Source organism: Caloramator quimbayensis (assembly GCF_900167605.1).
GTDB classification, from domain to species: domain Bacteria; phylum Bacillota; class Clostridia; order Clostridiales; family Caloramatoraceae; genus Caloramator_B; species Caloramator_B quimbayensis.
Window position 1 is genome coordinate 1 of the sequence record NZ_FUYH01000003.1, and the last position, 186,908, is coordinate 186,908.

Genomic DNA, 186,908 nt, shown 5'->3' on the forward strand with positions numbered 1-186,908 from the left:
ATGAATGGGGATACATTCCAATTGACATTGAAGGGGCTAAACTATTATACCAGGTTATAGCAGGATGCTATGAGAAAAAAAGCATAATATTAACTACAAACCTTGAATTCAGTAAATGGAACAGTATTTTTTTCGATGAAAAGCTAACAAACGCTATACTTGATAGGATGGTCCATCACAGTCATTTACTAATATTTGACGGCCCCAGCTGGAGGCTCCAAAATTCATTAATGAAATACAATTAATTTACAATTATGGTAATGCGGATGTTGCAAAGATTTTTTTCAAAAGTTTGTATTTAATTATTGCAAAACACATTTAGTCTGTTTTTCATTAAAAAGCTTTATATTCTTATTTATAATAGAAAAAGTTAATAAAGTAATTATAGAAAAAACAGGAACTATTCCTAATATTATTAATAAAATTATATCAATATATACTACATAATAAGCTATTTTAAAAATTAATAAACTTTTCTCCTTACCTAAATATATTGGAAGAGTATATCTCTTATTTACTAAATCATCATCTATATCGCAAATATTATTAGCGAGCATTACATTCGAAATACAATTTATTGTAGGGATAGATATTAAAAAGATATAAATAATTTCTTTTAAGTTCATATTTAATGTTAAAAAACCATTATGATAGATTAGATTCAGTATTTTATCATCTACCTGTATAAAAACAGAAAGAAAAACAATAACAAATCCCATAAATATCCCTGAAAATATTTCGCCTAAGGGCATTCTAGATATTGGCACAGGACCGAAGGAATAGAAAATTCCAACTGCAAAGGATATTATACCAATTATTAGAACAATTATATTTGTATTTAAAAATAGCATTATTCCAAAGGATGTTGCACACAAAAGAAGTGCGAATATAGTTATTTTAACTGATGTTTCTGTTAAATTATATTTTACAATACCATTATGCATCTCATAATTGTATCCATGTTTTTTAACCGCTCTTTTGTAATCATAATAATTGTTTATTGCAGTAGTCGCCATATCAAAGGTTATTAATGAGACAAACATAAATATAAAATTTATTACATTAAAACTTTTAAACCTATATACAGCATAAATAGTACCAAGTAAAAAAGGTATAACACTAGCTATTTTTGTTTGTATTTCAACCAATTTAAGAAAACTATTTACTTTCACAATTAATCCCTCTTTCTAAAGATTTACTTGTCCAATTTAAGTCTATATTTGTTTATAGGTCTTCCTATTTTACCATATTCCATCTCAATCTCCAGCTTATTCTCTTTCTCTAAATAATCTAAATATCTTCTTGCAGTAATTCTTGAAACACCTACAAGCTTGGCAATCTGTTGTGATGTAAACGGCTTTCCTTTCATTTGATATATGCCTTCCAAAATTCTTTCATAGGTATGCTTATTAAACCCCTTTATATCTATTATCTCATCGAATTCTATATCACCATATTCTTGCAATAATTTATTATCTTTTATAACATACTTATCTATAATATTTTGTTCAATATTATCTATATTTTCAAAACTCTCTTTTCTTTCCTTATATAACAACAATGCTTCCTTGAATCTGTTAAACATAAATGGCTTTACCAAATAATCAACTGCCCCATATCTGAAAGCTTCCTCTACAGTTTCTGAATTTCTATCTGCTGTTATTAAAATAACATCACATTTTATATTTTGGGAACGTATCCATTTTAAAAGCTCAATACCTTTACCTTGTGGAAAAAAAACATCCAGTAAAATCAAATCAATAGTTTCTTTTAATATAACCTCCTTAGCCTTTTCTAAAGAGTTAACGCTGTCTTTCAGAATAAAACCTTCTACCTTTTCTAAAAATCTTGAATTTATCTCCCTTACCATAGGATCGTCTTCTACAATTAATACCTTAATCATACTCTCAAATTCCTTTCATTGGTATAAATATATCCCAAATAACTCCATTGTCTTGAATAACATTAATGCTGCCTTTTGCATAATCTATAATTTGTTTAACTATACTGAGCCCTATTCCTCTATTACCAGGCTTTGTTGTAAATCCTCTAATAAATATTTTATCGGCTATTTTCTCATCTATACCCGGTCCATTATCCTCAATCCTAATTCTAAGTCCATCTTTGTTAGAATTCAGCTTTACAATTATTTTCCCATTTTCTTGCTTTACTAACTCCTCTATAGAATTCTCAATCAGGTTTCCTATAACAGAGCACAGATCATCTACAGTTATACTTTGGGGTATTTCTTCTAAGTTAGATTCTTTATCTATGACCAAAGAAATTTTTGCTTCTACTGCTTTGTTATATTTTGCCAATAGAAGTCCTGCTATATGGGGATTTTTTATTTGATTATTCAAAACTTCTGATACAGCTCGCCTTTGGTAAGACACATTTGAAATATATTCAAGAGCCTTTTCATATTCTTCTAATTGTATTAAGCCAGAAATCGTGTGTAATTTATTCATAAATTCATGATTTTGTGCTCTTAATGCGCTGGTCATTTTTTTTATACCAGTTAATTCTTCTGCCATTTTCTTTACATCTGTTAAATCTTCAAAAATTGAAACAACTCCAATTATTTCATCCTTATGATTCCTTAATAATGTATGACTGCAAATAAGTGTTATATCATGGCAGAGTTTAATTTCCTGATTATATATAGCATCCTTATAAATCAATGCCTTCATCATTTCATCAGCATATTTTAAGTGCATATCTTTTATGTTTTTTCCTACATCATCATCTTTAAAATTTAATATATCCTTTGCAACTTTGTTAAAAAACAATATATTTCCATCTTTATCTATTGCTAAAATACCATTTTTTATGCTTTGCAGTATCAAATCTCTTTGTCCAAGCAAAAGCGCAATTTCGCTGGGCTCTAACCCAAAAATTGTCCTTTTAATCAAATTTGCTAAAATAGCTGCTCCTACTATTCCTATTATTAATCCTATTACAACAGTTATTTTAAAAAAAAGTATATGTGCAGAAAGTTCTTTATATACAGTATCTGTTAAAAGTCCAACTAAAACAGCCCCTACCTGTCTACCATTATAATAAATCGGCACAAATGCTCTAATTGCAGATATTAAAACGTTTTTATCCTTAGATACATATGATTCCCCGTATTTTAAAACTCTTTCTTCTCCTCCATCATTATATTTTTTACCTAAGGATTTCCCTCGTGGATATGAATATTTAATTCCATTCATATCCATTACAATTATATATTGAAATCTAGTTTTATCACAAAAACAATCTACTATATTTTGAACTGTCTTGTAATCTTTTTTTGTGGCTAACGCTTCTTTAATATCATCCATAGATGCTATAGTTACAGCCAAATCCATCGCATTATTGCCCATTTGAGTTTCAATAGTATTCTTTATCATATGATATGAAGCAAGACCTAAGCCGCAAATAATAGAAATTATGATTGAACTAATAAATAATGTTAATCGATACTGCAGTTTCAATATTCTCATCCTCACATTACTTTTTGATGAAAAATTTTAATTATTGTTATTTTTTATTTTAGCTTTATTTAATGCATCATTTATAGCTTCTATTAGTCCACGGCTTGTATAAGTTGCTCCTGTTACAACCTCAACATCACCGCTATTCGACTTAATAACCTGCTGAGGTATTTTGTTATAAACCTTTTCTGCGATTATTGGTATTTCCTCATCTTCTATAATTTTGATTTCTTTAATACTATACTTATCTGTTACAAGCCTTATTTTTATTTTTCCAACATGCCCCTCTCCAACACCTTCATAAGTACCTTCTTTATAAATTACTTTTTTTGATAAGCAAGAAGATAACTGTAAAACTAATAATATAATTAAAAAAATAATAAAAAGCCTTCTCAATATTTAACCCACCTCTTCAAATAAGATACTTACTAATAATTTCTAATCAATAGTCTTTGTGTAACATCCTTTAAAATCTCCTTCGACCTGCAATTTGGCAACTTTTCTATATTAATAAAGGCTTTTTCAGTATATTTATCTGCCAACCTTTCAGCGTTTTCAATGCCTTTGTATTTATTAACTAATTCTATAATTCTCTTAACATCATTTTCTTTTAATCTTGAATTTTCAAGTATGTTTTTTATTTCACCCTCTTTATCTTCATTAATAGCATAAATTAAAGGTAAAGTATAATAACCTTTTATTAAATCATTTTGTGCATTTTTGCCCAGTTTTACTGTATCTCCCTTATAATCGAGTAAATCATCTATTATTTGAAATGCCATTCCAATATAATATCCTATTTTACCTAATAAATTCGATATTTCTTTTGTACATCCTGATTCCCAAGCTCCAGTGTATAGGCTTATAGCGAACAATGCTGCTGTTTTCCCCGAAATAATCTTTAAGTAATTTCTTAGACTTGCCTTGGTTGAATATCTAATGTTATGCTGTTTTATCTCTCCAATACATATTTTTGATATAGCATTTGATATATCTCTTAAGTTTTCCATTGAATAGTTATACTTTGAAAGCATAATAAAGCACTGGCAAAATAAAAAGTCACCTGCATAAACAGCATATTCCTTTCCGTATTTTGACTGTATAGTTTCAATGCCTCTTCTTAGCTTTGATTCATCTATTATATCATCATGAATAAGCGTTGCAGTATGCATCATTTCGATAGCCGCAGCTAAGTTATGCAGTTTTTCTTTATCATAATTTCCAAATTTCCCTGCAATCAATAAAAATCCAGGCCTTAGCATCTTTCCTCCAGTCTCTACTAAAGGAAAAATAGATTGTGTAAAATACTTATTACTTGATTTTATGTTATTTTTAATTATATCTTTTACCAATTCAAGTTCTTCATCTAAATCAGGGTATTTTATCCAAAATTTATTCATTTTATCACCTATGCTAATTATTTTTCTTAATTTCTTATTTAATTTATAGTTATCAATAATAATTTACCATAATACATAATTCTACATAATTTTTTGTTAAACTTCAAATTATGTTGTACCTTATATAATGTTAATATTAAAATCAAATGCCCTTTTAATTAATTTTTAAAAGGACATTTGATTTACGAATTTAATTATTAACTATATTTTCAATCTACATAAAGATACCATTTTCGCACAAATCCTATATTCTTCCACTTTCTCTTCAAAGCCGGAAGCACATAATAATCAAACCCAAAAGTACTTCCTGAGCCTCCAATCAATGCTATTCCAGCACTAAGATACCACAGCATTTCAGCAGGTGCCATGCCTGATGCCCAAATCATTGTCCCCATTAAAACTGAAGCAATAGATGCAAGTGCAGTAAACAATCCTATAATTAAACATAGTCCAACGACTATCTCTCCAATAACCATACATGTCTGAAAGATTTGTGCTAAAGTAGTATAACCACCATCTCCAGTATAAAAGAAAGTATTCATAGACCATTTTACAATTTTTTCAATAAAATCTGGAACGGGTAGAGCTGCTCCCCATTGAGAAGCTGCTTGTGCTGTACCGCCTGCTGCTGAAGCTGAAGATGTCGCTTGAACTGCAGTATCAGCTGCTGCTTTTACTGAAGCAGAAGTTGCAGCATCCATTGCTGGAGGTGGTATTAGGAATATCTTTCCTGGTTCCTTTATTATTTTAGGTAATTTATTCAATCCTTCTTCTAACCACTTATAGCCTACAAATATTCTTAATATTACCAACCAAAAATTTGGAGATGCCTTTGAAAAATGCCCTCCTACAAAACTCCTTTTATCTTTAACATGGAAGAATTCATGAAGCATATATGACCAGCATTTATTAAAACCAGCAACTTGGAAGAAATAAACAATATTTATAAAATGCTTTACGAACATCGCAAAAAACCCTGATAATCCAAAAAACTTACCCGGAGATCCAATATGGGCAACTCCATATCTTCCTCCAATACAAACCATTGCTCCATGGAATTTAGGTTTATAGGACTTTTTCTCTCCGCCCTTTATTTCAGTAAAAATATTATGAGCAACTAAATCTGCAGAATGCTCTGCGTTTTCTACCATCTGTGGAACTGGTTTCTCTTCTCCCTCAGGAATATAGAATATATTATCTCCAACAACATAAACATTTTCATAATCTACAGATTGAAGCTTATCGTTTGTTACTATTCTTTTTCTTCCCTTTTGTTCAACTTCCATTTTTCCTATAATATCAGCGCCTTCAATTCCTGCAGCCCAAATTATTGTATTAGACTCAATAAATCTATCCTCTGATAAGTTAACTCCTTCTTTTGTTACTTTAGTAATAGCTGCATTTGTTATTATATCAATATCTAATTTTCTAAGTCTTCTCTCAGCCTTTTTAATTAATTTATCAGGGAAAATAGGAAGTATTTTAGGAAGAGCGTCTATAACATAGAGTTTAACCTCATTTTTATCTATGTTAAAATCCTTACATAGTCTATCCTTCCATTCACCCAATTCACCTATCATCTCAATTCCTGTAAAGCCAGCCCCTACAACTATAAAGGTAAGCATTTTTTGCCTAATGGCCTTATTTTTTTCTTTTGAAGCCATTCTAAACATATTTAATATATGTTCTCTTAAATTTACAGCATCTTCATATGACCAAAGTTTGTGTGTATATTCATCTACCCCAGGTATACCAAAACTTGTTGGTTTAGAGCCTGTCCCAATAACTACATAGTCATATCCATATAAATTAGTTTTAGATTTTAATACTTTATTTTTAAAATCTAATTCAACTATTTCATCAAGGATAACATTTACTTTTCTTTTCTCAAATATTTTCTTCAAATCAATCCTTATCGAATCTTCAGAAACCCTCGCAGCCGCAACCTCATGAAGTTCAGTAAGCATTGTATGATATGGCTTTTTATCAATGAGTGTAATCTCAACATTCTCATCTTTCTTAAATTTCTTTGCAAGCTTTTTTGCTGTCAATACACCACCATATCCTGCACCAAGTACAACAATTCTCTTTTTTTCTGGCATAACTTGTCCCCCCTTAGCTTAATATTTTTTAAATTTTATGTTACATAATTGTTATAAATATAAAGTCTTGCTTTTCTTTGTATAAAGCTTATAAATAAAGTACACCAGCAAATTCTCTTAGTTAAAATTTTATCATATCAGATTATAAAATCTACTTTTTCAATCCTTTTGGTCATTATAAATATATTTTGTTAATTTTGTTCATATTTTGATGCAAACTATGTCTAAAAAGGGTATACTAGATAATATAGTATACCCTTATATTTATTATTTTGCTTGGCTTAATGCTTGTTCTGCTAACTTAAAGAAGTTCATTACATGTATTGATACTCCTGAAATTGCATCTGTATGTCCTTCTGCATCTTTATATGTTATAGCTTTTGGATCTTGTTTTTCTATTAAATATGCTTCTACCTTCTGTGCTTGTTCATGCCATTCTGACTGAGCTTTGCCTTTTTCCTTCATACCATATATACCTTTTGCTGATTGAGTTTTCTTATCATCTCCGCCAGCTTTATTAACTCCATTCCAATTTGCAGCAACTATATTTCCATTGATAACAGTTATATCTACTGTTTCTTTCCAGCCTGTTTGAGGATCAAAATTTGCTTGTTCTGCATGATATGTTCCATCCTTATAGGGTCCTCTTTGAACTGGTCCATTTGCTAATGCCTTTTCTGCTAATTTAAAGAAGCTCATTACATGTATTGATACTCCTGATATTGCATCTGTATGCCCTTCTGCATCTTTATATGTTATAGCTTTTGGATCTTGTTTTTCTATTAAATATGCTTCTGCCTTTTGTGCTTGTTCGTGCCATTCCGACTGAGCTTTGCCAATCTGCTTCATTCCATATTTTCCTTCTTTTGATACAGTCTTTTTGTCAGCTCCTCCATTTTTATTAGCTCCATTCCAATCAGCAGAAACTATTTTCCCATCTTTAACTTCAAGTGTAACTACATCTTTCCAACCAGTTTGAGCATCAAAATCATCTGCCTGTGCAAAATAGATTCCATCTGCATATTTTGATTTTTGTGTTTCTTGTGTATTACTACTTGTGTTGCTGGCAGTATTGCTATTCGTATTTCCACTTGTAGTATTTGATCCGCATCCAGACAATAAACCTGTTATAAGAATCAAAGATAAGATCATGGATATAATTTTGTTTTTCATAACTTTACCCCCAATTTATTGATAATTTTAACCTACGTTTTAATTGTATTTCGTTGTTAAATTTATGTCAATGAATATCAGCAATTTGGTCATTTTGGTCATTTATTTTTTATTTTTCATTTTAGAAACTTAAACTGTGTATTAATAAACCATTTTTGGGACAAATTAATATTGCTAATTTTATCTTGAAATTTATATAATTTTGATGTAAAATCATGATTTGTAGGTGTAAATATGGATAATGAATTTATTGTTTCAAAAGTTCTAAGCAATAATGTTATAATCTGTAAGAGAAAAAACAAATTATATGTATTGACTGGAAAAGGCATTGGATTTGGCAAGTCAAAAGGAGATATAATTTTAAATGAAAGCAGCATTGAAAAAAAGTTTGTTGCAATAGACGATGAAGACAGAGAAGACTATGCTAAAATCCTTCAAAATACTGATAAAAAAGTAGTTGCAGTATCTGAAGAAATTATTAATATGGCATCGCAAAGACTAAAGGAACCCCTAAGTTCTCACATTCATGTTGGTCTTGCTGACCATATAAATTTTGCAATACGCCGTTTATCAGAAGGAATTGATATTGTAAATCCTTTTTTAGTCGAAATACAGACTTTATATCCTATAGAATACTCTATTGCAGAGGAATGTATAAACCTTGTTAAAGAAAGATTAAATATAATACTTCCAGAAAGTGAAACTGGCTTTATTGCTCTTCATTTATACTCTGCGAGGGTAAATCAAAGTGTATCTGACAGCCTTAAATATACTAAACTAGTAAAAGAGATTATAAATTTTATACAAAAAGAGCTTGATATAAGCATAAACGAGAAATCCCTCGAGTATGCAAGGCTTATATCACATTTAAGATACGCCCTTCAAAGAGTAGACAGAGGGAAAACCTTTGAAAACTTTTTATCTCCTAATTTAGAAAAAAAGCTAAAGCAGGAATTTAAAGTTTCAAAGAAAGTATGCACCTATATCGAAGAAAAACTCGACAAACCCGTTCCTGAAAGTGAAATAGGATATATAGCAGTTCATATAGCAAGATTAATCAACAATATATAATTTTAAAAGACGTGTTACTGATTCGATCAGGCATGAGTCTTATGATATCAAATGGTATTATAAGCTCATGCCTTTTTATTTTATAGTATTAAATCTTCCATTGTAAAACTATACTATTCAAAAATAAATATAATATTTAATCAACTAATAATTATACTATAATTTAAGGAGGCATTTTTATGGCAAAAACAAATGTATTTAAAACTCTTCAAAAAATAGGAAAATCAGTTATGATGCCAGTATCTGTACTTCCTGCAGCTGGTATTCTCGTAGCCCTTGGAAGATGGCTGATGCAAAGCAGCGGCATCCTCAATGCTATAGGCCAAATCATATATAGCGGAGGAATTGTTGTATTTGAAAATCTTCCTCTTATATTTGCAATTGGTGTTGCTATTGGATTTGCAAACAATATAGGAGTTGCAGGTCTTGCTTCTGTTGTTGGCTATGGAGTTATGACAAAAGTTCTCGACGTTATGGGGAAACTAAATAATATACAGGCAAAAGGCATAGAAAAAATAGATATGGGAGTTTTTGCTGGAATAATCATAGGTATTGTTGCTGCAAAACTTTATGAAAGATTTCATCAGACAAAGCTGCCTCCATATCTTGGATTTTTCGCAGGAAAAAGACTTGTTCCAATTGTAACAGCTGTTGCAGCTTTGTTTATGGGTATTGCATTTGCTTATGTTTGGCCGCCTATTCAGACTGTTATAAACAAATTTGCTAACTTTGCAGTTAATTCATACTTTGGTCCTGCATTTTACGCAGCAGGCAAAAGAGCTCTAATACCTGTTGGACTTCACCATGTTTACTACCCAGCATTCCTTTATGAATTTGGAAGATACCTCGACCCTGCAACTGGTCAAATTCTTAAGGGGGAATCGGCAAGGTACTTTGCTGGAGATAGAACTGCCGGATACTTTATGGCAAGTGAATTCCCAATAATGCTTTTTGGACTTCCTGCAGCAACTCTCGCTATGTACCTTAATGCTAAGAAAGACAAGAAAAAAGCAATCGCTGGTGTTATGTTAACTGCAGCAATTACATCCATATTAACAGGTATTACCGAACCAATTGAGTTCTCATTTATTTTCGTTGCTCCACCTCTCTATATTTTTCATGTAATTGGAGCATTTATCTCAGGTATTTTAACAAAAGCATTTGATATAAGGCTTGGCTATACTTTTTCTGCAAGTATAATCGACTATGTATTAGGAATTTCAAATGCTCAAAATGGATGGAAGCTTTTCTTAGTAGTAGGTCCTATAATTTTTGCTCTATACTTTACAGTTTTCTACTTTGGAATTAAGATTTTTGATTTTAAAACTCCTGGTAGAGAAGATGAAAATGAAGATTCAGACTCTGAAAAATCAATCGATACATCTTCACTTTCCGGTTCAAAAGCTGAAAGAATTCTGATAGCTCTTGGCGGTAAAGAAAATATAGATACGATAGATGCTTGTATTACAAGGCTTAGACTTACAGTAAATGATATATCAAAGGTAAATAAAGCTGAACTTAAAAAAATAGGAGCTGCTGGAATAATGGATCTTGGCGGTGGAAACCTCCAAGTAGTTTATGGAACTGAATCAGAAGCTCTTAAGGATGAGATTAAAAAGCTATTATAAAGGAGGAGATAGAATGCTTAGTATATTCAAAAAGAGAAAAGCTATTGAACTAAAATCTCCTGTTAAAGGAAGAGCAATAGAGATAAAAGATGTTCCCGATGAAGTATTTGCTTCAGGAATGTTAGGAAACGGAATAGCAATAGATCCAGTAGAAGGTATTGTTTATTCTCCATGCGACTGTGAGATTGTAAATATGTTTCCAACAAAGCATGCAATCGGAGTAAAAACTAACGAAGGTCTTGAAATACTGATTCATATAGGTATAGACACCGTTGAAATGAAGGGGGAAGGCTTTAATTCTTTTGTCAATATAGGCGATAAAGTTAAAGCTGGCGACAAATTAATTTCTTTTGATTTAGAGCTTGTTAAAAGCAGAGCAAAATCACCAATAACTCCAATGGTTATAACAAATATGGATTTTGTGGAATCTATTGAACAGTATTATGGAGATTGCGATGCGTCAAAAACAGTTTTAAAGGCATTTTTAAAGTAAAATAAAAAATATTTTTTTAAGAATAAAAAATATCTCTTTGTAAACCCTATAAATGTCACCATCTTCATATAAGGAGGGGTTTTAATGCGCGAAGGGTTAATTCCAACTGTTTTAGGTACTGTAGTTACTGCTGCAGGTACAGCTTTAGAGATTAATGATATGAGAAAACATGGTACAAATGTTAAAGATAAGGAAGTTGTTTCATTAGTTGCAGCCGGTATTGTAGGCTTTGGATTAGCCCATGTCGTTCTTGGAACCATAGACCTTGTAGAACATAGAAGATAGTGATAGGAGCTGTTTTTAAATAGATAAAAATCTATTTAAACAGCTCCTTTTATTTTATACTCCTTTTCTTATCAATTTTAACGAATATTTTTTTGGATATTACAAATATTAAAAATGGAGGTGAGTTAATGATAAATTTAACCCAGAAAGAGCGAACGCTTTTACAGGATCAAAAGTCCCATGAAGAATTATGCATTAAAAAGTACACTAACTATGCCAATCAGACTCAGGACCCTCAGCTGAAACAAATTTTTATGCAGCATGCACAACAGGAGCAGCAGCATTTAAATACTATCAACCAAATTTTAAACGGTCAGGTTCCTAATGTAAACCAGCAAGGACAGCAGAATCAGCAAAACCAGCAAGCTCAAACATTTAATCCTTCTCCAATGCAAGTAGGTATGACTAATCAAGCAGATGCAGATCTTTGCAAAGATATGCTTGGGACAGAAAAATACGTATCAAGTTCATATAACACTGCAATTTTTGAATTCAGAGATCATAACATAAGACAGGCATTAAATCACATACAAAAGGAAGAACAAGAGCACGGAGAAGATATATTTAAGTACATGGAAAGTCATGGAATGTACCAAGCTCAATGATATTAAGCTTTATGGGCGGTAAATATTACCGCCCATTTTTATATCTCCATACCTTTTTTAAACTGGCTGTTATAAAGCTTTGCATAGAATCCATAACTGCACATATTACCGCAGTAACTTTTAAATATTTTAAAAGTTTACCCATATCATCACCTCGAAATTTATTTTTCAAATGTAACTACAACTATATTAGGACAATTCAATATTCTAAATGGAAAAACACTATTCCCAAGACCTCTGCTTACAACTAAACTGCTTTTTTTATAATTATAAAGTCCCGAAGTATATTTTGGAAAGAATCCCTGATTTGGAGCAACAACACCACCTATAAAAGGAATACGGACCTGTCCTCCATGAGCATGACCGCTAAAAATCAAATCAAAACCATAGTCGCAGTAAAGGTTTATTAATTCTGGCCTGTGAGCTAACAATATTTTAAATTTATTTTTATTTAAATTTGCTGTGCACTTTTTTAATTCCCTTTCAGTTATTGAATATCCGCTATAGGATTTCGTTTCAATAGATGGATCATCTATTCCTGCGATATATATGCTGCTGTTTTTTATTTTTATTTCTTTATATTCGTTATGCAAAACATTAACTTTATAATTTATAAGCTTTGTTTCAAGGCTTTTAAAATTATCCGACCAATTTTCATGATTTCCTGTTACATAATACACAGGTGCAATTTTAACAAGCTCTCTTATAAGCTCGATAGGTGGATTTTCATCATATCTTCTTCTGTCAACTAAATCTCCCGTAAAAACTATAATATCAGGTTTTTGACTTCTAACCTTACTTATTAAATATCTCTGATTTTTTCCAAATCTTTTTGAGTGTAAATCCGATAAATGAATTATTCTAAACCCTTGAAATTCATTTGGAATTTTTGAATTTTTAACTTTTATACTCGATGTATATATATAGTTATTATCAAAATATAAAAATAAAACTATTATAGTTATAAATATAATAAACCTTTTAACCTTCATAATATCTCCAATCTATTTAAATACTTTAACTATATAATTATACATCAACAGGGCTTGTTGGTAAACACATCCAACAAGCCCTGTTTCAACTAATGCTTTAAATAATAATCGGCATGGTTTTAGTTATCATATCTATATTTTGTCTCTGTGCACTTTGGGTACATATCTATATCCCATGTATGATCCTTCATCATTTGAGAATCTGTTATATTGAAATAATCATATCGAATAGTGTCAACTTTATTACCATTTTTATAGAATATTGGGTCATCCCAGGTTACATCAACATGATACCACTCTCCGTCAAGCTTAACAAGATTCCATGCATGAGCCTCCCCATTAGCCTTTCCTGTTATTATCATGTTTTCAATTCCTGCAAGATTTAATAGTTTACTCATTGCACTTGCATACCCTTGACACACAGCAACTCCCTTTATAAGTGCTCCATAGGAAGTATAGGATTCCCACGGAATACTTCCATTGTAATAATTTTCTTCATCATATCTTGTATTATTTATAATGTAATCATGTATTGCTAATTCTTTTTGAAAATCTGTCATATCTGCTTTAATAATTGAATCTATAATTTCTTTAGCTTTTTTATTTACTTCACTTTGCTGATTTAATATAGTTTCACGAGGATAATTATAATCAAATTTAATATTCAAATTAATATTAGAAGTTTCATTATAGCTGCTTTCTATGCTTATATTATTAATGTAGCTTAAATCCATATCCTCCTGAACTATCTTGTTAACCAAATCGAATATTCTATTCATAATTGCCTTTAAATCATTATTCATATAACCCTTCGTTATTATTAATTTTAACGTATCATCACAATTAATAATAGATTTTTTAAGTGAGCTGCTAATTTCATCTTCATTTGTTAAAACAGAGCTATCTGCTTCTTTATCATTTCTTGATGCTAAGCTAATTATATTATCTGATTTTAATAAAGATTCTTTGATGTCTTGCTCTTTATAATTTAATTTATAATTATATACTTTTACCTTTGAATTAGAGAGTCCGCTTATATTTATTTGAAAACTGCCAATGTAATTCTCTCCATTAAGCTCTTTACTTAAATCATCAATTACTAAAAGCTTTTTTTGTTCTATTTCTGCATTATTTGTAAGAACTTTTATTCTTAAAATATCAGGTCTTTTTACAATGTTTTTCTTTATTATACTTTTTAGTTCATCATAACTTTTAGCCCATCCATCAACATTAGAATAGTTTAAAGTAACATATAAAAGCCTGCTCTTATTATTACTTACATATTTATATCCCCATGATGATACAATATAATTCTTGTAAAAGCAGTCATACTGTGCTTGGTTTATAGCTTTTTGAACATCATATGTTGAATTAAACTTTTTTACGTATAAAATTATAGATGTTTTTCTACCAGAAACTGCACTTTTAATTTGACTATAAAACTGTGAATAATTATTTACAACAATTACTCCTTTAGGAAGGGTAAACTTTGCTGCATTGGTGTTAATATTTATTAAACTAAAAATTATAATAAAAGATACTAAAATAGCTGCTGTCTTTTTTAGCTTCATCTTATCCCTCCTTTTTTTAACCTAATTATTGTAAGAAGCCGCCCACTTTTATTAGTAGCAGCAATTCACTTAAATATATATATAATTTCGACTGTTATTTTGAAATCTTAATAAAACACTTCATAGAACATTATACCATTTGTTGATAATTATTGTAAAATAAAAAGCCTTGGGCAAATGCCCAAAGCTTTTTATTTTACTTTAGCAAGATAGAGAAGTTTTTCCCATCTTCTGTCTACTTCTTCTTGTATCATCTTTATAATATGTTCATTTTCTGGTTTAAATAAATGCTTAAATCTTCCCTGTGGTTTTAGCCATTCAGTTATTGGTTTCTTTTCCTTTGGAATGTAGTTTATCTTATAAACTCCATTTTCAACTTCATAAAGCGGCCAGAAGCAAGTATCAACAGCAGCCTTTATAACTTCAAGCTCAGTTGCTGTATCAATTCTCCATCCTCTTGGACATGGAGTTAAAACGTTCATAAACTTTGGCCCTTCAATGCTGAATGCTTTTTCAGCTTTATTGCAAAGGTCGAACATATATGGAGTTCCTGGAATTACTGGAACAGTTTGTGCAACATATGGTATATGATGTGATACCATAATCTCTGCTAAGTCTTTTCTATACTGCTGCTTACCTGGTTTTACCTTTCCAGCAGGTGAAGTTGTAGTATCAGCACCCATTGGAGTTGCTGATGACCTTTGAATACCAGTGTTCATATATGCTCCATTATCGTAGCATACATATAAAAGGTCATGTCCTCTTTCCATCGCACCAGAAAGGGATTGAAGACCTATATCATAAGTTCCTCCGTCACCGCCAAAGGCTATAAACTTATAGTCATCCTTAAGCGTTCCCTTTCTTTTCATTGCTCTATATGCAGCTTCAACACCGCTTCCTGTTGCAGCAGCATTTTCAAAAGCAGTGTGTACCCATGAATCCTTCCATGCAGTATATGGGTAAAGGCATGTTGAAACTTCAAGACATCCAGTTGCATTTGATATAACTGCCTTCTGTTCATCCTTTAATGCTTTTAATACCCAATTAACAACCATTGGTGCACCACAGCCGGCACACATTCTATGTCCACCTGTAAGTCTAACCTTCTTTGCTGAAAGTTCCTTCAAATTTGGCATAACTACACCTCCTATTCCCTTACTCCTAAGTAATTGTATACTTCGTATTTTCCTGTTTCGATTGCACTGAATAAATCGGAGTAAACTTTTTCTATATTAACGCTTGTAACGTCTCTTCCACCAAGACCGTATATATAGCTTGTTACTATCTTTCCATCTGCTACTCCATACATAGCACTTCTTACTTCATTAAATAATGGTCCGCCAGATGCTGAGAATCCATCAAGTTTGTCCATTATTGCCACAGCCTTAACATTCTTTAAAGCCTTTGCTATTTCTTCTGCTGGGAAAGGTCTGAATACTCTAATCTTAATAAGTCCAACCTTCTTACCCTGTGCCCTTAAGTTATCAACCACATATTTTGCAGTTCCTGCTGTTGAGTTTATTACAACTATTGCAGCTTCTGCATCTTCCATTTTATATTCTTCAAAGAAGCTATACTTTCTTCCAGATAACTTTTCATATTCAGCTGCTACTTCAAGAATAACATTTTTAGCATTTTTCATTGCTTCTGCTTGAAGTCTTTTATGTTCAAAGTAATGATTTGGAAGATCGAGTGGTCCCATAGACATTGGCTCTTTACCAAGCAGTGCATATGGAGCTATTCTATTTTCTCCAACGAAGTTTTTAACATCTGCATCTTCAAGCATTTCAAGATTTTCAACAGCATGGCTTGTTATAAATCCATCGTAGCAAACCATAACTGGAAGCTGAACATCCTTATGTTCACCTATTCTTACAGCTTGAATTAAGTTATCATAGGCTTCCTGTGCTGACTCACTGTATAGCTGAATCCAGCCTGAATCCCTTGCACCCATTGTATCTGAGTGGTCGTTATGTATATTTATTGGTCCTGATAATGCTCTGTTTGTAACTGCAAGAACCAATGGGGTTCTCATTGAAGCACCAACATAAAGCATTTCCCACATAAGTGCAAGACCTGCTGATGCTGTTGCAGTCATGACTCTTCCACCTGCTGCTGCAGCACCAAGACATGCTGACATAGCACTGTGTTCTGATTCAACTGGAACGAATTCTGTATCTACTTGTCCATTAGCAACGAACTGTGAAAAGTACTGAGGTACTTCTGTTGATGGTGTTATAGGGAAAGCAGCAACAACATCAGGGTTGATTTGTTTCATACCAAATGCAACTGCTTCGTTACCGCTTAAAGAAACTCTTTTCGCCATATTCTAATCCTCCCCTCATTATTCTTCTGGAACGAAATCAAGTGCGCCAAATTTACACTGTTTTGTACAAACTCCGCAGCCTTTGCAGTGATCATAGTCAAATCCAACGAATTTACCGTTTTCAACTTTTATGGAGTTATCGGGACATACTACCCAGCAAAGTAAGCAGTGCTTACATTTATCTTCGTGCCATACTGGTCTCATTGATCTCCAGTCACCTGTCTTAAAATCTTCAGCATTACCTGCATCAACAATAACTCCACCTGGTGTAGTTTCTTTCCAAGTAGTATCTGGTGTTATATTCACCTTTCTATTACTCATTTCCCTTCACCTCCTCAAGTGCTCTCTTAACAGCCTCCATGTTCTTTGGAACAACCTGTGGCTTATTAGCAAACTTATGCTTGAAGGATGCTTCTATATCGTTTAAGAATACTTCAACTGAAACAACTTCAGTAATCTTTACAACCGCAGCAAGCATTGGAGTATTTGGGAAATATGCTCCAAGTGTTTCTTCTGAAATCTTTCTTGCATCGATTGTATATACTTTTCCATTATAATTTAATTCTTTTTTAATTTCCTCTGGTGATTTTGAAGTATTGATAATTACTGCGCCATTTTCCTTTAATCCTGCAGTTACTGGAACTGATTTGATTAAAGTTTCGTCAACAACTACTACATAATCTGGTTCATAGATATTGCTATGAATTGTTATTGGATCATCACTTATTCTGTTATATGCAGTAATTGGAGCACCCATTCTTTCTGGGCCGTATTCTGGAAAACCCTGTATGTACTTTCCAGTGTTAAAAGCTACTTCAGCAAGTAGTAATGAAGCTGTTTTAGCACCTTGTCCACCACGACCGTGCCAACGAATTTCAACAAGCTTACCCATTGTTTTTTTCCTCCCTTCAACTTCTTAACTTATATTCAGGCACTGCCTAAATTATGTAACAATAATAATTGTTAACAGAAAACAGAACCTATAAAGTTATAATTCAAAGGAAATTTGAATTATAACAGTATTCAAAAAAAATTGTAACAAAGCAGGTTAATAAAGTCAATAACTCTTAAAAATCGAAAAAGATTTTCAAAGAAGAATATTATATAAATTTACCCTTTATGACAAAAAACATATATATCTTATATTGCTCATATAATTTTATCCATTTTCTACATAAAAAAACCATGGACTTAGCCACGGTTGTTTTTCTTTATTCCTATTCTCTCTCCCATAAAAACACTTGTTTCAAACCCTTTTTGAGTTTGCTTTATTATATCCTCATCAACTTCAATAATTTCTTTTTTAAAAAACAATATTACAGTTGAACCCCCAAATTTAAAATATCCCTTCTCATCCCCTCGGCTTACCTTTAAATTTGGTGTGTATGTTTGAATGATTGAGCCTACAAAGGTTGCTCCAATTTCAACATATAAAACATCTGAAAAATTTTTTGAATGAAATATGCACCACTGCCTTTTATTTTCGCAGAAAATCCTTTCAATTTTTTCTAAAGCAATTGGATTAACAGAATAATAAAACCCCTTTATAAAATTTGTTTTTTCGCATATCCCTTCATCAATAAAATGAAATCTATGATAATCTGTAGGGCATAATCTAAAAACTAAACAAGTTCCTCCCTGATATTGCTTTGCAATTTCTTGATTTTTAATTAAATTACTTAATGAATATGTCATTCCTTTAACTTGTATAAGCATATCCTTATCTATATTTTGATATGCTAATACTTTACTATCGCATGGAGAAATTAAAATATTATCATCTTTTTCAATATTTATTTTTTCATTATTTAACCTTCTTGAAAAAAAATCATTGAAAGTTCTATATTCTTCTTTTTGTAATTCAAATCTTGACATATCTATATTAAATTTTTCAACAAAATCATATATCATTCTTTTACTTATTGATAAATTACAATATAATCCGTAAATTTGAGATGCAATTTTTCTCTTTATAAAAAAATGTAACATTCCCATTCCTATATTCGAATAATAAATCCATTTTAAAAAACTACACCCAGCAACATTTTCTGTTTCATATTGCCTTGTTTTTCTATTATAAAACCTTATCATTATAAACTCCTACCGCTACAAAAATATACTTAACAAAGCAATTATAGTATAAAAAATTTATGCTGACAACCGCATAAAACCATAATAGTATCAATTATAATGAATGTCTGATTAATTATTTTGCACTTATTTCATAGATAAACCTTTTTCTATAGCCTCCTGAATTATCTTATGGCAGCATGTTCCTAAGGGGTTATTTTTTATACAATCACTGTTTCTCATTGCCCCAGTAATCTCTATAATATCCTTAACAGTTCGTGCTCCATTATTAATTACAGCATCTATTACCTGCTGCTCTGTAACTTTGCTGCAGTAGCAGGCATATTTAGGCTCAGCATCTTTCTTAAACCATATAGGCACTTTAACTTGCTCTTTTATAAACTTTAAACCTGATTGTAAGTTATAATAAACTACATCACATTCTTCATTCATGCATATATAATAATCCATATCTCCTACTAATTCAGCAATGTCATCTTTAACCAAATGCTTAACAGTTATATTTCTTACTTTTATTCCTGACAAATTACAAACAGGACATTTATTGTCATATTCTGCTTTTTTAAATTGTTCTTTTTCACCACAGCAGCAATCGGTTTTACAAACTTGTGGCATAGACTCACTCTCCTTCTTAAATAAATTTAAAGCAAAGAATTATTCCGTTGTCATCATATTAAATATCATATATTTTTTTATACACTTTTTCAGAAATATTTTCAATATGATTTTCATTATTATTTTGGTATTAAAAAATCTATAATTGAAAATTAAGATTATACATACTGGAAGTATTCTTTCACTTTAACTTTCTTTTTATAATCTATTATAAGTATTATCAATTTGAGGATATTTATCTAAAAAAATTTTATTTGCGGCCTGAAGTTTTTCAAAATACTCTCGATATGAATCGCTTAATATCTTTAGATTTTTTATAAATATATCATAATAACCACTCTCTTGCTGAAACTTTAATAATAACTGCTGCATTTTATAGGCTATAGAATTTTTGTATTCATCTGAATTTTTAAATTCTAAATATTTTTCAATATCTTCTTTGTTTTGTTTAAGATATTCCTCTGTATTATTAACAGCATCTAATATAATATTATTTATTTTTTGCATATCCACATCTTCTAAATATTCAGTACTTTGCAGTAAATATTCTTCAAGTTCATCAGGCAACTGGATTCCTTCAATTTTATCAAGATATTCTACTATTTTTTTATATGCATTTTCTTTTTCCTCAGTATCAATTTTACCGTTTAGAAACTGCCCAAAATGTATGCTTAAATACATTCCATACCATCCTGGAAAAGATTGAAGCAGCTTTTCTTTAATAGTAAAAAATTTATCTATATTTTCTTCAATATATTTTAATGCATTATCAATATTATAATCTTTTATCAGCTGTTCTAAGCATTTTTTCTTTGCAATTGACTTTTCAAATTCTAAATTCATCTTATATTTACACTTTGAAAGTGCAGCAGATTTATTATTACTTTCTAAAATATCCTTTATATCAGCAATGCTGATACCAATTTTTCTTAAAGCTCCAATTTCTTTTAATTTATTAATATCTTCTTCGCTGTAAATTCTATAACCATTTTCTAAAACCTTTGGGTAAATTAATCCCTGCTGTTCGTAGTATTCAACAGCCTTTTTTGTTAATTTACACTTGCTGCAGACATCTTTAATATACATTTTTATCACCTCTTAACAATCATAGTCCAATGCCTTAGGTGATAGTCAATACCTTTATCAAAAAATTTTATCTAAGTTTATGTTCAAATCAAATAAAACATTTACTAATATTTTCTAAAATTAAAGCCTAATAGTTCTATCTCGTCATTCTTGTCTAACTTTTTATCATAGTTTTTCCTTAACTGAATTTGATTTAAATGATCAAATCCACATTCTCTATAAAATTTTATAGCACTTGTGTTTCTTGGTATAACATCTACAAACATTGCAACAACTTTCTTTTCGGCCATTAATTCATCCAACTTCTGCATAGCAATTTTACCTATACCACTACCCCTATACTGCTCTAATATAAATAAATCTTCTAACCACGCTACATCTTGTCCACCAAATATTACATAGAAAAATCCAACTGGTTCATTATCTAAAAACACATTATAAACAGTTCCTTCTTCTCTCCAGTATTGCAGAGTTTCTTTAGATTCTTCATCTGTATGCCAATATTCTTTAGGAGCATTGTTTAATTTTCTATGATAATTCATTCACTCAGTAATCATTTTAGCAGTAGTTAAAATAATTCCTCTGAAAGTTCTTTAATTTTGACGTTCATGCTTTTTCCCTTCCTTTCAATATATCACTTTCTTATATTCCCTTTACCGCTTTTACTTCCTCATATATCCCTTGAGTTGACGCTGGGTCATCTATTCCCTCAATATAAACTATCTTTACCTTTACCTATTCTATCACAGGTATTTCGTAAAACATGAACACTATTTTCATTCATAACTTTTTCCAGAAACTCAAACTTCCCTAACCACCATTCATGATTTCCTGTCACAAAATAGGTCAGTCAATTTCAGTACCTCCATTATCCAAAAATACTTTTTCTTCGGCTTCGCACCTTAATTGATAGAAATAACGCACAAGTTTACTTTTATTTTTTATGGAATTTTTAATTTTACTTAGAGTTCTTTTTCCTACTCTTCTATCAATTATTGCCAATACATTAATAATTGCATTATCCGATTCCAATGACTCTTCAATAGGAGAATTCAAAAATCTTTCTGCAGACTCAAAGAAGTCATATTGTGCAAATATATCTTGTCTTTCTACTTTCTTATGTGCCATATCATTTATACTTCTGTTTATGGCTATTTCTGGTAATATATTTTCAGAAAAGCCTTCCCTTCTTAACAACTCATATATCCTGTTTTGTTTAAAATAATTTTGTTCAAAAATATCTTCATTATTGTCTTTTAATTCTTTTTCTGCATTAAATACAGCAATTTCCTTTTTGATAGTACACATATTAATAACTTCATTCCTATCTACCGTTATATATGCCCTGCCCATCTGGTCATGAGCCTTTCTATAATTTGTTACCCAAAATTCTACCCTGCTTCTTAAGCAAGGACAAATAAAATCCTCTAATTGTTTCTTTAATTTACTCCATCTCATACTTATCCTCCATAATTTTTATATCTCTTATATGAAGACTGCATTCCCTTGCCATATCTTTATAAAGATATAATCCATCACTGCCCGCAAAGAACATCGGAAAAGATAAATCAAAATTGCCACAGACACTCACAGGAACTCTTATGAAGTGAAAAATAGAAAAGATTAATTCCCTGGTTGATAATTTTGTTAATAAAGTTATGATTTCTTCATCTTCTACTAAAAACATATTTGAATCGCCGTTTAAATATCTAATCTGGTCAATAAAGAGTAATTTATCTTTATAGTCTAAACAAGATAAAATATTTACTAATTCTATATTACTCAAACCGTTCATGTGAAATTCTACTACAACTGGCTGGATTTTATTCATTTTATAAACTGCTTGCATAAATTCTACAAATCTATCTTCGTATTTAAGATTATGTTCCCCAAAAGAATTTATTAATTTATCTGCTTCTTCAGGAGTTAAACAGTGATCATAAACATCTAAAAATCCATGAGTATACTTCTTAAAGCAGTCTTCTATTTCTTCATGATTTATTGATAATTTTTTTATGCTGTAAAATTCTTCTTTTGTTATTGGTTTTAATAGTATCATTTTTTGTAATACCTCTCTTACATATATACTCTTCTTATATCTTTTCACAAAATCCACGGCAACATAACTTCAAATTCCAATTGCATAACTGGTTTTGGTAAATTATCTGGTACAAGGTCTAACTTATCAGTAAATGTAAACTTCACATTTCCAATTTTAATTATGTTTGCGTTATCCCATTTGTCTGCTCCATTATTAGGTCTTTTAACTATTTCCCCAATCAAATGATAAAAACCCATATATAAATGCTTACCTGCATTAGCTTCAAACTCCATAAATTCCCCTTCTTTTTCCGGGTCAATACCTAACATTGTATAAAAGTCCATCACTTCTTTCGAAAAAGTTTTACAATTTTTTATGTAATTTCTACAGTAATCACAGCCACATCCTTCTTCAACTGTTATACTATCATAATATTCTTTTGTTTTTTCAGCATCTATTTTAAGTATCCACTCCTGCAAGTAAACTTTCTTCATCATAGTATTTGCTCCTTTAGTATTATTAATTTTAATACATTACTTACTACTTTTATAATCCGCCAATTATATAGGACAGCACAAATGCTTCGCTTATAAGCTGTGGTTCTTGTAAGAACATATAAGAAGGTTTATTCTCTAAATTATATATTCTTTTATTGAATTAATCCAATTCATACTTCTTATTACTCTTTATCCTGCTTTCTTTTTAAGTTGTTTAACATACTTTAAAATCAATGATAAAACAGCTTAGTAGGCAATAAAAATGTCCACGGCATTGTAATAATAGCAATAGTAATTGCTACTTTTAATCTTAACTTCTTATCTTCAATCTGTTTTTTAAAAGTAAATTTATAATTAAATACAAATATAAAAACTGCAGCTATCAGCATGGAAAATATTATTATTACAACTGCCACAGGATGGCTAAACGGGTCATAGTCTATTGCTGTAATCAATTCATTAGGCAATTTCAAGTAATTTCCGACCATCTCCAATAAAAATAGTATTGAAGCACCTATAATATCTGCTAAAAATCCAAATATCCAAACTTTTAATATGCTTTTCTTATAAAATGTTTTTAGGTTGTTCTGTATATTGCCCAATCTAAAAACAAAAAAGCAAGCCATTATTACCAATGAATCAATGGTAAAATTACCTATCAGTGTTATAATTATAACTGGAGGTAAAAATAATAAAAACCAAATTGGGAAAATTATGTTGTATAATTTTATTTTTCTCATATTTTTTTGCTCCTTAAATTATATTTTTCACTTTAGATATCGGATACCTTTAATATTCTCAATACATATTTACAAATAATTTTTCCCACAGGAAACTGTATTTCAATTATCTCGCATAGCAATAAAGGCACCCATGCCCGCAACTCTGCCCACCATATGCTCCAATATCTCTTGACTTGGTACATCCACATTCTTTTCTTTGCCCTGCATCTTTTGCATGGGATGCTCTTTTACCGAACAATTCTTCAAGATAGGCCCCATCTATACAATGCCCCTTCCTCACTTCAGGTACTCCTTCAATGATGGGGCTGGTACATGTATAAATAGTAACTCTATATTTATCTGCAATCTCCACGGCAAATGATTTTGATCACAGGCAAATTGAGTGCACCCTTTCAGGAGATAAATCCACCATGTATGTTGACTTATTGTAAGGATTTTTTACCATTACATATTTATTTTTCAGACTTTCCTGAAGCCAATCATAATAAAATGCTGAAATATCCGTTCTTCTGCTGCAACTTATTATCTCAAACATCGATTTTGGATAATACTCCATAAAAAGTTTGAGTTTATGATGTGTGTAAAATATTTAATGCTATTTTATATATCCGCCATGAAAAGACAATCTATATATTTCAATGCCATCAAAGTATATTGCCTCATTCCCGTTAAACTTAGATATATCTCCCTGCCATAAACATTTATAAACAAACCCACCCTGTTCAAATAAAGCAGGCCCTCTAAATGGGTTTTCAACAGTAACTGCCTTTAATGCGCTTTTCAAGCATTTAATAAATCCTGACGGAATTTCATCAACGAGCATCTTCCCATAGTAATTCATCCCCCATATCGGCTTTTGATTTTCAAACACTACTTCTTCACCAATAAAATCAGCACTCCCGAAGTAAGAGTCTATATATATTAAATCCCCTTCACTATAGTGTAAATCCTTTGAGTTCGGCCTTGAAGACGTAGAAAGAACCCCATCTCCAGCATATGTATTTATCTTTGCTCTGACCAAAAATTCTTTTAAAGCCAAATCTGTGCAGTTCATTGTCTTTATCACCCTTTCCCCTGAAGCATAAACATATCAAATAAACATTACAATAACATTAAAGAATAACTTTACCAGTCCTTCCATTCGTCAAACCCTTCCTTTGGTCCTGTAAAGGTAAACTCTGTATGCCTGCATTTATGGCAGACATACAGCTTCAGAATTTTTATATTTAACATAAATAGTATCTTCTATTATTTCATACTTCTCTAATATTAACTTTTTATCCAATAATTCTATTAATGCTTCCATATTACAAATTTCTCCTTTAGTTGTAATGGTATACTAAAGTTGTAACACCCCAATCTAATAGATATAATAAATCTATAAGGAAAGAGGGGTATCTATGCAAAAATATTATGAAGAAGAATTTAAAAAGAAAATAGTTCGTCTCCATCTGGAAGAGGGGCGTACTTTAAAAAGTTTAGCCGAGGAGTACAGAGTTTCAAAAGCCGCTATATCCATCTGGATAAAGGCTTACCGTGAAGAATGCCAAACAAACCGCGAATTAAAGGAAGAATACGATTATATGAAGGAAAATCTAAGGCTCCGCAAGGAACTTGAAGAGTTAAAGAAAGAGAACCAGTTCCTAAAAAAAGCGGCGGCATTCTTTGCGAGGGAAATCGATTAGTGGTTTATCGATTTATTCAAGATAATTGTAAAGAATTCGGATTAAGATGGCTTCTTCGAAGATTCAACTTATCACCGAATGCATACTATAACTTTCTGAAGGACAGGAAGTCTAATTATCGTACCCAAAAACAGAAAATACATGATCAAATTAATAAAATATATCATGAAACCGAAGGCCGTCTTGGACATCGTAATATGAAAATCTTTCTGGCACGTAAAGGTATCACTTGTAGTAAAAATACTGTTCATAAATATATGAATAAGGAACTTGGACTTACTTCCATTGTTAAAAGAAAGAAACCTGGTTATAAAAAAGGACAACCCCATAAAATTTTTCCAAACCTTTTGAATCAAAATTTTACAACCGATAAACCAAATCATGTATGGTGTACGGATTTTACATATTTATTTTTGACAGATGGCAGTAAAAGATACAACTGTACTATACTTGATATGTATGATCGCTCTGTTATAGCTAGTTTAAACGGTAAAGAGATAACAAACGAGCTTGCTATTAATGCGCTTAAAAAGGCCATTGCTTCGCAGCCAAAGCTGACAGATAAATTAATTGTTCATAGTGATCAAGGCTCGCAATTCACATCTAAGGACTTTATAGATTTCTGCGAGTCAGTAAATATACAACAAAGTATGAGCAGGGCAGGGTGTCCTTTTGATAACGCCCCTATGGAAAGATACTACAACACTCTGAAAAATGAATTAATTCATCATTACCATTATCACAATGATGAAGAATTAAACAAAGCAATAAACAACTTTGCTTACGTTTGGTATAATCATCTAAGACCTCATACATATAATGAAGGACTTACGCCATTTGAAGCGAGATACAGAAAATCCAAAATATTAGATTAAAGTGTTACAAAAATGCTTGACCACTGCAAGTTCAATTACCATATTAGTATATCAAATATAATATAGTGGTTTCAATCAACTTTGAAAAAAACCGGAAAAGGGGAAAGTTTTAATAAATTTCTTTCATCAATACACCCTTCAAATCCAATAAAATCAATTCTTTTAGCCTTATCCTTATACCTTAACCCTACTCCTACTCCCCCTAAAAAACAAAAATCATGGCTCCAATAAGGTTTTCTACCCTATTTTCACCATGACTTTTAACATGACTTTTTTAAGTTTATCCTTTGCAAAACTAAGAAACCACTCATAAGGAAATGATGTGCTGTGGCTGTTGTTATAATGACATCAAGGCTATTGTTTTCAAATTCCATATCAAGAATGTTTCCGCAAATATAATCTATGTTTTTATTTACATGTAAAATCTTTGCCCTTTCAATCATTTTATCTGCAAGGTCAACTGCTATTACTCTTTTTGATTGTTTGGACAGCATAAATGAAAGTTCCCCTTTGCCACAGCCAATGTCAAGGCAAGTGTCAACATTTTTCACAACGTTATAATCTTCCATATTCATTCTCCGCTCAAATTAAATAATGACATTCAATCTTAAATGAATGTTATGCTCCAAACTTTTATATTATTTATTTATGGTAATAACAAAAAAAATATTATGCCACCAACTCCAATCATTGAAAAAAAAACGCCTGTAATACGAGTTATTTTTATATAAAAATCAGAAGGCTCTGTGGCAGCATAAGATTTCCATGATTCTGTAATTTGCCACCATGTATCTGGACTAATCAACATGATAATCCCTATAATTAAAATAAAAATGCTCAACAATATCATCATATAATGTTCCCCTTCATTATTTCGCACTATAATACTATTATGACCTTAATATAACATAACTTCGTTTTCAATTAAACAAGTTTTGTTCCTTTATGATAGTATATTTTTTTGCTTTTGTAATTATCCTTCTATCATTAAAAAAATGGGTTGTTCAATTTTTAACTATAATTATGCGATTGCAAATCTTAACATAACTATATTATCTATTTAACATGACTTTTTTATTTTTGATACGACTTTATTATTCGTAACACGAGTTTTTTTGGGGTATACAGTATCAACTCATTATAATCTCTGAATCAAAAAATCGTTCTTGGAACTCCACTATCGCTTGTATTTGTTCTTTGCTGTATTTGTGTGGATGCTTTGATACTACCAATTTATCTTCAATATCATTTTTTCTATGAATTATTGCTATTACAACACCCTCAAATTCTTTTAAAGGCTGAAACTCTCCTATAATATAAGCATCAACTTCTTCACCATCTTCAGAGATTGTGTTAGGTATATATCCGTAGTTTAAGAGATAATATATTTCATGCTCTGGGTGCTTTGAGCATAACGGCCTATCAACAATGACTTTAACCTTTTTATTCAAATATTCACGCATTATACTCTCTCCTTTTTTATTACTCAACATAACACTATTATACATTAAATTTATTAATATAACTTTATTATCTATTTGACACGACTTTATTATTTTTAACATAACTTTTTTATTTGTGACACGAGTTTTTTTGGGTTATACATTAAAAAAAGAGCAGGGACTATCCCTACTCTACAGTTACACTCTTTGCAAGGTTTCTTGGTTTGTCTACATCGCATCCCTTTTCAACCGCTGTATAATATGCAAGAAGCTGAAGAGGAATAACAAGAAGAACTGGTGCTAAAATGTCAAGAGTTTTTGGTATATAAACTGCTTGGTTTACTGTTTTTTCGATTTCACTGTTCCCTTCAAAGGCAAAACCTATAACTTTTGCACCTCTTGAAACTATTTCTTTAATATTGCTTACCATCTTATCATAAAGTTCACTCTGTGATGCAAGCGCAATTACAGGAACTCCCTTTTCAATTAAAGCTATTGAACCATGCTTTAACTCCCCTGCTGCATAGGCATCAGAGTGAATATAGGAAATTTCCTTTAGCTTTAGAGAGCCTTCAAGAGCAACTGCAAAATCAAGACCTCTTCCGATATAATATATATCCTTATGCATATAATTTGAAGCAGCAAACTTTTGAAGCTCTTCCTTTTGGTCTAAAACTTCCTGTGATTTTTCAGGAAGGGTTAACATCTCATCCCTTATCTGTCTATATTCCTCAACTGAAATATTTCCATTTAATCTTGCAAGATAAAGGGCGATTATATACATAGCAATAAGCTGTGTTACATAGGCTTTAGTTGAAGCAACTGCAATCTCAGGTCCTGCCCAAGTATATAAAACATCATCAGCTTCCCTTGCAACTGAACTTCCTACGACATTAGTAACGGCTATAACCCTTGCTCCCTTAGATTTTGCCTGTTTTAAGGCTGCAAGGGTATCTGCTGTTTCTCCAGACTGGCTTACAACTATCATAAGTGTCTTTTCGTTTATAATTGGATCTCTATATCTAAACTCAGATGCAATATCAACTTCAACTGGAATTTTTGCAAGTTTTTCGATTACATACTTTCCAACCATACCTGCATGATATGCAGTACCACAGGCAACAATATAAATCCTGTCTATATTTTTCAACTGCTCAGAAGTTAATTTTATATCATCAAGCTTTATTTCATCGCAGTCAGCCATAATTCTCGAAGTCATTGTATCCTTAATTGCCTTAGGCTGCTCATGGATTTCCTTTATCATAAAATGCTCAAAACCGCCTTTTTCTGCAGACTGAGCATCCCAAGTTACATGGAAAATCTCTTTGTTTACAGAAAGTCCTTCACGAGTTACTATTTTAACATCTTCCTTTGTAAGTATCGCAATTTCGCTGTTATCTAAGAGATAAACATCCCTTGTATAGGATAAAATTGCAGGTATATCCGATGCAATGAAATTTTCACCTTTTCCAAGTCCAACGATAAGAGGACTATCCTTTCTTACAGCAACCATTTTATCTGGCTCCTTACTGCAAATAACCCCAAGAGCATAGGAACCTTCAATTTTGTCGAGAGTTTTCATTACAGCTGAAACCAAATCACCATCATAATAATAATCAATAAGATGAGGAACAACCTCTGTATCCGTTTCAGTTTCAAATTCATATCCAAGGGATATAAGCCACTCTTTAATCTTTATATAATTTTCTATAATCCCGTTATGAACAACGCTTATAGTCATATCCTTATTAGTATGGGGATGTGAATTCAAATCCGAAGGCTCACCATGAGTAGCCCATCTTGTATGACCTATTCCTAAGGTTCCGCTTATAGGCTCATTTTTAACCTTCTCTTCAAGATTTGCAAGTCTTCCTTTGCACTTTGTAATTAAAAGCTCCTTTCCGTCAAATACGCTGACTCCTGCAGAGTCGTATCCTCTGTACTCAAGCTTTTTAAGCCCCTCGATTAAAACTGGGACTGCATTGTTTTTACCAATATAACCTACTATTCCGCACATATTTTACATCCTTTCTGTTATTTAATTTTTGCCGTCACCCGGCTGATGTTGTGACAGGAATCGCTTCCTGCTTTTATCAGCCTCTATCGGTAGTGCGATACCGTAGGGCACCCGCCGAAGATTCGATACTCCCTATCCTCGTCAACTTACCAAAGGTAAGTCCTGGCGCTTTAAATTTTAATATTATTTTCACCTCCTCATTTTTTATAGTTACATTATATTAATTTTTAGCTAAAAAAGTAATACCTATTCTGCATAATTTTAATTTTGTTAACAATTTGTTTATCATATTTTTTCCAAAAAAGCCTTTGCTTTAAAATGCAAAGGCTTAAAGTTAATTATTTACATCTTTCTTCAATCAGTTTTGCAAGTTCATGGGCTTTTTTTTCTATTTCACTTTGGTTTTCCCCCTCAAGCATTACCCTGACTAACGGTTCTGTACCTGAAGGTCTTATTAATACTCTTCCGCATCCATCAAGCAATTTCTCAAGTTTTTCAATTTCAGCTAATATAACTTCGTCCTTCTTATATAAATCTTTCTTATCATTTGAAACTTTAGCATTTACAAGCACCTGAGGAAGTTCGTGCATTATAGATGAAATCTCTGAAAAAGGTTTATTTTCTTTTTTAAGTATGGATGCAACCTGAAGAGCAGTTAAAATTCCATCTCCAGTTGTATTATAATCGAGGAATATAATATGTCCTGACTGCTCTCCTCCTAATTTATAGTTTCCCTTTAACATCTCTTCAAGAACATACCTGTCTCCAACCTTTGTTTTAACTGTATTTATATTTTCCTTTCTGCATGCTATATCAAGTCCCATATTGCTCATTACAGTTACAACAAGAGTATCTTTGTTTAATTTTCCTGTCTTCTTTAGATGTTTTGCACATAAAGTCATTAAAAAATCCCCATTAATAACATTTCCCTTTTCATCAACACATAGGCACCTATCTGCATCACCATCGAAGGCAAAACCTATATCACATTTAAAGCTTACAGTAAATTTTCTAAGCTCATCCATATGCGTTGATCCACAATTCTTATTAATGTTTTTTCCGTCTGGGTTACTATGAATAACATATACATCTGCCCCAAGTTCTTTAAAAAGCTTTGGTGCTATAAAGGATGACGCTCCCTCAGCACAGTCAAGGGCTATTTTAAGTCCTTTAAAATCAACATCAATTGTTTCTTTTAAAAATTTTATATATTCCTCTGCTGCATCATATCTTACTTCTCTTCTTCCAAGGTCTTCCCCTGTAGGAGACGGAACATTTTCAAGATTATTTTTTATAATCTCCTCTATTTTGTCTTCTACTTCATCTGGAAGCTTATATCCTTCCCTGTTGAAAAATTTTATTCCGTTGTATTCAACAGGATTATGGGATGCAGATATTACAACCCCGGCATCAGCATTATAAAGCCTTGTAAGATATGCCACAGCAGGAGTTGGAACGATTCCAACGCAAACTGCATGAGCACCGACAGAGCATATACCAGCAACGAGTGCCGCTTCAAGCATATCCCCTGAAATTCTCGTATCCATTCCAACAACAATAGTTGGTTTATGAGCTCCTTCAGTTAAAACAAAGGCTCCAGCTCTCCCGAGTTTATATGATAGCTCTGCAGTAAGTTCTTTATTCGCAATACCTCTTACACCATCAGTTCCAAACATTCTTCCCATTTTAATCTCTCCTAATTTATAAATAGTCAATAATTGTATAATACCATATGTACCCCCTATTTTCAATCAATTAAAAAGGCCATGTTAAAAGTGAAAAGTAAAAAAAATAAAGGCCCTAAAAAGGGCCTTTTGTTTTTATGCATTTATGCTTTTCTTTTCATTCTTGCCTGAAAGAACTTTAGTAGAAGTAATAATAAGGTCAATTGCAAGAATAAAGAGAAGAACTGCAATTACACCAAGTAGTATTTTGCCGCCAGCAAAGAAGTTCTTAATAAGGAGCAAAAGTGCTGTCAATGTTACGCAGAACATGAATATCATAGGAACCATAGTCATCCATGATTTCTTTCCAGTATTTATAAACCAAGCTGTTAGTGCAAGAAGTGATAATCCTGCAAGAAGCTGGTTTGCTGAACCAAATATAGGCCAAATATTAAGATATCCATAAGCAAGAAGCAGTACTGAACATGCAATTGTTATTGCTGTTGAAACATACATATTAGCTAAAGGAGACTTTGTACCGTCCTGTTTTACAGGGAAGAATTCCTGGAATATATATCTTCCAATTCTTGTTGCAGTATCAAGGCTTGTTAATGCAAATGCTGAAAATGCAAGTACTACAAATACTTTGCCAACTGGAACAGGAAGACCGAAACTGTTCATAAATGCTGCAACACCTGATGCAAAAATCTGTGCTGGTGTTCCTTCAGCCTTTGCAACATATGCAACGGATATTAATGCAACAATTGCTACAACACCTTCAATAAGCATACCGCCATAACCTACAAGTTTAGAATCTTTTTCTGAATTAAGCTGCTTTGATGTTGTACCTGAACCTACAAGTGAATGGAATCCTGATATAGCACCACATGCAACCGTTACAAATAGAATTGGGAAAAGGTACTGAGCTTTTTCACCTGAACCTACAACAAAGCTTGTAGTTGCAGGTATTGCAATGGAAGGTCTTAAAATAATAATACCTAATACTCCTCCTATAAGCATTGCATAAAGAAGGAAAGAAGAAAGATAGTCTCTTGGCTGTAAAAGCATCCAAACAGGAAGTACCGATGCGCAGAATATATAAATTATAAGTACTACCTGCCAACCTGTCTTTGAAAGTTTAAGGAATGGGAACTGATATCCAATATAAATACATAGGAACAATAATGCAACTCCAACAACTGTTGATACAGCAAGATTTGCATTCTTTCTGTATACTAAAAATCCAAAAGCTATAGCAAGGAATATGAAAAGAACTGATGCTGTACCTGCCCTTGCACCTGTTAAAATTTCTGGCTTTGCTGCATCATAGGCAAAGGTTCCTGCACAAATATCTGTAAAAGCTGCAACAACAAGTACGAGGGTTAACCATGCAAAGATGTTAAATAATTTCTTACCCTTTTCGCCAAGGTTTACCCTTATAATCTCACCAATTGATTTTCCGTCATGTCTTATTGATGCGAAAAGTGAACCCCAGTCGTGCACACCGCCTACAAATATGCTTCCTATAACTATCCAAAGATATACAGGAAGCCATCCAAATATAGCAGCCTGAATTGGGCCGGCAATAGGACCTGCACCTGCAATTGATGAGAAGTGATGTCCTAAAAGCACTTTTGCGTTTGCAGGACAATAGTCAATATCGTCCCTTAAAGTATGAGCTGGTGTCTTTCTTGATGTGTCAATGCCCCACTGCTTAGCAAGATATGAACCATAGGTTGCATAAGCAATTAAAAATAGTATAATACCTAAGATGACTAAAACTAAGGAATTCATATAAAGACCTCCTTTTATTTTTAAGGTGTAACTTCATACACCTTTTTAACGCTTTTACCTGCCTTATTGGTAATAACAGCATCGCTAAAGAGGTCAGCAACAATAAGCCTTACATCACACCACCCATGAAGCATAAATTTAAAGCTTTTACTGTATTTAAATTTATTAATTTCTTTTATACATTCATCATTAATTATTCCTTTGCTTACCATAATCCCTGTAACATGAGTACACATATGCTCTGAATGGGGTTTTACATAAATTTGAGCAGCGTGCTTTAAAAATTCCTCAAACTCTATTATTTCTCTAAGGGATATATTTTCATAGGTTTTTATAAAACAATACTCATAGTTTTCGAAGGCATCAATAACATCCCTTTGAGTAATTAAAGTCCTCCCCGTTTTTTCAAAGTATTTTGCAAAAATATTTATTTCTATTCCTTTTATAAATATATTCTTTTCAATAGTAAAATATTGGTTAAATTTTTTTTCTAGATTTTCTAAATATAAATTGCAGTCCATATCATCACCTACTATATATTTCTATATATTTTTAATTCTTCCTGCAAAAATTATAAATTTTTATATAAAAAGGCTGTCTCGTAATGCATGAATATGCAACGAGCAGCCCTATATAAAAAATTCATTCCCACATATCATCACTTACAAATATTTCAGCAAGCTCAGGATCAAATTGAGTTCCACTGCATCTTTTTATTTCTTCTAATGCCTCCTTATGGGTCTTAGGATTATTATATGGCCTTTTGCTTGTCATAGCATCATAAGAATCAACAATAGACAGTATCCTGCATTCTATAGGTATTTCATCTCCCATAATTCCCAAAGGATAACCTTTTCCGTCCCATCTTTCATGGTGTTTTAAAATTAAATCAGCAATTCCTGCAAGTTCAGGAGTTGATAGTGCAATTTTATATCCCTTCTCACAATGACTTTTCATTATATTCCATTCTTCATCTGTCAAAGGTTCAGGCTTATTTAAAATATTATCCGGAATTGCAACCTTACCTAAATCATGTACATCGGATAACAGCATTAAATTATTTAATTTACTATAATCGATATCAAGTTTTTTAATCATTTTTCTGCACAATTTTGAAACCCTTTCTGTATGCCCTTTTGTTATATAGTCCTTTTCTCCAAGTGCAGCAATTAGAACATTTAATATATGATTTTTAGAGCTTGTCTTATCAAGCAGTTTGTTTTTGTACATATTATCATCGGCCTGTTTTAATACATCTTCAACTGTTTTATTCAAATCCTTTTTTATCGCTAATCCAGTAGCTATACTCAGCCTTAAAATTTTCTCATCAAGCTTTTCATTATAGCTTTCTATCTCTTTATTAATATTATTTAAAACCTTAATAGCTTCACTTTTATTGGTATTAGGCATTATAAGTACAAATTCATCTCCTCCTAATCTTATAGCTGTATCTTCTTTTCTTTTGCAAAGCAATAATATATTAGCAAAGGATTTCAATAATTTATCTCCATATGCGTGTCCCATAGTATCATTAACCAGCTTTAATCCGTTAACATCCGCCATAATAATGCTCAATGGCAAAGCCTCTTCTTTTGAATAATTATTCATCTGACTGTAAAAGTAACTATAGTTATATAACTTTGTTAAAGAATCATGAAAGCTAAAATATTCTAATTTCTTTTCATATCTTTTTTGCTCGCTTATATCAGTATATATGCCATATCCTCCTACGTTTTTATCATCAACCTTAATTAAAAGACCTCTTATTTTAACGCTTATTGGCCTTTTATATTTTGTGAATCTTATCCCTTCAGTAAAAACATATCCTTTTTTATATACATCATTTGTAATTTCCTTTGCATCAGAATATCTGTTTTCACTTGAAACAAGATAATCAATATCCTTTCCTATACATTCTTCTTTTTTATATTGAAACAACTTTTCAAAGGATTCGTTTACATCAACAACTATATTGTTTTCATCAAATTCTGCAATCGCATCAGGAGAATTATAAAAAAGTGTCTTTAAATATTCATTCTTTAAAGCAATATTCTTTTTTTCTATAATTAATTCACTTTCTGCCCTTTGTCTTTTATCAATTTCTCCCTCTAAAAGTTTATTATCAAATAGCAGCTTTCTCGTATAAACATAGAATAAAAAAAGAATAAATATAAGAATTAAAATTAAAGCTACTCTCATTAAATCAAGAAGCTTATATATACTCTCTATTGCTGTTTTTGAATACATTCCTGTGCCTATATATGCATTTATTTCAGGTATTCCTCTTACATAAGATAATTTGGGTCTATACTCATTATAATCTGACTGGAATGAAAGATAAGTAATGTAATGTCCCATCGGATGTTCCTTGGCAGCTTTTATTAATTCTCTAATAACATATGTACCATTAGGATCCTTATAATCATAAAAGTTTTTTCCTACATTATCAGGCTCAAAGGGCTGAACAAAATATGTACCATCATAGCTGCTCATGAATATATAATTTTTAAATCCATTTTCATCATAAGTCATTCTTGATACTATATCAGTAATCTCTTTTGTTGCTTTTTCTTTAGTTATTTCCCCTTTTCTAATCTTTTCAATAATAGGAAGAATAGTATTGTATGCAATATCAACCTTTTGCTTAAGCTCTAATCTTTTTTCAAATTCAACCTGCTCATAAAATTTTTGTGAAATAGTATCGGTATAATAAAGTTGAAAAACTATTATTACAATTGCAAGAATGAACAAAATATTAAATCCAAAAAATTTTTTTATGTTTCTAAATATATTTTTCATAAAATTCCCCATCCAATCGAAGTTAACATATATAAATTAAAATTATCTATTATAGAATAGTTAAAGCTATTATATATTTTTTGTAAAGTAATGTCAATAAAAGTCAAAATATATTAAATTTTTATAAAATATATTCTCAAAAAATTTTTAAAAAATTGTTGACATATAGTTTTTTAATTCTTATAATAACCAATATAAGTTAAATATGATTAACTCTTATCCAGAGAGGCGGAGGGACTGGCCCTATGAAGCCCGGCAACCAGCATTATGCATGGTGCCAATTCCAGCGGTAGGAATACCGGGAGATGAGAGAGGATGTTTATTAGCCTCTTTCATTATGAAAGAGGCTTTCTTATTAAGCTTATCTCTCTAATCAAAAATATTTCTCTCAATTTATCCTTAGTTGATTTTTATAATTTAAATATATTATAAACCAAGCATATTGTTTTGGTCTAACACATTGTGCATACTGCACTTTAGTAAATTATTGCGTTAAAGGAGTGAAGTATAATTGATTAAAATAATTAACCTCAGCAAAACCTATGAACAGGATAACGAAAAGTTTGAAGCTTTAAAAAATATTAATCTATCAATAGCTGATGGTGATATATTTGGAATTATGGGACTAAGCGGTGCTGGAAAGTCCTCACTTTTAAGGTGTATTAACCTTCTTGAAAAACCAACATCAGGTAACGTTTTTATTGACGATACTGATATAACTAAGCTAAACGGAAAACAGCTTCGCAATTTTAGAAAAAATATAGGTATGATTTTTCAGCAGTTCAATCTATTAATGAACCTAACTGTATTTGAAAATATAGCTTTCCCTTTAAAAATATCAAATGTAAATAAATCTATAATTGACGAAAAGGTAAACAAGCTTTTGCAGATTGTTGATCTTAAGGATAAAAAAAATTCATATCCTTCACAGCTCTCAGGAGGGCAAAAACAGAGGGTGGCAATTGCAAGAGCTCTCGCAAGCGACCCTAAGATAATACTTTGCGATGAAGCAACCTCTGCCCTCGACCCTCAAACAACTCTATCTATTTTAAATCTTCTAAGAAGTATAAACGAAGAATATAAAATAACAATTATTGTAGTAACCCATGAGATGTCAGTAATTAAAAATTTGTGTAAAAACGTTGCAGTGATAGAAGATGGACAAATAGCAGAGAAGGGGAGCGTTGTTGAAGTTTTTTCTAATCCAAAATCAAAAACCTCAAAAAAATTTACAGAAGATATATTTTTATCATCTTCAAGAAGAATAGTTTCTGATGGAAAATTATTAAAGATTACATTTATTGGTGATGATGCACAAAAACCTATAATCTCAAACATGGTAAAAAATTTTAATGTAGATGCAAATATAATTACTGGCAATATCGATGTAGTTCAAAATATTCAGCTTGGAAGCCTTATTATAAATCTTAGTGGAGAAAAAGAAGATATTAAAAAAGCTGAAAACTATCTTAAAGAACATAAGCTTACAGTAGAGGTGATAGAAAATGGAATATGCTAATTTATATACATATTTATTAGACCTGTTAAAGACATTATGTCCTTCTCTTATTGAAACAATATATATGGTATTTTTTTCAACCATTTTTTCTGTAATTTTAGGGCTTCCCCTTGGTATAATACTTGTCATTACTTCAAAAGGTCATATATGTGAAAATTTAAATATAAATAAAATATTAAGTACTATTGTTAATATTGCCCGTTCCATACCATTTATTATATTAATCATAGCTATATTCCCTTTATCAAGAATAATAGTTGGCACAACAATTGGTTCTACAGCAGCAATTGTTCCTTTATCAATCGCAGCATGTCCTTTTGTAGCCAGAATAGTTGAAAATGCACTTCTTGAAGTAAACTGGGGCATTATTGAAGCCTCTATATCTATGGGAGCAACGACATTTCAGATTATCTTAAAAGTAATGATTAAAGAGGCGCTGCCTTCATTGATATTGGGAATAACTCTAACAATAATAAACATTCTTGGCTATTCTGCTATGGCAGGAGCCATTGGAGGAGGTGGTCTTGGAGATTTAGCAATAAGATACGGCTATCAAAGGTTTCAGACTGATGTGCTGATAGCTACAATTTTAGTTCTTATAATTCTTGTAGAAATAATACAGTATGCGGGAAATATCCTTGCAAGAAAGTTTGACAAACGTTAGGAGGTTTTATAAATGAAAAAATTATTTTCTTTATTATCAATACTTTTAATACTTACTCTTTCCTTTACTGGTTGTTCATTTAAATCAACTTCATCAGAACAAAAAACAACTAAATTAGTTGTTGGAGCGTCACCTGTCCCTCATGCAGCTATATTAAACGTTGTAAAACCAATCTTAAAAGAGAAAGGAATCGAGCTTGAAATAAAAGAATTTACTGACTATGTAACTCCAAATACTGCTCTTAATGATAAACAGCTTGATGCAAACTTTTTTCAGCATGTTCCCTACATGGAAGACTTTGCAAGCAAAAATGGTATTAAGTTAGTAGCTGCTACTAAGGTTCATGTTGAGCCTATGGGAGCATATTCATCAAAAATTAAATCTAAGGATGAAATTAAAGATGGTGCAATAGTTGCAATACCAAACGATGCTACTAATGAAGGTCGAGCTCTTCTTCTGCTTCAAAACCAAGGACTTATTAAGCTTAAAGACGCAACAAATCTTACTCAGACTCCAAAGGATATTGTTGAGAATCCAAAAAACTTAAACTTTAAAGAGCTTGAAGCTGCACAGCTCCCAAGAGTTTTAGGCGATGTTGATTTTGCAATTGTAAACACAAATTATGCCCTTGAAGGAAAGCTTAATCCAAAGGATACACTTTTTATAGAGGATAAAGATTCCCCCTATGCAAATGTCTTAACAGTAAGACCTGACAATCAAAACTCTCCTGCAATATTAGAACTAATAAAAGCTCTTAACTCAGAGGAAGTTAAAAAATTTATTAATGAAAAATATAACGGTGCAATAGTTCCAGCATTTTAATTTAAAAGCCCCCGAAATCGGGGGCTTAAAATTACTTTCTTGCGTATTCCGCTCCTTTTTCGAGGGCTTTTTTATTCATTTCATAGAACTGTTCTTTTCCATGTTCCTTTAATGCTTTAAGAAGTGATTCCATTTTAACTATCTTTGTCTTTTCAACAAGAGCTCCAAGGAGAACCATATTTGCAATCTTCTTTGAGCCAACTTCCTCTGCAACCTTTTGTGCAGGAATCTTTATAACATCTATATCTGTTCTCTCTGCTTCTCTGTTTACAAGGTCGCTGTCTATTATTAAAAGTCCTCCTTTAACAACTGAATGTTCAAACTTGTCAAGAGATGGCCTGTTCATAACAACTACTGTTGTAGCATCATATACTATTGGAGAACCTATGTTATCATCAGATACTATAACTGAACAGTTTGCTGTACCTCCACGCATTTCAGGGCCATAGGATGGAAGCCATGACACATTTAAATTCTCTTCCATTCCTGCATAAGCAAGAAATTTACCCATTGATAATATACCCTGTCCTCCAAAACCTGCAAAAATTATATCCTGATGTGCCATGTTATTTCACCTCCTGCTGGGTTATATCCTTTTTAACTCCAAGTGGATAATAAGGAATCATATTATCCTGAAGCCACTTTATAGATTCCCTTGGAGATAATCCCCAGTTAGTTGGGCAAATCGAAAGTACTTCTACAAAAGTAAATCCTTTTCCCTCAATCTGCAACTCAAATGCTTTCTTTATTGCTTTCTTTGCCTTTAATACATTTGCAACTGAATCTACAGAAACTCTTTCAACATATACAGCTCCGTCAAGAGTTGACAGCATCTCTGAAACTCTTATTGGGTGACCTTGAAGTTTAACATCTCTTCCATAGGGCGATGTTTCTGTAACCTGACCCGGAAGAGTTGTTGGTGCCATCTGTCCTCCAGTCATTCCATATATACAGTTATTAACGAATATCGTTGTTATTTTTTCTCCTCTTGCAGCTGCGTGTACAATTTCTGCAGTACCTATTGCTGCAAGGTCTCCATCTCCCTGATATGTAAATACTACGCTGTCAGGAAGGGAACGTTTTATTCCTGTTGCAACAGCTGGAGCTCTTCCATGGGCAGCCTCATGCATATCGCATGCAAAATAGTTATATGCCAAAACTGAGCATCCAACAGGAGCAACACCTATAGTTTTATCTATAACACCAAGCTCTTCAAGTGATTCAGCAACGAGTCTGTGTATTATACCATGGGTGCATCCTGGACAGTAATGGGTTGGAACATCTAAAAGTCCCTTTGTTGGTTCAAATACAACAGCCATTATCTTGCACCTCCTGCTATTTCCTTAACTTTGTTTGCGATTTCAGTTGGTGATGGAACCATTCCACCTGATCTTCCAAAGAAATTAACAGGCTTTCTTCCCTTTACAGATAGCTCAATATCCTCAACCATCTGTCCACAGCTAAGCTCAACAGAAAGGAAACCATATTTTGTTCTATCAACAACTTCTTCAAAGGCTTTCTTGGGGAATGGCCAAAGTGTTATTGGTCTTATAAGTCCAACCTTTAATCCTTCCTTAGCAAGCATCTTTATAACATTTTTGCATATTCTTGATACTGTTCCGTAGGAAACTAAAACAATATCTAAATCTCCATCACAATTGTACATTTCGTATTTTACTTCATTCTTTTCAATCTCAGCATATTTTTTTTGAAGTTTTTCATTATGTTTTTCAAGTTCTTCTGGCTGTAAGAAAAGAGAATTAATAACATGATGCTCTTTTCTGCCATGAAGTCCTGTAGCTGCCCAATCAGCTTTGGATGGAAGCTGTTTTGCTTCTCTTTCTTTAAATTCTACAGGCTCCATCATCTGCCCGAGCATACCATCTCCCATTACCATAACAGGATTCCTGTAAATATCTGCAACGTCAAAGGCATCCTGAATTAAATCAACCATTTCCTGAACTGAGGAAGGGGCATATACTACAAGCCTGTAATCTCCATGGCCGCCTCCCTTTGTTGCCTGAAAGTAGTCAGACTGTGCAGGCTGAATTCCTCCAAGTCCTGGGCCTCCTCTTACTATATTTATAATAACACATGGAAGCTCAGCACCAGCTATATAGGATATACCTTCCTGCTTTAAGCTAACCCCTGGGCTTGAAGATGATGTCATAACCCTCACGCCTGAACCTGCTGCACCATATACCATATTTATTGCAGCAACTTCGCTCTCAGCTTGAAGGAAAACTCTTCCTATTTTAGGCATTCTTCTTGACATATAAGCTGCAACTTCTGTCTGAGGAGTTATAGGATAACCAAAGAAACATTGACAGCCAGCCTGAATGGCAGCTTCACCAATGGCTTCGTTACCTTTCATTAAAACCTTCTCTGCCATTAAAATTTACCTCCTTAAAACCTTTTATTTCTCAACAGTAATAACTAAATCAGGACACATTCTTGCACATGAGGCACATCCAAGGCATTTTCCCATATTTTCTTCTTTTACTATTGCCGGATGGTACCCCTTTAAGTTTAATTTTTCATCAAACTCAATAATCTTAACTGGGCAAACTGCAATACAATGACCACAGCCTTTGCATCTGTCTTCTCTAAAAGTTACCTTTGCCATAAGCTACCCTCCTTAGGTATTTTTATATACAACCCGCAATACGGGATGTTATACCATATCTCGCCTCCAAGGTGGAAGCATATAAAGTTTTATTGGGAATACCTCACCTTCAATTTCCTTTGGAAGTTTATCTATGAGTTCTTCCATAACTATTACATATTTTATTGGAATTTTAGTAAGCTTTGAGACTTCCTTAATTATATCCTGCCCCTTTAATATATGATTTATATGTGTTTCATAGGACAAGTTTGTATTATTGATAAGGTATTTTACCTTCAGCCTCGACGCCGCTTCTATATCCTTAATATACTCGAGTATTCCTTCAACACTATTTGTAAAAGGTCTTGAAGTATTTATTACAAAGTACATATCATAGTCTTCTTCTTTAAAATATCTATTATACTGACCAAGGGCAACAGCTCCCTGATCATCTCCTCCAACATCTAAAACTACATCATAGGATTTATCATTAAATATACTTAGTGTTTCAGCTGGAATAACTCCAAGCTCTGCATTCGCAAAATCCTTTGAGGTAGCAATAACTCTAATCCCCTTTTCCTCAAGCATTTTTGTTTCATCTCTTGTGCAAAAATAGGGATTTACTATATCAAGATCAGCTATCGCAACTTTTTTACCTTCATTTTTTAATTTAAGTGCATAATTTATTGCTATTTCTGTTTTACCACTTCCAAAATGTCCTGTAAAGACTCTAATCCTCGAATCCATTTAATCACCCTACTTATATTCTTTTGCTTTTTCCTCACCTGTTAAAACTCTATATCCTCCTTCAGCAAGAGCAAGCATTTCATCCTCTCCTGGATATACAACAACAGGACCTACAAAGCCTATTCTTTCTTTTATTAGTTCAACGAGTTCCTTTCCATAGGAGAGTCCTCCTGTTAATATTATAGCATCAACCCTACCGCAAAGAACAGCACCTAATGCTCCTATTTCCTTTGCTACCTGATACGCCATAGCTTTATAGATAAGTTCTGCTTCCTTGTTCCCTTCATCCATCATCTTTTTAACTTCACGGCCGTCGTTTGTTCCAAGATATGCAACAAATCCACCTTTACCGCATATTTTTTTCTTCATCTCATCAAGAGTATATTTCCCTGAAAAACAAAGTTTCATAAGTTCTCCAACAGGAAGGCTTCCAGTTCTTTCTGGTGAGAACGGCCCTTCTCCATCAAGGGCATTGTTAACATCTATTACTCTTCCACCTTTGTGTGCTCCGACAGATATTCCTCCTCCCATGTGAGCAACTATAAGATTTAAATCTTCATATCTTTTTCCACTTTCCTTTGCATATCTTTTAGCTACTGCTTTTTGATTTAATGCGTGGAATATACTCTTTCTTTCTATTTCAGGCATACCTGATATTCTTGCAATATCTTCCATCTCATCTACAACAACAGGATCAACTATAAAGGATGGAATATTTAAAGATTTTGCAATTTCAAAGGCAATTATTCCACCAAGATTTGATGCATGCTGCCCTTGAACTCCTACTTTAAGATCCTCAATCATAGCTTCATTAACTTCATAGGTTCCGCCTTCAATTGGTTTTAAAAGTCCTCCACGGCCTACAACTGCATTTAATGTTTTTATATCAATTCCTTTATCCTCAACAGCTTTTAATATAACACCTTTTCTAAAATCATACTGCTCAAAAATAGTTTTATAGGGTGAAAGCTCCTCTGTTGAATGTCTTAACGTTTCCACAAAAACAGGATTCAAATCATCATAAACAGCTATCTTTGTTGATGTTGAGCCTGGGTTAATTATAAGCATCCTAAACATAGTATCACCTCTTATTATTTATTTGCTGCCACAAGTGAAGCTAAGGCTATGGAATAAAGCTTGCTCTCATTGCTGTCTGCCCTTGATGTAAGTATTACTGGAGCTGCTGCACCTGATAATATCCCACCATTTTTTGAATTAGAAGTATATGTTAGTGTCTTATACATAACATTTCCTGTTTCAATGTTTGGAACAAGTATAACATCAGATTTTCCTGCAACTATACTTACTATACCTTTATGCTTTGCAGCTTCTTCAGATAAAGCATTGTCAATTGCTAAAGGTCCATCTACAATACAGCCTTTTATCTGTCCTCTGTCGTTCATCTTTGATAGTGCTGCGGCATCAAGAGTTGGCTGCATGTCTGGATTTACAACTTCAACAGCAGCAACTACAGCAACCTTAGGTGTATCAATTCCTATTGCTTTTGCAACCTGTACTGCATTCTCAAGTATCTGCTTTTTAGTCATAAGGTCAGGAGCAATGTTCATAGCTGCATCGCTTACAAGTATTATCCTTTGAAGAGCTGGAACATCAAATACTGCAACATGAGATAAAATTTTTCCTGTTCTGAGTCCCTTTTCCTTGTCGAGTACGGCTCTTAAAAATGTTGCTGTATCGACAAGCCCTTTCATAACCATGTCAGCTTTTTTTGATGATACAAGTTCAACTGCCTTAAGTGCAGCAGCTTGATTATTAGATTCATGGATTATTTCAAAATCACTGACATCGATATTAAGGGTTTTAGCACAGTACAATATTTTGTCCTTATCTCCAACAAGAACAGCATCTGCAATGCCAAGTTTTTTAGCTTCATAAACTGCCTCTAAAACTGGTTCATCCTGTGCCACAGCAACAGCAACCTTTTTTATTCCATTGCTTCTTACCTTTTCTAATACCTCATCAAAACTTTTAATCATGCTTTCACCTCTTCTTCATATATCTTTGCCTTTTCTTCTCCTGTAATAACTCTATATGCTCCCTCTGATAGGGATTGCATCTCATCTTCACCTGCTACTATTTCTACAGGTGCAATAAAATCTACCATGGATTTTATATATTCGCAAAGCCTTTTAGAATGGGCAAGTCCTCCCGTTAGTATTATTCTGTCAACCTTACCACATAAAGATGCTGCATAGCTTCCAATATCTTTTCCTATTTGATAGCACATAGCCTCAAATATTAACTTTGCCTTTTCATCTCCATTTTCAATCATCTTTTCAACATCTCTTGCATCGTTAGTTCCAAGATAACCTACTAATCCAGCCTTTCCTATTATCTTCTTCTTTAGCTCTTTATACGTATATTGACCTGAATATGATAGTTTTATAATATCCCCAACAGGAAGTCCTCCTGCTCTTTCAGGTGAAAAAGGACCGCCTTCATTTGCATTATTTGTATCTATTATTCTTCCTCCCTTAACAGCTGCAACCGATATGCCTCCTCCGAGATGGGCAACAACGAAATTAACATCTTCTATATTTTTATTCATTTTTTTTGCAATTCTTCTCGATACGGCTTTGATGTTAAGAGCATGAACAAGAGAACGCCTCGGTAATTCCGGAAGTCCAGAAATTCTCGAGATATCTTCAAATTCATCAACGGCAACGGGATCAACTATAAATGCCTCTATTCCTTCTTCATCAGCAATAGATTTTGCTATTATTGCTCCAAGATTTGATGCATGCTCTCCTTGAATACCAATTTGCGAATCCTTAACTAATGCATCTGTTACTTTATATGTGCCTCCAGGCATAGGCTTTAAAAGACCTCCGCGTCCGACTACTGCTGCAATTTCCTTTGTACTTATACCTTCCTCGTTAAGCCATGATAAAATTGACTGTTTCCTATATTCATATTGATCAGCTATTTTTTCAAATTTTGAAATTTCCTCTGCTGAATGCAGAAGATTTTTTTGTTTTAAATTTTCTGTGCCCTTAAATATTGCAACTTTTGTTGATGTAGAACCAGGATTAATTACAAGAATATAATTTCTCAAAATCATCTCCCACCTTTTTAAAATATTTTTTACAGTCAAAATATTTAAAAAAATTTAATTAAATAAATGAGCATATACAAACAAATCATTGCTGCCAATATTATTTTAATGTATATGCTACATCATTTCAATAACAAATATACTTAAATTTACATAACAAAGTTAAAGTGCTATACTAAATAGGAGCATATTTTTTCATTATATTTTCCGCAACTTTTATACCATCAACAGCTGAAGATACAATCCCCCCAGCATATCCTGCTCCCTCACCTGCAGGATAAAGGCCTTTTATAGAAATGCATTCACAATTTTCATCTCTTTCAATTCTAACAGGAGAGGACGTTCTTGTTTCAATTCCTGTAAGTATAGCATCATAATCTGCAAAACCTTTTATCTTTTTATCAAAATCCAAAAGCCCCTCTTTAAGTACTTGAGCAACATAATCCGGAAGAACATCGCTTATCTTTCCAAACCTATATCCTCTCGTATATGAAGGTTTTACAACCCCTATTTTTGTTGAAAGGTTATCCTTTAAAAAGTCTCCAATAAGCTGAACAGGTGCCATATAGTCATATCCTCCGGCTTTGAATGCAAGCCTTTCATAATATCTTTGAAACTCAATACCTGCTAATGGATGATTTGATTGAAAATCCTGAGGACCTACTCCTACTACTATCGCACTATTTGCATTTTTTGAATCTCTTTTGTATTCGCTCATTCCATTAGTAACAACCATTTCCTTTTCAGAGGATGCTGCAACAACATATCCTCCTGGGCACATGCAAAAGCTATAACAAGGCCTGTTGTATTTTTTACTTGTATATGTAAGTCTATAATCTGCTGCTCTAAGCCTTGGATGATTTGCGAATTTACCATACTGTCTTTCATCTATCATGCTTTGTAAATGTTCAATTCTAACTCCAATTGCAAAGGGCTTTTGAGTAAATAATACACCTTTATCAAAAAGAACTTCAAAAGTATCCCTTGCGCTGTGCCCAATAGCTGCAATAACTACATCGCTTGGAATTTCATAATCATCATTAACTTTTATAGAAATTATCTTTCCATCTTTAATTTTAAAATCAGTAACTTTTGAATTAAATCTTACCTCTCCTCCAAGGTCAATTATCTTATTTCTAATATTTTTAACTACATTCTTTAAAATATCTGTACCAATATGGGGTTTAAAGGAGTACATAATCTCAGAGGGTGCGCCATGTTTTACAAACTCCTCAAGTACATAGTCACATCTTTTATCTTTTATTCTTGTTGTAAGCTTTCCATCAGAAAAGGTTCCAGCTCCTCCCTCACCAAACTGTATATTGCTGTCTGTATCAAGCAATCCCTTTTCCCAAAATTCCTTTATTTTATCTGATCTTTCATCAACAGCTCCTCCTCTTTCGAGCAAAATGGGTTTGTACCCATATTTTGCCATAACAAGACCGGCAAATAATCCTGCCGGCCCGCTTCCAATTATTACTGGTCTACTTATAAGTTTAGTATCTCCAAATATTAAAGAGGAGTTTTTTTCTTCAAAAAACACTATATCTTTATTGCTTATCTTTAAAGCTGCTTTCTTCTCTCCATCAAAATTAAACTCAACCTGATAAATAAAATCTATTTTTCCTTTTCTTCTTGCATCTATCGATTCTTTTTTTATTTTAAAATTCTCTATATCATTTGCTTTAATCCCAACTAAATCTGCAGCTATTTTTCTTAACTTTGACAAATCATCATCAATAGATAATCTTATATTATTAATTCTTACTGTCATACTATCCTCCACTATTTTTTCTGAACTGAAACTGAAATCTTTTCAAAGCTTTGACTCTTAATTTCAACGTCGGAAGGAAGCTGTAATTTTATAGGAAGCTGGTAAGTTCCTTCGCTTAAATCTTTCAAATCAATAAAAGCACTAATATCATTTTGATTTATTTCATTTATCCTGCTTTCTGCTCCTTCGATTGTAATGGTTACATAATCTTTTTCTGTATTATAGTTATAATTATCATTTTTATTTTCAAAAGTTATAGGTATATTTATAGTATTTTCAACTTTATTCTCTACAGCAAAGTCAACATTTATGCTTTTTGTTCCTGCATAGGTTTCAATACCCTTTGGTATACTCAAAGGAACATCCTTTGTTGCTGACTCTTTAATATCAGATAAATCAAATTCTATTGTTGAAATAGCATTTATTTTATTCAGCAGATTAGTATCTCCAAGAATCATTATAGTATTAAGCTTTGGTTTTGCATACTTTAATATTTTATTTTTAGCAAGACTGCCCTTTGTTTTTACAATAACAGGAACAGTTTTTGAGGGTTTAATCGGTATAAAAACATCAATATATTTAGGTTCAATAGTTATATTTTGAACAACTTTTCCTTCATTATCAAGAGCTTTTATAGGTATAGAACTTGTAATGTCTGTCTCACTGCTATTTAAATCTATCTGTCCAAAAGCCGATGCAACAGAATTTACATAAGCAGCTGCACCTGATACTAAAGCTTCAGTAGGTCTTATTACAGGCTGAACGTATCCATAACCTGCCTTCGTATTTCCGGTTATGCTTATATTAATAGAAACAGATTTCTCCACAAGCTGATCAAGTTTTACCTTAACATAAGTATAGCCGTTTTTATTAACTACCTGCACCCCCTTTGGTGCAGATTTAACTTCAATAGGTATATTATTATCACCTTTTTTCAAATATCCTCCCATATCTGCCTCAATCCTGAAATCCTCAGGTTTTACATTAAAAACATCAAGAGCCCTGCCTGTAACAGTAAGATCTACTGTAAAACTTTGATTTGGAAGAAGCGCTAAATTGGATTCCTCAATATTTTCTATATTTGTAAGATTTACTTCGATATTTTGTATAACTTTAGTCTGAACAGGGTTTTTCTCCCCCATAACATAAAGCCACAGTATAAAAGCAATAAAAAGGGAAGCAGTTATCGCCATCACTTGTTCTTTGTCTTTGAAAGCCATGTTTTCACCCTCTTAAACATTGTATTATAATTTTCCATATTTCTTTTAAAAAGCTTTTTAAGTACAAGCATAAGCCTTTCTGCATTATAATTTCTTGTAAGCTTCCCGTTTATTGCAAGAGATATGGTTCCTGTTTCTTCCGATACAACAATTGCAATAGCATCTGAGTTTTCTGTAATTCCGATTGCTGCCCTGTGTCTTGTTCCCAGTTCCTTGCTTACGAGTTGTTCAGTAAGAGGCATGACACAAGCTGCTGCATATATCCTATCTCTTCTTATAATAACTGCTCCATCATGAAGGGGTGAATTCTCAAAAAATATGTTTTCAAGCAGGGAGGAAGATACTATTGCATCAAGTTTCACTCCGCTTTGAACAAAATCTGAGAGACCTGTTTCCTGCTCTATTACTATTAGTGCACCAGTTTTTGTACTTGAAAGGTTTGTAGCAGCTATCGCAAGTTCACTAACTACCTTTTCCATTTCCTCTTCACTTTCAAAGAACTTCTTGGTAAAAAATCTGCTTCTGCCAAGATGTTCAAGAGCTTTTCTAAGCTCCGGCTGAAAAATAACTATAATTGCAATAAGTCCAACAGTAAGTGTATTTTGGATAATCCAATATAAAGTTACAAAACCTAAAATTTGGCTCAATTTCATTACAACAACTACAAGTATAAGTCCTTTTATAAGCTGCTCTGCCCTCGTTTCTTTAATCAGCATCAATATTTTATAAAATATGTAGGCAACTATTAAAATATCTATAATATTACGGGGCTCAATATTTCTAATTAAACTTAAGATGCTCGATAAATTCCCCATTTTCTCCTCTCCTTAGAATTAATCTAATAATAATTATATACTAAAAAGAAATACTATTGAATAAAAAATATGAATTAAATATTAAATAAGTGGAAAAAATTTTGATACAAATATAATTATAGATACTTATATAATAAATTATCTTTAATATTCATAATTTATTTAATATAATAATAATTAATAGCACTATGCCTTTTATTGGGGGTGAAATTTTGAATCAAAAATATAGTGAAGAAAAAGAATTAAAAAAATCAAAAAAAGTTTTATTAGCAATATCTACTTTAATTATTTGTTTTTTAATTTTATATGCTACTTATTATTTTATCCAAAGAAAATCAGATTCAGGTTACATAGATACATTGTACAAGCAAAAATTAATAATTGACTCTGTAAATAAGGAATCATCGGATATTTTAAAAAATATCGATACCCTTAACGTTAATGATTCATCTAAATTGAGTGAAATAATTTCAGCATTATCTAAGTCTGAAAGCACTCTACAAAAAGTAATAAATGATTTGAATCAAATCTCTCCTCCTCAAAAGTTTAAAGTTCAATTCGATAATTTACTTCAAGGAGTATCACTTAACAGAAAAATATACACCCAGACATTATTAATACTTAAAAATACAAAGTCAAACAATATAAAAAACGCATCAAACAACCTTGAAGAGTATATAAAACAAACCTATCAGCATTATGAAAATTCTAAAATAGATAAAATTTACATACTTCTACCCTCAGATATTCTTGTTCTTTCAGATAAAGTATATCAATATGCCTCTATAGCTTACAGCAACTATGAAGCAAAAGCAAGGCTCTTAGAACAATACGACAATTATTTTTCTTCCATGGATAAAATAATCTTAGACTATCAGAATACAAAAACTAATCTAAACGAAGAACTTCAACTTATTAGAAACAGTAAAATAACTATTGAAGATGCATATATAAGAATTGAAAGCAAGCTTTCTTCTTTGGATTTAATATCTAAATCCTACAATACTCTTTCAGTACCTGTAAAAGTAGCCGAGCTGCATCAAAAGTTTAATAATTTTATAACAATGTATTCAAATTACTGCCTCGATTTTAAATCTATCCTTTATAAACTTGAAGAAGCTACAAATGATGAAGTTAAGCTGATGGAAATTAATATGCAATTTGAAAACTTGAATAACCAATATAATAAAATAAACGATTCATTTATTGAGTTTTATGATAAATACAATGAGATAAAATCCTTTTATACTGATTTAAACAATTTATAAATTCATCATATATATTAATTGATACTAATTTAAAAATCACATTATTATAAAAAGCCTTGAATTTTACCTTAGATAAAAATTCAAGGCTTTTTAGTTCGTCTCTTTAATTGTTTTAGTAAGTTAGTCATGTAAAATCTTTAACTCTTAATTTAAAATGCTGTTTTAGTAAACTATATATCTGCTTAAAGAATTATAAAATAAATATTCAATATAATCCTTTACCTTTAAATTATTTTTTCTTTGAAATTCATGTGCTGCATTTTTTAATTTTTCATCGAAGATTCCATTAGGTTCTCCTTTATAGAATCCTAATTTCTTAAGCTTTTTTTGTATTTCAAAGACATCATAGCCTTTATCTCCCATATTAAGTATCCTGTATTTTAAAAATATATTATTTGTCTTTATTATCTTAACCTCAGTTCCATATTCAACATTCCTATATATTTCATTCATATCCGAATCCTTTAAACTTATACACCCTGATGTGCTATAACCTTTTATATTCCATGGATGATTCATACCACGTATATAATACATGCCCCAGCCTGTATTAATTAATAAAAAATTATCTTTATTGTACTTATGTTTTAAAGCAACTGCCCAATTGCCTTCAGGAAGAGGAGAGGCTGACTTGCAAGCTTTTATTGCATAGGATTTTATAATTTTACCTTCATTAATCAAATATAACTTACCTGTACGCTCATCTATAAGTAAGCTGTTATTTTTTAAAGGTTTAAGTACTTCTATGCTCTTTTTTTGTTTAAGAACACTGTCGCTTTCAAGAAAAGTAAATGTTCCTGCAATTGCAACTATAATACACATACTAATTATAACGAATAGCAAAATCACCCTTCTCATCCCATCCCTCCTTACATATTAATATATGCACTATATGTTAAAATAGAAGTTAAAAAAATAAGCTCTGCAATATTACAGAGCTTATTTATAATGTTTCAGGGTCTTTTTTAAAGTATACTCTTTTATCAGAAATAGCATTTTCAGATATCTTCTTTTTTACTATGTCTATTTGATTAAGTAAAACATCAAATACAGCTTCATCCACTTTATAATATAAAAACAAATCCTCTAAATTCCTTGCTGCCTCAAGTATTTTAGTATTTATTTCTAAAAATTTATCAAATTTTCCACTTTTTATAACGTTAGTAAACTGCTCCACATCTATTTGTATCATTTCAACAACATCTTTTAAATTTTCAAATACACCTGCACTCATAGGATAAGGCTTTATCCTTTGCAGGAAATATTTATTCTTAAGATTTATATTATATGTATAGGTTATTTCATATCCATTTATATTAAATTTTACAAAACATTGCTTACCTAAAAAACAGGTAACCTCTGCCCCCATCTGCCGCAGCATCATCTCCTGCATGGTTTCCTTTACATCAATATCCTTCATAATTTAACCCCTCCCTTTTGTTAGGCACCTTACTTAATAAAATTTAAAATTATATAATCAAATTCACAGCATTATTTTTTTGTATTATCTTAACTGGAAGATTAATAAATAAATAGTTGATATTATTATAGAAAATATCATTATTGGAAAACCTATCTTCATAAAATCTTTAAAAGTTATTTTATATCCCTCTTTTTCCATAACTCCAACTGTTACAACATTGGCTGAAGCACCAATTAAGGTTCCGTTGCCTCCAAGACATGCTCCAAGGGATAATGCCCACCAAAGAGGTGTTATATTCATGTGGGATATTGCTCCAAGACCTTTTATAAGAGGAATCATAGTTGCAACAAAGGGTATGTTGTCAAGAAAGGCTGAAAGAATCGCAGAGGACCAAAGTATTATTATTCCTGTTAAGGTTAAATTTCCCTTTGTTAAACTTACAACTGCCTTTGCAAGGATATTTATTATTCCAACCTCTTCAAGAGTTCCTACTATTATAAAAAGCGAAATAAAGAAAAATATAGTAGGCCATTCTATTTCTACCAATATCTCATCAACTTCAATCCCGCTTATTAAAAGAAATACAGCAGCTCCAGTTAAAGCAACAGTTGAAGATTCATATTTTAAATGTTCATGCATAAAAAATCCAAGTATTATAAAACCTAAAACAACGAGGCTTTTATATAAAAGCTTTTTGTCAGTTATAGCTTTTAACTCATCAAGTTCCATAATCTGTTTTTTTAGTTTATCATCCACTATAAGTTCATTTTTATATATCCTTCTTATAATTATAACACTAAGAAGAAGAATAATGAAAGTTACAGGAAAAAGATTTGTTATAAAATTTAGAAAACTAAGACCTGCTTCAGAACCAATCATTATGTTGGGAGGATCTCCAATTAAAGTTCCAGTACCTCCAATATTAGATGCTAAAACCTCTGACATTATAAATGGTATTGGAGTAATTTTAAGAAGTTTTGAAATAACGAGAGTTATTGGAATCATAAGAAGTATTGTTGTAACGTTATCTAAAAATGCTGATAATACTCCTGTCATTACTCCAAAGAGAATTATTATCCTCATTGGCTCTCCCTTTGCAATCTTTGCCGATTTAATTGCGATATATTGAAAAAGACCTGTCCTTTTTATTATGCTTACAACTATCATCATGCCTACAAGTACCCCAACGGTAGTATAATCTATAAAACTAACTGCATTTTTTTCATTTATTAATCTTATTATAAGAAGAAACATTGCCCCTATCATAGCTGCAACAGTTCTATTTATTTTTTCACTAACTATAAATATAAAAGTTATTATAAACACTGCAATAGTTACAATCTGTGTAAAGCTCAAAATATCACTCCATTCTATCTAAAGTGCTGCAATATTTAATTTGTCCAATAAGAAACCTTTTTATAACACTTTATACACCACCTTTTCATACTTACAAAAAATATTATACTACAATACGACATAATTGGGCAAAATTTTAAATCATTATATCATCGATTATTTTAATAGCTTTATTTATATCAATTCCTGGATTTAAAGTTAAAACAAGTCCTAAAATTTCAGTTTTTGTAAGCTTCCTTGGCATTAAATTAATGTTTTGCTTATTTATATATATTTTTTTACTGCCGCTTATTAAATTAAACCATTTATTATTTTGGCTGAAGGAAAGATTACAATAGTACTCAGATAACCTATCCAAATAAAAATCTACAATTTTAACGGATTGATTGCTGCTTTTTTTATACATTATTACCTCATTAATTTTATCATAAACTTCAATTAATATATCAGTATTTATATTTGATATGCTATAGCCTACATTAATCATCTGCTTTGCAAAATAATCGCAAAAATTTTTTATATCTTTCATTTTTACCCTATTTGACTTAATCAAAATAATATTTTCATTATTAAATTTATTAAAAAATTCTATGGGATTATATTCATTATAATATGATAAAGATTCAATAAAATTTTTATAATTTAAACCTTTAAAATCCCCCTCCTCATCATAGGTTAATATATATTTTATTATGCTGTGCCTTTTATAAAGTTCATTTATTATCTCTATATAATTCATGTAGCACATATCAAGTACAAGAAGATTGAGCTCTTTTTTATTATCATAAAGAGCCTTATTTATAACATAGCACATATCTTCAATTGGCATAACATAAGGATAATCTAAGCTAAAATCAGTAATTCCTCCTATAAAAGAAAAACCATGGGCTGCTATAATTAAACACATATTTTCACTGTTTCCGAAATTTATTGCCCAGCTTATAAAATCATAAAGCTGCTTAGGATCTGCCATGTTTTTATTGCCTAAATTACAAGTATGTTTTACCTCACCACTTTTTACTATATATCTTGAAACTCCAAAACTATCATCATTAGATAAATCAATATTCTCACGCACCCTGATTTTTTTAATAATCTCCTTTTTTATTCTTCCTATTTCAATATAAATATCAACATCATCATTTTTAATTTCTAAAATTCTTTTAAAGGAATTAAAAATCTCTGGTTCTATCTCGTTGTTACCATTTAAGTAAAATAAAACTGACCATCTTTTTTTCATATTTTTTCTCCAAATATTGCTTTAATTTATTATATGAAATATATCATTTTAATTTAATTGTATAAATAAAATATATAATAATACTTTTTAAGGAGGATATAATGCCAATTATTCCAGCGGATTTTTTAATTAGCCAGTCTCCTTCCCCTTTAAAAATAGTGCTTGGTAAAAGTTCTTCTCTTTCTTTAAGTTTTTCAAATATCAGCACTTTAGACAGGGCCTATAATCTTACTGCAAATCTTATTATTCCTGATGGTTTTTCCTTTGTATCAAGCAGCATAGCCCCAACACAAATTACAAACAATTTAGACGGTACAATAACATTAAACTGGATAAACATAAAGGATTTAGCACCAAATGAGATAAACTACAGCATTACAGTTGAAATAAAATCCGATGAATATTTTAGAAACACACTCCTTCCTGTACCCTTTGATATACCTGTACCTAATATTACCTCTACGGCAACAGTAGATACTCTTCCAAGAGGCGATGAGGATAGCGGTAATATAAAAATAAGCAAAACATCAATAAGCAGTATAGTTCCCTTAAGGTATAATCTTATTAAAAAAGGCCCTTCAAAAATGCCTAAGGGAGCTGGCCTTATTCCATCCCCATCTTCAAGATGGCCCTTTACCTATACCCTTATTCTTGATAACAATACCCGTGAAGCATCAAATATTACCCTTATTGATAACCTTCCAAACGGTGTAAGATACCTTGGAAATTTAACTGCCTCAGGAACAGATGCTTTAAGTTTTTTATCACCAAGTATAATAGTTCCTTCTCCTCCTGCCCCTTGCAGCAACTATACAATAATAGACTGGGGAAGTAAAACTTTATCTGCAGGAAGTATAACTACAATAAATTTTGATTGTGCTATATGGGATAAATATACCCAAAACTGTATTGAAAACAGCGGACAAAAAATTCCCCACAAAACCCCTTTAATAAATACTGCTATTTTAGATGGTCTGTCAGGACCTGTTACTTCAAATTTAACAACCCTTGCAATGGATATAACAATAGATAAATCAGTTTCATCTAATATTACAGATGTTGGAACTTATAACAATTTCACTTTAGATTATAAAGTTAATCAATATAACAATACAAATTCAGTTGTTATAGAAGATACTCTACCCGATGGAATGCAGTACATTTCAGGCTCAGGGAGCATTCCTCCCTCATCAGTTACAGTAAATCCCAATGGCACCACAACAATTATATGGAATTTAGGAAATTTAGCTGCAGGAAGCACTGGAAGCATTACTTTCTCTTCAATAACCTTAAGCAATTATATAAATACAAACCCCGTGGCAGCAAATGACTCATTAACAAACAAAGTAAATATAGATGGATTAAACTCATCATCACTAAAAGAAACGCCCGATAATTCATCTGTAACTTTAACTATTAAAAAGCCATTTATAGAAAAAAAGGTTCTTGCTTATTACTATAATGATGGGACTTTAAAGCCATTTAACATAGCATCTCCATTGGATTTAGTTGAATTTTATATTAAATATGATGCCCAGGCAATACAATCTACTCAGCTTAACGTTGAAGTAGATGAATACGCTCCTTTAAATATGGGCCCTTTAATACCTCTTTCTATAACCTATGGAGGAAATTTAAGCGGACTTTTTACCCCATATACTGTATCTCCAAACGGTATAAGGTGGAGCCTTGGAAACATCCCTGGAGGGAAATACTGGACTGCTACATTTAAAGTACCTGTTAAAAGTGATACCTTCATGGGAGTTAGAAATAACCTATCAAAACTTGCAGCAAGAAATTCTGAAAGTTTAAGCTACAGCGACAGAGATCAGGTTGAAGTAAAATTTGGAATGCCAAATATAAAATTCAGCAAAACTGTAAACGGTCCAAATATAAACGCTATACAAGCAGGTGAAGTATATACCTATACTATTAAAATAGAAAATCCTCAAAATGGTGAAAACATAACTACTGATGCCTTTATGATGACTCTTAATGATGTAATACCAAACGGACTTATATATAACGGCTCTTATACTGTTACAGGAACTGGAATATATGATGCTCCCACCTTTATAGGTCAAAACGTTTCTATGCTTATTAAAAAACTTGGCCCTAATGATTCTTTAACCTTAACTTACGATGTACTTGTAACTTCATCCGTTGTCAGCGGGCAGCTTTATATTAACTCAGCTTACTTAACAAGCCCCTATTCACAATATGATAAGTCCTATCAATATCCTTTAGGACCTTTTACTGCTTCTACAGCTTTAAAAACAAAAAGGCTAAGCATTAAAAAAACCATTGCTCCTCCTTTTGTAAGGATTGGAGATATTGCAACCTATATACTTGAGGTTAAAATACCAAAGGGAACTGTTGCATATAATATTAAGGTTACCGACACATATAAAACTCCTCAGCAGGTTTATGTTGGAAATGCAACATTAAACGGAGCACCAATAAGTCCTACTGTTACTCCTCCTAATGTTGTATTCCCGACTATACCTTATATAGATGCTACTTTAAATGAGGTAACTTTACTTTATTCCTTTGATATAAGAGTTATAGATGCTTCCCATATTCCTCCCTATAGTGAAAATCAAATAAACAGTGCAAAGGTGGAATGGGATATAGATAGCATTGGAACCCATGCTATCCCAGAAATTACATCAGAAAATTTAATTGTAAAAACTCCAAATCTAACAGCTCTTAAGGAGCAGAGAAATTATACATTAAATAATAGTTTTAGAACTGTAAATCTTTCCTTTAGCATTGGGGATATTATTGAATACAGAATTACAGTAACTAATAATGGACTTGTCCCTGCCTATGATTCTGTTATTACCGATGCTTTAAATCCTCTTTTTAGCTTTGTAATAGGAAGTTTTAGTGCAACTCTTGGAACCCCTTCAATAGCTATGAATAATATAACATGGTCTATCCCAACCTTAAATCAGGGGCAGTCTGCTACACTAACCTTTAGAGTTTTAACTCTGCCTGGTTTTGCCGCAAACAGCCAGACACCAAATACAGCAAGTTTTATATATAATACAAATACCAACGGCTACGGCAAAACCTACAGCGGCAATTCAAATACAGTAAACATAGTATCTCCAAATCTTACTCTAAAGAAAACTTCGTCCCTTTTACTTGCAGAAATAGGTGATGATTTAGAGTATACCCTTACAATAACAATACCCTATGGAACCTATGCCTATTCCTTAAGGGTAAGGGATACCCTTCCATCAGGTCAGATTTATTTAGGCCCTGCAACAAGACAAGAGGATGGGGGGTCTATAGTTACAGTTGTTCCCACAATTTCAGGGCAGACAATAACCTTCCCAATTAATCCCGACCTTTTTGCTTATCCTGACACAAAAACTTTAATATATAAATTCAAAGCACGTGTAACATCAGGAAATCACAATCCTCCCTTTACACAGACGCAGCAGAACCAGTCGAGAATAGACTGGGCAATAGAACCTGGTGGAGGATACGTCAGAAATAGAACCTCAAATCTTAATATTACTGTAAGAGCACCAAATATAATTATAAAAAAGGAGCAGAAAAACTATACAAAGGCAGGAGATTATACACAAAATCCAATAAGTGCAAACCCTGAGGATATAATTTACTTTAAGATAACTATAGATTCAAATGGGGCATCGCCTGCATATAACATAATACTTGATGATATACTGAGTGATAAATTTATTTATCAATCTTTAATATCAATATCCCATGGTAGTTTTAACTATACATCTGGTCCTCCCAAAAAGATTACATGGACTATACCTGTATTAAATAACGGAACAACTGCTACTTTAGAATTTTCTGTTAAAATAATATCTCCAATTGCAGCATCAAGTTCTATAACTAATAAAGCCGATTCTACCTATGATTCCAATGATGTAAACCCTGTAACCTATAATGCATCTTCAAATACAACAGTAATTAACATACCACCTCTTACAATACAAAAAAATGCTGACATAACCCAAGCTAAAATTGGTGATGAAATTACCTATACTATAACCATTCCTATTCCTGATGGTATTATTGCTTATAATCTTAAAATAACCGATGTATTCCCAATAAAGCAGCAATTTGTAAGCTTTAACCATGCTCCTTATACATTAATTGGAAATATGCTGACTTATACAGAAACCACAAACCCTGTTATAGGCCCTGCTTTATTAACTTATACATTAAAAACAAAAATTATTGATGGTAAAACTTCTTATCCTTACTTTGAAACCCAGACAAATAATGTATCAGCAGTTTGGAACTTAAGCTTAACTGGCCCATCTTCACCTGTTATTTATACTTCAAAGGATATAACAGTTAAAAGTCCCCACTTAATAGTTGAAAAGCTTCAAAGAAATGCAACAAAAGGAGGGGATTTTACAAAGGATGCACTTTTGGATATTGCTTCAGGAGATGAAATACAATACAAAATAAATATTACAAACAATGGGGCATCTACTGCAATAAATGTAGTTACAACAGATGATTTATCATCATTTTTAACCTTTGATTCTGTAATTGGAACTCCTGTTGGAACTGTTAATCATCCAACCACACCAGCACCTGATGGAACAGTTACCTGGAGCGGTTTTGACCTTTTAGTTAATGAGACCCAAATCCTTATATTTTCATGTATAATAAATTCATCACCAACCCCTGGTCAGGCAGTACAAAACAAATCTGAAACATATTATGATACAAACACAATAAATCCTGTAACCTTAGGCCCTGAGTATTCCAACATTGTTCAACTAAATTATGCTTATCCTCAGATTACAAAAACAGCAGATAAAACTTCCGCTTTAGTAGGCGATATCATAGAATATACAATAAATGTTACAGTACCAAAGGGAGTTAAAATATATGATGTAGAAATAAACGACACTCTTCTAAGTCAGCAGTCCTATATTCCCTACAGCCTGACTAAAAATGATGTCCCCCTTGGTGCTATAACATTAGACATTCCAGTTGAAACAGAAATAGATGCAACATCTGATACAGTAATAATTGAATATAAGTTTAAAGCTTCTGTAGACAGCATTATATCCCCACCACAAGAGGCTCAGACAAATAACGTTACACTAAATTGGAAATACACTCCATTAGGGCCGTCAGGACCTGAAGAGAGCAGCAGTGTAGTAGTTTATGTTTCAAATGCTAATATTAATCTAACAAAATCCCAGAAAAACTATACTAAAAATCCTTTATCACCTTTTGTTACATCAGATATAAATGCTGACTTTTTAGATATAATCTATTATGAACTTAAAATACAAAATCCTAACAGCTACGATTTATCAAATGTAATAGTATCTGATATACTTGATTCAATTTATGATTTTATTGAAGTTATATATATAGATACTGGAACAATTAATTTTTCTTTAGATACAATTACTTGGAATGTTGGTATATTGCCTTCCGATACAGAATATAAAGCTATAATAGCACTTAAGATTAATAAAATAGGGCTTTCAGGTTATAGAATTGCAAACATCTTTTATGCTGAATTCAGCATAAAAGATGCAGATCCTATTGTAGTATACGGACCTTTATATTCAAATATCGTTTATGTAGTTTTAAGCGATATATTAATTACTAAATACGCCTCATCAAATACTGTAAAAGTTGGAGATGTTTTCACCTACTATATTGAGATAAAAGTTCCCCTTGGAACAAAGGCAAAGGACATAATTATAAAGGATACTCTTCCTTTAAAGCAGGTTTATGTCGGTCCAGCACAATATGATTCAACTATAATAGAACCACACCTTTTAGATAATGAAATAATTTTTAACATACCTGAAATAGATGCATCTTATGAGGAAAAAACAGTTGTGTTATCCTTTAACGTTAGAGTTCTTGAAGGTAATAACTCACCACCTTTTACCGAAACTCAGACAAACAATGTTACAGCAACTAATATTATTGATGATAAAGGAACAGTTGGCCCTCTAAAAACTGCATCACTAAATGTTGAAGTTACAAGACCTTATGTTTTTATTCCAAAGAGTCAGAGAAACATTACTAAAGGAACAGGTTATACAGAAGATATGATTTCTGTAAATGCCGATGATATAATTGAATTCAGGCTTGTTGCTCATAATTTGGGCTCCTCCACAGCTTATAACGTTATTGTAGAGGATATTATATCATCCTACTTTGAATATACAGGAATTTATGATGCTCAATATGGTACAGTAAGCTATGATTCATCTACACAAAAAATAAAATGGATAATAGATGAAATTCCAATAAATACAGCTTTTATATTAACCTTCCAAGTTAAAGTTGTAGGTGGAATACCCGCTGGAAACTCTACAAATGATTCTGCATTATTTGAATACAGTACAAATAATACAACACCAATAACTTTTATTAACAACAAAACAAACATTGTAGTGCAGCTTTTCCCTGAAATAAAAGCAGTAAAAACTTCTAATATTTATTACACATCACTAAATGGGATAATAAGATATACAGTAACCTTTACCCTCCCTAAGGGAACCAGTATATACAACGGACAGTTTACGGATTTTCTTCCTATAGGTCAAACCTACTTGGGAAATGCTACCCTTATGGGAATGCCTATAGAACCTGTTGAGGTTGATGCACAAAAGGTAGTATTCCCAGTTGTACCCTACTACTATGCTGAATTTGAAGATGAAAACTTTAATTATGAATTCGATGTTAAAATAACCTCTGCAATAATAGACCCCATAACCCAGCTTGATGCACAGTATAATTATGCTTCTGGTGAGTGGTATTTTACACCTTATGAAAAATCCTTAGGTATTTGTTCCTGCACATATATATACGTAACAGACAGCAACATAAGCCTTGTAAAGCAGCAGAAAAAAGCAGACTCCCCACAGGATTTTACTACAAATAATATAACAGGTTCCCTTCAGGAATTTGTAGAATATAAACTTATAGTTAAAAACAGCGGTCCAAACAAAATTTACAGCGTTAATGTAAAGGATATTCTATCACCAGATTTGAAGTTTATAGAAACTATATATGCAGAGGGTATTTTAATTCACACAGGAGAAGATAAGGATGGAACCATTTTAATAAATATAGATTCCATTGATGTAAGCTCTGAAAAGACATTTATATTTAAGATGCAAATATTAAAAAGAGCCTCTGGATTTATTGATAATTTAAGCTCACTATCCTTCAAACTTTCAAATCAATCACCTTATGTATTTGAAGGTATTATCTCTAATACTGTGAGAATAGATAATAAAGCATCAGGGAAAAGAGGAGTTTCTATAAAAAAGATAATTGAACTTAAAGAAAAGGAATAAAATTTAAGTGCCTATAATATGCTGTAAATCTTAGCAGTATTATAGGCACTACTTTTAATCTATAAAAACTTTTTACAGTATAAATATTTTATTCTTCAACAGGGGCTTCTATAACCTTTTCTAAAACAGCCTCTTCAACTGGTTTTCCAACAAAGTATACCATAAGACCTGTTATAGCAATTGCTAAAGGTAAAACAACATAAACAGGAATTCCAAGTCCTACTGGTATATATCCAAATATTACTGTTACTATTGCAATAGAAACTGAATACCAAAGCTGAGTCTTAGTATGATCCATATGGTCGCAGGCTGAACCCATTGAAGATAATATCGTTGTATCGGATATAGGTGAGCAGTGGTCACCAAATATTGCCCCGGTTAAAACTGCCCCAGCACACATTACAACATAAGACTGGTCAGGGGATATAGCGTATGCAAGTGGTATTGCAAGAGGCATTAATATTCCCATAGTTCCATAGGAAGTACCTGTTGCAAAGGATATTATAGAACCCATTATAAATATAATTGACGGAAGTGAAAACTTTGGAATAGCATCAGATAATATTGAAGTTAAAAATCTTGCTGTTCCAAGCTCCTTTATAACTCCGCTAAGTGACCAAGCAAGAAGAAGTATAACCCCTGTTATGATAAGGGATTTCATACCCTGAATCCATGTGTCAATTGCTTCATTTAAACTAAACATCTTCTTAGATATTCCCATAATCATAGCAACTATGCAGGCAAAGAGTGCAGACTGAAAGAGAACAACACTGGCATCTGATGCACCAAAGGCTTCTCTTATAGCATTAAAGGATGCTGGAGCAGTTGTCAATAGATTTATAAGTTCCTTATCTTCTCCTGCCATAATCGCATTATATCCATTGTAATAAAATCCTGCAAAGGCACCTATAATCAAAACTCCTATTGGAATTACAGCATTCCAAATGCTTAATTTTATTCCTTCTTTTGGCTCAAGGCCTGTAGCTTCAGCTGAAACCATAGGCTTTGCATCATCTGACAATACCTTTCCCTCAAGTCTTGCTCTTCTTTCAGCTTTAAGCATAGGTCCAAATTCCCTTAAAAAAAGTGCAGTAAATGCTATAAACATTAAAATTAATATATTATAAAATCTGTAAGGTATTGTTGATACAAATATACCATAGGCATTTACATCCTGCCCAATTCCAGCATAAGCATCTTTAATTAAGCTTATCTCATATCCTACCCAAGTTGATATAAGAGCAATACCAGCAATAGGTGCTGCTGTTGCATCAACTATGAATGCAAGCTTTTCTCTTGATATTTTAAGTTTATCTGTAACAGGTCTCATAATAGGACCAACAATAAGAGAGTTTGCATAGTCATCGAAGAAGACAAGTATACCCAAAAGCCATGTTATAAGCTGTGCACTTGAGGGTGTTTTAGCTTTTTTAGCAAGGCTTTCAGCAATTGCCCTTGCTCCTCCCATTTTAGATACTAAAGCTATAAGCCCTCCAATTGCAAGACATTGAAGTATAATACCTGCATTCCAAGGATCAGCAAGGCTTGATAGTATTCTTCCAACAAACATTAGAAAAGCCTGGAATAGTGCATTAAAAACATTGTTTCCGCTTATATTTAATAGAAAAGTTCCTGAAAGTACTCCAAGGGTCAGTGATAAAACAACGTTTTTAGTTATAAAAGCAAGTACTATTGAAACAAGAGGCGGAAGAAGCGTTAAAACTCCAAACTTTTGTGCATTTTCAGCAGCAGGATTACCCTCTGCAAATGCTAAAGTCACAGATAAAAGTAAAAATAAGATTGTAAAGATGAGAACTTTGTTTTTTCTTTTCATTTTTCTCCCCCTTAATAAAAATAATTTAATCTGCGGAGGAGAGACCATCAAAACAAAAAAGCCCCTGAGAATTCACTCAAGGGCACAAACACACATAAGCATGCCTGTCTTTGAATGATAGCTCTCCACAAATAAAATTTGTGACAGTCCTGCATATATTCTATACAGAACCAGCTATACAGCCTTAAAGCATCAGCTGTATGCTTCGGCGGAATCTCCTTTCCTGAAGCCTCATCGTGCTTGCCTTAGCAACAGTACTCTTAAATACCGCACCTCTATCACCAATTTTCAGTTTTTATAATTATACAATTTATTTTTTTAAAAATCAATAGTTTTATATTATATTTTAAAATAAATATATAACTTTTTTGAAAATTTTATTGCTATATATGTTCTTTTAAAATAAAATAGTAAAAGAAAAGTTTCTCCGGTGCCTGGCACCGGAGAATGGATTTGATTATTTAATCATAATAACTGCAGGTGATAAAATGACTAATTTATCTTTAAATAATAATGAATTTCTTGTTCTAACTCGTAAGCAAAAGAGACTTTTAGAATTAGAAAAGAGAAAGAAAAGAAGAAAAAAAAGAATTGCTAAGTTTTTCTTATTACTCATTCTTTTATTTTCCTGTTATATAAGTGTTGCCTTTTTAGATTTACCATATATTAAAGACCTTAGAAACATTTATATCGAAACGGCTATGACAACAGCTGACCATAAGTGGCTTGCAACTTTATTTTTCCCTGATAAGCTTATAAAAAAGGTAATGAGCAGCAAAGTAACAAATTCTAAAATAATATCTGTTACAAAAATAAACAGTTCTGAGCAAAACTCTGCCCCAATTAAAAATGATATCTTAAGACAGGGAAATCTTCAGGTTGGCGATTTAGATTATGCTGGTAATGAAATATTTATAAATGATATAGACCAAGGAATATTAATATCTAAGGTTAAAGGTAAAACTTTTGAAGGCAAAGTCGCACTTATAGATGATCCTTCAAGAGTCTTTATAGGATTTACAGATAAAAAAGGTAAACAAGGCAGGTATATACTCGACTATTTAGATATGTATGATTCCATTCTTGGAATAAATGCAAGCGGCTTTAACGATCCAAATGGTAAAGGCAGCGGTGGTAGCGTAGTTGGGTTAACCTATTCAAATGGAGAGAGTTGGGGGAAATATACAAAGATTTATGGAGTTGTAGCCTTTGATAAAAATAATAGGCTTGTTGTAGGTGCAATTGATGATTGGGATAAATATAATATTCGTGATGGTGCACAGTTCTCTCCTGCATTAATTGTTAATGGTGAAAAAATTATAAAAGGTTCTGCAGGTTGGGGACTTCAGCCAAGAACCATAGTTGGTCAAAGAGAAGATGGAGTTGTAATTTTTCTTATAATAGATGGAAGACAGCCTGGACACAGCCTTGGTGCAACTATGGAAGACTGTGCAAATGTTATGTTATCCTATTGTGCAGTAACAGCCGGTGCATGCGATGGAGGTTCTTCTTCAATAATGACCTATGATGGAAATATTATAACAAAATGTTCATCCCCATCAAAGGTTGGAAGGCTTCTTCCTAATGCTTTTTTAGTAAAAAGAAAATAATTGTAACCCTCAGTATAAATAAAATTTCTAAGTATTGTTAATATTTGTACTTGATAGTAAAATATTAGTAGATTTAATTTTATACTGGGGGTATGTTTATGTCTCAAAGCACAATTATTATCTGTATTATTGCATTGATAGTTATATTAAACATCTATGCAGGGTATTTTTTCTCAAATGTAGTAATTTTCCCAAAAACTCAGACCTATGATTATACCTTTAGCCGTTCAGTTGAAAATGGAGATTTTAAAGAAGAATTTTATAATAGTCTTGAAAAAGAAGAGGTTTATATAGATTCACCCTACGGCTATAAGCTTCATGGAATATTTTTCCCAAATAACGGTGCTAAAAAAGTTATGATATTCTGCCACGGCATTACTTGGAGCCTTAATGGTTCAATAAAATACATGGAAATATTTTTAAAAAGAGGTTTTGCAGTTTTAATATATGACCATAGAAATCATGGTCTTAGCGGTGGAAGTGACACATCCTTCGGCTACTATGAAAAATATGATTTAAAGGCATGTATCGACTGGGTGGGAAAAAAGTTCGGAAAAGGAACGATAATAGGGCTTCACGGCGAATCTATGGGTTCTGGAGTTTTACTTGAAACTATAGGTATAGATGATAGAATAACCTTTGCTATAGAAGACTGCGGCTACTGCGATTTAGAAGAATTGTTTAAATATCGTCTTTCAAGGGAATATCATATTAAATATTTACCTATAGTTAAACTTGCAAGTTTTGCTACTAAAATTAGAAAAGGCTGGAGATTTTCTGATGTCAGTGCATTAAAACATATAAGCAAAGTAAATATTCCAATTATGTTCGTACATGGAGAATTAGATGATTACGTTCCAACTTACATGAGTAAAAAGATGTATGATATGAAAAAAGGTCCTCATGACCTTTTATACATTGCTCCAAATGCTGCTCATGCACAGGCTTATCTTAAAAATATGAAAGAATATGAGGAAAAAGTGGAAAGTTTCTTAAAAAACATTAATGTAATATAAAACCGGATAAATGCCGGTTTTTTTATGTTTAAAAAATAAAATATAGCACAATATAAAACTAAAAATATTTATAAATATATGGAGGATTATATGGAGCAGCTTCTTGCAGGAATAACATCTATAACTATAAAACAAATCATTATGATAATAATAGGAGGAATATTAATATACCTTGCTATAAAAAAGGACTATGAACCTGCCCTCCTTCTCCCTATGGGATTTGGATGCATACTTGTTAACCTTCCTTTATCCTCTGCAATAAACCAATTAATAAATGGAGAAAGGCAGGAAGGAATATTATCCGTTCTTTTTGAAATAGGTATAATTAATGAGTTATTCCCTCTTCTTATATTTATATCAGTTGGTGCTATGATTGATTTTACTCCTATTCTTCAAAATCCCATTATGCTCTTATTTGGTGCAGCTGCACAGTTTGGTATCTTTCTTACAATGTGTATAGCTACCCTTTTAGGATTTAGTTTAAAGCAGGCTGCTTCAATCGGAATAATAGGAGCAGCTGATGGTCCAACATCTATTATAGTTGCCTCAAAATTTGCAAGGGAGCTTTTAGGTGCTATATCCGTTGCAGCCTATTCCTATATGTCCCTTGTTCCAATAATCCAGCCTCCTGTTATAAAACTTCTTACATCAAAAGAGGAACGAAAAATTAAAATGGCAATAGAAAATAGAGAAGTTTCAAAAGCTGCAAAAATTCTATTTCCAATAATAGTTACAATAATCTCAGGCCTTATTGCTCCTGTTTCAGTGCCTCTTATAGGTTTTTTAATGTTTGGAAATCTATTAAGAGAATGCGGCGTTTTAAACAGGTTATCAGAAGCTGCACAAAAGGAACTTTCAAACATAGTAACAATTCTTCTTGGGCTTACTATTTCTTCAACTATGACAGCTGATAAATTTTTAAGTCCTTATACTATTTTAATAATTATCATGGGACTTATTGCATTTATACTCGATACAGCAGGAGGAGTTTTATTTGCAAAGTTCTTAAATATTTTTTTAAAAAACAAAATTAATCCTATGATAGGAGCTTCTGGAATTTCAGCCTTTCCTATGTCAGCAAGAGTCGTTCATAAATTAGCGCTTAAAGAAGATCCTACAAATTTTCTTTTGATGTATTCAATCAGTGCAAACGTTGCAGGACAAATAGGTTCAATAATAGCGGGTGGTTTAATACTATCCCTTGTTAAATAGACTCTAACTTTCGGAGGAATAAAAATGAATATTATTTCGCAGGAATCACTTTTAAATTTCTACAGAGCTTTAAATATATCCTTAAAAGCTATGCTTGGTATTTTAATTGTTATGATAATTTTCTACATAATAATTATATTATTATCAAAAGCCAAATAAAGGATGTGATAATATGGACATAAAAATAACTGAAACGGTTTTAAGAGATGCAAACCAATCTTTAATTGCAACAAGACTTCCTTTTGAGGATTTTGAAAATATATTAGGATTTCTTGATGAAGCAGGATACTATTCTTTAGAGTGCTGGGGCGGTGCAGTTTTTGATGCCTGTTTGAGATATTTAAAAGAAGACCCTTGGGAAAGACTAAGAAAAATAAAAAGAGTAGTAAAAAAGACAAAGCTTCAGATGCTCCTTCGTGGTCAAAATCTTTTAGGATATAAGCATTATCCTGATGATGTTGTTCGGCTTTTTATAGATAAATCTGTTGAAAATGGTATAGATATTATAAGAATATTTGATGCTCTTAACGACTTTAGAAATATTAAAACTGCAGTTGATGAAACAATAAAAATGAAAGCTCATGCACAAGGCACTATTGTATATACAATAAGTCCAATACACAATACAGAAAACTTTGTAAAACTTGCAAAACAGCTTGAAGACATGGGCGTAGATTCAATATGTATTAAAGACATGGCAGGAATTTTAAGCCCCTTTAAAGCTTTTGAGATAGTAAAAGCTTTAAAGGAATACATAAGAATTCCTATTTTCCTTCATACCCACTGCACTACTATGCTTGGTCCCATGTCCCTATTAAAGGCTGTGGAAGCAGGATGCGATGGTATTGACACAGCTATATCACCCTTCTCAGGAGGAACATCACAGCCTCCAACGGAAACCTTTTATTATATCTTAAAAGAATACGGTTATAATTTAAGTTTAAATGAAGAGATATTAAAAAAGATAAGCTCACATTTTAAAGATATAAGGGATAAATTTTTAGACCATAAAATATTAAATCCCTATGTTCTTGGAGTTGATTCTATGGCACTTATATATCAGGTACCTGGAGGAATGTTATCTAACCTTATTTCTCAGCTTAAAGAACAAAACTGTCTTGAAAAATTAGATGATGTTTTAAAGGAAATACCTAATGTTAGAGCTGAATTGGGATATCCTCCTCTTGTTACCCCAATGAGCCAAATGGTGGGAACTCAAGCTGCAGCTAATGTTTTATCGGGAGAAAAATATAAAGTTATTTTAAAAGAAGTTAAATCCTATGTAAGAGGTGAATATGGGAATCCTCCAGGAAAAATCAATGAAGATTTAAAGAGAAAGATATTAGGAAATGAAGAACCTATTAAATTACGATATGCTGATACGTTAGCACCTATAATTGAAAAAATTAAAAATAGTCCTCCTCAATTTGTCAGAACTGATGAAGATATATTGACATATCTTCTATTCCCTCAGACCGGAGAAACTTTCTTAAAATATAAATATGATGAAAAGGGTTTAGAAAACAAAAAGACTATACACTATGCCATAAAAGCACACCAATAGGAGGATAATCTATGAACAACATTATTGTTACTCTACTGTTAATAAACACGATTTTAGTAGCTGTCGGAGTTTTTTCCTACATTTTTAACAATAGAAAATATAAAACAAATAATAATGAAAAAAGAAATATTAATTATGATAAATTTACAAATAATATAAACAATGAAAATCAAATAATAGGATATTTAGAAGGTGATGCAGAACTTATTGGAAATATCGATGAAGAAACTCTTTGTGTTATTCTTACATCAATTTGTCAAGCTCTAAATAAACCTTTAAACTCAATAAAAATTAAATCCATACGAATAGTTGGAGGTAAAATATGAAATATACAGTAACAATTAACAATCACAAATATGAAGTTGAAGTGGAAGAAGCTGAAAAAAAAGCTGAATTCAGCGATTCCTCTATGCCAATTCCATCTCCTGTAAAGACTCCTTTGACTTCTTCAACTGCTGCAAACTTCAATGATATAATAAAAGCTCCTATGCCTGGGACAATTGTTGATATTAAAGTATCCTTAGGTCAAAATGTAAAAAGCGGTGATGTTCTTCTAATTCTTGAAGCTATGAAGATGGAAAATGAAATTGTATCCCCAAGGGATGGTGCTATTGCGCAAATTCATGTTTCAAAAGGAACATCGGTTAATACTGGAGATGCTTTAATAACATTAAATTAGCATCTCCTTCTCTTTCCTGAAATATGTTCAATATCTATTTTAAACACTTTGGTTTTATTCATATCTTTTTTTACATACTCAAATCCCTCTTTTATATAATCATTAGAGTATTTCTTTATAAGTTCATATAAAGCATCTTCCTTTTGCTCTCCATATACTTCTTTTATTCTTCCAAATACTATTACGCTTTCATAAGCCATACTAAACTTTTTTGAAAGTATTTCAGTTTGACCTACAACACAAAATGAAACCCTATCATTATATTTAAAGTTTTCAAGTTTTTTCCCTTCAGTAGCACAGTGAAATAAAATACTATTTTCTTTATAAACATAGCTTACAGGAACTCCATAAGAATATCCATCTTCCCCAATTGTTGAAAGAACTCCATAAATCCCTTCCTTTAGTATTCTAATACACTCATCAATATCTATTTCTCTATCCTTGCGTCTTAATTCTTTAAACATAAAACCCTCCAGTTTTTTATTTTAAATTCTATCATAATTTGGAGTTTGCCTGCAAGTTATTACCTACCTTTCAAAGCCAAAAAGTTCAATTTCATCTTTCCTTTTTCCCATATATAAATCCAATATAAGCTTTGCGCCTAATACAGCGTATAGTATTCCATTTGAACCATAGCCTATTATATTTTTATCAACAATTACAGTATCAACTCCTGCCTCAGCAAAATAATAGGCACATAGTGCACCAGTAATCCCTCCTCCAATTACAAGTACATCACATTCTATATTTTAACTTAAATATTGATATTTTCTTAAAACAGGATTTACATTAATCCAAAACAACTCTCCACTAACAAGCTTCATAAAATATCCTCCTGAATTTTAATATTGACAATAATTATTATTTGATTATTTGGAAAAATTATTATTTTAATTTAAGTTATAAAAAATATATTATAGGTTACTCTAATAATGACTTACAAGTTTTTATTAGGAGGTATTTTTATGACAAAAAGCAAAAAACGTTTTAAGGCTGAACCAATAGAAAAACACACTGCGGCTCCTTGGGCAAATATTTTAGGAGTTAAACCTTTATCAAATGTTTCAATACCAGATGAATTTAATGTATCTGAAGCTAAGGATTGGGTAGATACAAACGAAAAATAAAGCCTATGCCAAATGGCATAGGCTTTATTTTTAATATTTCTGCTCTGAAAGGCGTTTATAGTTTTCATACCTTTCTCTTGCGTGTTCCTCTGCAGCCTTAAAGAGCTTTTCTGCAGTTTCTGGGAATACATTCATAAGTGATGAATATCTTATTTCTCCTTGTATAAAATCTTTAAAGGATTCTGTAGGCTCTTTAGAATCTAAAATAAAAGGATTCTTTCCTTCGTATTTTAACATTGGATTGTATCTATAAAGATGCCAATAGCCTGAAGCAACTGCCTTTTTCTCCTCTGCTATACTCGTTCCCATTCCCGATTTTATTCCATGATTTATACATGGAGAGTAAGCTATTATAAGGGATGGTCCTTTATAGCTTTCAGCCTCTGCAATTGCTTTTATTGCCTGATTCATATTAGCACCAAGGGCTATTTGTGCAACATAAACATAGCCGTAGCTCATAGCCATAAGACCTAAATCCTTTTTCCTTATCTTTTTGCCCGATGCTGCAAACTTTGCAACAGCTGCTGTAGGTGTTGCTTTTGAGGATTGGCCTCCTGTATTTGAATAAACTTCAGTATCGAGTACCAAAACATTTACATCTTCTCCTGAAGCTAAAACATGGTCTAATCCTCCAAAACCTATATCATATGCCCATCCGTCTCCTCCTATTATCCATTGAGAACGCTTTACGAGGAAATCCTTTTTATCAATTATGTCTTTAATACTATCCTTTCCTGAATAATTATGCTTTTCAAGTTCTCTCAATACAATTTCCGATGCTTTTTTGGATTTTTCACCGTCATCCATAGCCTCAAGCCACATACGGAAAGCTTCCTTTAATCCATCGCTTATGGGCATATCGAGGGATTGCCTCATAATTTCTGCTATGTGTTCTCTTATTTGTTTTACTCCAAGATACATACCAAGACCGAATTCAGCATTATCTTCAAACAGAGAGTTTGCCCATGCTGGACCTTTACCTTCAAAATTAACAGTATAAGGTGTTGATGGAGCGCTTCCGCTGTATATTGAAGAACATCCTGTTGCATTTGCTATCATCATCCTGTCTCCAAAAAGCTGCGTTAAGAGTTTTACATATGGAGTTTCACCGCATCCTGGGCATGCACCGTTAAACTCAAACAAAGGCTTTGCAAACTGGCTTCCTTTTACAGTATATTTATCAACTCTGTCCTCCTTTGGACGAATCGTAGCTGCAAACTCCCAATTTTCAGCTTGAGCTTTAATCTGTTCCTCTGCCATTTTCATTACAATAGCCTTGCCTGGTGCAGGACATACATCTGCGCAGCTTCCGCAACCCGTACAATCGAGAGGGCTAACCTGTATTCTATACTCTAAGCCTTCAAGTCCTTTACCAATTGCAGGCTTTGTAGTAAAACTTTCAGGCTTTTTCTTAGATTCTTCTTCATCAAGAAGGAATGGCCTTATGGTTGCATGAGGGCAAACATAGGCACATTGATTGCACTGAATGCACTTATCTATCTGCCATTCAGGAACCATTACAGCAATTCCGCGTTTTTCATAGGCAGCAGTACCATTAGGGAATGTACCATCTTCTATTCCATTAAATGCGCTTACAGGAAGGTTATCACCCTCAAGCTTTGCCATAGGTATTTGTATATTCTTTATAAAATCCGGAACATTTCCCATCTCTCTAATTTCTTCATTTACAGCATCTGCCCAAGAACTTGGAACGGTAACTTTAATAAGAGCTTCTATTCCTTTATCTACAGCAGCGCAATTCATGTCAACGATTTTTTGTCCTTTTTTACCGTAGGCTTTATTTATTGATTCCTTAAGATATTTTACTGCATCTTCAATGGGTATTACATTGGCCAGTTTAAAAAAGGCTGACTGCATTATCATGTTTATTCTGTTGCCAAGTCCTATATCCCTTGCTATGGATACTGCATCTATAATATAAAAATTTATATTATTTTTAGCAATATAACTCTTTATATTCCCTGGAAGCTTTTCATCAAGTTCGCTTACATTAAAAGGACAATTAAGTACAAAAGTTCCTCCTTTTTTAAGACCTTTAAGTATATCATAATGATATATAAAGGATACATTATGGCAGGCTATATAATCAGCATCATATACAAGGTATGGAGATTTTATAGGCTTTTTACCAAATCTTAAATGGGATACTGTCGTACCTCCAGATTTTTTACTGTCATAGGAAAAATATGCCTGAGCATATAAGTTTGTGTTATCCCCGATAATTTTTACTGCACTCTTATTAGCACCAACAGTTCCATCTGAGCCAAGTCCCCAGAATTTACAGCTTATTGTACCCTCAGGAGTTGTATCTATAATTTCTTTTTCGCAAAGAGATGTATTTGTAACATCATCTTTAATTCCTATTGTAAATGCATCCTTTGGAGCTACATTCTTTAAGTTATCAAATACAGAGAGAATCTGCGATGGTGTTGTATCCTTTGAACCAAGACCGTACCTTCCTCCAACTATTAAAGGCTTATTATCTTTTTCATAAAATACCTTTACAACATCAAGATATAAAGGTTCTGCAACTGAGCCTGGTTCTTTTGTTCTATCGAGGACAGCGATTTTTTTAACAGTCTTTGGAAGTACCTTGAAGAAATAATCGCAGCAGAAAGGCCTGTAAAGATGAACTTTTATACAGCCTACTTTCTCTCCCTTTGACATAAGATAATCTACAACTTCATCTATAGTATCACAAACAGACCCCATCGCTACTATTATATTTTCTGCTTCATTATGACCATAATAATCAAAAGGATGGTAGGAATGACCGCTTATCTTTTCAAACTCTCTCATATAATGCTCAACTATATCAGGAACGGCATTATAAAATTTATTTGAAGCTTCTCTTCCCTGAAAATATATATCGGGATTTTGAGCTGTTCCTCTTGTTACAGGATGTTCAGGACTTAAAGCTCTTTCCCTGAATTCTTTTATTGAATTATAATCAACAATATTTGAAAGATCCTCGTTATCTAAAATTTCAATCTTTTGGTATTCATGAGATGTTCTAAATCCATCAAAAAAGTGTATAAAAGGAATTCTCGATTTAATAGCGCTCAAATGAGCAATACATCCCATGTCATAGGCTTCCTGTACACTCGATGATGCAAGAAGAGCAACTCCGCACTGGCGGCATGCCATAACATCCTGATGATCGCCGAAAATCGATAGTGCATGAGCTGCAACTGCTCTTGCGCTTACATGTAAAACTCCTGGCAGAAGTTCTCCTGCCATTTTATAAAGATTTGGAATCATAAGAAGGAGTCCTTGGGATGCAGTATATGTAGTAGTAAGGGCACCTCCCTGAAGGGAACCGTGCATTGCGCCAGATGCTCCTGCTTCGGACTGCATTTCAACAACCTTTACGCTTTGACCAAAGATATTTTTCATACCATGGGCAGACCATTCATCAACATTTTCTGCCATTGGAGAGGATGGTGTTATAGGAAATATCGCTGCAACTTCTGTAAAGGCATAGGACGCACGTGCAGCTGCCTCATTGCCATCCATTGTCTTCATTTTCTTTGCCATGTTAATCCTCCTTTTTAATAATACTCATATCAGTTTTATTATTTCTAATTGGAGGATAAAAATACATATTTATAATTTTATTTTAAATTTAATATTGATAGAAAATAAAAAAAGATTTATAATATAATTGACCATATGGTCAATTATATTAAGGGGTGATTTGATGCTGGTTCAATTAAAAAATGTAAACAAAAACTTTAAATCTATGCAAAATATTGTATTCTCTTTAAACAGTATAAACCTTGAGGCAGACAAAGGGGAAATTGTAACCATTCTTGGACCTTCCGGCTCTGGGAAATCAACACTTTTAAACATAATAGGAGGAATAGACAGAGCCGACAGCGGCAGCATAATCATAGAAGGTGTAGATTTAAATAAATTAAACGATAAAGAAATTACAAAGTACAGAAGAAATAATATAGGATATATATTTCAATTTTATAATCTTATTCCAAATCTAAATATATATGAAAACATCGAAGTATCAACTAATATCAGCGAAAACCCTTTAAAAATTGAAGAAGTTTTAGATGGGGTTGGAATGCTTGATAAGAGAAACAAATTCCCTCAGGAACTTAGTGGAGGTGAACAACAGAGGGTGTCCATCGCAAGAGCTATTGCAAAAAATCCCAAAATACTGCTATGTGATGAACCTACCGGAGCCCTCGATTATAAAACAGCTAAAGAAATATTAAATCTTTTAGAATATGTAAACAGCAAATATAAAACAACAATATTTATTGTAACCCATAATACTGCCATTAGCAGAATGAGCGATAGAATAATAAGACTAAGAAGCGGTGAAATAGTTGAAAATATAAAGAATAATAATAAAATCTCTGCAAAAGGGGTTGAATGGTAATGGTTTTAAATAAAAAAATAAAAAGAGTTATTTTAAGTCAAAAAGCTGTATATATAGGCTCAATAATCCTTGTAATGTTAAGCTCACTTTTATATACAAACTTTAATATATCTATGAAAAATGTTGAAAAAAATAAGAATCTTTTTCTTAAAATAACAATGATTGAAGATGCAAAGGTGATAACTCAAAAGCCTTTAGAAAACATCTCTGAATTAGAAAATAAATTCAATGTATTAATTGATGAAAGGAAGCAGCTTGATGTTAATATTAATAGCAATACAGTCTTAAGAATATTTGAAAAAACTGAAAAAGTCGATATTTCCTATATTGTTGAAGGAAAGAATATTGAAAGTGATAATGATATTTTACTTGATCCTAATTTTGCAAAGGCTAATAATATTAAAATCGGTGATTATATAGAATTGCCCTTTGGAAAATTTATAGTTAAAGGTTTCTTCTCTATGCCAGATTATATTTATCCATTGAAATCAGATACTGATATGATGGTCAACTATAATAATTTTGGAATAGCAATACTGTCAAAAAATAAAATTAATGAAATAAACAAAGGTATAAACTATTATCTTATAAAATATAAATCAAAGGACTCTTATAAAATAAAGGATTATATTGCAGAAAATAACTTTATAATATTCTATCAGGACATTAAGGATAATCCCCGCTACAGTTTTGTTGATGCCAAGCTTATGGGATCTACTAAAATGGGTTCAGCCCTTCCTGTTATTATTCTTCTTTTAACATCGCTGCTCGTGTGTATAGTAATTTGGAGGATTATAAAGACTGAGTTTTCACAAATCGGTACGCTTTATGCCTTAGGGTATACTAAAAAAGAAATTCTTTTTCACTATCTATCCTATGGTAACATTATAGCGCTTTTAGGCGGTGTATCAGGAACAATACTTGGTCTTATTTTTGTAAAACCATTAACTAGTTTTTTTATCAGCTATTTTAATATACCTTTAATAGAAAATTTATTTGATATAAAGTATATAATAATAAGTCTACTGATTCCCTATATATTTATTATTCCTGCTATTTCCTTTGTAACTTTAAAGGCTCTTAGGTTATCTCCTGTTAATCTTATGAGAGGAAACAATGAAATAATTAAAATTGGGATCCTAGAGAAAAAAATTAATATTACTAAATTGAAATTCATATCTAAATTCAGGATAAGAGAGGTTACCAGAAGCCTTCCCCGTCTATTTGTATTAATATTTGGTATTACTATTGCTTCTATGTTTTTGCTCTTAGGATTTTTATATAAAAATTCAATAGATTATCTATTAAATCAAAGTATGAATGAAGTTTATAAATATGAATATAATTATGTTCTTAAAGCTTATGAAGACGATAATAACTATGGAGGCGAAGAATACAACCTATCAGCTTTTAAAGTTGAAAACAAAATAGAAAGTTTTGCTGTTTTAGGAATAAAGCCCGATTCAAAGATGATTAACCTTACAGATGAATCTGGTAAAAGCATTTCTATCAATAGTGTTATTGCAACCCGTCCACTATCAAATACTCTAAATATAAAAGAAGGGGATAAAATTATAATTACAAATAAATATAGCAATAAAAAATACGAAATAAAGATAGATAAGATAGCTGAAGTTTATACAGGAAATAACATTTATATGCCTCTTTCAGATTTTAACAAGATTATGAATTTAAATGAAAATTCGTTTATAGGTATATTTAGCAGCAACAAATTAAACATTGATGAGGATAAAATACTGAAATTCGAAACCAAAAAAGACTTTGAAGAAGCATTTAAAACAATACTAAATCCACTGAAAGCGTCTTTTGCTGTTATTTCACTATTTGCATTTGTAATATCACTTGTTGTAATATATATAATAACTGGAATTTCTATAGAGGAGAATAAAAATAATATATCAATGTTTAAAATATTTGGATATACAAATAATGAAATAAACAGCCTAATATTAAACACTGCAACAATACCAGTTATAGTAGGTTTTTTAATCTCTATACCGCTTCTTATAAAATCAATGGATGCTCTTTTCAGAAGTTTTTCAAAGGGTATAGACTTTGCATTCCCTTTAAAGCTTGAACCTTTATCAATCGTTTTAAGCTTTATAATTATGATTGGTATTTATGAACTTTCAAAATATCTTTCTAAGAAAAAAATATTAAATATATCTTTGTCGGAGGCACTAAAATCTCAAAGGGAGTAGATATATTGAACATTTCATTTGATAATTTACCAGAAGATAAAAAAAACAAAATAATACAATCTGCACTTAATGAGTTTGCAGCAAAAGGCTATGAGAGAGCTTCAACTAATGTTATTGTTGAAAATGCAGAGATTTCAAAGGGCTTGCTGTTTTATTATTTTAAAAGTAAAAAAGGTCTTTACATCTTTCTACTAAATTATGTGATACCTATTATGTACCAAAAATTTTATGAATATGCAGATATGAATATAACAGATTTTTTTGAAAGGCTTAAAAATTGGCAGGTAGCAAAGCTTACTCTATTTGAAAAACTTCCCCTTGAGACCAAATTCTTAATAAAAGCATTTACAGACATCCCAAAGGAATTAAAGAATGATATATTAATAATATATAGTAAATATACACAGGATGGTTTTAGAATGATATTTGATAACATAGATTATTCAAATTTCAGGAACGATATAGATAAGCAAAAGGCAATAAATACAATAATCTGGACATTAGAAAGCTATGGAAACAAATACATGAAGGAAAACTTAGATGAACATGGAAATTTAATTATTAAAAAAGATGTGATTTTAAATGATATTTCAGATTATATAGAAATTCTAAAATACGGAGTAAAGGAATAGGTTAAACAATAAATCTATTCCTTTTATTTTTATAAGAAGTTCTTTAAAAGCTTAAAAATATTAAATGTTGTCCGTTATAAACTTTATTGCATATAATATATTTTAATTTATAATTACATTTTATATTTTCCCATAATATGTTACAGCGAAAAACAAATAAATTTTAAAGATATATCAAGTATGATATATATATTTTTAAAGTACCGTATCCTGTAGACTGTATTTTTAAACTATAATATTTGCTATAAATTTTTGGTATTATATAAGCTGTCTGCGCTGGAAGAATTTTTTTTGAATAATCCTGTATCCATGTTATATTGTCAGGGCTGTATTGACTCGCTGCTGTAACTTCATAGCCGCCTAAATTGCTTATAAATACTGTTGCCTGAATTAAATGGCTAAAATCAATAGGACTACTACTTACAGTTCCATTTATATAATTCAATTTTTCCTCATAATCGTTATACTTTACAATGCTTTGCCCAAAGGGTACTGGAGAGTCGAGGCTGTAAGCAATTTCAAGGCATGGAATATTATCATAGATTTTGTTATAGGAAGAACCAAAGGTAAGCATATCAAATCTGCCCCCCTCCCCTTTTAATAAAAGCCCTTTATTTATAAGCATACCATTTTTCCATTTTTGAACTATGTTAGTTAAATTGAGCTCTATCTTTCCACTTTTTTTATATATTAAATGATAGTTTATAGGACTTACATAAATTTTAGGTTGAAAGCTATAAACTGTAAAATCTCCAAAATCCTCAAGGAGAGGATATATACCAATTGCATATAAAGCAGTTGGATTTGTCCTTTCAAGGAGATTAAGGTAAAGTTTTGCAGAGGTGATTTGTGCCCTTTCAGGAAGAGTAGATAAATCAAAAAAAATATAGCTTTTATAAAATCCTTCATCATCCCTGCCGCATTTTATAACTTCCTCTTTAAAGTTTTTATCAGGCTCAGAGCTTTTTATAGTCAAGCTCCTTTCAGATATAAATTTACCTGTCATAAAATCACCTCTGCAAAATGATTATTCTGCAACATAATAAATTAAATTATTCTTTGATTTTTTAAATTCTTCTTCAAGCAAGTCTATACTTTTTCCTAAGCAATAATTTTTTGCAGTATTTATACCATTTAATATTAGCCTCCTTCTTAAGGCAGGACTTCTAAATAAAATCTTTAATTTGTCTTTTAAATCCCTTATATTTCCTCTTTCATACATAATACAGTTTTTATTATGAATTGCATATTCTTTTACTCCTTCATTATCTGAAGTTACAACACAACACCCACTGCTCATTGCTTCAAGGGGCGGGAGGGAAAATGCTTCATAATATGAACCTGATACATAAATATCGCTTTCTCTATAAAGCCTTGATAATTCATCCTGTGTCGGACTTATACTATACTGAATATTAAGCTTGCCATTATAATATATTTTGCTTGGTATAGTTTGAGTAGCCCAAGAAATTTTAAATAAATACCCTTCCTCTTTTAATTCATACAAAGCCCTAATAATATCATCATGCCCTTTAAATTTAAGGCTGTCTGAACCTACTATTAATATTTTAAAAGGTAATGTTATTCTTTTTTTAACAGGATAAAAAACATTATTGTCAACAGCATTAGGAATTTTAACAGAATTTCTTTTAAAAATATCCTTAATCTTTCTTTGCATAACATTTGAAACCGTTAATATTCTTACAGGTAAATTGTATGCAGTATAAGCAGTATTCCTTATTAAAGGCTCAATTTCTTCCCATTCAAATATATAAAAATCCCCTTGAGATAAATAATATTTTAAAGGTGCCAAAGTCATTAAAGCATCAACTATTAAATCGTAATATCCAGCAATTACAATATCACAGGGATATACTGCTCTATAAAGTTCAACATCTTCCTTAACCTGTATATAGGAACAATTGGTTTTAAACCACTCCATTTTAGGAAGGTGTGAGTATAAAGTTACTCTATGTCCTCTTTCAGATAAAAGATTTGCCTGATTTAATATGACCTTTAGTCCGCCAGTTTGAATATTATGAGGAAGAAGATAAGCTATATCAAATTTTTCTTTAGTTTTCAAAGATTCAACTTCTATTTTTTTATAATTTATATTTAAAAGTTCAAGTTTCATTTTACATATATCTGCCTTTTCATAATCTTCATCAATAATTGCCCTGTTTATCTCTAAAATTATATCCTTATTGTAGAATTCCTGAGCTAAAATATTAATCCTTTTATTAAAATTATCAAAACGTATTTTATCATAATCTATCATTATTCAATCTCCCTTCCAAAAGCAGAATGATAGACGAATTAAAAGCTGTCATTGGAAGTATTTCAACTTTTTTTACTTTATACTTTTTAAAATCTGAAATTTTCCATAAACTTTTGTGTTCCTCAAGATTGTTATCAAGATAAGTTTGCTTTGAAGGTATTGCAGGAGTGCATACTAAAAGGTTTTTACATATTTGTAATAAAGATTCAATTATTTCTTCCCCCTCATTTTTATTAAAATGCTCAAGTACATCTATCATAAGTATTAAATCATAACTGTATTTTAAACTTTTTATAACTTCCTGTACAAATCCAAAATAGACTTTGTTATATACATATTCATATATTGGATTTTTATAATCTTTATATCCCTCAATTCCATCTATTATTACTTCCCATTTATCTTTTGAATATCTTTCATTTGAAATATCAAGAATTTCTCTTAAAAGGACTCCGTATTTTCCAAAGCCTATCCCAACATCAAGTATACTTTTTGGATTTTGAGAAAGTGCTATATCAAGTATTGTTGATATCTGTCCATAATAGCTTGTAGGCATAAAATCACCTCTTTTATTTCTGATTTATTATATGACAATTTTTTCTATATAAACACAATTTTTAACATGCTTTCATACAATATATAGCAGAAAGGGTATCATAAAACATTCCTTTTTAATATAGAGGTGAAATATATGCCCAACAATATAATCTTTAATGAAACGGCTGAAGAATTAAAGGCCCAGGTTTTTGGACTTAAAGGTACTACTCTTCAATCGTTGCAGCTTGATGATAGTGGAAATTTGATGATAAGCGGAAGCATGACAGTATCAGGGCCTGTAACAGTTGTTGCCGAAAGCTTAAGCATAAGGGCTTTATCAGGAGATACTGACTCTGTGGCTATCTCTGGTACTGTTACTGTTGCAGGTACTGTAACAGTTGGGAATACCGTAACCGTTGTTGCAGAAAGCTTAAGTATTAGATCTTTATCTGCTGATACCGATACAGTATCAATAGGCGGGACGGTTAACGTAATTAAAACAGGTAATTCCTTTACAGAAAATAATGCTACTATAACGGATGTTGCTGGTACTGGAGTTACTCTTTTATTTGACAGTTCTCAGCAGACTCTTTATTCCTACTACGTAAAGAATAATGCTGCAAACACAATTCAAGTAAGGCTTCAAATATCACCTACAGACAATGATGATTACTTTATAAACGACCAGACAGTTGCAACAGATGTTTCTCCAGAATCTGCTGTTGTTATTGCTCCAAAATATTTCTTAAGATATACAAGGCTTTATTATGACACTGGAACTTATACAGCTGACTTTGAAGCCTACTGCAATGGTCATGTATAATATCTGCCGGTTTAACCGGCAGATACATAGCTTTATGGGGGGATTAACTTGTCTATAAGTTTATGTATGATTGTTAAAAACGAAGAGGAAAATATTAAAAGATGCCTTGATAGTGTTTGCGATATAGTTGATGAAATAATAATCGTTGATACAGGTTCCAGCGATAGAACTATTGAAATTGCTAAAAATTATAATGCAAGGATCTATAACTTTGAGTGGAATAACAATTTTAGCGATGCAAGAAATTTAAGCCTTGAAAAGGCAAGTTGTGATTGGATACTTATTATGGATGCCGATGATGAGTTTGAAAGGGAGGATAAAGATAAACTTTTAAATCTAACAAAAAATGAAAATGTAAACGCCTATTTTCTTCAAACTTTAAGCTATGTTGGAGAAAATAAAGGTCTTGATATCATCATGAATCTTAATGTAAGGCTTATAAGAAATAAAACGAGATATAGATTTTATGGAGCAATACATGAGCAGATTAAACCAAATGATATAGATGAAAATAAGAAAGATGCTATTAAGGTTGAAGATGTTAGATTTTATCACTATGGCTATTTAAACAAAACAGTAAAAGATAAAGATAAAAGAAAGCGCAACATGGAAATTATTCAAAAAGAACTTGAAAAAGAACCAAATAACAGCTTTATGCAATTTAATATGGGCTGCGAGTATTATGCCCTCGGAGATTTTAAAAAAGCATTGGAATACTATGAAGAATGCTATAAAAATTTTAATCCAAACCTTGGGTATACTCCAAAACTTTTAATGAGAATGGCCACCTGCTATGATCAGCTCGGAATATATGAAAAGGAATTTTGGATGATTGAAACCGGACTTAGACTATATCCTAACTTTACTGATCTTGAATTTTTAAAGGCAAACACATACTTTAATCTTCAAAAATATACTCTATCAATTAAATCTTTAAATAAATGTATTGAAATGGGAGAACCTCCCTCTTATTTAAACTGTCTTGTTGGTGTTGGAACCTATAGACCTTATTTTCTTCTTTCAAGCATATATTATATTAACGGAGACTTCGATGAATCGTATAAATGCTGTATTGAAATATTAAAAATACGTCCAAACTGCATGGACGCCTTTTATAGAATTGCTGATATATTATTCGAACAAAATAAGGAAATTAATGAAATAAAACAAAATCTTGAAAGTTTTTTTGGAGGAAAACTCGATGCCATATCCTATATTACACTTTGCGATATATTCTTTTCAAAGGGTAAATATGATGCAGCCTATGAATATATTTTAAAAGCAGAGAACTTTTCTGAATATAAAGAAACTATATCATACTATAAAGGCATGTGCCTTTTTTATCAAAAAAAATTCTTCAATGCAAAGGAATGTTTTAAAACTTTAAAATCAGAAGACTTTTATAGCAAATCAATATATTACATCATACTTTGTGACATACTTACTGGAAACATGTCTATAGCCTTAAAGATGCTTAAAAAGGCTGAGGAATTTGAAAGCAGCGATAAAATAATAATTTATAAGTCCTTCCGCGATTTATTATTAAATAAAAAATGTAATGCTCTAAGCAATGATAAAGAGGATTCTAAAAAATATTTAAGTTTAATCTTTGAACTTTTATCTATTCTATTAAAACTTCAAAGATTTGATGAGTTTGAAAAAGCCCTTGAAATGCTGAATTTAATTGAAAGTGATGAAGTGCTTTTGGAGCTTGCAAAACTATATTACAATAACGGTTATTATAAACAAGCCTATAAGGAATTTATAAGGTCAATTAAATTGTTTGATAAAATAGATGCCCAAGGGCTTGATATGATGAAAAAATCGCTGATGATGATTAATTCAGGCAAAAAATAATTTTCTTCACTTATAATTTTATTAAATTTGATAAGAAACACTTTTGAAATTTAAGCTAATATTATAAAATTTATATTTAAAGTTTAAAAAAGCTACATTTCTATTAAGAAAAAGTCCATAATACTGCTAAAGTCAATATAAAACGAATTTTAGAAGCTCTTGCCTTGTTGACGCAGAAAATTATAGAACTTTTGGTTGTTTGAGCGGAGCGAGTTTCCAAAAGTTCTTAATTTTCAAGGAAACGAGGCTTAGAGCTTCTTAATAAGTGAAAAAGATTGGCTGTGCAGTATTATGGACTTTATTTTATTAAAATGCATAATTCCAAAGATTCAATGAATAACTTTAAGTTCTGGTAAATTTAAAGGTTTACACATTCCCTTCTATCTCATCCCACTTTTTACTCTTATATTTAAAGAAATAAAGAATTACACTTCCATCAAAAATCCATTGTATTGCAGTTACAACCCATACATAAACCACATTAAGTTTAAGTATAAATATTACAAAATACATTAGAGGTATTCTTATTAACCAGCTTGATATTAAAGATACTTTAAAGGGAGTTTTTGTATCGCCAGCCCCCTTCATTGCACCTGCTAATATCATTGATATACCCATAAAAGGCTGCTCAATAGATGCTACCATAAGACAGCTGCTTCCAAGAGCAATTGTATCCTTTTCCTTTATAAATATTTTAATCAACAAGTCGGGTATTGTTAAAAATAAAATAGAACATAAAAGCATTATGCCTGTACCAAAAAACATTGCTATATATGCATACTCCCTTGCGTTTTTATAATCTTTTGCACCTATTCTTTGTCCAACAAGAGCCGTTGATGCCACTGCAAAACCCCATCCTGGCATAAAGGATATCGACTCTATTGTTGTAGTAATTGTATTTGCAGCAAAGGCTAAGGTTCCAATGTGCATTATAAATGAAAGCGAAACAAGCCTGCTTATATTAAAAGCGGCCTCCTGCATTCCAGATGGAATTGCAAGTTTTACTATTTTAGACATATAATCTTTATTAATTTCCTTTAAATATTTTAGTTTAATTCTAAAATCGGAATAATATCTATAATATATCATGAGAAATATAAATCCTGTTATATAAGCAGTTGTTGTAGCTACTGCTGAACCCATTATCCCCATTTCTTTAAATCCTAATCTTCCATATATGAGCATCCAATCGAGGGATATTGTTATAATATTTATAATTACAGAAACTATTAGAGGAGTTACAGTATTTCCTGTCCCTCTAAGTCCTGAATTTAAAATACTGCATAACATGTTAAAAAAAGCTCCAATAGATACTATCCTCATAAATCTGCTTCCATAATAGAGTACCTCTCCCTTTGCACCTGCAAGTAAAAGTATTTGTTTTGAAAATACTCCAAGAATAAAAGCTATAACTGCTGCAACAATTCCTCCTATTATAAGGCCTTGGCTTAAGTATCTTTCAGCATTATCTTTTTCTCCTGCCCCTGTCATCTGTGCAACCATAGTAGTAACACCAACGCTTATTCCAACAGCTATAAATATATTAGCAATTGTATATATTATTTCAGAGCTGAAGGATACTGAACTTACAGCAATATTACCCCCATAATTCCCTACAAAGGCAGTATCTACTACCCACACCATCATGTATAAAATCATTTCTCCAACAGCTGGCAGGGCAATCTTCAAAACTTCACTGATTTTATGCAAAAAAATCCCCCCTTACAATGCTACATATAGAATAACATGTAAGGAAGGATTTTGGCAATTTTATTGACACTTAAAAACTGTTTTTAACATCATCATAGGCTTCTTTTAAAATTTCTATACCTTCTTTTATCTTGCCCTCATCTGCGCTTGCAAAGCTTAATCTAAAATATTCTGTATCCCTTCCATCTATGTAGAATACCTTGCCTGGAGAAATCAAAAGCCCTCTTTGTTTTGCTACACTTGCTAAAATTGTAGAACTAACATCCGACTTTGCAAAAACATGTATTCCTCCCTTTGGTTCTTTAAATTGTATAAATGGAGCTTCTTTTTTTAAAGTATCTGCCAAAACATCATAGCGGTTTTTATATATTTTCCACATTTTATCTAAATGATTTTGCCATTGTCCTCTTCTTAAAAACAAATCAAATGCCCTTTGAATAAGGCTTGATGTAGATATATCTGTGTTATATTTTACAGAAGACACCTTCTTTGTAATAACCGATGGTGTTATTAAAAACGCAAGCCTTATGCCTGGCATGAATATTTTTGAAAAACTTTTTAAATATATTACCCTGTCCTTCCCATCCATCGTCTTTATTGAAGTACTTTTATCCCCGTAAAACTTAAGTTCTGATAAATAATCATCTTCTAAAATATAAGTATTATATTTTTGTGCTAAATAAAGAAGCTGCAATTTTTTAGCATTGCTATAGGATATTCCTGTAGGATTATGATAGTTTGACATTATATATATAAGTTTTGGGTTACAGGATTTTAAAACGGTTTCAAGCTCCTTTATATTGATACCATCCTCATCTATTGGAACTTCAATAATACTTGCACCTCTTGATTTAAATGCCGCAACAGCACCAGTATAAGTAGGGCTTTCAACTACAATAGTATCATTAAACCCAAGTAATGACTTTGATATTATATCGATTCCCTGCTGTGCTCCTGATATTACATGTATATTATTAAAATCACAGGGAATATTATTTCCCTTTAAATACTCTCTAATGCTTTCCCTTAAGGGATAGTAACCTTGAGATTCTGAATATGCAAAAGCAAGACCTCTATCTCTCTCAAGAACTTCATTTAAAGCTTCCTTAAAATCATCTACAGGGAAAAGCTCTGGTTCGGGATTCATTGAAGATAGATTTATTTTAACTATTTCATTTACCTTATTGGATGAATTAATCTCTCCTTCATCTTCGATTTTATTTTCTTCAAAAGCTTTAATTCCTCTCACAAAGGTACCGCTTCCCACCTTTGAATACACATATCCCTTTTGTTCAAGGAGTTTATATGCACTTACTATTGTAACGTTATTAACCTCAAGCCTTTTAGAAAATTCCCTGATTGGAGGAAGCTTTTCATCTGGTTTAAAGCTGCCGTTTTCTATAAGATTCCTAATACCATCATAAACCTGCATATATAAGGGCTCATCAGAATTTTTATTTATCTCAATGGATTCATATATTTTCATAAAAGCACCTTCCTCTATAATAAAATAGAGCTGTTTACAGCTCTATTTTCTCAAAAAGAATACCGACGTTGTTCCGCTTCCAACATGACTTCCTATGGCAGCCCCTATCTCAGAAATAACAAATTCTTTAACACCGAAAGTCTTTTCTATTTCTTCTTTTATCTGCATACAAAGTTCTGTTTCACGGGCGAAGTTCATACCTATAACTTGGTTTTCTATTTCAAATCCTCTTTCTTTCATTGTATCTATAATCTTTTTAATTACTGCCTTTTCTCCCCTAACCTTATCATAAGGAACGATATAACCATCATCAAACTGCAAAATAGGTTTTACATTAAGGAGAGTTCCGATAACTGCCTGAGATGTTGAAATTCTCCCTCCTTTTTTAAGCATATCAAGATGTCCAACAGCAAATATATGCTCCATCCTATCTCTCATATATATTACTCTATCTATTATCTCTTCTTTGTTTTTTCCTTCTTTAACCATAAGAGCTGCTTCTCTTACCATAAGACCGTAACCTACAGAGGCACCCTTTGAGTCAATAACTGTAATATTATCGCTTCCTATTAAATCCTTTGCAACGCAGGCTGACTGATAAGTACCACTAAGCCTTGATGAAAAACATATTGAAATTATATAGTATCCTTCATCTAAATACTTTTTAAATTCTTCAGTAAATACCGCTAAAGGTATCTGAGATGTCTTAGGAAGGCCTTTAAATGTATCAAGTTTTTCATAAAATTCCTTAGTAGTTATAGTTACTCTATCCTTATACTCTTCATCTCCAAAATTAACAATCATAGGTATCATATGTACCCCAAGCTCATCTAAATAATCTAAATCCAAATCACAAGCACTATCTGCAAAAATTATTATTTTTTCCATAATTTCCCTCCCCTGTTTAAAATTATTTTCATACATAATTTATTATACAACAAAAGGATTTTTTTAAAATATTAAATCAAAATAATTAACAATCTATTTAATTATATAATAATTCTTATTCTATGTAGTAAACTATTTCATCGATTAAATACTCATCCCCATAGGTAGTATACTGTCTTAATGACTCCTTTATAATTTTTCTCATGCTTAAATTTTCAAGAAGCATATTTAAATCTCCATCTATATGCTTAAAATCCTCACAAGATTTAATATCCTCAATTGAACAGGGCTCTTTTTTTCTCATTAAATATTGAATAATAGGCTTTGAAATATCTTCTATGCTAAATTCTATAAAGCTCTCAGCCGAATTTAGAATACTTTTAATTTTATCTTTAGCTGAAGCTTCAGAATTAAAATAATTAAATAATTCATTTATTTCACTGCTCATACTAACTGCCAATGATAAAATGTCCTTATCCGTTATGTGTCCCTTTAAACTCATTAAAAGCCTTGCATAATTTTTTAATACTTCAAAACTCCACTGATAGGAAGTCTCAATTTTACCTACAGAATTATATTTCTTTGTATAATGAATGCTCGTTAGAAGGTTTGAGAGAATTTCAATATTTCTAATGTCCCTGTCTTTATCTTTATAAAATTTAGTAGATAAATGAATATTTTTTATATCATCATCTATACAATAAACAAGCCTTCCTGCAAAAAAAGCCTTATGAAAAGTCCCACCCTTAAGTATATTCTTATATGAATCAATAAACATATCTTTTGATATATAATTTATGTGTATAGGTACGCCAAAAGCCTTACTGTAAATATTCAAAGTCTTACTCTTCTCTTTTGTAACAACTAAAAAGTCTATGTCAGATTCCTGCCATATATCGCCATAAATTATGCTTCCATAGACAACAACAGCAATAACGCTGCTATTTTTCTTTAACTTTTCCTCCACCTGTGAATATGCCTCTTGAAATTCTTTTATGTTATACACTTTCCTCACCCCGCTTAATTTAAATTAAAATTTATTATAGCAAAATTAAAAATGAATTACAAATAAAGCCGGCATTAATTTTATGCCAGCCTATCCTTCTATATTTCTTATATTTATGACTTCTTTATTTCCGCAATAAGGGCAGATACAATAATGGGTACAAATATTAGGAGGATCTCCATCATTTAAATCTGTAAGTCTATAACTTAAATAGGGTGAATAATCATCATAATAATTTTCAACCCTGTCAAGTATCTGCATTTTTGCCCCGCAAATACTACAATACTTATCATATTCATAAAATCCATTGCACACAGGGCAAATATACATTTTTTCATCTCCTCTTTTTAATAAGCTTTATGATAACGATTAGAATTATTATAACTATACCTGTAATCAGTACTGTCTTTAATGGATTAAAGAAATATTTTACCTTTAAATAAATATAGGGAAAAGTTATAATATCAATCAATCCAATTTTTTCCTTTTCTCCTATTGAAAGCGCATACTTTCCTCCTCTATCATAGGAGTATACTGCTACATAATAATCTCCGCTTTTTGGGATTTCCCCTCTTATGCTCTGTGCTCTATAATAAGCTGTTTGAGTAAATTTTTCATAAAAATAATTTTGAGGTCCCGGAGGTAGAACAATCGCTCCATAGCTTTGGGGTATTTTAAAAGGTAAATCTGCTTTTTCCTTTATGCCTTCACCTATTATTGCAATATAAGGCTTAAAGTCTTCATTTCCCTTTATAACAGGAATTGTCATCTCCACATAAAAAGTATCCTTTTCCTTTGCACTAAACTTAACAAAATCAACATCTTCTTTTGTTTTTAGCTCTCCATAAACTGCATAAGAAATCTGATAATCTGGTACAACTGCTGGATTTGAAAAAATTAAATCTTTTCCCTCAAATATAGGTTTATGAGCATAGGCTGGAACAGAAAAAATAATAATAAATAATGCTGCAAAAATTACTATTTTTCTCTTCATATTAATCCTCAATCTATATTATTTATATAGATAATATATTCAATTCTTATTTTTTTCATACATCTATCATAAAAAAAAGAAGTACACTTTATCAAAGGTACTTCTTATAAAAAATTACATCTTTTCAAAAGCTGATTTGTCTACTCCGCATACTGGACAAACCCAATCATCAGGAATATCCTCAAATTTTGTACCTGGTGCAATACCACTGTCTATGTCTCCTACCTCAGGATCATAGACATATCCACAGGCTGTGCAAACATACTTATCCATCTTATCTACCTCCATTTTTATACTGGTCATTTTTCTTTTTATTAATTTTCTAAATTTAATTAATTTTATACCAAAACTGTAAATTAATCAATAGATTTTAAAATGTCTTTCTGTATCTTTCCATAATACCCTTAAATATATCACCTGTGGTTGGAGGTGTAAAGGAAATAGCATTAGCTCCTGCTTTAATCGTCTCCCTTATACTTTCCTCTGTCGTACCTCCTGTTGCAATTATAGGAACCTCGGGAAACTGCTCTCTTATTTTTCTAACTATTTTAGGAGTATTTTGAGCACCTGAAACATTAAAAATAGAAGCTCCTGCTTCAATTCTTGCCTTAAAATCTTCATTTTCAGAAACAACTGTAACTACTATAGGTATATCTATTGTTTCCTTCATCTCCCTTATGGTTTCATTTAAAGTTGGTGCGTTTACTACAACGCCAATCGCACCTTGAAATTCCGCATCGAGAGCAAGATTAACTACTCTTTTGCCAGTAGTTATTCCTCCTCCAACACCGCAAAATACCGGAACATCTGCAGCAATCATAATTGAATGGGTTATAACAGGCTGCGGAGTAAAAGGATATACAGCAATTACCGCATCAGCATTAGTATTCCTTATTATTGCAACATCCGTTGTAAAAACGAGAGATTTTATTCTTTTTCCAAATATAAGTATTCCACTTGCTTCTCTTATAGCAAGAGGCAGTTCAATCATATGGCTTCTAAGCGAACCCTTTATTTCAGGTATATATTTATTATTCATATTATCCCTCCAAAATAATTATATATCAGCTTATTTTTAAATTAAAGATTTTTAATCTTTTTATTGAAATTCTCTTTCAAACCATAACCTCATATTTTATATACATTTGCAGATATTATAAATGGAGATGATTATATGGCAGCCAAACTATATTCTATGTATTTTATCTTATATCTTTTTATTTTATCTTCTTCTATTTTTAACTATGAGGGATGCATATATGATTTAAAAACTACACCTCAAACCACAAACAATAAAGTATGCCTTATTATTGTTGACGGATTAAGATACGATTATGTTCCATATATGGAATATATTTCTTGGCACATTCAAAATGACAGCGCTGTATTATATAAATCAATATCAGGCGTACCTTCCTATTCAAGACCTGGATACGAAAGAATTTTAACGGGAAGTGAAACTGAAATAAACGGTATACATAGCAACAATAATAGAATACTATCTTTAATTCCAAATATATTTTCCCTTTGTAAAAATAAAGGACTTAAAACATCATGCAGCGCCTTTTACTGGTTCGAAGAGCTCTATCCCTTTTTAATAGATTATAAATATTTATATTTTTATAATGATAGTTTAGTATTTAAAAAGGCAGAAGAATTTGTAAAAAAATACAAACCTGAATTTATTGTTATCCACCCTATGGAGGTTGATAACGCTGGGCATAGATATGGTGCTAAATCTTCTGGATATATTAATTCAGTAAAAAACGTTGATAAAAATATAGAAAAAACTTGGGATACTATAAAAAATGATGGTTACACTCTTTTAATAACATCTGATCATGGTCATAGAGATGAAAGCGGGCATGGGGATGGATGCAGCGAGTGCATTAATACTCCATTCATAATAATTAGCAATAACATTAAAAATCTAAATTTAAAAGATAATAAAAATATTATCAGCCAAATAGATATTGCACCTACTATTTGTGATTTTCTCGGAATCTCAAAAACTATCTATATGACAGGAGAATCCCTCTTTCAAAACAAAAACAATATATCCGAAATAAGAAGCTTATTTACTTTTTATGGCATAAAAAACTTTAAAAGTTTTTTTAATCTTACGTCCATTATAACATATGTAATAATTTCAATTTATACAGTAATTTATTTTTCATATTTTATAATCGTAATAAAGATTTTAAATTCTTAAAAAAAGTTAAAAAAAGACGGTTTTATTACCGTCTTTTTTTATGGCTGCCGAGGTAGGACTCGAACCCACGGAATACCTGATCCAGAGTCAGGTGCCTTACCACTTGGCGACTCGGCATCAATATTATCTCGAACATTTATTATTATATATACTCTTTTAATTATAGTCAAGCACTTTTTTAATTAAACTATAAAAATAGATTTATTCTTATTATGATAGAGCCCCTAATACTGTTAAGACAAATATCAAGAACCTTTGGAAAATCATTGCTTCATAGGATAAAAAACTATCTATACAGCATTATGGGCTTAAATCATAATTTATTATATTAATGTATTTCTATCTCATAATCTTTAACTCTTCCCAAAATATCCTTAGTAGTTCTAATATCTACATATATTCCATCCTCTTTATATTCTTCCTTTTCAACACATTTATTATCATGAAGATATGATATTATCTTTGTATCACTATAAGGAATAAACAGCTTTGCTTCAATAAACTCTTTATAAACTTCATTTTCAATCTTCTGCATAAGAACATCAAGATTTATTTCCTTTAGTGCGGATATCTCAACTCCATCGCTGTACTTGCTCCTTAAAACCGAAATATTTTCATCATCGGCTATGTCAACCTTATTGAAGGCAAGTATTATTTTTTTATCCCCTGCTCCTATTTCCTTTAAAACCGAATTTACAGTTTCAATCTGTGCCTGTGCATTTTTATTTGAAGCATCAACAACATGAACTATCACATCACTGTAGATTACTTCCTCAAGAGTTGATTTAAAAGCCTCAATAAGTTCATGTGGAAGTTTTCGAATAAATCCTACAGTATCGGATAAAAGAACATCTTTCCCTGATGGAAGCTTTACAAGCCTTGTTGTAGTATCAAGAGTTGCAAAAAGCATATCTGCCTCAAGAACTTTTTCTTTATCAATGCCTGAAATTTCACAGAGCTTGTTTCTTAGAGTGGATTTACCTGCATTAGTATATCCCGCAAAGGACACAACAGGTATTTCATTTGATTTCCTTCTCTCTCTTTGAAGATTTCTATTCTTTTTAATATCTTCAAGTTCCTTTTCAAGATCATATATTCTGTTTTTAATATGTCTTCTGTCTATTTCAAGCTTCTTCTCTCCAGGACCTCTTGTACCTATCCCTCCCCCTGTTCTTGACAAAACACCTCCAAGACCAATAAGTCTCGGAAGTCTGTACTTAAGCTGTGCAAGCTCTACCTGTATTTTCCCTTCCCTTGAAACAGCCCTTTGTGCAAAAATATCAAGTATTAAAGTAGTTCTATCTATGACCTTACAACCTATAATCTCCTCAAGATTTCTAACCTGTGCACCGCTGAGTTCATCATCAAATATAACAGTATCAGCCATAAGACTTTGTCTTAAAAGTGCTATCTCTCTTGCCTTACCGCTTCCTATATAATAGGCTGTATCTATTTTACCCCTGTTTTGAATTACTTTATATACAACCTCTGAACCTGCAGTATCTGCAAGTTCCTCAAGTTCATTTAAAGATTCTTCTGGAGTATATAAATCGCTGCTTGCCATGCCGACAAGTATAGATCTTTCTCTCTTGTTCTCACCTACGACATGGATTTTATCATAAATATTTTTCTCTAAACTTTGAATCATATCCATAAAATCCACATTTCTTATTTTGCTTACAGGATAAACTCCTTCAATTAAAACTTCATCATTTATTTTACCATCTTCAATCTTTAAGTAACCAAAGGAAAACTCATAGGGTTTCTCATCCTTAATATTAACCGCTGCCATACAATCGAATTTCATATTTATAAGTGCAGTTACATCTACAGATGAAAGATAAGCTTCTCCAGATGGATGAGTATGAATACATCTTATTCCTGAAAGAGTATTTTCGTTTCTCTTTTCTGACATCGCTTCAAGGCTTACCGTAAAGCTGTCACCTATTCCTATATCTATTATCCTGCCTCTTCTATTTATATATAAAGATATCTCTCTATTTATCTTTGACGATATCCTGCAGATTATATCCAATATCTCTGAAGATACAAGCAGGTTTTTATCACATTCCACTTCATAAAGATTTTCAAGTTCTTCAATATATATTTTTTTAACACCTTCTAAATTGCCTCTTATCATTAAAACACCTCCTGTGCATTTATATTATACAATAAGATGTAAAAATCTAAAATCCTATTCATACTTATTGACAAACTTCTATCGATATCTTATTCTAATTCTAAACGAAGGTTATATGGAGGGAGTAGAAATTATAATGGAAGGAAAAAAAGAAAACATACTTATATCCGCTGAAGAAATATCAGAAAAAATAGGTGAAATTGCAAAAGTAATATCCAATGATTATAAGGGAAAGAAGCTTTATATATTATCACTGCTCCGTGGAAGCTTCATTTTTACAGCTGATTTAATAAGAAAAATCGATATCCCTGTCATGGTTGGATTTATGGCAACATCAAGCTATGGTCATAATGAAACATCATCAGGATGCGTTAAAGTTGTACAGGATGTTGCTGATAATATAGAAGGATACGACGTTTTAATTGTCGATGATATTGTCGACACAGGAATTACTATGAAATTTGTAAAGGAATACCTTCAAAAATATAACCCAAACAGCATAAAGTGCTGCGTTCTTTTGGATAAGCCAGAAAGAAGAAAGGTTGATATTTCTCCAGATTATAAATGTTTTACAATACCTGATGTTTTTGTAGTAGGATATGGTCTTAACTACGGCGACTATTATAGGAACAAGCCTTATATATTCAACTGGGAAGAAAAATAAAACTAAAAGCCAGTAATACTGAAGAAAAAGCAGTATTGCTGGCTTTTAATTAAAATATTTATTTGTTTGGAGATGTATATTGATTTGTAATTCCATCTGATTTTACTCCATCTATATTAGCATAGGTATTCGGAACCTTCCCGACTATTATGCTTTCAGCAATAGGAATATTAGATGTTACAGTTACCATATTCCTTGCAAGAGGTATTACTACTTGAATCGTTGATTTAACATCGAGATATACAATATGTCTTGTCTGGTTTATACCAGCTGCCTGAAACTCTGAACGATAACTTGTAACAACAGAACCTACAGGCTGCATTTTAAATGTAATTTTAGGACCGTAATATGCAAACAAGTCATTTTTAGCTAAAAGCCCAAGGGGAATTTTAACTCCCCTTGCACCTATGCTTTGTATTCTATTTTGTACTGATAAAGCAATATCTGAGCCTATCCTGTTAAGCTCAACTGTATTAGCCTGTATCATAACTATATTGCCGTCCTTATCGGTTTTAATGTTCATTATATCATCATAGGATATCTTATTTCCAAATTCCTCTCGTATAGTACCATTTATTGTTTCCGTTGCAATTATTCTCGCCTCAGCATCACAAAGAGCCATCATAACCGGTTTTAACTCCCTGTCAAGCTTATAAAATATAAATAAAATAAATATAAATATAAAAAGCAGTATAACTCCGCTTTTAATCTTTCTGTTTTTGAAGGATTTGGTCATCAAAATCCCCCCTTCTTATTATTCTATGCCTTTAAATAAATTTTGTTACATTATTTTTTATAAAGTACTCTATCTTAAAAGAATTTTTTATTACTCTTAAAATATGATATAATGTATTAATGAAAGTTTTAAGACCTTAAATTTACTGCTTATACTGAAAAGGAGGTCAATTATGGAACAAGAAAATAATAGAAGAAGAAAAAAGCAAAAAAAGAAAAGCACCGGAATAGGTAAGAAAATATTAGTTACTATATTAATACTGTTTTTACTGATTGGAGCAGCTGGAATAGGTGCTGTTGTTGCAGTAGTAAAGTCAGCACCTGCAATTAATACTGACATTATAAGCAATTTAAAACAGAGCAGTAAAATATATGATATGAATGGAAACTATATTGAAGATTTCTCCGGAAGCGAAAACAGAAACATAGTGCCTTTAAAGCAGATACCGAAAAATCTTCAGTTAGCCTTCGTTGCAATCGAAGATGAAAGATTCTATGTTCATCATGGAGTCGATATAAAAAGAATATTCGGTGCACTATGGTACGACATCAAGACTATGTCAAAGGCTCAGGGTGCATCAACTATAACACAGCAGCTTATAAAAAACTATGCACTATCCCCAGAAAAGAATTTTACACGTAAACTTCAGGAGGCCTATCTTGCAATTCAGCTTGAAAGACAGCTAAGCAAAGACCAGATACTTGAAGCTTACCTTAATACAATCCTGCTTGGAAATAATACTTGGGGTGTACAGGCAGCATCACTTCTTTACTTTGGTAAAGATGTAAGCCAGCTCAATCTTCCTGAATGTGCTCTGCTTGCAGGAATCACAAAAAACCCTTCAAAGTATAATCCCTACAGCAAGAAAAATCTTGAAAATCCTAAGGATTTATTAGACAGACAGAAAACTGTTCTCTCAAAGATGCTCGAGCTTGGATTTATTTCAAAGGAAGAATATGACTCAGCAATAAATTATAAGCTTACATTCCAAAGCAAGCAAGAAGCAATGTCAATGAAATATCAGTGGTTTATAGAACCTGCAATAGAGCAGATAGCAAAGGATTTTGCAGAAAAATACAACATGACTGAAAGCGAAGCAAAACAAAGGCTTAGAACCGGAGGATATAATTTATATTTAACTATTGATCCTAAAATACAGGATGCCGCTCAGTCAGTTATAGATAATGATAAATATTACAAAGGTCTTAGACTTCAAAAAGATTTGCTTAATTATTCAGCTGATGGAAAATCAAAAGCAATAATTCAGCCTCAAGCTGCTGCAGTAATATTTGATTATAAAACTGGCCAAGTTAGAGCAATTGTTGGCGGAAGAGGTACTCATGATCTTATGTCACTAAATAGAGCTACAGAGGTTCCGAGGCAGCCAGGATCCTCAATAAAGCCTCTCGCAGTTTATGGACCTGCTATAGATTCAAAAATTGCAACAGCTGGAACTGTAATAGAAGATTCTCCTATGCCTTTAGATTTTGTCAAAGCTAATAAAGGGTGGGATCCTAAAAATGCAGATGGCAAGTTTAGAGGTTATGTAACTATCAGAGATGCAATAAAGCATTCCATAAACCTTGTAGCTGTAAAGCTTCAGCTTCAAGTTGGAGTAAATACATCAATAGATTATCTGCAAAATAAATTCCATATAACAACTATTAAAAAAGATGATAAAAATACAGCAGCACTTGCCCTTGGAGGTATGACTGAAGGGGTTACCCCATTTGAGATGGCAGCAGCCTATGGAGTATTTGGAAATCAGGGAATTTACTCTCAGCCAATAATGTATACTAAGGTTACTGATAGAAACGGAGATACAGTGCTTGAAAAAACTTCAGAGCAGTCAAAATCCCTATCACCACAAGCAGCTTATATAATGACCGATATGCTCAAAGGGGTTGTCAGCGGAGGAACTGCTACATCAGCAAACCTTGGCTCAATGCCTGCAGCAGGTAAAACTGGTACTGCAAGCGATTATACAAATGCTTGGTTTTGCGGATTTACACCATATTATTCAGGAGCAGTTTGGATGGGACACGATCAGCCAAAGGTTAAGGTAGGTGGTCTTACAAGTGCTCTTTCTGCAAGGCTGTGGGGAGATATAATGAGACAAGTCCATAAAGACCTTCCTATAGTTGATTTTCAAGCACCATCTGAAATTGTAAGAAGTGAAATATGTATAGATTCAGGAAATGCGCCAACAGATATATGCGCACAGGATCAAAGAGGTTCAAGGATTAGAAGCGAATTATTTATAGATGGTACTCAGCCTGTTGAATTATGCGAAATTCATACAACAGCTGATATCGATATAAGAACTGGTAAACTTGCAACTGAAGATACTCCAGCGGAATATATACAAAAGAAAGTATTTATAAAAAGAACTACTCCTGCACGCGCTCCTCTCCTAGATGATGCGTATGTACTTCCATCAGAATTCAGTACAAATATTGAAGAAAATTCAGATGGAACACCTATTGCAACACCATAATTTTAAAGAGACTGGCCATTAGGTATTGGTGACCAGTCTCTTTTCATAAAGAACTTAAAAATACATACCTTTGAAAGTGATAAGTAAAGAACTGCTGAATTAGTATTAAAAATATTAATTCAGCAGTTCTTATTTTTGATATTAATTATCTCACATTCAGTTATACTGCCTCTTCTTCAATATTTCCTTTAGTAAACTGGCTGTTATAAAGCTCAGCATAAAATCCGCCTTTTGCAAGAAGTTCTTTGTGATTGCCCATTTCTATTATACTTCCATTATTCATAACCAGTATAAGCTTTGCATCTTTTATTGTTGAAAGTCTATGAGCTATAACAAAACTTGTTCTTCCCTCCATAAGATTAGCCATGGCCTTTTGAATCAATACCTCTGTTCTTGTATCAACGCTGCTTGTAGCTTCATCAAGTATTAAAATCTTAGGATCTGCAAGTATTGCCCTTGCAATAGTTAAAAGCTGCTTTTGCCCCTGTGATATATTTGTTGCCTCTTCATTAAGAACAGTATCATAGCCTTGCGGCAGAGTTCTTATAAAATGATCCGCATGGGCTGCCTTTGCTGCCTGTATGATTTCATCCATAGATGCTCCTTCTTTTCCATAGCCTATGTTGTCTTTAATAGTTCCATTAAAAAGCCATGTATCTTGAAGAACCATTCCAAACATCTTCCTAAGTTCGCTTCGCTTAATATCTTTTATATTTACTCCATCTATAGATATTCTGCCTGAATTAATTTCATAAAAACGCATCAATAGATTAACAAGAGTAGTTTTACCAGCTCCTGTTGGTCCTACAATTGCAATTGTATCACCTGGTTTTACTTTTAAATTCATATCCTCAATTAAAGGTACATCCTCTTTGTATCTAAAAGATACATCCTCAAATTTAACTTCTCCCTTAGGATTATCAAGTACAACTGCATTCTTACTATCAGGGACTTCCTCTTCTTCATCTAATATCTCAAATACACGTTCAGCACAGGCAATTGTAGATTGAATTATATTTGCTATATTAGCAGTTTGAATAATCGGCATAGTGAAAGATCTTGAGTATTGTATAAAAGCTATTATATCACCTATACCGAGCAGACTTCTTGTAATCCATATACCACCAACAATACAAATACCTACATATCCTAAGTTGCTTATAAAATTCATAAGCGGAAACATTATACCAGATACAAACTGTGCTCTCCAGCCTACATTCATTAATCTGCTATTTATAGCTTCAAACTTCTCTATAGAATCCTTTTCCTTACCAAAAGCTTTTACTATTTTATGCCCTGTATACATTTCTTCTACATGTCCGCTAAGTTCCCCAATTTCCTTTTGCTGAGCAGCAAAATATCTTTGAGATTTTTTAGCTATAAAAGTTGTTGCTATAATATATAATGGCATTGTAGCTAATACAATTAAAGTTAAAGAATGGCTTATTGTAAGCATCATTATAATATAACCTATTATTGTTATTACCGATGTAATTATTTGAGTTAAACTTTGCTGAAGTGTTGTTGCAATAGTATCAACATCATTAGTAACACGGCTTAATATATCCCCATGCTGATGGGAATCAAAATATTTTAGAGGAAGTCTTGAGAGCTTTTCATCAACTTCTCTTCTTAAATCCCTTACAGTTTTTTGTGCAACCCCCGACATTACAAGTCCCATAGTCAAACTGAAAAGAGAGCTTAATATATAAAGGGCTATTAATATTAATGCAATTTTCCCTATATAATTAAAGTCATATTCTCCATTGGTCTGCCTTATAGCGTTAATAACTGAATTGATTTGCTCATCAGTAAACTTTACATTGTTCTTAGGATTGTTTGGAGCATTTTCCATTGAGCCCTGCATTTTCTTTCCTAAATCTAAAACCTTTTTACAAACCTCAGCCTTCTCATTTGCATCCTTTATAGAAGACAGCTTCGGCAGCGAAATAAACTCTTGAACAGCCTTTATGCTGTCGGTATCAAATTTATTATTTGTACTGCTGCTATTAGTACTATTCATATCCGGCATCTTGCCAAATATATCAAGCATATTGTTTAAAACTTTCGTTTTTTCTTCAGAATCTGTTATTGTGTTTAACATTGGAAGATAAAGTAATTCTTTAATATTCTTAAGCTGCTCTAAGTCCATCATCTCATTTGACTTGTTGTTATTGCTATCCGTATTCATATTAGGCATTTTCTCAAATATATCTATTAATTTAATTACCGTTTCTGTTTTTTGTTTTTCATCCTCTATTTTGCTTATTTCAGGTAATAAAATAAGCTCTTTTATATTCTGCATATCTGACGAGCTAAAGTTCATGCTTGAATTTGACATATCAGGCATATCTTTAAATATATCAATAAGCTCAACTAATGTTTTCTTTTTTAACTTTTCATCCTTTAAATCCTTTATCATTGGAAGCTTTAATAATTTATTGACAGAATCCATTGTCATTTTATCCATTTTCTTATTTGAGCTCGAACTTGATGCAACATTAAAATTCTTTATCTGATAAATTTTTAATAGGGCTTTATCCATAGTCTCTTTATCAAGCTGCATTAGGCTTTCCTGCGTTTTATTTGTCTTAGGCATACTATTTGAAAGGCTCATAAACTTTTTAATTATATCTATTTTTTCCTTTGGGTTTTTAACATTTTCAAGCAGCGGAAGGCTTAAAATCTCTTTTGCTGTTTCTAAGGATTTTTTATCCATATTTTTATTTTCAGGCATACTATAAAGTATATCTATAAACTTTATAGTTGTTTTTATCTTTTCTTCCCTATCGCTGATTGAGTCAATAAGCGGAAGCTTTAATAAGCTTTGCATAGCTTCAATTGTTTTTGTATCCATAGAAGGCATTTGCATTCCCTGAGGCATCTTTTGAATTTGAGCCATTTGCTCTTTAATTTGATTTACTAAGTTTTTTTGTACAACACCCATTTGAGCAGTTATTTGATTTACAGCAGCATTTTGTCCTGCAACTACGCCATTATGAATCTGAATGGCCATATTTTTATAAATCTCATCAACTGCAGCTACCTGAGCATTTGCCATGTTATTTATTATCTGCTCTACAGCCTTATTTTGTGCCTCACCCATCTTATCTTTTATATTATCTACAGCTTCCTTTTGAACATCTCCCATTTTGTTTTTAAGCTGGCTTACTGCCTCATCCTGTCCCTTTGATATTTCTGATATCATTTTGCGGGCCATATAAGCATCCTGAAGTTTATTTAATGCTTTGCTTGAAATTTTAGGAGTTGCTATTGAAAAGGAAGTACTTAAAACAGCAAAAATTAAAACAATAATTAAATTGATTCTATGAGGCTTTAGATATCTTAAAAGTCTTTTAAATGTTCCTTTAAAATTCTTTGGTTTTTCAACTGGTCTTCCAAATCCACCCATGGGGCCCCCTCTTCTTCCTCCCATAGGCCTGCTTTCCCTTCCTCTATCTGCGCTCATGCTATCTCCTCCTCTGAAAGCTGTGAAAATACTATTTCACGGTAAACACCACATTCTTTCATTAATTCACTGTGAGTTCCCATTCCAACTATTCTTCCTTCATCTAATACTATAATTCTATCTGCATCCATAATAGTACTTACCCTTTGTGCAACAATAATAACTGTTGATTCTGCTGTTTCATTTTTAAGAGCTGCTCTTAATTTTGCATCGGTTTTAAAGTCGAGGGCCGAAAAGCTATCATCAAAAATATATATTTCAGGCTTCCTGACTATTGCCCTTGCGATAGAAAGTCTCTGTTTTTGTCCGCCGGATACATTAGTACCCCCCTCTGATATTTCATGGTCAAACCCGCCATCCATATTTTCTATAAATTCGAAAGCCTGTGCAACCTTTGCAGCATGTTTTATTTCATCCTCACTTGCATCTTTATTACCAACTCTTATATTTTCAGCAATTGTTCCTGAGAACAGAACCGCTTTTTGTGGTACAAGACCTATCTTTTTTCTTAAAACTTCCTGTGGAATTTCCCTGACATCAACACCATCTATAAGTACACTCCCACTGTCTACATCATAAAATCTTGGAATTAAATTTATTAATGTTGATTTTCCTGCACCCGTGCTTCCTATAATAGCAGTAACTTCACCTGGCTTTGCTAAAAAAGATATATTCTTAAGTGCAGGTTCTTCAGCTCCATGATAGCTAAAAGTAACATCCCTAAATTCTACATAGCCTTTACCTTCAAAGGAGTCCTTTGTTCTTTCGGCATCTACTATCTCAGGCTTAGTATCAAGGACTTCATTTATTCTTACTGCTGCTGCCTGTGCACGTGGAACCATTATAAACATCATAGCAAGCATCAGCATCGATATCATAATCTGCATAGCATATTGAGTAAAAGAACTTAGTGCACCTAAATCCATATTGCCTTCACTTATTCTAATTCCTCCAAACCAAAGAATAGATAGTGATGTCAGGTTCATTATAAGCATTATCGAAGGCATCATAAATGCCATTATTCTATTAACTTTAATATAATTTCCAGTCAAATCAACGTTAGCATCATTAAAGCGTTTTCTTTCACGCTCATCAGTATTAAAAGCTCTAATAACCCTGACTCCTGTAAGCTTTTCACGCAAAACAAGATTTATTCTGTCAATTTTTAGCTGTACTACCTTAAAAAGAGGTATCATTCTTGATGCAATTATAGCTACAACCCCAGCAAGAACAGGTATTGCAACTGCTAAAACAAGGGTTAATGGTCTGTCTTTTCTATATGCCAAAATCGTTCCGCCAACTGCAGTAATAGGAGCGCTTATCATCAGCCTCATTATCATAATAGTAACAGTTTGAATCTGTGTAACATCGTTTGTTGTTCTTGTAATTAATGTTGCTGTTCCAAATTTGTCAAATTCATTTAACGAATAGCTCTCAATCCTATTAAATATTCTGCTTCTTAAAATAGTTCCAAGTCCTGTAGCTACTTTTGATGATAAGAGACTTGCCATAACTGAGCATACAACTCCTGCTCCTGCAACTAATAGCATTAAGCCTCCTATTTGAAGTATCTTTTTTGTATCTCCCTGCATAACTCCTTTATTTATTATGTCCCCCATAAGCGTTGGAAGATAAAGATCTCCTAAGGTCTGTAATGTAACAAATAAAAATACGCCTATTATCATTGCTGTATAGGGTTTTAAAAACCTGTATAGTTTTAACACTGCCATCATCTCCTGATAATTTATTTTCTATTTATAATCTCTAACATTAATAAGGTTATTTTGCATCTTTATTAGAAGCTTATAAAGTGCATCCTTTTCTTCCTCTGTAAAATTTTTAAAACATTCATCATTTAGTTCAATCATTACTTGCTTTAATTCTTTGCATATTTCTCTCCCCTTTTCGGTAATGTATACTCTCGATATTCTCTGATCCTCTTCATCCTGCTTTCTTAATAAAAGGCCGGTCTTTTCCATCCTCCTCAGCATTACTGTAATAGTTGCAGGTTTTATATTAAGTTTCATTGCAAGCTCCTTTTGACTTTGGCCATCCCTGTGGTATAATGCAAATAACAAAGGCGGCTGTCCAGGATACATCCCATACTTATCAAGCATATTATGCAGACATTGAAAGTGAAGCCTTATAATTTGGCCAAAAACATAATATAGACTATCAGAATTACAAAAATCCATTCAAATACCTCCCTCCATGAAATATAATCTTCAATAAATTATTTAGTCATCTAAACATTTTTAGAATATCATTTAGTCGTCTAACTGTCAACACCAAAATAGGGATACATTAAAAACTTCTTTATAAATAAGCTTTAATGTATCCCTAAAATTCTTCTCATTTATCTAAATCCCTATTTTCACTCTTCTCCAATATCATCTCCATAGCTTTCGTAATTATAGGAGCCCCAATATCAGTATCATCGCATCCATCCATTTTCCCTATATCTCCAATACCTATTATCAAAGGGGCCCTGACTTTATTAAGTACATCAACAGTGTCTCCTTTTACAATTTTATCTTTTTTCTCAATGCCGTTTTTATCGACAGCGTTTTTAGTTACGTTCCCCTCTCTATCTATAGAATAGTCTACTTTTATCCCCGTAACATTATTCGTATTTGATGCTACTGCAATCACTCCTAATACTTCAACATCTTCACAATTCAAAATGTATTCCATAGCTTCTTCCCCGCTGCCCTTATGGGTATTTCCCCTATCATCAACCATTACAACAACAGGGTCATACTTTGCCTCTTTAACATAATCAACTATCTCTTTACCCGTTAAAAGCGTAGGATTTCCTGCTGACCTTGAAATGCATCTTCCTCTAATATTATGTGCAGCTATTTCAACTGCCCTTTGAGCACATAAATCTCCGTCAGTAACTAATATAACTTTTCTTTTCATGATAATACTCCTATTTCTTCATTTTTGGACTAAAAATAATAGCCATTAAATATCCGAAGAACACTGCAGCTGCAATCCCTGCTGCAGTTCCTGTAACTCCACCGGTAAAAGCCCCTATAAGCCCATACTCATCAACTCCTTTAAAGGCTCCTTTAGCAAGGGAGTATCCAAAACCTGGAAGAGGGACAGTAGCTCCTGCTTTTCCGTATTTAACTAAAGGCTCATAAATTCCAAGGGCTCCAAGTATAACACCAAGTGTTACAAAGGAAACAAGGATTCTTGCAGGAGTTAGCTTTGTCTTGTCCATAAGTATCTGACCTATGACACAAATCAAGCCTCCTACAATAAAAGCTCTTATATAATCCACATTTACACGCTCCTCTCTATAGCTACTGCATGTGCTATTCCAGGAATCGATTCACCCTGCTGGCTGCTTGTAGGACTTAAGAGTGCACCGGTTGAAATTAAAAGTATTCTTTTAAACCTTCCTGCTTTCAGCTGTTTATATAAATAGCCACAAAACACCACAGCTGAACATCCGCATCCGCTTGCACCAGAATGTACATCCTGCTCTGAAAGGTCAAATATCTCTACTCCGCAATCCGTATATATATTTGAAATGTCATATCCTCCTTTTTTTACAAGCTCAACTGCAAGCTCCTTACCGACTTTGCCAAGATCTCCAGTAATTATAATATCATAATCATTAGGGTTAAATCCTGTATCCTTAAAATGTCTAAGTATAGTATCTGCAGCTGCTGGAGCCATAGCTGCCCCCATATTATTTGCATCCTTTACTCCAAAATCCATAACTCTTCCTGTTGTTACATAGGTTATATAAGGTCCATTTCCTGATGAGGAAAGAAGAGCAGCTCCTGCACCTGTTACTGTCCACTGAGAAGTAGGCGGCCTTTGCCCTCCATATTCGAGTGGGAATCTGTATTGTCTTTCAGCCGATGCAAAATGACTGGAAGTAGCAGCTATTACATAATCAGCATAACCCCCGTCTATTATCATAGAAGATAAACTTAAAGATTCTGTCATTGTAGAGCAAGCACCATAAAGTCCAAAGAAAGGTATCTGAAGTTCTCTTGCTGCAAAACTTGAAGAAATAATTTGATTTAAAAGGTCTCCTGAAAACATATAATCTATATTATCAGGGTGAAGATTTGCCTTATTTATTGCAAGTTTTACTGCTTCTCTTGTCATCTTGCTCTCAGCCTTTTCCCAGGATTCCTCTCCATATAAATCATCGCTTAAAATTACATCAAAATACTGGCCTAAGGGACCTTCTCCTTCCTTTGAACCTGTAATTGTAGCTGTTTCTAAGATAGATGGAGGATTTTTAAGTTTTATTGTCTGGGTTCCTATTTTTTTTACTGCCACACTCTCGCCTCACTTTGCAAAATACTTTATAAAATAATATATTATTCCAACTATTACAGAGGAAGAAATTCCATATACAAGAACAGGACCTGCAATTATAAACATCCTTGCCCCTACTCCTAAAATATATCCTTCCCTTTTAAATTCCATCGCAGGGGATACGATAGAATTAGCAAAGCCCGTTATAGGAACTATAGTACCTGCACCAGCATACTTTGCTACATTATCATATATACCTAAACCGGTTAAAAATGCCCCAAGAAATACCATTACAGTTGCTACATAATATCCTACGTTTTCTTGAGGAACTCCCAAAGATAAAAACATATTCATAAAAAATTGTCCCACATCACATATAAGACCTCCTATAACAAAGGCAAAAATACAATCCTTTATTATAGAAGACTGTGGGTTATTTTTATCAACCATGTTTTTGAATTCTTCACTAAGCTGCTTTTCTAATTTTTTTTCCATGCAATCACCTGCTATCCTTTATTTTCTCATTTTCTCCTATTAGACCTGATGATACATCCACTCTTACCTTACCATAATCATATCTTATATCCTTATCTTCCTGCTGTTTTAAATTTAAAATATCCTGCCTCTTAATTTTGTAAAACACAAAACCACCTCCACTATATATATTTTTCCTTAAAAATTCATATTTAATACAAAAAACCACAGCTTTTAGCTGTGGTTTTCTATGTCATTGTCTTTCTCATATAATCAAGAACCTTTTTCTCAATCCTCGAAACCTGCACCTGTGAAATACCAAGTATCTGTGCAATCTCACTTTGAGTCATATCTTTAAAATATCTTAAGATTATTACCTGCCTTGCCTTAGGCTCCAGGGAATTTATAATCTCCTTTAGAGCAACTTTATCTGTGACATCAGATCCATAGTCCTTCTCTTCGCTGATTTTATCTATTAAAAGAACAGGAGAACCGTCATCCTGATGAATAGTATCATATAGATATTCAGGTGCATTCAAACTTTCAAGGCTTAGAACAATATCCTCTGATGTTATACTAAGTTCCTTTGAAATCTCTTCTATTGTAACCTCTCTGCCATACTCTTTAACAAGTTTTTCCTTTGCTATTTTAACCTTTTTTGCAGTTTCCTTCATATTTCTGCTTACCTTTATAATACCGTCATCCCTTATAAACCTTTTTATCTCTCCCATAATCATAGGAACTGCATAGGTTGAAAATTTAACATTAAAATCGCTGTTGAAATTTCTTATTGCTTTAACAAGTCCAATGCATCCTATTTGAAACAAATCTTCATATTCATATCCTCTGTTTAAAAACTTTTTAACTATAACAGAAACCAATCCTACATTAGCTCTTACAAGCCTGTCTTGAGCTTCCCTGTCTCCCTGCTGACTTTTTTTTACAAGTTCTATTACTTCATCCTGGTTTGGTATTCTATTATAATCTGGTTCAGCCTTTTTCATATTATATTCCCCCAGATTATACAGATTTGAAGCTCTTGGTCATAATAACTCTTGTTCCTTTTCCTATCTGTGATTCCACCTCAAGAGTATCCATAAAAGTTTCCATAACAGTAAACCCCATACCAGATCTTTCAAGTTCAGGTCTTGAAGTATAAAGAGGCTGCCTTGCAAGCTCTACATCCTCAATTCCCTTTCCAAAGTCTATTACCTCAACCGTAAGTTTATTTCCATCGATGCTGCACTTTATAGTAACAGTACCTGAAGAATTTTCATAACCATGTATTATAGCATTTGTAACAGCCTCTGAGACTGCAGTTTTTACATCAGACAGCTCCTCAATCGTTGGGTCAAGCTGCGAAGCAAAGGCAGCAACAACAACCCTTGCAAAAGCTTCATTCTGCGATTTGCTTGGAAATTCAATCTTCATTTCGTTATGATACATTATTCATCCCCCCTAAAAGCTTTCAATGGCTTCTTCAATGTTTTTATATTCTTTTATAATTTTAAAAAGTCCCCCTAATTCAAAAACCCTTTTAATATTAGGTTTAAGGCTTACTATTCCAACTCTTCCTCCATACTCTGTAATTTTTTTATACCTTCCTATAACAACCCCTATTCCTGAACTGTCCATAAAATTCACATCTGAAAAGTCAAAAATAAGGTTTTTGATTCCAAATTCATCTATCTTGTTATCGATTTTCGCTCTTACATTTTCTGCTGAATGATGATCAAGTTCTCCACACATAGATACGATAAGCGTGTTGCCTCTTTTACTAAACTTTAAAAGCATTAACATCCCCCCATTCCATAATAAGTTATATATTCTATAAATTGTAATATTTTCCTTCATATATGCACATAATTTAGCAAAAAAATTTAAAAAGCACAAATACCAATTAGTATTGTGCCCATAATTTTTATTTTTTATACATCAATCTTTTTTTATTTTTACATCTTCATCTATCTTCTCTTTCTTACCATATTTAATGCCAACAAAATAAATAATCAACGCCAAAATTGCCAAAATCAGGATAACATACTGTATTCTTTGATAGTTTTCAGGAACTGCCTCATAAAGAGTAATTATACCAAATACAAAAAATATTATCGCTGTTCCCCATTTCATAAATTCATCAGGGACATATTTTTTAAGATAAGCAGCTCCTATAATTCCAAGGCTGTCTGCAACAGCCATACCTAATACTGAACCTAAAAGCACCAGCAGCGGCTGTTTAAAGTTTGCCGCAAGGGTTAACGTCATGAGCTGAGTCTTATCTCCAAGCTCTGCAATAAAGAAGGTGGCTCCTATTGTAATAACAGGACCTAAGTTTGTCTTTTTTTCAACCTCTTCCTCTTCATCCTCATCGCCGCCTTTTATAGTCCACAGTCCAAAGCCTATAAAGCATAATGCTGCTGCTATCTTTATATAGTTAAATGGAATTAAAGCTCCCAAATAACTTCCAAGTGCCACTGCAAGACCATTTAATAAAAATATAGCAATTCCAACCCCTATTGCAACATCCCTTACCTTATATCTGCTTGCAAAGGCCATGCACATAAGCTGTGTCTTATCTCCTATCTCGGCAATAAGTACAAGCAAAAAAGTTTTTAATAATGCCATAATTAAAAGCCTCCTTTTATTAGCAACAAATTTTTGTAAAACAAAAGACCTTTAACACAATGGAACCCACTGTGTTAAAGGTCTCACTTGACATAATCAGGTAAAGCCAGGCAAATATGCCAGTATGTTGACTTTACCACCCCAAAGGGCAGCTACTCCCCCTTAACGCTCAACAAATCAAATTCAAAATTAGAATACCATCTATATTATTATATGTCAATATCAAATATTAAGACATTAAAGATTTGGTATCAAAATTTAAATTGTAAATTTATTTATTTTATAATCTAAATTTAGAGTTTAAAAGCTTGAGAATAGTTATTTATTATTTCCTATTCCTAATATAAATATTATTATTGTATTATTTAATTTTTAATGATAAAATGCAATATGTAAATTACGGAGACTTTGAAAGGAGAGATAATTTATGGAGATGTGGCTTAGGGAAATGCAGATTGAAAACGCAGCAATGACCTATAAAATAAAAGAAACATTAGTAAGAAAGAAAACAAAATATCAGGATTTAGCAATTGTTGATACAGAAGCCTTTGGAAAAATGCTCGTACTTGATGGAATAGTTCAGACAACTATAAAGGATGAATTCGTATATCACGAAATGATTACTCATATTCCTCTTTTTACACATCCAAATCCAAAGAAGGTATTAGTTGTTGGAGGAGGAGACGGAGGTGCAATAAGAGAAATTTTAAAGCATCCTTCCGTTGAAAAGGCAGTTTTATGCGAAATAGATGAAGATGTAATTACAGAATGTAAAAAATATCTTCCTGAAATAAGCTGTGCCCTCGATGATAAGCGCTGCGAAGTATTCGTTGGAGATGGAATTAAATATGTTAAGGAACACAAAAACGAATTCGATGTAATAATAGTTGACTCAACGGATCCTTTCAGCATTGCAGAAGGTCTTTTTGGAGGAAACTTTTATAAGGACATATTTGAAGCATTAACTGAAGATGGTATATTCATAGCTCAAACTGAAACGCCTTTCTTTCTTCCAGATACTGTAAGAAAAGTATTTAATGATGCAAAATCAATATTCCCAGTAACAAAGCTTTTTATGGCAGCTATTCCTACATACCCTGGAGGATACTGGAGCTTTACTGTAGGCTCTAAGAAATACGATCCTTCACAGGCTGATACTTCAAAGATACCTCATCTTGATACAAAATATTATACACCTGAGCTTCACAGAGCATGCTTCGTTCTTCCAAAGTATGTTGAAGAGGTTATAAAATAAAAAATATCTCCCTCAATAGGCAATATATGCTTATTGGGGGAGATGTTTTATCTAAATAATTTTATAGCTTTTCTATAAACCATCTGTTGCTCTCAATATCCCACCTAAGTTCAGCAGGGTTTTCCCTGCCTTCTATCTGGCAAAGATATATAAAGCATTCTCTAAGGTTTCTTCTCTCCTTCCATACTTTTATGACCTTATTTATTCTTAATGTACCTTTGCTGCAGTTTATAACAATAGGGTTTACTGAAGCTCTTTCAAAAAGCACCATAGTATCAACAGCTTCCCTTATCATCTTCAAAGATTGCCGCCTCCTTTATTAAAGGGATTCATAGGTTTCCATTCATCATCGCTGACTATATTTATAAGGCTCTTAACTTCGTTTACCATAAGAGAAGCTCTGTATACAGAGTTATATCCGTATTTTTCCCTTATAATATCCATGCACCTTTCAATCCTTTCATTTTTGATTCTCTTTTCCTCCTCAAAAAAACTCATCTGTTTAAAACCCTCCGATGGTCTAAGCCCTGTTACCCTGACTCCAAGAAGCCTTAAGGGTATATCTTCATTCCAATTTTCACGAAGAAGTTTTACTGCTTCATTATGTATTTCAAAGGCAGTATCTGTATAATTATATATTTTTCTCTGCCTTACAAAGGAGATGAATTCCTTTGTCCTTATCATTATTTCAATAACATTGCCTTCAAGACCATTATCCCTTAACCTTTTTCCTACGCTTTCGCAAAGAGCCATTAAAACTTCACCAGCCTCTCCATAGGTTTTTACATCCCTCGGAGTTGTAATAGAATTACCTATTCCCTTAGCTTTATCCTCTGCAGATGATACCTTTGAATTATCTATACCATTTGAAAAATGCCAAAGGTACCTTCCCATCTTGCCGAATCTTTGCTCTAAAACCTTTAAAGGAGTATTTGCAATATCTCCTATTGTAAATATCCCCATTTCATTAAGCTTTACCTTCATCTTTCTGCCAACGCCTATTAAATCCTCAGCTGGAAGTGGCCATACTATTTTAGGTACATCCTCCCTGTTTATTACGCTTGTAGCATCGGGTTTTTTTAAATCTGAGGCCATCTTTGCCATAAGCTTGCAGTAGGAAACCCCGACGCTTGCTGTAATATTGAGCTCCTTTCTAATTCTATATCTTATTTTATCCGCTATTTCAACCCCGCTTCCAAAGAGTCTCTCGCACCCAGTAACATCCACCCACGCCTCATCTATGCTAAAGATTTCAACATCTGGGCTGAAACTTTTCAGTATATCCATAACCTTAATTGAATATTTCATGTACTCCTTAAAATGAGGTTTTATAAATATAAGATTAGGACATAACTTTTTAGCATCTCCTATGGTCATTGCAGTTTTAACTCCATGTGAGGTTTTATAAATATAAGATTAGGACATAACTTTTTAGCATCTCCTATGGTCATTGCAGTTTTAACTCCATATCAGGTTTTATAAATATAAGATTAGGACATAACTTTTTAGCATCTCCTATGGTCATTGCAGTTTTAACTCCAAAGGCCCTTGCCTCATAGGATGCTGTAAGTATTATACCGTTTCTTTTTTCTTTATCTCCTGCAACCGCAACAGGAAGCCCTGCAAGATTTAAATCATTAGCCTGCTCCACAGAGGCATAAAAAGCATTTAAATCCACATGTAGTATTGTCCTCATATTTATCCCTCCGAACATTAGTTCGTATAATATATTATACTACATTTTCTAAAAAATTAAATACAAAAAACAAAAAAAGTTTTGCAAAAGCAAAACTAAAATCACGAGCACCAGCTCCTTATAATATCATATTCATCTTCTGTTATTCCAAAAGTTTTACACAAAATCATATCAATTCTATATATAGTATCTTCTTTAAAATTATTTACCTCATCTTCAATCTCCTTTATATACTGAGGAATTTTAATGCTCATTATCTTGTTTGGGTAGTATTCATACATATTATCTCCAAGCTTCTTTGCCATAGACTTTATATAAAATTCATATATGCTGCTGTTTAAAACTCCGCAGAGATATTTATAGGAAGTAGTTTTTAAAAACATGTCCCTGATTTTAATCATATAAACATCAGCACTAAAATAACTGCCAAAATCAAGGGAAAACCTGTTTGAAGATGATTTATAGGGAAATATTATTTTCTCATTCTCAAATATGCTTTCATCTCTTCCCCATTGAAGCTCATACCATTTTCTAACTCCTTTTCTGCACTCCCTGCGATTTTCAAGAGCAGGCTTAAATCTTTCAATAAAATTAATGGCCTTTTCATATTTATTTATGTCATCTATAATATTGGAATAAATAATAACATCATCAGAAGGCATAACCATAAACTTTTCAATATTTGAGCTTTTAATCCAAGGCTTCAAAAGATTTTCTTCTATATTAAGTTTTTTTGCTAAATCTTTTTTAAGTACAAAGGCTTTATCGCATCCTGTTATTATTCCCTGAAAGCTTTCACATATATCAGATATACAGATTCCCTTTATCTTATTTAATACTTCTCTTTCACTTTTGCTTAAAAAAATCCAGCCATTATCCTCAAGACTATTTGCATTAACCATTATATTTTTTACAAACTCACATCTTCCATCATTAATATCTTGAAATACTCTTTTGCCCTTTCCTTTTGCCTTTTCCAAAAGTCTGAAGTATTCAATATCCTCAATTTTATCATCCTTTACAAAATCTATTATAATATTATCAACTCCAGCCCCTTTTATTAGCCTTATTCCATAGAAGTCAACAATTGATTTAATTCTTATTTTATTTTTTATATATCTTCTTATACCCTCCGCATTTAGAGCCTCAAGCATATACCTCGATGTTATAAAAACAAGCCTTCCTCTTTCATTTAATGCATCAATTGATTTTTTTATAAAGCAGTATGAAAGGTCCGCCTTGTCAGAAAATACTTCACCATACATTTCATAGAGCATGCTTCTGTACTCTCCCGTTAAAATCTTGTGCCCCATATAGGGAGGATTTCCTATTACTATATCAAACTTTTGAAGGTCTGAAGTTAAAAAGTCCCCTAAAATTATATTCTTTGGAACATATCCGCCTCTTTCATAAAGTTCAATAACAGTTATCATAACTGCATATTCATCGATGTCATATCCATATATATTATTTTTAATTATATGTTCATCAATATTTTGAGTACCAATAGATTTCATTTTTTCTTTAAGCTTTTCAAAAATTCGAATTAAAAAGTATCCTCCTCCACAGGAAGGATCAACTATTTTAAAATTCAGCTTCCCATTAAAATTTATTTCCTCAACTATTCTATCCGTCATAAATTCAACTATTTCAATGGGTGTGTAAAAGCTTCCTGTTTCCTTTTTAAGTTCTTTTTTTGAAAGGGTCTGATATACATCAGCGATATAATTTTTAACATCCCATTTTTGTTTAAATCCTTCTATATCTGCATCTTTAAAATTTATAATAGATTCATATATAGATTTAACATCCTGCTTAAATTCTTTAATCATTTTGACCTCCGAAAAAGTTTTATGCCTTTATTATACCATCCAGCCTAAATTGTAAGTAGCATTATTTTTTATATTGTGGTTATATTAAATATGAGGAGGAATCAGCATGAAAAAAATATCAGCATTATTTTTAGCAGTACTTCTTATACTAACAGGTTCATGTAAAAAAGTTTCTAAGTTGCCTGAAACCTTCCCTGATATACCAATGTCACAAATAAAAGAGCCTGATCTTCCAAAAACTTTGAATTCAGCTTATAACTACAACGCAAGCAAAACTTTGGCCCCTTCAAACATCGATTTAAATGTCAATCTAAGCAATAAAACAATACCCTGGGGACTTGGTCCCAATAAAAATCACGTACCTCCATCAATTCCTAAAGAGCATAAAGCTATTCTCGATAAATATTCAGGTTACTATCTTGGAGATACATCACAAAAGGTTATATACTTAACCTTTGATGAAGGTTATGAAGTGGGCTATACTTCAGTTATACTCGATGTCCTTAAAGCAAACGATGTAAAGGCTGCGTTTTTTGTAACCGGCCATTATATAAAATCGCAGCCGGAATTAATAAAAAGAATGGTTGAAGAAGGTCATTTAGTATGCAGCCATAGTTTAACCCATCCTTCAATGCCCTCAAAAGCAAATAGCATCGATGCTTTTAATAAAGAGTTTGCAGGGCTTGAGGATTTATTTAAAGAAATAACAGGACTTGATATGCCAAAGTTCTTCAGACCTCCTAAGGGTGAATTCAGCGAAAAGGTTCTTTATCTAACTCAAAAACTTGGATATAAAACAGTATTTTGGAGTTTTGCATATAAAGACTGGCTTGTAGATGAGCAGCCAACTGAAAAGTATGCTCATGATAAAATAGTGTCTTCGTCACACAACGGTGAAATAATGCTTCTTCATGCAGTATCAAAGACCAACGCAAACGTTCTCGATTCTGTAATCAAAGAGTTGAAATCAGAAGGATACAGATTTGGAACGCTTTATGAGTTAAAATAAAAGACAGCTGACTATTTACAGACATTTACAAAATAGAACCAGCAGGAAACCGTTAAACTCCCACTGGTTCTATTTTAATTTCTATTCAAATAATTTCAAATTTAATCTAGGAAATTTTTAAAATAATAGCTCTATACTATACTTGAATTCATAGATTATAAATTTAGCATAATCATCTCTCTATAAATTTTATATCATTTCCAGGTATTTTAACCCATTCTATTCCTTCATTCCATACTACTTTAACTTTTATATCAGAAGTAAGCTTCTTTACTAATTCATCCTTAGATAATTCTTTGCTTAAATATGTTGCTCTTGCCACTTCAATACCTTTATTATTTTTGCCATCTATTGTATGTTTATCATTTATGTCCGTACCAAAACCTAAAAAATTCTGAACAACAAAAACATTCTTCATAGTCTCATCCAAAAATACACTTATTCTCATATCTTTATATATATTATTATTCTTTGGTGTCACTCTCAATTTATATATTACTCTATAATGCTTTTTAGAACTCTCCTTTGTATCTAAAGTTACTTGCATGTCATATATAAAGTTATTACTTTTTTTATAATCCTCAAGCATAACATTTTTAGGTTGTTCCATATCATATTGTACCTGAACTTCTTCACCCGTTTTAATATTTTCTACTTTATCTTTATAAAGACCAAACAAAATTTTTGATATTATCAATAATAATAAAATTGAAAAAAATATTATTAAAATTTTCTTTGTTTTATCTTGTTTAGTAACCAACATACGTATAAACATCGTAATATGTTGGTCTATTATAAAGATAAAGTTCACGGGCTGTATTGCTTATAAAAGTATTATCATCAAAATATGCTTTTGATTCTTCATGAATTGGCCCATATCCAAAAGTTGGAATATAATCTACCGCTGCAGAATGTGTATACCCATCTTTCCCTTTAAAAGATGCATACTCATGTCTATACCATTGTCTCTTTTGAATATCAACCTTCAATACCCATTCTCTTGTACTGCTGTTCCATACTTTACCTAATTTATCTATATAAGAATAAGAATGCATTAATTTAGCTGAACCAGGAGCAGAAACCTCAACTTCATCCCATCTCATACCAAATGCAATTAATGCTACATCCTTTACTATATTATATACTGTTTTTGTAAAATAACTGGATATTGTCAAACTAATATTTATTATATTACTCAAAATATTACTATATTTACTCCCATCCTCATAAGTTATTCCGCTAGTCCAAGGTGATGTTGTTATAATATTTACAGTCCCATCATTGGGTTCTACAGAACTTGGTTGGTAAGTATCTATAGTTTTATTATCCTTAAATATTTTTATCTCATTAGCAGCCTTTTCTTCATATAATTTAACATTTTCCTCGCTATATGGAACACATTTATTCTGATTATATTTTGTGTAACCCATATTATCATAAGCATACACAATAGAAAGTGAAGATGTCATTAACAAAGTTATGACAACTATATAAATAAATTTTTTCATAATACACCTTCTCAAGAATTTTATTTTAATTTGTTACAGTTAAAATGTCTGCCAAACTACACTAACACCAATCTCACAAATTCTTTAGTTTGTTACATTTGCATTAATATTCTCAACCATATGTATATAATTGAGAATCAGAGAATATTGTTAGCTTTAATATAACAAATAAAATTGGTGCAACTTGTGGTTTTTTCACAATATCACTCTTTATATTAATATATATTTTTCCAAATATTACATTTATTATAATTCTTACTATCTTAATAAGCAACTATTCAATAATATAAATATTATAATTTTTAACAATAATCAGATAATTGTATATCTAAATTCTCTATATAAAAACTTCATCAAACTTTTATTTTCCTACCAGTGTATAGCAGTATATAAAACAAAATGCCCTTATAAGGCATTTTTCAAATTATATTTATTCACAAACAAATTTATAATTACAAGAATAGCAGTTTTCGCATCTATCAAATTTATCATAATCTGTATTTGATTCCATAAAGTTGAATACTTTAACTATATCCTCTATGTCTTTTTCTATATCTTCATCCTTTAAATTAATTTCGATGTACTCTCCTATATCAAGAAGATACAAATACATCTTTTCAATATCAATATTAAACATTTTCTTTACAGCAAAGCTGTAGGCTGTAAACTGGGGAAGGTAATGATTTTTTATTCTCCCTTTATCACCTTCACCATTAACCTTGTTTGTTTTATAGTCGATAACAACTGCCTTTTTAGCATCACCAACTTGATATATATCCAATCTATCGATTATTCCCATTAAAATAATATCTGCATTTGGAAGAGGTACTCTAAAATTAAACTCTTTACAGGATAATATTTTTTCTCCATTTATTTTTATATCCTTTTCTATTTTCTCAAAGTTTTGTACCATTGATTTTATTTTTTCTTTTTGTTCATTTGAAATTTCGTACAGCTCTCTATTTATCCTATCTTCAATATCTACTTCATATCCCTTTGATACATCCTCAATAAGGCTGTGGACAAAGCTTCCAAGTGCTGCTGCGTTTATACTTTTTACTATTTCTGCTTCATTTTGTTCCTCTTTTTCTTCTTTATTAAATAAGTCAACATCTAATAAACCTTCGTCTATTTTTGCAACATACCTAAAAAAGTATTTTCTTGGGCAGTCCTTGTAGAGCATATATCTCGATATGCTGAATATTGATTTTGGTATGTAGTCTATTTTAAGGTTTATGTTTTCCAATGCCCTGTCCATATCAAATCTGTCTTCTTCATCTTTTTCATTTATATTGTCATTAAATGAGCTCACTTCTGCAACGTATTTTTCTAAATCAACTCCTCTATCAAACAAATGATTAATCAATGTTTTTTCGCTTTTTTTCCTAACAGCACTTAAAGATATATATCTTACTGCTCTTGTTACAGCGACATAGAATACTCTTATTTCTTCCTTCTTTTCCTCTTCTTTTCTTTTAGCATCAACGTATTTATATAAATCATCTTTTATTGCATGGTGATTTATTACTATACCATATTTCCCCTTTTCATCAGCGAACTTATCGTAAACAAATTTTTTCTTATTAATTTTTTCTATTTCATAATCAAGGGAAGGTATAAATACGACCTCAAACTCAAGTCCCTTTGATGCATGTATTGTCATTATCTTTACTGCATTGCTGTTTTCTGTATCTAAAAAAGCCTGTGATTCTTTGTTTGAAATTTCAATTAGGTTTTCTAAATAGTCAGCAAACTCAATTGATGAGTAGATTCCCTTGCTATCAAACTCCTCTGCAATCTCTAAAAACTTCTCAAAGTTTCTATACTTTTGTACCCCATCCTCCTGAAGAAGAAATATTTCTTTTATTTTAAGTTCCTTATCTAATTTATTTAAAAAGTTTGATACGCTGTATAAAGGAGCCTCTTCTTTAAGTTCGAATAATTTTTTTACTTTATCGTTATAGTCCTTTGCAGAAGTTATATATTTATTTTCATTTATTATGTTGAAAACATCTAATACCTCATTGTCTGAAAGCCCAACAAATGGGCTTCTTAACGCACCAAGGAATGATAATTTATCCTCATATCTATAAATAAACCTTACTATATTTATTAAATCCCTTATCTCCTGTCTTTCAAAATATCCTATTCCTCCAAGAATCGTATAGGGTACCTGCCTCTTTTTTAAGGAGTTTTCAAACTCTAATACGCTGCTTCTTCCCCTAAATAAAATTGCAATGTCCTTATATTCTATTCCCTTTTCATTTAGTTCTAATATTTTATCTGCTACATATTCAGCTTCAATTCTCCTTTTTTCATCTTTGTCCTCTTTTTCTAAAAGCACTTTAAGCTCTTCTAATTCTACTTTTCTTTCCTTTAGCTGTCTTGTATCAAATTTATCCCTTTCTTCTGCTTCTAAAATACAAAAATCAAATCCTGCCTCACCTTCTACACCCTTTGACTCATTTGAAGGTTCATATCCTTCAATTAAATCTTTAAACATATCATTTATAATACCAACAATTTTGTCGTGGCTTCTGTAGTTTGTTGAAAGGTTTAGTTTTTCTCCCTTTGAATCTTTTATTTTATCTGTAACATCCTCAAATACCTTATAGTTTGCACCTCTAAAAAGATAAATAGACTGCTTTATATCTCCAACAACAAACAGTTTACCCTCCTTTATTTTACTTTCTTCCCCTGTTAGGTAGTTTAAAATTTTTAGCTGAACATCATTTGTATCCTGAAACTCATCCACAAGATAATATTTATATCTTTCCTTTATTCTATTTCTAATTTCCTCATTTTCAAGTATTTCAAGAGTATATTTTTCAAGGTCATTAAAATCTAATACTCCTAAATTTGTCTTTTCTTCTTGATACTTTCTATCTACCGCCTCTACTAAATCCATAACAAGGTGAATGATTGCCTGAAGTTTCTCTAAATCTTCTACGTCTGCCTTTTTTGATTTACTTCCCTTTTTATTCTCTTCTTCTTTAGTACTTAATTCATTAAACCTTTTTATATTATCCATTGTAAATTTCTTTGCCTTTTCTATACTGTCTCCCTTAGTTTTAATTTCTTGATATAGGTATTTCACATCTTCAATTATTTTCTTTCTGCTTAAATAATCAATACCTAAAACCTCAGACAATATTTCAAGTTTTTCTGTATTATCAGTATAACTAATAAACTCATCAAAAACCGAATCCGATACCCTGTTTAGCAAAGTTAAAGTATCAACCTCTTCAATAATTTGATACATAGGCTCTATTCCAATAATGTAGTAGTTCTCTTTAACAATTGTATCGCAGAAACTGTGGAAGGTTGATATATTGGCAAGAGGTAGTTTTTCTTTTATTCTTCTTAAATCCTCTCTTTTTTTACTGTCTTTTTCCTGCTCTATAAACTTATTTACTAAATCTATAACCCTCTCCTTCATCTCAAGGGCTGCCTTTTTTGTAAAGGTTATAGCTACAATGTCATCTACATCAGCACCACCCTCAAGAAGAAGCCTTAAAAACCTTCTTGTCAAAACCCTTGTCTTACCAGAGCCTGCCCCAGCGTGAAGGGCGATGTTTTTACCTATCTCAAGGGCTCTTGCCTGCTCATCATTAACCCCGTATACATTCTTTATTTCTTCTATGTTCATATTTCCACCTCGCATTTATTTAAAAGCCTAAGTTTGTTATACCTGCACACGTCTTCATAATCACAGCTTAAATTAAAAGCACTTTGTATTTCGCATATCTTAGTAAGAGTGAATACAGCTTTTTTAATATTTTCTATGCTGTCTTTAATAAAGTTTTCTGTTATGTGAGTTAAAACAACATCAAAGTTTTCCCTTGCAACGGTTCTTGTTTGATGATGTGTTTTGAGTGTTTTTAATTCATCTTTATCCTTTGCAACTATAATTCCACTAATTTTTTTGTTATTGTTTTCTATAGTAGCATTAATGTCATAGTAAACTAAAGCGAGACATTCTGGAGTTTTTTCTAATACATCTTTTAAAATGCTGTTTACTACATAATAATAAAGTACCACCTGTATAGCCTCTCCCTTTAGCATATCCCCTAAAGCCTTTGCATTAGATATCTTATAGTCCTGTATTATATATCTTCCTGTCGGGTTGTCTCCATCATACTCCATATCAACTCTATCTATTCTTCCTTTTATCTTTATTCCTTGAATTAAATCATCTAATTCAAACTCTTTTTCTATAAAGTATGGCCTAAATTTAATTTCGTTTTTATATTCTACATCAACCTTAATAAAATTCTTTATGTTTTTTAGAAGCTGTTCCTTTGTAATGCCTGTAAAGTTATCATCTAAAACTAAACCATAATTTTCAAAGGCTTCGTTGGCAAGTCCTTCTATTTTATCTTCCTTATATTCAAGTTCTTTTCCTATATAATCCTTATAATAGTTTTCAAGTACATAGTGATATATATTTCCGAAGTTTAAATTTGAATAAACATCATCTTCCCATTTTCTTATGCTAAGTACATCCTCTATAAAATGCTTAAATGGGCACTTGTTATAAGACATTATCTTTGAAGCACTAAAGACATCTCTTTTATTGCTATCCTTCATTTTATTTATATCAATAAGTCCATCATACTCTGTAAAATTACTACTATTTCTAAGTTCCTCTATTTTGATTGCTGTATCAAAACAAGCTGCTTCTTTAAAATTTTCCTTTATTTTATTATCCTTCGTTATACAGTATCGTTTAACAATCTCATCTTTGCTGTAGATTTTATTTAAGCTGAATCTATCCCTCATAGTTCTAACTTTTCTTTCCTCAAATTGTTTTTTAAGTCCAAGTTTATATATAACCTCATCTAAAAACTGGGACTTTGAAATATATGAACCATCCTCACCTGAAGTTCTATAGGATAGGAATAATCCTTCCTTTGAAGAGGCTATTGACATTATAAATCTTATCTTTTCCTTCTCCATTTCAAATATGCTGCTTCCAAAGTTTACTCCCTGCCTATAGATTATCTCCTTTTCCTTTGTTGTATATATTCCTGATGCCTTTGAAAGTTTAGGGAACTTTCCTTCATTAAGTCCCATTATAAATACATAGTCATAGCTTGTTCCCCTTATTAAATCTGGAGTTAGAACCTTAACACCATAGCTCCTTTTAGGGCTTAAAGTAACCGTCGCAGCAGTTATATTTTCATCTAATATATTTAAAAACTCTGAATAGTCTATTTCTGAAGTTTGATGTTTATATACTTCATCAAGATTATTAAGCAATTCAATGAATCCAAACAAAGCCTTTAAATCTCTCAGCATTATATCCTGTGATATCTTACCTTTTGCTTTTTTATAAAGGCATATTATTCTCTTTTTAATATCAAGTTCATCTAATATATTAATTACTGCATTTTTGTATTCTTCAAAACTTGCATTATACTTTATTTTTAACAGTTTCTCATCTATCATATTTTCAAATTTAACATAGCTTTCTCTCAATTTTGGTATTTTTTCTGTATATTCTCTCTGCTGTTCTTCATCTTCATTTTTAACCTTAAATTCCTCTAAAAGTTTTTCAAGGAAAGCAGAAGTATCTTTCCCTTTAAAATATCTTTCTAAAACCCTTAAAACATCGTATCCTTCAGAAATAGATAGGTATGGGCTTGCTACTATATCCTCTAAAAGGTTTTTATTATATCTTTCATTTTTAAGTCGAAGCAGTGCCATAATAGTTTTTATAAATGGTATTTTAGAGAGAAGTTCTGTATCGCTTAAGGAGATATAAATTCCATATTCATTGAATACTTCAAGTAGCATATCCTCATACTCCTCTCTGTCTGGAACTATTACTGCTATTTTATCAAGTTCAATTCTTTTTTCTTTGTATAGTTCTTTTATGTTTGACGCCACCTGCCTTACCTCATCCTCAATGCAGGGAGCATCAAGCATTTTAACATCAAAAGTCTCATCTAATGCTCTGTCGGTAAATAATGTTTCGGCAAGGTATCTATATTTTGTATTTAAAAAATCATCATCATTAATTTCAAATTTTAGTTCCTTTAAAAAACCTAAAGCTTCTTTTTCTGCAAAGTTAAGTACATAGGGGACATTTAGAGGAATATGGTATATAAACTCAATTTCACTAAAATTATTTTTTATTGCCTCAAGTAGTTTCTTCTCGGTTTTAAATATATCAATATATCCATCAATAATAAATAAAGATACATTCTCAAAATATGTGGTTTTATCTACATTTTCTATTGCAATCTTTATTACATCGTCCATGTCTAAAAGGTTTAACGAATTTAGTTTCTCTTTATATGATGTATATATAGTTACTAAATCCTCTGTTTTTCTTTTTAATACATCATCTCCTATGGAGTTTATCATATTTTTAAATTCATTTATATCAACATATTCCTTTTTTAAACTCCTTATTGCATTAAGTGCATTTACTGCAAAGCCTTTTTTATTGTATACTTTATTGAAATATTTAATATTATCTTTTTGCTCTTTTAATATCTCCTCAACAAGCACAAGGGATGCTTCATAGGAGATTAATTCATAGCTGCTAAATTGATTTTTTGAAATCCTTCTTGATAAGTCATCAAAGGTTATAACATCAACGTTATATAATGAGCCTAATCTGCTTATAATTTCACCTCTAACAAATTCTATAAGTTCTCTTGTTGGAGCAAGATATATAACCCTTTTATTTCCTTTTACTGAATTTATTATTTTTTCAAACAAAATATCACCCCAGCATATTAAAATTTTCCAGTTTAATTACATTGTATGTCTATAGCTGTAAAAAAGCAATATTAAGGCAGGTATCTAACAAATACCTGCCCTCACAGCTTCTATAAAAAATTATTATTCGAACATATTTTTAGAAAATATAAACCAACTACTTTATAACTTTATTTTTTTACTTCTACACTATGTGTTTTCATATATTCTATTTGTTTTTCAGTCGGCTTCCCGTTTTTTAATATAATTTCAACTGCTTGTTTTGGAAGATATGCTTCTTCAGTTAAGTCAACATCTATACCCTTATAAAATGCAACAAAAGCCCTAACAGCACCAGTTCCTATATCCTTACCTTGAGTATCTATAAAGTTTGCCTCTAAGTCCTTGCACTTAAATGTATCAATTTGGTTTTTATCTATCAAAAATGATTCAGTTAAATCTTCTTCCGGTATATTAAAATTATTAACAACATCTTTAAATGTATATGAACCCTTTATATCATTTGGATTAAGCTGACCTGATGATTTACCTTCAGTAATCTTTCTTGGTATCTTTGTTGAAGTTGTTTTCCAAACTCCGGCTAATTTTGCCAATCCAACTCCTCCAAATATTATTATAAATATACTAATTGCAATAATTTTGCTATTTAACTTCATCCATATCACCACCCTTTGTGCTTAAATTGACTGTATTTTCAACAGGACATAAAACATCTGAAGTACATTTTAAACATCTAATGCATTGATGGTCTTTTATAGAATCTTTATCTGATACCACAATATTCATAGGACAACCTTTATCACATACTTTACAAGAAATACATATATTTTTATTTCTTCTAATTTTAAATATACTTATAAAATTAAATAGCCCTAAAAATCCACCAAGTGGACATAAATATTTGCACCATGGTCTTTCTATAAAAAGTGATGATACCAATACAACTATTAATAAAACTATTGCTTGTATTTTAACTTCGCCTGTCCAAAAATTAAATAGTGCATAATAAGGGTCTATATCATTAAATAACAATTTACCTGTTTTACCTATAACATATACTATCCAAATAAATGTAAAGTATCTTAAATATCTTAGCTTTTTATCTAATTTATTAGGTATAAAAATATTATACCTTCTACCAAAAATCTTTTTACCTATCTTTCCTATCCATTCTTGAACTGAACCTAAAGGGCATACCCATCCGCAAAATACTGATCCAAATAATATAGATAAAAATATTACTATTCCAAGCATAACAAATGAGGATTCATGTATTTTTTGAACAAAACTTCCATCTGTTGCGAACTTATATATTGATACTACTCCACCAAATGGACACAATCCATGCAATGATGCTTTTGAGATAAATGGTATTGTTATATTCTTCCTGGAAAGATATTCATTTAGTGCAGTCAATAAAATCGTAGCAAAGAAAAATATTTGAACAAATAATCTAATTTTTATATTTCTGCTTTTCTCCATTGATTTAATCTTTGTCATTTAATATACCACCTTCTTAAATATTTTGCTTCCACACTCAATTGTTTAATATCGTATCCATTTACTATTCCATTTCACGCTCCTTGTCCTATTTCTGCCCCATTTTTGCACTCTACCTTAAATTTTATTGATTTATCTTATACTTTGATTATAGTTTCATATTGTGATTAATTTATGTGAGTTCTGTGTAGATTTTGTGAAGTTGATTTTTTCAACTTTCTTTTATTATGAAAAATAATTGCATAAAAATTTTTCTCCAAAATCCACCCAATATCTATATAGCTCCCATTTTATTACACAAAAAATTCCTATCATTTTTGCCAAGCAGGATAGGGTTTTTGTAATTTTATTTTTTAAATTTTAAAAAAAATTAGGACAGGTATTCTAATTGAATACCTGTCCCAACTATTGACAAAGAGCCTTCCATAACTGAACTGCCTATTTTGGGGCTACTTTAGCTTGGTTTAGGTTTATTGGTGGGGCAGATTTGTTTATGTATGTCTCCTTAATTTTTTATACTCTCGCAATCTCTTCCCACTTTATATATTTGTTCATTACTTCAACAGCTTTTTCAAGATATATTTTATCCACTTCATCGAACCTGTTGAAAATCGGGCTGTCTATGTCCAAAACACCGTATAATATTCCATCCTTTATAATAGGAACTACTATTTCAGAATTTGAAGCACTGTCACAGGCGATATGCCCCTCAAATTCATGAACGTTTGGAACTACATAGGTCTTTTTATCTCTAACTGCACTTCCGCACACTCCCCTTCCTACTTTAATCCTGACACAGGCAATTTTCCCTCCAAAGGGTCCTAATACTAATTCTCCGTCCTTCATTATATAAAACCCTGCCCAGTTAATATCATCAAGATTATTATATAAAAGGGAGGCTGTATTGCATATATTTGCCAGAGAATCCTCCTCAGAAGAAATAAGCCCTTCCAAAGCAGGCAAAAGCATATCATAGAAACTCTCTTTAGTATCAGCCTTTATTTTCCCTAAATTTTCCATAGTATCCTCCTTAATAGCATAGTCTTCCTTCTTTTACTACTATTTTACCATTTTTAATTACTGTGTTAACGTGATTTATTCCAAAATGATATATTATATAATTCTCATTAGGAGCATCCATAATAAGTATATCCGCATTCTTACCCTTTTCAATGCTTCCTACTTTATCTCCTCTGTCAATAGCATAGGCTGAATTTATGGTCATGGCGTTTATAACCTCCTGAGGCGTCAAGCCCATTCCCATAGATGCAAATACCATAATACCTTGAAGGGATTCTGTAGGACATGTGCCCGGATTATAATCTGTTGCAAGTGCAACAGGAAGTCCCATATCAATCATTTTTCTGCCTCTTGCATATTTTCCGAGCCTTAAATAAAAGGATGTCCCAGGAAGCAGTACAGGAATTACTCCTCCTTCCTTCATAGCTTCAATTCCCTCATCAGATGCTGCAATAAGATGTTCTGCTGACACCGCACCAATTCTTCCTGCAAGTTCTGCACCGCCCATAGGCTCTATTTCATCCGCATGTATTTTTATTTTAAGTCCATGCTCTTTCCCTTTTAAAAGTATCCTCTCGCTCTCCTCAACAGAGAAAACTCCTTCCTCACAAAAGCAGTCTATAAATTCAGCAAGTTCTTTCTCTGCAACATAGGGAATAATGCGTTCAGTCATAAGATTTATGTAACCTTCTCTATTATCTTTATACTCCTCTGGTACAGCATGGGCTCCCATATAGGTTCTTATAATTTCTACTGGGTGTGTGCAGTCCCTTAATACCTCGAGACATTTAACCTCATCTACAAAATTAAGTCCATATCCAGACTTTGCTTCTACCGTTGTAGTCCCCCAAAGAAGCATAATATCAAGACTTCTTATCATCTTTTTCATAAGCTGATCATAGGATGCAGCTCTTGTAGCTCTAACCGTACTTAAAATTCCCCCGCCCATTTTAAGTATTTCTATATATGGTACTCCCTTTAGCTTTAATTCAATTTCATTTTCCCTTGAACCGTAATGTACAAGATGAGTATGAGGATCAACAAATCCTGGAAGAACAGTTTTATACTCTGCATCTATAATCTCAGTATGCCTGTCACAGAACTCTTCTCCATCGCCTTCCCCGACTTCCTGAATTATTCCATTTTCAACTGCTATAAAGCCTCTCTCTATTATACCAAGGTCCTGCATATGTTCTTTTATTTTAGGTCCATTTGATTTGCAGGTAAGTATTCTTGCATTTTTAATTATTATATCAGCCATGCTGCACCTCCTATAAAAATTTTGGGTGAGATTTCCCACCCAATAATAAACTTTATATTTATTATAATATTTCACCAACTTCATTTTCAACCGTTCTTACAAGTTCTCCCGATGTTATAAGGCTGCTTGCCTTGTTTATATCCACATACATAACTCTGTCTTCATTTAAAGGCTCAATGTGTTTCCTTATAAGATTATACGCCCTTTGTGTACCTTTTCCAAGCTTTACATCCCCTCTAAAATGCAGAGCCTGAGATGATGCAAGATACTCTATTCCAAGAACCCTTGAAACATTGTATAATATGTTCCTTGCCTTTCTTGCAGCGATTGTTCCCATGCTTACATGATCCTCCTGATTTGCTGAGGATGGTATAGAATCAACGGATGCAGGGTGAGCAAGCACCTTATTCTCAGAAACAAGAGCTGCTGCTGAATATTGAGCTATCATAAATCCAGAATTTAGTCCTCCCTTTTTGGTAAGGAATGGTGGAAGGTCGTTAAGCTGATAATTAACAAGCCTTTCTATTCTTCTTTCAGAAACATTAGCAAGCTCCGATAAGGCAATCCCTAAAAAGTCCATTGCAAGAGCCATAGGCTGTCCATGAAAGTTTCCCCCAGATATTACCCTATCCTCGTCTTCAAATATTAAAGGATTATCTGTTGCAGAGTTTATTTCAGTTTCAACAACCCTTTTAACATATTCTATTGCATCCTTGCTTGCACCGTGTATCTGTGGTATACATCTTAATGTATAGGCATCCTGTACCCTTATCTCTCCCTGCTTTGTTGTAAGGCTGCTTCCATCTAAAAGAGTTAAAAGATTTTTAGCACATTTAATCTGACCTTTCTGCGGTCTCACTTCATGTACCCTGTGATAATAAGCATCCGTTATTCCCTTTAAACTTTCAACAGTCATAGATGCCACTATATCTGCAGTCTTTGAAATATTTACAGCATCATAAATCGTAAGAGCCCCAACCGCTGTCATGACCTGAGTTCCATTTATAAGTGCAAGTCCTTCCTTTTCCACAAGCTCAATTATATCAATACCTGCTTTCTCCATAGCCTCTTTTCCAGAAAGCCTCTCTCCGTTATAATAAGCCTCTCCCTCTCCAATCATAACAAGAACCATATGGGATAAAGGTGCTAAATCTCCGCTTGCCCCCAGAGAGCCTTTCTCATATATAACAGGATGTACCCCTTTATTGAGCATATCTATTAAAGTTTTAACCGTTGAAATTCTAACCCCTGAGTATCCCTTTGAAAGTGCATTAGCGCGGAGAAGCATTATAGCTCTTACAATCTCAGTATCAAACTCTTCTCCAACGCCGCAGGCATGGGAAACTATTAAATTCCTCTGAAGTTTTTTAGCATCGTCCTTAGATATTACAACATCGGAAAACTTACCAAATCCAGTTGTAATTCCATATTCAACCCTGCCCTCTTCAACGAATCTATCTACAAGAGCTCTTGCCTTTTCTATCCTCTCTTTAGCTTCCCCTGAAAGCTCAACTATATAACCGTTTCTCGCAACATTAACCACATCTTCAATTTTAAGATTTTGCCCATCTATAATTACCTTATTCAAAATATTACCCCCTTTATGACTTCTTAAACTAATTATATCATTCATATTAAATAATTGTTAGACTTTGAATTGTCTGAATATTTTCAAGGTATTATCATGTTAAAGCGATTAAAAAAAACCCATAATACTGCTAAAGTCAATATAAATCTTCTTAATAAGCGGAAAAGATTGACTATGCAGTATTATGGGGTTTATAAGTCTCCCAAAAATTTATGTTCCTTTTATATTTTATCTACCACTATCTTATTGTCATTACATTTATAAACAACATGATTATCCTTAATATCAACTAAAGTTGAATCAGGTTTTATTTTTATCGTCCTGTCATTTACAACATCATAAACATAATCCTTATAAACAAGAAAAACTTTATTATCTCTATTAAATACGCTTTCATAGGATAAATCCTCTATATGCCTTTCATTTACCACATTTCCGTCCTTAACAACAAAAACAGTTCCCTCTTTATCCAAAGAAAGCAGATATATATTATCCTCCTCATCAACTCCAAGAAGCTTAAATCTTTTATTATCTTCATATTTAAAAATCTTAGATTTTATGTGTACTTTATTATCGATATCCTCATAAATAAGGGCATCTTTATTATTTAAAAGCTGTATATCCTCTATTTTTTTACCCTTTGCATATACTGAAACATTTTTCATGATATCCACTCTATATATATTATTTTTAGAAATACCAAAGTTTTTAGTTTTAGCATTTATATAAATCATATTAGTATAGCTTGAATATCTCACATCACAGATTTCTTCAATCTTACTTGCTTTAAAGGCTTTATGCTCTGTGCTTTCCCTTTTATCTATGTCATAGGTTTTTATAGCCAGATTTTCATCATCATAAGTAATATACATAACAATATTTCTATCCGAAAGAGGCAAAGAATATATTATAGGAACATCATCTTCTACAACATCATAAACATTATCAGTTTTTATATCTTTTATATAAAGTTTGTCCGAATCTACATAGGTAACATAATTCCCATCAAAGGTTGCAGCAACATATTTAGCGCCTTCAGGCAAAACAGTCTCATTTTTATTAAAATTTAAGATAGATTTTGTATTTCCCTTCATTTTTATTACTTTACTATCCCCAAGGATGATATTATTAACATAGCACAAAGGCATAAAGGTCAATCCTATACCTATTAAAATATATATAAGAAGCTTTTTTAACATATATCCACATCCTATTCTACAATGAATGCTGAAGGAATTGCTCTTTCACCTAATATATCCGAGGGTTTGTTTACTAATTTTCCATCGTTATACATAGTTGCAGAAGAGCCTCCATCAAGATTGGAAGCATTATACGCACCGTATTCGAGAAGTATGTCCTGAACATCCTTTAAAGTAGCTCCGAGACTGTCTTTCTGCCTTCCATCGATTGTAAGAAGAAGCACCTTCCCGTCTTGAGTTTGTCCTATTGCTGTTCTTGGAGCAATTCCCCATCCCCCGTCACCTTTTTTAATCATAGGCTTACCATTAACTATAAGTGCAGGGCCAAAGGAAATCGCATCTCTTAATTTCAAATTTTCAATTTCATCATATTTATATTGACCTACTATAAGCACATCTTTGTTATTAAATCCAACTATGTTAAAGGTCTTTTCATCATCTATGAACTTTATTCTGCCATCTTCAATTATAATACCTGATGGTATTCCCCCTGTACCTGTCATGGCATTGCTAAAGCCTCCCGCATTTATGCCGGCTGCTGCATTATATCTTTTTAATATTTGTCCTAAAGTTTCCCCTCTTTTCCCAAGATCCGAAGATGTCCCAATTCTAACCCTTCTTGGGTTGTCCACAATTAACAAATAGCCCTTATATCTGCTGCTTTCAATATTTATACACTCAACATTATTGCTGCTGTATTTAACCTCTATTGCATCCTCATTTTCGCTCTCTGTCGGAGAATCTACTTTATTTTCATCCATAATCTTGTTTATCTCATTATCATTTAAAAAGAGTTTTGCTATATATTTATGATTCATCGTTGTCATTGCGGAGGTAACTATAGTATTTCTAATATTCTTAAAGGGCCCGTAAAACACTAAATAGGTTCCAAAGGCTGTACAGAATATAAATTCAAATACTAAAAAAAACATCACTTTCTTAAATAGTTTCAAGTTCTCTCCCCCTGAAAATAAAAAATAAAATATTTTTTTACATTCTATTAGTTTATATTAAATCTAAAATTATTCAATAAAGATTTTGTTAAAATAATATAAATTTTTATATAGAAAAACCATAGAAATTTTGGTTGCTTTAAAAAGTTCACCAGTATTCTATGGTTTAACGTAAATTTATGCTATTTTATTATGTTTAACAGCATCTTTAATGCAACAGCGAGTGACATACATACGAAAATTGGTTTTATAAGTTTTACACCTTTTTTAAGTGCTATAAGAGTACCTAATCTTGCACCTATAATCATTGAAACAGCGACAGGAATACCAATAATATAATTTATCCTCCCATAAAATGCAAACATAAAAAGAGATGTTATATTGCTTATAAAGTTTAAAAACCTCGCATTTCCTGCGCCCTTTACAAAATCAAATCCATATATCCCTATTAGACCAAACATAAGAAAAGAGCCTGTTCCAGGGCCGAAAAAACCATCATAAAATCCGAGAGAAAAAGATAGTAAAATTCCTAATAAAATATTTTTTTTAGTAAAACCTTTAAACTTATCTTCCTCTCCTATTGTTTTAGAAAAAAGGCTGTATATTCCAACAGCTAAAAGAAGAATAAGCACTAAAACATATAAATATTTTTGATTGATTCTAACTACAGTGTTTACCCCAATAACTGCTCCAATCAGTGTAAATGGAGCGATATATTTCATTAGCTTAAAATTCACGTTTCCACTTGTTGCAAACTTTGCCGAACTCGTGAGGGATGCTGCTGTTGAAGAAAATTTGTTTGTACCGAGAGTAAAATGAGGCGGTACTCCTGCAATAAGATATGCAGGAACGCTTATTATTCCGCCGCCGCCTGCAATAGAATCTATAAAAGCAGCTGCAAATCCAGCAATACAAAGAAATATTATTTTTATAACCATATATTCACCTGCTTTTAAATCTTTAGGTATTTACATTAACCCTTTGATATGGCTCAAATATATATATTGAAACAACAGCCATAACAACAATCAGCGCACCTATTATCATAATAGGGTTTAGGCTCTCCTTTAAAAATATATATCCAAAAACAATTGCTTCAACTGGTTCTATGCTGCTTACAATAGCAGCGCCGCAGGAACCTATTGTTTTTGCGCCAAGGCAGAAGGCAAATATAGCAATACTCGTTGAAAAGAGGGCCATAAGTATAATACACATCCAAGCATTGGCGCTAAAGTTTACCGCTATGCCTCCTTGGAAAAGTGCAAAAACCATAAAGGTTATGAAAGCAAAGAAAATAACATACCCTGTCATGACAACAGGATGTATACCTTCAAATTTTCCATGTCCTATCACTATAACATAAACTGCATAAAAAAGCGCCCCTAAAAGAGCAAGAATAATGCCTTTTATGTTTATTACCTGTCCTGGAGTATATGCAACAAGTACTGTGCCCATTATGGATAAAACCACTGCATAGGCTTTATTAACTTCAATCTTTTCTTTTAAAAAAACCACAGAAATAATTAAAACCATAGCAGGATATGTAAAGAGAAGAACCTCCGAAAAGCCTGCTGATATAAATTTATATGAACTAAATACCGTAATTGCAGAACCAGCATATAATACTGATCCAAGTATTAAAAGTATCATTGCCTGTTTTAAATTAATTTTAAAGCTTATTCTTTTAATAAAAATATATGCCCAGATTATCGCTATGGCTATAAAGAATCGAAAAAAAAGTACAGTTGAAACATTAACTCCAAACCTGTAAGCAAGCTTTGCAAAAACCGGCATTAATGCAAAACCTGTTGCAGAAATAAATACAAAAAGTTCCCCCCTGCGTCTCATTTTAATCCCCCTATAGACATTTATAATACAATCTCTATTTTATCACCTTCTTTAACTTTTCTCAAATAAAAGAGCTCTGTTTTATGATAAAATACAAATATACATTAAAACAGAGCATAAATATAATATACTATTTTATATAAATTGTAATCTTTTTCTCTCCAAGCCTTTGAGATTTTACTGTAATTAAAACTTCGCCAGCTTCGTTAATAGTTTCTATCCAAAAGGCAAATGCCCCGCCTTTAATTACAGCCTCATTAGGACCAATAAGCCTTGCTGGGCCTTTTACATCTATTTTTATTATCTCATCTAAAAATGGAAGAATATTATCATACTGATCAAGCACTTTAACGACTACTCTTGTTGCATCCTTTTCATAGGAATTAAGGTTTATATCATCCGCCTCTGCATAAAGTTTTGTTGGAAGAGGATTTTTGCTAAATCTCTTTTCAGCAGCAATATTTCCTTTGTAATATCCAGTAATTACAGCATCTTCCCAAATCATTCCCCAAGAACCTGCTTCCTCTGGAGTAATTACTGAATAATCAATTATTACAGGTGGATAAGGAATGCCTTTATATTTCTCTTTATTGGGGTATATTTTTTTCGGAGGATTATCCCCATACTTAAATTCAATATAGTCACAGTTTGTGAATATTACAAGTGGAATTATTCCTCCTATGCTTCTCTCTCCCCTTGCCCAAAAGGTAACGGGTTCGAGTACAGCTTCAACCTCAGGAGAAATCTGTGATTTGTAGACATAGGATGCAAATTTAGGTACACGAAACATATCCATAACCCCATGATAGCATATCCTGTCTCCCGAGCCAAAATCCTTATGAGTATTATAATCAAAAGCACACCATCCTATTGCCCCGCAGATATTTTCATCTAAGAAGGATGCATTTTGAACCCTAAGATGTCTTAAGCTGTGTTCCATCTGCCTCTCTTCCTGATCAAACCTTTTTGTTGGATACATATGACCGTTAAATTCAGTTACCATATAAGGTACATTATAGTTAAGCCCTGTAACTTCCTTCTGATTTCTTAAAGGTCCGTTTATACCATCATGTATAAAATCATTCATTGTATAGACATCTTCAAGAAGATTACTATTTGTTATATATCTTACTCCTCCTGTTTGTCTTGTTGAATCAAGGCTGTGAGCTGTTTCATTTGTTTTTGTATAAAAATCGTCATCATCTAATGATTCATTTATTCTAACGCCCCAAAGAATAATAGATGGATGATTCCAATCCCTTTGTATCATCTCTTTTACATTTTCTACAGCTACTTGTTTCCAGTTATCATCTCCAATATGCTGCCATCCTGGCATTTCTTCAAATACTAAAAGTCCTATTTCATCACATTTATTTAAAAAATGTTTTGACTGTGGATAGTGGGATGTACGAACAATATTGACATGAAGATCATTTTTAAGAATAAGGGCATCCTTCTCCTGAACACGTTTTGGCATAGCATATCCAACATAAGGATATGATTGATGTCTATTGAGTCCAATTAATTTAATTTTTTTACCATTTAGGTAAAAACCGTCGGGTGTAAATTCAGCTTTTCTAAATCCAAATATCTCTATATATTTATCAGAGCATTCTATAGAGTTTAAAGTTACCTCTAATTCGTATAAATTAGGATTATCAATATCCCAAAGTTTTATGCATTTTAGTCCGTTTATTTCAAACTTAAGTAAATTATCCCCAGTTAAAACTTCAGATTTAAAAATACTGCTATATACAGTTTTACCTTTCCTCTCTTTGATTTCAATTTTAAAGTCTGCTTCTCTTTCAATGCCATAATTTTTTATAAACAAGCTAATATTTGCTAATTTTTCTTCTTCAAGTATATTCTCAGTTTCTATTTTTATATTCTCAATAAATAAATCATCAAAGGCAAAGAGTTCAACTTCTCTATAAATTCCTCCATAGGTTAAATAATCGATTTGTCCTCCAAAGGGAGGTATGTCAGGCATTTCAGTTGAATCTACAACTACAGTTAAAATATTATCATCACTATTAAAATCATAAGCTTCATCTATTCTAACATCAAAGGGTGTGTAACCTCCCTTGTGCTCTCCAAGAAAAACACCATTTAAATACACTTTTGCATATGCCATAACTCCATTGAATTTAATATATATCTTTTTACCCTTAAATTCCTCTGAAAGAATCAATGGATACTTATAGCAGGATATAAATTGAAAAATCTTTTCATCAAAATAATTATATGGAAGTTCTACATTGGTGTGGGGAAGATTGACTATTTCAAAGCCTTTTAAGCCATTAATTTTTTCGTCTCCTTCTTCATACCCTTTTTTATAATACCAGTTGTTGTTTAAAGATAATATTTTCCTCATAAGCTGCCTCCTATCATTGTTTTATTGAACCAGTCATTCCTTGTACAAAATAGTTCTGCAGAGTAAAGAAAATTATAATCATAGGCAGTGTTGCAAGAACGATAGCTGCCATTATAACACCATATTCTGGAAAATACGCCGAAGACATTGAAGAAATTAAAAGCGTCATTGTCTTTTGCTTATCGGTTTGAAGAACAATTAAAGGCCAAAGGTATGAGTTCCAGCTTGTCATAAAGGCATAAATTGCTGCAGCTGCATAGGTTGATTTCATTGATGGCATAACAATAGATGTAAATATTTTAAATTCTCCTGCTCCATCAACTCTTGCTGCTTGAATAATATCTTTTGGAAAGGATTTAAAACTCTGCCTGAAGAAAAATATAATAAAAACCGATGCAAGCGATGTTAAAATAAGCCCTGCATGAGTATTAATAAGATGGAACTTAACTATTAATTTGAAAAGAGGAATCATAAGTGCAGCAAAGGGTACCATCATTGAGAGCATAATAGCTGCATAGGTTTTTTCCCTTGCCTTTGAAGAATATACTTCAAATCCATAGGCTGCCATTGAAGATATTATTAAAGTTCCAACTGTAGTTAAAACTGAAATTTTTATAGAATTAAAAAATATCCTCTTTATATTATAAGTGGTAAATAGAACTTTAAAGTTATCTATAAGATGACTTCCAAAGGTCATTTTACCTTTAATAACATCAACTGCAGTATTTGTCATACCTGTTATCATCCAATAGAATGGGAAAACCGATACTACAAATGCTATAATAAGAAAAAGATATACAAATATTCTCCCTACAACTCTTTTTACCTTCATTTTTTATCACCTGCCACTTTAAACTGAATAATGGAAAGTATGGCTACAAGAAATACTATAACGTATGAAACAGCTGCAGCATATCCAAAGTTAGGCATATATTTAAAGCATAGGTTGTAAATGTATACCGACATCGTTAAAAGAGAGTTTCCTGGTCCTATCGTTGCTCCCGTTACTCCTCCCTGTGAAAAGTTCATGGGCTCATCAAAGAGCTGCAGTGTACCTATAGTTGACATAACCGATGTAAACACGATTATAGGTTTTAGCATAGGTATAGTTATATGGAAAAACTGCTGCATTTTGCTTGCTCCATCGATATCAGCCGCTTCATAGAGTTCATCAGGAACATTTTGAAGGCCCGAAAGATAAAAAACCATGTTGTAACCTGTCCATCTCCATGTCATAGCAATCATAACTGTAACCCTTGCCCAAAATGGGTCCATAAGCCATGGTATTGGATTTTTTATAATGTGCATACTTAAAAGACCTTTATTTATAAATCCATCAAGGCTGAACATCATTTTAAAAAGTATTGTATAAGCAACAAGAGAAGTTACTGCAGGAAGGAATATTCCAGTTCTAAAAACCCCTCTGAATTTTATAGTCTTATCGTTAAGTATTGCTGCAAGTATTAATGCTAAAAGAAGCATTATTGGAACCTGAATTATAAAGAATATAAATGTATTTTTAAGTCCAGTTAGAAACACTTCGTCATGAAAAAGTTTTTTATAGTTATTAAGTCCAACAAATTTTTGTACTATTCCCTTTGATGACATTGTAGATAGAATAAGTGAATTAACTATAGGATAAAAAAGAAAGATTGCAAGCAGAATAACTGCGATTGAAACAAATATCCATCCATAAATATTAAGACTTCTTTCAAAGGACTTATTCCTTTTAAAAAATTTAGTGTTTTTTTTCAAGCTATTTGGAGTAATCTCTGCCATAAAATCACCTCTCCCTTTTAAAAAGAGGAATAATACAGCAAATCAAAGTATTATTCCTCTTTAAAGCATAACTATTATTTATTTGCCTATCTGATTTTTAAGCTGATCTTCTGCTTTCTTTAATGCTGCATCAACTGTAAGTTTTCCTGAATATACATCGGGCATAACAGCCATTATAGCTGCATCTGCTTCATAAGTATAAAGGCCATAATTTACAGCTGGAATATTTCCAATCCATCCTGAAAAGTCTGTATAAACCTTCTGATTTCCAAAGAATGCATCTTCCTTAGAATATGCTTCTCCTCCCTGTGCTGGCATATATGTTCCAACTGCTCCTCTGTCAACAAGTATCTTCTGATAGAAATCATTATCTCCTGCGTAAATCTTGTTTAAAAAGTCGATTGCTATATCTTTGCTCTTTCCGTTTTCAAGAACGTACCAGCTTGAACCTCCAAGGTTTGAAGCATTAACTGAACCTGAAACGTTTAATTTTGGTGTTGGGGCAACTGCCCATTTACCTGACTGGCTTGCTTCTGCCTTAACTGAACCTACTATCCAAACACCTGTTACAACGGATGCTGTATCACCTTTATTAAATGCTGCAACCCATTCGTTCCAGCCGCTTGTCTTCTTTATTATTCCTGCGTCAACTATTTTCTTGTATGTAGCAACTGCTTCCTTTAAAGCTTCATTATTTGCTACGGTAACATTTCCATCCTTATCAAAATACCATTGACCTGCTGATTGGAGCATTATTCTCATAAGTCCGCCGTCATCAAGACCAAATCCAAGCATAGCTTTTCCTGTCTTAGCCTTAACTTTCTTACCTATTTCTATAAACTTATCCCATGTTATGTTATTAAGATCCTCTGGTTTGTATCCCGCCTGTGCAAGATAGTCAGTTCTATAGAAGAACCCGCTTACGCCTGAATCAAAGGGAACACCATAAACTTTTCCATCTAATGTCATTAGGCTTACTTTATAATTTGCAAATTTACTGTGGTCAATTTTACCAGTTAAATCTGCAAATGCTCCTGGATATGACTGCAGATATTTTTGAGCGTTATAATCTTCAATCAAAACTATATCTGGAAGACCATCTTTAACTCCTGACTGAAGCATTGTATGAAGCTTTTGTTCTACATCTGCCTTTGCCATTTCAACTATTTCAAATTCAACCTTTGGATTTTCCTTTTGATATCTTTCCTTAGCTTCATTCATTATAGCTATGTTAAAGTTTGGATCCCATGCCCAGATTGTAATTTTACCAGTCTTTTCTGCTGGGGCCTGTGGCTGTTGCTGCTGTTCTTGATTTGATGAAGTTTCTTTCTTGCCACAGCCTGCAAGAAGTGATACTGCAAGAACCATAACAAGTAAAATTGATAGCATTCTCTTTTTCATTTTTTTAAAATCCCCCTTTAAAATATTTATATATAATAACCGCTTTAAGCAGTTATTATTTTAAATGTAAGCGCTTTCATTCAGCATAAAAAATTAAGCAGACTGTCTTACTACAAGTTTAGGCTCTATAAATATAAGTCTGCCTGCTTCCTTGCATTCAAGAACATCTGTCATAATATCTACAGCTATACTTCCAAGCTCACTAATATTTTGCGTTACGCTTGTTAATGAAGGTGAAACATAATTGCATAAATCAATATCATCATATCCTGCAACTGCTATATCAGAAGGAACATTATATCCCCTTGCAGTAAGGCATCTTATAGCACCTATTGCCATAAGATCATTTGCAGCAAAAAGTGCTGTAAACTTTCCTCTTTCAAGAAGAATTTCGCATGCCCTATATCCTCCCCTCATATCATCGGAGGGCGAATCAATAATAAGTTCATCAACTATAGGTATTGAATTCTTGCTCAAAATCTTTAAGTAGTTTTCCTTTTTTATAATACTTGCATAGGAATCAGCATAACCGTTTATATATGCTATTTCTCTGTGACCTTTCTCAATAAGATAATTCATAAGTAATTCTGTACCTTTTGCCTCATCTGAAAGAACACAATATATGTTTTTGTTTTGAAGAATATGATTAGTCAAAACGACTGGAATATTTTCAGCTACTTTTATAAGATGTCTATTATATTTTTCGCTTATTCTTCTTCCACCAGCAAATATTATCCCATCAACCTGCTTTTTTAAGAATATATCTATATACTTTTCTTCTTCTTCAAATTTATTATCAGTATTCCCCAAAAGAATAGTATAACCTTTATCAGAGGCTCTATCCTCAATCGCTCTTACCATTTCACCATAAAAAGGATTGTTTATATTTGCAATAATAACACCTAAAGTTCTTGTACTTTTAGAAACAAGGCTCTGGGCAAGAGCATTAGGAGTATAGCTTAGCTTTTTCATAGCCTTTTCAATCTTTTCTTTTGTCTCTTTTCTTAACTTTTCTGGATTATTCATAGCACGGGATACTGTCGCTATTGATACACCTGCTTCTTTAGCTATGTCATATATATTTACATTTTCTTTAGTCATAATCGTCACCTTATTTCTAATGTAAGCCCTTTCATAAATAATTATAATATATCATCTAAAAAGTTGCAAATATTTTTCAAAATTATATGAAAATTTTTTGTAATATTTATATTTGAAAATTTAACAAAAAACTCTATGTATAAATAAGAATTCCTTTGGCTTCTTATTTATACATAGAGTTAAAATATAAATTTTATCTTCTTATCTTCTTTTTTATTGTTCCTATCACATAATCCATCTCTGGCATCTTTAAAACATATGCTGCTGCAAAATATATAATTATAGCTGCCGCAACCGATGCCCCTACATCAACAATTTGAACCATCTTCGAATCTATTCCTAATTTTGATTCAATTACCCGGGAAATTATAAAAGCAGCTCCTCCCATAATAAAAGATGCTATTGATGATTTAATTGATGATTTTAAATCCTCATTTATTCTAAGTCCATGCATCTTTTCACTAAGCTTTTTATATAATAATATCATGTTTATAAAGCTTGTAATCGAATAGGAAAGGGCAATACCTCCAATTGCAAGAGTGCTGGATCGAACGAATATCAGGTTTAAAACTATATTTATTATTACAGTTAGGGCTCCTATTTTAACTGGCGTTTTTGTGTCCTGTATTGAATAAAATCCTCTTGTTATAATCTGTACAGCAGACTGCCCTACAACCGCAAGACTGTAAAAGGTCAATGCAAAGGCTGTAACCTTTACATCAGATTCTGTAAATCTTCCGGTTCTAAATAAAAGCCTTACGATTGGGGTATTTAAAACAATCATTCCAATAGTGGATGGTATTGTAATAAACATTACTGTCCTGAATCCAAGGGATAAAGTATCCTTAAATTCACTGTATTCCCCTCTTGCAACCTGTGTATTTAAAACAGGAAATATTGTAGTTGCGATACCCATTGCGAATATTCCAAGGGGCAGAAGCATTATTCTGTTTGCATATCTTAAGGCTGTTATACTTCCTTCATCAAGAACTGATGCAATATTTTGATTTACCACAAGGTTTACCTGCGATATTGAAAGGCCTATAATCGCTGGTACCATAAGACGAAGCATCCTTTTATACCCTTCGTTTTGTGTGTCGAGCTCTAATTTAAATCTTTTCCCTACCCTTTTAAAATCAGGGACTTGTACAGCAAAATTCATTATTGCACCAACTACAACTCCTATTGATATACCATATATACCAAGTTTTTTCCCAAGCAAAAGCGCACCTAAAATCATTCCTACATTATATAATACCGGCCCTATAGATGGGGATGTAAAAATTTTATAGGAATTTAAAACTCCTCTTGTAAGCCCCGCAAGCACAGTAAAAGTAACTGCTGAAAACATTATTCTTGTAAGTTTAGTTGTCAGGATAAGGGCATCTTTATTTTTTGCAAGACCGCTTGCAACAATAGGTACAAGATATTTTGCAAAGGTTATTCCAAGAACATTAAAAATCAATATGAATATTATTGCAACAGTTATAAAAGTATTTGCAGATTTCCATGCTCCATCCTCATCATCCTTTGCAATATATGAGTTAAATACAGGCATAAATCCAGAGCTTAATGCACCGCCAACAAGAAGATAGAACATAACATCTGGTATTGTAAAAGCCGCTATAAAAGAATCTGTTATATAATTTCGCCCATATACTCTTGCTACAATCATTTCTCTTACAAATCCAAGTATTCTGCTTAAAAAAAGTGCAAGCATAACTATTATAGTTGCTCTTTGTATGTTTTCTCCCTTATTCTTTGTCATAATCTTCTTCCTTTCAAGCAAAATTCATATAAATTATACCTCAAATTAAAAAGCATGTCATTCCTTTAATCTACAATTATTATTAATATTTTATAAACAAAAATATATTCTGTCTAATAATCACCAAGGTATTGATTATTTATTATTTTTGATAGAAAATATACATGATTATATAACTACAGGAGATGATAAGATGATTAAACTTTTTTACGAAAATCAATATATATCATCTTGGGAAACAAAAATAGAAAGCATTGAAAAAAAAGATGATAAATATTTTGTTGTACTTTCAGAAACAGCCTTTTACCCTGAAGGCGGAGGTCAGCCTTCAGATAAAGGATTAATAGATGGAATAGAAGTTTTAGATTTGTTAGAAGAAAATGGAATTATATATCATATACTTAAAAAAATACCTGATAAAAAATATGTTAAATGTTCAATAGACTTTAGTAGGCGTTTTGATTATATGCAGCAGCATTCGGGGCAGCATATTTTATCATCATTTTTTTACAAGCTGTACAATGGAAGAACTGCAGGATTCCATCTCGGTGAGGAATACGTAACAATTGATATAGCCCTTCCTGAAATATCTGATGAAATGCTGATTGAAGTTGAAAATTGTGTTAATGAAAATATATATAAAAATCATGAGATTAAAACTTATTTTGTAAATCATGATGAAGCACTATCCCACCCTTTAAGAAGACTGCCTCCAAATAAAGAAAATATTAGAATTGTTGAAATTGAAGATACTGACTGTACTCCATGCTGCGGTACTCATGTAAAAAGTACAGGAGAAATTGGAATAGTTAAAATCTTAAAATCTGAAAAATACAAAGGAATGAATAGAATATACTTTAAATGCGGCAAGCGTGCCTTTAATGATTTTCAAAACAAGCATCAGATAATATCAACATTAAATAATATGCTGTCAACTGATGAAAGGGAAATTATAGAAAGACTTAAATTAAAAGAACAGCAGATTCAAAAACTATCAGCTGATATTAAAAATCTTAAAGAAATACTGATTAACTTTGAAGTATCAAATATTTTAGAAAGTACAAAAGATATTATAATTACAAAAGTCTATGATGATAAAGATTTTGATGAAATTCAAAGAATTGCAAAAAATTTACTTCAAAGAGGAAATTACATAATTATATTTTCAACTAAATTAGATAAAAGAATTTTATTTTGCAGCAGTGAAGGTTTTTCCATAAACTGCGGCCTATTATTTAAAGAAAACCTTAAAAATTATAATGGTAAGGGCGGTGGAGGAGAAAGGCAGGCACAGGCAGGATTCAATAATATAGATGATATGATAGCTTTCCATAAATTTATTCATCTAACAATATCAACCCTATTAAAAAATAAATCATAATATAGTATAAAGCAAAAGCAAAGCTATATATCCATATAAAAATGGTAGCATTGGAGAAGAAAACTGCTATAATTTTTTATAATTTTTTAATTGATGTTTATACCGCCTATGATAGCAGATTCATAGGCGGCATATCTACAATCAGGCTTCAATCTTTTTTTACTGTTTTTGCACACTTTATTATGTTATCCTTAAGCTTTTCAGATGTTAAGTTATTATCACCTGCTCTGATTCTATTTATTATAATTGACTTGGAATTATATGTGTTACAGCCATACTGCGTAGTAATAAAATATTTAAAACCGCAGCTTTTAGCTGCGTCTATAGACCTTTTTCCATAATGTCCAAAGGGAAAACAAAGTATATCAGGATACTTTCCTATATATTTATATATTATTTCCTTCGATGTATTTAAATCTTCAGTTACACGTTTTATATATTCTTCATCTGTCTCAATCTTTTTTGTTTCAATATCATATATTTTAAATGCAAGTTTTCCTCCCTTCTTTAGTTTGGAATTTATATATATAAAATCATGGCTGCTGTGGGTATGGGAAGCTATATCAACAAGACCGCTTTCATACATTTCTTTAATCTCTACAGAGTTTAAAGGTCTTATATCTTCTTTAAAGGATTTATAATTTTCCGTTCTTGAAGTTATAATTGACATTAGTGCAGGAACACTATATTTTTTAAGTACAGGGAAAGCATATTTATAAAAGCTTTCAAGTCCATCATCAAAGGTTATAACAACAGCGTTAGGAGGGAGAACATCTTTACCCTGCATTGCGTTTATAAGCTGCTCTATGCTAACTACATTAAACCCTTCTTTTATCAGCATCTTTACATCTTTTTCAAATCTTTCAGACTTTATCGTTATAAGAGTAAAAGGATTTTGACTTATATGGTGATAGGTTAAAACAACCGCCTTATCTTTATAGTATATTTTATTTTTATTCTCCTTAGGCTTATTTATATTTTGTGTATTTTTTTTTATTTCTTTGCAGCTGCTATCATCTATCATTTCTATTTTTGCAGGTACTGTCATATACCATAAACTCATTATCAATATTATAAAAAAGATAATTTTTTTCATATACATTACCTTTCCCTGATAACTTTAAATAAAAACACTGGAAGAACAGTCATCCTTTTAAAACGCCAGGGCTCTTTAATAAGTCTGTAAAGCCACTCCAATCCTAAAGAACACATCCATTTCGGTGCTCTTTTTATGTTGCCGCATATTACATCGAGGCTTCCTCCAATTCCCATACATAAAGGTACGGAAAGATTGTCAATATTTTTTTTAATCCAATATTCCTGCTTAGGGCTGCCCATTGCAACAAAGAGTATATCAGGTTTTACCCTTTTAATTTCTTCAACTACTTCATCTTCATTCTTAAAATAACCGTCTCTAACACCAACTATTTTTATTCCATTATATTTTTCCATTAATATTTTAGAAGCCTTCTCTGCAACTCCTATTTTTGCTCCGAGAAGAAATATGCTGTATCCCTTTTCTGATGATTTTTTACAGATATTCTGCATTAAATCTATACCTGTAACCCTGTTTCTTATATTTCCCCCTTTTAACCTTGAAGCTATAACTACCCCTATTCCATCTGGAATTTGAATATCCGCACTGTTTAAAAGATTTAAAAGGTCAGTATCTTTTTGTGCCTTCATTATTTTTTCAGGATTAATCGCTACAATAAAGGATGGCTTTCTTTTTTCAACAATATTTTCAACCTCACAAAGTACAGATTTTTGATTAACACAGCAAACTTCAACTCCAAGATACTTCTCTTTTATCATTTTAAAGTCCTCCATTTATCATGCTTAAGTAAATTTCTTCATATTTATTGCAAAGTTTTTCAATAGAAAAATTCTGTGAAGCCTTATAATAAAGTTTATTACCATAATTTTGAGATTCTTCTTTATCATTTAATAGAGAAAGAATTTTCATAGAAAGAGTTTCATAATCACCAATCTTTATAAGATATCCATTTACTCTATCTTCAATAAGCTTTGAAATTCCTCCTACATCAGTTGATATAACGGTTTTCTTATAAAGTGCAGATTCGAGTATTGAAAGAGGAAAGCTTTCTGAATAAGATGCAAGCACAGTAAAATCAGATATATATATAAATTCATCAGGTTTTTGGAAACCTGCAAAGATTATTTTATCAAAAATTCCAAGCTCCTTTGCATATTGTATAAGTTCTTCTTTTATATTTCCATCACCAACAAGTATAAAAACAACATCCTTAAAACTCTTTAAAACCAAACTGCATGCCTTTAAAAAAACCTTATGGCCCTTAACTGGATGAAGTCTTGCCACCATTGTAACATAATGACTTGAAAAAGGAATATTATATTTTCTAATAATATCATCTCTATTTAGCTCAGGAATAGGTTTATTAAAGTCTATTCCATTATAAACTACAAATATTTTTTCTTTATTAAATCCCCTTTTAATAAGCATGCCTTTAAAATCCTCAGATACTGTTATGTAGTAGTTGAAGGATCTTAGAACAAACCTATTTATATTGCTGTAAATAAGTGTCTTATAAAAATTGCCTCTATAATCATCTTTATAATCGCTGTGAATTGTTGTAACATACTTTGCAGCATACTTTTTCATTAAAAAATACCCTATAAAATTTGCTCTTCCACCATGACAGTTTATAATATCTACCTTTTCTCTAATACATATTTTTTGTATATCCTTTAAAATACTCAAATCAAACCTTTTATTTTGCTCAATCAGCCTAATGTCTATACCTATTTTAACAGCCTCTTCATAAAGACTCCCCTTTATAAAACATATTACTATGTTTTTAATTTTACTTTCATCCATATTTTTAACAATAGACAAAAGATGATTTTTAGAGCCTCCTACTTCCCCACCGCTTATTATATGCAAAACAACCATTACACACATCTCTCCTAAGCTAATTATAAAAACTTATCTTTTATTATTCTCAGATTAATTATACATAAAAAATTTAGGAACAGGTAGTATTAATCTATCTGTTCCTAATATATCTTTATTATTGATTATCTTTATTTTTTTCATCTTTTTCGCTTTCATTGCAGCCGCTTTTTCTTAGTATATAATATCCTATACATAGTGCAATCAGTATTAAAGCAATACCTATTAATGTCATGCTGCTTAAGCCTTTCATATCTAATATTATTATTTTCCTTGCAACTGCAATTATCGCTGCCATTATTACTGTTTCTACAATTTTAAATGACTTTTCTGTATAATAAACTTTCATAGTTTCAATAAGCTCAATACCAACAACAATTAGCATAAAGAACCCAAAAATGTCAAGAAGCTTATTTATGTCAATTAAAAAAATAGGCGGAGCAATTAAAGTTTTGCCAATAACCACGCTAAGCTCTATTATGGACACAGTAATTACAATGAGCAGCATGATTATTAATACTGTCGTTGCTGCTTTTTCAAATTTTTCAATTATTTTAATCATAAACCTCTCCCCCTTAATTAAAATGGAAAAATATTTAGTAGTATTAGTTATAATATATTCATTATATTTTTAAATCTTGTAATATTATTTCTGCTGACTGGTATATGATTTTCAATACCTTCAACTTTTAAAACATAGGTGTTGTTAAACCAAGGTATTATCTCTGTAATTTTATTAATATTAACAATATAAGACCTGTGGCATCTAAAAAAATTTTTTTCCGGAAGTTTCTTAGAAAACTCTGAAATACTTGATACAACTATATATTTATCTTTTTTTGTATATACATGAACTTCCCTTTCATGAGCTTCACAGTAACAAATATCGTTAACATTAACAACCATCATCTTTTCGTCTTTCCAAAGAGTTATCTTATCGCTGATTATGTTTTTATTAAGAGCATTTTCAATTTTTGATAAAGTAGAAACTATTCTTGTCTCTGAATAGGGCTTTAATATATAATCAAAAGCCTGTATTTCGAAGGCATCAACAGCATAGTCCCTATAGGCAGTAACAAAAATTATTATTGGCTTAATTTCAAAAGCATTTATTATCTCTCCAAGGCTTATACCGTTTAGTTTTGGCATATTTATATCAAGAAAAACCACATCAGGTCTATTGCTTTTAATAAATTCAAGAGCCTTTATAGAGTCATCAAATTCACCTATTATGTTAAGACTGCTGAAATTGTTTATAAAATATGCAAGTTCCTGTCTTGCGGGATATTCATCATCAACAATAATGCAGTTCATAAACCCACTTCCCTATTCTATATTATTTTTTTCATTAACTTCAAAACTTACTCTTGTTCCCTGCTGTAATCTTTCAATTATGAGACCTTTGCCATATAGGTATTTTAATCTGCTGTCAACATTGCTTATTCCTATTTTATTTTCTTTCATTTTACCTTCATAAACAAGTTTTATTATATCTTCATTTATCCCAATTCCATCATCTTCTACGCTTATTTTATATTTTCCATTTTCAATTTTTTTAATAGATATTTTAACTTTTCCAAAGCCTTTCCCCTCAAGTATTCCATGTTTTATTGAGTTTTCAACGAGTGGTTGTATTATTAATGAAGGAACTTTTATATCATGACAATCTTCAATATCGTATATAATATTAAGTCTATCCCCAAATCTTGCCTTTTCTATTTCAACATAAGCTTTAACCTGCTCAAGTTCTTTGCTTAAACTTACCATTTCATTCCCCGATTCAAGATTAAATCTTAAATAGGTTGATAGATTTATTATAAGCTCTCTTGCTTTTGCGGTATCAAACCGCATAAAAGAAACTATTGTATTTAGTGCATTAAATAAGAAGTGAGGATTTATCTGCCTTTGAAGAGCTTTTATTTCAGCTTTTGCAGCAAGCTCCTTAAACTGCTCAATTTTGCTTATCTCAAACTGAGTAGAGATTATATGGGATAATCCTAAGGCTAATGTTTTATTGCTAAAAGAAATAGCGTTTTCTTTAGCATAATATATTTTTAATGTTCCAACTACCTCTTCCCCCTCAGTAATAGGCGCTATAATTGCTGATTTTAATGGACAGTCAGGTGCTTTACATTTAATTTCTGATTTATGATTAAGGCAAAGTAAATTACCATCCTTTAAAACATTTTCTGTGGCTTCAGTTAAAAGATTTTGTCCTGGTATATGATGATCTTCTCCTAATCCGACATGGGCAAGTATTTGAGCAGTGTCAGTAATAGATACAGCATCAGCTTTAGTATATTCTTTTATTATTTCACATATTTTTTTTAAAGAGTTGCCATTGATTTCTCTAAAATATGGAAGAGTCTTATTTGCAATTTCAAGAGCTATATGGGCCTGCCTTGCTGCTACCTCTTCCTCTTTTTCAAATATACTCTGTATCATTACTATTAATAAACTTATACCAATTCCATTAGTAAATCCCATAGGAATGTAAATAGTTTTTATTATTTTTAAAGCTGCTGGATAGGGTTTTGATAAAAGTAAAATTAAAAGCATTTCTATGCTTTCCATAATTATTCCGCCTAAAAGGCCATAGAACCATTTGTTTTTTTCATTAGAATATTTATATATAACTGATGAAAAGGCTCCTCCTAAAATAGTTGCAATTGCACAGGGAATAGCAGTAAAACTGCCAAAGGGAACTGCTAATCTATGAACACCTGCAATCAGTCCTGCGAAAATTCCAACATAAGGTCCGCAGAGTATTCCTCCAGTCATTACGCCAATAAGTCTTGTGTTTGCAATAGCACCATCTATTTCAGTACCTGTATAGGTTCCAAGTATTCCAAACCCTCCAAATAATATTGATAATATAACAATTTCTTTATAGTTTAATTCCTTCTTAACTATTATTCTTTTAATAAATCCGAGATTTGATATAAAAAAGGCAATTACAACAATATAAGATAAATTATTAGCAAGATTTCTTAAAAGAGATGTCACTGCTATCACACCATTTCACTTTTTTAAACATTATATCAAAAATATTTAACAATATATAGCGTCAATTTATAAAATAAGCCCGATAGATATTAATCTATCAGGCTTATTTGTCTTTAATTATACAGCCTGGTTTACTGATGCTTTCTTTTTATTTGCAGTAAATAAGAAGAAAGAAAGAAGTATAACTGCAGCTGCTATACCTACAGGATAAGCAATAGTTTTTGAAAGCTTAAATCCTTCTGGAGCAACGAGTATATATGTTACTGAAACAGCTGTCATAAATGTTGCTGGAACTGTTGCAATCCAATGTATCTTATCTTTTAATGATAGATACATAGCTGCAGCCCAAAGAACTATCATAGCAAGAGTCTGGTTTGACCATGCAAAATATCTCCACACTACATTAAAATCTATCTTTGTTAATACAAATCCAATTACGAATAAAGGAATACTTATCATCAATCTATTTTTGATTGGTCCTTGTTTTAAGTTTAAAAAGTCAGCTATTGTAAGTCTTGCACTTCTGAATGCTGTATCCCCTGATGTTATAGGGCATGCTACAACTCCAAGTATTGCAAGTGCTCCACCAATTTTACCAAGAAGTGAATTTGAAATAGTGCTTACAACCCAAGCTGCTCCTCCATGAGCTGCCATCTGCTTTCCAAGCTCTCCTGTTCCTCCAAAGAAAGCCATAGCTGCTGCTGCCCAAATAAGAGCTATTATACCCTCTGCAATCATAGCGCCGTAGAATATCTTTCTACCATCTGATTCCTTGCCTATACATCTTGCCATAAGAGGTGACTGTGTTGAATGGAATCCTGATATAGCACCGCAGGCAATAGTTATAAACATTAAAGGCCATATTGGAAGATTCTTTGGATGCATATTAGTTAATGCTATTTCTGGTATCTTGTATCCTCCAAAAACTATTCCTCCGCCTACTCCAATAGCCATTATAAGTAGTGCTATACCAAACAATGGGTATATCCTTCCTATAAGCTGGTCAATTGGAAGCATAGTTGCAAGTACATAATATGCAAATATAGCATATATCCAAAAACCTTTAGTTAATGTATCAGGCGTTAAACCTGCTAAAAGCTGTGCTGGTCCTGTTATAAAAACTACACCTACGAGAACAAGAACAACAACTGAAAAAGCTCTCATAAAGTTTTTAACACCAGAGCCAAGATACTTTCCAACAACTTCAGGAATACTTGCTCCATCATGTCTCACTGAAAGCATACCTGAGAAGTAATCATGAACTCCACCTGCAAATATTGAACCGAAAACAATCCATAGGAAAGCTGCTGGTCCCCAAAGAGCACCTGAAATCGCTCCGAATATTGGTCCAAGACCTGCAATATTTAAGAACTGAATCATAAATATTTTCCATCGTGGAAGTTGAATATAGTCAACACCATCTTCAAGTCTGATAGCTGGAGTCTTAATTGAATCATCTGCTCCAAATGCACTATCAACTATTTTGCCGTATACTAAATAACCAACTATAAGTGCTGCAATAGCAAGAAAAAATGATATCATAATGATACCCCCTCCTTAATTTTTCTACTGTAATTATAATAAATAAAACATTTTTTCTGCATAAAATATACACGAAATAACAAAATTCATGCACAAAATACACAAAATGCGATATAAAATTCATTTTTCAATATATTTTTTAACCTGTAACAATCTTTATTTTTAAGAATAAAATATTATAGATTACTTTTTGGGAGGAAATTATGGAAAATGATAGTGAAAATAACTACAGAGAATTAATAGTTGGTATAAATACAAAAGTACCTCTTTCAAATAAAAAACTTGTTGCAGCTATAAACTTTGACAATGCCGCAACAACCCCTCCTTTTGTTTCAGTAATACAGGAAATTAACAATTTTGCCCCATGGTATTCATCAATTCATAGAGGAACAGGATATAAATCAAAGATTTCTTCAGATTTTTACGATGATTCAAGGAATGAAGTTCTCAATTTTGTTGGAGCAGATCCCTATTACTATACTGCCGTATATTTAAAAAATACAACTGAAGCAATAAACAAAATTTCTTATAGGATGTATACTAAAAATAAAAGATGCGTTATTCTTTCCACCTCAATGGAGCATCATTCAAATGACCTTCCCTGGAGAGATAAGTTTAAAGTTGACTATATAGACGTTGACAACACTGGAAGATTATCTTTAAAGGATATGGAGAAAAAATTAAGAAAATATAATGGAGAAGTTAAACTCGTTACTATTTCTGGAGCTTCAAATGTTACAGGATATGTTAACCCTATTTATAAGGCTGCACAGATAGCTCATAAATATAACGCTAAAATACTTGTTGATGCCGCACAGCTTATATCCCACAGAAAAATAAGTATGGGTAACCCCTATTCAATAAATCACATTGACTTTCTTGCTTTTTCATCACATAAGATGTATTCCCCTTTTGGAATTGGTGTTTTAATTGGACCTAAGGAATTTTTTGAAAATGGAGAACCGGAATACAAAGGAGGGGGAGTAGTAAAAATAGTAACAAAAAATACAGTAATATATGATGACCCTCCTGAAAAAGATGAAGCAGGTACTCCAAATATTATGGGAGTAGTCGCGCTTATAGCAGCTATTAAAACTTTAAATTCAATAGGAATGGAAAATATAGAAGAGCATGAAAAAAAGCTTTTAAAATATACTATTGATAATCTCAGGGAAATAAAAGACATTGAAATCTACTGTGATACCCAAAACATAAGCGATAGAATAGGAATCATACCCTTTAATATTAAAGATATACCCCATGATACTTTAGCATCAATACTATCCTGCGAAGCAGGGATTTCAGTAAGGAGCGGCTGCTTTTGTGCTCATCCTTATGTGCAAAAAATACTTAAGCTGTCAGAGAAACAGATAAAAAGTTATATAAAATACCCCCAAAGCCCTCGCCCTGGAATGGTTCGTATAAGCTTTGGCTTGTACAATACAACCGAAGAGGTGGATGTGCTTATTGAAATGCTCAAAAAAATATCCCAAAATAAAGAAGATTATATTCAAAGATATTGTCCTGAAAGCAATTTTAAAAAAATAAACTAATAATTAAGCCTATATACTGTAATTATTTCAGTATTATAGGCTTCCCTTTAATTTAAAACTATATTATTAAATAAAATATCTATGTCCATTGCATATCGCGTTCTTTTTGTACAGTTTGCAGAAATATAGTTGTTTAAATCTGCAAACTTTTCATCAGATGTTACTATCATCTTATTTCCCTGAAAATCTCTTATAATAAAGTAATATTTAAAATGAGTCTTAAAAATCTCATCTACTATTCCCTCAACCTGTATTATCTGGACTTCATTAATATCAAATATAAGGCTGTGTATATCTTTAAAAAGAGGATACAATGCAGTGCTGAAAACTATAGTAAATATAAAGAAAACAAATACTTTACTGATATCATATAAATATAATCCATAAAAAACAATAAAAATTAAGCAAATAAATAATATTATTAAATCTTTCTTAAGATAATTTTTTAGTTTTTTTAATGCTTCTTTCCTTTCGATGTGATAATTCTTTTTTTCTATTTTTTTTCTTTGACGTATTGAATCTCTGTTATAGAAAAAAGCTAAGGATATAATCATCAATATTGTACTGATAGTAACTCCATAAAGTTTATAATTATCTTTGTTTTCCTTTATATCCTTTAATTGGTTTATTGAATAATAATTATTTATTTTAAAATTACCACATAGTAAATCCATATAATTATTATAAATTTTTAAAGCTGCATATTCATAGCCAGCACTTTTAACATATGTACCATAATTTATATTAAAATCATCTCTTAAATTAAGCAAATCATTTATAACAACGCTCCTACTATCATCTTTTGAAAATAAAAGTATTACATAATCTTTATTTCCCCAATTTTCTATAAGTTTTTGGGCATAATACTTATCGTTATATCCAAAAAGACTTTCAACTGTTACAATATATAAATTTGTTCCTGTTGTTTTTTTAAATAATTTTAAATTGTTTTCAAGCTTATTTTGCATCTCGCTGCTTATTATATCAGCTCTGTCGACTACAAAATAATTATCTGGCCTTAGGGGCAGTTTTGAAAATTCTTTAGATGTAGTATAGGATATAATTATAAATAAAATTGTTAAAATAATAACTATATTAAAAACTTTATTGCTCATTTCATCTCTCCTTTCAACAAAATAAAAAGAGACATATAAAGTCTTAATCAGCCTTTATATGCCTCTGTTTTTTTACCTGAGAGTTTCTACATCGCTGTATTGCTCCTACGGTGCCAATAGCGGTCTTTCCAGAGCCTCGTCCATTAGCGATATATTTGCCTGAAAGATTCCTTTACATTTGGCTGATGTAAAATTGCTTCTTCGGCTACCCAAGGGTATCTCTCGCTAATATCATCCGACTTTGTTAATTTTTACTCAATCTTATATCTTAATTTTATAACACTCTTCATAAATTTTCAATAGAAATTATTAAATATTTAGTAATAAAATTATTTATATAATCTATATCAGCTTTCTGAAAGCTTCAGATTTACTGTTAAACTCTTTCCATCTCTTATTATCTTAACCTTTACATTATCGTTTACTTTATAATTTGATTTTATCTTATTTATATCGCTTGTAGTTTTTACAGTCTGCCCTGCAAACTCTGTTATTATATCTCCACTTTGAATTCCTGCTCTTTCTGCTGGACTAAATTCTTCAACCTGAAGTACATATACTCCTACTGGAAGATTATATCTTTTTGCCAAATCGCTGGTTATATCTCTGCATACTATTCCTATTTTAACTAAAGGTTTACTCAATACATCTATTTTTGATTTAACGATATTTATTGGAATTGCAAAGCCTATACCTTCAACATTGTTTGCACTAATTTTTGCTGTATTTATCCCTATAACCTGACCTCTCGAATTTACTAATGCTCCTCCGCTGTTTCCAGGATTTATTGCAGCGTCAGTTTGAATAAATGTTAAATTTTTATTATTTACATCAACCTGTCTGTTCAGTGCACTAATAACGCCGGCAGTAACTGAACCTAAAAGATCCTTACCAAGAGGATTACCTATTGCAACTGCCGTTTCTCCAACTTCAATAGAATCTGAGTCTCCAAATTCAGCAACTCCAGGAACTTTCACATCATCAGTAATCTTTACCACTGCAATATCAAAATCGCTGTCATAATTAACGACCTTTGCATTTACTTCTTTCCCATTATTAAATATAACTTTAACCTGCTGTGCTCCCTGTATAACATGATAATTTGTTACTATATAGCCATCGCTTGAAAAAATTATACCAGAACCTACAGAGTCAACTTCCTGACCATAAACATCAAAATTATTAAAATATTGAAAGCTCTTCGTTGTAATACCAACTACTGCTGGTCCTACTTTTTTTGCTATTTCTGGTATGGTAAGCTGCTGTGTTAAATTTGATGTTAAAGTTGCCTTTGGTGCTATATTGTATGTCTGATTTTCTTTACTGCTTTCAACCTTAGATTGTATGTATTTATTAAACATATCAGTTTTAGGAAGTACAAAAAATCCTAATGCACCAACGATAAGCCCTCCTATAATAGAACTAACAACAGCAGTTGCAATAAAAGCCATAAAAAACTTATTTTTAGCCCTTTTTACCTTTTTTACTGATGATACATTTTCTGAGCTGCTGTTATCGATTATACATAATGCAGTTTCATTTTTATTTTCGTGTAATTCATCCATAGTCAAAACCTCCTTTATATCCTTTTCTTTTGTTTATATAATAATACTTGTTTATTAATAAATTTTTAAGAAAATTTGTATAAAATAATAATATAAATTTAAATTTTAATGATTAAATCAATATAGCAGCTTATCTATCATTTCAATATAATTTTTGATTTTTTCATGATGATTAGGAACACTTCCATACCACGCTGAATCATCATCAATTTTTCTCCCAAAATATTTAGATTTAAATATAATTTCCGGCCTGTATTCATAGTGCATTATATCAAAATGCCCCCACTTTCCGCCCCATATAAAGTTATTTTTTTCAAAAATTGATACTATTTCTTTAGGATAGGACTCTAATCTTTTCTCACCATTTTGTCTTGATGTCCACTTCCAATAATCATTCTTATTAACTGATAAATCCACTGCTATTCCAAAAGAATGGGCACTTAAATTATTGGTACCCGCTATATTTCTATAATTGAATGTTCCAGACATAGGAAGTATATTTTTCCTTATACTTTGATTTTTCAAGGACAAATCAGAAAGTTCTATCATAACATTTTTAAAATTTACCGCTGCAGAATTGTTTTTATTAAAATTAAAACTGCCAAATGGAGTATTTACCAAAGTAAGATTTTTTTCAATTTGGAGCTTAGAATTTCCATATACAGCTTTAAAAAAGCTATAGCATCTTGCCCTTCCTGGATCGAAGTCTTTTTCCATTATTTTATTCTCCGTATTTAGAGGATATATTTGCTCCATCATGTCCTGGATATCAGCATTTAATATTTTTTCATCATGGCTTTTTTTCTTTTTATCATCATATAATATTTTTTCTCCAGAATTCATAACAATATATATGCAGTTATTATTTTTTTCAATATCCTTTATATAATCAGGATAGGACATCATAAGGCATAATATATCCCTCTTTGCTTCAGTTATATAAGCATAAGAATTTAAATCCTCTGTAGAAGTTATTTTTGATGGTATGTTTTGTTTTATAGAAGGTAACTGCATATCTTTTTTGTTACCGCATCCACTAAAAAAAATAATAATTGATATAGCTGCTAACAGTTTTTTCATGGCTTACTCCTTTCAAAAAACAATTAACATTTTATGTTTTTTACATTTTAAATAATATTCATACATACATATTATTTTCATATAATTTAAAATATATGGCATTGAGGTGAAAGCATTAAGTATGATACCTAAAAAAGTTTTCTATAATCTTATCTTTACTGGTTTACTTTTAATTATATCAACAATATGCTTTAATTCTAATCTCGTTATTAAAACTGTGGATATTAAAGATGAAATAGAACATATTCTAAATATTTATTTTATGGAAAGATGCAGCTCCTTTGTAACAGGTAATTATCAAAATTTAGAAAATCAATTCGACTTATCAAGTAAATATGGAAAATGGTCCTTTGAACATGAAAAAAAACGTATAGATTTTATTAACAAATGGTGCTCTTTAAGGGAAATAAAATTAGTTAATGCAGAAAGTAAAATTAAGATATTCAGTATAAAGGAAAATAAAAATTCAATTAAAGTTTATTTAAGTGACATAACAAAAATAGGATATATTTATTTAAATCAAGATGAAGCACCTTTAAATGAATTTAGTTACGGTACAAGGCATTCAATGACGCTTATATATAAAAATGGAAATTACTATATAACAACAGACTGGTATAATGACCCCTTAGATGATACGATTCAAGAAACAGGCACACCTGCACAAAATATAATTGAAAGCGAGGCAAGTAAATATATATGGGTAAAATACGATAGAAAAAAAGCAGTTGAATATGCTGATAAATACTGCGGCGCTAACTTTTATATAGAAGATGGATATAAATATAATAAAAAATATAGGAATTTTGCTGATTTAGGAGGAGATTGTGCAAATTTTGCCTCCCAAGTATTATCGGACAAAGAAGCAGGCGGCATCAAAATGGGCGGAGGATGGCTCTACAGAAATGGTGAGGCAAGCGCTTCTTGGGTTAATGCTGGAGCTTTTACCTATCACATGCTGTATTCGGGCAAGGCAAAACTAATTGCAAAGGGTAAATATTCGAAAGTAATTAATTCAATACAATACTTATCTCCCGGAGATATAATCGCTTATCAAAGGAAAAATGATATTGTTCATGTTTCAATAGTAACTGCTATAGATTCAATGGGTGTACCTATGGTAAATTCTCATACAAATGATAGATACCACGTTCCTTGGGATTTAGGCTGGAACAGCAGTGATATTACATTTTGGCTCCTTAAAATTAATGGATAATATCATTTTCTATAAATATTTTAAAAACATATGGATAAAATATATATTAAGTTTAGCTAATTTACTTCTAAGGAGGATTCATATGAAATCAAAAGAAGAAATAAGACGAATGATTAATGAAATCGATAGTCAAATACACCAAAACGAAGTGGAAATAAACAACATAAGAAGGACATGGGAGGGAATAGATGCTTCCTCAAGCGAACGCATACTTCAAGCTAATGATGAAATAATGCATCTGGAAAACCAGCGTCAGGTACTAAGCTGGATGCTTGAAGATAAAACACAGGGCACTACTTTTTAAGTTGGTGCCTTTAATTTTTTATTTAAATTTCAAGTATTTTTAAAATAATAAGATATTAACTTTTATATACTATTAATAAATATAACTTGTATCAAATTGGAGATGGTTTAGGTGGAGGCTAATATTGCTATACTTTCAATTCTTGTTATTGCAGTACTTGGAAGAGCTAATTCAGTTGCAGCTGCAGCCTGCTTCCTTTTAATTTTCAGGCTTTTAAATATCGATAATTTTATTTTTCCTTGGCTTGAAAAAAACGGTCTATTCTGGGGCCTTGTAATACTTACAGCCTCAATATTAATACCTATTGCCAGTGGAAGAATAACATTATTAGATATAAGAAAAAATTTCACATCATGGGTTGGTATTTTAGCTCTTTTACTTTCTCTTTTTACAACCTATTTAAGCGGGCTTGGCCTTCAATATCTTACAATCGAAGGCAGAAGCGACATTATGCCTGCCCTTATTTTAGGAGCTGTAATTGCAGCAGCCTTCTTTAAGGGTGTACCTGTTGGGCCTCTTGTGACTTCTGGACTTCTTGCGCTTTTTCTAAAACTTATTCATAAGTATTAATATTAATTGTTATGTTATAATTTATTATCTAACAATTAATTTTTTATGATAAATATAATTTTAATGCCCTTTAATAGCATTCTCTACAGCTAATTTTCAATATTTTACTTCTATTATAACTTTACTTTAGTAAAGCTAACACTCACCATATCCAATGTTTATTATATTATTATTTATATTATAGACTATATAGTTATCATTATAAAAATTCGAGGCAAGTATTAGTTAAAATACCTGCCTCTTACTAATATACTATTTTACATTGTAACTACAGTTCCAGTTTTCCCTTTTAGCGCTTCTCTTGCCTTTTCAAGGGATGTAATAACTGCTTTTCTTCCTTTCTTTGACTGTGCAAACATAACTGCAGCTTTAACCTTTGGAAGCATTGAACCTGGTGCAAAATGTCCTTCCTTCATGTAGCTTTCAGCTTCCTCAACGGTCATAGTTAAAAGATTTTTCTGATCAGGTTTGTTGAAATTAATGGCAACCTGCTCTACAGCAGTTAATATTACAAGTTCATCAGCATCAAGAAGCTCAGCTATCTTTTCTGAAGCTAAGTCTTTATCTATTACTGCAGGAACACCTTCTAAGCTTCCATCTTCTTTTTCTATTACAGGCACTCCTCCGCCTCCAACTGTTATAACCACATGTCCTGCTTCAACAAGGGTTCTTACTATTCCTTCTTCAACAACAGCCTTTGGCATTGGAGATGCAACAACTCTTCTCCATCCTCTTCCTGCATCTTCCTTCATAACATAGCCCTTCTCAGCTATAAGTTTTTTAGCCTGTTCTTCAGTAAAGAAAGAACCTACTGGTTTTGTTGGGTTTTTAAATCCTGGATCATCCTTATCAACGACAACCTGAGTAACGACTGCTGCTATCTGCTTGTTTAAACCTCTAATCCTCATTTCCTGCCTTATTGCCTGCTGAAGATGATATCCAATATACCCTTGGCTCATAGCACCGCATTCTGGAAAAGGCATAACAGGCTTTGCTTCATCAATAGAATTTGCAGCTTCATAGGTTGCAACAATTTGTCCAACCTGTGGGCCGTTACCATGAGCTATTATAACCTCATGACCATCTTCTATTAAGTCTACAATTGCCTTTGATGTAGCGTGACATGTTTCAAGCTGTGCCTCTGCTGAAATATCCTTTGGATTTGCCTGAAGTGCATTTCCTCCAAGTGCAACCACTATTCTTGCCATTTTTTACTCCTCCTTATGGTTGAATTTTTCCAGTAACTATTTGAATTAGCATATAAACTGCTATTAAAAGCATTATTACAATTGAAATTATTTCTGTTCTTGTAAGTTTTTCACCTTTTTCTTTCTTTGCAATATAATAAGGTACTATGCCTGTAGAATACATAATAAATGCAAGTCCAAGATAAGTTAATCCAACAGCATAAATAACATACACTGCATATATAACTGCAATTAAAGAAACTATTTTATCTCCTATTTGCGATTTATCTTCAAATGAAATCTTTGCTGAATAAAGTGCTGAAAAAAGGTATGGTATAAGTATATTCGTTGTTGCTATATAAAAAACTGTATAATAAGCGGATTGAAGCTTTTCAGAAAGCAGTGCTACAAGAAAAAGCTGAGTTACAACATTAGTAAGCACAAGAGAGTTAATTGGTACACCTACAGTATTTTCCTTAGCAAACCACTTTGGCAAAACTCCATCCTTTGCAGCAATGTATGGTATCTCTGCTGCAAGCAGAATCCAGCTTAGTGTTGCACCAAAGAGTGATACCAATAGACCTACTTTTACTATAACTCCTCCTGCATTCCCAAGAGCTGTTGCCTTTAAAACATCGGCAAGAGGCGTTGATGAATTTGCAAGTTCCTTCGCTGGTATTACTCCCATTGCAATAGAAGATATTAAAACATACATAACAAGCGTAATTAAAATACTTAATACCGTAGCTTTTCCAACAATTTTAGGTGACTCTGCTCTTTCAGATAATACTGTTGCAGCTTCTACACCTATAAAACACCACAATATTGTTCCCATTGCACTTTTTACCTGTGAAAGTATAGTCACAGAATCACCAGTTGCAGCAAGACTTGTTTTCCAATTTGCTACATTAAATACTGATGCATTAAATATTATAAATCCAAATACTATAACAAGCAATAGAGGTAATAATTTACCTATTGTAACTATTGCATTTACAACCCCTGCACTCTTTACTCCTCTTGTTATAATAAAATGAATCGTCCACAAAACTATTGAAGCAAGTATAAAAGATACAAATGGATTCAAAGAATGTCCTTCACCAAGAAGACTGTTTAATGTTTTAAACATCAATACAAAAAATGCTACATTTCCAAGCCATGCACTTAACCAATAACCCCATGCAGAATTAAATCCAATAAACTCCCCAAAACCTGCTCTTGCATAGGAATAAATTCCTCCAGTAAGTTCCGGCCTTTTATTTGCAAGCATTTGAAAAACAAGTGCAAGACATATTATACCAATACCACCTATAGCCCATGCAATAAGTGTTGCCTGTGGATTAGCCTTGCCAATTAAATCTGTCGGACTGTTAAATATACCGCCGCCTATCATTGAACCTATTCCAAGAGCAACGAGCAAAGCTAAGCCCATCTTCTTTTCGTTCTTCATATTAACCCCCCTATCTACAAAGAACAATGCCTCATATATTTTAAAATTTTTATAATTCATTGAATTTTTCGAATTCTATATTCCTGTACCTATTACTAATAAGGTCTATCAAAAATCAAGGGCAGACAAGCTGCCCATGATTTTATAAAGTAGCAACCATAACTGCCTTTATAGTATGCATTCTGTTTTCAGCTTCATCAAAAACTACTGAATGTCTGCTTCTAAATACTTCATCAGTAACTTCTCTTACATCAAGTCCCATCTTTTCCTTTGCTTCCTTTGCAACTTTTGTTTCAAAGTCATGGAATGATGGCAGGCAGTGCATGAATATAACGTCTTTATTTCCAGTTGCATTAAGCATATCCATAGTTACCCTGTATGGAGTTAAAAGTCTTACTCTTTCTGCAAGTTTATCCTCTTCTCCCATTGAAACCCAAACGTCTGTGTAAATAACATCTGCACCCTTTACACATTCAATATTATCAGAAACTTCAATTACAGCTCCTGTTTCCTTTGCAACTTCCTGAACTTTATCCATTACTTCCTTTTCTGGCCATAATTCCTTTGGACCATATGCAACATAATGCATACCTAATTTTGCACAGCCGTACATCCATGCATAAGACATATTATTTCTTGTATCTCCAACGAATACTACCTTTACTTTATTTAATGGTTTTGCTACATGCTCTTCAATAGTCATTAAATCTGCAAGTATCTGTGTTGGATGATCAACATCAGTTAAACCGTTCCATACTGGAACTCCTGAATATTTAGCAAGATCTTCAACAACAGATTGTTTATATCCTCTATATTCTATTCCATCATAGAATCTTCCAAGAACCTTTGCAGTATCTTCGAGGGATTCTTTCTTACCCATCTGAGAGCTGTTTGAATCAAGGAAAGTTACATGTGCTCCCTCATCTAAAGCTGCAACTTCAAAAGCACATCTTGTTCTTGTTGAAGTCTTTTCAAATAAAAGAACGATGTTCTTTCCCTTTAATAATTCATTATGAATTCCTGCTCTTTTCTTTGATTTTAAGTCATGGGATAAGTCAAGCATATACCTGATTTCCTCTGGTGTAAAATCCATTAATGTTAAAAAGCTTCTTCCCTTTAAATTAACTGGCATTTTTAGCCCTCCTTTTAATTCTTAATATTTATTTTAAGTTCTCTCTTTCAAGAGGCATACTCATACATCTCGGGCCGCCTCTACCCCTTGAAAGCTCTGAACTTGGTATTGACAATACTTTTATTCCTTTTTTATCAAGTATCTCGTTTGTAACATAGTTTCTCTCATATGTTACTACAACTCCTGGAGCAATTGCAAGAGTATTTGAACCATCATTCCACTGTTCACGTCCTGCTATTATTAAATCTCCACCACCACATTTTATAAGTTCTACTGATGGAATATTAAGCGCTTTGCTAAGCGTTTCTTCAAGAGAACAGGTTGTATGTCTGAAATTAAGATTATTGTTTGCTCCTCTTGTTATTTCGTATACGCTTAAAGGTCCCTCAATTCCTGGATGTATTGTAAATTTATCATAATCAACCATAGTAAACACTGTATCAAGATGCATAAATGCTCTGCACTTTGGAATTTCAAAAACAAGTATTTTTTCAAAGCTTGTTCCTGCATCAAATAAATTCTTAGCAACTATCTCAATGGCTTCTGCCGAGGTTCTCTCACTGCATCCTATTGCTAAAACTTTATCAGAAAGAACAAGTTCATCTCCGCCTTCTATTGCAAAGGGCATCGTCCTGTCATACCAAAGAGGTGTTTCTGTATTTTTAAAGAATTTATGATATTTATGAATATATTTTAAAAATAGTGTTTCTCTTCTTCTTGCCTCTGTCCTCATTCTATTTATAGTAAGACCGCTTCCTATAGATGCTCCTGGGTCCCTTGTAAAATATAGATTAGGCATTGGATCAAGATAGAAAGGATATTCATCCATCATAAGCTCAGACAAAGAATGAGCTTCTTTTATCTTTATTTCTTCCTTCCTTACACCTGCCATAACAGTATCTATCATATCTCTTGTTGTTTTAGAAAGAAGGTAGTCTGATAGTGCTTCTTTCAGTGCTTCTGAAGTGATGCCGCTTTCATAAAGAAACTCATCAATAAATTCTTTTTTTATATTTTCATCTTCTATAGACTCTGCTGCAAGTTCTTCAAGGTATAATACTTCAACCCCGTTTTCCCTTAAAACCTGCGCAAATATATCATGTTCCTGCCTTGCAATTTTAAGATATGGTATATCATCAAACAAAAGTCTTCCGAGATATTCAGGTACAAGATTTTCAACTTCCTGACCTGGTCTGTGTAAAAGAACTTTTTTAAGTTTACCTATCTCGGAGGTTACATTAATAAAAGAATTCATCTAATTACCCCCTATTCGACATTAATTTCAGCGTTCTTTATACATTATACATTGTATGTATAATTTTGTGCAAACATCATTATTTTCATAATATTAATCATTATCTAAATTTTGCTCTTGTTTTCTTTCGTATATTCACTATTTCTTAATTGCATAAATTTAAATAATATTTATATTTTTTTATATTTATAGAATTTATTTTGTATATACATTTATAATTATTCTGTAAAAATATATTTTTTTGCTTTATATAAGCTATTTATACAGAAAACATTTATATTTGAGTTATAAATAATAAAAATAATAAGAATTTAAACATTTAATCTATTATGCATTTTATATTCTTTACATTTTTTAACAAACATTTTTATACCTCTAATTTCATCTCGTGCCTTTTCATATGTCATATCTCCTCTTCCAAGTCTGTCACAGAGATTTAAAAGAGCAATCTCATATAGTGAAACTTCCTTCAGCATTTCACCGATGCTTGAAAAAGCCATATTCTTTATTACAAAAAGAGCTTCCATATGCCATCTTACCATTGAAGCTACCCCTTTAATAAAATCCTGATTATCAGTAAGTTCTCTTAAAAAATCAACAGCCATCCTTCGACCAACTTTTTCATGTTCATAGGAAGTAATCTTGCCATTCCTTATTGCGGTAGTCGGTGCTTTACCTATATCATGCAAAAGAGCAGCCCACATAAATACTCTTTGATTTTTACTCTTATTTCTTCTACTTGCCGCCTCATCAACAACCATAAGAGTATGGGTAAAAACATCTCCCTCAGGATGATATTTTTTATTTTGCTCAACTTTTTTCAAATCAGAAAGCATTGTAAAGGGATAAGTCTTACTAATTTTTTCATTTTCAAATAAATTTTTAATAAATTCCGAAGGTTTATTGTCATTCATAAGATGTTTATCTATTTCATTAAAAATTTCTTTTTTTGAATTCATCTCATACCTCCATGAAATACAAATAAGAGATTTATAAATATAGTTTTATCTAATAATTTTTATTTTATTAAATAAAAATAGGAGTGAATATTAATCCACTCCTATTTATGGTAAAAATTCTTTATATTTTTATAATATTTTTTAAATTATTTTTTAAAGTACCTGTCTAAAAGACCTTTAAATGCCATGCCATGTCTTGCTTCATCTTTACACATTTCATGCACCGTATCATGAATTGCATCGTAATTAAGCTGCTTTGCACGTGTTGCAAGTTTCTTCTTACCGTCACAAGCTCCATATTCAGCTTCAACTCTCATCTCAAGATTCTTCTTTGTATCAGGAAGAACTACTTCTCCTAAAAGTTCAGCAAACTTTGCCGCATGTTCTGCTTCCTCAAAAGCTATTCTTTTATAAGCTTCTGCAACTTCTGGATATCCCTCTCTGTCTGCTTGTCGGCTCATTGCAAGATACATTCCAACTTCTGTACACTCTCCCATGAAATTTGCCTTAAGGCCTTCTAAAACTTCAGCATCTATGTCCTTTGCTACTCCTATTCTATGTTCATCTGCCCACTGCAATACATCTTCTTTCTTTTCAACAAATTTTTCCTTTGGGGCACCGCACTGTGGACATTTGTCTGGTGCTTCATCCCCTTCATGTACATAACCACATATTGTACAAACCCATTTTTTCATTTTATTACCTCCCTCGATTTATATAAATTCATAAATTGCTTTTGTAATTCTATAATATAGCAATTCTATCAATATGTCAATAATTATTTTCCATTAATAATATTTATTTTTTCAAAACTTCTTTATTGTTAACTAAAAAAGGCAGACATTTTGTCTACCCTTTTATCACTACTACTATGTTATTCTCAAGAAATATTACTCTTCCATCACTATAAACCATCTCTTCAAATATACCGTACCTGTTTGAAATGATATTGTCCTTTTGAGGCGTTCCGAGAATACTAATTACATTTTGTTTACTAATCCCAACTTTAACATCATTATTAACAGTTGTTATTGATAAAACCTGTCCTTCTTTCGCCGTATTTATGCTTTTATTTTTATTGTAAAGTAATACCCATTTATTTATATCAAAATAACCCTGCACAGTTTTTTTAATATCTTCAGAAAGCTCTCCATTATAATCAGGATTAAGCTTTGATATTGCCTCTTCAATAATTGCATTATTTTTTTTGTCGCTTCCTTGTGATTTTATAACATTTAATAAATTTATATACTTTAAAATCTCTTCTTTTTTATGTGTTAATGAAACGCTATTTATTTTAAACAGCTTATTTTGTGCATTTAAAAAATCCCCTTGCCTGATTAGAGCTATTGCTTCATTAAAAGCATCCTTTTGAACTTTATCCTCTGATTTTGCATTAAGCTCTGAAATCTTAAACTCAAAAACATTTAAAAGATCATCTAAATCTTTTGTATACTGCTGCTTCAAAGGTCCTTTAAGGCTTGTCTTCTTTGTGTTTATAAAAGTTATACCTTTTTTATACGATTCAATCGCATCGTTATCATTAGAATAATTATCATAAAATATTTTATTTGGATATACATAAGCATAAATATCGTTAGCATCCTTATAAAAAGGAACCTTTTCAATACATTCCAAGGCTTTTGCCCATTCTCCTTTTTTCATATAGCTTATAGAATTTTGATACTCTTTTTCTGCTTTTCCGCTCTCATAAAAAATAATAATAAAAGCACCAACAGCGAATACAATTAGTACTGAAATAACTATTTTTAGTGTAGTTAAAAATTTCTCCATAATATCACCTTAATTAATATTTTGCTTAGAATATAAGTATAGCATAAATTCACGTTAGACAAAATGGATAATTGAATTCTTATTGGAATTAAAATGCAAATATTGAATTGAACTAATTTTTATTTTATAATTTATAAGACATTTTATAAAAGGAGATGGATTAAATGAAAAGTTATATTGCTAAGGGCGTATGCTGTGATAAAATTATTTTTGATATTGAAAATGATATAATTAAGAATGTAAGATTTATAGGTGGATGCAGTGGTAATACTCAAGGAGTCGCAAGGCTTGTTGAAGGAATGAAAGCTGAGGAGGCAGTAAAAAGGCTTAAAGGAATTAAATGCGGCTCAAAGGAAACTTCCTGCCCTGACCAGCTTGCAAGAGCTATTGAAGAAAACTTATTATAGCTCTTTAAATAAATAACTATTTCTTTTATTTGTTACCTTCGCTGCAGCTTTTTTATAATGAAAAGCTGTTATAAAAATTAAAACCATCTCAAAATAGAAATACTTCTATTTTGAGATGGTTTCTTTAATCTGATTTTTTACAAATCAGCTCATCCTTTTGTATATCTGCAATCATTTTATATATAAAAGCCATAACAGCGTCGGCAATCATATTGTTCTTCTTTTCAATCTTTTCATTTGAATAGCAGATTACTCTAATATCCTCTATAAGTCTCTCAAACCTTTTTTCATGACAAGCAGCATATTTACTCATTATATCCTCCTCAATATACTCATCATTCCATTTATCTATCAAAGCTTTTTTTGTCGCATCTATTAAACTTGAAATCCTATAAAAAAGCAAGTCTTTATTTTCAGAGTTATAATTAGTTGTTTGTATTTCAATTAAACTTAATGCATTTTTAAATTCTTCCAATTCTATTTTTAATAGCTTCCTAATCTCTTCAGCATTTATATAATTTAATTGATATTGTATAATATCATCGATTTCTTTAGCATAAAACTGCTTATCAAAATCCTTCCCAAATAAACCATTGAACTTATTTAAATTTAAACTCCCAAGTATTAATTTTAAAATTTTAGGAGGTATCGGCAGTCCAAGAAGGGTAAGATTTTCAAGGATACTAATGGCTTCCGTCAATATCAAAAAACTCAATATAAGCCTTGTTACCATGTTAGTTTGAATAATAGTCTCTATTCCAATTTCAAGAAGTCTTACAACAAAAACAGTTGTAAAATATACTGCTATTTTTTTAACTGCCCTTTGAAATCTTCTGCTTGTAAATTTTCTAATTTTAATAGCATAGCTGCAGGCAGTTATAGTATCAATTATTATTAAGATGAATAGAACTATTATCGATACTTTAAAAGGAGAAAAAATCATAATAAAAGAACCTACAATAAGCTTTATCTGCCACATTTCAAATACTTTTGATATATAATCCATAACCTCACATCCATTATTAAAAGTGCATCTTTTTTCTAATACAATATATGTAAACCTTATCTAATGTGATATACTTAATATATGTTATTTTATTTTAGAAGGAGTATTAGAATGGACAGATTACTTTTTGGAATTTCAGGACTTCCTTTAGGAGATGGAAAATCAAAGTTTACCTATAAATCTGCAATAACTTACCTAAAATCTATTGGGCTTGATGCCATGGAACTGCCCTTTGTAAAGTCAGTTAATGTTACAGAAAAAAATAAAGATGAAATTTTAGAGGAAAAAAGTAAAAATGATTTTTATCTTTCTGCTCATGGTTCTTATTTTATAAATCTTAATGCTGATGAGGTTATGAAGCAGGAGCAGTCTATAGAAAGAATAGTAAAGGGTGCTAAGGCTCTATCTCTTGTAGGAGGAAAAAGCATAGTGTTCCACCCTGGATTTTATCTTAACGATTCCCGTGAGGAAACCTACAACACAATAAAAGAAAACCTTTTAAAACTTCCCGATATAGGTGTCTTTTACAGGCTTGAAACAACCGGAAAGCCTACACAGTTCGGTGACATAGATGAGCTCATATCTCTTTGCAGTGAAATCAAAACCTGCAGGCTCTGTATAGATTTTTCACACCTTCATGCGAGGGGCAACGGATGCCTTAAGGGATATGACGATTTTATAAAAATTCTTGACAAAGTTGAAAAAAAACTTGGAAAGCAAGCTATAGAAGATATGCATATACATTTATCTGGTATAAACTATGGATTAAAGGGAGAAAAAAATCACCTTCCATTTAAGGAAAGCGATTTTAATTATGAGGAATGTTTAAAGGCTATTAAGGATTTTAATGTTAAAGGATGTATAATCTGCGAAAGCCCAGTTCTCGAATATGACGCTATTCTTTTAAGAGATACCTATAACAGCCTATAATTTTAAAACTTTTAAGCTAATAATAGACTTTAACTGCCCATAATACTGCATTAAAATCTTTTAGCGTATTAAGAAACATACCCTTGCAGTATTATGGGCTTTATTATAATCTAAAGCAAATTTTTAATTATTTAATTATATTCATCTATAAACTTTTGACATCTTTATCATATTTTTTAAGGATAAGTGCAACAATTAAAGAAATAATACAGCTAATGCCTAAAACTTTGTAAAGGAAAAATATATCCTTAATTTGAAGTATAAAACCTCCTCCTATATTCCCTAAAAGTCCTCCAAGTCCTCCTGCAAGAGCTGTAAAAGCAGTAAGGGCAGATGTTTTTAAATTAGATGTTGAGTTAATATTTATATATTCTATTGTAGTTAAAAGATATAACGGAAAAGTTATAGACTGCATAAACTGTACCAAAATTACAGCATTATAAGAAGTACATTGGGAGCTTAAAAAGAATCTTATTACAAAAAATAAAATACCTATAATATATAAATTAAGTACACCAGTTTTTTTCATTATTTTATTTCCAAGAAAAAGAAAAGGAAGCTCACTCATTGCAATTACAAACCAAACTATTCCAAGTTTTGATACATCTCCACCTGTTTTCTGAATTAATATGCTTATATAGTTGCCGTTTGCCCCCATTGATATAGACGCAAACATTGCAGAAATTACTATAAGAACAAATTTTTTATCCCTTATAAGCTTTGAAATATCATAAAAGTCTATAGGAATTCGAGTTCTTTTCCCTTTAAATTTTATGGTTTTTAATATAAGTATTGTACATAACATAAGAATTGAATAGGAAATAAAGCTAAACTCAATTCCCAATTTTTTAATCAAAATTCCAAGAAGCAATGCTGCTATAGCATATCCCAAAGAACCCATGAGCCTTATTTTACCAAATTGCAAACCTTTATTTTTTTCAATAATCTCATAGCAGTAAGCATCTGTTATAGAAAGTATAGGGCTTTGAAATGTCATAAAAATAATAAGGGAAAACAGAATAGCCTCAAAGCTTTTTGTAAACAAAAACAAAAGTATTAGGATTGAGCATAAAATCATAGTAATAAATATAACTTTTCTCTTTCCTGAATACTTATCGCTTATAACTCCCCATATAGGAAGGGCTATAATGCTGATTAATGAATTTACTGCATACAAAATACCTATTTTGTAATAGGGAATACCCCTCATTTGAAAATACATAGTCAGAAATGGATAAAAACATGCAACTGTGCTATATAAAATAAAATATAAAATGTTTAATTTGATTTTCAGTAATTTTATCCCCATCATTTAACCCTTTCTATCCTAAAACTATTTTAATATTATATTACATATTCATCCCATTTAAAAGCCTTTAAATCCCTAAACTTACCTAATGTTTATTTTCCAAAATTTTAGTATAATTAAAATATAAAGTTATATTTTGGAGGGCATATAATGAAATTTATAAATTTAATTAAAAAAATGTTCTTTTCCTTAAAGCAAAGCATAAAACGTTTCCCTTTAACCCTTCTTCTTACATCTATTACTGCAATTATGCTTATAATTCAATCAGAAATAACTAAAAGTCAAAATACAAATTTACATGATACTCTAACAAGAATTGTGATGATTCTTGCTCTTTCAGTTCCAATATCATTAATTTTAACCTTTATATCAGAAAGGTTAGAAAATCTAAAATCAACTACTAAAATTATATATTACTTAATATCTATTATTTTTCTTTTTATTTATTATACTGCTTTTATTAAAAAATTAGATATGGTATCAGTAACAAGATATACAGCATTAAGTTTGGCATTTTACCTTATAGCTCTTATAACTCCTTATTTTTATGATAAAGAAAATCTTGAACTTTATACTATAAGGCTTTTAACAAGATTCTTCGTTACGATTTTTTATGCTGCTGTCCTTCAATTTGGAATAAGCGCAATACTATTTACCATTGATAAACTTCTTGGAATACATGTTTATGATAAACTTTATCTTTATGTATGGTTTTTGATAGCTGGTATGTTTATACCTTCATACTTTTTATCTGGGATACCTAAAAAGGATGAAAATCTTTTAATAGCTGATTATTCTAAGGTTCTTAAAATACTCCTTATATATATAGTAATACCTCTTATTTCCATATATACTATAATACTCTATATATATTTTGCTAAAATTGTAATAACCCTTCAGTGGCCAAAGGGGCTTGTTGGAAATCTCGTACTTTGGTATTCTGCGATTACAACGATAGTTATATATTTAATATGGCCTATAAAAAACGAAAGCATTTATGTAAACACTTTTATAAAATATATTACAAAACTTATAATTCCTCTTATATTAATAATGTTTCTTTCATTAGGAATCAGAATAAAAGCCTATGGCTTTACTGAAAATAGATATTTTGTAATAGCTCTTGGTCTTTGGGTATTAATAGTCATGATATATTGGAATGTATCAAAGCTAAAGAAAAATATATTTTTACCTTTATCTTTAGCAATAATTGCTATACTTTCTGTTACAGGACCTTTAAGTGCATATTCAATTTCAATTAAAAGCCAGAATAAAAGATTTGAGAGCATATTAATTAAAAATAATATGTTAAAAGACAATAAAATAATATCTTCAAACAATATATCAAACGAAGATAAAAAAGAAATAAGTTCTATATTAAGCTATTTCGAAAGAGATCACAGCTTTAAAGATTTAAAGCATATTCCGCCGGATTTTAAAATGGAAGATATGAATAAAATATTTGGTTTTAATTATATGGATATATGGTATGATAAGGAATTGGGAGATTATTTTTCATATATGCTAAGCGATTTAAATAATCCAATCGATATAAAGGGTTATGATTATCTTTTTAATTTCAGGTATCCAGGGAACCTTCAAAGCCAGTCAAACGAAAGACTAAAAGTTGAATACAGCTATGATACCCGAATGATTAAAATATATTTAGATAACAATAAAGTATTCGAAAAGAACTTAACAGAAATCGCAAAGGATATTCATAAAAAATATGGATTCCAAAATAAAGAAAGGGCTTCCCTGTCTGATATGACATATACTTTTGAAAATGAAAAACTTAAAATGAAATTTATAATCTTTTCAGTAAACGGCAACAGGGATACAACTTCAAAAGACAATATTAGAATAAATTCAATTGAATTTGATTTGCTAATAAATATTTTAACTTCAAAGTAAAAAATAATATAAAAGCCCATAGACTAATCAAAATAGTTTATGGGCTTTAAATATCAATATATAAAATCATCCTTTACAGGAGTTAAAAATATTTCCTTAACTTTATTCAATTCTTTTGACTGGCCTAATGCCCACATAAGTTTTACAACTGCTGCTTCTCTTGTCATATCAAAGGCAGGAATTACAGGGGTTTTAAGTGCCTTTTGGCCTACTTCATAAAGGCTAAGATCGCTTCCTTCAAGTATAACCTGCGTTGTAACCACAACTGCTATTCCTTTATCAACAAGTTCCTTTATCTTTGGTAGAAGGTTTTTATCATCTTCAAAAGGAATTCCCCCGCTTCCATAGCTTTCTATTATAAGTCCCTCATATCTATCCTTTATAAAGTCGAGAATATCAGGTTCAATGCCTGGAATAAGCTTTAGTAAAAATACTTTAGAAGATATAGAAGTATTAAAATTAGGTTTTTCGGATTTTTTTATAACATCGCCTTTGTTATATACAACATCGCCATCTTTAATAAAGGCTATATATGGATAATTGATGCTCTCAAAGGCATTATAGCTCCTTGTCCTTAATTTTGTAGCCCTCGTTCCTAAAATAACCTTCCCATCAAATACTACAAACACTCCTCCTACATCTTCGCAGGAAAATCTTATCGCATCTATTAAATTTTTAACTCCATCAGTATCCTTTTCAGATATAGGTTTTTGTGCTCCTGTTATAACAACAGGCTTATTAAGATTTTGAAGCATGTAAGATAATGCAGCTGATGTATATGCCATAGTATCCGTTCCGTGGGTTATAACAAATCCATCATAATTATAATAATTTTTAATAATGTATTCTGCTATTTTGACCCAATATTCAGGCTTCATATTTGTACTGTCTATGTTTAAAATCTGAAAGGTCTCAATGCTGCAATAACTTTTAACTTCGCTTACATAGTCTAAAAGCGTGCTTGCTGCTACTGAAGGTGTTAATCCTTCTTTTCCTTTAGCTGAAGCTATTGTCCCTCCCGTTGCAATCATAAGTATTTTCTTCATTGAATTATTCCCCCTATAAGACAGAAAATTATCTAATTATATGATACAACAAATAAATTTTAATTTTAACTACTTATTAAAAAATTATACAGCCTTTAGTCCAAAATCCCTGTTTAAAAGAGAAGCATATTCCTTAGCTTTGCTTTTTGGATAAGGAGGAATGTCTTTAAGAGGAGGGCTTATTCCAATATCTGTCCACTTCTCCTCCCCCATCTTATGATAGGGAAGAAGTTCGACTTTCTCTATGCAGCTATAATTTTTAGCGAAGCATCCTAATTTTTTTATATAGTCAATTGAATCTGTCCATCCCTCAATTATTACCTGCCTTAAAATTACAGGAACTTTTTCTTTATTCAGGTATTCTAAAAGTTTTATTGATTTTTTATTGGTTTTGCCTGTAAGTTTAATGCACATATCATCATCTATATGTTTAATATCTAAAAGCACAATATTTGTATAGGGAATTATCTTTTTTGCAACATCTATATCAACATATCCGCAGGTATCAAGGGCAGTATTAATTCCTTCTTTTTGGCATCTTTTAAAAAGTTCACATATAAATTCATATTGAAGAGTAGGCTCTCCTCCGCTGACAGTTATTCCTCCCCCTGAAGCATCAAAATACGGCTTATATTTTAATATAAATTTCATAAGCTCATTTATATCATAATTAGGTTCCTTTATAGTTCTCGTATCTGCGTTATGGCAGTAAAGACATCTTAAAGGGCACCCCTGAAAAAAAATTACATTTCTAATTCCTGGACCGTCTAATGTTCCAAAGGTTTCAATTGAGTGTATACAAGCTCTCATAATATCACCTACATATTATTATGAAATGTTCTTCCTATAACTTCTTTTTTCTGTTCTTCAGTTAACCTATTAAAATTAACTGCATATCCTGAAACCCTTATTGTAAGCTGGGGATACTTTAATGGATTTTTCATAGCATCTATTAATGTTTCCCTCGATATTACATTCACATTTAGATGATGTCCTTTATTATAAAAATATCCATCTAAAACAGCCTTTAAATTATTTATCTTATCGTTATATTCTTTTCCTAATCCTTCTGGCACTAAATTTAAAGTGCATGAAATTCCATCCCTGCAGGTATCATAGGATATTTTTGAAACTGAATTTAAAAATGCTAAAACTCCATTTTTATCTCGTCCCGCCATAGGATTTGCACCAGGTGCAAAGGGTATTTTTGCAGCTCTTCCATCAGGTGTTGCCCCTGTCTTTTTACCATAAACAACATTTGAAGTTATAGTTAGTATTGAAAGGGTTGGATATGCGTTTCTATAAAGTTTAAACCTTTTTATTTTATCATAAAAAAGTTTTGTTATTTCATCTGCAATACCATCAACTGAATCATCATCATTACCGTAGCAGGGAAACTCCCCTTCTATTTTAAAATCACAGGTTATTCCTCTTTCATCCCTTATTGGCCTTACCTTTGCATATTTTATTGCACTTAATGAGTCTGCTGCAACAGAAAGTCCGGCAATTCCAAAGGCCATAAGCCTCTCAACATATGTGTCGTGAAGTGCCATCATTATTCTTTCATAGGCATATTTATCATGCATATAATGAATTATATTCATAGCATCAACATAAACCTTTGTAACCCAATCGAGTACCTTATTAAAATTTTTCATAACCTTTTCATAATCGAGAATATCATCGTTTATTGGCTCTATATCAGGTACTATTAAAGTTCCGCTCATTTCATCCCTTCCCTCGTTTAAAGATAGAAGAAGGGTTTTTACTATGTTGCATCTTGCTCCGAAAAACTGCATCTGTTTTCCAAGAGTCATAGCTGAAACGCAGCAGGCAATTCCATAGTCATCTCCATGATAAATCCTCATTAAATCATCGTTTTCAAATTGAATTGAACTCGTTTTAATTGAGATTTTGCTGCAGAACCTTTTAAAGTTTTCTGGAAGCTCCTTAGACCATAAAACAGTAAGGTTAGGCTCAGGGGCTGGTCCAAGATTTATCAGAGACTGAAGATATCTAAAGCTGTTTTTTGTAACAAGAGGTCTTTTATCTTCACAAGTTCCTCCAACAGCTTCTGTAATCCATAAAGGATCTCCTGCAAAAAGCTCGTTATATTCAGGTGTTCTAAGCTCCCTTGCAAGCCGAAGTTTTATTATAAACTGATCTATAATCTCCTGAGCAGTTTTTTCATCTATAGTTCCCTCTTTTAAGTCCCTTTCAATATATATATCAAGGAAAGTGCTTGTTCTCCCAAGGGACATTGCAGCACCATTCTGCTCTTTTATTGCAGATAGATAGGCAAAATACAGCCACTGAACAGCTTCTATTGCATTTTTAGCAGGTTTTGATATGTCAAACCCATAATCCTTTGCCATAACTTTAAGTTCCTCAAGTGCTCTTATCTGCTCAGTTATCTCTTCTCTAAGCTTTATAGTTTCTTCATCGATTATATTTATTTTATTATAATCTTCCCTTTTCTTTTCAATTAAAAAATCTACTCCATAAAGGGCTACCCTTCTATAATCCCCAATTATTCTTCCTCTGCCGTAGGCATCTGGAAGTCCTGTTATAATACCATTTTTTCTTGCTTTTTTTATATCATCAGTATAAGCATCAAATACCCCTTGATTGTGGGTTTTTCTATACTTTGTAAATACCTCTTCTATTTCGGTACTTAATTTATAGCCGTAAGATTCTGCTGCCTGCTTTGCCATCCTTATTCCACCATAGGGGTTAACAGACCTTTTTAAAGGCGCATCGGTTTGAAGTCCAAAAATAATCTCAAGTTCTTTATCTATATATCCAGCTTTGTAAGAAGTAATTCCACTTACCCTTTCAGTATCTATATCTAAAACTCCTCCCCTTTGCAATTCTTCATTTAAAAGAGTCTTGCATTTTTCCCAAAGCTTTATAGTCTTTACTGATGCTCCTTCAAGAAAACTTTCGTCTCCAAAATAGGGAGTTAAATTCTTTTGAATAAAATCCCTGACATTTATTTCTTTTTGCCACAATCCCTCTTTAAAATTTCTCCATTCCTTTTCAAACATAAAAAATACCTCCTTTTTTATTACCAAGAGGTCAAAAAAACATAAGACCCCCTGGTTTTGCCCAGGCGGTCGGCATTATGTAAAAATCACACTCCCTGTGGTAAACTCCACTTCCGCCAGTCGTGTGATAATTTTTAATAATTATGGCATTATTCTACGAAAAAACATATACTTTGTCAACAGCTTGATTTTTCCAATCCGTATAACATTACATATAGATTTTAATATTTTTAATATTTTAAATATTTAAATCACATGATATAATAAATATGATAGTTAAACTATCACTAAAAAATTCTAATTATTACATATATTCACGGAGGGCAAAATGAATTTATCAAAGGAAGCAAAAAAAGAACTAATTATAAGTTCAGCTCTTGAACTTTTCTTACAAAAGGGAATCAATGAAACGAAAATAACCGATATAGCTGAAAAATCAGGAGTTGGAGTTGCGTCCGTCTATAGATACTTTGAAAACAAAACTAATATATTAATCTGCGCTGCAACTTTATTTTGGCAAAAGGAAATTAATAAATATTATGAAATGTATAATAGGGATGAATTCAAAAATTTAAATGGTCTTGAAAAAATTAAAAGCCTTCTCTATTCATTTTTAGAAATATATAATCATGAGCCGCAATTTTTTTCTTTTCTTGAGCAATTTGATAATTATATAAAAACAGAACATGTATCTTCTAATCTTCTCAAAAACTATGAAGAAAATATACTCAATTTAAAGGATTTAATACTTGTTTCAATTGAGCAAGGAAAAAATGAAGGCTTAATAAGAAAAGATTTAAACAGCAGTGAATTTTATATTACTGTAACTCATTCTCTTATGAGTCTTTGCCAAAAGCTTATATTAAGGGGGGATATATTAGAAAGCGATAATATAATCTGTGCTAATGCTCAGATTGAACTGCTTATTAAAATGTCTTTGAATTATATATCAAATAAATAATTTCAATTAACAGGGGGAAATTACTATGAAAGAAAAATTACCTTTATCAAAGCAAATAGCCTATGCTCTCGGGCAATTCGGCTGGTCGCTGCTTTCTGGAATAATAGGGACTTATCTTGTGTTTTACTACATACCAACTGAAAAATCAGGCATAAGCCCTGTTGTCCCGCAGGTTGCTTATTTTGGATTTTTATCCATTATAGGGCTCATAACTATGCTTGGAAGATTTTTCGATGCAATAACCGATCCATGGATTGCAACATTAAGCGACAGATGTAAATCAAAAAGAGGAAGAAGAATTTCCTTTATGCAGTATTCTGCTATTCCTTTTGCTCTTTTTACAGTTTTGGTATTTTGGACTCCTATAAAGGGAATAAGTTCCCTTAATGCTTTATTTTTAACTGTAACACTTCTTTTATTCTATCTATTTATGACAATGTATGTAACACCCTATTTTGCTCTTATGTCTGAACTTGGGCACACTCCTGATGAGAGGCTTAACCTTTCAACAGCAATATCTGTAACATGGTTTTTAGGCTTTGCTGCATCCTCACAGGCTCCTGTTCTTTGGAACGTATTTGTAAACATGGGATATAAAAAAGAAACTGCAATGCTAATTGCCTTTTCAATATTTGCAGTAATTGGTCTTATATTTCTTTTAATACCTGTATTTACAATAGACGAAAAAAGATACTGTGAATCAACTCCTTCTGAAATAAATATGATTGAATCTATTAAAGCAACTTTTAGAAATAAAGAGTTTAAAATATTTGTTTTCTCTGATTTAGTTTACTGGCTCGCAATTACAATGTTCCAAAATGCACTTTTATATTATATAACTATACTTCTTGATAAGCCCGAATCTATGCTCAGTTTCCTTCTTATACTTCTTGGAGTCGGCTCCTTTATATTCTATGTTCCTGTAAACTTTCTTGCAAAGAAGTTTGGAAAGAAAAAGCTTTTAATTATTGCATTCTTCTTCTTTATTGCAGTATATGTGTTTGGATTCTTCCTTGGACTTATTCCTATTTCAAAAACTCTTCAGGCTTATCTGTTAGTAATTATTGCATCAATACCTATGGCAATATTTGGTATACTTCCAAATGCAGTTATTGCAGATATTGCCGAATATGACGCAAGAAAGACCGGAAACAGGAGAGAGGCTATATTCTTTGGTACAAGAACCTTTATGTCAAAAGTAGGCCAGATGCTCTCTATGCTCTTTTTAAGCGCACTTCTTCTTTTAAAGAAAAATGGAAGCAATGTTCTTGGTATTAGACTTACAGCTGTAGCCGCAGCCATATTCTGCTTCTTAGGACTTTTACTTTTACTTGGATATAACGAAAAGAAAATACTTGAGGGCATTAGCGATGCCCCACAAGATGAAAAGGGGACGGTTACTTATTTATAATCATAGGCACTACTATAAAATTCTCATTTATTAAAAATCATGAAAATATATAACAACATCTATAAAGACTTTAAATATTAAAATAGGTACGGCATGCCGTACCTATTTTAATACTAATAATAACTCACCTGCTTTAACCTGCTGTCCTTCCTTTACCTTTATACTTTCGATTTTTGCATCAAAGGGAGCTGTAATGTTTATCTCCATCTTCATAGCTTCAATAACCATAATTGTCTGGTTCTTTTTAACATCTTCTCCTTCTTTTATTAGCAGTTTTAAAACTGTTCCAGGTATACTTGCTCCTATTTCAAATTTATTTTCAGGATCTGCCATCTCTACAGTTTTAATCTCACTTTTAGCGCTTATTGCCTTATCCTTAATCTTTATCTCTCTTCTGTTTCCATTTACTTCAAAGGCGACTGTTCTTAATCCTTCACTATCAAGTTTCCCAATCTCAAGCAGCTTTATAATCAAAACCTTACCCTCTGCTATTTCAACTTCACAGGTTTCTCCTTCATAAAGCCCATGGAAGAATATATCGCTTCCAATTCTGCTCAAATCACCAAATTCTCTTACATATCTTAAATACTCCTCAAAGACTTTAGGATATAGAGCATAGCTTAGAGCATCCTTCATTGTAGGCTCTATTTTTAAATTTTCCTTTAAATGATTTTTTATTTTATCAAAATCCTCCGGCTCTAAAAGCTCACCAGGTCTGCATGTTATTGGCTTTTCACCTTTTAAAACAATATCTTGAAGCTCCTTTGGAAATCCCCACTGCGGCTGACCCATCATACCTTTAAAATAGTCAACAACTGAATCTGGAAAGGCCATATCCTTTGCCTTCTCACATATATTTTCAGGAGTTAAATCATTTTTTACCATAAAAATTGCAAGATCTCCCACGACCTTTGATGATGGGGTAACCTTAACAATATCTCCAAGCAAATCATTAACTTTTTTGTACATTTCCTTTATTTCATGGAATTTGTGTCCAAGGCCAAAGCTTTCAACCTGAGGTTTTAAATTAGAATACTGCCCCCCTGGTATTTCATATTTATATATTTCTGCCGCTGAGGATTTAAGCCCAGATTCAAACTGCATATACACAGGTCTTACATCATTATAGTAGTCACATATAACTTGTATATCATCAAGATTTATTCCTGTATCCCTCTTTGTATTTTTTAAAGCTGCAACTATTGAGTTTAATGCAGGCTGGCTTGTAAGGCCTGACATGCTGTTAAATGCACAATCAGCAATATCAACTCCCGCCTCTGCAGACAGAAGTACTGTTGCAACTCCATTACCGCTCGTATCGTGTGTGTGAAGATGTATTGGTATTGAAATTTCTTCTTTAAGAGCTTTAATTAATTTATATGCTGCATGGGGCTTTAAAAGTGCTGCCATATCCTTTATTCCAAGTATATGGGCACCCATCTTTTCTATTTCCTTTGCCATCTTTATATAATAATCGAGAGTATATTTATCCCTTTTTTCATCTAATATATCTCCAGTATAACACATACAAACTTCAGCTATTTTACCTGTTTTTAAAACCTCATCTAAGGCTACTTCCATGCCTTTAAGCCAATTTAAAGAATCAAAAATTCTAAAAACATCTATTCCGCTGTTTGCAGATTCCTTTACAAATTCCCTAATAACATTGTCTGGATAGTTTTTGTACCCTACTGCATTTGAACCTCTAATAAGCATTTGGAATAATATATTTGGAATCTTTGCTCTTAGCTTTTCGAGCCTCTCCCAAGGGGACTCCTTTAAAAATCTGTATGAAACGTCAAAAGTAGCACCGCCCCACATCTCGAGAGAGAAAAGATCTCCTGCAAGTACTGAAGTTACCTTTGCTATTTTTAGCATATCTATTGTCCTTAGTCTTGTAGCCATAAGTGACTGATGGGCATCCCTCATAGTTGTATCGGTTAAAAGCAGCTTATCTTGAGATTTTATCCATTCAACAACTCCCATGGGACCTTTTTCATCGAGTATCTGCTTTGTTCCTCTTAGGCTTTCTATTCTTTTGATTTTTGGAACTGAAGGCACATCAAATTCTTTTTTAACTCCCTTAGTTTCGTTTACAACTTTATCCCCGATAAATTTTAATATCTTTAGTTCCTTATCTTCTCTTGGCCTTACATCAAGAAGCTGTGGGTTTTGTGAAATAAAGGAAGTATCACAATCTCCCTTTAAGAACTTTTCATGGGTTAATACATTTATTAAAAAGGCTGAATTAGTTTTAACACCGCTTATAGTCGTCTCTTTAATTGAGCGTACTGCCTTTCTTACTGCATCTTCAAAGGTTCTTGAATGGGATATTATTTTTACAAGAAGGCTGTCATAATATGGGGTTATTATTGAGCCTGTAAATCCGTTTCCTCCATCAAGCCTTATTCCAAATCCAGAGCCAGTCCTATATACATCTATTTTACCTGTATCTGGTGCAAAACTATTTGAAGGGTCCTCTGTTGTAATTCTGCATTGTATTGCAAAGCCGTTAACTTTTATATCATCCTGAGATACTATTCCAATCTCCTTTGAATTTAATTCATATCCTTGAGCTATTAAAATCTGACTTTGAACTATGTCAATACCTGTTACCATCTCGGTTACTGTATGCTCAACCTGTATTCTTGGGTTCATTTCAATAAAGTAGTGATTTCCGTATTTGTCTACAAGAAATTCTAACGTACCAGCACTTCTATAGCCAACAGCTTTTGCAATTTTTAATGCATCAGAGCATATTTCATCTCTCTTTTCCTTAGGAAGAGAAAAAGCAGGAGTATATTCTATAAGCTTTTGGTGTCTTCTTTGTATCGAGCAATCCCTCTCATATAGATGTACTATGTTTCCATATTTATCTCCTATAATTTGAACTTCAATATGTTTTGGACCCTCAAGATATTTTTCAATGAATATATCATCAATACCAAAGGCTTTTTTTGCTTCGCTTCTTGCGCTATTAAAGGAACTTATAAGTTCATCCTCACTTTTTACAATTCTCATACCCCTGCCGCCGCCTCCAGCTGCAGCCTTTAACATTACAGGGTATCCGCACTGTCTTGCAAATTCAATCGCTTTTTCCTCTGATGTTATAGGCTTTTCAACGCCTGGAATGATAGGAACCCCTGTAGACTTTGCAACTAATTTACACTTTATCTTATCCCCAAGTTTATCCATCATATCAGCAGTAGGTCCTATAAATTCTATTCCCGCTTCTTCACATTTTCGTGCAAATTCAGGATTTTCAGACAAAAAACCATAGCCAGGATGTATTGCATCAACGCCTTTTTTTATTGCAAGACTTATTATCTCATCTATGCTGAGGTAGGCCTCAATTGGTCCCTTATTTTGTCCTATGAGATAGGATTCATCAGCCTTTGTTCTAAAAAGAGCACATTTATCTTCATTGGAGTATATTGCAACTGTCCTTATACCAAGCTCATGACAAGCCCTGAATATTCTTATTGCGATTTCTCCTCTGTTCGCAACAAGAACCCTCTTGAATTTTTTAATCAATCACACCACTCCTTAATTAATATATATTTAATGCTTTTTATGCATATTTATTATATAACATTTATATTTATAGAATATTATATATCAGCTTTTTGTTTATTTCAATTAAATTATTTTAATAAATCATAATGGGATTAATTTAATAAATATACAATTTATGTTTTTATCATTTATAATTTATTATTAGCCTTAATAAATTATAAATACTTACATACAGTTTTTTAATTACTGCAAAATAAAAAAGGCAGTAATAATACCACCTTTTAATTTATATATAAAATTTATAATTATCTTACTGCCTTTAATTTAGAAATATCATTCCAATTTTTTGAAGTTATAACCTCTAATGCAGTTAAATCATCTCTTATTCCTTTAACTTCTCCTTCAATCCTTGCAACAGTAATATTTAGATTATCTATTTCTGCCTTATGAACCTCACTGGAATGCTCTAAAGCTCTTAAAATTTGAGTATGTTCATTTAAAATTTGAGTATGTTCATTTAAAATTTGCATATGCTCATCAAGCTTATAATTAATAGATTTCAATAATTCTATAATTTCTTTGTCCATAATTGCACCACCTTTAAGAATATATATTTATATTAACATTAGTATTTATTTTTATCAATTACCAATTCTCTTCTCATTAAAACTTATTCTTTCATATCATCAATGCTATTTTTAATTTTACCAGCATATAATATACCGAATAATCTATGGAGGTTTTTTATGGACAAAGAAGAATTATCAGTTGAATTAAAAGAATGCTATAAAAATATATTTAATCTTAAAAATATGCTCAATTTTACTCAATGTCCAATTAAAAGAATGCAGATAGAAGATGAAATTTTATTTGAAATTAACAAAACTTTATATATGCTTGAAGATTACACTAAATACCGACAAAGGGAATTTACAATTGAAGAACTTTCAAAATATGACGGCTCATTAGGAAACCCTGCATACATTGCAGTATATGGAATAGTTTATGATGTCAGCAATTCTCCAGTTTGGGGAGGAGGAACCCACTTTGGAGCTACAGCAGGTGGTGATTTAACTTCTCAGTTTGAAAAGTGCCATAAGAGAGACTTATCTAAATTAAAAAATCTTCCAATAGTAGGAACACTAAAAGTTTGATTTAAGAAGAAATAAAAAATAAGAATAAAGAACCGTCCCTCTTTAAATATCCCTTAAAGATGGTGGTCTTTATAGCGTATTTCGAAGATATAAGGGAGAAATAATTACAACTGCAAAGGCTGTAAAAATGGTGGCTGATAAGGCTGAATATATAGAATGATAAAGAACTGTCCCTTTTTATTTAAAAAGTTTTAGGAGGATAATCTGTGAATAAATTTGAGAACTGTCCCATGATTGATTCTAAATCTCAAACAGCAATGACACTTATAAATCAATCTATTGATTATATTAAGCAAAACAATGTTCCTAAGTTAAATTTAATATGGCTTGAAGCTACAGGATGTTCAGGCAATATAATATCTCTTCTTAACGGAGAAAATCCAGGGCTTTATTTTCTGTTGAAAGAAATGGTTAATTTAAAATATGATAACAGTCTATCCCCTTATCAGGGTGAGAGGGCCTTTGAAGAATTTTTAGAAGCACTAAATACGGAATTTATTCTTGTTGTTGAAGGTGCTATATCCCTTAAAGATGGTGGCCTTTATAGCGTATTTGCAAGATATAAGGGAAAGATAATAACAACTGCAAAGGCTGTAAGAATGGCGGCTGACAAGGCTAAATATATATTAGCAGTTGGAACCTGCTCATCCTTTGGAGGAATATCTTCAGCATCTCCTAACCCATCTGAATCTATTAGTACCTTTGATTACCTTAATGACAAAACCGTAATTAGAATTCCAGGCTGTCCTGCCCATCCTGACTGGGTTACAGGAACAATTGCCCATCTTATATCCTTTGGAATGCCACTTCTTGATGAGAAAAACAGGCCTCTTATGTTTTATTCTTTAACTGTACATGATGGCTGTACGAGGCGTTCATTTTTTAATAAGGGCATATTTGCACAAAAGCTTGGGGATGCTGAATGTATGTTTAAGCTTGGCTGTAGGGGGCCAGTTACAAAGGCAGATTGTCCTATTAGAAAATGGAATCAGTATGTAAACTATCCTATTGGTGATAATACTCCCTGTATTGGATGTGCTCAGGATAATTTTCCTGATGGAATGGAACCTTTTGTAAGATATTAGGAGGGCATTATGAGTAATATAATTTATATAAATCCTATAACAAGAATTAGCGGCTTTCTTGAAATAGAAGTTAAAATTGAAAACAATGAGATAGTTGATGCTAAAAGCAGCGGGGTTTTATATAGGGGATTTGAAAAAATGCTTCTTGGGCGTTCTCCCCTCGATGCCATATATTTTACTGAAAGAATATGCGGGATATGCTCAACGGCTCATTCTATGGCATCAGCACTTTGCCTTGAAGATGCCTTAAAAATTACGCCAACATTAAATAGCAATCTTTTAAGAAATATTATTCATGGATGCGAATTTATTCAAAACCACATAAGACATTTTTATCAGTTTGTGATCCCCGACTATGTTAAAGGACCTGATATTATAGGAAGCAGTTATTCAAATAATGACTACAGGCTGCCTGATAATTTAAGCTATAGAATAAATAAAAACTATATAGAATCCTTAACCTTTAGTAGAGCAGCCCACGAGATGATAGCTGTACTTGGTGGAAAAGCTCCTCACAATCACGGGATTTTTGTTGGAGGAGTTACCTGTAATATAGATTCTGCAAAAATAATAAAGCTGCAGTCCCTTTTAAAATCAATTAAAGACTTTGTAAATACAAAAATGCTTGAAGATGTATATATAATATCCCAATATTACAGTGATTATTTTAACATTGGTATTGGCTGCAAAAACCTTATGACTTATGGCCTTTTTGACTTTGATGATAAATCTATATTCTACGTTAAACCCTCTGTTTTAATAAATGGAATGAAATATTCCTTTGAAAAAAACAATATAACTGAAAATGTTTTTTATTCTTGGTATGAAACTCAAAGTAACAGCGTTCCCTTTGAAAGTCCTCCAGACACTAATCTTAACAAAAAAGATGCTTACAGTTTTGTTAAAGCCCCACGATACAAGGGCTATCCTATGGAAACAGGCCCTCTTTCAAGGATGTATCTATCTGGAATATACAAGAGAGGAATATCTGCAATGGACAGAATCGTTGCAAGAGCCCTTGAGGCTGATAAGATTATAGATATAGTTGAAAACATGCTTAATATGTTAGAAATTCTCCCATCTAATCAAGATATATACGAAATACCAGATATTGCAATTGGTGCCGGACTTACTGATACAACCCGTGGGAGCCTTGCCCATTATATTTCAATAAAGGATAAAAAAATTGAAAAGTACGATATTATAACCCCTTCCACTTGGAATCTTTCAAGCAGAAGTGAAAATGGTACAAGGGGTCCCGTTGAAAACGCTCTTATTGGAACATATATAAGTAGCTTATCATCTCCTGTTGAAATAGGAAGAATCGTCCGCTCCTTTGACCCTTGTATATCCTGTGCAACCCATGTAGCTGTTAAAGATAAAAAACCTATTGATTTTATAATCGATATTTTATGAGCACTAAGTTAATAGCAATAGGAAATAAACTAATGGGGGATGATGGTATTGCACTAATAGTTGCCGATAAAATAAAAGAAAAGCTCAAAGATATGAATATTGAAGTTATTATTGGAGAAACTGACTTTGACTTTTGCCTTGATTTTATAAATAAAGATGATTTTATTATAATCCTTGATTCAACACATTTTAATATTAAAAAAGGAAATATTACGCTATTACCGTTAGATTCATTAAATCAAAGCAAAAATTTCTTTTTTCCACATAGTTTAAGCTTAATCCACTATCTTTTAATATATAACATAAAGGGTATCTTTATAGGAATAGAAGCAGAAAATATTGATTTTACTAATAGGCTAAGCTCCACCCTTTCTAAAAACCTTGATAATATATGCAATAATGTATTAAAAGTAATAAAAGATTTTAAGGCAGATATATAACATACCTGCCTTTTATGTTTATCTTTCCTGTCCTATAAAAAACAGTGCAACAGTTCCAGGACCAGAATGGGAACCTACCACGGGCCCAACATTATTAATTATAAAGTCTTTAACCTCAAAATCGTTTAAAATCAATTCTTTAACATATAATGCATCCTCAAGGCAGTCGCCATGGCTAATTGTAATTACCTGATCTTTAGGGTTTATTATTCTTTCCTTTAAACTATCTGATAAAAACTTCAGAGATTTTTTCCTTCCCTTAACCTTTCCTATTGGAATAAGCCTTCCCTCTCTATCCACATGGAGCACCGGCTTAATATCAAGTATAGTTCCAAGAGCAGCTGCAAAGCCTGAAACCCTTCCTCCCCTTCGAAGATGCCCTAAATCCTCAACAGTAAAGTAATGATTTATTTTAAGCTTATTATCCTCAACCCATTTTACAACTTCATCCTTTTTGTAACCCTTTTTTAACATCTCATTTGCATAATAAACCAAAAGCCCTTCTCCTAAAGAAGCACATTTGCTATCTATAACAGTAATATCTGCATTTTTATTTTGATCCATTATATGCTGTCTTGCTGATAAGGCACTTCCAACGGTACCACTTAAGGCTGAAGAAAAACCAATATATATTATGGCTTTCCCTTCATCTGTAAATTTTTTAAATACTTCTTCGAACCTGTAAGTATTAACTTGAGATGTTGTAGGCATCTCTCCTTTTCTGACCTCTTCATAAAATTCTTTATAGCTTAAAGTCTTACCAAAATCATCGATATAATCCTTACCCTTGAAATGGCAGGTGAGCCCAAGGGATATTATTCCATTTTCTTCAACATATTTTAGTGGCAAATCAGAACATGAATCTGTGATTAAAATAGTTTCCATCCAACCTTCTCCTATCTTTTTTTATTAATATTATACCAAATTTTAATATTAGTAAACTATAAAGTAATAAGGGACAGTTCTTTTATTTTTCTTATCTAAGATGAATATGGAACAGTTTGATTAAGGGACAGTTCATTAGTTATTTTATTAAAAAATCATAGTTATAACTCTTTATAATTCTTTATTTTTTATGATAAGCACCTCTCAATGCTACAAGTACTATAATTAAGTATTTAAATAGTAAAAAGGGACGGTTAGTGTGAAAATGTTGCATTCCCATATTTGGATATATATGACAATACGCAGTGTTAGATACCGGAGAAAGGAGGTATACAGCAAAAAAAGTGCCACCCAGTTGACAAGTGACAAACTTTTTCATTCCGTCGTTGTGGCTATTTTTTAGTCATGGACTGTTCTGTTATTTTTCTATTTATGCATAAACTTCCCACCTTAGGCAATACTAAAAATAAAAGCTTAAATATTAGCGGAGGTGGTATTTTATGCCCAGAACTGCAAGAATCAAAAGTGAAGATAGTATATATCACATAATGATTAGAAGCGTTGGAGATACTCTTCTTTTTAGAAGCGATGAAGATAAAGATACTTTATTAGACATTGTAAGGCACTATAAGGATATTTTCCTATTTAAAGTATACGCATACTGCCTTATGGATACTCATGCACATTTTCTTATAGATGCAAACGGTGCTGATGTCTCAAAATTCATGCACAGTATAAACCAGTGCTATGCCCAGTATTACAACAAAAAGTACGATAGAAGGGGGCATGTATTTGCCGATAGGTTTAAAAGTATAATAGTTAATGATGATGCTTATCTTGTTACCCTCTCTGGCTATATACATAAAAATCCATCCGATATAAAAAATTACAAAGATAATATCGAAGACTACCCTTATAGCAGCCTTGGAATATACCTTGGGCTTAAAAAAGATACATACGGAATTATTGATACTTACTTTGTTTTAAGTCAGTTCAGCAGTGATATTAAAAGAGCAAGGGAGCTTTATGTAAAATTCGTTGGAAAGTGCAACGACAAAAAAATGAAAGCTATTGTTGAATTTGTTTAGTGTAAAATATAAATACAAAGAGTTGCAGAAATAAAATACAAATAAAAAAATGGAAAAAAGTCATTGCCAACATCCTCAAAATAAAC

Annotated in this window: 170 protein-coding genes, 1 tRNA gene and 6 riboswitches; of the genes, 45 read left to right on the forward strand and 126 right to left on the reverse strand. The window is 31.8% G+C overall.

The features are described 5' to 3' along the window. On the forward strand, positions 1-245 hold a 245-nt coding region (locus tag B5D15_RS02205), incomplete at its 5' end, for an ATP-binding protein (protein ID WP_179122158.1). Between the two features lie 57 nt (positions 246-302). On the opposite strand, the gene B5D15_RS02210 is transcribed toward B5D15_RS02205, so the two are convergent. From B5D15_RS02210 to B5D15_RS15670, 7 genes are all read right to left on the reverse strand, one after another. Continuing rightward, positions 303-1,172 carry a 1,4-dihydroxy-2-naphthoate polyprenyltransferase gene (locus tag B5D15_RS02210; RefSeq protein WP_078695478.1) on the reverse strand — a complete coding sequence of 290 codons (870 nt, stop codon included), beginning with the start codon at positions 1,170-1,172 and terminating at the stop codon, positions 303-305. 23 nt (positions 1,173-1,195) lie between these two features. Then, positions 1,196-1,903, reverse strand: a complete 708-nt coding sequence (locus tag B5D15_RS02215; protein ID WP_078695479.1) for a response regulator — start codon at positions 1,901-1,903, stop codon at positions 1,196-1,198. Positions 1,904-1,907: 4 nt separating this feature from the next. Beyond that, the gene (locus B5D15_RS02220; RefSeq protein WP_078695480.1) at positions 1,908-3,488 is read right to left on the reverse strand and encodes an ATP-binding protein; all 1,581 of its coding nucleotides are present in this window, start codon (positions 3,486-3,488) and stop codon (positions 1,908-1,910) included. 27 nt (positions 3,489-3,515) lie between these two features. Then, entirely contained in the window at positions 3,516-3,875 is a 360-nt protein-coding gene (locus tag B5D15_RS02225; RefSeq protein WP_179122159.1) for an FMN-binding protein, read from the reverse strand. A gap of 32 nt (positions 3,876-3,907) precedes the next feature. Further along, positions 3,908-4,879, reverse strand: coding sequence for a polyprenyl synthetase family protein (locus tag B5D15_RS02230; RefSeq protein WP_078695482.1), 972 nt, complete (start codon positions 4,877-4,879; stop codon positions 3,908-3,910). A gap of 209 nt (positions 4,880-5,088) precedes the next feature. After that, positions 5,089-6,981, reverse strand: coding sequence for an FAD-dependent oxidoreductase (locus tag B5D15_RS02235; RefSeq protein WP_078695483.1), 1,893 nt, complete (start codon positions 6,979-6,981; stop codon positions 5,089-5,091). 267 nt (positions 6,982-7,248) lie between these two features. Continuing rightward, positions 7,249-8,154 (reverse strand): FMN-binding protein, encoded by a 906-nt coding sequence (locus B5D15_RS15670; RefSeq protein WP_078695484.1) that lies wholly within the window; start codon positions 8,152-8,154, stop codon positions 7,249-7,251. A 234-nt stretch (positions 8,155-8,388) separates the two neighbouring features. On the opposite strand from B5D15_RS15670, the gene B5D15_RS02245 reads away from it, so the two are divergent. The 5 genes from B5D15_RS02245 to B5D15_RS02265 all read left to right on the forward strand — a co-directional run bounded on the left by B5D15_RS02245 (position 8,389) and on the right by B5D15_RS02265 (position 12,236). After that, positions 8,389-9,225: a PRD domain-containing protein gene (locus tag B5D15_RS02245; RefSeq protein ID WP_078695485.1), complete on the forward strand. Its 837-nt coding sequence runs from the start codon at positions 8,389-8,391 to the stop codon at positions 9,223-9,225. Positions 9,226-9,404: 179 nt separating this feature from the next. After that, positions 9,405-10,853: a PTS transporter subunit EIIC gene (locus B5D15_RS02250; RefSeq protein ID WP_078695486.1), complete on the forward strand. Its 1,449-nt coding sequence runs from the start codon at positions 9,405-9,407 to the stop codon at positions 10,851-10,853. Positions 10,854-10,866: 13 nt separating this feature from the next. Continuing rightward, on the forward strand, positions 10,867-11,346 hold the full coding sequence (locus B5D15_RS02255) for a PTS sugar transporter subunit IIA (protein WP_078695627.1): 480 nt from the start codon (positions 10,867-10,869) through the stop codon (positions 11,344-11,346). An 84-nt stretch (positions 11,347-11,430) separates the two neighbouring features. After that, positions 11,431-11,631: an asparagine synthase gene (locus B5D15_RS02260; protein ID WP_078695487.1), complete on the forward strand. Its 201-nt coding sequence runs from the start codon at positions 11,431-11,433 to the stop codon at positions 11,629-11,631. A gap of 128 nt (positions 11,632-11,759) precedes the next feature. Then, positions 11,760-12,236, forward strand: coding sequence for a DUF892 family protein (locus B5D15_RS02265; protein WP_078695488.1), 477 nt, complete (start codon positions 11,760-11,762; stop codon positions 12,234-12,236). A gap of 161 nt (positions 12,237-12,397) precedes the next feature. Here the strand turns inward: B5D15_RS02265 and B5D15_RS02270 are convergent, their stop codons facing one another. The 17 genes from B5D15_RS02270 to B5D15_RS02345 form a co-directional block, all read right to left on the reverse strand. Continuing rightward, complete coding sequence (locus B5D15_RS02270; protein WP_078695489.1) at positions 12,398-13,228, reverse strand: metallophosphoesterase; 831 nt, start codon at positions 13,226-13,228, stop codon at positions 12,398-12,400. Between the two features lie 119 nt (positions 13,229-13,347). Beyond that, positions 13,348-14,799, reverse strand: a complete 1,452-nt coding sequence (locus tag B5D15_RS02275; protein WP_078695490.1) for a transglutaminase domain-containing protein — start codon at positions 14,797-14,799, stop codon at positions 13,348-13,350. A gap of 191 nt (positions 14,800-14,990) precedes the next feature. Further along, entirely contained in the window at positions 14,991-15,935 is a 945-nt protein-coding gene (locus tag B5D15_RS02280) for a thiamine pyrophosphate-dependent enzyme (RefSeq protein ID WP_078695491.1), read from the reverse strand. An 11-nt stretch (positions 15,936-15,946) separates the two neighbouring features. Continuing rightward, positions 15,947-17,125 carry a pyruvate ferredoxin oxidoreductase gene (gene porA, locus B5D15_RS02285; RefSeq protein ID WP_078695492.1) on the reverse strand — a complete coding sequence of 393 codons (1,179 nt, stop codon included), beginning with the start codon at positions 17,123-17,125 and terminating at the stop codon, positions 15,947-15,949. Positions 17,126-17,143: 18 nt separating this feature from the next. Continuing rightward, entirely contained in the window at positions 17,144-17,446 is a 303-nt protein-coding gene (locus tag B5D15_RS02290; protein WP_078695493.1) for a 4Fe-4S binding protein, read from the reverse strand. Beyond that, positions 17,439-18,017, reverse strand: coding sequence for a 2-oxoacid:acceptor oxidoreductase family protein (locus B5D15_RS02295; RefSeq protein ID WP_078695494.1), 579 nt, complete (start codon positions 18,015-18,017; stop codon positions 17,439-17,441). Before B5D15_RS02295 ends, B5D15_RS02290 begins: the two co-directional genes overlap by 8 nt. Before the next feature lie 299 nt (positions 18,018-18,316). Beyond that, positions 18,317-19,216: a phosphatidylserine decarboxylase gene (locus tag B5D15_RS02300; RefSeq protein WP_078695495.1), complete on the reverse strand. Its 900-nt coding sequence runs from the start codon at positions 19,214-19,216 to the stop codon at positions 18,317-18,319. A gap of 126 nt (positions 19,217-19,342) precedes the next feature. Next, positions 19,343-19,831, reverse strand: a complete 489-nt coding sequence (locus tag B5D15_RS02305; protein ID WP_078695496.1) for a Csac_0668 family 2Fe-2S cluster-binding (seleno)protein — start codon at positions 19,829-19,831, stop codon at positions 19,343-19,345. A gap of 198 nt (positions 19,832-20,029) precedes the next feature. Then, complete coding sequence (locus B5D15_RS02310) at positions 20,030-20,917, reverse strand: MerR family transcriptional regulator (RefSeq protein ID WP_078695497.1); 888 nt, start codon at positions 20,915-20,917, stop codon at positions 20,030-20,032. Between the two features lie 104 nt (positions 20,918-21,021). Beyond that, positions 21,022-21,459, reverse strand: a complete 438-nt coding sequence (locus tag B5D15_RS02315; RefSeq protein WP_078695498.1) for a GNAT family N-acetyltransferase — start codon at positions 21,457-21,459, stop codon at positions 21,022-21,024. A gap of 304 nt (positions 21,460-21,763) precedes the next feature. Continuing rightward, entirely contained in the window at positions 21,764-22,375 is a 612-nt protein-coding gene (locus B5D15_RS02320; RefSeq protein ID WP_078695499.1) for an SF0329 family protein, read from the reverse strand. Further along, entirely contained in the window at positions 22,362-23,024 is a 663-nt protein-coding gene (locus B5D15_RS02325) for a hypothetical protein (RefSeq protein WP_143287172.1), read from the reverse strand. The genes B5D15_RS02320 and B5D15_RS02325 overlap by 14 nt, the downstream gene beginning before the upstream one ends. Continuing rightward, positions 23,021-23,455: a hypothetical protein gene (locus B5D15_RS02330; RefSeq protein WP_078695501.1), complete on the reverse strand. Its 435-nt coding sequence runs from the start codon at positions 23,453-23,455 to the stop codon at positions 23,021-23,023. The genes B5D15_RS02325 and B5D15_RS02330 overlap by 4 nt, the downstream gene beginning before the upstream one ends. A 230-nt stretch (positions 23,456-23,685) precedes the next feature. After that, positions 23,686-24,195 carry a hypothetical protein gene (locus tag B5D15_RS02335; protein ID WP_078695502.1) on the reverse strand — a complete coding sequence of 170 codons (510 nt, stop codon included), beginning with the start codon at positions 24,193-24,195 and terminating at the stop codon, positions 23,686-23,688. Positions 24,196-24,301: 106 nt separating this feature from the next. Next, on the reverse strand, positions 24,302-24,550 hold the full coding sequence (locus tag B5D15_RS15675; protein WP_242948673.1) for a DUF1848 family protein: 249 nt from the start codon (positions 24,548-24,550) through the stop codon (positions 24,302-24,304). 15 nt (positions 24,551-24,565) lie between these two features. After that, a complete protein-coding gene (locus B5D15_RS15680) occupies positions 24,566-24,754 on the reverse strand; it encodes a DUF1848 family protein (RefSeq protein ID WP_242948674.1) in 189 nt (62 codons plus the stop codon). A gap of 39 nt (positions 24,755-24,793) precedes the next feature. Next, positions 24,794-25,252: a DUF5680 domain-containing protein gene (locus tag B5D15_RS02345; RefSeq protein WP_078695503.1), complete on the reverse strand. Its 459-nt coding sequence runs from the start codon at positions 25,250-25,252 to the stop codon at positions 24,794-24,796. Positions 25,253-25,598: 346 nt separating this feature from the next. Here B5D15_RS02345 and B5D15_RS02350 point away from each other — a divergent pair. Then, a protein-coding gene (locus tag B5D15_RS02350; RefSeq protein WP_143287173.1) for an IS3 family transposase occupies positions 25,599-26,758 on the forward strand; the annotation gives its coding sequence in 2 pieces (ribosomal slippage) (positions 25,599-25,854 and positions 25,854-26,758; 1,161 coding nt in all). 260 nt (positions 26,759-27,018) lie between these two features. Here B5D15_RS02350 and B5D15_RS02355 read toward each other — a convergent pair. The 8 genes from B5D15_RS02355 to B5D15_RS02390 form a co-directional block, all read right to left on the reverse strand. Further along, the gene (locus B5D15_RS02355; RefSeq protein ID WP_242948675.1) at positions 27,019-27,327 is read right to left on the reverse strand and encodes a class I SAM-dependent methyltransferase; all 309 of its coding nucleotides are present in this window, start codon (positions 27,325-27,327) and stop codon (positions 27,019-27,021) included. A gap of 77 nt (positions 27,328-27,404) precedes the next feature. Further along, positions 27,405-27,611: a DUF6199 family natural product biosynthesis protein gene (locus B5D15_RS02360; RefSeq protein ID WP_078695504.1), complete on the reverse strand. Its 207-nt coding sequence runs from the start codon at positions 27,609-27,611 to the stop codon at positions 27,405-27,407. 277 nt (positions 27,612-27,888) lie between these two features. Next, positions 27,889-28,221: an inorganic diphosphatase gene (locus B5D15_RS02365; RefSeq protein WP_078695505.1), complete on the reverse strand. Its 333-nt coding sequence runs from the start codon at positions 28,219-28,221 to the stop codon at positions 27,889-27,891. Between the two features lie 166 nt (positions 28,222-28,387). Further along, on the reverse strand, positions 28,388-30,217 hold the full coding sequence (gene glmS / locus B5D15_RS02370; RefSeq protein WP_078695506.1) for a glutamine--fructose-6-phosphate transaminase (isomerizing): 1,830 nt from the start codon (positions 30,215-30,217) through the stop codon (positions 28,388-28,390). A 338-nt stretch (positions 30,218-30,555) separates the two neighbouring features. Beyond that, positions 30,556-31,902 carry a phosphoglucosamine mutase gene (gene glmM / locus B5D15_RS02375; RefSeq protein ID WP_078695507.1) on the reverse strand — a complete coding sequence of 449 codons (1,347 nt, stop codon included), beginning with the start codon at positions 31,900-31,902 and terminating at the stop codon, positions 30,556-30,558. Between the two features lie 135 nt (positions 31,903-32,037). Next, complete coding sequence (locus tag B5D15_RS02380; RefSeq protein WP_078695508.1) at positions 32,038-33,675, reverse strand: carbon starvation CstA family protein; 1,638 nt, start codon at positions 33,673-33,675, stop codon at positions 32,038-32,040. A gap of 20 nt (positions 33,676-33,695) precedes the next feature. Next, the gene (locus B5D15_RS02385; protein ID WP_078695509.1) at positions 33,696-34,196 is read right to left on the reverse strand and encodes a DUF8052 family protein; all 501 of its coding nucleotides are present in this window, start codon (positions 34,194-34,196) and stop codon (positions 33,696-33,698) included. A 121-nt stretch (positions 34,197-34,317) separates the two neighbouring features. Beyond that, complete coding sequence (locus B5D15_RS02390) at positions 34,318-36,474, reverse strand: HD domain-containing phosphohydrolase (RefSeq protein WP_179122160.1); 2,157 nt, start codon at positions 36,472-36,474, stop codon at positions 34,318-34,320. Between the two features lie 213 nt (positions 36,475-36,687). Then, positions 36,688-36,786, forward strand: a riboswitch (SAM riboswitch). A 199-nt stretch (positions 36,787-36,985) separates the two neighbouring features. On the opposite strand from B5D15_RS02390, the gene B5D15_RS02395 reads away from it, so the two are divergent. From B5D15_RS02395 to B5D15_RS02405, 3 genes are read left to right on the forward strand one after another with little or no spacing between them, the layout of a single operon-like run. Beyond that, complete coding sequence (locus B5D15_RS02395; protein ID WP_078695511.1) at positions 36,986-37,993, forward strand: methionine ABC transporter ATP-binding protein; 1,008 nt, start codon at positions 36,986-36,988, stop codon at positions 37,991-37,993. Next, positions 37,980-38,657 (forward strand): methionine ABC transporter permease, encoded by a 678-nt coding sequence (locus tag B5D15_RS02400; protein WP_078695512.1) that lies wholly within the window; start codon positions 37,980-37,982, stop codon positions 38,655-38,657. The genes B5D15_RS02395 and B5D15_RS02400 overlap by 14 nt, the downstream gene beginning before the upstream one ends. Before the next feature lie 12 nt (positions 38,658-38,669). Continuing rightward, positions 38,670-39,479: a MetQ/NlpA family ABC transporter substrate-binding protein gene (locus B5D15_RS02405; protein WP_078695513.1), complete on the forward strand. Its 810-nt coding sequence runs from the start codon at positions 38,670-38,672 to the stop codon at positions 39,477-39,479. Positions 39,480-39,510: 31 nt separating this feature from the next. Here B5D15_RS02405 and B5D15_RS02410 read toward each other — a convergent pair whose 3' ends face one another. The 11 genes from B5D15_RS02410 to cdaA all read right to left on the reverse strand — a co-directional run bounded on the left by B5D15_RS02410 (position 39,511) and on the right by cdaA (position 49,716). Then, entirely contained in the window at positions 39,511-40,044 is a 534-nt protein-coding gene (locus B5D15_RS02410) for a 2-oxoacid:acceptor oxidoreductase family protein (RefSeq protein ID WP_078695514.1), read from the reverse strand. A gap of 1 nt (position 40,045) precedes the next feature. Next, positions 40,046-40,798, reverse strand: a complete 753-nt coding sequence (locus B5D15_RS02415) for a thiamine pyrophosphate-dependent enzyme (RefSeq protein ID WP_078695515.1) — start codon at positions 40,796-40,798, stop codon at positions 40,046-40,048. Beyond that, positions 40,798-41,871, reverse strand: coding sequence for a 3-methyl-2-oxobutanoate dehydrogenase subunit VorB (locus tag B5D15_RS02420; protein WP_078695516.1), 1,074 nt, complete (start codon positions 41,869-41,871; stop codon positions 40,798-40,800). The genes B5D15_RS02415 and B5D15_RS02420 overlap by 1 nt, the downstream gene beginning before the upstream one ends. A gap of 24 nt (positions 41,872-41,895) precedes the next feature. Next, positions 41,896-42,105, reverse strand: coding sequence for a 4Fe-4S dicluster domain-containing protein (locus B5D15_RS02425; RefSeq protein WP_078695517.1), 210 nt, complete (start codon positions 42,103-42,105; stop codon positions 41,896-41,898). A gap of 48 nt (positions 42,106-42,153) precedes the next feature. Further along, a complete protein-coding gene (locus B5D15_RS02430; RefSeq protein ID WP_078695518.1) occupies positions 42,154-42,831 on the reverse strand; it encodes a nucleotide-binding protein in 678 nt (225 codons plus the stop codon). 9 nt (positions 42,832-42,840) lie between these two features. Continuing rightward, the gene (buk, locus tag B5D15_RS02435; RefSeq protein WP_078695519.1) at positions 42,841-43,908 is read right to left on the reverse strand and encodes a butyrate kinase; all 1,068 of its coding nucleotides are present in this window, start codon (positions 43,906-43,908) and stop codon (positions 42,841-42,843) included. Positions 43,909-43,922: 14 nt separating this feature from the next. Beyond that, positions 43,923-44,828 carry a phosphate butyryltransferase gene (ptb, locus tag B5D15_RS02440; RefSeq protein WP_078695520.1) on the reverse strand — a complete coding sequence of 302 codons (906 nt, stop codon included), beginning with the start codon at positions 44,826-44,828 and terminating at the stop codon, positions 43,923-43,925. Beyond that, positions 44,825-45,913, reverse strand: coding sequence for a butyrate kinase (gene buk / locus B5D15_RS02445; RefSeq protein ID WP_078695521.1), 1,089 nt, complete (start codon positions 45,911-45,913; stop codon positions 44,825-44,827). Before buk (B5D15_RS02445) ends, ptb begins: the two co-directional genes overlap by 4 nt. 169 nt (positions 45,914-46,082) lie before the next feature. Further along, on the reverse strand, positions 46,083-47,681 hold the full coding sequence (locus B5D15_RS02450) for an NAD(P)/FAD-dependent oxidoreductase (RefSeq protein ID WP_078695522.1): 1,599 nt from the start codon (positions 47,679-47,681) through the stop codon (positions 46,083-46,085). A gap of 11 nt (positions 47,682-47,692) precedes the next feature. Further along, on the reverse strand, positions 47,693-48,901 hold the full coding sequence (locus B5D15_RS02455; protein WP_078695523.1) for a CdaR family protein: 1,209 nt from the start codon (positions 48,899-48,901) through the stop codon (positions 47,693-47,695). After that, on the reverse strand, positions 48,874-49,716 hold the full coding sequence (cdaA, locus tag B5D15_RS02460) for a diadenylate cyclase CdaA (protein WP_078695524.1): 843 nt from the start codon (positions 49,714-49,716) through the stop codon (positions 48,874-48,876). The genes B5D15_RS02455 and cdaA overlap by 28 nt, the downstream gene beginning before the upstream one ends. 212 nt (positions 49,717-49,928) lie before the next feature. Here cdaA and B5D15_RS02465 point away from each other — a divergent pair, with 212 nt between their 5' ends. After that, positions 49,929-50,984 (forward strand): hypothetical protein, encoded by a 1,056-nt coding sequence (locus tag B5D15_RS02465; protein ID WP_078695525.1) that lies wholly within the window; start codon positions 49,929-49,931, stop codon positions 50,982-50,984. A 162-nt stretch (positions 50,985-51,146) separates the two neighbouring features. Here the strand turns inward: B5D15_RS02465 and B5D15_RS02470 are convergent, their stop codons facing one another. From B5D15_RS02470 to B5D15_RS02485, 4 genes are all read right to left on the reverse strand, one after another. After that, the gene (locus B5D15_RS02470; RefSeq protein WP_078695526.1) at positions 51,147-51,842 is read right to left on the reverse strand and encodes a L,D-transpeptidase family protein; all 696 of its coding nucleotides are present in this window, start codon (positions 51,840-51,842) and stop codon (positions 51,147-51,149) included. A gap of 85 nt (positions 51,843-51,927) precedes the next feature. Next, positions 51,928-52,404: a hypothetical protein gene (locus B5D15_RS02475; protein ID WP_078695527.1), complete on the reverse strand. Its 477-nt coding sequence runs from the start codon at positions 52,402-52,404 to the stop codon at positions 51,928-51,930. Positions 52,405-52,488: 84 nt separating this feature from the next. After that, positions 52,489-53,763, reverse strand: a complete 1,275-nt coding sequence (locus tag B5D15_RS02480) for an ArsB/NhaD family transporter (protein WP_078695528.1) — start codon at positions 53,761-53,763, stop codon at positions 52,489-52,491. 136 nt (positions 53,764-53,899) lie between these two features. Then, positions 53,900-55,003 carry a clostripain-related cysteine peptidase gene (locus tag B5D15_RS02485; protein WP_078695529.1) on the reverse strand — a complete coding sequence of 368 codons (1,104 nt, stop codon included), beginning with the start codon at positions 55,001-55,003 and terminating at the stop codon, positions 53,900-53,902. Positions 55,004-55,104: 101 nt separating this feature from the next. On the opposite strand from B5D15_RS02485, the gene B5D15_RS02490 reads away from it, so the two are divergent. Next, positions 55,105-62,340, forward strand: coding sequence for an isopeptide-forming domain-containing fimbrial protein (locus B5D15_RS02490; protein ID WP_078695530.1), 7,236 nt, complete (start codon positions 55,105-55,107; stop codon positions 62,338-62,340). Positions 62,341-62,428: 88 nt separating this feature from the next. Here B5D15_RS02490 and B5D15_RS02495 read toward each other — a convergent pair whose 3' ends face one another. After that, positions 62,429-64,174 (reverse strand): Na+/H+ antiporter NhaC family protein, encoded by a 1,746-nt coding sequence (locus B5D15_RS02495; RefSeq protein WP_078695531.1) that lies wholly within the window; start codon positions 64,172-64,174, stop codon positions 62,429-62,431. A gap of 110 nt (positions 64,175-64,284) precedes the next feature. After that, positions 64,285-64,460, reverse strand: a riboswitch (Lysine riboswitch). 202 nt (positions 64,461-64,662) lie between these two features. Between B5D15_RS02495 and B5D15_RS02500 the strand changes: the two genes are divergently transcribed. The 7 genes from B5D15_RS02500 to B5D15_RS02525 all read left to right on the forward strand — a co-directional run bounded on the left by B5D15_RS02500 (position 64,663) and on the right by B5D15_RS02525 (position 70,255). After that, complete coding sequence (locus tag B5D15_RS02500; RefSeq protein WP_078695532.1) at positions 64,663-65,784, forward strand: phosphodiester glycosidase family protein; 1,122 nt, start codon at positions 64,663-64,665, stop codon at positions 65,782-65,784. Between the two features lie 98 nt (positions 65,785-65,882). Continuing rightward, positions 65,883-66,800 (forward strand): alpha/beta hydrolase, encoded by a 918-nt coding sequence (locus B5D15_RS02505; protein ID WP_179122161.1) that lies wholly within the window; start codon positions 65,883-65,885, stop codon positions 66,798-66,800. A gap of 90 nt (positions 66,801-66,890) precedes the next feature. Further along, on the forward strand, positions 66,891-68,012 hold the full coding sequence (locus B5D15_RS02510; RefSeq protein ID WP_078695534.1) for a sodium ion-translocating decarboxylase subunit beta: 1,122 nt from the start codon (positions 66,891-66,893) through the stop codon (positions 68,010-68,012). Between the two features lie 24 nt (positions 68,013-68,036). Further along, on the forward strand, positions 68,037-68,171 hold the full coding sequence (locus B5D15_RS15745) for a hypothetical protein (protein WP_278305442.1): 135 nt from the start codon (positions 68,037-68,039) through the stop codon (positions 68,169-68,171). Between the two features lie 13 nt (positions 68,172-68,184). Further along, positions 68,185-69,576: a pyruvate carboxylase subunit B gene (locus tag B5D15_RS02515; protein WP_078695535.1), complete on the forward strand. Its 1,392-nt coding sequence runs from the start codon at positions 68,185-68,187 to the stop codon at positions 69,574-69,576. Between the two features lie 11 nt (positions 69,577-69,587). Continuing rightward, positions 69,588-69,902 (forward strand): hypothetical protein, encoded by a 315-nt coding sequence (locus tag B5D15_RS02520; protein ID WP_078695536.1) that lies wholly within the window; start codon positions 69,588-69,590, stop codon positions 69,900-69,902. Next, entirely contained in the window at positions 69,899-70,255 is a 357-nt protein-coding gene (locus tag B5D15_RS02525) for an acyl-CoA carboxylase biotin carboxyl carrier protein subunit (protein WP_078695537.1), read from the forward strand. Before B5D15_RS02520 ends, B5D15_RS02525 begins: the two co-directional genes overlap by 4 nt. Here B5D15_RS02525 and B5D15_RS02530 read toward each other — a convergent pair. Both B5D15_RS02530 and B5D15_RS15845 read right to left on the reverse strand, forming a co-directional pair. Then, positions 70,252-70,719 (reverse strand): pyridoxamine 5'-phosphate oxidase family protein, encoded by a 468-nt coding sequence (locus B5D15_RS02530; RefSeq protein ID WP_179122162.1) that lies wholly within the window; start codon positions 70,717-70,719, stop codon positions 70,252-70,254. The two genes, B5D15_RS02525 and B5D15_RS02530, sit on opposite strands and share 4 nt — an antisense overlap. 63 nt (positions 70,720-70,782) lie before the next feature. Further along, positions 70,783-71,001: an FAD-dependent oxidoreductase gene (locus B5D15_RS15845; protein WP_078695628.1), complete on the reverse strand. Its 219-nt coding sequence runs from the start codon at positions 70,999-71,001 to the stop codon at positions 70,783-70,785. Positions 71,002-71,220: 219 nt separating this feature from the next. Between B5D15_RS15845 and B5D15_RS02540 the strand changes: the two genes are divergently transcribed. Further along, positions 71,221-71,382: a CDIF630_02480 family spore surface protein gene (locus tag B5D15_RS02540; RefSeq protein ID WP_078695539.1), complete on the forward strand. Its 162-nt coding sequence runs from the start codon at positions 71,221-71,223 to the stop codon at positions 71,380-71,382. A 30-nt stretch (positions 71,383-71,412) separates the two neighbouring features. Here B5D15_RS02540 and nifJ read toward each other — a convergent pair whose 3' ends face one another. Beyond that, entirely contained in the window at positions 71,413-74,940 is a 3,528-nt protein-coding gene (gene nifJ, locus B5D15_RS02545; protein ID WP_078695540.1) for a pyruvate:ferredoxin (flavodoxin) oxidoreductase, read from the reverse strand. A gap of 163 nt (positions 74,941-75,103) precedes the next feature. Here nifJ and B5D15_RS02550 point away from each other — a divergent pair, with 163 nt between their 5' ends. The 3 genes from B5D15_RS02550 to B5D15_RS02560 are packed head-to-tail and all read left to right on the forward strand — an operon-like array spanning position 75,104 to position 78,656. Next, positions 75,104-75,802 carry an ABC transporter ATP-binding protein gene (locus B5D15_RS02550; RefSeq protein ID WP_078695541.1) on the forward strand — a complete coding sequence of 233 codons (699 nt, stop codon included), beginning with the start codon at positions 75,104-75,106 and terminating at the stop codon, positions 75,800-75,802. Further along, complete coding sequence (locus B5D15_RS02555) at positions 75,802-78,024, forward strand: ABC transporter permease (protein ID WP_179122163.1); 2,223 nt, start codon at positions 75,802-75,804, stop codon at positions 78,022-78,024. The genes B5D15_RS02550 and B5D15_RS02555 overlap by 1 nt, the downstream gene beginning before the upstream one ends. A gap of 5 nt (positions 78,025-78,029) precedes the next feature. Continuing rightward, positions 78,030-78,656 (forward strand): TetR/AcrR family transcriptional regulator, encoded by a 627-nt coding sequence (locus tag B5D15_RS02560; protein ID WP_179122164.1) that lies wholly within the window; start codon positions 78,030-78,032, stop codon positions 78,654-78,656. A gap of 163 nt (positions 78,657-78,819) precedes the next feature. Here the strand turns inward: B5D15_RS02560 and B5D15_RS02565 are convergent, their stop codons facing one another. From B5D15_RS02565 to B5D15_RS02575, 3 genes are read right to left on the reverse strand one after another with little or no spacing between them, the layout of a single operon-like run. Next, positions 78,820-79,662: a DNRLRE domain-containing protein gene (locus B5D15_RS02565; RefSeq protein WP_078695544.1), complete on the reverse strand. Its 843-nt coding sequence runs from the start codon at positions 79,660-79,662 to the stop codon at positions 78,820-78,822. Between the two features lie 21 nt (positions 79,663-79,683). Next, positions 79,684-80,934 (reverse strand): glycosyltransferase family 4 protein, encoded by a 1,251-nt coding sequence (locus tag B5D15_RS02570; protein ID WP_078695545.1) that lies wholly within the window; start codon positions 80,932-80,934, stop codon positions 79,684-79,686. Beyond that, on the reverse strand, positions 80,921-81,490 hold the full coding sequence (locus B5D15_RS02575) for a class I SAM-dependent methyltransferase (RefSeq protein ID WP_078695546.1): 570 nt from the start codon (positions 81,488-81,490) through the stop codon (positions 80,921-80,923). Before B5D15_RS02575 ends, B5D15_RS02570 begins: the two co-directional genes overlap by 14 nt. 135 nt (positions 81,491-81,625) lie before the next feature. Between B5D15_RS02575 and B5D15_RS02580 the strand changes: the two genes are divergently transcribed. Together B5D15_RS02580 and B5D15_RS02585 are read left to right on the forward strand one after the other, a co-directional pair. Beyond that, positions 81,626-82,294 carry a DUF6385 domain-containing protein gene (locus B5D15_RS02580; RefSeq protein WP_078695547.1) on the forward strand — a complete coding sequence of 223 codons (669 nt, stop codon included), beginning with the start codon at positions 81,626-81,628 and terminating at the stop codon, positions 82,292-82,294. Positions 82,295-82,342: 48 nt separating this feature from the next. Next, entirely contained in the window at positions 82,343-84,151 is a 1,809-nt protein-coding gene (locus tag B5D15_RS02585) for a TPR domain-containing glycosyltransferase (RefSeq protein WP_078695548.1), read from the forward strand. Between the two features lie 366 nt (positions 84,152-84,517). Here B5D15_RS02585 and B5D15_RS02590 read toward each other — a convergent pair whose 3' ends face one another. From B5D15_RS02590 to B5D15_RS02625, 8 genes are all read right to left on the reverse strand, one after another. Further along, entirely contained in the window at positions 84,518-85,861 is a 1,344-nt protein-coding gene (locus B5D15_RS02590) for an MATE family efflux transporter (RefSeq protein WP_278305443.1), read from the reverse strand. A gap of 70 nt (positions 85,862-85,931) precedes the next feature. After that, complete coding sequence (gene pdxR, locus B5D15_RS02595; RefSeq protein ID WP_078695549.1) at positions 85,932-87,347, reverse strand: MocR-like pyridoxine biosynthesis transcription factor PdxR; 1,416 nt, start codon at positions 87,345-87,347, stop codon at positions 85,932-85,934. Positions 87,348-87,389: 42 nt separating this feature from the next. After that, the gene (locus B5D15_RS02600) at positions 87,390-88,235 is read right to left on the reverse strand and encodes a DegV family protein (RefSeq protein ID WP_179122165.1); all 846 of its coding nucleotides are present in this window, start codon (positions 88,233-88,235) and stop codon (positions 87,390-87,392) included. Between the two features lie 115 nt (positions 88,236-88,350). After that, positions 88,351-89,241 carry a nucleotidyltransferase domain-containing protein gene (locus B5D15_RS02605; protein ID WP_179122166.1) on the reverse strand — a complete coding sequence of 297 codons (891 nt, stop codon included), beginning with the start codon at positions 89,239-89,241 and terminating at the stop codon, positions 88,351-88,353. A gap of 90 nt (positions 89,242-89,331) precedes the next feature. After that, positions 89,332-89,571 carry a hypothetical protein gene (locus tag B5D15_RS02610; protein ID WP_078695552.1) on the reverse strand — a complete coding sequence of 80 codons (240 nt, stop codon included), beginning with the start codon at positions 89,569-89,571 and terminating at the stop codon, positions 89,332-89,334. Between the two features lie 4 nt (positions 89,572-89,575). Continuing rightward, on the reverse strand, positions 89,576-90,235 hold the full coding sequence (locus B5D15_RS02615; RefSeq protein ID WP_078695553.1) for a hypothetical protein: 660 nt from the start codon (positions 90,233-90,235) through the stop codon (positions 89,576-89,578). Between the two features lie 114 nt (positions 90,236-90,349). After that, entirely contained in the window at positions 90,350-90,508 is a 159-nt protein-coding gene (gene rd, locus B5D15_RS02620) for a rubredoxin (RefSeq protein ID WP_078695554.1), read from the reverse strand. Positions 90,509-90,605: 97 nt separating this feature from the next. After that, entirely contained in the window at positions 90,606-91,274 is a 669-nt protein-coding gene (locus B5D15_RS02625) for a beta/alpha barrel domain-containing protein (RefSeq protein WP_078695555.1), read from the reverse strand. A 135-nt stretch (positions 91,275-91,409) separates the two neighbouring features. Between B5D15_RS02625 and B5D15_RS02630 the strand changes: the two genes are divergently transcribed. Next, positions 91,410-92,447 (forward strand): alkaline phosphatase family protein, encoded by a 1,038-nt coding sequence (locus B5D15_RS02630; protein ID WP_078695556.1) that lies wholly within the window; start codon positions 91,410-91,412, stop codon positions 92,445-92,447. A 41-nt stretch (positions 92,448-92,488) separates the two neighbouring features. Here B5D15_RS02630 and B5D15_RS02635 read toward each other — a convergent pair. Then, positions 92,489-92,564: transfer RNA gene (locus tag B5D15_RS02635), tRNA-Gln, on the reverse strand. A gap of 211 nt (positions 92,565-92,775) precedes the next feature. Then, entirely contained in the window at positions 92,776-94,587 is a 1,812-nt protein-coding gene (gene hflX, locus B5D15_RS02640; protein ID WP_078695557.1) for a GTPase HflX, read from the reverse strand. A 136-nt stretch (positions 94,588-94,723) separates the two neighbouring features. Between hflX and hpt the strand changes: the two genes are divergently transcribed. Further along, the gene (gene hpt / locus B5D15_RS02645; RefSeq protein WP_078695630.1) at positions 94,724-95,251 is read left to right on the forward strand and encodes a hypoxanthine phosphoribosyltransferase; all 528 of its coding nucleotides are present in this window, start codon (positions 94,724-94,726) and stop codon (positions 95,249-95,251) included. Between the two features lie 58 nt (positions 95,252-95,309). Here the strand turns inward: hpt and yunB are convergent, their stop codons facing one another. Further along, entirely contained in the window at positions 95,310-95,987 is a 678-nt protein-coding gene (gene yunB, locus B5D15_RS02650; RefSeq protein ID WP_078695558.1) for a sporulation protein YunB, read from the reverse strand. A 172-nt stretch (positions 95,988-96,159) separates the two neighbouring features. Between yunB and B5D15_RS02655 the strand changes: the two genes are divergently transcribed. Continuing rightward, on the forward strand, positions 96,160-98,484 hold the full coding sequence (locus B5D15_RS02655) for a transglycosylase domain-containing protein (protein ID WP_078695559.1): 2,325 nt from the start codon (positions 96,160-96,162) through the stop codon (positions 98,482-98,484). Positions 98,485-98,644: 160 nt separating this feature from the next. On the opposite strand, the gene B5D15_RS02660 is transcribed toward B5D15_RS02655, so the two are convergent. The 12 genes from B5D15_RS02660 to B5D15_RS02705 all read right to left on the reverse strand — a co-directional run bounded on the left by B5D15_RS02660 (position 98,645) and on the right by B5D15_RS02705 (position 109,339). After that, entirely contained in the window at positions 98,645-100,507 is a 1,863-nt protein-coding gene (locus tag B5D15_RS02660) for an ABC transporter ATP-binding protein (RefSeq protein WP_242948680.1), read from the reverse strand. Between the two features lie 1,442 nt (positions 100,508-101,949). Next, entirely contained in the window at positions 101,950-103,677 is a 1,728-nt protein-coding gene (locus B5D15_RS02665) for an ABC transporter ATP-binding protein (protein ID WP_078695560.1), read from the reverse strand. 27 nt (positions 103,678-103,704) lie between these two features. After that, positions 103,705-104,148 carry a MarR family winged helix-turn-helix transcriptional regulator gene (locus B5D15_RS02670; RefSeq protein ID WP_078695561.1) on the reverse strand — a complete coding sequence of 148 codons (444 nt, stop codon included), beginning with the start codon at positions 104,146-104,148 and terminating at the stop codon, positions 103,705-103,707. Between the two features lie 157 nt (positions 104,149-104,305). Then, positions 104,306-104,875 carry a stage V sporulation protein SpoVABEA gene (spoVAEA, locus tag B5D15_RS02675; protein ID WP_278305444.1) on the reverse strand — a complete coding sequence of 190 codons (570 nt, stop codon included), beginning with the start codon at positions 104,873-104,875 and terminating at the stop codon, positions 104,306-104,308. Between the two features lie 10 nt (positions 104,876-104,885). Beyond that, positions 104,886-105,242, reverse strand: coding sequence for a stage V sporulation protein AE (spoVAE, locus tag B5D15_RS02680; protein WP_078695563.1), 357 nt, complete (start codon positions 105,240-105,242; stop codon positions 104,886-104,888). Between the two features lie 2 nt (positions 105,243-105,244). Continuing rightward, on the reverse strand, positions 105,245-106,261 hold the full coding sequence (gene spoVAD, locus B5D15_RS02685; RefSeq protein WP_179122167.1) for a stage V sporulation protein AD: 1,017 nt from the start codon (positions 106,259-106,261) through the stop codon (positions 105,245-105,247). Between the two features lie 9 nt (positions 106,262-106,270). Beyond that, the gene (gene spoVAC / locus B5D15_RS15355; protein ID WP_179122168.1) at positions 106,271-106,735 is read right to left on the reverse strand and encodes a stage V sporulation protein AC; all 465 of its coding nucleotides are present in this window, start codon (positions 106,733-106,735) and stop codon (positions 106,271-106,273) included. A 4-nt stretch (positions 106,736-106,739) separates the two neighbouring features. Continuing rightward, positions 106,740-106,883, reverse strand: a complete 144-nt coding sequence (locus B5D15_RS15360; RefSeq protein WP_179122169.1) for a hypothetical protein — start codon at positions 106,881-106,883, stop codon at positions 106,740-106,742. A 79-nt stretch (positions 106,884-106,962) separates the two neighbouring features. Further along, positions 106,963-107,718: an RNA polymerase sporulation sigma factor SigF gene (gene sigF / locus B5D15_RS02690; protein WP_078695564.1), complete on the reverse strand. Its 756-nt coding sequence runs from the start codon at positions 107,716-107,718 to the stop codon at positions 106,963-106,965. A gap of 16 nt (positions 107,719-107,734) precedes the next feature. Then, entirely contained in the window at positions 107,735-108,160 is a 426-nt protein-coding gene (spoIIAB, locus tag B5D15_RS02695) for an anti-sigma F factor (RefSeq protein ID WP_078695565.1), read from the reverse strand. Positions 108,161-108,172: 12 nt separating this feature from the next. Further along, positions 108,173-108,508, reverse strand: a complete 336-nt coding sequence (gene spoIIAA / locus B5D15_RS02700) for an anti-sigma F factor antagonist (protein ID WP_078695566.1) — start codon at positions 108,506-108,508, stop codon at positions 108,173-108,175. Positions 108,509-108,649: 141 nt separating this feature from the next. Beyond that, positions 108,650-109,339 carry a TMEM165/GDT1 family protein gene (locus B5D15_RS02705; protein WP_078695567.1) on the reverse strand — a complete coding sequence of 230 codons (690 nt, stop codon included), beginning with the start codon at positions 109,337-109,339 and terminating at the stop codon, positions 108,650-108,652. A 28-nt stretch (positions 109,340-109,367) separates the two neighbouring features. After that, a riboswitch (yybP-ykoY riboswitch) is annotated at positions 109,368-109,512 on the reverse strand. A gap of 254 nt (positions 109,513-109,766) precedes the next feature. Between B5D15_RS02705 and speE the strand changes: the two genes are divergently transcribed. Beyond that, positions 109,767-110,594: a polyamine aminopropyltransferase gene (speE, locus tag B5D15_RS02710; RefSeq protein WP_078695568.1), complete on the forward strand. Its 828-nt coding sequence runs from the start codon at positions 109,767-109,769 to the stop codon at positions 110,592-110,594. 61 nt (positions 110,595-110,655) lie between these two features. Here speE and B5D15_RS02715 read toward each other — a convergent pair whose 3' ends face one another. From B5D15_RS02715 to B5D15_RS02735, 5 genes are all read right to left on the reverse strand, one after another. Then, positions 110,656-110,895, reverse strand: a complete 240-nt coding sequence (locus B5D15_RS02715) for a hypothetical protein (protein ID WP_078695569.1) — start codon at positions 110,893-110,895, stop codon at positions 110,656-110,658. Continuing rightward, entirely contained in the window at positions 110,892-111,971 is a 1,080-nt protein-coding gene (locus B5D15_RS02720; RefSeq protein WP_078695570.1) for a Y-family DNA polymerase, read from the reverse strand. Before B5D15_RS02720 ends, B5D15_RS02715 begins: the two co-directional genes overlap by 4 nt. Further along, positions 111,968-112,045 (reverse strand): hypothetical protein, encoded by a 78-nt coding sequence (locus B5D15_RS15850; RefSeq protein WP_078695632.1) that lies wholly within the window; start codon positions 112,043-112,045, stop codon positions 111,968-111,970. Before B5D15_RS15850 ends, B5D15_RS02720 begins: the two co-directional genes overlap by 4 nt. Continuing rightward, the gene (locus B5D15_RS02730; protein ID WP_143287174.1) at positions 112,042-112,290 is read right to left on the reverse strand and encodes a Y-family DNA polymerase; all 249 of its coding nucleotides are present in this window, start codon (positions 112,288-112,290) and stop codon (positions 112,042-112,044) included. Before B5D15_RS02730 ends, B5D15_RS15850 begins: the two co-directional genes overlap by 4 nt. 101 nt (positions 112,291-112,391) lie before the next feature. Next, on the reverse strand, positions 112,392-114,122 hold the full coding sequence (locus tag B5D15_RS02735; protein ID WP_078695572.1) for an Eco57I restriction-modification methylase domain-containing protein: 1,731 nt from the start codon (positions 114,120-114,122) through the stop codon (positions 112,392-112,394). Between the two features lie 106 nt (positions 114,123-114,228). Here B5D15_RS02735 and pdaA point away from each other — a divergent pair, with 106 nt between their 5' ends. Next, positions 114,229-115,131 (forward strand): delta-lactam-biosynthetic de-N-acetylase, encoded by a 903-nt coding sequence (gene pdaA / locus B5D15_RS02740; RefSeq protein ID WP_078695573.1) that lies wholly within the window; start codon positions 114,229-114,231, stop codon positions 115,129-115,131. Between the two features lie 172 nt (positions 115,132-115,303). Here the strand turns inward: pdaA and B5D15_RS02745 are convergent, their stop codons facing one another. The 19 genes from B5D15_RS02745 to murJ form a co-directional block, all read right to left on the reverse strand. Beyond that, positions 115,304-115,894 (reverse strand): hypothetical protein, encoded by a 591-nt coding sequence (locus tag B5D15_RS02745; RefSeq protein ID WP_078695574.1) that lies wholly within the window; start codon positions 115,892-115,894, stop codon positions 115,304-115,306. Continuing rightward, positions 115,881-116,639, reverse strand: coding sequence for a hypothetical protein (locus tag B5D15_RS02750; protein WP_078695575.1), 759 nt, complete (start codon positions 116,637-116,639; stop codon positions 115,881-115,883). The genes B5D15_RS02745 and B5D15_RS02750 overlap by 14 nt, the downstream gene beginning before the upstream one ends. 430 nt (positions 116,640-117,069) lie before the next feature. Continuing rightward, a complete protein-coding gene (locus B5D15_RS02755) occupies positions 117,070-120,288 on the reverse strand; it encodes a UvrD-helicase domain-containing protein (protein ID WP_179122170.1) in 3,219 nt (1,072 codons plus the stop codon). Then, a complete protein-coding gene (locus tag B5D15_RS02760) occupies positions 120,285-123,371 on the reverse strand; it encodes a PD-(D/E)XK nuclease family protein (RefSeq protein ID WP_078695577.1) in 3,087 nt (1,028 codons plus the stop codon). Before B5D15_RS02760 ends, B5D15_RS02755 begins: the two co-directional genes overlap by 4 nt. 170 nt (positions 123,372-123,541) lie before the next feature. Then, positions 123,542-124,027 (reverse strand): hypothetical protein, encoded by a 486-nt coding sequence (locus B5D15_RS02765; protein ID WP_078695578.1) that lies wholly within the window; start codon positions 124,025-124,027, stop codon positions 123,542-123,544. Beyond that, positions 124,014-124,871, reverse strand: a complete 858-nt coding sequence (locus B5D15_RS02770) for a 4Fe-4S binding protein (protein ID WP_078695579.1) — start codon at positions 124,869-124,871, stop codon at positions 124,014-124,016. Before B5D15_RS02770 ends, B5D15_RS02765 begins: the two co-directional genes overlap by 14 nt. A gap of 513 nt (positions 124,872-125,384) precedes the next feature. Further along, the gene (locus B5D15_RS02775) at positions 125,385-125,891 is read right to left on the reverse strand and encodes a GAF domain-containing protein (protein WP_078695580.1); all 507 of its coding nucleotides are present in this window, start codon (positions 125,889-125,891) and stop codon (positions 125,385-125,387) included. A gap of 10 nt (positions 125,892-125,901) precedes the next feature. Continuing rightward, positions 125,902-127,152, reverse strand: coding sequence for an imidazolonepropionase (hutI, locus tag B5D15_RS02780; protein ID WP_143287175.1), 1,251 nt, complete (start codon positions 127,150-127,152; stop codon positions 125,902-125,904). Positions 127,153-127,213: 61 nt separating this feature from the next. After that, positions 127,214-128,740, reverse strand: a complete 1,527-nt coding sequence (gene hutH, locus B5D15_RS02785) for a histidine ammonia-lyase (protein ID WP_078695581.1) — start codon at positions 128,738-128,740, stop codon at positions 127,214-127,216. Positions 128,741-128,961: 221 nt separating this feature from the next. Then, entirely contained in the window at positions 128,962-129,939 is a 978-nt protein-coding gene (locus B5D15_RS02790; RefSeq protein WP_078695582.1) for a hypothetical protein, read from the reverse strand. An 11-nt stretch (positions 129,940-129,950) separates the two neighbouring features. After that, positions 129,951-130,892, reverse strand: coding sequence for a phosphodiester glycosidase family protein (locus B5D15_RS02795; protein WP_242948676.1), 942 nt, complete (start codon positions 130,890-130,892; stop codon positions 129,951-129,953). Between the two features lie 182 nt (positions 130,893-131,074). Further along, positions 131,075-131,830, reverse strand: coding sequence for a TSUP family transporter (locus tag B5D15_RS02800; RefSeq protein ID WP_078695583.1), 756 nt, complete (start codon positions 131,828-131,830; stop codon positions 131,075-131,077). A 22-nt stretch (positions 131,831-131,852) separates the two neighbouring features. After that, positions 131,853-132,740 (reverse strand): DMT family transporter, encoded by an 888-nt coding sequence (locus B5D15_RS02805; RefSeq protein WP_078695584.1) that lies wholly within the window; start codon positions 132,738-132,740, stop codon positions 131,853-131,855. Between the two features lie 130 nt (positions 132,741-132,870). Further along, the gene (locus tag B5D15_RS02810; RefSeq protein ID WP_078695585.1) at positions 132,871-135,114 is read right to left on the reverse strand and encodes a glycoside hydrolase family 2 protein; all 2,244 of its coding nucleotides are present in this window, start codon (positions 135,112-135,114) and stop codon (positions 132,871-132,873) included. A gap of 13 nt (positions 135,115-135,127) precedes the next feature. After that, positions 135,128-135,946 carry a carbohydrate ABC transporter permease gene (locus B5D15_RS02815; protein ID WP_078695586.1) on the reverse strand — a complete coding sequence of 273 codons (819 nt, stop codon included), beginning with the start codon at positions 135,944-135,946 and terminating at the stop codon, positions 135,128-135,130. After that, a complete protein-coding gene (locus B5D15_RS02820) occupies positions 135,943-136,893 on the reverse strand; it encodes a carbohydrate ABC transporter permease (RefSeq protein WP_078695587.1) in 951 nt (316 codons plus the stop codon). The genes B5D15_RS02815 and B5D15_RS02820 overlap by 4 nt, the downstream gene beginning before the upstream one ends. Before the next feature lie 78 nt (positions 136,894-136,971). After that, a complete protein-coding gene (locus B5D15_RS02825; protein ID WP_078695588.1) occupies positions 136,972-138,294 on the reverse strand; it encodes an ABC transporter substrate-binding protein in 1,323 nt (440 codons plus the stop codon). A gap of 93 nt (positions 138,295-138,387) precedes the next feature. Continuing rightward, positions 138,388-139,395 (reverse strand): LacI family DNA-binding transcriptional regulator, encoded by a 1,008-nt coding sequence (locus B5D15_RS02830; RefSeq protein ID WP_078695589.1) that lies wholly within the window; start codon positions 139,393-139,395, stop codon positions 138,388-138,390. Positions 139,396-139,588: 193 nt separating this feature from the next. Beyond that, the gene (murJ, locus tag B5D15_RS02835) at positions 139,589-141,163 is read right to left on the reverse strand and encodes a murein biosynthesis integral membrane protein MurJ (RefSeq protein WP_078695590.1); all 1,575 of its coding nucleotides are present in this window, start codon (positions 141,161-141,163) and stop codon (positions 139,589-139,591) included. A 148-nt stretch (positions 141,164-141,311) separates the two neighbouring features. On the opposite strand from murJ, the gene B5D15_RS02840 reads away from it, so the two are divergent. Continuing rightward, on the forward strand, positions 141,312-142,544 hold the full coding sequence (locus tag B5D15_RS02840; RefSeq protein ID WP_242948677.1) for an alanyl-tRNA editing protein: 1,233 nt from the start codon (positions 141,312-141,314) through the stop codon (positions 142,542-142,544). 148 nt (positions 142,545-142,692) lie between these two features. Here the strand turns inward: B5D15_RS02840 and B5D15_RS02845 are convergent, their stop codons facing one another. From B5D15_RS02845 to B5D15_RS02875, 7 genes are all read right to left on the reverse strand, one after another. Further along, positions 142,693-143,607 carry a polysaccharide deacetylase family protein gene (locus tag B5D15_RS02845; RefSeq protein WP_179122171.1) on the reverse strand — a complete coding sequence of 305 codons (915 nt, stop codon included), beginning with the start codon at positions 143,605-143,607 and terminating at the stop codon, positions 142,693-142,695. 38 nt (positions 143,608-143,645) lie between these two features. Continuing rightward, positions 143,646-144,359 carry a WecB/TagA/CpsF family glycosyltransferase gene (locus B5D15_RS02850; protein WP_179122172.1) on the reverse strand — a complete coding sequence of 238 codons (714 nt, stop codon included), beginning with the start codon at positions 144,357-144,359 and terminating at the stop codon, positions 143,646-143,648. A 1-nt stretch (position 144,360) separates the two neighbouring features. Further along, complete coding sequence (locus tag B5D15_RS02855) at positions 144,361-145,479, reverse strand: glycosyltransferase family 4 protein (RefSeq protein WP_179122173.1); 1,119 nt, start codon at positions 145,477-145,479, stop codon at positions 144,361-144,363. A gap of 118 nt (positions 145,480-145,597) precedes the next feature. Continuing rightward, on the reverse strand, positions 145,598-146,041 hold the full coding sequence (locus B5D15_RS02860; protein ID WP_078695594.1) for a phosphate-starvation-inducible PsiE family protein: 444 nt from the start codon (positions 146,039-146,041) through the stop codon (positions 145,598-145,600). A 47-nt stretch (positions 146,042-146,088) separates the two neighbouring features. Further along, a complete protein-coding gene (locus B5D15_RS02865) occupies positions 146,089-146,793 on the reverse strand; it encodes a LytR/AlgR family response regulator transcription factor (RefSeq protein WP_078695595.1) in 705 nt (234 codons plus the stop codon). A 12-nt stretch (positions 146,794-146,805) separates the two neighbouring features. Further along, positions 146,806-148,494 carry a sensor histidine kinase gene (locus B5D15_RS02870; RefSeq protein ID WP_242948678.1) on the reverse strand — a complete coding sequence of 563 codons (1,689 nt, stop codon included), beginning with the start codon at positions 148,492-148,494 and terminating at the stop codon, positions 146,806-146,808. A 108-nt stretch (positions 148,495-148,602) separates the two neighbouring features. Then, entirely contained in the window at positions 148,603-150,027 is a 1,425-nt protein-coding gene (locus B5D15_RS02875; protein WP_078695597.1) for a carbon starvation CstA family protein, read from the reverse strand. Between the two features lie 203 nt (positions 150,028-150,230). Between B5D15_RS02875 and B5D15_RS02880 the strand changes: the two genes are divergently transcribed. Then, entirely contained in the window at positions 150,231-151,580 is a 1,350-nt protein-coding gene (locus B5D15_RS02880; RefSeq protein ID WP_078695598.1) for an aminotransferase class V-fold PLP-dependent enzyme, read from the forward strand. A gap of 47 nt (positions 151,581-151,627) precedes the next feature. On the opposite strand, the gene B5D15_RS02885 is transcribed toward B5D15_RS02880, so the two are convergent. The 3 genes from B5D15_RS02885 to B5D15_RS02895 all read right to left on the reverse strand — a co-directional run bounded on the left by B5D15_RS02885 (position 151,628) and on the right by B5D15_RS02895 (position 155,235). Then, complete coding sequence (locus B5D15_RS02885; RefSeq protein WP_078695599.1) at positions 151,628-152,695, reverse strand: TPM domain-containing protein; 1,068 nt, start codon at positions 152,693-152,695, stop codon at positions 151,628-151,630. A gap of 62 nt (positions 152,696-152,757) precedes the next feature. Further along, positions 152,758-152,829: riboswitch (glycine riboswitch) on the reverse strand. Positions 152,830-152,832: 3 nt separating this feature from the next. After that, a riboswitch (glycine riboswitch) is annotated at positions 152,833-152,930 on the reverse strand. Positions 152,931-153,042: 112 nt separating this feature from the next. Further along, the gene (locus B5D15_RS02890; protein ID WP_078695600.1) at positions 153,043-154,260 is read right to left on the reverse strand and encodes a S1C family serine protease; all 1,218 of its coding nucleotides are present in this window, start codon (positions 154,258-154,260) and stop codon (positions 153,043-153,045) included. A 117-nt stretch (positions 154,261-154,377) separates the two neighbouring features. Further along, a complete protein-coding gene (locus B5D15_RS02895) occupies positions 154,378-155,235 on the reverse strand; it encodes a M15 family metallopeptidase (RefSeq protein ID WP_242948681.1) in 858 nt (285 codons plus the stop codon). Between the two features lie 226 nt (positions 155,236-155,461). Between B5D15_RS02895 and B5D15_RS02900 the strand changes: the two genes are divergently transcribed. The 3 genes from B5D15_RS02900 to B5D15_RS02910 all read left to right on the forward strand — a co-directional run bounded on the left by B5D15_RS02900 (position 155,462) and on the right by B5D15_RS02910 (position 157,430). Further along, complete coding sequence (locus B5D15_RS02900) at positions 155,462-156,556, forward strand: amidase domain-containing protein (protein WP_078695601.1); 1,095 nt, start codon at positions 155,462-155,464, stop codon at positions 156,554-156,556. Between the two features lie 82 nt (positions 156,557-156,638). After that, positions 156,639-156,860, forward strand: coding sequence for a hypothetical protein (locus B5D15_RS02905; protein WP_078695602.1), 222 nt, complete (start codon positions 156,639-156,641; stop codon positions 156,858-156,860). Between the two features lie 111 nt (positions 156,861-156,971). Then, positions 156,972-157,430 (forward strand): DUF441 domain-containing protein, encoded by a 459-nt coding sequence (locus B5D15_RS02910; RefSeq protein ID WP_078695603.1) that lies wholly within the window; start codon positions 156,972-156,974, stop codon positions 157,428-157,430. 257 nt (positions 157,431-157,687) lie between these two features. On the opposite strand, the gene arcC is transcribed toward B5D15_RS02910, so the two are convergent. From arcC to B5D15_RS02945, 7 genes are all read right to left on the reverse strand, one after another. Beyond that, a complete protein-coding gene (gene arcC, locus B5D15_RS02915) occupies positions 157,688-158,638 on the reverse strand; it encodes a carbamate kinase (RefSeq protein WP_078695604.1) in 951 nt (316 codons plus the stop codon). Positions 158,639-158,651: 13 nt separating this feature from the next. Beyond that, positions 158,652-160,067 carry a basic amino acid/polyamine antiporter gene (locus B5D15_RS02920; protein ID WP_078695605.1) on the reverse strand — a complete coding sequence of 472 codons (1,416 nt, stop codon included), beginning with the start codon at positions 160,065-160,067 and terminating at the stop codon, positions 158,652-158,654. A gap of 142 nt (positions 160,068-160,209) precedes the next feature. Next, positions 160,210-161,199, reverse strand: a complete 990-nt coding sequence (gene argF, locus B5D15_RS02925) for an ornithine carbamoyltransferase (RefSeq protein ID WP_078695606.1) — start codon at positions 161,197-161,199, stop codon at positions 160,210-160,212. A gap of 28 nt (positions 161,200-161,227) precedes the next feature. Beyond that, a complete protein-coding gene (gene arcA / locus B5D15_RS02930) occupies positions 161,228-162,454 on the reverse strand; it encodes an arginine deiminase (RefSeq protein WP_078695607.1) in 1,227 nt (408 codons plus the stop codon). A 311-nt stretch (positions 162,455-162,765) separates the two neighbouring features. Further along, on the reverse strand, positions 162,766-163,413 hold the full coding sequence (locus B5D15_RS02935) for an HDIG domain-containing metalloprotein (RefSeq protein ID WP_078695608.1): 648 nt from the start codon (positions 163,411-163,413) through the stop codon (positions 162,766-162,768). A gap of 146 nt (positions 163,414-163,559) precedes the next feature. Continuing rightward, entirely contained in the window at positions 163,560-164,108 is a 549-nt protein-coding gene (locus tag B5D15_RS02940; protein WP_078695609.1) for an NADH peroxidase, read from the reverse strand. A gap of 154 nt (positions 164,109-164,262) precedes the next feature. Next, positions 164,263-165,207: a hypothetical protein gene (locus tag B5D15_RS02945; protein WP_078695610.1), complete on the reverse strand. Its 945-nt coding sequence runs from the start codon at positions 165,205-165,207 to the stop codon at positions 164,263-164,265. Positions 165,208-165,371: 164 nt separating this feature from the next. Here B5D15_RS02945 and B5D15_RS02950 point away from each other — a divergent pair, with 164 nt between their 5' ends. After that, a complete protein-coding gene (locus B5D15_RS02950; RefSeq protein WP_078695611.1) occupies positions 165,372-165,614 on the forward strand; it encodes a TIGR03905 family TSCPD domain-containing protein in 243 nt (80 codons plus the stop codon). A gap of 124 nt (positions 165,615-165,738) precedes the next feature. Here B5D15_RS02950 and B5D15_RS02955 read toward each other — a convergent pair whose 3' ends face one another. After that, on the reverse strand, positions 165,739-166,620 hold the full coding sequence (locus B5D15_RS02955; RefSeq protein ID WP_078695612.1) for a phage holin family protein: 882 nt from the start codon (positions 166,618-166,620) through the stop codon (positions 165,739-165,741). Between the two features lie 111 nt (positions 166,621-166,731). Between B5D15_RS02955 and B5D15_RS02960 the strand changes: the two genes are divergently transcribed. Beyond that, the gene (locus tag B5D15_RS02960; protein WP_078695613.1) at positions 166,732-167,550 is read left to right on the forward strand and encodes a TIM barrel protein; all 819 of its coding nucleotides are present in this window, start codon (positions 166,732-166,734) and stop codon (positions 167,548-167,550) included. Positions 167,551-167,695: 145 nt separating this feature from the next. Here the strand turns inward: B5D15_RS02960 and B5D15_RS02965 are convergent, their stop codons facing one another. Further along, entirely contained in the window at positions 167,696-168,862 is a 1,167-nt protein-coding gene (locus tag B5D15_RS02965; protein ID WP_078695614.1) for an MFS transporter, read from the reverse strand. Between the two features lie 147 nt (positions 168,863-169,009). Here B5D15_RS02965 and B5D15_RS02970 point away from each other — a divergent pair, with 147 nt between their 5' ends. Further along, positions 169,010-170,773 (forward strand): DUF4153 domain-containing protein, encoded by a 1,764-nt coding sequence (locus B5D15_RS02970; protein WP_242948679.1) that lies wholly within the window; start codon positions 169,010-169,012, stop codon positions 170,771-170,773. 53 nt (positions 170,774-170,826) lie between these two features. Here the strand turns inward: B5D15_RS02970 and B5D15_RS02975 are convergent, their stop codons facing one another. The 3 genes from B5D15_RS02975 to pflB all read right to left on the reverse strand — a co-directional run bounded on the left by B5D15_RS02975 (position 170,827) and on the right by pflB (position 174,866). Further along, positions 170,827-171,819, reverse strand: a complete 993-nt coding sequence (locus tag B5D15_RS02975; RefSeq protein WP_078695615.1) for an asparaginase — start codon at positions 171,817-171,819, stop codon at positions 170,827-170,829. Positions 171,820-171,903: 84 nt separating this feature from the next. Further along, positions 171,904-172,629, reverse strand: a complete 726-nt coding sequence (gene pflA, locus B5D15_RS02980; RefSeq protein WP_207651443.1) for a pyruvate formate-lyase-activating protein — start codon at positions 172,627-172,629, stop codon at positions 171,904-171,906. An 8-nt stretch (positions 172,630-172,637) separates the two neighbouring features. Continuing rightward, on the reverse strand, positions 172,638-174,866 hold the full coding sequence (gene pflB, locus B5D15_RS02985) for a formate C-acetyltransferase (RefSeq protein WP_078695617.1): 2,229 nt from the start codon (positions 174,864-174,866) through the stop codon (positions 172,638-172,640). Positions 174,867-174,918: 52 nt separating this feature from the next. Continuing rightward, positions 174,919-175,000: riboswitch (ZMP/ZTP riboswitch) on the reverse strand. 194 nt (positions 175,001-175,194) lie between these two features. Between pflB and B5D15_RS02990 the strand changes: the two genes are divergently transcribed. Both B5D15_RS02990 and B5D15_RS02995 read left to right on the forward strand, forming a co-directional pair. Further along, positions 175,195-175,827, forward strand: coding sequence for a TetR/AcrR family transcriptional regulator (locus B5D15_RS02990; protein ID WP_078695618.1), 633 nt, complete (start codon positions 175,195-175,197; stop codon positions 175,825-175,827). 25 nt (positions 175,828-175,852) lie between these two features. Further along, entirely contained in the window at positions 175,853-177,238 is a 1,386-nt protein-coding gene (locus B5D15_RS02995) for an MFS transporter (protein WP_078695619.1), read from the forward strand. A 102-nt stretch (positions 177,239-177,340) separates the two neighbouring features. Here B5D15_RS02995 and B5D15_RS03000 read toward each other — a convergent pair whose 3' ends face one another. Both B5D15_RS03000 and B5D15_RS03005 read right to left on the reverse strand, forming a co-directional pair. Then, positions 177,341-180,769, reverse strand: coding sequence for a pyruvate carboxylase (locus B5D15_RS03000; protein WP_143287179.1), 3,429 nt, complete (start codon positions 180,767-180,769; stop codon positions 177,341-177,343). Positions 180,770-181,059: 290 nt separating this feature from the next. Continuing rightward, on the reverse strand, positions 181,060-181,341 hold the full coding sequence (locus tag B5D15_RS03005) for a hypothetical protein (RefSeq protein WP_078695621.1): 282 nt from the start codon (positions 181,339-181,341) through the stop codon (positions 181,060-181,062). Between the two features lie 159 nt (positions 181,342-181,500). On the opposite strand from B5D15_RS03005, the gene B5D15_RS03010 reads away from it, so the two are divergent. From B5D15_RS03010 to B5D15_RS03025, 4 genes are all read left to right on the forward strand, one after another. After that, on the forward strand, positions 181,501-181,908 hold the full coding sequence (locus B5D15_RS03010; RefSeq protein WP_143287176.1) for a cytochrome b5 domain-containing protein: 408 nt from the start codon (positions 181,501-181,503) through the stop codon (positions 181,906-181,908). 230 nt (positions 181,909-182,138) lie between these two features. Next, on the forward strand, positions 182,139-182,993 hold the full coding sequence (locus B5D15_RS03015) for a hydrogenase small subunit (protein WP_078695638.1): 855 nt from the start codon (positions 182,139-182,141) through the stop codon (positions 182,991-182,993). 9 nt (positions 182,994-183,002) lie between these two features. Continuing rightward, positions 183,003-184,409: a nickel-dependent hydrogenase large subunit gene (locus tag B5D15_RS03020; RefSeq protein WP_078695623.1), complete on the forward strand. Its 1,407-nt coding sequence runs from the start codon at positions 183,003-183,005 to the stop codon at positions 184,407-184,409. Continuing rightward, positions 184,406-184,849: a hydrogenase maturation protease gene (locus B5D15_RS03025; RefSeq protein ID WP_078695624.1), complete on the forward strand. Its 444-nt coding sequence runs from the start codon at positions 184,406-184,408 to the stop codon at positions 184,847-184,849. Before B5D15_RS03020 ends, B5D15_RS03025 begins: the two co-directional genes overlap by 4 nt. Positions 184,850-184,867: 18 nt before the next feature. On the opposite strand, the gene B5D15_RS03030 is transcribed toward B5D15_RS03025, so the two are convergent. Further along, the gene (locus B5D15_RS03030; RefSeq protein ID WP_078695625.1) at positions 184,868-185,734 is read right to left on the reverse strand and encodes a DegV family protein; all 867 of its coding nucleotides are present in this window, start codon (positions 185,732-185,734) and stop codon (positions 184,868-184,870) included. Positions 185,735-186,234: 500 nt separating this feature from the next. Between B5D15_RS03030 and B5D15_RS03035 the strand changes: the two genes are divergently transcribed. Next, complete coding sequence (locus B5D15_RS03035) at positions 186,235-186,822, forward strand: transposase (protein ID WP_078695626.1); 588 nt, start codon at positions 186,235-186,237, stop codon at positions 186,820-186,822. Positions 186,823-186,908 lie beyond the last annotated feature (86 nt).

Bases quoted from the DNA above. Each gene is read 5' to 3' on its own strand.
- B5D15_RS02820 (WP_078695587.1), bottom strand. From the start codon at position 136,893: ATGGCAGAGATTACTCCAAATAGCTTGAAAAAAAACACTAAATTTTTT.
- spoIIAB (WP_078695565.1), bottom strand. From the start codon at position 108,160: ATGTATCATAACGAAATGAAGATTGAATTTCCAAGCAAATCGCAGAAT.
- B5D15_RS02525 (WP_078695537.1), top strand. From the start codon at position 69,899: ATGAAATATACAGTAACAATTAACAATCACAAATATGAAGTTGAAGTG.
- B5D15_RS02735 (WP_078695572.1), bottom strand. From the start codon at position 114,122: ATGATTAAAGAATTTAAGCAGGATGTTAAATCTATATATGAATCTATT.
- B5D15_RS02610 (WP_078695552.1), bottom strand. From the start codon at position 89,571: ATGTATATTTGCCCTGTGTGCAATGGATTTTATGAATATGATAAGTAT.
- B5D15_RS02565 (WP_078695544.1), bottom strand. From the start codon at position 79,662: ATGACAGGTAAATTTATATCTGAAAGGAGCTTGACTATAAAAAGCTCT.
- B5D15_RS03030 (WP_078695625.1), bottom strand. From the start codon at position 185,734: ATGGAAACTATTTTAATCACAGATTCATGTTCTGATTTGCCACTAAAA.
- B5D15_RS02955 (WP_078695612.1), bottom strand. From the start codon at position 166,620: ATGGATTATATATCAAAAGTATTTGAAATGTGGCAGATAAAGCTTATT.
- B5D15_RS02300 (WP_078695495.1), bottom strand. From the start codon at position 19,216: ATGATAAGGTTTTATAATAGAAAAACAAGGCAATATGAAACAGAAAAT.
- B5D15_RS02275 (WP_078695490.1), bottom strand. From the start codon at position 14,799: ATGAAGCTAAAAAAGACAGCAGCTATTTTAGTATCTTTTATTATAATT.
- B5D15_RS02905 (WP_078695602.1), top strand. From the start codon at position 156,639: ATGAAATCAAAAGAAGAAATAAGACGAATGATTAATGAAATCGATAGT.
- B5D15_RS02800 (WP_078695583.1), bottom strand. From the start codon at position 131,830: ATGGTTATAAAAATAATATTTCTTTGTATTGCTGGATTTGCAGCTGCT.
- B5D15_RS02580 (WP_078695547.1), top strand. From the start codon at position 81,626: ATGCCCAACAATATAATCTTTAATGAAACGGCTGAAGAATTAAAGGCC.
- B5D15_RS15745 (WP_278305442.1), top strand. From the start codon at position 68,037: ATGAATATTATTTCGCAGGAATCACTTTTAAATTTCTACAGAGCTTTA.
- B5D15_RS02390 (WP_179122160.1), bottom strand. From the start codon at position 36,474: ATGAAAAATATATTTAGAAACATAAAAAAATTTTTTGGATTTAATATT.
- B5D15_RS02420 (WP_078695516.1), bottom strand. From the start codon at position 41,871: ATGGCAGAGAAGGTTTTAATGAAAGGTAACGAAGCCATTGGTGAAGCT.
- B5D15_RS02960 (WP_078695613.1), top strand. From the start codon at position 166,732: ATGGACAGATTACTTTTTGGAATTTCAGGACTTCCTTTAGGAGATGGA.
- B5D15_RS02825 (WP_078695588.1), bottom strand. From the start codon at position 138,294: ATGAAAAAGAGAATGCTATCAATTTTACTTGTTATGGTTCTTGCAGTA.
- murJ (WP_078695590.1), bottom strand. From the start codon at position 141,163: ATGACAAAGAATAAGGGAGAAAACATACAAAGAGCAACTATAATAGTT.
- B5D15_RS02745 (WP_078695574.1), bottom strand. From the start codon at position 115,894: ATGTTGGTTACTAAACAAGATAAAACAAAGAAAATTTTAATAATATTT.
- B5D15_RS02310 (WP_078695497.1), bottom strand. From the start codon at position 20,917: ATGTATATTAAAGATGTCTGCAGCAAGTGTAAATTAACAAAAAAGGCT.
- B5D15_RS02245 (WP_078695485.1), top strand. From the start codon at position 8,389: ATGGATAATGAATTTATTGTTTCAAAAGTTCTAAGCAATAATGTTATA.
- B5D15_RS02625 (WP_078695555.1), bottom strand. From the start codon at position 91,274: ATGAATAATAAATATATACCTGAAATAAAGGGTTCGCTTAGAAGCCAT.
- pflB (WP_078695617.1), bottom strand. From the start codon at position 174,866: ATGTTTGAAAAGGAATGGAGAAATTTTAAAGAGGGATTGTGGCAAAAA.
- spoIIAA (WP_078695566.1), bottom strand. From the start codon at position 108,508: ATGCTTTTAAAGTTTAGTAAAAGAGGCAACACGCTTATCGTATCTATG.
- B5D15_RS02295 (WP_078695494.1), bottom strand. From the start codon at position 18,017: ATGGGTAAGCTTGTTGAAATTCGTTGGCACGGTCGTGGTGGACAAGGT.
- cdaA (WP_078695524.1), bottom strand. From the start codon at position 49,716: ATGGGGAATTTATCGAGCATCTTAAGTTTAATTAGAAATATTGAGCCC.
- B5D15_RS02505 (WP_179122161.1), top strand. From the start codon at position 65,883: ATGTCTCAAAGCACAATTATTATCTGTATTATTGCATTGATAGTTATA.
- spoVAEA (WP_278305444.1), bottom strand. From the start codon at position 104,875: ATGAAAAGAAAAGTTATATTAGTTACTGACGGAGATTTATGTGCTCAA.
- B5D15_RS03015 (WP_078695638.1), top strand. From the start codon at position 182,139: ATGATTGATTCTAAATCTCAAACAGCAATGACACTTATAAATCAATCT.
- B5D15_RS02655 (WP_078695559.1), top strand. From the start codon at position 96,160: ATGGAACAAGAAAATAATAGAAGAAGAAAAAAGCAAAAAAAGAAAAGC.
- B5D15_RS02355 (WP_242948675.1), bottom strand. From the start codon at position 27,327: ATGGAAGATTATAACGTTGTGAAAAATGTTGACACTTGCCTTGACATT.
- pflA (WP_207651443.1), bottom strand. From the start codon at position 172,629: ATGAGAGCTTGTATACACTCAATTGAAACCTTTGGAACATTAGACGGT.
- nifJ (WP_078695540.1), bottom strand. From the start codon at position 74,940: ATGGCAAAGAAAATGAAGACAATGGATGGCAATGAGGCAGCTGCACGT.
- B5D15_RS02215 (WP_078695479.1), bottom strand. From the start codon at position 1,903: ATGATTAAGGTATTAATTGTAGAAGACGATCCTATGGTAAGGGAGATA.
- B5D15_RS02360 (WP_078695504.1), bottom strand. From the start codon at position 27,611: ATGATGATATTGTTGAGCATTTTTATTTTAATTATAGGGATTATCATG.
- speE (WP_078695568.1), top strand. From the start codon at position 109,767: ATGGAGATGTGGCTTAGGGAAATGCAGATTGAAAACGCAGCAATGACC.
- B5D15_RS03005 (WP_078695621.1), bottom strand. From the start codon at position 181,341: ATGGACAAAGAAATTATAGAATTATTGAAATCTATTAATTATAAGCTT.
- B5D15_RS15680 (WP_242948674.1), bottom strand. From the start codon at position 24,754: ATGGAGTATTATCCAAAATCGATGTTTGAGATAATAAGTTGCAGCAGA.
- porA (WP_078695492.1), bottom strand. From the start codon at position 17,125: ATGGCGAAAAGAGTTTCTTTAAGCGGTAACGAAGCAGTTGCATTTGGT.
- hutI (WP_143287175.1), bottom strand. From the start codon at position 127,152: ATGGCTGATATAATAATTAAAAATGCAAGAATACTTACCTGCAAATCA.
- glmS (WP_078695506.1), bottom strand. From the start codon at position 30,217: ATGTGCGGAATAGTAGGTTATATTGGTAAAAACAATGCAGTCCCAGTT.
- B5D15_RS02405 (WP_078695513.1), top strand. From the start codon at position 38,670: ATGAAAAAATTATTTTCTTTATTATCAATACTTTTAATACTTACTCTT.
- B5D15_RS02455 (WP_078695523.1), bottom strand. From the start codon at position 48,901: ATGGCTTTCAAAGACAAAGAACAAGTGATGGCGATAACTGCTTCCCTT.
- B5D15_RS02885 (WP_078695599.1), bottom strand. From the start codon at position 152,695: ATGAGCAATAAAGTTTTTAATATAGTTATTATTTTAACAATTTTATTT.
- B5D15_RS02630 (WP_078695556.1), top strand. From the start codon at position 91,410: ATGGCAGCCAAACTATATTCTATGTATTTTATCTTATATCTTTTTATT.
- B5D15_RS02380 (WP_078695508.1), bottom strand. From the start codon at position 33,675: ATGAATTCCTTAGTTTTAGTCATCTTAGGTATTATACTATTTTTAATT.
- B5D15_RS02515 (WP_078695535.1), top strand. From the start codon at position 68,185: ATGGACATAAAAATAACTGAAACGGTTTTAAGAGATGCAAACCAATCT.
- B5D15_RS02335 (WP_078695502.1), bottom strand. From the start codon at position 24,195: ATGAGAAAAATAAAATTATACAACATAATTTTCCCAATTTGGTTTTTA.
- B5D15_RS02570 (WP_078695545.1), bottom strand. From the start codon at position 80,934: ATGATAGATTATGATAAAATACGTTTTGATAATTTTAATAAAAGGATT.
- B5D15_RS02255 (WP_078695627.1), top strand. From the start codon at position 10,867: ATGCTTAGTATATTCAAAAAGAGAAAAGCTATTGAACTAAAATCTCCT.
- B5D15_RS02540 (WP_078695539.1), top strand. From the start codon at position 71,221: ATGACAAAAAGCAAAAAACGTTTTAAGGCTGAACCAATAGAAAAACAC.
- B5D15_RS03035 (WP_078695626.1), top strand. From the start codon at position 186,235: ATGCCCAGAACTGCAAGAATCAAAAGTGAAGATAGTATATATCACATA.
- B5D15_RS02305 (WP_078695496.1), bottom strand. From the start codon at position 19,831: ATGCCACAAGTTTGTAAAACCGATTGCTGCTGTGGTGAAAAAGAACAA.
- B5D15_RS02265 (WP_078695488.1), top strand. From the start codon at position 11,760: ATGATAAATTTAACCCAGAAAGAGCGAACGCTTTTACAGGATCAAAAG.
- B5D15_RS02575 (WP_078695546.1), bottom strand. From the start codon at position 81,490: ATGCCTACAAGCTATTATGGACAGATATCAACAATACTTGATATAGCA.
- B5D15_RS15670 (WP_078695484.1), bottom strand. From the start codon at position 8,154: ATGAAAAACAAAATTATATCCATGATCTTATCTTTGATTCTTATAACA.
- hflX (WP_078695557.1), bottom strand. From the start codon at position 94,587: ATGATAAGAGGCAATTTAGAAGGTGTTAAAAAAATATATATTGAAGAA.
- B5D15_RS02615 (WP_078695553.1), bottom strand. From the start codon at position 90,235: ATGAAGAGAAAAATAGTAATTTTTGCAGCATTATTTATTATTATTTTT.
- B5D15_RS02765 (WP_078695578.1), bottom strand. From the start codon at position 124,027: ATGAAGTTAAATAGCAAAATTATTGCAATTAGTATATTTATAATAATA.
- B5D15_RS02315 (WP_078695498.1), bottom strand. From the start codon at position 21,459: ATGAATTATCATAGAAAATTAAACAATGCTCCTAAAGAATATTGGCAT.
- B5D15_RS02520 (WP_078695536.1), top strand. From the start codon at position 69,588: ATGAACAACATTATTGTTACTCTACTGTTAATAAACACGATTTTAGTA.
- B5D15_RS02600 (WP_179122165.1), bottom strand. From the start codon at position 88,235: ATGGAAAAAATAATAATTTTTGCAGATAGTGCTTGTGATTTGGATTTA.
- B5D15_RS02805 (WP_078695584.1), bottom strand. From the start codon at position 132,740: ATGAGACGCAGGGGGGAACTTTTTGTATTTATTTCTGCAACAGGTTTT.
- B5D15_RS02260 (WP_078695487.1), top strand. From the start codon at position 11,431: ATGCGCGAAGGGTTAATTCCAACTGTTTTAGGTACTGTAGTTACTGCT.
- arcA (WP_078695607.1), bottom strand. From the start codon at position 162,454: ATGAATTCTTTTATTAATGTAACCTCCGAGATAGGTAAACTTAAAAAA.
- B5D15_RS02425 (WP_078695517.1), bottom strand. From the start codon at position 42,105: ATGGCAAAGGTAACTTTTAGAGAAGACAGATGCAAAGGCTGTGGTCAT.
- B5D15_RS02415 (WP_078695515.1), bottom strand. From the start codon at position 40,798: ATGGCTGTTGTATTTGAACCAACAAAGGGACTTTTAGATGTTCCAACC.
- B5D15_RS02220 (WP_078695480.1), bottom strand. From the start codon at position 3,488: ATGAGAATATTGAAACTGCAGTATCGATTAACATTATTTATTAGTTCA.
- B5D15_RS02990 (WP_078695618.1), top strand. From the start codon at position 175,195: ATGAATTTATCAAAGGAAGCAAAAAAAGAACTAATTATAAGTTCAGCT.
- B5D15_RS02475 (WP_078695527.1), bottom strand. From the start codon at position 52,404: ATGAAGGATATTGATGTAAAGGAAACCATGCAGGAGATGATGCTGCGG.
- hpt (WP_078695630.1), top strand. From the start codon at position 94,724: ATGGAAGGAAAAAAAGAAAACATACTTATATCCGCTGAAGAAATATCA.
- B5D15_RS02490 (WP_078695530.1), top strand. From the start codon at position 55,105: ATGCCAATTATTCCAGCGGATTTTTTAATTAGCCAGTCTCCTTCCCCT.
- B5D15_RS02995 (WP_078695619.1), top strand. From the start codon at position 175,853: ATGAAAGAAAAATTACCTTTATCAAAGCAAATAGCCTATGCTCTCGGG.
- B5D15_RS02900 (WP_078695601.1), top strand. From the start codon at position 155,462: ATGATACCTAAAAAAGTTTTCTATAATCTTATCTTTACTGGTTTACTT.
- B5D15_RS02830 (WP_078695589.1), bottom strand. From the start codon at position 139,395: ATGACTAAAGAAAATGTAAATATATATGACATAGCTAAAGAAGCAGGT.
- B5D15_RS02750 (WP_078695575.1), bottom strand. From the start codon at position 116,639: ATGAAAAAATTTATTTATATAGTTGTCATAACTTTGTTAATGACATCT.
- B5D15_RS02495 (WP_078695531.1), bottom strand. From the start codon at position 64,174: ATGAAAAGAAAAAACAAAGTTCTCATCTTTACAATCTTATTTTTACTT.
- B5D15_RS02235 (WP_078695483.1), bottom strand. From the start codon at position 6,981: ATGCCAGAAAAAAAGAGAATTGTTGTACTTGGTGCAGGATATGGTGGT.
- B5D15_RS02970 (WP_242948679.1), top strand. From the start codon at position 169,010: ATGAAATTTATAAATTTAATTAAAAAAATGTTCTTTTCCTTAAAGCAA.
- B5D15_RS02965 (WP_078695614.1), bottom strand. From the start codon at position 168,862: ATGATGGGGATAAAATTACTGAAAATCAAATTAAACATTTTATATTTT.
- B5D15_RS03025 (WP_078695624.1), top strand. From the start codon at position 184,406: ATGAGCACTAAGTTAATAGCAATAGGAAATAAACTAATGGGGGATGAT.
- B5D15_RS02810 (WP_078695585.1), bottom strand. From the start codon at position 135,114: ATGAGGAAAATATTATCTTTAAACAACAACTGGTATTATAAAAAAGGG.
- B5D15_RS02500 (WP_078695532.1), top strand. From the start codon at position 64,663: ATGACTAATTTATCTTTAAATAATAATGAATTTCTTGTTCTAACTCGT.
- B5D15_RS02860 (WP_078695594.1), bottom strand. From the start codon at position 146,041: ATGATTAAAATAATTGAAAAATTTGAAAAAGCAGCAACGACAGTATTA.
- B5D15_RS02850 (WP_179122172.1), bottom strand. From the start codon at position 144,359: ATGATAAAAGAGAAGTATCTTGGAGTTGAAGTTTGCTGTGTTAATCAA.
- B5D15_RS02555 (WP_179122163.1), top strand. From the start codon at position 75,802: ATGGTTTTAAATAAAAAAATAAAAAGAGTTATTTTAAGTCAAAAAGCT.
- B5D15_RS02790 (WP_078695582.1), bottom strand. From the start codon at position 129,939: ATGTTAAAAAAGCTTCTTATATATATTTTAATAGGTATAGGATTGACC.
- B5D15_RS02890 (WP_078695600.1), bottom strand. From the start codon at position 154,260: ATGGATGAATTACACGAAAATAAAAATGAAACTGCATTATGTATAATC.
- pdxR (WP_078695549.1), bottom strand. From the start codon at position 87,347: ATGAAAATATATGAATCCATTGAGATAAATAAAAATTCTGATGAGCCC.
- rd (WP_078695554.1), bottom strand. From the start codon at position 90,508: ATGGATAAGTATGTTTGCACAGCCTGTGGATATGTCTATGATCCTGAG.
- B5D15_RS02815 (WP_078695586.1), bottom strand. From the start codon at position 135,946: ATGAAGGTAAAAAGAGTTGTAGGGAGAATATTTGTATATCTTTTTCTT.
- arcC (WP_078695604.1), bottom strand. From the start codon at position 158,638: ATGGCAAGAATAGTGGTTGCACTTGGAGGAAATGCACTTCAGGCAAAT.
- B5D15_RS02230 (WP_078695482.1), bottom strand. From the start codon at position 4,879: ATGAATAAATTTTGGATAAAATACCCTGATTTAGATGAAGAACTTGAA.
- B5D15_RS02510 (WP_078695534.1), top strand. From the start codon at position 66,891: ATGGAGCAGCTTCTTGCAGGAATAACATCTATAACTATAAAACAAATC.
- B5D15_RS02755 (WP_179122170.1), bottom strand. From the start codon at position 120,288: ATGAACATAGAAGAAATAAAGAATGTATACGGGGTTAATGATGAGCAG.
- B5D15_RS02865 (WP_078695595.1), bottom strand. From the start codon at position 146,793: ATGAACTGCATTATTGTTGATGATGAATATCCCGCAAGACAGGAACTT.
- B5D15_RS02845 (WP_179122171.1), bottom strand. From the start codon at position 143,607: ATGAGTTTATGGTATATGACAGTACCTGCAAAAATAGAAATGATAGAT.
- glmM (WP_078695507.1), bottom strand. From the start codon at position 31,902: ATGGGAAGAATGTTTGGAACTGATGGTGTAAGAGGTATTGCGAATAAA.
- B5D15_RS03020 (WP_078695623.1), top strand. From the start codon at position 183,003: ATGAGTAATATAATTTATATAAATCCTATAACAAGAATTAGCGGCTTT.
- B5D15_RS02365 (WP_078695505.1), bottom strand. From the start codon at position 28,221: ATGCGTGAATATTTGAATAAAAAGGTTAAAGTCATTGTTGATAGGCCG.
- sigF (WP_078695564.1), bottom strand. From the start codon at position 107,718: ATGAAAAAGGCTGAACCAGATTATAATAGAATACCAAACCAGGATGAA.
- B5D15_RS02855 (WP_179122173.1), bottom strand. From the start codon at position 145,479: ATGGTTGTTTTGCATATAATAAGCGGTGGGGAAGTAGGAGGCTCTAAA.
- B5D15_RS02485 (WP_078695529.1), bottom strand. From the start codon at position 55,003: ATGAAAAAAAGATGGTCAGTTTTATTTTACTTAAATGGTAACAACGAG.
- B5D15_RS02280 (WP_078695491.1), bottom strand. From the start codon at position 15,935: ATGCCAAATTTGAAGGAACTTTCAGCAAAGAAGGTTAGACTTACAGGT.
- B5D15_RS02875 (WP_078695597.1), bottom strand. From the start codon at position 150,027: ATGATATCATTTTTTCTTGCTATTGCAGCACTTATAGTTGGTTATTTA.
- B5D15_RS02470 (WP_078695526.1), bottom strand. From the start codon at position 51,842: ATGAGAAGGGTGATTTTGCTATTCGTTATAATTAGTATGTGTATTATA.
- B5D15_RS02935 (WP_078695608.1), bottom strand. From the start codon at position 163,413: ATGAATTCAAAAAAAGAAATTTTTAATGAAATAGATAAACATCTTATG.
- B5D15_RS02770 (WP_078695579.1), bottom strand. From the start codon at position 124,871: ATGACAAAGATTAAATCAATGGAGAAAAGCAGAAATATAAAAATTAGA.
- B5D15_RS02385 (WP_078695509.1), bottom strand. From the start codon at position 34,196: ATGGACTGCAATTTATATTTAGAAAATCTAGAAAAAAAATTTAACCAA.
- B5D15_RS02880 (WP_078695598.1), top strand. From the start codon at position 150,231: ATGGAAAATGATAGTGAAAATAACTACAGAGAATTAATAGTTGGTATA.
- B5D15_RS02660 (WP_242948680.1), bottom strand. From the start codon at position 100,507: ATGAATAGTACTAATAGCAGCAGTACAAATAATAAATTTGATACCGAC.
- B5D15_RS02320 (WP_078695499.1), bottom strand. From the start codon at position 22,375: ATGAGATGGAGTAAATTAAAGAAACAATTAGAGGATTTTATTTGTCCT.
- B5D15_RS02950 (WP_078695611.1), top strand. From the start codon at position 165,372: ATGAAAAGTTATATTGCTAAGGGCGTATGCTGTGATAAAATTATTTTT.
- B5D15_RS02450 (WP_078695522.1), bottom strand. From the start codon at position 47,681: ATGACAGTAAGAATTAATAATATAAGATTATCTATTGATGATGATTTG.
- argF (WP_078695606.1), bottom strand. From the start codon at position 161,199: ATGCCAGTTAATTTAAAGGGAAGAAGCTTTTTAACATTAATGGATTTT.
- B5D15_RS02730 (WP_143287174.1), bottom strand. From the start codon at position 112,290: ATGAGGACAATACTACATGTGGATTTAAATGCTTTTTATGCCTCTGTG.
- B5D15_RS02250 (WP_078695486.1), top strand. From the start codon at position 9,405: ATGGCAAAAACAAATGTATTTAAAACTCTTCAAAAAATAGGAAAATCA.
- B5D15_RS02400 (WP_078695512.1), top strand. From the start codon at position 37,980: ATGGAATATGCTAATTTATATACATATTTATTAGACCTGTTAAAGACA.
- B5D15_RS02945 (WP_078695610.1), bottom strand. From the start codon at position 165,207: ATGGAGAAATTTTTAACTACACTAAAAATAGTTATTTCAGTACTAATT.
- B5D15_RS02670 (WP_078695561.1), bottom strand. From the start codon at position 104,148: ATGGATTTTTGTAATTCTGATAGTCTATATTATGTTTTTGGCCAAATT.
- yunB (WP_078695558.1), bottom strand. From the start codon at position 95,987: ATGACCAAATCCTTCAAAAACAGAAAGATTAAAAGCGGAGTTATACTG.
- B5D15_RS02775 (WP_078695580.1), bottom strand. From the start codon at position 125,891: ATGGAAAATTTAGGGAAAATAAAGGCTGATACTAAAGAGAGTTTCTAT.
- B5D15_RS02920 (WP_078695605.1), bottom strand. From the start codon at position 160,067: ATGAAGAACGAAAAGAAGATGGGCTTAGCTTTGCTCGTTGCTCTTGGA.
- B5D15_RS02345 (WP_078695503.1), bottom strand. From the start codon at position 25,252: ATGAACTGCACAGATTTGGCTTTAAAAGAATTTTTGGTCAGAGCAAAG.
- B5D15_RS02410 (WP_078695514.1), bottom strand. From the start codon at position 40,044: ATGGCACATCAGGATATAATTTTTGCAGGTTTTGGAGGACAGGGTATA.
- B5D15_RS02550 (WP_078695541.1), top strand. From the start codon at position 75,104: ATGCTGGTTCAATTAAAAAATGTAAACAAAAACTTTAAATCTATGCAA.
- B5D15_RS02720 (WP_078695570.1), bottom strand. From the start codon at position 111,971: ATGACCATAGGAGATGCTAAAAAGTTATGTCCTAATCTTATATTTATA.
- B5D15_RS02975 (WP_078695615.1), bottom strand. From the start codon at position 171,819: ATGAAGAAAATACTTATGATTGCAACGGGAGGGACAATAGCTTCAGCT.
- B5D15_RS02290 (WP_078695493.1), bottom strand. From the start codon at position 17,446: ATGAGTAATAGAAAGGTGAATATAACACCAGATACTACTTGGAAAGAA.
- buk (WP_078695521.1), bottom strand. From the start codon at position 45,913: ATGATTTTGAGAAATTATATTCTTGTAATTAATCCTGGTTCTACATCA.
- B5D15_RS02940 (WP_078695609.1), bottom strand. From the start codon at position 164,108: ATGAAAAAATGGGTTTGTACAATATGTGGTTATGTACATGAAGGGGAT.
- B5D15_RS15850 (WP_078695632.1), bottom strand. From the start codon at position 112,045: ATGACCATAGGAGATGCTAAAAAGTTATGTCCTAATCTTATATTTATA.
- B5D15_RS03010 (WP_143287176.1), top strand. From the start codon at position 181,501: ATGGACAAAGAAGAATTATCAGTTGAATTAAAAGAATGCTATAAAAAT.
- buk (WP_078695519.1), bottom strand. From the start codon at position 43,908: ATGTTTAGGATGCTTATAATTAACCCAGGCTCAACATCAACAAAGATA.
- B5D15_RS02270 (WP_078695489.1), bottom strand. From the start codon at position 13,228: ATGAAGGTTAAAAGGTTTATTATATTTATAACTATAATAGTTTTATTT.
- ptb (WP_078695520.1), bottom strand. From the start codon at position 44,828: ATGATTAAAAGTTTTGATGAGGTATTAGAAAAGGTAAGAAGCAATGGA.
- spoVAC (WP_179122168.1), bottom strand. From the start codon at position 106,735: ATGGAAAAAAAATTAGAAAAGCAGCTTAGTGAAGAATTCAAAAACATG.
- B5D15_RS02430 (WP_078695518.1), bottom strand. From the start codon at position 42,831: ATGGATTCGAGGATTAGAGTCTTTACAGGACATTTTGGAAGTGGTAAA.
- B5D15_RS02330 (WP_078695501.1), bottom strand. From the start codon at position 23,455: ATGATGAAGAAAGTTTACTTGCAGGAGTGGATACTTAAAATAGATGCT.
- pdaA (WP_078695573.1), top strand. From the start codon at position 114,229: ATGAAAAAAATATCAGCATTATTTTTAGCAGTACTTCTTATACTAACA.
- B5D15_RS02530 (WP_179122162.1), bottom strand. From the start codon at position 70,719: ATGTTTAAAGAATTAAGACGCAAGGATAGAGAAATAGATATTGATGAG.
- B5D15_RS02705 (WP_078695567.1), bottom strand. From the start codon at position 109,339: ATGGCATTATTAAAAACTTTTTTGCTTGTACTTATTGCCGAGATAGGA.